Raw genomic sequence first — 229,172 nt, forward strand, 5'->3', positions numbered from 1 at the left:
CTCCATGACATGCCGCATCATCATCGCTGACGACCACCCAATGTTTCGCGAGGGGATGCTGCGCACGGTGCAACGCTTGCTGCCCGAGGCTCAGGTAGAGCAGGCCGGCGATCTGGACACAGTGCTGAACATGCTCGAACGCGACAGCGACGTGGACACGCTGATCCTCGACCTGCGCTTCCCCGGCCTGACCTGCATCAGCCAACTGGGTGAGCTGCGCAAGCAGCTGCGGCGTACCACATTGATCGTGGTATCGATGGTCGATGACACGCTGTTGATCGAACAGGTGATGGCGATGGGAGCCGATGGCTTCATCGGCAAGAACATCGCGCCCGAAGAGATCGGCCAGGCGCTGCTCGCCATCCGCGAAGGCGAGGTGCTGGTCAAGTTCGCACCCTCAGGGCTATTACCTCTGGACACCAACACCCTCACTACGCGCCAGCAGGAAGTGTTGCGGCTGATCGCTCAAGGCAAGACCAACAAGGAAATCGCCAAGGCCCTGGATATTTCGCCGTTTACCGTGCGCATCCATGTATCCGGATTGCTGCGAACCCTCAACGTGCCATCGCGGGCAGCGGCAGCCGTCAAATACAGCGCATCCTTGTAAGTCAGCGCTGCCGGGACACTGTTACACGCCGCCCGGAGAATCCAGCACCATCCTCACCTTGCGGCCAAGTTCCTGCGGTAAGTACGGTTTGGATATCACTTCAAATTCAGAACCGCCAATGTCAGTTCGCTCGATCGAGCTCTCTGCATAGCCAGTGGTCAGCAGAACCTTCATCGACGGATGCTGCAACTGCACCTTGCGCGCCAGCGTCACGCCATTGATGCCACCCGGCATGATCAGGTCAGTGAACAGCAGGTCGAAGTGCAGCCCCTTCTCCAGGATCATCAACGCATCCTTGGCATCATTGGCCACCTGGGTCTCATAGCCCTGTTCTTCGAGGATCACCTGGGCCAGCTCGGCAACATCGGCGCGGTCTTCCACGATCAGGATGCGCTCATCACCGGTTTTGGACTTGAGCAGGCTCGCACGCTCCAAGGGGTGCAGCTCGCTGGCATCGGCGGGGAAGTAAAAGCGCACGGTAGTCCCTACGCCCTCTTCCGAGTAGATCTTGACTGCGCCACCGGACTGCTTGGCAAAGCCATACACCATCGACAGCCCAAGTCCGGTGCCCTTGCCCTCGTCCTTGGTGGTGAAGAACGGGTCCATCGCTCGACCGCGCACGGCCTCGGGCATGCCCTCACCGTTGTCGGTGACCGAGACGCAGACGTAATGTCCCGCATGCAGCCCTTCATAAGACGCTCGCGCATCTTCGGTCACGATGACGTTCTTGGTTTCAATATTGAGTGCCTGGTGCTCATCTCCAGCCATGGCATCGCGCGCATTGATGATGACGTTGAGCAAGGCGATCTGCGCCTGAGCCGGATCGATACGGCAGTTGTGCAATTCGTCATCCAGGCTGAGCGATACAGAGACACCATCGCCCAACGTCTGGTTGATCAACACCTGTGCGTCAGTGACGATCTGATTGATATTGATCACCCGCCCCTGCAGCGATTGCTTGCGCGAGAAGGCCAGCAATTGCTTGGTCAACGTATTGGCCCTTTCCACCGCCTCGGTGGCATTGGTCAGGCCCCTGACGATCTTGGCCAGATCGGGCTGCTCCTTCTCGGCAGCCAACTTGGCCAGGGAGACATAACCACCGATGACCTGCAGCAGGTTGTTGAAATCGTGCGCTATGCCGCCGGTCAACTGCCCCAATGCCTCCATCTTCTGCGACTGGCGCAATGCATCTTCCACATCTCGACGCCGGCTGACGTCCAGCTGGGATGCGAAAAAGTACTTGAGTTCACCGCTGTCGTTATAGATCGGCGAGATGAATAGCGCGTTCCAGAACGAACTACCGTCTTTACGGTAGTTCAGTACCTCGGTGGAGAAGTCATAGCGCTGAGCGACGGCCTGGCGGATCGCAGAGATCACTTCCTGATCCGTATCCTTGCCCTGCAGGAACCGGCAGTTGTGGCCGATCAACTCATCTTCGCCATAACCGGTCATTTCCTGAAAGGCCTGGTTGGCAAAGATGATGGGATTGTCCGGCTGGTTGGGGTCCGTGATGATCATCGGCATGCGCGTGCTTTCGACGGCGGCGAAGAAAATGTCCTTCGGATGGCCCATGACTTCAGCAGTGAATCGATTGTCTACTCTAATCCCACTGGGCGGCACTGCGGAGTCCTCTGCGAAGGTACGCTGGGGTCTGCAGATAACTGCGACCCGGAGTGGCGGCAGGGCCGGCAAAGCGCGCCCAGATCCAAGCCATTGCGCTTGGATCATTGGGCAGCAGCAAAGGTTCGCAGATTTTTCGATTCGGCTCGCTGTCACCAATCGTAAGTCATTTCCACAGATGCAACCCGCTCCTGCCCGTAGTAGCAGCCAAACGCATAGTTGCAGTCCGAAATGAACTCGCGGTCAAACACGTTCTGCACGTTCAGGCTGGTACGCAAACCGCGCAGGCCGGCATCCAGCGCGCCCAGGTCGTAGCTGATGGTGGTGTCATAAACCACATAGGCGGGCACGTCGAACGAGTTGGCCGAGTCCCCTGGCTTGCGTCCGGTGTAGCGAGCGCCGGCACCGAAGGTCAGGCCAGCGAGCGTTGCCTGCGTGAAGTGATAGTCGACCCACAACGAGGCCGACACGGGCGCCGTTGCCTCACTGCGGTTGCCCTCATCGCCATAGGTGCTTTTGGTATAGAACGCGTCGATGTAGGTGGCGGCGGCCATCACATCGATATTGTCGAGACTGGACTTGGCTTCCAGTTCTATACCCCGTGCGCGCACTTCACCGCTTTGCGTCGAGTATTGCGGGTACTCGGTGTCGCCCGTCAGCACGTTCTTCTGTTTGACCTGAAACACCGACGCGGTAATCAGCGTCTTGTCGAAGGGCTGATACTTCACCCCAACTTCGTACTGCTCTCCCTCGGTTGGCGTAAAGGCTTTGCCACCGCGCTCGGGGGCGGCGGTGCCCAGGGTCGGCAGAAACGACTCGGAGTAGCTGACATAGGGCGCCAGGCCGAACTCGGTGACATACGTCAGACCGACTCGTCCGGTGAACTTGTTGTCCCGCTGCGACGCTACGGTGTGGGCGAGCAGGTCCTTGTTGTCGATTTCCGCCCAGTCCTGGCGACCACCAATGGTCAGGACCCATTGGTCGAAGCGGATCTGGTCCTGCAGGTACACGCCGGTCTGGCGTAGGGTGTTGTCCCATTGGGTGTCGAGCACCGGGGTTACGCTGGAGCTGTCGTAGTTGTTCTTGCCATACAGATCGACCGGCAACACGGTGTAGGCGTTATAGCCATCGTACTTGCGAGTGAAGTGACGATAATCGACGCCGGTCAGCAGGGTGTGCTCAAGCGCACCGGTGTTGAAGGTGTATTCCAGGTTGTTATCGATGGTGTAGGCAATGTTGTGCTGGCGCCAGTCGAGTTTGACTCGATTGGCCCGAGTCTGATCAACCACCCCGGCCGCATCGGTGACGAAGCTGCGCAGATAAAAGCCCTTGTACTGGTCACGCACGTCGGTGTAGCGTGCGGTGGAGCGGTAAGTCAGGTCGTCACTCAGGTTGTGGCTGAAGTCATAGCCAAAAATATACTGGTCACGCTTGTAGTCGTTGTATCGCGAATCACCGGAAAAGAACTCCCGCTTGATCTTCTGCCCGGTCGGGCCACGGTCCAGTGAGCCGATCCGCGGCAACGATTGATAGTCGGCCTGGCCATCGTCGCGCTGGATCTGCGCCAGCAGGGTCAACGAGGTGTCTTCGTTGGGCGTCCAGGTCAGGCTCGGTGCCAGCAACATTCGCTCGGAGTGGGTATGCGCAACCTGTTCGTTGCCTTTCTTGGCGACGCCTACCAGGCGATAGCTGAATGTCTTCTGCTCGTCGAGCGGGCCACTGGTATCGATTGCCCCGTTGACCCGGTTGTAGCTGCCCGCGCCGAGCTTGATCTGGCTGCGCTGTTCGCTGGTGGGGCGTTTGGACACCAGGTTGATCAGGCCGCCCGGCTGGTTCTGCCCGAACAACACCGATGACGGCCCTTTGAGCACTTCGATGCGCTCCAGGGTATAGGGGTCGATCTGCGGCGCACCGCCGAGGCTACCGGCATAAGGTATGTAGGCACCGTCGAAATACAGCGGCGTCGGGGCGAAGCCGCGGCTGGTGATCTCGTCGGCGATCACGTTGCGATCAGTGAAGCCGCCGGTGGTCAAGCCCGGCGTGTAGCGCAGTGCTTGGGTCAGGTTGCGCGCGCCCTGCACGGCGACCTGATCGGCCGTCACCACGTTGATCGCCTGGGGGATTTCCAGAATCGGCGTATCGGTCTTGGTCGCGGTAGCGCTGCGCGTGGCGACATAGCCGTCGACCGGTCCGTAGGCCGACTCGATGACCTCGCCGGAAATATTGGTAGCGTCCAGTTGCATGGCGGCGCCCTGCTCACGCAGCAACAGCGAGTAGCTGCCGCTGGCCAAACGAACCGCTTGCAAGCGGGTACCGGCCAGCAGCTTCTGCAGCCCGGCATCAGTGCTGTAGCGGCCGAGCAAGCCGCTGGTCTGCTGCCCGGCAGCGTGGGCCGGATCGAACGAGACCGTCACGCCGGCAGCGGCCGCGAACTGAGTGAGCGCCGACCCCAGTGCGCCGGCGGGGATATCAAAGCTACTTTCAATGTTGGTCTGAGCCGACGCCGGCTGGGCAATCAGCGCGGTGCCGACTGGCAGAGACAGCGCCATCCCCAGCAGCGCGGCGTGCACCGCACGGTTCAGGGGTTTGCCTGCAGGTTTGCTGAAGATTTCGCGCGGTTGAGGGTTGCGGGGGATCATGCGGTTTCCTTGCGCCCGGTGGCAGTAGGTGACGGCGTCTGTGTGCGCCTCTACCTACCAAGTCGAACGAGAATAAAAATCAACAACCCCTTGCGCTGGATTATTTTTCCTACGGTTTCAAGCCGGCTCGACGCGCGTCCAGTAACGGCTGAACCGACGCAGGCGCACGGGTAAGGTCGACGTCAGATTGTCGAGGATGACGTCGCTGTCACCGAGGTGGAAGGCACCTGAAATCCGCAGCTGAGCCACCGCCGACGCACACCCCAGATGGCCCGGGCGATAGCGTTGTAATTCGCTAATGAAGTCGCCCAGGGACCAGTCCTCGACAACCAGCATGCCGCGCGTCCAGGCATCCAGCTGCGACGGGGACTGCTGCAGCGTGCCGGCCTCGGTGCTGACGAAGTCCAGTTGTTGACCGGAATTGACGCGTACCGCCGAACCTATGGCGCTTGCGCAGCGCACTTCAACCGCATGCTCCTGCACACTGACCCGAGTACGCTGCGCGTCGTAGCGCACCACGAAGCGAGTACCCAGGGCGCGGATGCTGCCCGAAGGGGTATGCACGATGAAGGGTCGCGCCTGCGCGTCCGGCGCCGTCTCGATCTGGATTTCACCGCTGAGCAGTTGGATTTCACGCACGCTCGCGCTGTAGTGAATGTCCACCGCAGTGGCGGTATTGAGCACCAGCAAGCTGCCGTCATCCAGGCGCAGCCGACGCCGCTCGCCGGTAACGGTACGCTGGTCGGCCATCAAGGTTGGCAGTGGCGTCGTGCTCCAGGCCAGCGTGCCAGCCCCGCCTGCGGCCAGCAAAAGCGAAAGGACCTTGAGCACGTCGCGGCGTTTGGCCCGGGCACTGCTCAGCGTTGGCCGGCCTATGCCTGGTGTGACCTGGGCGAGCTTGTCCTGCAGTCGAGCCAGTCGCTCCCACGCCTGAACATGCCGCGGATCACGTTCCAGCCAACGCAGATGCGCTTCACGCAAGGCAGCATCGGGCGTTTCGGTGCGCAAGTCGACGTACCAGCGCGCGGCGGCCTCGAGTGTTGCGTGGTCAAGGGCTTGCTCACGCACGTTCGTCATCTGCCAGCAGCAGGCAATGAGTCAGGGCGCGCACTGCGTGTTTCTTGACCGTGTTCACCGAGATATTCAGGCGTCGGCCGATCTCGACATAGCTCAGCCCATCGAGCTGGGCCAGCAGGAAAATCTCGCGTGCGCGCCCACCCAGGCCGTCCAGCATGCGGTCGATTTCCATCAGGGTTTCGATGATCAGCGCGCGGGTTTCAGGCGAAATATCCAGCGGCTCGGGGCTGAGCGCGAGGGTTTCCAGGTAGGCCTGTTCCAGGTAGCGACGGCGGAACATGTCGATCATCAAACTGCGCGCGATGGTGCTCAGATAAGCGCGAGGCTCACGCAATTCGGTTGCCTTGCGCTGGGTGATTACCCGAATGAAGGTGTCCTGGGCGAGGTCCGCCGCGTTGTCGACACAGCCGAGGCGCTGGCGCAACCAGCCGCAAAGCCACTGGTGATGGGTCTGGTAGAGTGACTGCACGGCGTTTTGCTGGGAGTAGTCGACAGAAGACATGAGAAGCGGCCTGGCGCAGGATCTGATAATGACTCTCATTTTGGCCAAGGGGTGTTGGGATGGCAATAGCACGCAGTGGTGAGCGCATGTTTCGGCTAGGGTGATCCTCCTGCAACCGCCGGCAGCGCGACTGCAAAACCTGTTCTGTGAACATAAGCTCATCACGCGGTCAGTATGTATTCGGCAGAGCGACGGCTCTATTCATGCCCTCGCCTCCACCACGACTGAGGATCACCATCATGATCACCCTGCATCACTTGAACGAATCGCGCTCCATTCGAACGCTCTGGCTGCTGGAAGAGATGGGCGTGCCTTACAAAGCAGAGTTCTATACCCGAGATAGAGCGACCCATTTCGCCCCTGAGTCGCTGAAAGCCATTCATCCACTTGGCAAGTCCCCGGTGATCGAACTCAACGGCAAAGTGGTCGCGGAGTCAGGTGCGATTACCGAGATTCTGATCGAACGTTACGCCCCGCACCTGGCGCCGGCGAGAGACAGCGATGAGTACGTCGAGTACCTGCAATGGCTGCACTTCTCTGAAAGCTCCGCCATGCTGCCGCCGCTGCTTCAGGTGTTCATGCAGCGCGAGACGGCCGAGCTGGTTTTCCTGCCGAGCTATGCCCAGGCCGAGGGCAAGAAGATCTTCGCTTATGTGAATGACCAGCTGGAGAACAAAGACTACCTGGTGGGCGGCAAACTGAGCGGCGCCGACTTCATGATGTACTTTGTGGCTGAGCTTATTCAGCGCTTTGACCGCAAGGGTGAATACCCGAACATCGGGAAGTATCTGCTCAATCTGAAAACGCTTGAGAGCTGGAAGAAGGCGCAGGCGATCGAGGCTAGCCACTACGGATAAAAAGGTCCGTAGGATCAGCTGAGGTCGGTCCGAGGCTGTCGCCTTGAAGTGCATCCCTTTCAAGGCGTTCTGAAATTGCACATGGCTTGAGATTCTGTGGGAGCGGCCTTGTGTCGCGAAAGGGGCGCTCAGCGGCCCCAGCGATCACAAGCGAGAGAAAAGTCCAGAAAAATGCAGAGACCTTGAAAGGGATGGCCTTGAAGCGGGCATGTAAAAGCCTGACACTTCGAGACCAACAGCGCTCGTCAGCTTAGCGACTCCTTGGGTAGGCCACTTTGGCAACAAGAACGACAGAGACGTCGTACATGATGTCGCCCCCTCTTGTTGTCTTGTAAATATTACAGAGCATTCTGCCCTCGCCCGTAGGTGGGATCACTCTGATAGCATCTGGACCTGTGGTTCTTTCCAGGCTCAACGGCGCGGCTGTCAACTCTCCCGCGTAAATCTCGGCAACCACGATATTTTTGGGTGTCGTCTTCTGCGACCGTTGCCTGACTCCCTGCCCCAGCCCCCTGAGCCTTCCGGCAATCAAACGAACGCACATGTCATCCAACTGCGTCTTGAGGGGTCTGGTGTCCCTGCTGGAGGGCCATCGGACAAAATCACTCTTGACGCTCGTGACATCCTTTTTCAGCAAATTCTTACCCGCAGACGGCACGCCAGAAGCATCCGCAGCGAAAATATAGCTAACCGTCGAGGGATAAGCAGATGCCAGCCGGCGCGGATCATTCTGGGCAAGGTGCTGTTTGATGTAAGCCTGCGTATACCACCGCGCTTCAATCTTTACTCTCTTCTTGTCGGTAGCCGCGTGGGCGTTATTGACAAAGACCAATGAAAGCACTGCGATGGCAATCAAGCTGAAATTCACGAGAGATCCTTTCTGTTTGTTGTGATGTGACGCGGCCGATCCGTAGCCAACCGTGCGCCAGCAGAAGCTGAGTTACAGGGCCGCAGATTACATCAATAGGTGAAGTGTGTTCAGCTAGCGCCTGACGATTCATCGTTTGTCGCTACCGTCGGCCTGAAATCTAATCCATCGTAAACAACTAACAATAACTGCGTGGAGCAGGCCCACGCGAACCCGCAGTACAGCCCCGAGATCCTGGTGATCGCCATCGGCGCCGGCGCCATCGGCTGGACCCACGTGACGGACTCGACGTTCTGGGTTGTAAAAGAATACCTGGGGATCTGCCTCGCTGAAGCCCTCAAGCCGGTCAGTTGGTTCAATCCTGCTATAGCAAAAGCTTCAGTGGCCTTGCTCCCGCCAGCAGTACTAGAAATCCACCTTGCCCCGACCTGACTTGATGGTGCTGCGCTTGGCTTTGCCTTCGAGGCGGCGGGTCTTCGAGCCCAGGGTCGGTTTGGTCGGGCGGCGTTTCTTCTCGGTCTTGCCGGCAGCAATGATCAGCTCGGCAAGCCGCGCCAAGGCGTCGGTACGGTTCTGCTCCTGGGTGCGGTACTGCTGGCCCTTGATGATCAACACGCCGTCGCTGGTGATACGGCTGTCACGCAGCGCCAGCAGCCGCTCCTTGTAAAACTCGGGCAGCGACGAGGCACGGATGTCGAAGCGCAGGTGCACGGCGCTGGACACCTTGTTCACGTTCTGCCCACCAGCACCCTGGGCGCGGATGTAGGTCAGTTCGATGTCGCTGTCCGGCAGATGCACGTTGTTGGAGATGATCAGCATGACATGGCCCTTGTGATTGCGGCTATTATCACAGGCTCGGCGGCTCTCCCATAGCATCACATCCAGATCCGTTAATCAGTGCCGAAGCCGGCCGTCTCAGTCAGAGTCTTCGTATTCTTCCTGACTTCGATTCGGCATGTCGGCGCAGCCCCAATGAACCGCATACCCGATGATAACTCAAGCTATAGGCTACAAAAACATATGTTACTTGAAGCCCCATAACGTGTGTTTTACCCTTGACGGTATGACTAAATCCCCTGAAATGCTCAAAGATCGAATTCATCAACGCCGCACAGCCCTGGGCTTGAGCCAGCAGCAGCTCGCGGAAAGATCAGGGGTGAGCCAGGTCACCATTCAGCATCTGGAGAGTGGACGAAATGCGACCTCGAAGAAGTTGCTGGAAATCGCGAGGGCGCTCGGCGTAACCGCGGAGTGGCTGGGCTCGGGCAAAGAGGCTCCTCCAGCAAGGAGTAACGTGCAGGCGACGCACGTTCTGCCAGAGTCATACCGGTATCCGGTGATCAGCTGGGTTGCGGCAGGCGCCTGGGCCGAAGCGGTAGAACCCTTCCCGCCTGGCTACTCGGACAGGTATGAAATGTCCGATTACGACTCGAAGGGCACTGCCTTCTGGCTTGAAGTCAAAGGTGACTCCATGACCTCCCCAGTAGGCACCAGCATCACTGAAGGCATGCTTATCCTGGTAGACCCGGAGGCTGAAGCGATTTCCGGAAAGCTGGTCATCGCCAAACTTTCCGACAGCAACGAGGCCACCTTCAAGAAGCTGGTAGAGGATGGAGGCCGTCGCTTCTTGAAGCCGCTGAATCCTGCCTACCCAGTAGAGCCGTGCATGGAGGGCTGTCGCATTGTCGGCGTGGTCGTGCGCGCCATGATCAAGCTTTAAAGCGCTTACCCTGCCAAGGCCCAGCCATCGAGCTGGGCTTTTTTTTCTGATATTTCGCGGCGCCCAGTTCTCAAGCGTTGAAAACCTTCGGCACGCAAGGGTCCCCCACGCAGCGGGTTTCCATGCCAGAAATTATAACCTGTGTTATTGACATAAGGTAAACCTGGATTATCATCAATCAATAACACAAGTTATGTTCGCTTCGGTAGCCATAACGCTCTGCCCAGCCGGACGTGACCACCTTGATGCACCCAGGCCATTACATGTCTACAACGCGGCCTGGATTACTACCTTGAGCAAGGAGATCACCATGCACGCATTCGGCAACATCACCGCAAACGGCAAGGTCTATCTTTACCCAGCCGAGCTTCCCAGAGACCTGCTCTGGGTCGACCAGAACGGCCACACCAACTACTGGTGCTCGGTCCAGGCTGGCACCAGCGGCAGTTCAAAGAATCCACGCACCGAGGGACGGCAAACGCTGCCAGGCACCGCCGTGTCTTTCAACTGGCTACCGGGCAGCGCCAGGCACTCCATGTCCGGCCGGGTGCGGGTCGAGCAGGCGCCCTCCAGCGGCAAGGTCATCATCGGCCAGATCCACGCAGTCAATGCGCTCAACCCTTTTCTGATGGTGATCTGGTGGAATGGGTATGTGCGCATCGAGATCCGCGATGTGCCGCTCGGCGTAACCCGCACCCTGCTCAAGAAGCCGATGCCGCTGGGCCAAGTGTTCGATTACTGCATCCAGGTCGACGAGCGCAGCCAGCTAACTGCCACGCTCGACGAGCTCAGCGCCAGCGCGCCGGTGAACTCGAAGTGGAGCAAGTACCCGTTCTACTTCAAGGCAGGTGCTTATGTGATCGACAATAAAGGTGATGCGAGCGAGGGCGGCTGGGTAGTTTATGAGGCGCTCGACGTGATTGACGGCGTTCTGTCTGCTTGAATACAGGATTGGCGATGGGCTGTTCGAGATGCTGATCGAAAAGCTTTGTCTGCGAACCGGTCAGCCAAACGAATGTGGTCGGCAACTATCGGAAGCGCTTCCGAAATCCGCTGCTCACAAGGATATCCCCTGTACAACTTTTCCATGCTCCATAAACGCAAAAAGCCCTGACAAGTCAGGGCTTTGAATATGGCGGAAGCGTAGAGATTCGAACCCTTCTCTAAGCAGTCCCCCCGTATACCGGTGCTGGAAATCCGTCACCGCTCACCTTGAAACCGAGTCTAACCCAATGAAACCTGACGGACTGCGTTGCGCGAAAGGTTGACCTTGGTACCAAGCTCTCCATGGGCAATTTTGGCGTTGGCAGTGAGCTAAGCCAGGATCCGCTCATCCTGTGGATCGAACAGACGTTTCATACAGTATTCCTATATGCCCCGAATAAAGCTGGAAAGGCCATCGATATCTCCCTTGCTCAGCACAAGATGATCCACGGACAAGCTGGCTGCCGCAGTCACGTCACCTTTCCACATGTTCAGCTCAGCCAAAAGCTGGGAGGACTTGCTGGGAGCAAGCTGCGCCAAGGTTACCATTGGGCTCGCAATGCTCCGACGATGAAGCCGCGCTGCGAGGGCGCCCGTTGCAGTCTGCGGATCGACGGCGGTTCCCGCCTCCTTGTACAAAGTAAGCATCTCCGCCTTGACTTGCTCATCCGCAACGGCATAGGAGTCAAACAACATACGTGCCTGCAGCCACTGCTTGTTCCCAATGCTCAGTTTACCGGAGTCCTCGAAAGCAGCCATTAGGCGCTGCACGGTACTGCCGTCACGATCATAGAGCTCCCAGATAAAGCGTTCGAGGTTTGAAAAGAGTGAAAAGTCCATTGAGGGAGACAGCGAATGGCTGACCTCTTGGGTAGAGTAGCTATTCTGATTGATGAAGCGATGCAGAGAGTCATTGGTGTTGGTCGACACAATGACCTGGTTGATGGCCAGCCCCATTTTTTGGGCAATGAAGCAAGCATAGATCTCGGCAAAGCTCGCACCCGGTATGCTGAAACCAACCGGGCGCACCCCTCCCCCAAGCTGCAAAGCGCTGTGGAAAAAGAAGACGATCTGAGCCAAGACACCCACCCAGTTTGTAGAGTTGAAACTGATGGGAAGAACATCTCCCACCGGCCAAGCTCTCAGCACCTTGGAAACGAGTGTCTGGCAATCATCAAAGCTACCGCTAACCTCGATCAACTGAACATGATCCGAGCTTGAACCCATCAAACCTGCCAGGCGATCGGCAGGCACACCGTCCCGGGGATAGAGGGCCAACACCTTCACATTGTGCACATCCCTGAATGCTTCGATAGCTGCAAGCCCCGTATCACCATTGGTCGCCCCGATAACGACTGCCTGGCTGGGGGGAGTCAGGAAATGAGTAACAAGCCGAGACTGGAGTTGGGCTGCGAAATCCTTCGACGCCTGAGTCGGCCCGTGATGCAACTGCAAAACCCATTCATTTGGGCCAATCTGTTGAAGAGGAGCTACCGCTCGATGGTCAAAGCCTTGGTAGCAGTCTTTCAGCATTCTCTTCAAGGCAACACCTTCAATTTCCCCGCCAACAAACGGGGAAATCACACGAAACGCGAGCTCATCAAAGGGAAGCCATGACCAGCTGGCAATTTCTTCGCTATGAAAACGTGGGAGGTTCTCTGGCACGTAGAGCCCTCCATCAGATGCTATACCCGAGAGAATGACGCTACGAAAATTGGCAGGCTCAGCAGAACCACGAGTGCTTACGTAGTCCATATTTACTCCAAATAGTAATTAAGCGACCATCCTGTGCTGCTAGAAAATTCATCAAGCAGCCCTAAAAAGCACTTTATGCATGCAGCATCAGCAATTGAATAAGACAAATCGCATTATTTTATGGTCAAAATGCTCAGGGAAGAGCTTTTTGCTCGCACAACCTCTGGAATCCAAACGTGCTTACACATTATGAGATGAAAAAAGACCGCTCAATGGCGGCCTTTTGGGTCACTTCATGAAGCTCATACTGCAGACGAAAACTTCATAAGCACCAAGCCACCGATGATCATAATGGCAGCGATAATTCTGAGGGTGCCAGCGGGCTCGCCGAGAAATGCAATGCCTACTGCAAACGCTCCAATGGCACCAATCCCAGTCCAGATAGTGTAAGCGGTACCCAAGGGCAAACTTTTCATGGAATACGAAAGCAGAATAAAGCTGGCGACAACAGTAATGATAGTTACAACTGACGCTCCGACCTTAGTGAAGCCTTCTGACTGCTTCATCGAAAAGGCCCACACGACCTCAAGTATCCCTGCAATAATCAAACTGAACCAAGCCATCGACGGCTCCATTAAGAAGCCGGGTCGTCCCGGCAAGATTAACCCAATTATAAGGGGTCGTCCCCTGGGCACTAGAGTCCTGAACTCAAATCAAACTTCAACGAGCTCACTAGTAATGACAGCATCTGGCATCATTTTCGACAAGCCAGTGACGAGATCATCTGCTGCTGCGTTCAGCGCCTCGATCGGCATTTGAGGTAGACTTTCAAGGATGAACCACATCTGCTTTGCATTTGCATCCAAACGGGTTCGTACACCTTGGCGCCAGTTCCAACGACGGCAGGTCACACCCTGATCGTCGCGCCAAATAACCTCACCAGCATCCGGTGGTTCATTCGCAAGCTCGCCACTTTTCATAGTGTCAAACTCTTCACTGCCATCAGCAATGGTCAACCGTGGCATGCCAACGTAGGCAGCGAAATTCTCGCCACCCACTGGAATGGCATATTGAATACTGATTGCATTGTAAAGGTCGACAACCGGATCAATCGTTGGAAGTTTCCCGTCTTTCTTGACCCGCTTTAGAAGCGCCTCAGCAGAGCATGGGGTACGCTGCGGCTTTACACCAAACTTACGGAAAGCGTCCCCCCAAGCAGCGAGGTGAGCATCAGCCCAATGTGCGGTGCCTGCCTCAACGACCTGGTACGCACGCTCCATCGCTTCAGCGGCTACACCAGGATTGACGATAGGGGCCGCCTCTACAACAACGCTGACGGCTCGAAAACCAGGAGTGAGCTCGGCAATCCTTGGGTCAATTGACGGATGTACAGAAAGCATCAGAGAATCTCCTAAACTGACCAATTTAGAGCATTTTACTGACCGATGACCATAAAAGTCAATATATCGACCGACCCAGAAACCCATGTCCAACAGGTCAGCGAGGCAGTCGCCAAGCGGCTTAGGGAGGTACGCAAGCAGCAGAAAATCTCTCTTGATGAGCTTGCCCGTCGCTCAGGCGTCAGCAAGGGAATGGTAGTGGAGATTGAAAACTGCAAAGCCAACCCAAGTATCGGCATCCTCTGCAAGATATCAGCAGCGCTTGGATTGTCCGTCGCTGATGTCGTGAATGTGGCAAGCACCCCCACGGCCCGCCTTATTGAGGCGCAGGAGATCCCAACGCTCTGGAATGGGCCTGAAGGTGGCACAGCCCGCTTACTCGCAGGCACCAGCGGGCCCAACATGATTGAGCTGTGGAAGTGGGAAATTAAACCTGGTGAAATTTTCGAGTCCGGCGGCCATCCCACTGGCACCTTTGAGCTGTTTCATGTTGAACAAGGTACATTGACTCTGGAGATCAGCGAGACGACGCTTATCATTGAGCAGGGGTGCTCAGCAATTGCGAAAACAGATGCTCCCCATCGGTACATTAACAATGGAAATAAGACCGTCATTTTCGCCATGACCGTAGCCGAGCTACACCAGTAACTTTTTTCAAGTAAAAAAAGCCTCCCAGGTAGGGAGGCAAAGAGGGTTACCTACGAAGATCAGTGATTCGGGAGATTGCATGAGGTCTCCCGAATGCATTTCAGTTACTGAAAGTCTCGTCCAGGGCTGCCGAAATATCCTTGATCAGGTCGTCAGCATCTTCGAGACCAATAGAAAGACGCAGGTGACCATACTCAAGGAACTCTTTTGGATAGTGCTCGGAGCCACCACGGGCTTCAGGGCCCACGTGAACGATGAGTGATTCATCGTGGCCGATGGAAACGGCTGAAGTGATGACCCTAAGCTTCGCAACGAAGCGATTCTGCTTGTCAGAGCTGCCTTTGACAGCAAACGCCATCACACCACCGAACCCTTTACCTTCGAACTGACGACGGGCCAGTTCGTGCTGAGGGTGAGAAGGCAGGCCCGGGTAGTAGACGTAGGCAATCCGATCATCGGAATCCAGGAACGCAGCCACCTTCTCAGCCGTAGCGAGATGCTGACGGATACGCAGAGGCAGGGTCACTGAGCCACGCATGATCAGCCAGGCATTGAATGGGGAAATGACAGCGCCCAAGTCAACCAAGGCGTCATGCTTGATCTTGCCGATCAGTTCTTTGCTGCCGATCACAACACCACCCATGGCGTCACCATGACCGTTGATGTACTTGGTCAAAGAGTGAACAACCAGATCAGCCCCTTTGCTCAAGGCGTGGAAGAACGGTGGCGGGGTGAAGGTTGCGTCAACCGACAGCAGAGCGCCATGCGCTTTAGCAATTTCTGCCAAGCCTTCGATATCAGCGACCTTGGTGGTCGGGTTCCCGATGGACTCAGTGTGGATCAGCTTGGTGTTAGGCTTCATTGCCTTACGTACCGCGTCCAAATCCCCCATGTTGACGAAGGTTGCTTGAATGCCATAGCGCTCAGGAAGCAGCTCTGCGAACAAACGCCACACCGCTTCATAGGTCACGTCGCCGACAACAATGTGATCTCCACTTTTCAGAAAGGTGAAGAACACGGAGTGCAGTGCAGCAACGCCGGTCGCAAACGCAGCTGCAGCCTCACCACCCTCGATAGCTGCGAGCTTTTTCTCCAGGCACACCTGGTTGTGGCCTGCGTTACGGGTGTAGACCAACCCATCTGGGCTCGACCAGTCCATATCTTCCGGGTCATCAGGAAGACGATAAGAGTTTGCCATAACCAGCGGGGTGCGCACGGCGCCGGTGGTGACATCCATAACGTTGCCACCATGAACTGCCTGGCTGCTAACGCCCAACGTGGCCAGGTTTTCTTTATCAGGACGCATCTTAATACCCTCTTACTTATTGAACTTCTTTTAATGTGGGCTTAACAGCCAACTGTTCGTTTGCTTCAGCAGCAGCGTTTGAGACCAACTCCTGATTTTCATCGAATTTCAATTTACCGTTTGCGATCCCGTAAACTCGACCTCGAACAACATACCAGCCAATTACAAGAACCGCTGCATAGAAGGGAATAGACGCTGCGGAGTACGTACCCACTGGATAGTCGCAAGCAATCAAAATGAAGATCAGAACGAAAAATGCCAGGGTTGCATAACCGCTATAAGGCGCAAACATCATCCTGAATTTGGGCCGTTCGATAAGGCCTTGCTGGGAAAGCTTGAAGAGCTTGAGCTGGCACAGAATAATCACTCCCCATGCACCAAGCATCAAAATAGCCGTCAACGACATAGCAATTTCAAAAGCCTGACCAGGGAGAAATGCGTTCATTGCAACGCCAACCAAGGAGGCAATTGTCGTGAACATAATCCCTGCAAACGGAACCCCATTGCTGTTCATTTTCACAAGGAATGGCGGCGCAGAGCCTGTTACAGCAAGCGAGCGAAGAATACGTCCAGTGGTATAAATCCCAGCATTGAGAGATGAAATGGCAGCAGTGAACAACACCATATTCATGATTGCATCAGCACCGCGCACCCCAATGGCACCGAAGAAGGTCACCAGTGGACTCACTCCTGGGATGTAAGAGGAACTCGGCATAAGCAACGAAAGCAGCAATATAGTGCCAACATAGAAAACAACAATACGGAAGACAACTGCGCGAATGGCTTTAGGCATGACCTTTTCAACATCTTGGGCCTCCCCTGCTGCTGTGCCAACAAGTTCAATACTGCCGTAAGCGAACACTACGCCTTGTATCAAAATTACAGCCGGCATCACACCATAAGGGAACCACCCCCCATGATCTGAAATCAACTGAAATCCAGGAACATGGCCATCGATGGGTGTACCGAAGATAACCATGTACACACCCACGCAGAGGAATGTAACCAGGGCTGCTACTTTAAAAAAGGCAAACCAGAACTCCAGCTCGCCAAAAATCTTGACTGACACCAGGTTAATACCAGTAATAATCGCTAGCACACCCAGTGCGGAGGCCCATTGTGGGACATCTTCAAGGAATGGGACATACGCCTTGAAGAAATTGAGGTAAAGCGCCGTCGCAGTGAGCTCAGCAATCGCAACCGTTACCCAGTTTGTCCAGTACATCCAACCCGCGGCATAAGCCAGTTTTTCACCATAGAACTCTCGGGCATAGGACACGAATGACCCGGTGGACGGCCTGTGAAGAACCAACTCACCAAGAGCGCGAATGATGAACCACGCAAAAACACCGCACACAGCGAATGCAAAAACAAGTGAAGGGCCGGCCTCAGAAAGTCGAGCACCTGCACCTAGGAATAAACCGCTGCCAATCGCCCCACCAATGGCGATCATCTGTATTTGACGAGCTCGCAACGTCTTTTTGTAACCGACGTCTTCCGCACCAACATACTTAACCCGGCTTGCACGCTCATTAGCTGGGCCAGCAGACACACTCTCTTTAAAGCTCATACGCCAACACCTTGTTATTTTATTACGGCAAGGTGCAAGTCATACACACCTTACATACGCAGCATATTCACATCGAAAAGTCATCAACCCGCACACTCCAAGCCAGGTAGACCTGGATGTAGCCAGCAGACAATCTATAACCGCACGACAGTTAGTGAGAATCGCCAATAAAAGCTTGAACTTCTATCTCAACATCCACACCCAGTACCAGCTCAGAAACAACCGTCGAGCGCGCAGGCAGATTTGTGCCGAAGAATTCTTTATAGACTTCATTCAAGCCATCAAAATGACTCAAATCTGACAACCATACTGTTGCCTTGACGACCTGATCAAAACTGGACCCAGCCGCAGCCAAGGTTTCACCAATGCGCAGGCACACAGCTTTGGTCTGAGCCCTGATGTCACCCTTTATGAGATCACCAGATGCGCTAACCGGAATCTGCCCTGAAAGGAATAAAAAACCACCCGCCTTCGCTGCCCTGGAAAGAGGGAGTGGTGCCTGGCTAGGGTATCGTTGAATAAGGTTGCTCATTATCGCTCCCCTGATCTTGGATAAGGGGCACGGATGCCCCTCCTTTACTACCTGACGAAAAACCGGCCCCTGAAGTGTCTTCAGTCGTTACTCACTGGGCCCGTTCAGGCAAATGACCTTAGGCTGGGTCATATCTTCGTAGGCGAAGCGCACACCCTCACGCCCCATGCTGCCGTACTTGAAGCCACCAAATGGCATTGCATCGAAACGGTAGTCAGACGAATCGTTGATCATCACACCACCCGCCTCAAGCAGCTTTGCTGCCTTCATAGCGGTGTTCAGATTGCTGGTGAAAATGCCAGCGTGCAGGCTGTACTCTGGCTCGTTGGCGAGCGCCAGAGCATCTTCGAGCGTGCTGATCTCCTGCAGAATAACGATGGGGCTGAACACCTCTTCCTGCCAGACCTTACACTCAAAGCTCACGTCTTCCAGGACGGTTGGATAGAACAGTGTGCCCTCCCGCTTGTTACCAAGCAGAACCTTGGCCCCCTTGCTGACAGCTTCCTGTACAGAATCCTCTGCACGTTTGGCCGCTGCCTCAGAGATCATTGGGCCGACGTCCGTCGCCTCGTTTGACTGATTCCCTACTACCAAAGCGCGGGACTGCTCGACGAACTTCTCTTTGAAGATCTGATAGATCTTGCTGTCGATCAGAATCCGCTGGGTACCAATGCAATTCTGCCCTGCCGCCCAGTACGCGCCCGAAACGCACGACTCGACGGTGGATTCAAGTTCGCAGTCGGCCATGACGATCACTGGCGCATTACCACCAAGATCCATCGCAATCTTCTTGAGGCCGGCAGTCTTGGTAATCTGCTCGCCTGTAGCAAAACCACCTGTGAAGGAGATCATCCGTACAGCGCGGTGGGCAACCAACGCCTTACCCAGTTCAGCGTCACCGGTAGCCACCGAAACAACTTCAGTAGGCAACCCAGCCTTGTTCAGGTAACTCACCAGCTTGACGGCGGACAGCGGAGCGAGCTCGGAAGGCTTCAGCACCACTGAGTTGCCGCCGGCGATGGCCGGGCCCAGCTTATGAGCAACCAGGTTCAGCGGGTCGTTATAAGGGGTGATAGCCAAGATCACACCCAGAGGCTCGCGAGTGAACCACCCTTGGCGAGATTCAGAACCAACATAAGAGTCGAATGGAATCACCTCTCCGGCGTTACGCTTGGCCTCTTCAGCTGAAAGCTTGAGCGTGTTTACACAGCGGAGAACTTCCTTGCGCGCTTGGCGAATTGTTTTACCAGACTCCGCTGAAATGAGTTTCGCGAAATCATCCTTGTCCTTCTCCACCAGTGCAGCTGCGTGCTCCAGAATACGAGAGCGGTCAGCGCGAGAAAGGTTGCGAGCGGTCACAGCACCGTGCTTGGCAGCATCGATCACCAAGTGAGCAGAAGTGGCAGGAACCTTGGCTACCTCACCAATCACAGAACCATCAAACGGGTTGAATACTGTGATCTCTTCGTAATCTGTGGACAGAGCCAGACTCAAGCTATTCATATTCAGATCGCCTGTTTGGTTTTGTTCTTGTGGATGCTGATGATGTCGGACAGCAGTGCGTAGGCAGTTTCAATACGGCCAGCACCAGCACCTACAACAGTGACCGGGCCCAGCAGGTTGGTTTCGAAGCTGACAGCGTTTGTGGCGCCACTTACTCCAGCCAATGCATCAGAGTTGGGGAGGAGTTGCGGGCTGACCGAGGCAATTACAGTACCTGCCGAGGTACGCTGAGCGCTGCCGATGAGCTTCCAGCGGGAGTCATTGCGGGCCGCGTTTTGAATGTCTGCAGCAGTAATATTCGAGATGCCCTCACAGCACACATCGCTCGGGGTCAGCTGCGCGCCCAGCAGCTCATTGGCCAGAATGACGACCTTCAGACGGACATCGTGACCTTCAACGTCAGCAGTTGGGTCTGCTTCGGCATAGCCCAGCTCCTGAGCCTTCGATAAGGCATCGCTGAAGTCGAGACCGGCTTGCATGCTGCTGAGAATGAAGTTGGAGGTGCCGTTCAAAATGCCCTTGAAGCCAGTGATTTCCGAACCGGCCAATGTTTCCTGGGCCAGACGGATCACTGGAGTACCGCTCATCACGGCACCTTCAAACTCAAAGGCTGCACCATTCGTCGCAGCCAGCTTCTTGAGCGCAGTCGAGTGGAGAGCCACTGGGCCTTTGTTAGTAGTCACAACGCTAAGGCCCTTTTCCAGAGCCCAGCGACAGAATGTGGTTGCTGGCTCACCATCAACCGGATTGGTGAATGTGGCCTCAGCAACAATATCTGCACCGGAAAAACGAATGACCGTCTCGTTGGCCGGCTCAGCGCTACCATTTTCCAGAGCTGCAAAGGCGCCTTTGGCTACAGGCACCGCTACCAATTTTTTGGGATCCAGGCCGTCCTTACCAATCACCGAACCCAAGAAAATGTCGCTAACGCCAACGATTTTCAGCGTAAAGCCAAGCTCGGCAGCCCACAGTTCATTCTTCTCGGCTACCAGTTGGGCCAGAGCACGGTTCACACCACCGAAACCCAGCAAAGCAATTTTGTATTCAGTCACAGCAACGGCCTCATATTGTTGTTTACCACGGGAGGAAATCGTAAGCCGCAACCCTGCTTTACCAAATATGCCAAACAGACCGTTTTTGCTAGCAAAATGCTCGCGTCGCATGTCGGTTTGCCTGTTACCTATTTTGTATGGGACAACACAAAGGAAGTCACAGTGTTCACCACGCCAGGGAGACTGGAAATATCAGTCCACACCTTATTTATTCTATCTGGAGAACAAGCTTCGACAGTCAGAACAATATCAAGATCGCCACTCATAACATTGCACGCAACCACTTCAGGGATTGCAGCCACAGAGCGCACCACCTCCGCTCCTCTCATGCGATCCTGTCGGTAAACAAACACGAGCGCTCGTATCGGAGGGTGCTCTGAAGTGGCAGACCCCTTTACTATGGTATACCCTTTTATATATCCATCTCGTTCCAATCGCTCAATCCGAAGCCTGACAGCGTTTCTAGAAAGGTTAACTTTCATCGCAATATCATTGTGAGCTAAACGCGAATTCCTAGTAAGTTCCTCGATGATCCTTTCATCGATTTTGTCCAAAGTGCGTTTCATCGCCACCTCCGGATCGCGCAAAGCAATCACACACACGTAAATTATTGTTTGAGCCCCGCACCTAGACACCCTCAGACTCGATCGAAGCAAGCTTGCTTTCCGGTTAAGGATTGGCCCGCCCTGGGAGCTTAGAGGCAGCCGCAGAACCCACTGCGCAGTGTTTTTTCACCAAGCGCCACCACAGCTTCGTGCCATCGACCGAAAAAGTCAATATACTGACCGCCGCCTCACCTTCCAGCATTTGCCCGGACGGCAAAGCCACCCAGTCCCGTGAGAGCGGAGGAGAAAAAATGACTGCTGCAGGCGTTTTCCACTCGTTATTTCAATACAAAGCTTGGTCTGAATCCGAGCTGTTCAAAATTTTGGCAGAGTCGCCTAATACATTCACTGCACCCCACCAGTCGGAGGCGCTCTGGCATCTCGCTCACATCAACATCGTGGACAACCTTTTCATTGGGCGGTTGCTCGGCGATGCCATGCCGTGTGACTCGACTACAACAGAAGAGCCGCAGCGTTTATCTGACCTGTCATTGAAATTCACAGAAGCAAACAATTGGTTTGTCAACTACACCAAAGCGGCCACTGAAGCTGATCTGGAGGAAAGGTTAATTTTTGTGTTTGCAGATGGTAAGCCTGGAAATATGAACAAGTCAGAAATGTTGAGCCATGTTTTATCCCACGGCCTGCTGCATCGTGGAATGGTTAGCGGCCTACTACCCTTTGCCGCCGCAGAGGGCTGGCATGATCACTTTTCTACATTCTTGAAGAGCTGATTCAGGTTCCAGTGCTGCTCCATACCGGGGCACCCGTACTATACGAACCAAGACGTATAAGCTGAAACAAAGACGACTTGACCAGCACTCCTGACAATTAGCAAAGCGGAATACTGATTATGAAGATCGATAATTTGCAGCTTACCGCTTTTTCATCAGTGATTCGGGAGGGCAGCTTTGAGGGCGCGGCTAGAAAACTGCACATAACTGCCTCCGCGATCAGCCAGAGAATCAAGCAGTTAGAAGACAGGGTTGGACAGGTATTAATCATGCGAGGCTCGCCCTGCAAAGCTACTCCAGCAGGAATCACGCTATTGAAGTTTACCGAAAAAATCGACTTTCTTGAAAACGAATTAAACCAAGACCTGGGCCTTCTCGATAATGGATTTCACAACCAGACCAGGATTCCCATCGCAGTAAATGCCGACTCCCTTGATACTTGGTTCATAGATGTTGTGGAATGGGTTAAAAATCAGTCAAACCTAACTTTCGACATCCGAATTGAAGACCAAGATCACTCACAGGCTTTACTTCGAGACGGCAATGTAGTCGCTGCCGTGAGTGGAAGCCACACTGCCGCACCAGGTTGCCAGGTAGAACACCTCGGAAAAATGCGCTATATCGCGCTAGCGTCAAGATGCTTTCATAATAAGCATTTCTCTGCTGGTTTGAGTACAGAGACGCTCTCCAAAGCGCCCCTGCTAGCATTCAACCACAAAGACGAAATCCAACACTCTTTCATGAGATTAATTTTAAACATAGATCTCGCCCCACCCGTTAATTACCTCCCCACCTTTCACAGTTTTTTTGAAGCGCTTGAACGTGGACTGGGCTGGGGAATGGCACCAGCGGTAGTGGCCACGACACTTATTGACTCTAAATTGCTAGTCAATATTGCCCCGAACCACTATGTAGATATCCCCCTTTACTGGCATCGATGGCGCTGTAACTCAAAGAATCTTGAGCTCTTGACTGCAGCCGTGCGCAAGCACGCCATGAGAAGCTTGCTTCCCTCTTAGGGCGCTTGCTGAACGCTGTTAGCAGCCCCGTGGCTGCCTGGAGCCCCCCCTGCGCTCACGCTTGCAAGCCACCTCAGATCATGTCAACCAAGCCCTTCTTATTAGAGACTGTAGACATGTATGTACCACGTCACTTCATGGAAGATCGAAAGGAAATTCTGCACAAGCTAATCATTGAAAATCCGTTTGGAACATTAGTTTCAAACGGACAATCAGGACTTGACGCCAACCACCTACCATTCGAGCTCGAGCCAAACATAGGCGAACTGGGAACACTGATGGCTCACGTATCGAAAAACAACCCTCTCCTAAACGACATAACCGCTCTGGATCAAGTACTAGTTGTATTCCAGGCGGGCAACGCTTACATCTCCCCCACCTGGCTACCCAGTAAAAAAGACTCCGAGCGTCAGGTGCCGACATGGAACTATTTGGTTGCTCACGCAAAAGGCCGTATAACATTTCACAACGATGAAGTCCATGTGCGCAAAATGGTTGCCCGACTAACAAAGCGCCATGAAGCGTCTATGGATAGCCCCTGGAAGATGTCCGACGCACCCAAAGACTATATAAGCGAGCTGTTGACCCACATCGTTTCCATCGAAATAGAAATCACCAGCCTGTTAGGAAAATCCAAACTTAACCAAGACGATGGGGCAACAGACATGATTGGGGCGGGGTCTGCGTTGATAGCGCAGGGCGAGCAAAAAATCGGAGTAGCGATGCTGGCAGCAGCAAAAAATCTCAAAGATTGATAGTCATCAGCAATCTAATCAGTCTCACGAACCACCTTAAACAATTAAAGCCATCACCACAAAATAAGCTTGCCGACGCCCTACACCCTGCTACTCGGGTAAGTAAAATTAGAGCACCATTAGAAAATCTAACCTGACCCTTTACACATCCTCCTCTAATTAGTGATAAAACGAAGAAGTCACGAGCAGCGCTTAACTGCCTTTCTATTCCCCCTAATGAAACTGCACTAGCAAATGCAGAGGGAGGTAGCACTTGAGCGTAATCGGCACCCGGCAGCCCAACAACAAAGATTGACTAAGCAGTTCGCCCACGGAGAGATTCATATGCCATTCCGTCGTTCACTTCTCGCTATATCTTTAGGCCTCGCCTTTTGCCAAGCCCCTGTTTGGGCGGCGCCCCCGCTTAGCCTTCACAATGGCAGCGCTAACCTTACCATCCAAGCGAGCAACGCTTGGGTAGAAGTTAACAAATCCGCATTCGAGCACAACATAAGAACCCTCCAGTCTACCTTGGAAGGGAAATCCAAGATTTGCGCGGTTCTTAAGGCTGACGCCTACGGACACGGTATCGGACTCGTGATGCCTTCGATTATTGCAATGCACGTACCCTGCGTCGCCGTTGCAAGCAACGAGGAGGCTAGAGTGGTGCGAGAAAGTGGATTCACCGGTGATCTGGTACGTGTCCGAACTGCGTCAATCGGTGAAATTCAGGATGCACTGAAGTACAACATTGAGGAGCTCATTGGGAATGCCCAATTAGCAAAAGAGGCTGGGGCCATTGCTGCACAGACGGGGAAAAAACTTAAGATACACGTCGCACTTAATGCAGGCGGCATGAGCCGTAATGGGTTTGAGCTCAAAAGCGAGCAAGGCCGTCAAGATGCTTTGAGCCTCACACATGATAAGAACCTCGAAATCGTGGCGATTATGACTCATTACGCTGTTGAGGATCGAGCAGATGTGATGAAGGGCTTAGAGGATTTTAAGAAGCAGTCGACCTGGCTCATTGAGAATGGGAAACTCGAGAGAAGCAAGATCACACTACACACTGCGAATTCGTTCGCCACCCTTGAAGTACCTGAAGCTCGCCTGGATATGGTCAGACCCGGCGGGGCACTTTTTGGTGACACTGTCCCCTCGCATACCGAATATAAACGAGTTATGGAATTCAAGTCTCGTGTAGCGTCAGTTAACCCTTACCCCGCAGGAAACACGGTTGGCTACGATCGAACACTGACGTTGAAGCGCGACTCGAAGCTGGCCAATTTACCAGTCGGGTACTCCGACGGCTATCGCCGAGCCTTCACCAATAAAGGTTTCGTGCTTATAGATGGTCATCGCGTCCCTGTAGTCGGCAAGGTTTCAATGAATACCCTGATGATAGATGTCACAGTCTTCCCTGACATCAAAGAAGGGGACGAAGTAGTGCTGTTTGGAAAACAGGGTGAGGCAGAAATTTCACAAGCTGAAATGGAGGATATAAACGGCGCACTGCTGGCTGATTTGTACACCGTCTGGGGAAACTCAAATCCTAAGGTGTTGGTAGAAAAATAAAACACTCTCATAATACAAAAACAAAATCCCTGAGCTCCTGCAGCCTGCAGTAACTCGGGGATTTTCATTAATGACTCTGTTAGGACATGGTCAATCGTCTGATACTTGCCTTGACGACAGTCGGCATATAGACTTTACGCCTCCCCTCCACCTAATGTTGTACGAGATCCATTTGTCACTTATAACAACAGACCGGATTAAGCCTTTGGCAATACACATGATTCTCTTTGACCCACAACCAGTGACTTACTGGCCTGCCATTCGGTCAGTGCGATGGAAATTAGCGTCATCGTCCAGAATATGGGTATTCCCATCCTCCACCGGTGTTACTGAACAACCAGCCATTTCCTGAATGCGCCCAGGTTGCACCAAGCAATACTGGAACTGCCGAAACCGCAGCAATATGGGGCTCAATCTTAAAGATAAGCATAGCACCGGTGATGATCTCAACCAGGAGTATCACCCAAGCCAGAAATCCAGGAAGCCCAATGGATTCAAAGAAAGCCACGGTTCCGCTCATGGTAAACACGAACACTTTAAGATAAAGCGAGTGCACAGGAGACGCTACAGTAAGCATAAGCTTTCCGTTCGTATCATCCCGATAAGGCTCGGTTAACTCAGTCCTACTCTTTAATGCTGCTGACTTGTACCAGGGGCGCGTACGCGGGTCATACTTTCCAAAGTACGTAAATGCGAATACTGAGTTCAAGACCGACTGATCAAGAACAGCCAACTGCTTGCCCGCCTCCTCAGATGAAGCAAGTAACCCCTGCAAACTATCGAGCAACAGCAATCTGCCAGACATCCATTGTGAAATGCCACTGGCAGTTGATTGACTCAGGCCCGAAAGCTTTGCTTCAATGCCCCGATACAACGCATCATGTTGGAGGGTGTCGTTATACACCGCAAAACTCGTAAAAGAAGTAGCGACTACTAACGCAGCGGAAATTATAATCTTGTGCGAGAACATGAGTTTCATTGACGACCACCTTATCGCCGAAATACAAAGGCCAATCTAATTCGATTGGCCTGTAGGCATAACATTGACTTTCATTTAAGACCGTTGGATAAGAACTGCTGCAATCGCTCACTTCGAGGGTTGGTCAGGATGTCTGCACCACCCTGCTCTTCAACTAGCCCTTGGTGCAAAAAGAGAATCTGGCTGGATACTCGCTTAGCAAAAGCCATCTCGTGTGTCACCATCAACATGGTTCGACCTTCCTCTGCCAGCGCCTGGAGAACCTTCAGCACCTCCCCCACCAGCTCCGGATCCAAAGCTGACGTTGGCTCATCAAAGAGCAATATCTCAGGTTCCATGGCCAACGCCCGAGCGATTGCAACACGTTGTTGCTGACCGCCAGACAAGAAGCCCGGGTACTGCGATGCCACCCGAGAGGGCAGGCCCACCTTTTCTAGATACTCACGCGCTGCCTGTTCCGCATCGGCCTTCTTTACACCGAGAACTCGCTGGGGAGCCAAGGTGATGTTGTCCATGACACTTAAGTGACTCCACAAATTAAAGTGCTGGAAAACCATCGCCAAACGTGTGCGCAGCCTTTGGAGGTCTGCAGCTTGGGCTACACGAAGGCCATGCTTGTCCTTGACCATCGGGATTTGCTTTCCATCGAGCGTCATAGAACCGTCTGTAGGTGTTTCCAGAAAATTGATACAGCGCAGAAATGTACTTTTCCCAGACCCACTGGCTCCAATGAGGCTAATGACATCGCCTTTATTAGCCTTAAGCGATACGCCCTTGAGAACCTGGTGATCGCCGTAGCTCTTGTGCAGATTTTCAACCGTCAGCTTGTATCCTGACTCAAGATTTTTGCCCATGCGCTGGCTCTGCTCAATGCTATTTGGTGTTATTAAACTGGTCATCGGCGGCAATCCTAAAGTCAATGTACAGGGCCTAGAAACGACAACCAGCGTCGCTCAGCCAAACGGAACAACCCTACCAACGCAAATGAAAGAGCTAGGTAAATCAGCGCTCCGATCCCAAAGGACTGAAATGTCAGGAACGTTTCTGAGTTGGCATCACGGGCAATTTTCAAAATATCAGGAATCGTGGCGGTGAAGGCTACCGAAGTAGAGTGCAGCATCAGTATGACTTCATTGCTGTAATACGGAAGCGCTCGCCTCAATGCAGACGGCACTACCACGAACGCATTCAGCCTCCAACCATTCAGTCCATAAGCTTTAGCTGCTTCGAGCTCCCCGTAGGGAATATTTCTGATTGCACCTGCAAAAATTTCAGTCGTGTAGGCACACGTATTGAGTGCAAAGGCCAAGATTGTGCAGTTCATTGCGTCTCTAAAAAACGCATCCAAGACGGGCTGGGATCGCACTGCAGCAATGCTGTAAATGCCGGTGTAGCAAATCAATAGTTGGATATAAAGCGGCGTCCCTCTGAACAGATATGTATAGAACTGCACGGGCCAACGGATATAGGCTCGTTCTGAAACCCTTGCAATTGCCAGTGGAATGGCCCCTAAAAAGCCGAGGACAATAGATGCCGTCAGCAACCATAGTGTCATGGCCAGACCAGTGATCTCCGTTCCATCCGTGTACAGGAAACTCTTCCAATATTCCTGCAGTAATTCAATCATTGCAAAGCCTCACGCGAGCCAGCAGAATATTTACGTGCAAGCCGCCGCAATACGTAGTTTGAGAGCGTTGTAATAAGCAAATAGACAAGGGCCGCAAGCACGAGAAAATAGAACAACTGAAAGGTGCTTTTACCGGCATCCTGGGCTGCTTTTACCAGATCTGCAAGGCCAATAATGGAAACCAAAGCAGTCGCTTTCAGCAAAACCAACCAATTATTCCCAATACCAGGAAGTGCAAACCGCATCATTTGGGGAAAGGTGATCAAAAAGAAACGCTGAGAGCGATTCAGCCCATAAGCAACTGCGGCTTCTCGCTGCCCTTTTGCCACCGCCAGCATTGCGCCCCGAAAAGTCTCAGTGAAGTAGGCCCCATAAATAAAGCCCAACGTTATTACGCCCGCTGCAAATGGGTCGATCTCAACATAACTCCACCCAAGGTACTGTGTCAGGTCGGTTAGCCAGGTCTGAAGGCTGTAGAAGATCAACAGCATCAGCACAAGATCGGGCACCCCACGAATCAGAGTCGTGTACAACTGCGCCGGCAACCTGACTACATATGCCGATGAAAGCTTGGCACTCGCGCCAATTAGACCCAAGATGACGCTCAACACAAGGGACAGTACTGATAGCTTGACGGTCATCCAGGCCCCTACCAACAGCAGTGGCCCAAAGCCCTGCATGCTAAGCCCTGGAAGGCCTACAGCTTCAAAGAAATTATCAATCATGATCGAAAACTCTTGGTGAAATGAAGCGCCTATGCGATATAGGCGCCTACAATCATTTACCGCTGTAAAGATTCAAATCACCAAAGTATTTTGACTGGAGCTTGGCATAAGTCCCATTTTCATGGATTGCCTTGATAGCCTTGTTCAGCTGCGCTTTAAGATCATCGTTACCTTTGACAACCGCAATAGCTGTTTTGGATGGCAGCAGTTCACTTTCGACCTGCTCACTCATCTCGTAACCTGCGCCTTGAGGAGAACTCAAGAATCCTGCTTTGGCTTGAAGCGTGTCTTGAATGGAGGCATCAAGACGGCCCGAGACTAGATCATAGTAAACCTGGTTCTGATTCTGATACGACTGAACCTTAACCCCCGCCTTCTTCAGAACCGCCTTAGCGTAACCTTCCTGGATACTTCCCTGAAAATAGCCAACACGCTTGCCTTTTAAAGCATTCACATCCGCACTGAGGCCGGAACCCTTCTTATACACATAGGATGTTGGGCCGGAGAACAACTCATCAGTGAAATCTACCGCTTTTTCACGTGCAGGCGTGACTGTCATTGAGGACAGGACACCATCAAATTTGTTAGCACGTAACCCTGGAATCAATCCATCAAAATCGCTCTCTACCCATTTGCATTCAGCTTTGAGCTCAGCACAGATGGCGTTGCCCAATTCGATATCAAAGCCCACAAGATTGCCGTCTGGAGATTTGGATTCGAAAGGAGCGTAGTTGGCATCCACACCGAAGCGAATCTCTGTATATTCTTTAGCAGAGACAACGCCGGTAAATAATGGAAGAATTGCAAGAATTGACAGCTTACGAAGTGAAATCATGTTTGCTCCCTAGCTTTTGTAATTTATTCAGGGCTTTTGATGATTTTTGCCTGGGGCTCAGGCCAATGGCGCATTCGGGCTCCGTCCCCGCGAAGCAGATAAGCTGCCTCGCGCACCGTTTGGATCGAGAATTCCAAATCCTCACAAACGATGCTACGCCAACACTCAAAGCTGGGAACCTGTCAACTGGCTTTTAATTACGAGCAAAATGCCATCTTTTGCGAGCAAATTGCTCGAAACGCTAAATCCTCAAGCCCACACCGAGATACCGAGCACCGTCGATGGGGATACGCAATCACTCTCATACCGGACGGTTAGAACTCTCTAGATTGCGGGCCTCGGGTGCTTCAGCGACTAACATGCTTTAGCAATCATATAGGCTTCTTCACATCAGGCTCACTCAAGAGAGCAGACAATGGGTGGCGCCTAGCGGTGATCCAGGCACCACTCCTCTGGAAGCGGTTACTTCGCTGAAATTGCTTCTATCGAAGCCTTCACTTGAATGCCCCTTCTGGCCCATAAAGCATCGAATAAACGATGCCGATTGAAATTACCATCGCCAAAGTGATCCAGGCTGGGTCACGTGTTTGCAGCAGATGGAAAAACACAGGCGCAAAAAAATGAGGTCGATTGTCCCAAGGGCAAACATCCTTCTCTGGCCAACCTTGTCTCCAAGCCAGCCACAGTTAGGCTCGATTAACAGAGCATTCGCAATCTCAGCTGCTCGCTTCGCTGCCTCTTTGATATGCAAGCTGGTGGTATTGCCGATCGTTCCTCTCAGACCATCAGAAACTGCTGCAGCAGCATATCGGTCCCAGACGAGGCACGATGTCAGTTTTTTTCTCCGGAAAACTACAACCAAAGGATGATCGGTCCACCCATCCAGCATGGATAAAATGCCACTATTAGGCCGCCACCTGGCGTAGTAGCTTTAGCGACCACTCACTGACAGGGATATCGCTATGAGAACCCACATCCAGTCGGCCATCGAAATGGCCAAAACCCCCTCCCGCTTCGCTTTGCTTCAAGCGCAGAAACAAGGCGATGAAATGCTCTACATCGTCAAGGCCCTCCCGGATGCCATTGATGGGCTCACGGAGGCAATCCTGGTACTCGATAGCCATTTGGCCGACGTAGAGCGCAACCAGTAAGGCAGCCTGCCTCGGTCCGGAAAGCCCACGGACTGGGGTGGCTGCAACCTAGCGGTAGGTTCGAGCCAAGATAAAGAATTTAAACCGAGACACGCATTTGCTATCGACTGGGTTTCTCAATATGACTAATGCTAAGTCATCGCTGGGACGACGCCAGGAAGGAGGCGGTTGAAAATGCAGTCGCTGCAGGTGACCAGATAGTGGCCGACAGAATCAGCCAGTCCCAGTACCGCGACATTCGCCCCAAGGCAGCGTTTGAGATCGCATATGTCGACCACGCCAGCCTGCTGCTGGATCACACCAAGGGCGACATCGCCGAGCGGGTTTATCGCCGAGTAAGAGCACTCGCCAAGCCCAACCATCCCCAATGGTGTCCCACGGAGCGGTTTTGCCTACCCAAAAACGCAAAAAGCCCTGAATAATCAGGGCTTTGAATATGGCGGAAGCGTAGAGATTCGAACTCTAGGATAGTTGCCCATCGACGGTTTTCAAGACCGTTGCCTTAAACCACTCGGCCACGCTTCCGGATACAGCGGGCGCCATAATACCGTAATGAAACACGCTGTCAAACTCTCTGTGTCGCGGCCTGCGGTGGCTCTGGTATGCTCTCAGCATCCATAGGTTTCTACCCACAGGAGTGTCGCCATGCGCGAACAGGATTATGCCCTACAACACGGCCAGCAGGCCGATCAACTGGAGGTCAGCAAGGTCCTGCGTAACACCTACAGCTTGCTGGCGCTTACTCTCGCATTCAGTGGTCTGATGGCGTTCGTTGCGCAGCAGATGCGTGTCGGCTACCCGAACATCTTCGTGGTGCTGATCGGCTTCTACGGCCTGTTCTTCCTCACTGCCAAACTGCGTGACTCGGTCTGGGGCCTGGTGTCGACCTTCGCTTTGACCGGCTTCATGGGCTTCATTCTTGGCCCGATCCTCAACCGCTACCTCGGCATGGCCGGTGGTGCGGAAGTGGTCAGCTCGGCGTTTGCCATGACTGCACTGGTGTTTGGTGGTCTGTCGGCCTACGTGCTGATCAGCCGTAAAGACATGAGCTTCCTCAGCGGCTTCATCACTGCTGGCTTCTTCGTCCTGCTGGGCGCGGTGGTTGCGAGCTTCTTCTTCCAGATCAGCGGCCTGCAACTGGCAATCAGCGCTGGTTTCGTGCTGTTCTCGTCGGTCTGCATTCTGTTCCAGACCAGCGCGATCATTCACGGCGGCGAGCGCAACTACATCATGGCGACCATCAGCCTTTATGTATCGATCTACAACCTGTTCATCAGCCTGTTGCAGCTGTTCGGCATCATGGGTCGTGATGACTGATCGTTGATTGACCGGTAACGCAGAAAAGCCCGCTTCGGCGGGCTTTTTTGTGGGCGACGTTTGGCGGCGGCCGACATCACCAGCCCTATCCCACCAGGGATAGGGCTGAAGCGCTGCATTTAGGCTACCCGAATCGGTCAGCGGACCTTAGAATGCGCTCCTTTTTTCTTCCGGGGCAGCTACCCATGAGTTCGATCGAACAAGGGCCCGGCGCGGCAGCGCCTGACAATGAACTGGTCCTTGGCCTGGAGGACAAGCCGCGGCCGCTGATTGCCATGCTCGCTGCCCTGCAGCATCTGCTGGCGATCATCGTGCCGATCGTTACCCCGGGCCTGTTGATCTGTCAGGCGCTGGGCGTTTCAGCGCGGGATACCAACCTTATCGTATCCATGTCGCTGGTGATTTCGGGGATTGCCACCTTTGTTCAGTGTCGGCGCTTCGGGCCGTTTGGTGCGGGGCTGTTGATCGTACAGGGCACCAGCTTCAACTTTGTCGGGCCGTTGATTGCCGGTGGTGCGTTGATGGTCAAGCAAGGCACGCCGGTTGAGGGTGTGATGGCGGCGATCTTTGGTGTGGTGATTGCCGGCTCCTTCGTCGAGATGGGCGTGTCGCGCATTCTGCCGTTTATCAAACGCCTGATCAGCCCGTTGGTGACCGGCATCGTGGTGCTGATGATCGGTCTGACCTTGATCAAGGTCGGCTTGATCAGCATGGGCGGTGGCTTCACGGCGATGGCCAATGGCACTTTTGCCAACGGCGAAAACCTGCTGCTGTCGGGGGTGGTGCTGGCAATCATCGTGCTGCTCAACCGCATCCCGGTGGTGTGGATGCGCAGCTGCGCCATCGTCATCGCACTGGCGGCGGGCTATGCCCTGGCCGGTTACATGGGCCGGCTGGACTTTACCGGCATGCATGAGGCGGCACTGTTCCAGGTACCGACGCCGCTGCACTTTGGCCTGAGTTTCTCGTGGGCGTTGTTTATTCCGATGCTGGTGATCTATCTGGTGACGTCGCTGGAAGCCATAGGTGACGTAACGGCGACCAGCAAGGTTTCGCGTGAACCGGTCGAAGGCCCGGTGTGGATGCAGCGGATCAAGGGTGGCGTGCTGGTCAACGGCGCCAACTCGCTGCTGGCTGGGGTGTTCAATACCTTCCCGAGTTCGATCTTTGCGCAGAACAATGGCGTGATTCAACTGACCGGGATTGCCAGCCGCCACATTGGTATCTGGATCGCTGCCATGCTGGTATTGCTGGGGTTGTTCCCAACCGTTGCCGGGGTGATTCAGGCAGTGCCGGAGCCGGTGCTGGGTGGCGCGGCGATGGTGATGTTTGGCGCCGTTGCTGCTTCGGGGATCAATATCCTCGCCAGCACGCGGCTGGACCGGCGTGCCCTGCTGATCATCGCGGTATCGCTGGCCTTGGGCCTGGGCGTGGCGCAGGTGCCGGAGTTTCTTGCGCACATGCCGTCGGCGCTGCGTAACGTGCTGGAGTCGGGCGTGGCCACCGGTGGCATCTGCGCGCTGGTACTGAACTGGTTCTTGCCCGAGAGCAAGGCGCAACAGTGAGCATTGCCCCGCCGGTAGCGGTGGCGGGGTTGTTTTGCTTTATCATGGCCGGATCACGTTGCAAGAGCCTCCCATGAAATTCGCCATCGCGGTTTTTTCCCCGGCCCATGCGCCCTCCTCGCGTCGCGCCCTGCGCTTCGCCGAGGCGGCGCTGGCCGGCGGGCATCAGATTGCCCGACTGTTCTTCTATCAGGACGGGGTGCACAGCGCCTCGGCCAACGTCGTCACGCCGCAGGATGAACTGGACGTGGCTGCGCAGTGGCGTGCGTTCATCGAAGGCAATCAGCTCGACGCGGTGGTGTGCATCGCTGCCGCCCTGCGCCGCGGCGTGCTGGATGCCACCGAAGCCAACCGCTACCAGCGCCCTGCCGTGAACCTGCCGGCACCCTGGGAGCTGTCAGGGCTGGGCCAGTTGCACGAGGCGGCGCAGGTTGCCGACCGTCTGGTCTGTTTTGGAGGCGATTGAAGTGGCCAAATCCTTGTTGATCATCAGCCGCCAGGCACCGTGGAGCGGCCCATCCGCACGCGAAGCGCTGGACATCGCCCTGGCTGGCGGCGCCTTTGATCTGCCGCTGGGCATGCTGTTCATGGATGACGGCGTGTTCCAGCTCGCCGCTGCCCAGCAGCCAGCCTCGCTGCAGCTCAAAGACCTCGCCGCCAACCTCCAGGCGCTGCCGATGTTTGGCGTAGAAAAGCTGTTCGTCTGTGCCCACAGTGTGGCTGAACGCGGCCTGGACCCGGCCAGCCTGAGCTTGCCGGTCGAGGTGCTGGATGATGCAGCGCTGGCGGCATTGATTGGCCGTTATGACCAGGTGGTAACGCTCTGATGACGACCCTGCATGTAATCAGCCACTCGCCCTTTGGCGACAATCGCCTGGCCAGCTGCCTGCGTTTGCTCGGTACCGATGACGCCATCCTGCTCTGCGGCGATGCGGTTTACGCACTGCGCGCAGGCACCGCGCCGCAGCAACTGCTGCAAACGGCACGGTTGCAGCACCGCCTGTTCGCCCTCGCTGAGGATGCCCAGGCGCGTGCCATCGACAGCACCTTGGCCGAAGCGGTGGACTACCCCGCCTTCGTCGAGTTGTCGTTGCGCTTCGACAAAGTGAACAGCTGGCTATGAACGCATTGACTGTCGGCGAGCATCACATCGCTCTGGACAAGGACGGCTTTCTGCTCGACCTGCAAGACTGGTCCCCCGCCGTCGCCGAGGCTCTGGCCGAGCGCGAAGGTATCGCGCTCAGCCCCGAGCACTGGGAAGTGCTCGAGGTGCTGCGCGGGTTCTATCAGGAGTACCAGCTGTCACCGGCCACGCGCCCGCTGATCAAGTACACCGCGCTCAAGCTGGGCGTGGAAAAAGGCAACAGCCCGCACCTCAACCGCCTGTTCAATGGCACTCCCGCCAAACTTGCCGCCAAGCTGGCGGGCCTGCCCAAGCCGACCAATTGCATATGACCGAGCCACTCCCCGAACCGCGCCCGCTGACCCTGCACACCCCTGCCGAGCACCCGTTCGCCGAATTCGTGCGCATCCTCGGCAAAGGCAAGCGCGGCGCCCGCGGCCTGAGCCGTGAAGAAGCCCGTGCGGCGATGACCTTGCTGCTTGAAGGCAAGGTCGAGGACACCCAACTGGGTGCCTTTCTCATGCTGCTGCGGCACAAGGAAGAAAGCGCTGAAGAGCTCGCCGGCTTCACCGAAGCCCTGCGCGCGCACCTGCAAGCCCCGCAGATCGCGGTCGATCTGGACTGGCCGAGCTATGCCGGCAAGAAACGTCACCTGCCGTGGTACCTGCTGGCGGCCAAGTGTCTGGCAGGCAACGGCGTGCGCATCATGCTCCACGGCGGCGGCGCGCACACCGCCGGGCGTATGTATACCGAACAGTTGCTCGGCCTGCTGCAGATCCCGCTGTGCCGAGACTGGGCATCGCTGGCTCGCACCCTGGATGATCAGCAACTGGCGTTCTTCCCACTGCAGGACTGGGCGCCGCAGTTGCAGCGCATGATCGACCTGCGCAACACCCTTGGCCTGCGCTCGCCGATCCACTCTCTGGCGCGGGTGCTCAACCCGCTGGCGGCGCGCTGCGGCCTGCAAAGCATCTTCCACCCGGGCTATCAGGCCGTACACCGCGAGGCCAGCCGCCTGCTCGGCGATCACGTAATTGTGATAAAGGGCGATGGTGGCGAGATCGAGATCAACCCGGACGTGGCCAGCCATCTGTACGGCGCCAGCGGCGGCGAGAATTGGGACGAGGAATGGCCCGCCATGAGCGCCCAGCGCCATGTCAAACCGGCCACCCTGCAACCCGAGCACCTGCTGGCGGTCTGGCGCGGCGAGGCGCAGGACAGCTACGGCGAAATGGCCGTGGTCGCCACCATGGCGCTGGCCCTGCGAGGCCTGGGCAAGGATCGCGATCAGGCCTTTGCCGACGCGCAGCGGTTCTGGGCGGATCGCAACAAGATCGACTAATTCGATAGATACCACGCAGTCTTTGCGCTATTTATCCGAACGCTAGTCCCTAGACTGGGCTCCAAAGACAAATCACTTTTGTACAAGGAGCTCAGCATGGGCCTTTTGATTGACGGTCGCTGGCATGACCAGTGGTACCAGACCAACAAAGACGGCGCGTTCCAGCGCGAGAACGCCCAACGGCGCAATCAGCTGCCCAAGGCCGAAGCCGGTCGCTATCACCTGTACGTGTCACTGGCCTGCCCGTGGGCGCATCGCACGCTGATCGTCCGCGCGCTCAAAGGCCTTGAGCCGTTGATCGATGTTTCGGTGGTGAGCTGGCTCATGGGCGAGCACGGCTGGACCTTTGATCAGCAGCAAGGCTCCAGCGGGGATTACCTCGATGGCCTGCAGTACATGCACCAGCGCTACACCCGCGACGACCCCAGCTATACCGGTCGCGTCACTGTGCCGGTGCTGTGGGACAAGCAGGAACAACGCATCGTCAACAACGAGTCAGCCGAGATCATCCGTATCTTCAACAGCGCCTTCAATGCGCTGACCGGCAACCACCTCGACCTCTATCCCGAAGCCCTGCGCCCTACCATCGATGCGCTCAACGAGCGGATTTACCCGGCCATCAACAATGGTGTCTACCGGGCGGGCTTCGCAACTTCGCAGGAAGCCTACGAAACCGCGTTCGATGAGGTGTTCAACGAACTGGACCATCTCGAGCAGCTACTGAGTGGCCAACGCTACCTGGCGGGCGAGTACCTGACTGAAGCCGACGTGCGCCTGTTCACCACGCTGGTGCGCTTCGATGCGGTGTATCACGGCCACTTCAAGTGCAACCTGCGCCGCCTCAGCGATTACCCGAACCTGTCCAACTGGTTGCGTGAGCTGTATCAGTGGCCGGGCGTGGCCGAGACGGTGAACATGGAGCATATCCAGAAGCACTATTACCTCAGCCACAAGACCATCAACCCCAACGGCATCGTGCCCAAGGGCCCGCTGCAGGACTTCAACGCGGCGCATGATCGTCAGCGCTTGCCTGGCAAAGGTATCTGGCAAGGCGCTTGAGCCGAGACCGCCACCGCGGTCTACGCGGTGGCATCTCAAGCGCAGTCAGTCGCGCATGAAGCCGCCGTCGACGTCCATGATCTCGCCGGTAACAAAGCCCGCCTCCGCCGATGCCAGAAAGCACACCGCTGCGGCAATATCCCGCGGCGTACCCGCCCGGCCCAAGGGCATCTGCGCCAGCAGCTGGGCGCGGGCCTGCGGTGCCAGCACACTGGTCATTTCAGTGTCGGTCAGGGCTGGTGACACCGCATTGACAGTGATGTCGAACGGCCCCGCCTCGCGCGCCAAACCTTTGGTCAGGGCGATCACCGCACCCTTGGCGGCGGCATAACAACTGTTGCCGAGCAGCCCTCCTCCACGCTTGCCGGCCACCGAGGCGATATTGATGATGCGCCCGCAGCGGCGATCCATCATGCCCGGCAGCACCGCCTTGGCGCAGAAGAACACGCTGTTGAGGTCGATCGCCATGACCCGGTTCCATTCCGCCGTGGTCAGCTCCAGCAGCGGTACGGTGGATACGATGCCGGCATTGTTGACGAGGATATCGACCGGCCCGAGCAGCCGCTCGACCTCATCGACCATCGCCAGCACCTGCTCCTCCTGAGCCACGTCCACTGCCACGCCGATGGCCTGAATGCCCTGCGCACGCAGCGCTTCGGCAGCTCGTTCGGCTGCAATCGGATCAAGGTCGGCCAGGGCCACCTGGGCCCCGCAATGACCAAGCGCGACGGCAATCGCATGGCCGATACCGCGGGCGGCACCGGTCACCAAAGCGGTGCGGCCAGCGAGGCTGAAGTTCATCGGGGCGTAGGCGGCAGCTGTACTCATTATTGTTATTTCCTTGATGAGGGCGAACTCAGGCTCACCCCCTGCGCAGCAAGGGGTGTTCAAGCAAAGAGGATCAGGTGGGTTGCGGCTCAGGCGCGGCGGCAGGCATCCAGCGCCAGCTGTTCCTTGAGCGGCGGGATATCCAGCCGACGCAGCACCCGGTACAGCGAGGGCCGGCAGATGCCCAGCTCGCGCGCGGCCGCCGACATGTTCCAACGGCAGGTCTGCAGCACCTCAAGCACATCGGCGCGCTCGTCACCGGCGCGGCTCGGGCGGATCGGCGTAACGTTTGGCACCACCACGCGCACAGGAGCGTTGGCGACGGGAAGCTGGGCGATAAAGTCCACTGGCAGGTCGGCGCGGGTGATCCGGGTGCCTTCCATCACCGCACAGGCATAGCGGATCACCGCGCGCATCTGGCGCAGGTTGCCCGGCCAGGCGTGGGTCAACAGCAGCGACCAGACTTCGGCGCTGATCACCTGGCGCGGGTCACAGCCTGGCAATTCATGGGCGACCATGTTGCACAGCAGTTCGCCACGGTCGGCGCGCTCACGCAGCGGCGGCAGCTCGACCACGCCGGTGGCGATGCGATAGAACAGGTCTTCGCGGAAACTGCCGTCGGCTACCCGCGCCGACAGGTCCTGGTGGGTCGCGCAGACCAGGGCGAAGTTGACCGGTACGCTGCGTTCGGCGCCCAGCGGGGTCACCTCACGCTCAGCGATTACCCGCAGCAGGCGAGTCTGCTGCTCGTAAGGCATGTCGCCGATCTCGTCGAGGAACAAGGTGCCGCCATCCGCCTGCTGCACCTTGCCCTTCTTGCCGCCGGGCAATGCCCCGGAAAACGCCCCACGGCTGTAGCCGAACAGCTCGCTCTCGATCAGTGTCTCCGGGATCGAGGCACAGTTGAGCGCCACCATCTGCGCGGCGCGGCGTTGGCTGTGGGCATGCAGGGCGCGGGCGAGGATCTCTTTGCCGGTCCCGGTTTCACCGCGGATCAATACCGCGATGCCGCGCTCCATCAAGCGCAGCGCCCGGCGAAACGCCTGGCGCACCTGCGGGTCACTGTCGTGGGCGATATCGGTTTCGGCAACTTCGGCGTGGCAAACAGCAGGGTCGGTCAGGGAATGCATCAGCGTCACCTTTTATTGTTCTATAGCTTGTGACTATGTCGGCGGGCGACGCTTGTGGCGTGGCCGGGGCCGATGGGGTGTGGCCTGATCACATTAAGTAGGCGGACTTATATTTTCCAATACATAATCAAGCATCCACTGATACCTTTGCGAGCATCATGATCGAACTTCGCCATCTTCAGTACTTCCGCACCCTGGCCGAGACCCTGCACTTCGGCCGCGCCGCCGAGCGCCTGCATATCTCCCAGCCGCCGCTGTCGCGGCAAATTGCCCTGCTGGAAGAGGAACTGGGGGTGAAGCTGTTCGACCGCTCACGGCGGCGGGTCGAGCTGACCGAGGCCGGGCAGCGCTTTTACCTTGATACCGGCACGGTGTTCGCCGCCTTCGAGCAGGCCAAGCGTAACGCCCTGGCAGCGGCACGCGGCGCTGCGGGCGAGTTGTCGGTGGGGTTCATGATGTCGACCGCCTACAGCATCACCCCGGCCATCACCCGCCGGTATGCTGCGTTGTTCCCGCAGGTCAATCTGAAGCTGACCGAGACCCTGCCGCTGGACCTGGCACAGGACATCAGCAGCGGCCACAAAGACGTTGCCATCATGTACCGACCGCAGGACTGCAGCGGGCTGGAGACGGTCACGCTGTACCGCGAAGAGATGACCCTGGTGTTGCCACCCGGCCACCGCCTGATGCAGCAGGAGCTGATCGAGCCACAATCATTGGCGGGCGAGCCGTTCATTATCGTGCCGCGGCGAATCGCCCCGGCGCTGCATGACATGATCTGCAACTACTGCCTGCAACACGGCGTGACACCGAACATCGGCATGGAGATCAACCTGCAGCAGACCATCGTCAACCTGGTCGGCGAAGGCCTGGGCGTGGCCATCGTGCCGCGCTCGATGCGCAACATGCGCCTGGCCACCACCAGCTTCAAACCGCTGCGCAACGCGCCGGTGATCGAAGTAGTCGCAGTGTGGAAGGCAGACAATCACAACCCGTGCATTGCCACCTTCGTCGAGGCGGCGCTGCAAGCCGGCGAGCAGGCTACGCGTGAGGACCACGCGCAGCGGCTGCTGGAGGGATAACGCTCAGATTTCGAGAATGCCCGAAGCCATGAACCCGCCGTCCACCGGGATCACATGGCCACTGATGTAGGAGGCATCCTCGGACGCAAGAAACGCCACCGCACCAGCCATCTCCGCCGGCGTGCCATAGCGGCGCAGCGGCACCGCGCGGGCATACGACTCACGGGTGGCCGCCGAATGCAGCGCCTGGGTCAGCGGCGTATCCACCGGCCCTGGCGCGATGCCATTGACGGTGATGCCGTGCTCGGCCAGCTCCACAGCCATCTGCCGGGTCAGGCCGATCACCGCCGCCTTCGACGTGCCATAGGCGGTACGGCCCATGCTGGCGCGCATACCGCTGATCGAGGCAACGTTGACGATGCGCCCCCAGCCCCGTTCGCGCATTAGCTGCGCGGCGTGCTGGCTGCAGAGCAAGGTGCCGGTCAGGTTGATATTCATCAAGCGCTGCCAGCCTTCAAGCTCGGTATCGAGAAACGCCTGGGTGCGCGCCACGCCGGCATTGTTGACCAGCACATCGCAGCGGCCAAAGCGCTCGCGCAGCGCTGCGAACAACGCGCTGATCGACTGCGCATCACCGACATCGATGGCCATCGCCTGGGCCTCGATGCCCTGCACCCGCAGCCCGGCGACCATCTCCTCTGCCGCCGCAAGGTTGATATCGGCCACCACCACGGTGTGGCCATCGTGGCCGAGGCGCTCGGCAATGGCAGCACCGATGCCCATGGCAGCCCCGGTCACCACGGCCACCCGACCATAGCCCGGCGCGTTGCGTGTTGTTGTTTTCGCAGCTTGGCTCATGACAGCACTCTCTTAAAGGAAACCAATGGAAATCCACGGGAAGCAGGCTACTACCGCCAGCGCTACCAGCAGCGCCCCGAGGTAACCCCAGACGCGACGAATAACGTGGTCGGACGAGGTTTTGCTGATGGCGCAGGCGGCATAGAAACCGACCCCCAGCGGCGGCGCGAACAAGCCCACGCCCATCGCCAGGATCACCACCATGGCGTAGTGCACCGGGTGAATGCCAAGCATCTCGGCCAGCGGGAACATCAACGGGCCGAACAGTACGATGGCCGGAATGCCTTCAAGCACGCTGCCCAGAATCAGAAACACGAGAATCGTCACCACCATGAAGCCGAAGGTGCCGCCCGGGATTTCCTCGATCAGTTCCACCAGCGAGGCGGAGAAGCCAGATTGAGTCAGTGCCCAGGCCATCGCCGATGCCATGCCGATGATCAGCAGGATCGCCCCCGACAGCGACGCCGCTTCCAGCAGCATCGGATACAGCCGGGCAAAGTCGATATGACGCATGAACAAGTGCATGACCAGGCCGACCAGCACCACGTAGGCGACACCAATCGTCGACACCTCGGTCGCGGTCGCCGCGCCTTCGAGCACTGCCACGCGGATCAGCAACGGCAAGGCCAAGGCTGGCAAGGCGATGAGGAAGGTCTTGCCCACCCGCGACATCGGCGCGCGCTCGATCTTCGGCGCGTCTTCCTTGCGTGAACGCCACCAGCACACCGCAGCAATGGCAATGGTCGCGACCACGGCGGGCATCAGGCCGCCGATGAACAGCGCGGTAATCGAAACGCTGCACACCGCACCGATGGTGATCAGCACCAGGCTCGGCGGAATGGTCTCGGTCATGGCCCCGGTAGCAGCCAGCAGCGCCGCCAGTTCTTCGGGCTTGGAGCCGCGTTTTTTCATTTCAGGGAACAGCGCCGGTGCGACTGCAGCCATGTCGGCCACTTTCGAGCCGGAAATCCCCGACACCAGAAACATCGCCCCCAGCAGCACATACTGCAGGCCGCCACGGACATGACCGAGCAGCGAGGCCATGAAGTCGATCAGCGTGCGGGCCATGCCCGACAGCTGCAGCACCACGCCGAGCAGCACGAACAGCGGCACCGCCAGCAGGACCAGATGTGACATGCCCTCGTCCATCCGGCCGACCACGATCGACAGCGGCGCATGAGTCACCAGCGCCAGATAGGCCATAGTCGCAGTGCCGAAGGCGAAAGCAATCGGGATACCGCCAAACACGCAGGCACCGAGCAACACCAGGAAGAACACCACCAGATTGTAGTTACCCATGGCCGCCAGCAGCGGCTGCGCCAGCCACAGCACCGCGGCCACTGCCGCAACCACCACCAGCCCGGCCATGAACTGGCGCACCGTCGAATAACGCGCCATCCGCGCCACCGCAGCCAGCAGCATCAAAACCGCGCCAACCGGCAAGGCCGCCGCCCGCACACCGTCGGGAATGCCCAGCGCCGGCGTGGTGATCGACATCTGCTCGTGGGAGTGTTCCATGGCCGGTGAGATGATCATCGCCACGAACAAACATACGATCAGCGCCGACAACGTCTCGCTGAACCCGCGCCAAGCAATCGGCAGCTTGTTGACCAAGGCCGACATGCGCATGTGCTCGCCACGGTCGAGTGCCAGCACCGCGCCGAACATCGACAGCCAGATAAACAGCGACGAGGCCAGCTCGTCGGTCCAGATCAGTGGGCTGTGCAGCACATAACGGGAGATCACCCCCGCCAGCAGCACCAGCGTCTCGATTACCATCAAGGTAACGGCGAGTGCGCCAACGACGCGCATGATCCAGCTGTTCAGACAGATCAGCGCCCGGGCCGGCAGGCGCAGCGATTGGTTAGGGGCCATGACGGCTGGCGCGCTCATCAGGCCAGCTTCCCGGAGAACTGCTCAAGAATCGCCCACGCCTCGTCACCGAACTTGCCATGCCAGTCGGCATAGTAATTGGCGCTGCGCAGCTTCTCACGGAACGGCTCGGCCGGCGACTCGACCAGCTCCAGGCCTTTGCCCTTGAGGATGTCGCGGGTGCTGCCTTCAAGGGTGGCAAGGTCGGCGCGCTGGGCCATCACTGCCTTCTCGATGTGCTTGCGCAGCACCTCTTGCAGTTCAGGCGGCAGGCGCCCGATCGAAGCGCTGTTGCCCAGCATCCAGAAGCCGTCCCAGACGTGGTTGGTCAGCGAGCAGTATTTCTGCACCTCGTACAGCTTGGCCGACGACACCAGGGTCAGCGGGTTTTCCTGCCCTTCGACGATGCGCGTCTGCAACGCCGAATACACTTCGGCGAAGTTGATGCTGGTCGGCGCCGCATCCAGCGCACGGAAGATCGACATGATGATCGGGCTTGGCGGCACACGCAGCTTCATCCCGCGCAGGTCATCCGGGGTGGCCACCGGGCGCGTGCTGGTGGTGGTCACGCGGAAGCCGTTGTCCCACATCCGGTCGTAGGCGAACAGGGTGCCGGTCTTGGCGATCTCGCTGCGCACATGAGCGCCGAGCGCGCCGTCCATGGCACTCCAGACCTGCTGGTAGTCCTTGAAGGCAAAGCCGACGGCGCTGATCTGCACCGACGGCACCATGGTGCCGAGGATCACCGGCGACAGCGAGAACAGGTCGACCGCCCCCGAGCGCACCTGCGCCAGGGTATCGGTGTCGCTGCCCAACTGGCTGCTGGGGAACACCTGCACGCTCAAGGCGCCATTGGTTTCCTCCTTGATCGCCTTGGCCATTTCCCGGGCACGGATATTCATCGGGTGGCTGATGGGCAGGTTGTTGGCAAACTTCAGTTTGAAGTCGGCGGCGCGGCTGTTGCCGCTGTACAGGCCCATCCCGGCAGCGGCGACAGCAGCCCCTGCCAGCGAGGCGGTCTTGATAAAGGAACGGCGGGTGAAATCGCTCATGAAGCTCTCCTGACCTATTTGTTCTTATTGATCGAGTTGCGGCGATGATAGGCATGTTGTTAGCAATACGGGTGCCACGCTTGAGTAACAGCGCTCAGCAGGCCCCCTTTGCAGGCTCGCAAGCACCGGGCAAGCAACTGATTTCTCTTGAGAAATTATTTATCCGAGGGCTTGTTAGATTTTGTGACAGGCCTGTCAGAGGCGCCCAGCAGGTGTAACAGGTGTCTCCTTGAACTGTCGCCCTGGCAGCCAGGGCGACACCTGTAGACCGGCATTCGCTACCGATAACCACCCTCTTGCGCCAGCAAAGCCCCAGCCTAGAGGGCTCTTACCGAGCTTGGCACCGCCCTTGCTATTGACCTCGCAAACAACATCATGCGAGGACGCACCTCATGGATTCCCCGGTCATCAGCGGTTGGTACCACTCCCCATTCGGCAAGTTTCCCGATATCGACCCCGAGCAGATGATGGCCGATGCCGCCATCGGCGCCCTACAGCACGCCGGGCTCGACGCCGAGCAGATCGACTCGGTTCACGTCGGCCACTTCAATGCAGGCCTGATCTACCAGGACTTCCCTTCCGCGCTGCTGGCCAATCATCTGCCGGCGCTACGCTTCACCCCGTCGGTGCGGGTTGAAAACGCCTGTTCGACAGGCTCCGCAGCGATCCACTCGGCGCTGCAGGCCGTGCTCAGTGGCCAGGCCCGCCATGCCCTGGTGGTGGGCTTCGAGAAGATGAACGGGCTGCCCACCGCCGAAGTCGGCAAGATCCTGCTCAAGTGCTGTTATGCCCGTGAAGAAGCGCAGATCGAAAACGGCTTTGCCGGTGTGTTCGGCAACATCGCCCAGGCCTACTTCGAGCGCCACGGCGATCAGTCCGACGCGCTGGCGATGATCGCTGCAAAAAACCACGCCAACGGCGCCCTCAACCCGTTTGCTCATATGCGCCGGGATGTCGGCTATGACTTCTGCCGTAACCCGTCCGAGAAAAACCCGTTTGTGGCCGGCCCGCTCAAGCGCAGCGACTGCTCGCTGATTACTGATGGCGCTGCGGCGCTGGTGATCAGCCGTGCCGAACAACTGCCCGGGCAACAACCGGCTGTGCGCTTCCGCGCTGCGGTACAGGTCAACGATTACCTGCCGCTGTCACGCCGCGACCCGACCGTGTTCGAAGGCGCCGCACGCGCCTGGCAGCAGGCCTTGAGCGAGGCCGCCTTGAGCCTGGCCGACCTGTCACTGGTCGAGACCCATGACTGCTTCACCATCGCCGAACTGCTCGAATACGAAGCCATGGGCCTGGCGCCACGCGGCCAGGGCGCGCGGGTGATTGCCGAAGGCATCAGCCGCAAGGATGGCCGCCTGCCGGTCAACCCGTCGGGCGGGCTCAAGTCCAAAGGCCACCCGATCGGCGCTACCGGCGTGTCGATGCACGTAATGGCCGCCATGCAGCTAACCGGCCAGGCTGGCGACATGCAGCTGCCACGGGCTGACCGTGCCGGGGTGTTCAATATGGGCGGCGCGGCGGTAACCAACTACGTCAGCATCCTGGAGGCTGTGCAATGACCGGGATCGACAATGTCATGAACCTCGGCGAGCTGCTCGCCCAGATCGCCCGGCGCCTGCCCGATGCCCCCGGCTTCATCCGCGGTGCCGACAGCTACAGCTGGCAGCAACTGCTGACCCGCGTCGACAGCGTCGCCGCAGCCCTGCGCGAGCGCGGCCTGGGCAAGGGCGACAAGCTGCTGGTGCACTCGCGCAACAATTTGCAGCTGTTCGAGAGTGCCTGGGTGGCGTTCCGCCTGGGCATGGTCTGGGTGCCGACCAACGTGCGCATCACCCCGCCCGAAGCGGCTTACCTGGGCAGTTCCAGCGGCGCGGTGGCGATGCTTTACGACGATGGCATGGCGGCCTATGTCGACGCAGTTCGCGAAGCTTCGCCAGCACTGCGCATGGTCATCGCCATCGGCGCCCCGCGCGACGGCGAGCTGAGCTATGACGCCCTGCTCGACCAAGGCGCGCCACTGCAACCAGCGTTTCGCCCCGCCGAGGTGAGCTACCACGACCCGCTGTGGTTCTTCTACACCTCCGGCACCACCGGCCACCCCAAGGCGGGCATCCTCACCCACGGCCAAATGGCGTTCGTCATCAACAATCACCTGGCTGACCTGATGCCCGGCCTGAGCCCACACTCGCGCTCGCTGGTGCTGGCGCCATTGTCCCATGGCGCCGGTATCCATGCCCTGATCAACGCCGCCCGTGGCGCCGCCTGCGTGCTACCGGCAGGCGACCGGCTGGACTGCGACGAAGCCTGGCGGCTGGTCGAGGAGCACCGGGTCGACAACCTGTTCACCGTGCCAACCATCGTCAAGATGCTCACCGAAGACCCGGCCGTCGACCGTTACGACCACAGCAGCCTGCGCTATGTGATCTACGCGGGCGCGCCGATGTACCGCGCCGATCAGTGCCACGCTCTGCGCACCCTGGGCAAGGTGCTGGTGCAGTACTACGGCCTTGGCGAAGTGACCGGCAACATCACCGTGCTGCCGGCGGACTGCCACGATGCCGAGGACAGCCCCCAGGTCAAGGTCGGCTCCTGCGGCTACCCGCGCACCGGCATGCAGGTGGCCATCCTCGATGAGCACGGCACTGAACTGCCAACCGGCAGCGATGGCGAGATCTGCGTGCGCGGCCCGGCCGTGTTCGCCGGCTACTACAACAATCCCAAGGCCAACGCCGAGTGCTTCCGCCATGGCTGGTTCCACACCGGTGACCTCGGCCACGTTGACCAAGAGGGTTATCTATTCATCACTGGGCGCGCCTCGGACATGTACATCTCCGGCGGCTCCAACGTATATCCACGCGAGATCGAAGAGGCGCTGCTGACTCATCCGGCAGTCACCGAAGTCGCAGTGCTGGGGCTGCCCGACGAGAAGTGGGGCGAGTGCGGCTGCGCCGTGATCGTGGTCACTGCCGAGGTCAGCGACGAGCAACTGCTGGCCCACCTGGAGCCGCGCCTGGCCCGCTATAAATGGCCGAAGCGTTTTGTGCGCTGGACCGAGATGCCCAAGTCCGGCTACGGCAAAATCGTCAAAAAACAGATCCGCGCCCTGCTCGACGCCAGCGAGGCGGTGCTATGAACCCGCATTTTGAAGAGCGCAACGGCGTGCGCGTTTTCATCCACGGCGGCCAACCGCAACAGCCGCGCTTGCTCGACTGTGAAGTGCCGGACTGCGAAGAACTGCGCGTAGTGCTGCCACTGGCCTGCAACGTTGCCCAAGGCCTCCTGCAGGCGCTGGAGGGCCGCCGCTATCGCAGTGCAGTCGGGCGCATTCTGTGTGGCGGCGCAGCGCACCTGAGCTATCACCGCATGGTCACCACCACTGACCAGCAACGGCCCTACGACTATGGCCAGGCGGTGGTGCTGGACGGCTATATCACCTTTGTCAGCGGCGCCCTCACCGTCGGCCGCGATGCCCACGGCGCGCCGCTGCTGCACTGCCACGCCGGCTTCATCGACCGCGACGGTCAGCAGCATGGCGGCCATCTGGTGCTCGACCGGCTGGTGGTCGGCAGCGAACCGCTGGTGCTGCGCCTGTGCCTGTTCGACCAGGTCGCCTATCAGGTCAAGCCTGATGCCGAGACCCACTTCAACCTGCTTCATCCGGTGTTCCAGGAGGCGTCATGAACACTGCAGCAATCCAGAGCGAAGCGCAGGTACAGAGCGGCCGGCTTGGCCGCCTTGTAGTGGCCCGGCTCAAACCCAACGAAGACATCATCGACAGCGCCGAGGCCCTCTGCGCCAGCCACGGAATCAGCCTGGCGGTGGTCCGTGGCGGCCTCGGCAGCTTGATCGACGGCGAGTTGCAGTACCTGGGCCGCAGCGGCATGCAGGACATCCATGTGCCAGGCCCGGGTGTGGAAATCCTCAGCCTCAGTGGCGAAATCGCCCCCGGCGCGAGCAGCCTGCAAGCGGTGCTGGCCGACGCCGACGGCAAGATCTTCGCCGGCCGCCTGCAGCGTGGCCGCAACCTGTCGTTCATCACAGTCGAGCTGACCTTGCAGGAATGGCTGCCTGACTGACTGTCCTTATTGAAGAGCATCACCCGGGCGTTGCCGCGCCCGGCTTTCTTGCGCCCGCGCGTTGGGCGCCCCACCGCATCAGGAAAACAACAATGACAAGAAAGCCCTTAATGCACCTTTCACTGCTGACCGCTACCAGCGCCCTGCTCGTCCCCGCCGCCCAGGCGGCCTTCATCGAAGATGGCAAGGCCACGCTCAACCTGCGCAACTACTACTTCAACAACGACATGCGCGACCGCCCCGGTGCCGCCGGGCAAAGCAAGACGGCCGAATGGGCGCAGGGCTTCATGCTCGACTACAAGTCAGGCTTCACCGACGGCACGGTCGGCTTTGGCGTCGATGCCCTCGGCCTGCTTGGGGTGCGCCTGGACGGCGGCGCCGGCAATCATCGCGGCAGCTCGATGATCCCCGACGACAGCGACGGCAGCGCCGTCGACGAATGGAGCCGGCTGGGCCTGACCGGCAAGATGCGCTTGTCCAAAACCGAAGCGCGCTACGGCACCTTGCAGCCCAAGCTGCCGATTCTGGTGGCCAACGATGGTCGGGTGCTACCGCAGACATTTGAAGGCGGCATGATCACCTCGCAAGAAATCGACGGCCTGACCCTCATCGGCGGTCGCCTCGAGCATGCCACCGGGCGCGCCTCGACCAACCGCTCAGGGCTGGCCGTGGCGGGCGGCACCGAGCAAAGCAACGAGTTCATCTTCGCCGGTGCCGACTATCAACTGAGCAAGGCGCTCAAGCTGCAGTACTACGCCGCCCAGCTCGAAGATTATTACGTGCAGCACTTCGGCGGCCTGGTGCATGTATGGGCACTGAGCGACAACCAGTCGCTGACCACCGACCTGCGCTACTTCAAGACCGATGCAAGCGGGCGCAACGATTCGGCCAGCGGGCGCGGCGAGGGGTATCGCGTCAGTGGCTTGGCAGATACGCCCGGCAAGATCGACAACGATACCTGGAGCGCCATGTTCACCTATGCCATTGGCGGCCACAGCGTACTGCTCGGGCATCAGCGCGTGTCCGACAGTGGTAACTTCGTTCAGCTCAACCAGGGCAATACCGGCGAAGGCGCCGCAGGGTCGAGCATCTACCTGTTCACTGACCGCCTGGTGACCAGCTTTACCCGCGCTGGCGAGCGCACCACTTTTGGTCAGTACGGCTACAATTTCGCCGCACTCGGTGTGCCAGGGCTGGTGGCATCGGTCACTTACCTGAAGGGCACGAATATCCGCATGGCCTCAGGCGGCGACGAAAAGGAATGGGAGCGCGATATCGCCTTGGATTATGTGGTGCAGGGCGGCACCTTCAAGGGGCTGGGGTTCAGCTGGCGCAATGGCATGTTGCGCAGTGGCGTGCCCAGCGAGTGGGATCAGGATCAGAACCGCTTGACCGTCAGCTATTCGGTGCCGCTGTTCTAGGCCCACAACCCTAAGAAGACTCGGGGCCATTGCCGCAGGTTTTTACAACCTGACAGCCATGGCCCCGAGTTTTCAAACATAGCAGCGCAGCTTAGTCCTGAGTGCCTTCGAACCAAGCCAGCTTCTCGCGCAACTGCACTACCTCACCCACGATCACCAGGGTCGGCGCATGCACTTCATGCTCAGCCACCATCGCCGGCAGATCTGCCAACGTGCCGGTGAACACTCGTTGATTACGCGTGGTGCCCTGCTGCACCAAGGCCGCTGGCGTAGTCGCCGCACGGCCATGGCGAATCAGTTCGGCGCAAATCGTCGGCAAGCCGACCAGGCCCATGTAGAACACCAGAGTCTGCCCAGGTGAAACCAGATCGTGCCACGGCAGGTTGCTGCTACCGTCCTTCAGGTGACCGGTAACGAAGCGCACTGACTGCGCGTAATCACGGTGAGTCAGCGGAATCCCGGCGTACGCCGAGCAACCGCTGGCAGCGGTGATGCCTGGGACTACCTGAAACGGAATACCATGCTCGGCCAGCTCCTCGATCTCTTCGCCACCGCGGCCGAAGATGAACGGGTCGCCGCCCTTGAGCCGCAATACGCGCTTGCCCTGCAAGGCCAGCTCAACCAGCAGCTGATTGATCTGCTCCTGCGGCACCGAGTGATCGGCGCGGCGCTTGCCGACGTAGATCCGCTCAGCATCGCGCCGGCACATGTCGATGATCGCCGGTGCCACCAAGCGGTCGTACAGCACCACATCGGCCTGCTGCATCAGGCGCAAGGCACGAAAGGTCAGCAGGTCCGGATCACCCGGGCCAGCCCCCACCAGATACACCTCACCGCCCTGCTGCACCGGTGCGCCGTCGACCATCGCTTGCAACAAACGCTCGGCTTCAGCGCTCTGCCCGGCCAGCTGACGCTCGGCAATCGGGCCCTGGAACACCGTCTCCCAGAAGCCGCGGCGCTGATTGACGTCCGGGTACAGCGATTTCACCTGATGGCGAAACCGCGCGGCAAGCCCGGCCAGTTCCCCATAGGCCGCCGGAATCCAGGCTTCCAGCTTGGCCCGGATCAGCCGCGCCAACACCGGCGCATCGCCGCCACTGGACACTGCTACCACCAACGGCGAGCGATCGACGATGGCCGGGAAGATCACCGTACACAGGGCCGGCGCATCGACCACGTTGACCGGCAGGCTGCGTGCCTGAGCTTCGGCCGACACCTGAGCATTGAGCTGCGGATCGTCGGTGGCAGCGATCACCAGCCGGCACCCTTCCAGGTCCGTGACCTGGTAGCCACGCACCAGTACCTCGCCGCCGGTTGCCTCGGTCAAGCTGATCAGCTGGCTGTCGATTTGCGGCGCCACCACGCGCAGCGCGGCGCCGGCATCGGCCAGCAAGCGCGCCTTGCGCAGGGCGATTTCGCCACCGCCGACGACCAGTACCCGGCCGCCCCGCAACTTGTGAAACAGCGGCAGGTAATCCATTTAACCGATGACCTCGACGCCGCCCATGTACGGCTTGAGTACTTCCGGCACACGGATCGAACCGTCGGCCTGCTGGTAGTTCTCGAGTACCGCGACCAGGGTACGACCTACCGCCAGGCCGGAGCCGTTGAGAGTGTGCACCAGCTCGGGTTTGCCGGTTTCCGGGTTGCGCCAGCGCGCCTGCATGCGGCGCGCCTGGAAGTCGCCACAGTTGGAGCACGAGCTGATCTCGCGGAACTTGTCCTGGCTCGGCACCCACACTTCCAGGTCATAGGTCTTGACCGCACTGAAGCCCATGTCGCCGGTGCACAGGGCCAATACCCGGTACGGCAGCTCCAGCAGTTGCAGGACGCGCTCGGCGTTGGCGGTCAGGCCTTCCAACGCTTCCATCGACTTGCTCGGCTCGACGATCTGGACCATTTCGACCTTGTCGAATTGGTGCTGACGGATCATGCCGCGGGTATCGCGGCCCGACGCACCGGCTTCGCTGCGGAAGCACGGTGTGTGCGCAACGAACTTGATCGGCATTTGCTTGGCGTCGAGGATTTCGCCGGCAACGATGTTGGTCAGCGAAACTTCGGCGGTCGGGATCAAATAGAAGTCAGCTTCGCCTTCGCGACTGATCTTGAACAGGTCTTCCTCGAACTTCGGCAGCTGGCCGGTGCCCTGCAAGGCAGGCGCCTGCACCAGGTACGGGGTATAGGCCTCTTCGTAGCCGTGCTCGCTGGTGTGCAGGTTGATCATGAACTGCGCCAGGGCGCGGTGCAGGCGGGCGATCGGTCCACGCAGCAGGGCAAAGCGCGCGCCGGAGAGCTTGGCCGCGGTCTCGAAGTCCAGGCCACCGCTGATTTCACCCAGGGCAACGTGGTCTTTGACCTCGAAGTCGAAGGCACGCGGGGTGCCCCAGCGGCGCACTTCGACGTTGCCGTCTTCATCGGCACCGACCGGCACGCTGGCGTCCGGCAGGTTGGGGATGGTCAGCAGAATGCCGTCCAGCTCAGCCTGGATCTCGTCCAGCTCGGTCTTGCCAGCCGCCAGTTCGTTGGCCATGCGCTCGACATCAGCCATCAGCGGCGCGATGTCTTCGCCCTTGGCTTTGGCCTGGCCGATCGACTTGGAACGGGCGTTACGCTCAGCCTGCAGCTGTTCGGTACGGGTCTGCACCGCCTTGCGGCGCTCTTCCAGTGATTCGATGCGCGCGACATCCAGGCTAAAGCCACGGGAGGCCAGGCGATCCGCCACTTCCTGAAGTTGGCCGCGTAACAGTTTGGCATCGAGCATATCGTTCTCTCGTTATAGGTGTGTTGGTTCAGAATTTGGTTAGCGACAGGCCGGCCCAGGTGGCAAGCAACCCGCCGCATACGCTAATAGCGGTATAGCCCAGGGCCAGAGGTATCTGGCCGTTTTCCAGCAGGCGCACGGTATCGAGCGAAAATGACGAAAACGTGGTCAGCCCGCCGAGAAAACCGACGATCAAACCAGCGCGTAGCTCGACCGGGACCATCGGTTTGTACAGAAACAGCCCGTACAGCAGGCCGATCAGCAAGCAGCCGACCAGATTGACCGCCAGCGTACCGAGATAGAAGTGCCGTGGCCAGTGGGAGCTGACCCAGTTGCTGGTGGCAAACCGCAGCAGGGTGCCGGCGACGCCGCCGGCACTGACGGCCGCAATCAAGGCAATCATGGTTTTCTCCGCTGGCGAGGGCTGTTGCGATCGAGCTCGGCGAGGTGGCGCAGCTTCTCGCCGATCTTCAGTTCCAGGCCGCGTGGCACGGGTTGATAGTAAGGTCGTGGTTCGAGCTGGTCCGGGAAATAGTCTTCGCCTGCAGCGTAGGCATCCGGCTCATCGTGGGCGTAGCGGTATTCTTCGCCGTAGCCCAGTTGCTTCATCAATTTGGTCGGCGCATTGCGCAGGTGCAACGGCACTTCCAGCGAGCCGTGCTCGGCTGCTTCGCGCATGGCCGCCTTGAAGCCCATGTACACCGCGTTGCTCTTCGGCGCACAGGCGATGTAGGTGATGGCCTGGGCCACTGCCAGCTCGCCTTCCGGGCTGCCGAGGCGCTCCTGCACGTCCCACGCCGACAGGCACAGGCTCAGCGCCCGCGGGTCGGCGTTGCCGATGTCTTCGCTGGCCATGCGCACCACGCGCCGGGCGATGTACAGCGGGTCGCAGCCACCATCGAGCATGCGCGCGTACCAGTACAGCGCGCCATCCGGGTTGGAGCCGCGCACTGACTTGTGCAGCGCCGATATCTGGTCGTAGAACGCCTCGCCGCCCTTGTCGAAGCGCCGGCGGCTGTCGCCGAGCAGGCTCTGCAGCAGATCAACGCCGATATCAGCGCCGTCTTCGGCCAGGTCCGAGGCGTTCTCGAGGAAGTTGAGCATGCGCCGGCCGTCACCGTCGGCAGCGGCCATGAGCATCTTGAAGGCTTCATCGCCCACCGTCAGCTGACGCTTGCCCAGGCCGCGCTCTTCGCTGAGGGCGCGATTGACCAATTTTCGCAACGCATCCTCATCCAGGCTTTTGAGCACATAGACGCGCGCCCGCGAGAGCAAGGCGTTGTTCAATTCGAATGAGGGATTCTCGGTGGTCGCACCGATAAAAATCAGCGTGCCGTCTTCAACGAACGGCAGAAATGCATCCTGCTGCGACTTGTTGAAGCGGTGCACTTCATCGACGAACAGGATGGTCCGCCGGCCGTATTGAGCAGCCTGCTGCTTGGCCACCTCAACCGCCTGGCGGATCTCCTTGACACCAGCCAATACTGCCGAGACCGTTTCGAAGTGGGCATCACAGAACTGCGCCAGCAGCCGCGCCAGGGTGGTCTTGCCAACCCCCGGCGGGCCCCAGAAAATCATCGAGTGCAGCGCCCCCTGCTCCAGCGCCTCGCGCAGCGGCTTGCCGCGCGCCAGCAGGTGCTCCTGGCCTACATACTCGTCCAGGTTGGACGGACGCAGCCGGGCAGCCAGTGGCTGCGAGACGGGTTCACTACGAAACAGGTCCATGACGGCCTCTGATTATTCCTGGATGACGTCCGCGCCTTGCGGTACATCGAACTTGAACTTGTTAGCCGGCACCGGCTGGTTGGCCTTGACCGCAGTGAACAGGATGTTGGTGCGCTGGCCAACGCTGTCAATCAATTGCATGTCGTTGATCAGACCCTTGCGGAAGGAGATGCGCAGGGAATCGAACAGGGTGTCCTTGGTTTTTGGCTTGAGGGTGAAGTCCATCACCTCGCCTTGTTCCTTGGAGGTGATATCGAAGCTCTGGCTGATCTTGGAGACATCACCGGACAGCAGCAGCGCCGGGGTCTGGTTCAGGCGCACATCGAGCTTTTTTACCGTGGCCTGTTCCAGGTCCGGGTCCCACAGGGTGACCTTCTGACCATCGGACACCACTACCTGCTCCTGCGGCGCATCGGTGTGCCAGTAGAACAGGCCCGGGCGCTTGACGGTCATCTCGCCTGCAGTTTCCTGCAGGCTGGTGCCGCCGGCATCCAGGGTCAACTGGGAGAACCTGGCTTCGATGGTCTGCGACTTCTCGAGCAGATCGGTCAGGCGCCTCACATCGTTCTCGCCGGCATGCGCCGACAGGGTGCCCAGAGCCAGGGCGGAAACCAACAGCATGCGAATCGCGCGCATGGAAATCCTCGTTGAACAGTAGATGGGCCGGGCGCCGTGATTGGCGCCCGGCAGGGTGATGATCAATCGCGTGGGCCGCCCGGCGCAATCACTTCGCGCGAGCCGTTGGTGTTCATGGCGGTGACTACCCCGGCCATTTCCATCGACTCGATCATCCGCGCGGCGCGGTTGTAGCCGATTTTCAGCTTACGCTGCACGGCCGAGATCGAGGCGCGGCGGCTTTCAAGTACGAACTGCACGGCTTCGTCATACAGGGCGTCGGTTTCGGCATCGTCATCACCGCCACCGCTGCTGCCTTCAAAGCCGCTGCCGGCCTCTTCGACACCGTTGAGGATGTCGTCGTTGTAGTCCGGCGCGCCACGCAGCTTCCACGCTTCCACCACGCGGTGGACTTCTTCGTCGGAGACGAACGCACCGTGCACGCGGATCGGCAGGCTGGTACCCGGCGGCATGTAGAGCATGTCACCGTGACCCAGCAACTGCTCGGCGCCGCCCTGGTCGATGATGGTCCGCGAGTCGATCTTGCTCGACACCTGGAACGCCATACGGGTCGGGATATTGGCCTTGATCAGGCCGGTGATGACGTCAACCGATGGCCGTTGGGTAGCGAGGATCAGGTGAATACCCGCCGCCCGCGCCTTCTGCGCGATACGGGCGATCAGTTCTTCCACCTTCTTGCCGACGATCATCATCATGTCGGCGAACTCGTCGACCACCACGACGATGGTCGGCAGGGTTTTCAGGGTTGGCGGCTCGTCATCCATGCTCTCGCGACGGTACAACGGGTCATGAATGACCTCGCCAGCCTCCTGGGCATCCTTGATCTTGCGGTTGAAGCCGGCCAGGTTCCGTACGCCCATGGCCGCCATCAGCTTGTAGCGGCGCTCCATTTCGGCAACGCTCCAGCGCAGGGCGTTGGCTGCGTCCTTCATGTCGGTAACGACCGGGCAGAGCAGGTGCGGAATGCCTTCGTAGATCGACAGCTCGAGCATTTTCGGGTCGATCATGATCAAGCGGGCGTCTTCCGGGCCGGACTTGAACAGGATCGACAGGATCATGGCGTTGACCCCCACCGACTTACCCGAGCCGGTGGTACCGGCCACCAGCAAGTGCGGCATCTTGGCCAGGTCGGTGATCACCGGCTTGCCGCCGATGTCATGACCCAGGGCCAATGCTACTGGCGACTTGGCGTCATCGTACTGGGACGACGACAGCACTTCGGAGAAGCGCACCATCTGCCGGTTCTCGTTGGGGATCTCGATACCGACGGTGGTCTTGCCGGGGATAACCTCGACCACCCGCACGCTGGTCACAGCCAGGGAACGGGCCAGATCCTTGGCCAGGTTGGCGATACGGCTGACCTTGACCCCGGCTGCCGGCTGGATCTCGTAACGAGTGATCACCGGGCCAGGATGGATCGAGTCAACCGAGACCTCGACACCAAACTCCTTGAGCTTGATTTCCAGCAGATGGCCAACACCGGCCAGAGACTCTGGCGAGTATTCGATTTTCTTTTCTTCTGCCGGATCGAGGATCGAGATCGGCGGCAGAGTGCCTTCGACGGCGCTGTCGACGAACAGCGGCGTCTGTTTTTCCTTGAGGATGCGTTTGCTCGGCTCCGGCGCCTTGACCGGGGTTGGCATGATCACCGGCGCCGGCTGCTGGACGCGCTGGGCAACGTGCTTGGTCAGCGCGTCGTCACGCTCGATGATGCGTTCGCGCGCCTTGAGCTGCTCGCGCTTGTCGGCCACCACCGGCGCTACGACCGTGTCGACCTGCTCGTCGACCTCACGCAGCTGCGCCACCAGGCGTTTGCGCTCGTTGCGCGCTTCCCACCAGCGATTGGCCGCACCTTGCACCAGCTCGAACAGGTCGAGGGTGATCTTGCCGGTCATGTCCATGACCTTGAACCAGGACAGATCGGTGAACACCGTCAGGCCGAACAGGAACAGGGCAATGAACATCAGCGTGCTGCCCTGCACATTCAACAGGCTGCGGGCCAGGTCGCCGAGGCTCTCGCCCAGCGCGCCGCCGGCCGAGAACGGCAGACTTGCCGACGGGTGGAAATGGATATGGGCCAAGGCTGCGCCCGACAACACCAGAAACACCAGACCAATCAGCCGCCACGAGAACAACCAGCCACTCCACTGCCACGGCTGATGACGCTCACGGAAGATCTGCCAGGTCTTGATCCCCAGCAGCAACGGGAAGATATAGGCGAAGTAGCCCAGCACCATGAACAGAATGTCGGCGAAATACGCGCCAGCGCGGCCAGCCGCGTTCTGCACCTGATCGACATTGCTGGTGTGAGTGAAGCCTGGGTCGGCGGTGTCGTAGGTCAGCAGCGCCATCCACAGGTACAGGCACAGCGCGCCGACGGCGATCAGCGCACCTTCCTTGAGGCGATAATGCAACTGCTGGCGCCACATCGGTACCGGCAGAGGGGGCGGAGTTGCGGTGGATTTCTTCAAAACGCGTCTATTCCTGCGCTTGCTGCGCGTCCAGTAGTGATCGACCCGATGTCCGGTCAATGAACCCGTACTTTTAACATTACTGCCCGCCAGCCGCCATGGCGGCGCGCCGGATGGGCGCGAACGGTGAGCAAACTTTCATGGGTGCAATTTGAGCACGCATTGCCTTGCGTGACAAAGGCTTATGCTGTGTTTTTGCACAGGTGTGACAACAAAGCCTCGGGTTGGTGCCGATTGCCTGAAAAATCTGCTGGCAATTGCCTTGGCGAGCGTCAGCGCTGCGGGTTGGCGTTGGATTGACCTGCTGACGAGGGCGGGCCATGCTGTCAGCCCTCCCCTCCCCCACTGCACATGATGCCCATGCTGACCTGGCTGACCCGCGACTCGCTGACCTTTCCGCCCCTGACAAAGGCTCTGCAGGAGCCCAACGGATTACTTGCCGCTGGCGGCGACCTGAGCCCTGAGCGCCTGGTTCAGGCCTATCGGCATGGCTGCTTTCCGTGGTTTCAGGATGGTCAGCCCATTCTCTGGTGGTCACCCGACCCACGCACGGTGTTGTTCCCCGACGAGCTGCACGTGTCACGCTCGCTGGCCAAGCTGATCCGCCAGCAGCGTTACCAGGTCAGTTTCGATACTGACTTCGAAACGGTAATCGCCGCTTGTGCAGCGCCACGCGACTACGCCGACGGCACCTGGATCACCGACCCCATGCGCGCCGCCTACTGCGAGCTGCACCGGCGCGGCTTCGCCCACTCGGTTGAAGTGCGCGAGAACGGCGAGCTGGTTGGCGGCCTGTACGGCCTGGCCATGGGTCGGCTGTTTTTTGGCGAGTCGATGTTCAGCCGCGCCGACAATGCCTCCAAGGTCGGCTTCGTGACCCTGGTCGAGCATCTGCGCGCGGCTGGTTTCGTTCTGATCGACTGCCAGATGCCCACCAACCACCTGCACAGCCTAGGCGCTCGCGCAATCAGCCGCGAAAGCTTTGCCGAGCACCTCGCACGCCATCTCGACCAGCCCGTCGAGGTCAGCTGGGTTCGCTAGGCGAGTTTGCCCAGCTGGCTTACACTTAGGACTACGTCTTGCCGAGGGGTCGATCATGACAGAGTTGGCGCGGTTGAAGTTCTATGCCACTCAGCCCCACTCCTGCAGCTACCTGCCTGATGAGCAGGCCACCACGCTGTTCCTCGACCCTAGCCAGCCGATGGACGTCGATGTGTATGCCGACCTCTCCGAAATGGGCTTTCGCCGCAGTGGCGACCACCTGTATCGCCCGCATTGCCAAAACTGCAATGCCTGCGTGCCAGCGCGCATCCCCGTCGCCCGCTTCATCCCCAACCGCCAGCAGCGGCGTATCCTCAAGCGCAACAGCGATCTGCAGGTGACTGCCGCCCGGCCGTCGTTCAAAGAAGAATATTTCGACCTTTATCGGCGCTACATCGAGCAGCGCCACAGCGACGGCGACATGTATCCGCCCAGTCGGGATCAGTTTTCCACCTTTCTGGTGCGCGATCTGCCATTCTGCTGGTTCTATGAGTTTCGTCTGCATGGACGGCTGCTTGCGGTGGCGGTATGCGATATGCTGCCCAACGGGCTGTCGGCGGTGTACACCTTCTACGAGCCGGATGAAGAACGCCGCAGCCTGGGGCGCTTCGCCATTCTCTGGCAGATCAGCGATGCACTGCGCCAGAACCTTGAGGCGGTGTACCTTGGCTACTGGATCAAGAATTGCAAAAAGATGAGCTACAAGACCCAGTATCGCCCCATCGAACTGCTGATCAACCAACGTTGGGTCAGCCTCAATTGAAAGCATTGGCTTGAAATACTCTTTTCGGGCATAATCCACGCCACTTTTTTGCCCGGTGCAGTTGCGCGTCGGGCCTACACTGGATACCGAGGGCTTTACTGCATGTCGAAAGAAGACAGCTTCGAAATGGAAGGCACTGTCGTCGACACCCTGCCCAACACCATGTTCCGCGTGGAGTTGGAAAATGGGCACGTCGTAACCGCGCATATCTCCGGAAAAATGCGCAAGAACTACATCCGTATTCTCACTGGCGACAAGGTTCGCGTCGAACTGACGCCTTATGACCTGAGCAAGGGCCGCATCACTTACCGCGCTCGTTAAGCTCCAGCCATGAAAAAGCCCGGCCAATGTGCCGGGCTTTTTTGTGGCCAAAGAAAAAGGGCCGCCGAGGCGGCCCACTCTGCTCGATCACGCCACTTCGGCAGTGGTCTCGAAGTCGAACACCAACTCGCCATCACGTAGCTCGATGTGCACCACGCCGCCATGCTCGGCCAGCTCACCGAACAGAATCTCTTCAGCCAAGGGCCGCTTGATCTTGTCCTGGATAAGCCGTGCCATCGGCCGGGCACCCATCTGCACGTCATAGCCGCTGGCAGCCAGCCAGCCACGTGCCTCGTCACTGACCTCAAGCAGTACACGCTTGTCTTCCAGCTGAGCCTGCAGTTCGATAAGGAACTTGTCGACGATGCTTTTGATCGTCTCGTGGCTCAGGCGACCGAACTGGATGATGGTATCCAGGCGGTTGCGGAATTCCGGCGTGAAGCTCTTGCGAATGACTTCCATCGCATCCGACGCATGGTCCTGATGGGTAAAGCCAATGGAAGCCCGCGCGGCAGTTTCGGCGCCGGCGTTGGTGGTCATGATCAGAATCACGTTGCGGAAATCCGCCTTGCGCCCGTTGTTGTCGGTCAGGGTACCGTGGTCCATCACCTGCAGCAGCAGGTTGAAGACTTCCGGGTGGGCCTTCTCGATCTCGTCGAGCAGCAGTACGCAGTGCGGCTGCTTGGTGATTGCCTCGGTGAGCAAGCCACCTTGGTCGAAACCGACATAGCCTGGCGGCGCACCGATCAGGCGCGACACAGTGTGCCGTTCCATGTATTCGGACATGTCGAAGCGCACCAGCTCAACGCCCAGCGCCTTGGCCAGCTGACGCGCAGCCTCGGTTTTGCCGACGCCGGTAGGGCCAGCGAACAGGAACGAGCCTACGGGCTTGTCCGGGGCCTTGAGGCCGGCTCGCGACAGCTTGATCGCAGTCGACAGCGAGTCGATCGCTGGATCCTGACCAAATACAGTCAGTTTCAGGTCGCGCTCCAGGTTACGCAGCAGCTCCTTGTCGGAGCTGGACACGTGCTTTGGCGGAATCCGAGCGATTTTCGCGACGATATCTTCGACCTGCGCGACTTCGATGCGCTTGACCCGATTGGCCTCCGGCTGCAGACGCTGGTAGGCACCCGCCTCGTCGATCACGTCGATGGCCTTGTCCGGCATATGCCGGTCATTGATATAACGCGCAGCCAGCTCGGCAGCGGCGCGCAGGGCCTCGTCGCTGTACTCGATGTGGTGATGCGACTCGAAGCGGCCTTTCAGCCCACGCAGGATACCCACGGTGTCTTCCACCGACGGCTCCGACACATCGACCTTCTGGAAGCGCCGCGCCAAGGCCCGGTCCTTCTCGAAGATGCCACGAAATTCCTGGAAGGTAGTCGAGCCGATGCAGCGTATATCACCTGACGAGAGCAGTGGCTTGAGCAGGTTGGACGCATCCATTACCCCGCCCGAGGCCGCCCCAGCACCGATGATGGTGTGGATCTCATCGATGAACAGGATCGCCTGCGGACGTTTTTTCAGCTCACCAAGCAGCGCCTTGAAGCGCTTCTCGAAATCGCCACGGTACTTGGTCCCGGCCAGCAGTGCGCCGAGATCGAGCGAATAGACCACGCTCTGCGCCAGCAGATCAGGCACCTGACCGTCGACGATACGTTTGGCCAGGCCTTCGGCGATGGCCGTCTTGCCGACGCCCGCTTCACCGACCAGCAACGGGTTGTTCTTGCGCCGGCGAGCGAGAATCTGCGCTACGCGCTCGACTTCTTGCTCACGACCCACCAACGGATCGATACGACCCTGACGCGCCTGCTCGTTGAGGTTGCTGGCATAGGTATCCAGCGGATTGCTCGAGGACGACGTTTCGCCACCCTCTTCATCCTGCATATCCTGGTCGCTGTCGGCGCTCGGCCCATGGCCTGGCACCTTGGAAATGCCGTGGGCAATGAAGTTGACCACGTCGATACGGGCCACGCTCTGCTGCTTGAGCAGAAACACGGCCTGACTTTCCTGCTCGCTGAAGATAGCCACCAGCACATTGGCGCCGGTCACTTCACGCTTGCCCGAACTCTGCACATGGAACACCGCGCGTTGCAGCACGCGCTGGAAGCCCAGGGTTGGCTGGGTTTCGCGGTCTTCGTCGTGCACCGGAATCAGGGGGGTAGTGGAGTCGATGAACTCTTGCAGGTCGTGCTTGAGCTTGTCGAGATTGGCGCCACAGGCGCGTAGAACGGTTGCGGCCGCCTCATTGTCTAGGAGTGCCAACAGCAGATGTTCGACGGTCATGAACTCATGACGCTTCGAACGGGCCTCCTTGAAGGCCAGATTGAGGGTGACTTCGAGCTCGCGGTTTAACATAGCTTCACCTCATACCCAAGTGGTCGGCGATTAACCGTCCTTCTCGATTTCACAGAGTAGCGGATGCTGGCTCTCCCGGGCGTATTGGTTGACCTGCGTCGCCTTCGTTTCGGCGATATCGCGGGTAAACAATCCGCATACTGCCCGCCCTTCGGTATGGACGGTCAGCATGATCTTGGTCGCCAGCTCGCGGTTCAAACTAAAGAACGTCTCGAGCACTTCGACGACGAAATCCATTGGCGTGTAGTCATCGTTGAATAAAACCACCTTGTACATGGGTGGCGCCTGCAGGATCGGCTTGGCTTCTTGAACAGCCAGACCGGAGCCATCGTCCTCGTTGGTCTGAGGACCATCCTGATTGAATGTTAGTCGAATCTGACTGTGTGCATGCATGGAAAGAATTTCATCACATCGACAAGTTAAGGTTGTGGGTTGACCGCATAGGGCTGGCGCCGGCGCAGGCGCCGCATGACCTTGACTATCGGCAAAACGGTGTTACAACCAATAGAACCCACCGTGGGCGATAAAGATCCGCGCAGTCAACCAGATTTTTCGCAAGGTTCGTATGCGGATACGTGGATGATACTCCAGTGATGGAGTCCTTTGCAGAGGGACATAGGGATGACAAGCGGTAAAGTCAAGTGGTTCAACAATGCCAAGGGCTACGGGTTCGTCAACGAAGACGGCAAGACTGAAGACCTCTTTGCCCACTATTCGGCCATCGTAATGGACGGATACAAGACGCTGAAGGCAGGCCAGCTGGTCAAGTTCGACATCATCCAGGGCCCCAAGGGCCTGCACGCGGTGAACATCAGCGACGCCAAAGCCGAGGTCACAAGTTCAGCAGATCCGGCGACTGAACGCACGAAGGCCACTGCCTGACCATTTGCCTGCCGCTGAGATGTGAACGGGCCGATCGCCTCTTGAACGAGGCGATCGGTTTTTCGTGTCTACATGTGTTTGATCATCTCATCGCCAAAACCTGAGCTACCCACCAGCGTAGCGCCGTCCATCAGGCGCTCGAAATCATAGGTAACGGTTTTCGCCGCAATTGCGCCGTTGGTGCCTTTGATGATCAGGTCGGCAGCCTCGGTCCAGCCAATATGCCGCAGCATCATTTCGGCTGAGAGGATAACCGACCCCGGGTTGACCTTGTCCTGGCCAGCATACTTGGGCGCGGTACCGTGCGTCGCTTCGAACATTGCCACGGTATCCGACAGGTTCGCCCCAGGCGCGATGCCAATCCCGCCCACTTCTGCCGCCAGCGCATCGGACAGGTAGTCACCGTTCAGGTTGAGCGTGGCAATCACATCATACTCTGCCGGGCGCAGCAGGATCTGCTGCAGCATGGCATCGGCGATCGCATCCTTGACCACCACCTTCTTGCCACTCTTGGGGTTGGTGAACTGCATCCAGGGCCCGCCATCGAGCAACTCGGCGCCGAACTCTTCCTTGGCCACCTCGTAGCCCCAGTCCTTGAACGCGCCCTCGGTGAATTTCATGATGTTGCCCTTGTGGACCAGGGTCAGCGACTCGCGGTCATTGTCGACCACATACTGCAAGGCCTTGCGCACCAGGCGCTTGGTGCCTTCCTTGGAGACCGGTTTGACGCCGATGCCGCAGTCCTGGTCGAAGCGGATCTTGGTGACGCCCATTTCCTCCTTGAGAAACTTGATCACTTTGATGGCTTCGGGCGAACCGGCCTTCCACTCGATGCCGGCATAAATGTCTTCGGAGTTTTCCCGGAAGATCACCATGTCGACGTCTCCCGGCTTTTTCACCGGACTCGGCACGCCCTCGAACCACACCACCGGGCGCAGACACACATACAGGTCAAGCTGTTGGCGCAGGGCCACGTTCAGCGAGCGGATGCCGCCGCCGACCGGCGTGGTCAGCGGGCCTTTGATCGACACCACGTATTCTTTGACTGCGTCGAGGGTCTCTTGCGGCAGCCAGGTGTCCTGGTCATACACCTGCGTAGCTTTTTCACCGGCATAGACCTCCATCCAGGCGATCTTGCGCTTGCCGGCGTAGGCCTTGTGCACCGCGGCATCGACTACCTTGATCATCACCGGGGAAACATCGACCCCGATGCCATCGCCTTCGATATAAGGAATGATCGGATTGTCGGGCACATTGAGCGAATGGTCGGCATTAACGGTGATCCTGGCGCCGTCGGTCGGCACCGTGATTTTCTGGTATCCCATGCTTGCACTACTCCGGAGTCGGGTGTGGTTGGACATCATGCGATCCAATCAGCCTAAACCACATCTGCCGACCTGCAAGGCCGGGCTTGCACCTGCGGCAATCCACCACATTGCAGGTAAGTCTTTGGTCTTATAAATGCGCTGATACCACTTGGCCTTGCTGATTAGCCCAAAGGGTTTGGTATACTCCGGCCCTGACCGTAAGGTCATGGGGGCGAATCCCCGGAAATCGCGGCTTGCCCCCGGCCCTCGAAGGCCACAAAGTCTGGGCTGTTACCGCATCCCAGCCGCTTGACGCTCGACTGATGCATCCACCATCACCGCTCGTAGCCTCTCGACCTTTTGCCCATGGCGCGCCGTGGGCGATGCGCCTACCCAGCGCACCCCGAGACTCGAGTACGCTCAGCAAAACAGAGAGTTAACCCGCATGCCCACCCGCTCTAAGATCATCTATACCTTCACCGACGAAGCCCCTGCCCTCGCCACCTATTCGCTGCTGCCGATCGTCGAAGCGTTCACCGCCTCGGCTGACATCGCCGTCGAAACTCGCGACATCTCCCTGGCTGGCCGTATCCTTGCGGCATTCCCGGAGCAACTCGGCGCAGACAAGCAGGTAAGCGATCATCTGGCGGAGCTGGGCCAACTGGCCACCACCCCTGAAGCCAACATCATCAAGCTGCCGAACATCTCGGCCTCGGTGCCTCAGCTCAAGGCTGCGATCAAGGAACTGCAAGCCAAGGGTTACGCCATCCCTGACTACGCTGACGAGCCTGCCAGCGCTGCCGAAAAAGAATCCCGCGCGCGCTACGACCGCATCAAGGGCAGCGCCGTGAACCCGGTACTGCGCGAAGGCAACTCCGACCGCCGCGCGCCGCTTTCGGTCAAGAACTACGCTCGCAAGCACCCGCACAAAATGGGCGCCTGGGCTTCCGATTCGAAATCGCACGTGGCCCACATGAGCCAAGGCGACTTCTACGGCAGCGAAAAAGCCGCACTGATCGAAGCTGACGACAGCCTGCGCATCGAACTGCTGGACAAGAACGGCGCAACTACCGTTCTGAAGGAAAAAACCGCTGTCAAAGCCGCAGAAGTCGTTGACTGCGCGACCATGAGCCGCAAAGCCCTGAAAGCCTTCATCGCCGAGCAGATCGCAGATGCAAAGGCCAGCGGCGTACTGCTTTCGGTGCACTTGAAAGCAACCATGATGAAGGTTTCCGACCCGATCATGTTCGGCGTCATCGTCGAAGAGTTCTACGGTGAAGTGCTGGCCAAGCACGCTGCAGCGCTGGCCGACATCGGTTTCAATGCCAACAACGGCATCGGCGACCTGTACGCCCGCATCAAGGACCTGCCAGCTGACCAGCAAGCGCAGATCGAAGCCGACATCCAGGCCCTGTACGCCGTACGTCCAGCCCTGGCCATGGTCAACTCCGACAAAGGCATCACCAACCTGCACGTGCCGAGCGACGTAATCGTCGACGCCTCGATGCCGGCCATGATCCGTGACTCGGGCAAGATGTGGAACACTGCAGGCGAGCTGCAAGACGCCAAGGCCGTGATCCCGGACCGCTGCTACGCCGGTATCTACCAGGCTGCCATCGAAGACTGCAAGGTCAACGGCGCCTTCGATCCGACCACCATGGGCAGCGTACCGAACGTTGGCCTGATGGCGCAGAAAGCCGAAGAGTACGGCTCCCACGACAAGACCTTCGAAATCAAGGCCGATGGCGTCGTGCGCGTCGTTGATGGCAAAGGCAACGTGGTTCTGCAACAGAACGTCGAAGCCGGCGACATCTTCCGCATGTGCCAGACCAAAGACGCGCCGATCCAGGACTGGGTCAAGCTGGCCGTCAACCGTGCCCGCCTGAGCGGTACCCCAGCGGTGTTCTGGCTCGACCCGGAACGCGCCCACGACGGCGTGATGATCGAGAAAGTCCAGAAGTACCTGAAAGACCACGACACCACTGGCCTGGACATTCGCGTCCTGCCGCCGGTCGAGGCGATCAAGTTCTCCCTGGCCCGTATCCGCGAAGGCAAGGACACCATCTCGGTGACCGGCAACGTTCTGCGCGACTACCTGACCGACCTGTTCCCGATCATGGAGCTGGGCACCAGCGCCAAGATGCTGTCGATCGTGCCGCTGATGAACGGCGGTGGCCTGTTCGAAACCGGCGCTGGCGGTTCGGCACCCAAGCACGTGCAGCAGCTGGTCGAAGAGAACTTCCTGCGTTGGGATTCGCTGGGTGAATTCCTCGCTCTGGCGGCCTCGCTCGAGCACCTGGGCGACACTTACGCCAACCCACGTGCCAAGGTTCTGGCCAACACCCTGGACCAGGCTACCGGCAAGTTCCTCGACAACAACAAGTCGCCTTCGCGCAAGGTTGGCGGTATCGACAACCGCGGTAGCCACTTCTACCTGACCCTGTACTGGGCTCAGGCCCTGGCTGCGCAGAGCGACGACGCTGCGCTGCAAGCGCGCTTCGCCCCGCTGGCCAAGACCCTGACCGAGAACGAAGCGACCATCGTCGCCGAACTCAACGCCGTACAGGGCAAGCCAGTCGACATCGGTGGCTACTATGCCCCGGATGCCGAGCTGACCGCCAAGGTGATGCGTCCAAGCCAGACCCTCAACAACGCGATTGCTGCGCTGTAAGGTTCGCTTGAAGTAACCCCACAAACCCCGGCCACGCACCGGGGTTTGTGCTTTTCAGGATTCCACTATGACCTGGCACCCCCACATCACCGTAGCCACCGTGGTCGAAGACCAGGGCCGCTTCCTCTTCGTCGAGGAATTCAAAGCCGGCCAGCACGTCTTCAACCAACCGGCCGGCCACCTCGAGCCCAACGAAACCCTGCAGCAGGCCGCCCTGCGCGAAACCCTCGAAGAAACCGCCTGGGACGTCGAACTGACCGGCGTGGTGGGCATCTACCTGTACACCGCCCCCAGTAACGGCGTCACCTACCAACGCATCTGCTTCGCTGCTCGCCCCGTCCGGCACCATCCGCAACGCGCCCTCGACAGCGATATAACCCGCGCGCTGTGGATGACCCGCGCCGAGCTGCTGGCCGAGCCACAACGCTGGCGCAGCGAGCTGGTGCCGCGCTGCATCGACGACTACCTGGCAGGCCCGCTGCACAGCCTCGCCTTGCTGCGCGACTGACGCGCACGAGCGGGCCTGATAGAATCGACCTTTTTCCCTGATACACATCGGTAGCCATGACCAGCCCAGCACTTAAAGACCCCGCCAAGACCCGCGTCATCGTCGGCATGTCCGGCGGCGTCGACTCTTCCGTATCCGCCCTTCTGCTGATCGAGCAGGGCTACCAGGTGGAAGGTCTGTTCATGAAAAACTGGGAAGAGGACGACGGCACCGACTACTGCACCGCCCGCGAAGACCTGGCCGACGCCCAGGCCGTGTGCGATCGCATTGGCATCAAGCTGCACACGGCCAACTTTGCCGCCGAGTACTGGGACAACGTGTTCGAGCACTTCCTTGAAGAGTACAAGGCTGGGCGCACGCCAAACCCGGACATCCTCTGCAACCGCGAGATCAAGTTCAAAGCCTTCCTCGACTACGCGCTGTCGCTCGGTGCCGACCTGATCGCCACCGGTCACTATGTACGCCGGCGCGACACCGGCGAGCTGACCGAGCTGCTCAAGGGCCTGGACCCGAACAAGGACCAGAGCTACTTCCTGCATGCCGTCGGCGGCAAGGAAATCGCCCGCACCCTGTTCCCGGTCGGCGAGCTGGAAAAACCCGAAGTGCGCGCCATCGCCGAGAAACATGGCCTGGCGACTGCCAAGAAAAAGGATTCCACCGGCATCTGCTTCATTGGCGAACGACGCTTCAGCGACTTCCTCAAGCAGTACCTGCCGGCCCAGCCGGGCAACATCGAAACCACCGAAGGTGAAGTCATCGGTCGCCACCACGGCCTGATGTACCACACCATCGGCCAGCGCCAGGGCCTGGGCATCGGCGGCCTCAAGGACGCCGGTGACGACCCGTGGTACGTGCTGGTCAAGGACCTCGCCCGCAACGTGCTGGTGGTCGGCCAGGGCAACGAGCACCCATGGTTGTTCTCCCGCGCCCTGCTCGCCTCGGACATCTTCTGGGTCAACCCGATCGACCTCGCCACCCCGCGCCGCCTCACGGCCAAGGTGCGCTATCGCCAAGGCGACCAGAGCTGCACTCTGGAACGCACCGAAAGCGGCTACCGCGCCGTGTTCGACGAGCCGCAACGTGCGGTCACCCCCGGCCAGTCGGTGGTTTTCTACGATGGCGAGGTGTGCCTGGGCGGCGGCGTGATCGAGACTGCCGAGCCGTGGAGCCCGCGCCCATGAGCAACCTGCACGAGCAGTTGATTGCCCTGGGCGGCGTGTTTCAGGCTGCGGTGCTGGTCGACAAGCTGGCACGCACCGGCCAGTCCAATGACGCCGAGCTTGGCTGCATGCTTGGCAGCCTGCTGGTGATGGACCCCAAGGACACCCTAGAGGTGTTCGGTGGTGATGACCTGAACCTGCGCGACGGTTACCGCGCCCTGGTCGGCGCACTCGAGCGCGAGCCCAGCAGCCTGCAGCGCGAGCCGCTGCGCTATGCCCTGTCGATGCTCGGCCTCGAGCGCCAGCTGGCCAAACGTGGCGACCTGCTGGAAACCATCGGCAACCGCCTGCCGCAAATCCAGGGTCAGGCCGATCACTTCGGCCTGACCCACGAGAATGTCATCGCTTCCAGTGGCGCCTTGTATCAGGACACCCTGAGTACCTTGCGCCAGCGCATTCAGGTGCATGGCGACATGCGCTTCCTGCAGCAAGCCAGCAACGCCTCGAAGATCCGCGCACTGCTGCTGGCCGGGATCCGCGCCGCACGCCTGTGGCGCCAGCTTGGCGGGCACCGCTGGCAGCTGGTATTCAGCCGGCGCAAATTGCTCAACGAGCTGTACGGCATGATGCGCACCAATTCCTGAATGCCGCGCACTCCCGCCTTGCGCGCCCCCTGTAGGAGCGGCCTCGTGTCGCGAAAGGGCTGCGATAAGCATCAAACGGGCTCGACCTTTGGTCAGCCACCCGACCTCGGCGCATTTTTCATGTATGATATGCGCCCTCCAAAAGCCTGACTGTCCGAGAACACCCCATGCAGCTTTCCTCGCTCACTGCGGTTTCCCCTGTAGACGGCCGCTACGCCGGCAAAACCCAGGCCTTGCGCCCTATTTTCAGCGAATACGGCCTGATCCGTTTCCGCGCCTTGGTCGAAGTGCGCTGGCTGCAACGCCTGGCCGCTCACCCGCAAATCGGTGAAGTGCCGGCATTCTCGGCCGAGGCCAACGCCGTTCTCGATACCCTGGCCAGCGATTTCCAGCTGGCCCACGCCGAGCGCGTCAAGGAAATCGAACGCACCACCAACCACGACGTCAAGGCCATCGAGTACCTGCTCAAGGAGCAGGCTGCACAACTGCCTGAGCTGGCCAACGTCAGCGAGTTCATCCACTTCGCCTGCACCAGCGAGGACATCAACAACCTGTCCCACGCGCTTATGCTGCGCGCGGGCCGTGATGACGTACTGCTGCCGCTGATGCGCCAGATCGCCGAAGCGATCCGCGCGCTTGCCCACCAACATGCCGACGTGCCGATGCTGTCGCGCACCCACGGCCAGCCAGCCTCGCCGACCACCCTGGGCAAAGAGATGGCCAACGTCGTCTACCGCCTCGAGCGCCAAATTGCGCAAGTCGCTGCCGTGCCGCTGATGGGCAAGGTCAACGGCGCCGTCGGTAACTACAACGCGCACCTGTCGGCCTACCCGCAGATCGACTGGGAAGAAAACGCCCGCGCCTTCATCGAAGACGAGTTGGGCCTGCAGTTCAACCCGTACACTACCCAGATCGAGCCGCACGACTACATTGCCGAGCTGTTCGACGCGATCGCCCGCTTCAACACCATCCTGATCGACTTCGACCGGGACATCTGGGGCTACATCTCGCTGGGCTACTTCAAGCAGCGCACCGTTGCCGGTGAAATCGGCTCGTCGACCATGCCGCACAAGGTCAACCCGATCGACTTCGAAAACTCCGAAGGCAACCTCGGTATCGCCAACGCCCTGTTCCAGCACCTGGCCAGCAAACTGCCGGTTTCGCGCTGGCAGCGTGACCTGACCGACTCCACCGTGCTGCGCAACCTGGGCGTGGGCTTCGCTCACAGCGTTATCGCCTACGAAGCCAGCCTGAAGGGCATCAGCAAGCTGGAAGTCAACACCCAGCGCATCGCTGCTGACCTGGACGCCTGCTGGGAAGTGCTAGCCGAGCCGATCCAGACCGTCATGCGCCGCTTCAACATCGAAAACCCCTACGAGAAGCTCAAAGAGCTGACCCGTGGCAAAGGCATCACCCCTGAGGCGCTGCTGACCTTCATCGATGGCCTGGACATGCCAGCCGATGCCAAGGCCGAGCTCAAGCAGCTGACTCCTGCGACCTACATAGGTAACGCAGTAGCGCAGGCCAAACGTATCTAAGATTACGCCTGCGTCTGACGCCCGGCCTAGCCGGGCGTTTTTATTCCCGGACGAAAATTACGTTTTTTCAATAGGTTGAACATGAATTCTGATACTCCACTTCAGCTGCTTGGCGGTTTGACTGCTCGCGAGTTCCTGCGTGACTACTGGCAGAAGAAGCCATTGCTGGTACGCCAGGCATTCACCGACTTCGAAAGCCCGATCGACCCTGACGAGCTGGCTGGCCTGGCCCTGGAAGAGGAAGTCGAATCGCGCCTGGTCCTCGAACACGGTGAACGCCCGTGGGAGCTGCGTCGCGGCCCGTTCACCGAGGACGACTTCGCCACCCTGCCAGAGCGCGACTGGACCCTGCTGGTGCAAGCGGTCGACCAGTTCGTGCCAGAAGTGGCCGAACTGCTGGAAAGCTTCCGCTTCCTGCCAAGCTGGCGCATCGACGATGTGATGATCAGCTATGCCGCACCCGGCGGCAGCGTTGGCCCGCACTTCGACAACTACGACGTGTTCCTGCTGCAGGGCCACGGTACCCGCAACTGGAAAGTCGGCCAGATGTGCGACAGCGACAGCAAGCTGCTCGAGCACGCCGACCTGCGCATCCTGGCTGACTTCGAGCAGACCGACGAGTGGCGCCTGGAGCCGGGTGACATGCTCTACCTGCCACCACGCCTGGCCCACTTCGGCGTTGCCGAAGACAACTGCCTGACCTACTCGGTCGGTTTCCGCGCGCCAAGCGCTGCTGAAGTGCTGACCCACTTCACCGACTTCCTCACCCAGTTCCTGCCGGACGAAGAGCGCTACAGCGACGCCGACGCCCAGCCGGTCAGCGACCCGCACCAGATCCAGCACGACGCTCTGGACCGCCTCAAGGCGCTGCTGGCCGAGCACATGGGTGACGAGCGCCTGCTGCTGACCTGGTTCGGCCAGTTCATGACCGAGCCACGCTACCCTGAGCAGGTCGCCGGCGAGCCGCTCAAGGAAGAAGAGCTGATCGACAGCCTGGAACAAGGCGCTATTCTTATTCGTAACCCAAGCGCACGCCTGGCCTGGTCGGAAGTCGATGACAACCTGCTGCTGTTCGCCAGCGGCCAGAGCCGTCTGCTCTCGGGTCACCTGCGCGATCTGCTGAAGATGATCTGCGCCGCCGATGCGCTGCACATCGAAAACCTGGGCCAGTGGCTCAAGGATGAAGAAGGTCTGACCCTGGTCTGCCAGCTGGTCGAACAAGGAAGTCTGGGTTTTGCCAATGAATAGAATCAGCGTTCGGCTTGCCGATTGGATCAAGGACAACAGTGACATCCGCCACATCCGCGATGCGGTGTTCGTTGCCGAGCAGCACATTCCGCCTGAGCTGGAATTTGACGCCGAAGACCCCCAGGCTGTGCATTTCCTGGCCCTCGAGGGTGACTACCCGATCGGCACCGCGCGCTTGCTGGCAGACGGCACCATCGGCCGCATCTCGGTGCTCAAGGACTGGCGCGGGCTGAAAGTGGGCGACGCACTGATGCATGCGGTGATCGCCGAAGCCCAGGCTCGCGACCTCAAGCAACAGACCTTGAGCGCCCAGGTGCATGCCACACCGTTCTACGAGCGGCTGGGCTTCAAGGTGGTCAGCGAGGAGTTCCTCGAGGCCGGCATCCCCCATGTGGAGATGGTGCGCGAGTCCTGCGACCTGGCCTGAGCAATCTCAGGGCCGCTTAAACCGGCCCTGTTTCGCAGCGGGCTGCAATGGCCCGCTGCGTGCTCTGCAACATTGACTCACCAGCAAGCTGTATATGCATACAGATAAAACTTGCCTGGCGGCGCTTCTTTGTCCATCCTGACGCTCATCGTCTGCCCATGAAGCGTTCTCGGCCATGCGCCTGTTTCTCTGCGAAAAACCCTCCCAGGCCAAAGATATCGCTAAAGTGCTCGGCGCCACCCGCCGCGGTGACGGCTGCTGGCAAGGCACTGACGTGTGCGTTACCTGGTGCATCGGCCACCTGCTCGAAACCGCCCCGCCCGACAGTTACGACGCCCGCTACAAGCGCTGGAGCCTGGACGATCTGCCGATCATCCCGGGCCAGTGGAAAATGCTGGTCAAGCCAAAAACCGCCAGCCAGTTCAAGGCAGTCAAACGCCTGCTTGGCGAAGCGCGCGAACTGGTCATCGCCACCGACGCCGACCGCGAAGGCGAGATGATCGCCCGTGAGCTGGTCGAGCACTGCCGGTACCGCGGCCCGATCCAGCGCCTGTGGCTGTCGGCGCTGGACGATGCCTCGATCCGCAAGGCCCTGGCCAAGCTGCTGCCCGGCAGCGAGACCTTCAGCCTGTACCATTCAGCCCTGGGCCGTTCGCGTGCCGACTGGCTGATCGGCATGAACATGAGCCGGCTGTTCACTCTGCTCGGGCGTCAATCCGGTTATCAAGGCGTGTTGCCCGTCGGCCGCGTGCAAACCCCGACCCTGCGCCTGGTGGTAGACCGCGATCGCAGCATCGCCGACTTCGTGCCGGTGCCGTTCTGGGCGATCGACGTGCAGCTTGAGCATGCCGGCAGCCTGTTCAACGCACAGTGGCGCGCGCCTGAAGACGCCTGCGATGATCAGGCCCGCTGCCTTAACCAGAGCCTGGCCCAGCAAGCCGCCGCCGACATGGCTGCGGCTGGCAGTGCGCAGGTCAGCAAGCTGGTCACCGAGCGCGTGCGCGAAGCCGCACCGCTGCCGTTCGATCTGGGCACCCTGCAGGAAATCTGCTCGAAGAAGTTCGGCTACGGCGCCCAGGAAACCCTCGACATCGCCCAGGCCTTGTACGAAACCCACAAACTGATCACCTACCCGCGCAGCGACTGCGGCTTTCTGCCAATGAGCCAGCATGCCGAGGCGCCGGCAGTTCTCGCTGCATTGCAGCGCGCCGATGCCAGCCTGGCGCCGCTGCAAGCGCACCTGCAGCCGCAACGCCGCTCGCGCGCCTGGAACGACGCCAAGGTCAGCGCCCACCACGGCATCATCCCCACTGCCGCCGCCAGTGACCCGGCGCGCCTGCCGCCCAAATACAAGGCCGTTTACACCCTGATCCGCGCGCGTTACCTGGCGCAGTTTCTGCCCAACCATGAATACGACCGCACCCAGGCTGATTTCGATTGCGCCGGCCACGCCCTGCGCGCCGTCGGCAAGCAGATTGTCGAACCCGGCTGGCGCCGCGCCCTGCCAGAGGCGCTGACGCCAGCCAAAGGCCGTGAGGCGCCGCCGGCGCAGGTGCTGCCAGCCTTGCAGCAAGGCCAGGCCTGCGCAGTGCGCAACGTCCAACTCAAGGACCTGTGGACCCAGCCGCCGAAACCTTTCACCGAAGGCGACCTGATCAAGGCGATGAAAAACGTCGCCAAGCTGGTGGATGACCCCAAGCTCAAGCAAAAGCTCAAGGAAACCACCGGCATCGGCACCGAGGCCACCCGCGCCAGCATTATCCAGGGCCTGCTCGACCGCGGTTATCTGGTCAAGAACGGCAAGGCCCTGGCCGCCACCCCAGCCGCGTTCAGCCTGATTGACGCCGTCCCACGGGCCATTGCCGACCCGGGCACCACGGCGATCTGGGAGCAGGCTTTGGACATGGTCCAGAGCGGCGAAATGACTCTCGAGGAATTCGTTGCCCGCCAATCGGCCTGGATGGGCAAGCTGGTAGAGCGCTGTAGCGGCATGCGCATGACCATCAGCGGCCCGCTGGTACCCGCCGGTGGCAAGAAGGCGCCCTGGAGCAAGAAGCGCCGCTCAGGCACCAAGGCCAAAGCGGCCGACGGCAAGCCCAAGGCGGCCAAGCCGAGGGTTGCCAGGCGCAAGGCCACTACCTGAGCCTTCGACCTGGCCTCAGGTGCCGCTCTTGAGTCGGCTGAAGGCTCGGGTCAGTTCGCGGTTGAATTGCTTGCCATTGTCGTTCTTGCTGTACAACCGCGCGCGCACCTCGGCCGGCGGATAGGTGCCGGGGGCGTTGCGGATCTGTGCATCGACCAGGCTGTCGGCGGCGCTGATCGCATTGGCGTAGTGAATGGTGTCGGTGATCGGTGCGATCACCTCCGGGCGCATCAGGTAGTCCATCAAGGCCCAGGCCGCCTGCGGGTGCGGTGCGTCCTTAGGCACCACCAGCGCGTCAAGCCAGATCAACGTGCCCTCCTTGGGGATTCGGTAAGCGAGGCTGTAGGTTTTGCCCGCCTGCTGCGCCTGGCCCTGGGCGATAGCCACGTTGCCGTTCCACGACATCGCCACGCAGGTCTCGCCGTTGGCCAGGTCGTTGATGTTGCGATCATTGTCGAAGTAGCGGATGTACGGGCGGATCTTGCGCAGTTGTGCCTCAGCCAGCTTTAGGTCCTCGAGGCGCTGCTGATTGATGTCCAGGCCCATGTAGCGCATCACTGCGGCAAACACTTCGTTGGGGTCATTGAGCAGGCTGACTCCGCAATCGGCAAATTTCGCTACCACCGCCGGGTCGAACAGCATCGCCCAGCTGTCCAGCGGCGCATCGCTCAGGCGTGCGGTCACGGCCTGCTGCTGAAAGCCGACCCCGGTGGTGCCCCAGGCGTAAGTCCCGGCATAGCGGTTGCCGGGGTCGAACACGGCCATGTGCTGACGAAACTCCTCGCCCACACCCTGCAGATGGGGCAGCCGGCTTTTATCCAGCGGCTGCAACGCGCCGCTGGCAATGGCCCGACTCAGGTGCTGACCGGCGCTGAGCACCAGGTCATAGCCGCTGCGCCCGGTCAGCAGTTTGGTTTCGGCGGTTTCAAGCGAATCGAAGTGGTCGGCGACCACGCGGATGCCGGTTTCCTTCTCGAAATTGCTCAGCGTGTCTGGCGCCAAATACTCGCCCCAGATGTACAGGTTGACGGTGGGCTGCGCCGCATCGGCGGCGTGCCCCGCCGCCGCGCTGCCGGCCAGCGCCAACCCAAGTGCCAGCACAGAGGTTTTCATCAGCGAGGTCCTCCGGCGTATTGCGGCATGGTGATGCAGGCAACGTTGCCGCCGCCGAGCAGAATCTCCCGCGAGTTTTCGATGCCGATGATGCGCTTGCCCGGGAACAGCTCTGCCAGGGTTGCCTGGGCCACGCTGTCATTGCGGTCGCCGAACAACGGCACGACGATGGCCGAGTTGCCGGCGTAGTAGTTGATGTAAGACGCACAGATCCGCGTGCCGGCTTCGCGCACATGAGTGCCGTCGACCTGATCCAGCCCGGCGGCTTCGGCAGAGGTCCACTGCAGCACATCAGGTTGGGGCAGCTTGTGCACCTTGAGCTCACGGCCGCGGCTGTCGCGGGTGCTGCGCAGGATGTCATAGGCTTCCTGGTAGATCTCCCACTGCGGGTCATCGCGGTTGTCGGTCCATTGCAGCACCACCTCGCCGGGCCGTACAAAGCAGGCCAGGTCGTCGACATGGCCGTCGGTTTCATCGAACTTGCAGCCACGTGGCAGCCAGATCACCTGCTCGGCACCAAGGTAATCCTGCAGGCGCCGGGTCACCTCTGCTTTGCCCAGATGAGCGTTGCGATTGCGGTTGAGCAGGCATTGCTCGGTGGTCAGCAGGCTGCCTTGGCCGTCACTCTGGATGCCGCCGAGTTCTGCGATCAATGGCGCGCGGTAGCGGTCCAGGTTTTCGATCTCGAGGACCTTGCGAGCGATCTGGTCGTCCTTGTCCCATGGGTAGTAGAGGCCACCGTCGAGGCCGCCATAGGCGTTGAATTCGAAGTCGACGCCGCGTACCTCGCCGCTGTCATCGTTGACCACGAAGCACGGCCCGCTGTCGCGAAACCAGGTGTCATTGCAAGTCATCTCCACTACCCGCACCGCCTCCGGTAGCAGGCGTCGGGCATTGGCGTATTGCGCGGCGGAGGCACATACAGTGACCGGCTCGCTGCTGGCAATCGCCTTGACGATCTCGACCCACACCTGCTGCGCCGGCTTGGCGCCATTGCGCCACACGTCCGGCCGTTCCGGCCAACCGAGCCAGCAGCCGCCCTTGGCTTCGAACTCGCCGGGCAAGCGGAAACCATCGGCCTTGGGGGTAGTGCTGAGCGAACGCGCCATGGGTCAACCTCGTCGTGACTGAGTGGGATGAGCCGAAGCTACGCCGCTAGCGGGCGCACATCCAACGATGAAAACTCAGCGATTGGTGAATTGAATTCACGGTTCGCTGATCTGTTCGATGAACCAGTCAACGAAGTCGCCCACTGCACCGCGCTCTAGGCGCAAGCGCTCGCAGACCAGCGCGTACTGCCCCTGCGCGGTCACACTGGCGCTGAACGGGCGCACCAGTCGGCCACTTTGCAGGTCGGCCTGGCAGGTCAGGTTGTCGCCCATGGCTACGCCCTGGCCGAGCAGCGCCGCCTCCAGCGCCAACGCCGCATGGGGGAAGTACAGCTGGCGGTTGGGCTGGCCGTCTTCGGCGTGGGTGGCCAGCCACGAAGTCCAGGTCTTGCCGTCCTGGTCGTCGTGCAACAGACAGTGGCGCAACAGCTCGCGCGGGCGCTTCATGGCGCTCTGGTTGAACAGGCCGGGGCTGCACACTGGAAAGAACTGCAGCAGCGGCAACGGCCGCACGAAGTGCGTGCTGGCGTCCAGCGCGCTGGTGCCGTAGGTGATCGCCAGGTCAACGTCCAGTGCTGGCGCCCCGGCATTGATCGGCTGTTCGAGTAGATGCAGGGTGATATGCGGGTAGCGGCTGCTGAAATCAGCCAGCCGATTGATCAGCCATTTTTGCGCCAGCTCTGCCGTCACCGCAACCCGCAGCACTGCCTGCGAAGCCGGGTCACGCAGCTCGTCACAGGCCTTGCCGATCAACTCGAAGGCCTGTTGCAACTGCTGCAGCAGGCGCTCTGCTTCAGCACTCGGGCGCACCTGGCGGCCGACCCGCTCGAACAACGCCACGCCCAGCTGCGCTTCCAACTGGCGAATCTGGTGGCTGACTGCGCTGTCGGTGACGCACAGCTCGGCCGCGGCCCGGCCGAAATGGCCATGGCGGGCGGCGCACTCGAACGTGCGCAAGGCGGTCAGCGAGGGCAGACGGCGCATGGTTTAAGTCCTGAAAGGCGGCTGATGGGCATCGCCAGCATCAGCCAGGCGTTGCAATAAATACAAGCTTGCTGGCGAAACCAGCACCAGCTGCTAGATTTTTCAGGCTGAATCACAGCGCCGTCTAGAGCTCGCAATGACCCCCACTACCCTGCTGGATGAAGTCCGCGCGTTTCGCAGCCAACACCCCGAAGTGCGCTATGTCGACCTGATCAGCCTGGACATCCCCGGGCATTTCTACGGTAAACGCTACCCCATCGACATGCTCGAAAAGCTCGCCGCCGGCAGCCCGCTGAAGCTGCCGCAGAACTGCGTGCTGCTCGGTGCCCAGGGTGGCTTGTTTCCGATCGGCGATTACTGCTTCAACGATGGCGACCCGGATGCACTGCGCCGGCTGATCCCCGGTACGCTTAAGCCGGTCAGCTGGGAGACGCAGCCACTCGGGCAGATGCTGATCAGCTCCGACGGCACCGATGCGCCCATAGAGTTCGAGCCGCGCGAGGTCCTCGCCCGGGTGCTGCAGCGTCTGCAGGCGCGGGGCATTCGCCCGGTGATTGCATTCGAGCTGGAGTTTTACCTGTTCGACTGCGCGCTGCAGGACGGACTGCCGCAGTTTCCCCGCGACCCGATCAGTGGCGATCGCGACGACCAACCCAACCTGCATATCGAACGTCTGTCGCGCTTCTGCGAAGTACTGCACGACATGGTCGAAACCGCCAACGCCCAAGGCGTCGATGCCAATGTCATCACCGCAGAGCTTGGCCCGGGGCAGTTCGAGATCAACTTCGGCCACTGCGACGACGGCCTGCGCGCCGCCGACTGGGCCGCCCTGTTCTGCCGCAGCAGCCGCGGTGTGGCGCGCAAGCACGGCCTGCGCGCCAGCTTCATGAGCAAGCCCTACCTGCAGGCACCCGGCAGTGGCATGCACGTACATGTCAGCCTCTACGACAGCAGCGGCAACAACGTGCTCGCCGCCGACCAGCAGCGGCCGTTGCGCCATGCCGTGGCCGGCTGCCTGGCGCTGCTGCCGCAGTGCATGCCGATCTTTGCCGGCAACCACAATGCGTTTCGCCGCTATGGCGCCATGGTCAACGCCGCCAGCCGCGCCAGCTGGGGCTTTGAAGACCGTGACGCGTGCATTCGCATTCCCGAGTCCGACTCACGCAACCTGCGCATCGAGCACCGCCTGGCCGGCGCCGACGCCAATCCGTACCTGGTGCTGGCGGCAATCCTCTGCGGCATGGAGCAAGGCCTGGCGGCCCGGCAAGAGCCAATTGCCCCGCTCAATGATGATCGCGCCAGCGGCATCGACTTTCCCAAGGACATGCTTAGCGCGGTGGCCGCGATGCAAGCGCATCCTGCGGTCAGTGCCGGGCTCGGTGAGGAGTTTGTGAAGGTGTATTGCGAAAACAAACGCCAGGACCACCTGGCCTTCATGGATGAAGTCAGCGCTCGCGAGTATCACTGGTTCCTGTAGCGGGCGGCAAAACCGCCTCGATACTGGCCACACCCGACGCTGGCGTTTACCATGGCAGCCTTTGGCGCGGCCTTTTGCCGCGCACTGCCGCTAAGCCTGAATCCTCATGCCTTTCGAACTCTCCGTTGAACCGTTGACGCTGCTGATCCTGACTCTGGTTGCGTTTGTTGCCGGCTTTATCGACGCCATTGCCGGCGGCGGTGGTCTGTTGACTACCCCTGCGCTGCTGACCGCGGGCATGCCGCCGCATCTGGTGCTGGGCACCAACAAACTCAGCTCGACCTTCGGCTCGGCCACCGCCGGCTTCACCTACTACCGGCGCAAGCTATTCCACCCGGCGCAGTGGCGTCCGGCGCTGTTCGGCACGCTGCTAGGTGCCCTGCTCGGCGCGGTGATCGCCCATTACCTGCCGGCGGAGTGGCTGAACAAGATGCTGCCGGTGGTGGTGTTTGCCTGTGGCATCTACCTGTTGTTCGGTGGCACGCCCAAGGCGCCGCTGGACGCCGATGCGCCGATCAAGAAAACCTGGCAGTTGCCTCAGGGCTTTACCCTGGGCTTCTACGACGGAGTCGCCGGGCCAGGCACCGGCGCGTTCTGGACAGTCAGCACGCTGCTGCTGTATCCGATCGATCTGGTCCGCGCCAGTGGTGTGGCGCGGAGCATGAACTTCGTCAGCAACGCGGCGGCGCTGACGGTATTCATCGCCTCCGGTCAGGTCGACTATATCGTGGGCCTGGCCATGGGCCTGGCGGTGATGGTCGGGGCGTTCTTTGGTGCACGCACGGCGATCAGCGGCGGCAGCAAGTTCATCCGCCCGGTATTCATCACCGTGGTCCTGGCGCTGACCGTGCGCCTAGCCTGGCAGCACTGGTTCGGCCAGGCCTAAGCGGCGCGCCACATACAGATCGATCAAGCGCCGGGCAATCGAACGCCCGGCCGGCAGTGGCGGCAGAGCATGCACGTTGAACCACTGCGCATCCTCGATCTCGTCCGGCTGCATGACGATCTCGCCACCGGCGTACTCGGCGTGAAAACCGAGCATCATCGAGTGCGGGAACGGCCAGCACTGGCTGCCGACGTACTGGATGTTCTTCACCTCTACCGCCACCTCTTCACGCACTTCACGCACCAGGCAGTCCTCAGCCGACTCGCCGGGCTCGGCAAACCCGGCCAGCGTGCTGTACACCCCAGTGACAAAGCGCGGTGAACGCGCCAGCAGGATCTCGTCGCCGCGGGTGACCAGCACGATCATGCTGGGCGAAATGCGCGGATAGCTGCGCAGGTCGCAGCTGGCACAGTGCATGGCCCGCTCCCAGTGGATCTGGGTCATGGCCTGGCCGCAGCTGCCGCAAAAGCGATGCTCACGCGCCCAGGTGCCGATCTGCGCCGCGTAGCCAAGCAGCTTGTAGATATCGAAGTCGCCTTCGAGCATGAACTGGCGCAGACCACGCCAACCGCAGCCGCTGACCTCGGCGGCGCTGCGCAGCTCCAGCAGGAACACCGGCTCACCTTCGAAATGACCGATGCCGTGCTCGCAGAGGATGTCCAGGTCCTGGCGCTTGAGCCATTCACGCGGGAACAGCACGCCGTTATCGTCCAGCAGAAACCCATCCGGGCCGCGGGCCACGGCCAGCCCTCCGGCGACATCGGGGTCGAGTACTGCGCTAGTCCAGCGTGCTGACATGGTGGGCTTTCCTTCAAGCGCGTCCACCGCCTCGGTCAGTCGGCGAACGTCGGTTTCTGTTTGCTCATGTGAGCCGCAACGGCGACCCGCAAGTCTTCGGACTGCAGCATGGCGGAGTTCCAGGTCGCAATGTACTCAAGGCCATCGGCGATACTGTGCTCGCGCATGTAATTGAGCATCTGCTTGCTGCCGGCCACGGCAATGGGGGATTTTCCCGCAATTTCACGGGCAATGGCAAAGACTCCGTCGAGCAGCGCCGCGTGATCGGGGTAAACCCGGTTGACCAGGCCGATCTGGCGCGCCTCCTGCGCCTCGACATAGCGCCCGGTGTAGGCCATTTCGCGCATTACGCCATCAGCGATGATCCGCGGCAGGCGCTGCAGGGTGCCGACGTCGGCGGCCATACCCATGTCGATTTCCTTGATCGAAAACTGCGCGTCGCTGCTGCAATAACGCATGTCACACGCCGAGATCAGGTCGATGGCGCCGCCCAGGCAGTAGCCCTGGATCGCTGCCAGTACCGGTTTGCGGCAGTTGTCGACGGCGGTGAAAGACGCCTGCATGTTGAGGATGGTCTTGCGTAGCAAGCGCGCATTGCGGCCGACGTCCTTGCCCAGCTGGTTGGCCAGCGAGGCCAGCATCATCAAGTCGATGCCTGACGAAAAGTGCTTGCCGGCGCCGCTGATGACCACTGCGCGGACCGCATCGGTGTCATCGATCCACTGGAAGATCTCGATGATTTCCTGCCAAAACGCCGCGTTCATCGCGTTGATTTTTTCCGGGCGGTTGATCTGCACGTGAGCGATGTTGTCGGTCAGTTCGACTGTGAACGCGGTGTAGTCGGTCATCGGCGGCACTCCGGTGGCAAAGGGGGTCTGCGCCGGACTATAGCGCACCCTCATGGCGGTACTTGTGCCAAAAGCGGGACTGTTGCCCTTGCGCAGCGGGCGTGCTTTGCGGCACCGTGCTCGACTGCAGAATCATAAGGATACAAATTCATGCAACGCTCCCTGCCGGGCACCATCGCCCATTCGTTTCTTGGCCAGGCGCCGCGCTGGTACAAGGCGGTCATCTGCCTGTTCCTGTTGCTCAACCCGCTGGTGCTGGCCACTCTAGGTCCGATAGCGACGGGCTGGCTGCTGGTGATCCAGTTCATCTTCACCTTAGGGATGGCACTCAAGTGCTACCCGCTGATGCCAGGCGGGCTGCTGCTGATTGAGGCGTTGTTGCTCAAGCTGACCACCGCCCAGGCGCTGTACGACGAACTACTGCACAACTTCCCGGTGATTCTGCTGCTGATGTTCATGGTCGCCGGCATTCACTTCATGAAGGAATTGCTGCTGTTTCTGTTTTCGAAGATCCTGCTCGGGGTGCACAGCAAGACCGTGCTGGCGCTGCTGTTCTGCGTACTGTCGGCGATCCTCTCGGCGTTTCTCGATGCACTGACGGTGACGGCAGTGATCATCAGTGCCGCAGTCGGCTTTTATGCGGTGTATCACCGGGTCGCTTCCGGTGCCAATCCGCGTGAAGACTCGGAGTTGGGCAGCGACCAGCAGGTCGCCCACCTACACCGCGAAGACCTTGACCAGTTCCGCACCTTTCTGCGTAGCCTGCTCATGCACGGCGCTGTCGGCACCGCGCTGGGCGGCGTCTGCACGCTGGTCGGCGAGCCGCAGAACCTGCTGATCGGGCATGAGCTGGGGTGGCACTTCGCTGAATTCTTCTTCAAGGTCGCGCCGGTATCGCTGCCGGTGCTGGGTGCCGGCCTGCTGACCTGCGTCGTGCTGGAAAAGCTACGCCTGTTCGGCTACGGCACCCTGATGCCGACGCGCGTGCGCCAGGTGCTGGCCGCCCACGCGGCCGAGGACGATGCCGCACGCACGCCGGCCCAGCGCCTGGCACTGTGGGTGCAAGGGCTGGCGGCGCTGCTGTTGTGCGTCTGCCTGGGCCTGCACATTGCCGAAGTCGGCTTGATCGGCCTGATGGTGATCGTTTTGATCACGGCCTTCACCGGTATCACCGATGAGCACCGTCTGGGCCGTGCCTTCCAGGACGCCATGCCATTCACCGCGCTACTGGTGGTGTTTTTTGCGGTAGTGGCGGTGATCCACCAGCAACAGCTGTTCAGCCCGTTGATCGCAGCTGTATTGGCCCTGCCGCCCGAGCAACAACCGGGCATGCTCTATCTGGCCAACGGCTTGCTCTCGGCAATCAGCGATAACGTGTTCGTTGCCACCATCTACATCACCGAAGTGAAGCAGGCGTTCATCGACGGGCGCATGAGCCGCGAGCACTTCGAGGCCCTGGCGGTGGCGATCAATACCGGCACCAACCTGCCCAGCGTGGCCACGCCCAATGGCCAGGCAGCGTTTCTGTTTCTGCTGACCTCGGCGATCGCGCCGCTGGTGCGTCTGTCGTACGGGCGCATGGTGTGGATGGCGCTGCCCTACACCGTGGTCATGGGCGGCCTGGGCTGGTATGCGGTGACCTACTGGTTGTAACGGCAGTGCTCAGGCGCTCTGGCGCCGCATGGCCAGGATCGCAGCGCCAAAGCCGATGAAGGTAGTGCCCACCACCCGGCTGACCCAGCGGGCAAACTGCGGCCGGGTCAGTACGCCTTTGGCCCGTGCTGCGAGGCTGGCGTAGACCGCCAGCGACAGCAGCGACAACGCCATGAAGATCGCGGTCAGGATCAAGAACTGCGGCAGCAATGCCGCGCCCTGATCGATGAACTGAGGAAACAAGGCGGTGAAAAACATGGTCGCCTTCGGGTTGGTCGCTGCGGTCAGAAATGCCGACTTGTATAGTTTCAGCCGCGTCGGCCTGAGCACTTTCACCGGCGCTGCGCCCGCCTCCGCCAGCATCGGATTCTTTTTCAGCAGCTGCTTGCCGCCGAGATAGAACAGGTAGGCTGCACCGAGAATCTTCACCGCATTGAACAGCACTTCCGAGCTGGCCAGCAGCGCGCCCAAACCGAGCATCGCCGCAGCCGACAGGCAGAACAGCCCGCTGACATTGCCCAGCGATGACCAGATCGCCGAACGTGCGCCGTACAGAATACTGTTGTTGATTGCCATCAACGAGGCCGGCCCTGGGCTGGCAATGGCGATCGCGGCGACCAGGGTGTAGGCAAGTAGCGAGTGGCTGTCCATGGCGTGTAACCCGATAAGAAAGTGAGGTGCTGCAGCGCTTGGCTGGGCACAAGAGGCTCCGATGCTAAAGCACTCACTCACCCGGCATAAGTTACAGATGACCCTGAATCAGGCCATACAGAGCCTTTGTGAATTCATTCGGACCTAGCGTCTGGCGCGCGAATCTTGCCGGCGAACACCCTGAAGCCGAGCGTGTTGTAAGCCAGGGTGATCGGCGCAATGATGGCGAAGCCGACCAGCATGAACGTCTGGCTGGTGGGTGAAGAAGCCGCCTGGGCCAGGCTCAGGTCTGGCGGGATGATCAGCGGAAACAGCGCCAGCAGCATCAGCGCAAATGCCACCGCCACCACGCCCAGTGCCATCAACAGCGGCAGGCAATGCCACCGGCTGCGCCAGGCCAGTTGATAGCCGAGCAGCAACAGCGTCACGCTCGCTAGCGAAGGCCCCGCAATCCACGGTTCGGACAAGCGCTGCCAGTAGCGCTGATCCACGCCCAGGGTGCAGATCAGCACTGCTGCCAGCAGGCTCAACGCCAACAGCGACAGATAGCGAGCCTGGCGCCGGCTGCGCTGGTGCAGGTCGCCCTCGCTGCGCCAGTACAGCCAGCAGGCGCCCAGCCACAGATAACCTGCGACCAACGCCAGGCCACACAACAAGGGAAAGCTGCCCAGCCACTCCCAACCATTACCGTTGTACTGCCCGGCCTTGTGCGGCACACCCTGCAGCAAGGTGCCCAGTGCCACGCCCTGGCAAAGCGTGGCCAGCAGCGAGCCGCCCAGCAACAGCGCATCGCCCATGCCCTTGCGCGGTAAATGCTCGCGAAACTCAATCCCCACCGCACGCACCAGCAGCGCCATGAACATCAGCAAGAACGGCACATACAGCGCCGGCAGCAAAATCGCATAGGCCAGCGGAAACAGCGCCAGCAAACCGCCCCCGCCGAGTACCAGCCAGGTTTCGTTGGCATCCCAGATCGGCAGAATCGACAGCAGCATGACCTGGCGTTGCTCAGGCCGCCGATTGATGCCCATCAGCATGCCCACGCCCAGGTCGGTGCCATCGAGCATCACATAGGTGAGCAACGCAAAGGCCAGCGCGCCGGCACTGAGCAAGGTCAAGGCATCCACGCCGAACATGCTCAAGTCTCCTCGCTCAAGGCCGGCGCCGGGCTGCGCTCGTCTGGCCCGGGTGGTTTGCCCAGCAGGCGCAGCAACAGCCACAGGCCCAGGCCAAATACCAGCGTGTACACCAACAGGATCGCCAGCGTGGCCCAGATCACTTTCGGCGCGGCCACCGGCGACAGGCTGTCTGCCGTGCGCAGCAGGCCATAGACAGTAAACGGCTGGCGGCCGACCTCGGTGACGATCCAGCCGCTGAGCATGGCGACAAAGCCCGCCGGCGCCAGCGCAACACTCGCGCATTGCAGCCAGCGGGCGTGCCACAACCGTCCGCGCCAGCGCAGCAGCAGGCTGGCAAGGCCCAACGCGGCCATCAACACACCGAGGCCGACCATCACGCGAAAGGCGTAGAACACGATGGCCACTGGCGGTAAGTCGGCCCGCGGGAACTCGTCCAGCGCACTGATGGTGCCGCTCAGGTCATGGGTCAGGTACAGCGAACCGAGGCGCGGAATCGCCACTTCGAAATGATTGCGCTGCTCGGCCATGTCAGGCACGGCGAACAGTCTTAGCGGCTCACCGGCACCTGCTGGCGGGCGGGTCCAGCTGCCTTCGATGGCAGCGACCTTGATCGGCTGCACCTGCAGTGTGTGCTGACCGTGCAGGTCGCCGGCAATGATCTGCACCGGTGCCAGCAGCGCGATTGCCCACAGCGCCATCGAATACTGCAGCCGAGCACGCGGATTGCCCGGCTGGCGCAGCAGATGCCAGCCCGCAGCGCCGGCGAGCATGGTCGCCGTGCCCAGCATTGCCGCCAGCAGCATGTGCGTTAGCCGATAAGGGAACGAAGGGTTGAACACGATCGCCCACCAGTCCTCGGCCAGAAAGCGGCCGTCGCCGGCCAGCGAGTAACCCGCTGGCGTGTGCATCCACGAGTTGGCCGAAATGATCCAGAAGGCACTGACCAGTGACCCCAGCGCCACCGCACAGGTCGCCAGAAAATGCAGGCGCGGGCCGACCTTGTTCAGGCCGAACAACATCACCCCGAGAAAGCCCGCCTCAAGAAAGAACGCCACCATCACTTCATAGAACATCAGCGGGCCGATCACCTCGCCCGCCTTCACCGACAACACTGACCAGTTGAGGCCGAACTGATATTCCATCACCAGCCCCGACGCTGTGCCGACCGCGACGGTCAGGGCGAAGATCTTCAGCCAGTAGCGGTAAAGGTCGAGACAGTGCTGATTGCGCCGCCACAGCCACAGCGCCTCGAGCACCAGCAACCACTGCGCCAGGCCAATGCTGAAGGCGGCCAGAACGATGTGAAAGCTGATGGTGATCGCGAACTGCGCGCGCGCCGCCAGCAACGCGGCGCCGGCATCAGCGGCTTCAAACAATCTGCTCGCCCTGCGCCAGCGCGCGCTGCAGGTCCTGCGCCGAGGGCTGCCCAGGATGCAGCGTCACCGGCACCGACTTGGCCGCCGGCACTTTGCTCCGTTCGGCGTGATGCCACAGCGGGATCAATGCGTTGCACTCGGGGTAATACGCCGCCGCGCAACCTGCGGGGATGTCGTAGGCGATGATCTGCATCGGCCCGACTTCGCGGCGCACGTCAGGCTCGACGGCGGTACGCAGGTTGACCCAGTCGCCCGGAACGAAGCCCAGCCGGGTGACATCGCTGCGGTTCATGAACACCACGCTGCGGGTACCATGCACGCCGCGAAAGCGGTCATCGTAGCCATAGATGGTGGTGTTGAACTGATCGTTGCTGCGCAGCGTCATCAACTGCAGTACATCACGCCGCTCAGGACTGACAGACACGTCATCATCATGCCCGGCCGTGACGAACTGCGCCTTGCCCGATTCGGTCTGCCACTGGCGCTCGCAGGCCGGCAGCGGCCGATGGAAACCACCGCGCTGCCACATGCGGGTTTCCATGTCGTGGAATATCTGCGGATACACCGCTGTGATCGCCTCGCGTATCAGCGCGTAGTCACGGCGCCAGGCGTCCCAGGGGATGTTCGCCTGCCCCGCGGTCAGGGTCGCTTCGGCCAGCCCGGCAATGATCGCTACTTCGGCGCGCAGGTGCTCGCTGGCCGGCTCCGCGGTGCCGCGCCAGCCATGCAGGCAGCCGGTACTGTCTTCGGTGCTGTAGCTTTGCGCCACACCGTCCTGGCGGTCGATCTCGATACGCCCCAGACACGGCAGCAACCAGCCATCGCGCCCCGGCAGCAAGTGGGTGCGGTTGAGCTTGGTGGCGACCTGCACGTTCAACTCAAGGTTGGCCCAGGCCGGCTCCATTCGCGAGGTGTCCGGGATAGCCCGGAGGAAGTTACCGCCCAGACCGATGAAGGCTTTCACCGAGCCTGCGAGGATGCCCTCACAGGTATCCACGGTAGCCAGGCCCATCTGCTCGGGCACCTTGAAGGCGAACAGCGCTTCAATCTTGTCCACCGGCACTTTGGCCGGATCTTCGGTGATCCCTACCGTGCGCTGGCCCTGTACGTTGGAATGGCCACGCACCGGGCACACCCCGGCACCGGGCTTGCCGATGTTGCCGCGTAGCAGCAACAGGTTGACCAGCATCTGCACGTTGGCTACGCCATGACGATGCTGGGTCATGCCCATGCCGAACACCAGCATCACCCGCTCACTGCGGGCATATACCGTGGCGGCGGCTTCCATCGCTGCGCGGGGCAGCCCAGAGCGCTGCTCGAGCGTAGCCCAGCTGTAGCTGTTGATCTGTTCGACAAAGCTGGCAAATCCCTCGGTATGTTCGGCGATGAAGGCATGATCGAGCACCGCCGGCCGGCCCTCGACATGCGCCACGCGGTCCATCTCCAGCAGCGTCTTGCTGATGCCAAGCACCGCCGCCAGATCGCCACCGATGGCCACTTGATGATACTGGCTGCTGATCACCGTAGAGTCTGGGCCAAGCATCTCGCGCGGTGACTGCGGGTTGACGAAGCGCTCCAGGCCGCGCTCGCGCAGCGGGTTGAAGGTGATGATCGGTACCCCGCGCCTGCGCGCGTGCTGTAGGGGGTGAAGCATGCGTGGGCTGTTGCTGCCGACGTTCTGGCCGAAGAAGAAGATGCAGTCGGTCTGCTCGAAGTCTTCCAGGGTAACCGTGCCGACCGGCACGCCAATGCTCTCCTGCAAGCCAACCGAGGTGCTCTCGTGGCACATGTTGGAGCTGTCCGGCAGGTTGTTGCTGCCGTAGGCACGGGCAAACAGCTGGTACATGAACGAGGCTTCCAGCGAAGCCCGCCCCGAGGCATAGAACACCACTTGCTCGGGCGACAGCCTGCGCAAGGTCTGGCCGATTTCACGGTAGGCCTGCTCCCAGCTCACCGGCAGATAGCGATCACTGGCACGGTCATAGCGCAGCGGTTCGGTCAAGCGCCCATGCTGCTCAAGGTCGTGGTCACTCCAGCTGCGCAGTTCGCTGAGCGTATGCCGTGCGAAGAACTCAGGCTCGGTGCGTAACGAAGTCAGCTCCCAGGCGGTAGCCTTGGCGCCGTTTTCACAGAACTCCAGCGCGTGCGGATTACCCGGTTTGGCCCAGGCGCAACTGACGCAGGCAAAGCCGTCCGGTTTGTTCTGCTTGAACAGCGCCTTGGGTGACTTGGCCAAGGCCTGCTCACGCCAGAGGATGGTCATCACGGAGTGCGCCGAACCCCAACCTCCCGCCGCCGAGTGATAGGGCTTGAAGCGGGCGTGCGGATGAATAAGCGACGACATGGCGTGCCTCGGTTGACTGGATCAGAGGATGTGTCTAGATATTACGAGGCGAGACTGAGGGCTAAAGTTCAGGGCGGTTGCGGCGGGTCGACGCCAACGGTCGATCCGGCTACTGTAGGCGGCCGAGTTCCCTCACGCAAAGGATTGAAGCTGTGATCACCTGCCACCTGAAATACGTTATCGACCCCTATCAGATACCTGCATTCGAGACCTACGCGCGGCTATGGATCGGCCTGGTCAATCGCATGGGCGGCACCCATCACGGTTATCTGCTGCCCGCAGAGGGCGCGAGCAATATCGCTTACTGTCAGTTCAGCTTCCCCAGCCTTGCCGCCTACGAGCAGTACCGCAAGGACTCGGAGAGCGACCCTGAGTGTCAGGCCGCATTTGCCCTGGCAACCGAACAGCGCTTTATCCTCAGCTACGAGCGTAGCTTCATGCGTCCCGTGTTCGGGTAAGTGCATCAGGGCAGCGCCTGCTGCCCTTTGCACATGTGCCCCGCTAGGCCGCCAGGCGCCCGCTGGCAATCGCCTCCGAGGCCGCCAGCATGGCGCGCAACAATACCGCGCATCCAGCGCCAAGATCTTCCGGCGTAGCGTTCTCGATTTCGTTGTGGCTGATGCCGTTTTCGCATGGCACAAAGATCATCCCGGCCGGCCCCAGCTCGGCAAGAAAGATCGCGTCATGCCCTGCCCCGCTGACGATATCCATATGCGACAGCCCCAGCGCACCTGCAGCACTGCGTACGGCTTCGACACAGGTCTTGTCGAAATACAGCGCAGGGAAATCCGCAGTCGGCGTCAGCTCGAAACTCAGACCATGTTTGGCACAGGTCGCCTCGATCACCGCTTGCACTTCGGCGATCATCGCTTGCAACCGATCGGCTTCAAGGTGACGGAAATCCAGGGTCATGCGTACTTCGCCGGGGATCACGTTGCGTGAGCCGGGATACGCCTGCAGGCAGCCGACCGTACCGCAGGCATGCGGTTGATGGCTGTGCGCGGTGCGGTTGACCGCTTCGACCACCGCCGCCGCGCCGACCAGAGCGTCCTTGCGCAGGTGCATCGGCGTCGGCCCGGCATGCGCCTCGACCCCGCGCAGGGTCAGGTCGAACCACTTCTGGCCAAGCGCGCCGAGCACCACGCCGATGGTCTTGGCCTGATCCTCAAGGATCGGCCCCTGCTCGATATGTGCCTCGAAATAAGCGCCCACCGGATGGCCGAGCACCGCGCGCGGGCCGGCGTAGCCGATCGCGTTCAAGGCCTCGCCGACGCTGACGCCTTGCGCATCGGTCTTGGCCAGCGTCTCTTCCAGGGTGAACTTGCCGGCGAACACCCCGGAACCCATCATGCACGGCGCAAAGCGTGAACCTTCTTCATTGGTCCACACCACCACTTCCAGCGGTGCTTCGGTTTCTACGCCCAGGTCATTCAGGGTGCGGATCACCTCCAGCCCGGCCATGACGCCGAAGCAGCCGTCGAACTTGCCGCCAGTGGGTTGGGTGTCGATATGGCTGCCGGTCATCACCGGTGCCAGCGCAGGATTACGCCCGGGCCGGCGGGCAAAGATATTGCCGACTGCGTCGATGCTGACGCTGCAGCCAGCGGCCTCGCACCACTGCACGAACAGGTCGCGCGCTTGGCGGTCGAGGTCTGTCAAGGCCAGCCGACAGACGCCGCCCTTGGGCGTGGCACCGAGGCGCGCCAGTTCCATCAATGATTGCCACAAGCGCTGGCTGTCGACGTGGCTGTGGCTGGATTGCAGGACTTCCTTGGCAGGGGTCATGGGCATATCTCCTCAGGCAAATGAGTGGCTGCGTGGTTGTGCGTCCGGCGTCATGGCAACTGCTTGGCCAGGCGCACCGGGCTGCGGGCGGCCAGCGGGCCGAGCACGTAGTACAGCGCCGCACCCAGCAGGGAACCTGTAAACCAGCCGTAGTCGTAGAACCAGCTAAAGCTGCTGTTGCCGATCGACATCACCGTCAGCGCCACTGGCAGGGCAAAGGCGACGAAACCGGCCCAATTCCAGGCCGGATAGACGTCGTCGCGGTACAGCCCGGCCAGGTCCAGTTGCTGGCGGCGGATCAGGAAGTAGTCCACCACCATGATCCCGGCGATCGGCCCGAGCAGGCTCGAATAGCCCAGCAGCCAGTTGGAATACACGCTCTCAAGGCTCAGGTCGGAGACGATCCAGCCCAGTTTCTTCAGCAGCTCATGGCCCATCAGCAGCAGGCCGATTACACCGGTCAGGAGCACTGCGCGGGTGCGCCCGATCAGGCGCGGGGCGATGTTCTGAAAGTCGTTGGTCGGCGAGACGATGTTGGCCGCGGTGTTGGTCGACAAAGTGGCAATCACGATCAGAGCCATCGCCAGCGCGACCCAGCCTGGGCTCTGGATGCGGCCGATCAGGCTGACCGGGTCGGATAGGGTTTCACCCACCAGCGACGCCGAGGCAGCGGTCAGCACCACGCCCAGTGAAGCGAACAGGAACATGGTCAGCGGCAGGCCGAAAATCTGCCCGAGAATCTGGTCCTTCTGGCTCTTGGCGTAGCGGCTGAAGTCGGGGATGTTCAACGACAAGGTGGCCCAGAAGCCGACCATCGCCGTCAGCCCGGCGCAGAAGTAACTGACCACGCTGGCGCCTTCCGGGCGTTTTGGCGGCTGCGCCAGCAGTTCGGTCATCGACATATGCGGCAAGGCCCAGAACAGCAGGCCAAAACCGACCGCCACCAGCAGCGGTGCCGAGAGCGTCTCCAGCCACTTGATCGACTCAGCCCCGCGCAGCACCACCCATAGGTTGAGCACCCAGAAGATCATGAAGCCGATCACCTCACCGGTGCCGGCCAGGGCCTTCCAGCCATCGAAGATCGAGCTGAGGAACAGGTGGATGGCCAGGCCGCCGAACATGGTCTGAATGCCAAACCAGCCACAGGCCACCACCGCCCGGATCAGGCACGGCACGTTCGAGCCGATGATGCCGAATGACGAGCGCAGCAGCACCGGGAACGGGATGCCGTACTTGGTGCCGGGAAAGGCGTTAAGGGTCAGTGGGATCAACACGATCAGGTTGGCCAGCAGGATCGCCAGCAGCGCTTCGCCCACACTCAGGCCGAAATACGCCGTGAGCACACCGCCCAGGGTGTAGGTCGGCACGCAGATGGACATGCCCACCCACAGCGCGGTGATGTGCCACTTGTTCCAGGTGCGCTGGTGCACCTTGGTCGGTGCCATATCGTCGTTGTAGCGCGGGCTGTCGAGGACGTCGGAGCCTTCGGACAACTCGCACAAGCCGTCCTTTTCGATCACTTGCGATCTGCTCTGTTGCATGGGGCCTTCTCCAGGTTTTTCTAATTGTTTGCTCATCGGGCTAATGCGATGGCCGGAGTACCACCAGCAGTACTGCACCTGCGGCCCGGCCTGGCTGCGGGCGCACTCAATAAACGTGCCGAGTCGGCCAAGGCCTGTCTCGCTTGCCGCCGCCGGCCGCAGGTAACGTGCTGTTGTGCAAAGCATTCAAGTCATTGTTCGGTGTTGCCCTCGGTGGTGGTGGCCGGTGAACGTCAAACCCTATTCACCGCTGTGGGTTTCAAACTGGTGCAGGCAATTTATTTTCAGTTTGACGTGCCTGAGTGTGACTGGATTTAAACAACTGATTTCGCATGAGAAATCTTGACCAAATTGGCATCTTGTCAAGTGCGTCAAAATGGTGAGATGCCTCACCATTTTGGTGAATTTTGATTTTTATCCTTATAAATCAGTTGCTTAATAACGATATATGCTTATAAAAATATTTCTTGAACAATAGTAGATCAACAACTAGATTTCATTCTTGTCAGGTCTGACAGGATTGAAAATATCCTCCAGCTACTGGCAGCACGATAATTTCAAGAACCGGCCAAGACCGGTCAGCCTGCGAGGAAGACGGCATGTCCCTGATGATCCGTGGTGCCACCGTGGTCACCCACGAAGAGAGCTACTCCGCCGATGTCCTGTGTGTCGATGGCCGTATCCAGGCCATTGGGCAAAACCTCGATGTACCCGCCGGCTGCGAGATCCTCGATGGCAGTGGCCAGTACCTGATGCCTGGTGGCATCGACCCGCACACCCATATGCAATTGCCGTTCATGGGCACCGTGGCCAGCGATGACTTTTTCACCGGCACCGCTGCAGGCCTGGCCGGTGGCACCACCTCGATCATCGACTTCGTCATCCCCAACCCGCAGCAGTCGCTGCTCGAGGCTTTTCATAGCTGGCGCGGCTGGGCCGAGAAGTCGGCCAGTGACTATGGTTTTCATGTCGCCATCACCTGGTGGAGCGAACAGGTTGCCGAAGAGATGGGCGAGTTGGTGGCCAAGCATGGGGTCAACAGCTTCAAGCATTTCATGGCCTACAAGAACGCGATCATGGCGGCCGACGATACTCTGGTCGCCAGCTTCGAGCGCTGCCTGCAACTGGGCGCGGTGCCGACCGTGCATGCCGAAAACGGCGAGCTGGTCTATCACCTTCAGCAAAAGCTGCTGGCCCAGGGCATGACCGGCCCCGAGGCACACCCGCTGTCACGCCCGCCGCAGGTAGAAGGTGAAGCCGCCAGCCGTGCCATCCGCATCGCCGAGACGCTGGGTACGCCGGTGTATCTGGTGCACGTCTCGACCCGCGAAGCACTCGACGAAATCACCTACGCCCGGGCCAAGGGCCAGCCGGTCTACGGCGAAGTGCTGCCGGGCCACCTGCTGATCGACGACAGCGTCTATCGCCACCCGGACTGGTCCACAGCCGCCGGCTATGTGATGAGCCCGCCGTTCCGCCCGCGCGAGCACCAGGAAGCGCTGTGGCGCGGCTTGCAATCGGGCAACCTGCACACCACTGCAACCGATCACTGCTGCTTCTGCGCCGACCAGAAAGGCGCCGGGCGCAATGACTTCAGTCGCATCCCCAACGGCACCGCCGGCATCGAAGACCGCATGGCCGTGCTCTGGGACGCAGGCGTAAACAGTGGCCGGTTGTCGATGCACGAGTTTGTTGCGCTGACCTCGACCAACACCGCGAAGATCTTCAACCTGTTCCCGCGCAAGGGCGCGATTCGCGTCGGCGCCGATGCCGACCTGGTGCTGTGGGACCCGCAAGGCACACGGACGATTTCGGCCAAGACCCACCATCAACGGGTCGACTTCAATATCTTCGAAGGCCGCACCGTGCGCGGTATCCCCAGCCACACCATCAGCCAGGGCCGACTGGTCTGGGCTGACGGTGACCTGCGCGCCGAAGCCGGCGCCGGGCGCTACCTGGAACGGCCCGCCTACCCCTCGGTATTCGAAGTGCTCAGCCGCCGCGCCGAGCACCAGCGCCCGACGCCAGTCGAGCGTTGATTCAGCCTGCAAGGCGCACCGGCCCGGGAGAGGCCGGGCGCAGCCGTATTGCTGTTGTCTGCCATCAACCCAGACCGGCCAGGCGAGTAACCGCCGCCTGTACCGACAAAAAAAAGAGAGAGGCTCCAACCGTGATCGATGCCCTGAAGCACTTGCCGCGCCCGCGTGCCGGCGCCGAACAACTGGCCGATAACTTCGGCGATCTCGCCCCACCCCTCACCGCCCGCCAGGCCGCTGTGGAAAGCGCTCGCTGCCTGTATTGCTTCGATGCACCGTGCATCAACGCGTGCCCCAGTGATATCGACATTCCGTCGTTCATCCACCGAATCAGCGACGACAACCTGCAAGGTGCGGCCGAGAAGATTCTCTCGGCGAACATCCTCGGCGGCAGCTGCGCGCGGGTCTGTCCGACCGAGATCCTCTGCCAGCAAGCCTGCGTACGCAACAGCGCCCAGGAATGCGCACCGGTCCTGATCGGCTTGCTGCAACGCTACGCAGTAGACAATGCCAATTTCAGTGAACACCCGTTCAAGCGCTCACCCGCCAGCGGCAAGCGCATTGCCGTGGTCGGCGCAGGCCCTGCCGGGCTGTCGTGCGCGCACCGGCTGGCCATGCACGGGCATGACGTGGTGATCTACGAAGCGCAGGAGAAGGCCGGTGGCCTCAATGAATACGGCATCGCCCGCTACAAGCTGGTGGACGACTACGCCCAGCGCGAGGTCGATTTCTTGCTCGGCATCGGCGGCATCGAGATTTGCCATGGCCAGCGCCTGGGCGCCAACCTCAGCCTCACCGAGCTGCATCAGCAATACGATTCGGTGTTCCTCGGTGTGGGCCTGAATGCCGTGCGCCAGCTGGGTCTGGCGGACGAAGAGGCGCCAGGCCTGCTTGCAGCCACCGAGTACATCCGCGAGCTGCGCCAGGCTGATGACCTCAGCCAACTGCCGCTGGCAGAGCGCTGCCTGGTGATCGGCGCGGGCAACACGGCGATTGATATGGCCGTACAGATGAGCCGCCTCGGCGCTCGCGACGTCAACCTGGTGTATCGCCGCGGCCATGCCGACATGGGCGCCACCGAGCATGAACAGGATATCGCCAAGGCCAACCAAGTCCGCTTGCACACCTGGGCGCGCCCCGATGCGGTGTTGCTGGATGACATGGGTCGCGTGCGTGGCATGCGCTTCATACGTACCGAGATGGCCGACGGTCGCCTGCGCGACACCGGCGAAAGCTTCGAGCTGGCTGCCGATGCCATCTTCAAGGCCATCGGCCAACGCTTCGACGACGCCAGCCTGAGCGACCCACTGGCCGCGCAACTGGCCCGCGACGGCGAGCGCATTCGCGTCGACCAGTGCCTGCGCACCAGCCTACCCGGCGTGTATGCCGGCGGTGACTGCACGGCGCTCGGCCAGGACCTCACCGTAGAGGCAGTGCAACACGGCAAACTGGCCGCTGAAGCCATCCATGCCCAACTCATGCTCAATGTGGAGGCCGCATAAATGGCCGATCTGTCGATCGTATTCGCTGGCATCAAGGCGCCCAACCCGTTCTGGCTGGCCTCCGCACCACCCACCGACAAGGCCTACAACGTGGTTCGCGCATTCGAGGCGGGCTGGGGCGGTGTGGTCTGGAAAACCCTCGGCGAAGACCCGGCCGCAGTCAACGTGTCGTCGCGCTACTCGGCGCACTTCGGCGCCAACCGGCTGGTGCAGGGCATCAACAATATCGAACTGATCACCGACCGTTCCCTGGAGATCAACCTGCGCGAGATCACCCAGGTGAAGAAGGACTGGCCGGATCGCGCGCTGATCGTGTCGCTGATGGTGCCCTGTGAAGAGGAGTCGTGGAAGTTCATCCTGCCGCTGGTCGAAGCCACCGGCGCCGACGGCATCGAGCTCAACTTTGGCTGCCCCCACGGCATGCCCGAGCGCGGCATGGGCGCGGCGGTCGGCCAGGTGCCCGAATACGTCGAGATGGTTACCCGCTGGTGCAAGACCTACTGCTCGCTGCCGGTGATCGTCAAATTGACGCCGAACATCACCGACATCCGCCAGTCGGCCCGCGCTGCCCATCGCGGAGGCGCCGATGCGGTGTCGCTGATCAACACCATCAACTCGATCACCAGCGTCGATCTGGACCGCATGGTCGCCCACCCTATCGTTGGCGATCAGAGCACCCACGGCGGCTACTGCGGCTCGGCGGTCAAGCCGATCGCGCTGAACATGGTTGCAGAAATTGCCCGCGATCCGCAGACCCGCGGCTTGCCGATCTGCGGCATCGGTGGCATTGGCAACTGGCGTGATGCTGCCGAGTTCATCGCCCTGGGCAGTGGCGCGGTACAGGTGTGCACGGCGGCGATGCTGCATGGTTTTCGGATTGTCGAGGACATGCAGGACGGCTTGTCGCGCTGGATGGATCAGCATGGCCATCAAAGCCTGGAAGCGTTCCGCGGTCAGGCGGTGGCGCACACGACTGACTGGAAGTACCTGGACATCAACTATCAGGTCATCGCCAAGATCGATCAGGATGCCTGCATCGGTTGTGGCCGCTGCCATATTGCCTGCGAAGACACCTCGCACCAGGCCATCGACAGCACGGTCAAGGCTGATGGCACGCACATCTACAGCGTGATCGATCAGGAGTGTGTGGGCTGTAACCTGTGCCAGATCACCTGCCCGGTCGAGAATTGTATCGAGATGGTCCCGCAGGACACCGGCAAGCCTTATCTGAACTGGACCCAGGACCCGCGCAACCCCTACCGCGAAGCCAGCTGAGGGCTGAACAGCGGCTATACAGTGCGCCGGGCTCAAGCCCGGCGCAGCTGTTTCAGGGCTCCAGGCCGATCCCGCGCAGGATCACCCCGGTTACGGTCTGGATGGCGCGCTCAAAGGCCATGTCCGACAGCGGCTCACCACCGTTGAGCAACGTTACCTGATAGCCAAAGTCGGCGTAGTGCTGGGTGGCGGCCCAGATCATGTACAGCAAGGCAGACGGCTCGACCGGCAGAATCTGCCCTTCTTCGACCCAGCGACGGATCTTGTTCTCCTTCAACTGCGCCCACGGCACCAGGCTTTCGTCCAGACTGGTGCCGAGCAGCGGCGCGCCGTGAAGCATCTCTTCAGCCCAGATCTTTGAGCCCAGCGAGCGCGAGCGCGAGTGGCTCATCTTGGCCCGGATATAACTGGTCAGCACCACCCGCGGGTCGTCGAAACGCTCGAAGCACAGGGCGTCCTGCTTCCACACTTCGAGCAGGTCCTGCAGCACGGCGCGGTACAGGTCGTCTTTGGTGTTGAAGTAGTAATGCAGGTTGGACCGCGGCAGCTCGGCCTGCTCGGCGATATCGCCCATCGACGTCGCGCCGAAGCCCTTCTCGGCGAAGACCTTTTCGGCAGCGTGGAGAATCTTTTCGACGTTACGGCGGCGGATCTCGATCTTGTGGTTGGCCATGGCCTGTCCAAAACGACTGAAACCCGTCAAGGCTAACAGTTTTGCCGGCGTTACTCACTCGGCAAGCGGCGCTCTGCGCTGCAGGCGTTGCAACAGGCAACGGCCAGCTGCAAGCGCCCAGACCAACAGCGCGATCACGCTGACGGTGAACAACATGCCCGAGACGCCGCTCTGGCTGATCAGCTTACCGGCGAAGAACGGGAAGCCGAATACGCCGATGAAATACGCCAGGCTGAACAGCAGCAACGCCTGCGCGGTCAGTTGCGGCGGCGCTTCATTGGCTGCCAGGCCATTGATCACCGAGTAATTCAGGCCATAGCCGATGCCCAGCACGCCGGCAGCCAGCACATAGCTGAGGCTGTCATGCACCCAGCTGGCAAAACCCAGCACGGCGATCAGCATCAACGTGGTCAATGCCAGCGAGGTCGGCAGCGGGCTGCGCTTGACCACCCAGCCAGCGATCAACAACCGGCAGGTGATGGCGGCGCCCATGAAACCGATGAAAAACAGCGAATAGTCCAGACCAAGACTGGCCGCGTAACTGGTCTGGAAACTGCCCATGCCGCCAAAGATCGCCCCACCCAGGCCGACCATCACGATCGACAACGCCGAGCGCGAGCGCAGCACCTCGGCCGCCGAGCGCAGGCTGATCTGTACCGGCTCGCTGGGGCGCTGCTGGGCGATGGCGGTGGCCGCGCCCAAGCGCCAGAAGTAGCCACCGCCCAGCGCTGCGGTCAACGCGGCAGTGATGAACGTGGCCTGCACCGGCAGCCCCGCCAGCGCCGCCAACTTGCCCGCCAAAGGGCCGCTGCCGATGCCGGCCAGCATGCTCCCGGACAACAGCGCAAAGCAGTGCGTGCGTCGCGCCGGCGCGACCATCGCCGCGACCATGATCGGCCCCACGGTGTAGAACACGCCCCAGCCGATGCCAAGCAGTGCGCCGCAAGCCATCAGCATCAGGCCCAGCCCCGGCGCCATGGCGAAGCCCAGTGACGCGAGCACAAGGCACAATGCACCCAGCGCAATACAGCGGGCCGCGCCTAAACGCTGCAGCACGTGGCCGGAAACCAGCACCGCGACCAAGGTACTGGCCATGGCTACCGCAAATACCTGGCCGGCGTCATGCTCATTGCCGCCGAACGAGCGCACCAGCAACGACAGCAAAAAAGTTGCACCATAGGCAATCGAAAGCAGGAAGCAGGCAAAGCAGAACGCGCTGAAACGGGGCGTGGCGGACAGGTTCATTGGCGCGGTCCATGGGTGACTGGGCGCTTACTTCTAACATAGCCGGCAGCCGGGTTAGTCATTGGAATGGCGGAGTTGAGTTAACCAGGACTGCATCTTTCAGTGCGATTGGTTCGTAAATTGCGGGGGTCAATGCAGGCGGTAGGCATGTGCCAAGGCTGATGGGCTGGCTCACGGTTCAGCACCTCCCGCACCTGACATTTCTACCAGTTGTGCTGGCGCCAGCGCCAGCTGACACTCTGATCGTTGCACCTTGCTCCGGGCATGCCAGCCAAGGCTCCGCGCCGGAAAAATTAAAGGACTGATCCGGAGTGACTTGATGAACAAGAATGAACTGGTTAACGATATTGCCCAACGTGCGGCAATCAGCAAAAAGGACGCTGGAGATTTTCTCGACGCGTTCACCAAGGTCATCACCGAAACGCTGGAATCAGGGCAAGAGATCGCAATTGTCAATTTTGGCAGATTCTCCCTCACCCCGCGTGCCGAGCGGATGGGGAGAAACCCACAGACCGGTGAGCCGATGCTGATCCAGTCAGCCAATAAAGTGGTGTTCAAGCCGGGCAAGGGGATCAAGGACGCAGTCAACTGACTCGGCCCGGTTCAGCCACAACGCGCCCGCGCCGGACACTGCACCTTATGCAGGTTCAACGCGGTGTTGATGATGCCGATATGGCTGAATGCCTGCGGGAAGTTGCCGAGCATACGCTGCCCGGTTGGGTCGTATTGCTCGGCCAGCAAGCCAAGGTCGTTGCATAGCCCGAGCAAGCGCTGATACAGCGCGTCGGCCTGCTCGTGGCGACCCTGCAGCACATACACGTCAGCCAACCAGAACGAACATACCAGGAACGTCCCCTCCCCCGACGACAGCCCATCGCCGCAACTGTCACTGTCGTAACGCAGCAACAAGCCGTTCTTCTGCAGCCGGCTTTCGATCTGCTCCAGGGTGCGGACAAAACGTGGATCGTCGGCTGGCAAGAATCCGGTCAGGGCAATCTGCAGCAGGCTGGCGTCCATTTCGCTGGAGCCGTAGGCTTGGACGAAATGCTCACCGCTTGGGTCGAGCCCCTTGGTACAGACTTCGCGGTGAATCTCGTCCGCCACCCGACGGTAATGCTTGCTGCGATCAAGCTCCTCTTCGGTGGTTTCCGCCAGGCTCGCGGCACGGTCAAAAGCGACCCAGGCCATGACCTTGGAATGCACGAAGTGCTGGGGGCCGCCGCGCACTTCCCAGATACCTTCGTCCGGCTCGCGCCAGATGCTCTCCACATAGGGCAGGATCAACCGCGCAATGGCCGCGCTGCGGGGATGGCGCGGCAGGCCGCCCTTGATCGCCTGGGTCATGGCATCGGCAACTTCGCCGTAAATATCCAGCTGATGCTGCCCGGCCGCAGCGTTGCCGACCCGTACCGGCTGAGAGTGCTCATAGCCCGCCAGCCACGGCAGGTCGTACTCCTGCAGATCGCGCTCACCGGCCAGGCCGTACATGATCTGCATCTGCTCAGGGTTGCCCGCCACCGAACGCAGCAGCCATTCGCGCCAGGCTTGCGCCTCGTCGAAGTAGCCCAGGTTCATGAATGCCAGCAAGGTCATGGTCGCATCGCGCAGCCAGCAATATCGGTAGTCCCAGTTACGCTCACCGCCGACCCGTTCTGGCAGCGAGGTGGTCACCGCCGCGACGATGCCGCCAGTTGGAGCATAGGTCATCGCTTTGAGCGTGATCAGTGAACGCCTCACCTGAGCGCTATAGCGGCCAACGTCGGGGCAGCGGCCGGCAAAGGTCTGCCACTCGTTGAGGGTATGGACAAATGCCTCGTCCAGGTCGCAGTCGGGCTGCACCGGCAGATGCGAAGGCTGATGGCGCAGGCTGAACACCTGGCGCTCGCCGGCAGCTACGCGAAAGCGCACACCGGTATGGTGGTCCCAGGCATGGGTGGCGACGCTGCTGGAAAGAATCAGGCGGTCGGGCCCAGCCACCGCGCTGAGGGTCAGCAGGTCGATCTTTTCCACCCAGGGCACGCTGCGGCCGTAATCAAAACGCAGCACCAGGTCCATCTCGAAGCTGGTCTCGCCAGCAAGCCCCTCGACGATGCGAATCACTGAGTTGGTGTCACACAGCGGCATCAAATCAAGCACCCGCGCCCGACCGCTGGCGGTGCTGTACACCGTCTCCAGAATCAGGCTGTCTTCGAGGTACTGGCGCGTGCTGCTCTCAACCGGATCGGAGGGCGCCAGGCGCCAGCGGCCGTTCTCTTCGTTGCCGAGCAAGGCGGCAAACACCGCCGGGGCGTCGAAGCGCGGCAGGCATAGCCAGTCGATCGAACCGTCGCGGCTGACCAGGGCGGCGCTACGGCAGTTGCCGAGCAGAGCGTAGTCTTCGATCGGGGCTGGCATTGAAACTCCTTGGCATGGGTTGAACAGGTTGGGCGGGTTAAATCACCGAAAAGCTCTACCGACCCGGCAACATCAGCCCAGGCTATGCCACTCACGCTTGTCACGGCTGAGCAGCTCGTTGCCCGCTTCCGGGCCATCCTCGCCGGCGGGGTATTCATGCACCTTGCTCTCGCTGGCCCAGGCATCGAGAAACGGCTGTACGGCACGCCAGCCGTTTTCGATGTTGTCAGCGCGCTGGAACAGCGTCTGGTCACCGGTCAGGCAGTCGTAGATCAAGGTCTCGTAGCCGGTGGCCGGCGGCATCTTGAAAAAGTCCTTGTAGGCAAATCCGAGCTCGACATTCTCCATGATCATCTCCGGCCCCGGGCGCTTGGCCTGCAGGTCGAACCACATACCTTCATTGGGCTGGATCTGGATTTTCAGGTAGTTGGGCTTGGGTCGCTCCAGCTCCGATTCACGAAACTGGGCGTACGGCGCTGGCTTGAAGCAGATGGCGATCTCGGTGTCACGCACACTCATGCGCTTGCCGGTACGCAGGTAAAAAGGCACCCCAGCCCAACGCCAGTTGTCGATCATCACCTTCAAGGCAACGTAGGTTTCGGTCTGGCTGTCGGGGGCTACGTTGGCTTCTTCGCGGTATCCCGGCACGCGCTTGCGGCCCTGCTTGCCGACGCTGTACTGGCCACGCACCGAGTTTTTCAGGGCCATCTTGGTCGACCAAGGGCGGATGGCGCCGATCACCTTGGCCTTCTCGCCGCGCACCGCATCGGCGCCGAATGCAGCTGGTGGCTCCATGGCGACCATGGCCAACAGCTGGAACAGGTGATTGGGGACCATGTCGCGCAACGCGCCGGTGTTGTCATAGAACGCGCCACGGGTCTCGACGCCGACGGTCTCGGCAGCGGTGATCTGCACGTGGTCGATGTAGTGATTGTTCCAGAACGATTCGAACAGGCCATTGGAGAAGCGGCTGACCAGGATGTTCTGTACGGTCTCTTTGCCCAGATAATGGTCGATGCGGTAGATCTGTCGTTCATGCATGACCTTGAGCAGGCAGGCGTTGAGCGCCTCGGCGCTGGCCAGGTCAGTGCCAAACGGTTTTTCGATCACCACCCGGCGGAAACCCCCAGCCGACTCATCGAGCAAGCCCGCCTCGCCCAGCCGCTGCGCGACCTCAGGGAAGAATCGCGGCGACGTGGCCAGATAGAAGATGGCGTTGCCATGGCGGGTGCCCTCGACGCGCTTGGCCAGGGCCTGATAAGTGGCCGGGTCGAGGAAATCACCGGTCTGGTAATCCAGCCGCTTGGCCAGCCGCGCCCAGACCTTTTCATCGAGGTTCTTGGTCGCGCCCTGCTCGCGGTTGGCCATGAAACTGTGCAGGCGCTCGGCAAACTCCTCTGAGCTGGCGGCGTTGTGGTCAACGCCGACGATACGCAAATTGCGATCGAGCAGGCCGTCGCGGCTGAGGTTGTACAGCGCCGGCATCAGCAGGCGCTTGACCAGATCACCGCTGGCGCCGAACAGGAACAACGTGCACGGCGGTGCTGCGGGTATCTTCGCTTGGCTCATGGGCGCTTGTTCTCGACATGCCCGCCAAAGCCCAGGCGCATGGCCGACAGGACCTTGTCGCCGAAGGTGCCCTGCTGCTGGCGTGAACGGAAGCGGGCAAACAGCGCGCTGGACAAAACCGGGACCGGCACGGCCTGCTCGACGGCAGCGTCGATGGTCCAGCGGCCTTCACCACTGTCCGACACCGAACCACTGAACTGAGCCAAGGCCGGGTCGGCGACCAGCGCGTCGGCGGTCAGGTCGAGCAGCCACGAGGTGACCACGCTACCACGGCGCCAGACTTCGGCGATTTCTGCCACGTTCAAGTCAAAGCGCTGGGCCTCGGGCAATTCATCACTGCCCTTGCTGCGCAGCAGGTCGAAGCCTTCGGCATAGGCCTGCATCAAGCCGTACTCGATGCCGTTGTGGATCATCTTCACGTAGTGGCCGGAGCCTGCCGGGCCGGCATGGATGTAACCGTGCTCGGCACGTGCGTGCGCACCTTCGCGGCCCTGGGTGCGCGGGATCTCGCCAACACCCGGGGCCAGTGCGCTGAACAGCGGCTCCAGGCGCTCAAATACGTCTTTCTCGCCGCCAATCATCATGCAATAGCCGCGCTCCAGGCCCCAGACGCCGCCGGAGGTACCGACATCCAGATAATGCAGGCCACGCTGGGACAGCTCGGCCGCGCGGCGCATGTCGTCCTTGTAGAAGGTGTTGCCGCCGTCGATGATCGCATCGCCTGGTTCGAGCAGGTCGGCCAGCTGGCGGATGGTCTGCTCGGTCGGCTCGCCGGCTGGCAGCATCACCCACACGGCGCGCGGTGCTTTCATTTTTTGAATCATTGCTCCCAGGTCGTGGGCACCCTGGGCGCCTTCATTTTCCAGGGCGGTGACCGCGTCGCGGTTGCGGTCATGGACCACGGTACGATGCCCGGCACGCATCAGCCGTCTTGCAATATTGCCGCCCATGCGGCCCAGCCCGACGATTCCCAGTTGCATGTGGCGTCGCTCCCCTCAGAAATAAATGACAAGGCGGTTCAGGTTTTCAGATTAGTCCAGCTCATCGGCAAAGGGTTCAGCGACGAACGGCCTGACCACCATAAACAAAAAAGTTCCCAAGCTCGCAGAAAGAATTCAGAATGCGCGCCGTATGAGCGGCTACGCTTAGAATGTCACTAGCCAATTGCGAGGTGTGCAATGGGTACCTTGATGCAAAACACTCCTGTCCAGACCCTTTTTGTTTCCGTTCGCCGTGATGAACTGCGTCGTCTGAAGGAAGAGCGTGACCTGCTGTTGCAACAGGTCGCGCAGTTGAGCCTGCAGCTTGAGCAGGGCAAAAACAGCGAAAAGTCGCTCATTAGCTGAGACCCTTTACCTACATTTATCGCACGTAGTTGTTTCTACCTTGGATGCTTTGCAGGCCCACCCGGCGGCCTGCTTCCAAGGAGTTTCAACATGAACCGCCCCTGCCTTTACCTATCTGTAGCTTTCCTGTGCCTGCCTGCGTACGCGACTGCGGTAACCAAAGAGTGCCAGCCAGTTGCCGACGATGACGTGCTGTCACTGTTCAGCCAATGGAATGCAAGCTTGCAGAGCGGTGATCCCACGGCCGTGGCCAGGCTGTATACAGCAGACGCGCTGTTGCTACCCACGGTGTCCAGTCTGCCGCGGCTGAGCACTGCCGAGCGTGTTGACTACTTCAAGCATTTCCTTGCTGACCGCCCATCCGGCACGCTCGATAGTCACCATGTCAGCATCGGTTGCAACCAGGCGTCACTGGCCGGGCTGTACACATTCGATTTTGCGGCGACCGGCAAGCAAGTGGCCGCTCGATATACCTTTACCTACAACTGGACCGGCAGCGAGTGGCTGATCAGCCATCATCATTCCTCGCTGCTGCCTGCTGGCTGAAGCTTGCGCCAGGCTTAGCAGGGCACGGCAGGCGGCGCCAAAAGAGCTTCGCAGCAGACAATAAATAAGTTGAATTGGGAACCATTCGCTTTTATCTTGCGCCCGGTCCTCAATTCAACTGTGCCTGTCTGCCAGGGGCGTCGCATGTCGCTGCATGAAACAGATTCGATCATCCCTCTTGAGGTTCTCTACGGCACCCAGCGCAGCTGGCTACAGGCATGGCTGCGGCGTTCGCTGGGCTGCTCGCAGCAGGCTGCCGACCTGGCGCAGGACACGTTCGTGCGCTTGCTGGTGCGCAACCAGCCGATCAGCGACCGCGCCCCGCGGGCGTTGCTGGCGCGCATCGCCCGCGGCCTGGTGATCGATCACTGGCGCCGCGATGCACTGGAACGCGCCTACCTTGAGACCCTGGCCCTGCAGCCAGAGGCCAGTTTTCCATCCCCTGCAGTACGCCATGAGGCGCTGCAATGTCTGGAGCGCATCGCGCAAATGCTCGACGGTCTCAAGCCGGCCGTGCGTGAGGCATTCCTGCTTTACCAACTGAGCGGCCTGACCCACGTGCAAGTGGCCGAGCAGTTAGGTATTTCCAGCCGCACGGCCGAGCGACACGTAGCCAGCGCCCTGCTCCACTGCTATCGGGTGTGCTTCGAGGATGCCCTGTGAGCGCGAGCGCGGAGCGGTTGCCGGAGGCGATCGTGTGCAAGGCCATCGAGTGGCAAATGCGCCTGCGCGATCAGCCGCACCACCCCGAGTTGCAGGCGCAGCTAATGGCCTGGCGGCAGCGCGATGGCCGGCATGAGTTGGCCTGGCTGCGCTTGGGCCAGTTGGCTGGTCAGTTTGACCCCGGGCGGTTACCGGATGCAGCGCAGACCTCGGCCGTGTTACGCCGGGCCGAGGTTGATGTGGGTCGACGGCGGATGCTGTCCTTGCTTGGGGTGGGTTTGGCGGTTGGCAGTGGCGCGTTGCTGTTGAGCCATACCGCACCTGGCTGGCGGAGTGACTTTGCCACGGCTACCGGGGAGCGTCGGCGGGTGCCGTTGGCCGCTGGTGGTGAGGTGCTGTTGAACACCGACAGTGCAGTGGATATCGAGGCTGGGCGGATGGTGCTGCGTTCGGGTGAAGTGTTGCTGGATGGGCCGAGCTGGGTTGCCGGTTGCCGCTTCGCCAGTTGTGAAGGGCGCGGAGCGCGTGCGGTGGTGCGGGAGCGGGCTGGGTTCACTGAGGTGCATGTGGCGCGGGGACAAGTGTTGGTGCACGCGGCTGGCGGGATGCAGCAGTTGGCTGCAGGGGATGGGGTGGCGGTAGATGGCGGAGGGATCAAGCCGTTGGTAGGCGTGGGGATCGATCCGTTTGGTTGGAGTCGGGGGGTGTTGGTTGCCAGTGATGTGGGGCTTGGGGAGTTTTTGGCCGAGGCTGGGCGGTATCGGGCTGGGTGGCTTGGGTGTGATGCAGGGGTTGCCGGGCTGCGATTGAGTGGGGTGTTTCGTTTGGATGACCCTGAGGGGTTGTTGGGCAATATCGAGCGGTTGTTGCCGGTCAGGGTGGTGGAGCGGACGCGGTGGTGGGTTCGGGTTGTGGCGGTTTGATCTGTGGTCTGCTGCTTGTTTTGTGAGCTTATCCATTTTCTGTTGTGGCAGTGCGGGCCCCTTTCGCCCTTACGGCGAGTCACTTGCCCCAAAAAAGTAACCAAAAAAGGGCTCGCTCCCACATACGGCCCCTGCGCTGCGCTCCGGGGTCCCCTCACTCCGGCATAGCTCCCGGGAGGACCGCGCTGTACGGCCCATCCTGGGCCGCAGCGCTTGCCGGCCATCCATGGCCGGCACCTCCCTTCGCAATGCCTGCGTTCGGCCTTCTGAGGTCGCTGGTAGATCAAGATCAAGATCAAGAGCACGCCTCGCTGCGCTGGCGCAGATCAAGGGCGGGACCGCAAAGCGGCCCCAGCATTTGACCTTCGCTTTTGATCTGCGCCAGCGCAGCGAGGCGTGCTCTTGATCTTCATCTTGCTCTTGATCCACCGGCGACTCAGGAGGCCGAGCGCAGGTCTTGCGAAGGGAGGTGACGGGCATGGATGCCCGGCAAGCGCTGCGGGCCAGGATGGCCCGTACAGCGCGGTCCTCCCGGGAGCAAGACCGAAGCGAGGGAACCCCGCAGCGCAGCGGAGGGGCCGGATGTGGAGCCAAGCATTTTTTTGGTTACTTTTTTGGGGCGTTTGCCAAAAAAGTGACTCGCCGTAAGGGCGAAAGGGGCCCTAACAGCCACCGGGGGTGTCAGAAATTTTGTGTTCGGGCATAACATGAGTAAGAGGTGCATGTATGCCAACCAAAAAGAAACCCCTGCGTGACCTACCAAAAATCCCCAAGGAGCTGCTCGAGCAGTTCGGTGAAGGGCTGATGACCGCAGAGGCTATCGAAGACGCTTCTGCGGCCTTCAAGAAGGCTTTGATTGAGCGAGCATTGAGTGCTGAGCTCGGTCACCACCTGGGGTATCCGCCGGGCGCGCAGCGCCCAGAGGATGAAACCAACCAGCGCAACGGCAAAACGGGCAAGACGGTTTTGACAGGGGATGGCCCGCTGCGGCTGGAGATTCCCCGTGATCGGGATGGCAGTTTTGCCCCCATTCTGATCCCCAAGCATGAGCGGCGTTACACCGGTTTTGATGACAAGATCATCGCCATGTATGCCCGAGGCATGACCGTTCGAGAAATCCGCGCTTTCCTCTCTGAGCAATACGGGACGGACGTTTCCCATGACTTCATCAGCTCAGTCACTGACGAGGTGATGGAGGAAATTGGTGCGTGGCAACAGCGACCGCTTGAGCCGATGTACCCAGTCATTTTCTTCGATGCGCTGCGGGTCAAGATCCGCGAAGAAGGCCTTGTCCGCAACAAGGCGATTTACTTAGCGCTGGGTGTTTTACCCGATGGAACGCGCGATATTCTTGGCATCTGGATCGAAAACACTGAGGGTGCGAAGTTTTGGATGAAGGTATTCAACGACCTCAAGACCCGCGGCGTAGAAGACGTGCTGATAGCCGTTACCGACGGTCTCAAAGGCATGCCAGAGGCGCTAAGTGCAGTGTTTCCGGCGACAACGCTGCAAACCTGCATCGTCCACTTGATCCGCAACAGCCTCGATTATGCGGCGTGGGATAAGCGCCGTGAGCTGGCCAAGGCGCTTAAACCGGTCTATCAGGCCATCACCGCAGAAGCGGCTGAGGAAGCACTGGGTGCCTTTGAAAATGGCCCTTGGGGAAAGCAGTACCCAGCGGTCGTGGCGGCCTGGAGACGAGCTTGGGATCGAGTGATCCCATTTTTTGTCTTCCCACCTGCCATTCGAAAAGTGATCTATACGACCAACGCTATCGAAAGCATCAACGCCCAGCTACGCAAGATCATCAAAACGCGAGGCCACTTCCCGACTGATGACGCAGCGACCAAGCTGATCTGGCTTGGGCTTCGCAACATTACGGCAAACTGGGGCTCGGCGGCGCATGATTGGAAAAATGCGATGAATCAATTTGCGATTCTGTACGGCGACCGATTTATCAGGCCGACCTGGTAAAAGCCCGGCCTGCCCAGCGGCAGGCCATTACCGGCCCGCACACAAAAAATCTGACACTCTCCAGCCACCACAGAAAACGGATAAGCCCACAGAGCCAGAGGACAACCCACAAATAGCCGAAGCCGCCAGAAAAAAACTGTCGGACTTCCCCACCTCATCCGGTTAGCAGTGATATCCCCTCGAACGGACCCGCCCCAATGCCACCCCACAGCAGCAACCTCCCCACCGCCCTGGCCCTGGCCCTGGCCCTCTTGGCCAGCAGCGCCAGCGCCGCCGAAAAAACCGCGCCAACCATCCCCCCGGGCCCTCTGGCCCAAGCCCTGAGCACCTTCGCCGAACGCTCGGGCATCACCCTCTCCTTCTCCCCAGAAAACGTTCAAAACCTCACAACCCAAGGCACCCAGCCAGGCGGCACGCTCGACGAAGCCCTCGCCCGCCTGCTCCAGGGCACCAACCTTAGCCCGCACAAAACCCAGTCCGGCTACGTCATCCTGCCCACCGCGACCGACACCAGCCTGCAACTCGACCCCACCAACATCGACGCCAACGCCAGCCAAAGCGCCTTCGCCCCGGTCAGCGGCTACTACGCCAGCAACGCCAGCAGCGCAACCAAGACCGACCGCCCAATCCTTGAAACCGCGCAAAGCGTCAGTGTCGTCACCGCTGCGCAGATCGCCGACCGCAAGGTCGACCGCGTCGAAGACGCCGTCGCTTACACCGCCGGCGTGCGTGTGGGCAGCTCGGGGCTGGACCCGCGCTTTGACATGATCAGCGTGCGCGGTTTCGAAACCACCATGTCCGCCGACTTCCTCGACGGCCTGCGCCAACCCGGCAGCGGCTGGCTGTCGCTGTACCAGACCGAAGCCTACAACCTGGAACGCATCGAAGTGGTCAAAGGCCCTGCTTCGGTGCTGTACGGCCAGATCAGCCCCGGCGGCATGGTCAACAGGGTCAGCAAGCGCCCGAGCCTGGACGCACGCAACGAAGTGCAGATCCAGGCCGGCAACTACAACCACCAACAAGGCCAGTTCGACCTCGGCGGACGCTTGGACGAACAAGGCGACCTGCTCTACCGCGTGGTCGGTGTCTACCGCGATGCAGAAAACTACATCGAGCAACTGAACAACGACGTGCGCCTGATCGCGCCATCGCTGAGCTGGCAGATCGACCCCGACACCCGTCTCACCCTGCTCGCCCAATACCAGGAGCGTGAAACCGCCGGTTCACCGATGCTCTACCAGCAAGGCGAGCACCTGAGCAACTTCTGGCAGGGCGATGAATACTTCGACAAACTCGAACAGCGCCAGTGGACCCTGGGTTACGAGTTCGAGCACATCCTCAACGACACCTTCACCTTCCAGCAAAACCTGCGCTACGGCCAGGTCGACACCACCAACCAGTACATGCAGCCCTTCCAGGAGCGTGGCTCGGTGCTCGATCGACAAGCCGTCGGCGTCTACGAAAACATGACCTCGCTGTCGACCGACACCCGCCTGGTCAGCCGCTTCGATACCGGCAGCCTGCGCCACACCCTGGTCAGCGGCTGGGATTATGCCCTGCTTGAAACCGACCTGCTGTACGCCATGGGCCCCGGGCCTTCGATCGATCGCTACGCGCCCGACTACCACCAGCCGGTTGCGCGCCCGAACACGGCCTGGGCCGACGAGGACGGTCTGGAGCACCGCAGCGGCCTGTACCTGCAAGACCAGATCGAGATCGACCGCTGGCGCCTGTCGGCCGGGCTGCGCCGTGACAAGGTAGATGTTCGCCGCAGCAATCACCTCGCCGGCAGCAAGCGCAAGGACGACGACGCGGCCACCACCGGCTCGATCGGCGCGCTGTACCTGTTCGACAACGGTGTCGCGCCCTACGCCAGCTACGCCACCTCGTTTTTGCCACAGAGCAGCAGCCAGCCCGATGGCAGCCCCTACAAGGCCACTGAGGGCGAGCAATATGAGTTGGGCGTGAAGTACCAACCACCGGGCAGCTCGACCCTGCTCACCGCCTCGCTGTACCACCTGACCCAGCAAAACGTGTTGACCCGCGACCTGGCCGACCCGACCCGCAGCATCGCCACCGGTGAGCAGACCTCCAAGGGCCTGGAGCTGGAAGCGGTATCCGACCTGAGCGAGCGCCTCAAGCTGACTGCCAGCTACAGCTACAACGATGCCGAGGTGACCAAGAGCAACGACGGCAATCAGGGCAAGCAACCGCTCAACGTGCCACGCCATCTGGCCTCGATGTGGCTCGACTACCGCTTGCCGTTCGGCCTCGGCCTGGGCGCGGGTGCGCGCTACACCGGCAGCAACTTCGGCGATGCCGCCAACACCCAGAAGAACGAGGGCTACACCCTGGTCGACGCTGGCGTGCACTACGACTTTGCCGGCGACCTGGACGGCGTGCGCCTGGGCTTCAACGCGCGCAACCTGCTCGACAAGCGCTACATCAATTGCCAGCAGGGTTACTGCTATCGCGGCGAGGCACGCAGCCTGGTCACCAGCCTCAGCTATCGCTGGTAAGGAGAACACTGATGATGCGCACACTGTGGATTTACCTGAGCGCCCTGTTTTTTGCCGGGCTGGCACACGCCGCGCCGGTGACACTGGACGGCACTGAACAATGGACGATGAAAAGCGCCCAAGGCCGCGAGTACCGGATCATGGTCAGCCTGCCGGAAGGCGATGTGCCGTGGACCGGCGGCTACCCGGTGATCTACCTGCTCGACGGCAACGCGTACTTCCCGGCCTTCCATGCCGCCAAGCGCGCGCAGGAGCGCTTGCGCGGCTCGATTCTGGTGGCGATCGGTTATCCCAGTGATACCCCGCTGGACTTCGAGCGCCGCGCCTTCGACCTGTCTCCGCCGCAACCAGCCGAACGCAACGTGCCGCCGCAGGGCGGCCAGGACGTGTTTCTGGACTTCATCGAAAAGCGCCTGATGCCTGAGGTCAACAGCCGCTTCAAGGTCGATCAAGACCAACGCAGCCTGGTCGGGCACTCGTTCGGTGGCATGTTCGCGGTGTATACCCTGTTCACCCGCCCGGCGCTGTTTCAGCATGCCGTGGCGATCAGCCCCAGCCTGTGGTGGCGGGACCGCTACTTGCTGGAACACGAGCGCACGTTCACCCAACGCGCCCATGCCGGGCAGATCGACCTCACCCACAGCAGCCTGAACCTGCTGATTGGTGATCGCGAGATGCCCCAGGAGATCCAGGACGCGCGCTCGCTGCAGTTGCGCCTGGAGCAGCTGTCGCAGTACGGCCTGCGCAGTGATTTCCAGATCGAGCCAGGCGAAGACCATATGTCGGCGCCATTTCGTGTTGCCCCGCGCGTGCTCGACGAACTGATGAGCACACGTCGCTACTAACCGACCGACATCACCCAAAGTGGCGCACCAACACAGTGCGCCAGATCCAAGGCGCACCCCGCTGGCGCATTGCATCCATGACATAAAAATGTCGTAAATGGTCGACATCTTCGCGATTTACACCCATCTACAGACGCCAACGTTTGCGTCTGGCCCGCCTCATAACGAAAGTGACCGGCGGGTCACCTTTTTATCACCTACTCTCCTACACTCGAATCCGGCCCGCCATTTGCTCTGTCTTCAAGTGACGCAAATAAGTCGAACTTTTCAAAACGGCGGTGGGTCAGCAAGTAAGTAGGCCAGGCAAAGGTAAAAACCCAGCCCTGGTCAAGCCATCCCGGACTGATCGACCGCCTTTGGCAAGTACGCTGATTGCGCAGTGCCCGCGCGCACGTTCAGGAGCATGGATAGCACTACACCGTTTAGACCAGAGAGAACCCAACACGAAGCAATGCGACGGGTGCCAGCCACCCGACCAGATTAGGGACGGAGAGAAGAATGATCAGTGCCGCTGTCGAGCCACACGCAAGTAGTTTCAACCCGAACAACCGCGAGCCGCTGCAGATGGAGCGCGGGACGGCAGGCAAGGCACCTGGCGCAGAGCGCCAGAACAACCCGAACAAGCGCAAGGTTCTCTTTGTTACTTCGGAATTCGCCGATCTGGTCAAGACCGGCGGCCTGGGCGATGTGTCTGCCGCACTGCCGCGGGCCATGGCTCACTTGCACGATGTGCGGGTGCTGATCCCCGGCTACCCGCAGGTGGTCGACAGCGACTACCCGATCCATATCGTTGGTGAACTCGGCGGCCACGCTGCTCTGCCGCCGTGCAAGATCGGCCGCATGGACCTGCCCGATGGCCTGGTCATCTATGTGCTGATCTGCCCGGAACTGTATGAGCGTGAAGGCTCGCCCTACGGCGCCAACAACGGGCGCGATTGGCCGGACAACCATATTCGCTTCGCCCGCCTCGGCTTGGCCGCAGCAGAAATCGCTGCTGGCGAGGGCCTGGCACACTGGACCCCGGAACTGGTCCACGCCCACGACTGGCCGGCTGGCCTGGCACCGGCGTACATGCACTGGCGCGGTCTGAAGACACCGACTCTGTTCACCATCCACAACCTGGCCTATCAGGGCGTGTACAACCGTGGCTGCAGCCCGGAGCTGGCGATCCCTGATCACGCCATGCAGCAGGAGGGCATGGAGTTCTACGGCAAGCTGTCGTTCCTCAAGGCCGGCCTGGCTTATTCCAGCCACATCACCACGGTCAGCGCCACTTACGCCAAGGAAATCACCACCCCCGAGTTCGGTTGTGGCCTGGACGGCTTCCTTGCCAGCAAGGCGCAACAGGGCTTGCTTGGTGGCATTCCCAATGGCATCGACGAAAGCTGGGATTCGGCGACCGACAAGCACCTGGTGCACAACTTCAGCATCAACGACTGGGACGGCAAGGCGCGCAATGCCGCGCAGGTCCGCGAGCTGTTCGAACTCGAGCCATCCGACGGCCCGCTGTTCGCGGTGGTCTCGCGGCTGGTGTTCCAGAAAGGTCTCGACCTGACCTTGGCCGTTGCCGACTTCATCGTCGAGCAAGGCGGTCAGATTGCGATCATCGGCCGCGGCGAGCCAGAAGAAGAACAAGCCATGCGCGAGCTGGCTCTGCGTCACCCAGGCCGTATCGGCGTGCGCATTGGCTTCAACGAAACCGACGCCCGGCGCATGTTCGCCGGCAGCGATTTCCTGCTGATGCCATCGCGTTACGAACCCTGCGGCTTGAGCCAGATGTACGCCCAGCGCTTCGGTTCGCTGCCGGTGGCGCGCAATACCGGCGGCCTGGCCGACACCATCGATAATGGTGTCACCGGTTTCCTGTTCAACGAATCCACCGTCGACAGCTACCGCGAGGCGCTGAGCCGCGCCTTCTATATCTATGGCAAGAAAGACCTGTTGCATGCCATGCGCTGCCTGTCGATGACCCAGCCATTCAACTGGTGTCAGGCGGTCGAACCCTATGCGCACCTTTATGAAGATCTGGTCAAACAGGTCCAGCTGAGCAATTACTGATCGGAGTTACGAAGATGCACAGACATGGCGCACACATGTTGGACGCCACGTCGGCGCGCTTCGCCCTCTGGGCGCCGGATGCGCGCAGCGTGAGCCTGCAACTGCAAGACCAACCTGAAATCCTCATGCAGCGTGACAGCGATGGCTGGTTCAGCATCGATGTCGCCTGCCCGCCCGGCAGCCGTTATCGCTATCGGGTCAACGCTGAACTGGAAGTGGCCGACCCGGCCTCGCGCTATCAGCCCGAGGGCGTACACGGCCCCAGCCAACTGGTCGAACTTGCTGCATACCCCTGGCTGCACCCGTGGCAGGGCCGGCCCTGGCATGAAGCAGTTATCCAGGAGGTGCACGTCGGCCTGCTGGACGGCTACGCCGGCGTCGCCGGGCAACTGCCGCGGCTGGCTGAGCTGGGCGTAACTGCCATCGAATTGATGCCCTTGGGGCAGTTCCCAGGCGAGCGTAACTGGGGCTACGACGGCGTGCTGCCGTTCGCTCCACAGCACAATTACGGCAGCCCGCAGCAGTTGTGTGCACTGGTTGATAAAGCCCATGGCCATGGCCTGATGGTTATGGTCGATGTGGTCTACAACCACTTCGGCCCGGACGGCAACTACCTGCACGCCTACGCTGACCCGTTTTTCCGCGAAGACCGGCAGACGCCATGGGGCGCCGCGATTGATTTTCGCAAGCCCGAGGTGCGCGAGTACTTTATCCAGAACGCTCTGATGTGGCTGTGTGACTACCGCATTGACGGCCTGCGCCTGGATGCGGTGCATGCTATCGACCAACCGGATTTTCTACTCGAACTGGCCGCCCGGGTGCGTGCTGCAGTAGAGCCGGGACGACAGGTCTGGCTGGTACTGGAAAACGAGCACAATCAGGCCGACCTGCTCGAACAGGGCTTCGACGCGCAGTGGAACGACGATGGCCACAACGCCTTGCACGTGCTGCTGACCGACGAAGTGGAAGGGTATTACGAAGACTACAAGGACCGTCCAGTTGAAAAGCTCGCTCGCTGCCTGAGCGAGGGGTTCGTGTTCCAAGGGCAGAACACTCGCCACGGCACCCCGCGTGGTGAACCCAGCGGGCATCTGCCGCCGACCTCGTTCGTGCTGTTTTTGCAGAACCACGACCAGATCGGCAACCGCGCCATGGGCGAGCGCCTGACCCGCCTCTGCCCGCCGCAGGCGCTGCGTGCCGCAACCGGGCTGTTGCTGCTGTCGCCGATGATCCCGTTGCTGTTCATGGGCGATGAAGAAGGCAGCTGTCAGCCGTTCGTGTTCTTCACCGACTTCCATGACGAACTGGCCGATGCAGTACGTGAGGGGCGCCGCGGCGAGTTTGCCCACTTCGCCGCATTTGCCAACCCCGATACCCGCGCCAAGATCCCCGACCCGAACGCCGCCGCGACCTTCAGCGCCTCACGGCTCGATGGCCAGCAAGTACTGGCCGGCTGGCACGGCTTGTACCAGCAACTGCTGCAACTGCGCGCTCGGCATATCGTCCCGCACTTGCCCGGCACCCGCGCCCTGGGCTGCGAAGTGCTCGGCGACAAGGCCGTCAGCGCGCGCTGGCAGTTGGGCAACGGCAGCGAGCTGCGCATCGACCTCAACCTGGGCGGTACTGCCGTCAACGCCAACCTGCCCGCCGCCCGCTGGCGCCTGTTCGACACTGGCGCCGATGCCCACCCTGACACTTCCCTGACCGCGCACAGTTGCGTGGTCAGCCTGATCCCTTCTGGCCTGGAACCATCATGAGCGACTCGCCCCTGCACCAATTGGCCGCTCGGGCCGGCCTGGCCCGAGACTGGATAGACGCCAACAACCGCCCGCAACAGGTCAGTGACGAGGTCCTGCGCCAGGTCCTGGCCGGCCTCGGCCACCCTGCTGACGATAATGCCGCGATCATTGCCAGCCTGCGTGATCTGGAACACGCCGAAGACGGCGAGCACCTGCCGCCGCTGTTGACCTGCGAGGTCGACCAGGCGCTGTCGCTGGTGCATTACTTCCCGGCGGGCAGCGCTGTGCAGTGCGTGCTTGAAAACGGCGACCCGCTCGAGCTGCAACTGGACGAGCAGGCGCGCCTGCCGGGCACCCTGCCGCTTGGTTACCATCAACTGCAGATCGAGCAGCGCGAGTTCACCGTGGCGGTCTGCCCGCCGCGCTGTTACAGCCTTGAACAAGCCGTTGACGAGCCGCCTGCGCGGCTGTGGGGCCTGGCCGCTCAGTTGTACAGCCTGCGCCGGGAAGGTGGCGGCGGTTACGGCGATTGCATGGCCTTGGAGCAACTCGCCCGAAGCGCTGCCGAGCGCGGTGCCGACGCCATCGCGATCAGCCCCATCCATGCCTTGAGCCTCGCCGATCAGCAGCACTTCAGCCCCTACTCGCCTTCCAGCCGGCTCCAGCTCAACAGCCTCTATGCCAGCCCCGCCACCGTCCTCGGTGAGCGCGCGGTGCGCCTCGCTGTGGAAGCCTGCCTGTTGCAGCCAACCCTCGATGCACTTGAGCAGGAGCCGCTGGTCAACTGGCCGGTGGCCGCCGACGCGCAACAGCGCGTGCTGGAAGTCCTCTACAAAGACTTCAATCAGGGCAATCATCCGCTGCGTGATGACTTTGACAGTTTCTGCGCAGCGGCCGGCGAGCCACTGACGATGCATTGCCGCTTCGAGCTGCTGCAGGCCGAAGCTGTTGCCCAAGGCCTTGGCAGCGACTGGCGTAACTGGCCGCCGGCCTGGCAAGACCCCCACCACCCTGAAGTCGAAGCACTGGCCGCCACACATCCGTCGCGGGTGGAGTTTCATGCCTTTTGTCAGTGGCTGACTGAGCGCAGCCTGCAACGCGCACAACAGGCGGCAGTTGCCGGCGGCATGGCCATCGGCCTGATCGCTGACCTCGCCGTGGGTGCGGACGGTGCCGGCAGCCAGGCCTGGAGCCGACAGGATGAACTGCTGGCCAGTCTGACCGTCGGCGCACCGCCGGATATTCTCAATCGCTCGGGGCAAGACTGGGGCATCAGTGCATTCTCCCCGGAGGGCCTCAAGCGCAACGGCTACCGCGCCTTTATCGAAATGCTGCGGGCCAACCTGGCACATGCCGGCGGCCTGCGCATCGATCACGTCATGGGCCTGCGCCGGCTGTGGCTGATCCCCAACGGCGCCAAACCCAGCGAGGGCGCGTACCTGAATTTCCCGTTCGACGACCTGCTGCGCCTGCTGGCGCTGGAATCGGTCAAGCATGAGGCGGTGATCCTTGGCGAAGACCTTGGCACGGTGCCCGACGGCCTGCGCGAAACCATGGCGAGCAAGGCCCTGCTGGGCATGCGCGTACTGCCTTTCGAGCAGCACTCGACCGGCCACTTCAAGGCGGTCCTGGACTGGCCGGACGACGCCATGGCGACCACCGGCACCCATGACCTGGCGCCCCTCGCCGGCTGGCTGCAAAGCCGCGATATCGACTGGAGCCATCGTTTGCAGTTGCTCGATGCCGCCGCAGAGCTGCACTGGCGTCACGACCGGCAAAAAGAGTGCGACGGCCTGCGCCGCCTGCTGGAAAGCAACTACGGCTCGCTGCCCGGTAATGACGAGTTGATTGACGCGGCTATCCGCTTTGTCGGCCATACCCGCGCGCCGCTGGTACTGATCCCGCTGGAAGACCTGCTTGGCAGCGATGAGCAGCCCAACCTGCCCGGCACTACCGAAGGCCACCCCAACTGGCGGCGGCGTTTTACCAAGCCTGTGACTGAATTACTCGATGACGAAGACGCTGCACGGCGTTTGGAACTGCTGGCGCAAGCCCGCGAGCAAGCTTGGGAGCGTGACCAATGAAAGCCTTGACCGCCACTGTGCGCCTGCAATTGCACAGCGACTTCACCCTTGACGATGCAGTGCCGCTGGTGCCGTATTTTGCCCGCCTGGGCATCAGCCATGTGTACGCCTCGCCGATCCTCAAGGCCCGCGCCGGGTCACGTCATGGCTATGACGTGGTCGACCCGACCCAGATCAACCCGGAGCTGGGTGGCGAGGCGGCTTTGCTGCGCCTGGTCGCCGCCCTGCGCAAGCACGGCATGGGCTTCATTCTCGACACCGTGTCCAACCACATGGCCGTCGGTGGCGCCGACAACCCCTGGTGGCAGAGCCTGTTGGCCTGGGGTCGACGCAGCCCCTACGCCGAATTCTTCGATATCCAGTGGCACTCCGCCGACCCGCTGCTGGCCGGTCAACTGCTGCTGCCGTTTCTCGGCAGCGATTATGGCCAGGCCCTGCAGAACGGCGAACTGCCGCTGACCTTCGATGCCACGACCGGCATGCTCGAGGTTGCTCATTACGATCACCGCTTCCCGATCTGTCCGGCTGATTACGGCCAGATCCTCAGCCACATTCCACAGCTGCAAGACCTGGCTCAGCACTTCAGTGCCTTGCGCGGTTCGGCGCAGCCGCTGATAGACGCTCAGGCTCTGCACGCCGAACTGGCCCGCCGGGTCAATGCCGGCACCTCGCTGGAGCAAGCCTTGGCCGCCTTCGACAGCAGCAGCGAGCAAGGCTTCCATCGCCTGCACGAGCTGCTCGAACGGCAAAGCTACCGTCTGGCCAGCTGGCGCACCGCTGCCGACGACATCAACTGGCGGCGCTTCTTCGACATCAACGAGCTGGGAGGCCTGCGCGTTGAGCGTTCGGTGGTGTTCGAGGCGACTCATGCGAAGCTGTTCGAGCTGATCGAACGCGGCCTGGTCGATGGCCTGCGCATCGACCATATCGATGGCCTTGCCGACCCTCGTGGTTACTGCCGCAAACTGCGCCGACGGGTCGACGGCCTGCTCGCCGCCCGGCCAGTGGAAGCCGCCGTGGAGCACTTCCCGATCTACGTGGAGAAAATCCTCGGCGTCGACGAGCACTTGCATCAGGACTGGTTGACCGACGGCACCACCGGTTACGAGTTCATGAACCAGGTGTCGCTGGTGCAGCACGACCCGGCCGGTGAGGCGCCGTTGACCGAGCTTTGGCGCGAAGTCAGCGAACGCCCCGAGTTCGAGGAAGAAGTCCGTCAGGCGCGCAGACTGGTGCTCAACGCGAGCCTGGCCGGCGACTGCGAATCGGTGGCGCAGGCCTTGTTGCAAGTGGCCCGCGACGACCTGATGACCCGCGACCTGACCCTGGGCGCGATTCGCCGCGCCTTGCAGGCGTTGGTCGAGCACTACTCGGTGTACCGCACCTACATCAATGCCCTCGGCCGCCCTGCCGAAGACGAAGCGTTCTTCCAACAGGCCCTGCTTGCCGCCCGGCAGACCCTCAGCGAAGCCGACTGGCCGCTGCTGGCCCAGCTCGAGCAGTGGCTCGGCGGCCAGCGCTGGCGCAGCCTGCCACCGGGCCGGGCGCGCAAGCAGCTGCGCCATGCCTGTGTGCGCTTCCAGCAACTGACCGCGCCCAGCGCCGCCAAAGCGGTTGAAGACACCGCCTTCTATCGCTCGGCGCGGCTGTTGTCGCGCAATGACGTCGGCTTTGAAGCCGAGCGATTCAGCGCACCGCCCGAGGCGTTCCATGAAGAAGCGCAGCGGCGCCTGCGTGATTTCCCCGACAACCTGCTGGCCACCGCCACCCACGACCACAAACGCGGTGAAGATTGCCGTGCTCGGCTGGCCGTGCTCAGCGAACGCGGGCCGTGGCTGGCGGGCCGTGTCGAGCACTGGCGCGAACTGGCCGAGCCGCTGCGCGAGGCCCTGAACGATGGCCCGGCGCCGAGCCCGGGCGACGAGCTGATGCTGTATCAGACCCTGCTCGGCAGCTGGCCGCTGCACCTTGATCTGAACGATCTAGGCGCGTTGGAGCAATACGCCGAGCGCATCCGTCAGTGGCAACAAAAAGCCCTGCGTGAAGCCAAACTGCGCAGCGCCTGGAGTGCTCCGAACGAGGCCTACGAGGCCGCCTCGGCGGCGTTTGTCGATGGCCTGTTGCTGGAGCGTGATCACCAGCAACTGCGCAATTCCCTGGCTGAAGCTGCACAGGCGCTGGCCTGCCCTGGCGCACTCAACGGCCTGGCCCAGACCCTGCTGCGGATGACCTCTCCGGGCGTGCCAGACCTGTATCAAGGCAACGAGTACTGGGACTTCAGCCTGGTCGACCCGGACAACCGGCGCCCGGTCGACTACGCTCTGAGACGGGCCACGCTGGATGCCAGCACGCCACTGGCCGCGCTGCTTGGGCAATGGCGCGATGGGCGCATCAAGCAAGCGCTGATCGCCGAGGTGCTTGACCTGCGCATGGCGCACCCGCAGCTGTTCCGCCGTGGTGACTACCTGCCGCTGGAGGTACAGGGCGAACATGCCGACAAGGTCCTCGCGTTTGCCCGTGTTGCCGAGGGCGAGCGCGCCATCGTGGTGGTGCCGCGCCTGGCCAGCAGCTTGCTGGGCACTGCCAGCACACCGTTGATCCCAGCGCAGAACTGGGGCAACACACAGCTGATTCTGCCGTTTGCCGAGTCCACTGCACATTGGACTGGACTTTTTGCGAGCCGCGCGGTCAGCCCTACTAGAGCGCTGAATTTGCGCGACGTATTGGCGGAATGCCCGGTCAATCTGTTGATACAACAATCTTGAGTATCAGGAGCGTCATGATGAGTGCCAACGAAAAGCGTATTCGCCAGTTTGCCTACGAAATCTGGGAGTCCGAAGGCAAGCCAGAGGGTCATGAGGAACGCCATTGGGAAATGGCCCGCAAGCTCGTCGAAGCGGAAGCCAGTTCGCCCCAGGCCGAGCCCCGTAAAAAACCTGCAGCCAAGCCCAAGGCCGCTGCCGAGCCCAAAGCTGCCGCGCAGCCAAAGCCCAGCGCCGCCCAGAGCAAAGCAGCACAGGCCAAACCTGCCGCCAGCGCAGCAGAAAAGCCAGCCGCCGCGAAGAAGCCTCGCACTGCGAAGAAACCTGCCGGCAGCTGAAACGCAACACATGCGTAGCGGTTGAGCCCAACGCCTCCAGTACCCCGGCGCCGTCCTGCGAAGCAAGTTTGCAGCGGCGCCGGGGCTGGCTTCAGCTACCCGCCGTACGACCACCTTTGCCCACCCATTCCCCTTGCCATCGAGGTCTGCCATGAGCCCCCGTGCCCAAAAGAAAACCCGCTCCGTTGCTCCCTCGCGCATTCGCGAGGGCATGCCCTTCCCCCTCGGTGCTACCTGGGACGGCCTGGGCGTCAACTTCGCCTTGTTCTCGGCCAACGCCACCAAGGTTGAACTGTGCATCTTCGATTCCAGCGGTGAGCAGGAGCTCGAGCGTATCGAGCTGCCTGAGTACACCGACGAGATCTATCACGGCTACCTGCCAGACGCTCACCCGGGGCTGGTTTACGGCTACCGTGTGTATGGCCCGTACGAGCCGCAGAACGGTCATCGTTTCAACCCTAACAAGCTGTTGATCGACCCCTACGCCAAACAGTTGGTCGGCACCCTGAAGTGGTCCGAAGCGCTGTTCGGCTACACCATCGGCCATCCCGATGGCGACCTGTCGTTCGACGAGCGTGACAGCGCCCCGTTCGTGCCCAAGTGCAAGGTCATCGACCCCGCCTTTACCTGGGGCCGCGACCACCGGGTGCAGGTGCCGTGGGATCAGACCATCATCTACGAAGCCCATACCCGTGGCATCAGCATGCGCCACCCTTCGGTGCCGGAAGAGCTGCGCGGCACCTTCGCCGGTCTGGCCAACGATGATCTGCTCAAGCACATCAAGGATCTGGGCGTTTCGTCGATCGAGCTGCTGCCGATCCACGCCTTCGTCAACGACCAGCACCTGCTGGAAAAGGACCTGAGCAACTACTGGGGCTACAACAGCATCGCCTTCTTCGCGCCGCACCCGGCGTACCTGGCCAGCGGCAAGATCGCCGAGTTCAAGGAGATGGTCGCGCACCTGCACAACGCCGACCTCGAAGTGATCCTCGATGTGGTCTACAACCACACCGCCGAGGGCAACGAGCAAGGCCCGACGCTGTCGATGCGCGGTATCGACAACGCCTCGTACTACCGCCTGATGCCGGATGACAAGCGCTACTACATCAACGACTCCGGCACCGGCAACACCCTCGACCTGAGCCACCCGTGCGTACTGCAACTGGTCACCGACTCGCTGCGCTACTGGGCCGGCGAGATGCGCGTGGACGGCTTCCGCTTCGACCTGGCGACCATCCTCGGCCGGTACCATGATGGCTATAACGAGCGCCACAGCTTCCTCGTCGCCTGCCGCCAGGACCCGCTGCTGAGCCAGGTCAAGCTGATCGCCGAGCCGTGGGACTGCGGCCCGGGCGGTTACCAGGTTGGCAACTTTGCGCCGGGCTGGGCCGAATGGAACGACCGCTTCCGCGACACCGTGCGCAGCTTCTGGAAAGGCGACGAAGGCCAGCTGGCCGACTTTGCCGCGCGCATGACAGCCTCCGGCGACATGTTCAACAACCGCGGCCGGCGCCCGTATTCTTCGGTCAACTTCATCACCGCCCACGACGGCTTTACCCTGCGTGACCTGGTCTCGTACAACGACAAGCACAACGAAGACAACGACGAGAACAACCAGGACGGCACCAGCAACAACATGTCGTGGAACTGCGGCGTCGAAGGGCCGACCGAAGATCCCGAGATCGCCGCCCTGCGCATGCGCCAGATGCGCAACTTCTTCTCTACCCTGCTGCTTGCCCAAGGCACGCCGATGATCGTTGCCGGTGACGAGTTCAGCCGCACCCAGCACGGCAACAACAATGCCTATTGCCAGGACAGCGAGATCGGCTGGATCAACTGGGACCTGGACGAAGAAGGTAGCGAACTGCTGGCCTTCGTCAAACGCCTCACCCGCCTGCGCCTGAAGTACCCGGTGCTGCGTCGCTCGCGCTTCCTGGTCGGCGATTATAACGAAGCGATTGGCGTCAAGGATGTCACCTGGCTGGCGCCGGATGGCAACGAGATGAGCGTCGAGCAATGGGAAGATCCGCACGGGCGGTGCCTGGGCATGCTCATCGATGGCCGTGCGCAGGTCAGCGGCATCGCCCGCCCAGGCTCGGAGGCCACCGTGCTGCTGATCGTCAACTCGCACCACGACAAGGTGCCGTTCCTGCTGCCTTCGGTGCCACAGGGCGAGCACTGGAACTGCCTGATCGACACCGACCGACCTGAGCTGCGCAAGGCTGAGCGGCTGGAGTTCGGCACCACCTTCGAGGTGACCGGCCGTTCGTTCCTGCTGATGGTGCTGGAGCGGGACGAAGACTGAGTGCGGGTGATGGCTGATGCACCTCTGCTGCGCTGTATCGCTGCAGAGGTGCAGGTCACACACCGAAAAGTCACACGCCGCTAGCAATGTTTCGGCATAGCCAATTCAGGGCAAATAGCGATCCTCGCTATGCGCCTTGAATTGTTCAACGATTCCAATCCTTTACCTCCATTTACAGTTCATCCACACGCCCTTCACAGATTCTTGACGCAAGCGCTGCGGTCTCCTTAGCTGAACTTACCAACTGTAGTAAATACTTCGCGTCGGGCGCTCTGGCGCGCGCCTTCGTGCGCGTTGAACACGCCCTGCGTGCTGGTTTGGGTCGCCCTCTGATGTGTGCCGTACAGCCCGTGACAACAGGCCAGGTCCCTTGGCTGTATTCAATGACAACAGAGGAGAACCGCCATGAACAAGACAGCGCATCCATCACGGATGGAGCATGTTTTCTACGCGGTTTCCACGTCGCTGCTTCTGGCAACCCCGGTGGAAACTTTTGCTTTCGATCAGCAGGACGACGAGCCCTTCGCCAGCCTCTTGCAGCAACCGGCTCCGGCGCAGTTTTCGCTTGATCCGGTCAGCGCCAGCGGCTTGAACATCAATACCCTGAGCGCCCTCTCAGAACGGCTGAGCGGGCGTCAGCAGCGGCCCCTGCCTGACGTGGACGGCAACCAATGGGCACAGCTTTTTCCCGGCCTGCCGCGCAGCAGCGCCCCAATGCAAAATCAGCTCGAAGCCCGCAGCCAGCAGTTGATCGTCGGACCTGATCTGCTGGTGCGCGAATCATCCGCCGGCAACCTGCACCGCGCCGGCATCTTCGCCGGCCAGAACAACCTGCAGAGCTCGTTCAACGGCATGCGCCCGCTGCTTGGCGACAAGCAGCGCAATGCAGTCAGCCTCAGCGGCGAAAGCCTGGGCGTGTACTGGAGCATGAGCAATGACAAGGGCTGGCACCTGGATGCCGTGGCCATGGGCACGCGCATCGACGTCAGCGGCCGCAGCGACAGCGGCCAGCGCCTGGACGATAGCGGTCACGCCATGACCTTCTCGGTCGAGGGCGGTTTGCCTATTGGTCTGGGTGGTGGCTGGGTGATCGAGCCGCAGGCGCAATTGATCAATCAGCAGTTCTTCCCCGGTAGCCAGGCGCAGGAGGCGACGTTGCAGGCGTTCGACAGCCAGCCGAACTGGAGCGGCCGCGTCGGGGCCAAACTGTCGGCCCGTTATGATGTACGCGGAACGCCGGTCGAACCCTACCTGCGGACAGACGTCTGGTACGACTTCAGCAACGCCGATGGCGTACAGCTGGATCAGGTCGACAAGATTTCCAGCTCGCGCAAGTCGACCACGGTCGAACTTGGCCTGGGGCTGGTGGCGCGGATGACGCCGGATGTGGCGCTGTTCGTCAGCGCCGACTACAGCAGCGACGTCGACGACAATGATCTGAATGGGCTGATTGGCAGCCTGGGTGTGAAGATGCGCTGGTGAACCGATCCGGGCAAGCTGCAGCGAGGCTGCGGCTTGCCCGGACTGGATTCAGCTGGCTGGCTTAAGCACCAGTACGCCCAGTGGCGGCAGGTTCAGCGCCAACGACAGCGGCTGCCCATGAGCCGGCAGCGCTTCAGTCGCTACGGCGCCCAGATTGCCGACGTTGGAGCCGGCGTACTCCTGTGCGTCGGTGTTGAGCAGCTCTTGCCAGTGCTCAGCAAACGGCACGCCAACCCGGTAGCCCTCACGCGGCACTGGGGTGAAGTTGGCCACGACCAGCAATGGCTCGCCACTGCTGCTCCAGCGTAACCAGGCAAATACACTGTTCTGCGCGTCGTCGCCGATCAGCCACTGGAAGCCCTGAGGCTGGCAGTCCTGCTCGTGCAATGCCGGCAGTTCGCGGTACAGGCGGTTGAGGTCGCCAACCAGCTGTTTGACGCCCTGGTGCTCGGAGTACTGCAGCAGGTACCAATCCAGCTGCTGGTCATGGTTCCACTCACGCCACTGACCAAACTCACAGCCCATGAACAGCAGCTTCTTGCCTGGGTGCATCCACATGAATGCCAGGTAGGCGCGCAGGTTGGCAAACTTCTGCCAGCGGTCACCGGGCATCTTGTCGATCAGCGAATGCTTGCCATGCACCACTTCGTCGTGGGAAATCGGCAGGATGAAATGCTCGGAGTAGGCATAGATCAGGCCGAAGCTCATCTCGTTGTGGTGGTGATTGCGGTGTACCGGGTCGTTCTGGATGTAGTGCAGGGTGTCGTGCATCCAGCCCATGTTCCACTTGTAGTCAAAGCCCAGGCCGCCCTGCTGGGACGGTTGGCTGACGCCGGGCCAAGAGGTGGATTCCTCGGCGATAACCAAGGCCCCAGGCGCCTCATGGGCAACCACGCCGTTGAGGTGACGCAGGAAGTCGATGGCCTCCAGGTTCTCGCGCCCGCCATGGCGGTTGGGCACCCACTCGCCGGCCTTGCGCGAATAGTCGCGGTAGAGCATCGAGGCCACGGCATCGACGCGCAGGCCGTCGATATGGAAGTGCTTCAGCCAGTGCAGCGCCGAGGCCATCATGAACCCACGCACCTCGTTGCGGCCGAGGTTGTAGATCAGCGTGTTCCAGTCCTGATGGAAGCCCTCCAGTGGGTTTTCGTACTCATACAACGCAGTCCCGTCAAAGCGCGCCAGGCCGTGCTCATCGGTCGGGAAATGCGCCGGCACCCAGTCGAGAATCACGCCGATGCCGCCCTGGTGGCAGGCATCGATGAAGGCAGCAAAATCTTCGGCAGTGCCGTAGCGCGACGTCGGTGCGAACATCGACAGCGGCTGGTATCCCCACGAGCCCCCGAACGGGTGCTCCATGATCGGCAGCATCTCGATGTGGGTGAAACCCAGCTCCTGCACATAGGGCACCAGGCGCTCGGCCAGCTCACGCCAGTTATACAGTCGGGCTACTTCACCGCTGTCATTGAGCTCGCACTGCCACGAGCCCACGTGCAGCTCGTAGATCGACAGCGGCGCGTTGTAGGCATGGCGCTGGGCGCGTTGCTCCATCCAGTCCTGGTCGCGCCATTCGTGGCCCAACGGGCCGGCCACTTTCGAGGCAGTGCTGGGCGGCAGCTCGGTGGCGCGTGCCAACGGGTCGGCCTTGAGCGGCAGCACGCCATCCTGGCCGAGCACTTCGAACTTGTAGGTCTCGCCAACGCCCAGGCGCGGCAGAAACAATTCCCAGACCCCGGCGCCATGGCGCAGCCGCATCGGGTGGCGGCGGCCGTCCCAGTTGTTGAAATGGCCGACGACCGAGACCCGCTTGGCGTTCGGCGCCCACACCGAGAACAGCACGCCGTCGACGCCGTCGACCTGCATTGGCTGGGCGCCAAAACGCCCGGCCAGGTCACGGTGATTGCCCTCGGCAAACAGGTGCATGTCGATGTCGCCCAGCTGCGGGCCGAAACTGTACGGGTCTTCGGTGACCTGTTCACCACCGGCCCAGTTGATTACCAGTTGATAGTCCTGCGGCTGCGCCATGTGGGCGCTGAACAAACCGGGCAAGCTGCCCTGTTGCATTTCGGCAAGCACGCTGCCGTCGCTGCGCGAAATGACTTTGGCGCTCAGCGCGGCGGGTAGAAAAGCACGCACGAACTGTCCGCCCGCACCGTCCGGGTGCGGGCCGAGCACGGCAAATGGATCGGCGTGCTCGGCGCGGGCCAGGGCGTCGATGTCCCGTTGCCGAAGGCCGCCGTTGTCACGCTTGGTTGCGTTCATTTATGACTCTCCCCAGGTACTGATCAGTCCATGCAGACCATGCAAAGGCACGGCCAGCCAGCTTGGCCGGTTTTCGGCTTCATAAGTAATTTCGTAAGCAGCCTTTTCCAGGCAGAACAGCTCCAGTGCCGCGCGCTCGCCGTCGGCCTGCTCCCAGGCGTGGGGCATGGCGGCAGTGGCCAAACCATAGGCTTCGACGAAGGCGTGACGTGACTGGTGCAGGTACTGCCTAGCTACTCGCTGACGTGCCTGCCGCGCGGCGTCGGATAGGTCTACTGCCGAGTCGCTGCGCAGAATCATCGCAGCAGCATAGTCGAACGAACGCAGCACGCCGCTGACATCTTTATATGGGCTGTGCTTGGCCCGGCGCTCCTGCAGCGGCCGGGCCGGCTCGCCCTCGAAGTCGATCAGGTAAGCGTCGCCCTGCACCACCAGTACCTGGCCCAGATGCAGGTCACCATGCACACGCATGAGCAAGCCACCCTGGGCCTGTTGAGCCAGCTCCTCGACGCGCTTGGCGAGGCCGTCGCGCTGTTGCTGCAGGTCGTCGACCAAGGCCTGGCTTTCGCTGTCGAGGCTATCGCGGTGCTGCGCCAGAAGGTCCAGCGCGTGGCTCAGTTCGGCGCTGATCTGCTCGCCCCAGCGGGCGCTGTCGTCGGCGCTGCTGGCGCGTGGCGCGAACGCCTCGTCCTCGGTCGGCGTGGCCAGCAGCAGGTGCATTTCACCCAGACGCTGCCCGAACAGTGCGGCGAAGCCGTTGAGCTCGGTCAGGGCATCGGTGTGCGTTTCAGCGTCGGTACGGGTGGGCTCCATTTCATCGCGAATCGCGCGCTCCAGAGTGTTCTGGGTCCAGGCCCAGGCATCGCCCTGGTTGCTCAGGTAGCCCTGGGCGATCATCAATAGATTGGGCTCTTTCTGCGCATCCACTCGGCTGACCCACGCCAGCAGCGGCGAGATATTGGCAAAGCCGCCAGCGGTCAGGTAGGCGCTCATTTCCAGCTCGGGGTGAATACCCGGATTGACCCGGCGGATCAGCTTGAGTACTACGCAATCGCCGATCACTACCGAGCTGTTCGACTGCTCGGCACTCAGGTAGCGCACCGGGCTGTCTTCATCCAGCCCAAGCGGCGCCAACAGGTCAGTCGCCTGGAAGCGCAACTCGCCATGCTCATAAGGCAACACGGTGCCGTCCTGGCAGTTACGCAGCACCGCACGAATGAACGGTTCGAGCACGAAGGCGTCGGTGATGAGGCCAACCTGACTGCCCCGACGCACGCGCGACAAGGCCAGTTGCTGCGGCAGCGCGCTGTGGATCTGGTCTTCAGGCAGCAGGCCAAACGGCAATTGATAATGGGTGGTCACGCCGTTGCTGAGCACTTCCAGCTCGGCCAATAACACCGGCGTGGTGGCCGTAGCCAGGCGTACGCCGTAGCTCAGCCGAACCTGGTCAATCGGTGCTTCCTTGCCGGCAAACCAGCGCCGCTTGGGCAGGTATTGCGGCAGTACCGAAGTTTCCAGGGCGTCTCGTGCGGGGGCATCAAGTAGCTCTTCCATACGTTTACGCAGCACCAATGTGGTCAGTTCAGGAAGGCTTTCTGCAGGCTCGGCATGCCAGCTGGGCATGCGCTCACGCGAGGCGAGGACGAACCAGTAGAAGCCGTAAGGCGCCAAGGTCAACAGGAACGGCAACTGGCCTATCGGCGGGAAGGCACTGCCACCGAGCATCTCCACCGGCACCCTATCGACGTACTGTGACAGGTCGAGTTCGGCCGCCTGCGCGGCGCGCGACACGTTGGCCACGCAGAGGATGGTTTCGCTATTGCCGTTGGCATCGGTGTATTCGCGGATGTAGGCGAGGATGCGCCGGTTGCTCGGCGTCAGGGTCTTCATGCTGCCGCGGCCAAAAGCCTTTTGCTGATTGCGCACAGCGAGCATGCGCCGGTTCCAGTTGAGCAGCGAATGCGGGTCGTGGGCCTGGGCTTCGACGTTGACCGTCTGGTAGCCGTAGAGCGGGTCCATCACCGGTGGCAGCACCAGCCGCTGCGGATCGGCGCGAGAAAAACCACCGTTGCGGTCCGGCGACCACTGCATCGGCGTGCGAACGCCATCGCGGTCGCCCAGGTAGATGTTGTCGCCCATGCCCAGCTCATCGCCGTAGTACAGGGTCGGCGTACCGGGCATCGACAGCAGCAGGCTGGTCAGCAGTTCGATGCGCCGGCGGTCACGCTGCAGCAGCGGCGCCAGGCGCCGGCGGATGCCGAGGTTGATCCGGGCGCGGCGATCTTCAGCGTAGTAATTCCATAGGTAGTCGCGCTCACGGTCAGTGACCATCTCCAGGGTCAGCTCATCGTGGTTACGCAGGAAGATCGCCCACTGGCAGTCCGCCGGGATCTCGGGCGTCTGGCGCAGGATGTCGGTGATCGGGAAGCGGTCTTCCATGGCCAGGGCCATGTACATGCGCGGCATCAGCGGGAAGTGGAACGCCATGTGGCATTCGTCGCCAGTGCCCTCGCCAAAGTACGGCCGGGTGTCTTCCGGCCATTGGTTGGCCTCGGCCAAGAGCATGCGGTCCGGGTAGTTGGCGTCGATCTCGGCACGGATGGCTTTCAGCACTACATGCGTTTCAGCCAGGTTCTCGTTATTGGTGCCATCGCGCTCGATCAGATACGGGATCGCGTCCAGGCGCAGGCCGTCGACGCCGATGTCGAGCCAGTAGCGCATTACATCGATAACGGCCTTGAGCACCCGCGGGTTGTCGAAGTTGAGGTCCGGCTGGTGCGAGTAGAAGCGGTGCCAGAAGTACTGCCCGGCAACCGGGTCCCAGGTCCAGTTGGACTTCTCGGTATCGAGGAAGATGATCCGCGTGCCGTCGTACTTCTGGTCGTCGTCCGACCACACGTAGAAATCCCGCGCCTTGCTGCCACGCTTGGCATGGCGCGCGCGCTGGAACCACGGGTGCTGGTCGGAGGTGTGATTGATGACCAGCTCAGTGATCACTCGCAGGCCGCGCTTGTGCGCCTCGGCGATGAAGCGCTTGGCATCGGCCATGCTGCCGTAGTCCGGGTGCACGGCCTTGTACTCGGCAATGTCATAGCCGTCATCGCGCCGCGGCGACGGGTAGAACGGCAGCAGCCACAGCGTGTTGACGCCCAGCTCGGCGATGTAATCGAGCTTGCTGATCAGCCCGGCAAAATCACCGATGCCATCATTGTTGGCGTCGAAAAACGACTTGATGTGCAGCTGGTAGATCACCGCATCCTTGTACCAGAGCGGGTCGTCGATAAACGCTGCCGGGCGTGAACGCTTGGCCATGTGCGACTCCTGTACGAGATCAAGGCTACTGCGCGGCGCTGATACGCCAGATACCAAACGGCTGATAGCTCGGGTCGATGCGCATCCACTGGGTCTTGCCGTGCCAGGTCCAGCGGTGGCCGTTCATCAGGTCCTCGCCGTAGGTGTCAGCGTTGTCATCCAGGCCCAGTTCCCACAGTGGCAGTTCAAAGTTCGCCTCCTGGACGTTGTCCGGGTCCAGGTTGATCGCGATCAGAATGTAATTTTCGCGGTCGGCGGTGCGCTTGGCGAAATACAGGATGTTGTCGTTCCAGCAGTTGAAGAACGCCACGCCCAGGTGCGTCTGCAAGGCCGGGTTTTGCCGGCGGATGCGGTTGAGCTGGGCGATCTCGGCAATGATGTTGCCGGGCGCGGTGAAGTCGCGTGGGCGGATCTCGTACTTCTCCGAATCGAGGTATTCTTCCTTGCCCGGAATCGCCGCCGCTTCGCACAGTTCAAAGCCTGAGTACATGCCCCACAGCCCTGAGCCCATGGTCGCCAGCGCAGCGCGAATCAAAAAGCCGGCACGGCCGGAACGCTGCAGGAAGAACGGATTGATGTCCGGCGTGTTGACGAAGAAATTCGGCCGGTAGCAGTGGCTCCATGGCGGCTGGTTCAACGTTTCGAAGTACTCCTGCAGCTCCTGCTTGCTGTTGCGCCAGGTGAAGTAGGTGTAGCTTTGCGCATAGCCGACCTTGCCCAGGCGGGCCATCATCGCTGGTTTGGTGAAGGCCTCGGCAAGGAACAATACGTCAGGGTACTGGCTACGCACATTGGCGATCAGCCATTGCCAGAACGGCAGCGGTTTGGTGTGCGGGTTGTCGACGCGGAAGGTCTTGACCCCCTCCTCGACCCAGCCGATGACCACATCGCGCAGCGCCAGCCACAGCGAGGGCACGGCGTCGGCGGCATAAAAGTCAACGTTGACGATGTCCTGGTACTTCTTCGGCGGGTTTTCCGCATAGCGGATGGTGCCGTCCGGGCGCCAGCTGAACCAACCGGGGTGCTCGACCAGCCAGGGGTGGTCTTGCGAGCACTGAATGGCGAAGTCGAGGGCGATTTCCAGGCCGTGCTCGGCGGCTGCAGCCACCAGCCGGCGGAAGTCTTCGCGGCTGCCCAGTTGCGGATGAATGGCATCATGACCGCCGTCGGCACTACCGATCGCATACGGGCTGCCCGGGTCATCAGGGCCGGCCTGCAGTGAGTTGTTGGGGCCTTTGCGGTGGCTGCGGCCAATCGGGTGAATCGGCGGGAAGTACAGCACATCAAAGCCCATGTCACGGATCATCGGCAGGCGCGCATGGACGTCGTTGAAAGTGCCGTGGCGCGCCGGGTCGTCGGTGATCGAGCGCGGGAACAGCTCATACCAACTGGCGAACTGCGCCGCCGGGCGATCGACGTCCAGAGGGAATTCGATACTGCGGGTCAGGTAGCTGCGGTGCTCGGCCTCGGCCATCAGGCGCGCGGCATCTTCGCCCAGCAGCAGTGCAACCTGGGCTTGCTCATCGAGCCCGACCAGACGCGATTGCAGCGTTAGAATCTGCTCGCGCAAGGCGCCGTCCGTGCGCTCGGCGCCCTTGCCCAACAGCAGGCGGCCCTCCTCCAACTCCAGCTTGATCTCGACCGCAGCGTTGAATTTCTTTTCCAGGTCATAGCAGAAGGTGGCGTACGGATCGATCCAGGCTTCGATGCTGAACAGGTGCAGGCCCAATCCGGTCGGGGTGAATTCCCCAAGCCACAGATCATTGCCCGCGTCCTCCATCGGCACACTGTGCCACTCGCGGCTGCGCGCTTCACGCCAGTGCAGCAGCACCATCAGCCGATCATGGCCGTCGCTGTAGACTTTGCTGCTGACCGTCACCGGCTGGCCGCTGATGGCTTTGGCGGCAAAGGTGCCACCGTCGAGTACCGGTGCGGTGTCTTCAATGACCAGACGCGGCGCCAGCAACGCCTGGGCCAGGCTGATCGCCTGATCCGGGTGGTCATTGGCCATGGGCACGCTTTCGAAGGGCTCGTTGCGAGACATCGGACCTTGCTCCCTGTGGGCTTGAGGCGGTAAGGGTTCAGAGCCGTCGAAGGCGTGGGGGGTTCAAAAAAAAATGAGCAAATGGCGCAGGCGTGGTTCAAAGCCTTTGCATCCCTCATTTACCCAGCGAGGTCAGGCCATGAACATTCCAATCCCGGCGGAGACCCCCGATCCGAACATCGACGACCCGAGCTTGCCGCCGCCGGTGCCGCAGGATGATCCGGATGAGTTGCCGATCAAGCCGACCATGCCGCCTACGGTGGGCGACCCGCCGAGTGAGGAACCGCCGGTCAAGGTCTGAGCATAGTCAACAAGTGCGTTTATAGTCCGAGGGGCCGCTTTGCGGCCCTTTCTAATTGAGTGAGATCCCGACCAAACCTGCCTCTTAAAGCTTACGTTTACGTAAAGGTGATGATGCGATTGACAGTCTTCGACCACAGGTTTACGTTAACGTCAACCAGCCGCAACATCGCTCCCGTGTAGGGGCGTGGTGATATTTCAAGAACAATAAGGTACCCAAGCATGCATTACCCCAGCCTGAACTTCGCCCTCGGCGAGACCATCGACATGCTTCGCGACCAGGTCCGCGCCTTTGTCGCCGCCGAGCTGGCGCCGCGCGCAGCGCAGATCGACCAGGACAACCTGTTCCCCGCTGATATGTGGCGCAAGTTCGGCGACATGGGCCTGCTCGGTATCACCGTGCCGGAAGAGTACGGCGGCGCCGGCCTGGGCTATCTGGCCCACGTCGTAGCCATGGAAGAAATCAGCCGTGGCTCGGCTTCGGTGGCCCTCTCCTACGGAGCCCACTCCAACCTCTGCGTCAACCAGATCAACCGCAACGGCAGCCACGCGCAAAAGCTCAAGTACCTGCCCAAGCTGCTCAGCGGCGAGCATGTCGGTGCCTTGGCGATGAGCGAACCGAATGCCGGTTCCGACGTGGTGTCGATGAAGCTGCGCGCCGAACAGCGCGGCGATCACTACGTACTCAACGGCAGCAAGACCTGGATCACCAACGGCCCGGATGCCAACACTTACGTGATCTACGCCAAGACCGACCTGGACAAGGGCGCCCATGGCATCACTGCATTCATCGTCGAGCGTGACTGGAAGGGCTTCTCGCGTAGCAGCAAGTTCGACAAGCTGGGCATGCGCGGCTCCAACACCTGCGAGCTGTTCTTCGACAACGTCGAAGTGCCTGCGCAGAACATCCTCGGCCAGCTCAATGGCGGCGTGCGCGTATTGATGAGCGGCCTCGACTACGAGCGCGTAGTGCTCTCCGGCGGCCCGACCGGGATCATGCAGGCCTGCATGGACCTGGTAGTGCCGTACATCCATGACCGCAAGCAGTTCGGCCAGAGCATCGGCGAGTTTCAGCTGATCCAGGGCAAGATCGCCGACATGTACACCCAACTCAATGCCAGCCGGGCGTATCTATATGCTGTGGCGCAGGCCTGCGACCGCGGCGAGACCACGCGCAAGGACGCCGCCGGGGTGATCCTCTACAGTGCCGAGCGCGCCACGCAGATGGCGCTGGAGGCGATCCAGATTCTGGGCGGCAATGGCTATATCAACGAGTTCCCGGCGGGCCGCCTGCTGCGCGATGCCAAGCTCTACGAAATCGGCGCCGGCACCAGCGAGATCCGCCGGATGCTGATCGGCCGCGAACTGTTCAACGAAACCCGCTGAGCACAAGGACCTGCGCCCATGGCTATTCTGCACACCCAGATCAACCCGCGCTCTGCCGAGTTTGCCGACAACAGCGCGGCCATGCTCAAACAGGTTCAGGCGCTGCGCAGCCTGCTCGCCCAGATCTGCCAGGGCGGCGGCGCCAAGGCCCAGGAGCGGCACACAGCGCGGGGTAAGTTGTTGCCGCGGGAGCGTATCGACCGCTTGCTCGACGCTGGCTCGGCGTTTCTTGAAATCGGCCAATTGGCCGCTTACGAGGTGTACGGCGAAGACGTGCCCGCCGCTGGCGTGATCGCCGGCATCGGTCGGGTCGAGGGCGTCGAGTGCATGATCGTGGCCAACGATGCCACGGTCAAAGGCGGCTCTTATTACCCGCTGACGGTGAAAAAACACCTGCGCGCGCAGACCATCGCCCTGCAGAACCGCCTGCCGTGCATCTACCTGGTCGACTCCGGCGGCGCCAACCTACCGCGCCAGGATGAGGTGTTCCCGGACCGCGAACACTTCGGTCGGATCTTCTTCAACCAAGCCAACATGAGCGCCTTGGGCATCCCCCAGATCGCCGTAGTGATGGGCTCGTGCACCGCCGGCGGCGCCTACGTGCCGGCGATGGCCGACGAGGCGATCATGGTCCGCCAGCAGGCGACGATCTTCCTCGCCGGGCCGCCGCTGGTCAAAGCCGCAACCGGCGAAGTAGTGACCGCAGAGGAGCTGGGCGGCGCCGACGTGCACTGCCGCATCAGTGGGGTTGCCGACCACTACGCCGACAACGACGAACACGCGCTGGCCCTGGCCCGGCGCAGCGTGGCCAACCTCAACTGGCACAAGCTCGGCCGCCTGCAATGCCGCGCACCGGTTGCGCCGTTGTACAGTGCAGACGAGCTGTATGGCGTGGTGCCGGCAGACCCCAAGCAGCCGTTCGACGTGCGCGAGGTGATCGCGCGGCTGGTCGACGGCTCGGTCTTCGATGAATTCAAGGCGCTGTTCGGCACCACCCTGGTGTGCGGCTTCGCCCACCTGCACGGCTACCCGGTGGCGATCCTGGGCAACAACGGCATCTTGTTTGCCGAGGCCGCGCAAAAAGGCGCGCACTTCATCGAACTGGCCTGTCAGCGCGGCATCCCACTGCTGTTTCTGCAGAACATCACCGGCTTTATGGTCGGCAAGAAGTACGAAGAAGGCGGCATCGCCAAGCACGGCGCCAAGCTGGTGACGGCGGTGGCCTGCGCCCAGGTGCCGAAGTTCACCGTGATCATCGGCGGCAGCTTTGGTGCTGGCAACTATGGCATGTGCGGCCGCGCCTACGACCCACGCATGCTGTGGATGTGGCCCAACGCACGGATCGGCGTGATGGGCGCCGAACAGGCGGCCGGGGTGTTGGTCCAGGTCAAGCGCGAGCAAAGCGAACGCGCCGGCGCGCTGTTCAGCAATGCCGACGAAGCCGCGCTCAAGCAGCCGATTCTTGAACAGTACGAGCGCCAGAGCCACCCCTACTATTCCAGCGCGCGGCTGTGGGACGACGGCGTCATCGACCCAGCGCAAACCCGCAATGTACTGGGCCTGGCGTTGTCTGCCGCGCTCAATGCGCCGATCGAACAGAGCCGTTTCGGCATCTTCCGGATGTGACCCCATGAGCGACTACAGCACCCTTGAACTGATCAAGGACCCCCGCGGCTTTGCCACCCTGTGGCTGAACCGGGCCGACAAGAACAATGCCTTCAACGCACAGATGATGCGCGAATTGATCGTCGCCGTTGACCGCCTGGGCGCCGACCCAAGCCTGCGCTTCGTGCTGCTGCGCGGCCGTGGCCGGCACTTCAGCGCCGGCGCCGACCTGGCCTGGATGCAGCAATCGGCGCAGCTCGACTTCAATACCAATCTGGACGACGCCCACCAGTTGGGCGACCTGATGTACAACCTGTACAACCTCAAGCTGCCTACCCTGGCCGTGGTGCAAGGTGCCGCTTTTGGTGGCGCCCTGGGTCTGATCAGCTGCTGCGACATGGCTATCGGCAGTGAGGATGCGCAGTTCTGCCTGTCGGAAGTGCGCATCGGCCTGGCACCGGCGGTGATCAGCCCATTCGTGGTCAAGGCCATCGGCGAGCGAGCCACTCGCCGTTATGCGCTGACCGCCGAACGCTTCAGTGGCGTGCGTGCGCAGCAGCTGGGCTTGCTCGCTGAAGCCTACCCGGCGGAACAACTCGATCAGCAGGTCGAGGCCTGGGTCGACAATCTGCTGCTCAACAGCCCGCAGGCACTGCGCGCCAGCAAGGACCTGCTGCGTGAGGTCGGCCACGGCGAGCTGACTCCGGCAGTACGCCGTTATTGTGAAAACAGCATTGCCCGCATCCGCGTCAGCGCCGAGGGCCAGGAGGGCCTGCGTGCCTTTCTCGACAAACGCCGCCCGGCCTGGCAACCCAACGACAAGGACGCACGCCCATGAGCCACCCCACCCTGACTACCTTGCTGGTTGCCAACCGCGGCGAAATCGCATGTCGGGTGATGCGCACCGCTAAAGCCATGGGCCTGACCACTGTCGCCGTGCACAGCGCCATCGACCGCGATGCGCTGCACACTCGTGAGGCCGATATCCGCGTTGATCTGGGGGGCAGCAAGGCTGCCGAGAGCTATCTCGATATCACTAAGCTGCTGGCAGCAGCCAAAGCCAGCGGCGCCCAGGCGATCCACCCAGGCTACGGCTTTTTGTCGGAGAACGCCGGCTTTGCCCGAGCCATCGAGCAGGCCGGGCTGATCTTCCTCGGCCCACCGGCCAGCGCCATCGACGCCATGGGCAGCAAGTCGGCGGCCAAGGCGCTGATGGAGGCCGCGGGCGTGCCGTTGGTGCCCGGCTACCACGGCGCTGCGCAAGATCTGCAGACGTTCCGCGAAGCCGCCGAGCGAATCGGCTACCCGGTGTTGCTCAAGGCCAGTGCCGGCGGCGGCGGCAAGGGCATGAAGGTCGTGGAAGAGGTCAGCCAGCTGGCCGACGCGCTGGCCTCGGCTCAGCGTGAAGCGCAGGCCTCGTTCGGCAATGCGCAGATGCTGGTGGAGAAGTACCTGCTCAAGCCGCGCCACGTAGAGATCCAGGTGTTTGCCGACCAGCACGGCAACTGCCTGTACCTGAACGAGCGCGACTGCTCGATCCAGCGCCGTCATCAAAAGGTCGTCGAAGAGGCGCCAGCGCCCGGGTTGGCGCCGGCGCTACGCAAAGCCATGGGCGAAGCGGCCGTGCGCGCTGCACAGGCAATTGGCTATGTCGGCGCCGGCACGGTCGAGTTTCTGCTCGATGCCCGCGGCGAGTTCTTCTTCATGGAGATGAATACCCGGCTGCAGGTCGAGCACCCGGTCACCGAGGCGATTACCGGCCTTGATCTGGTCGCCTGGCAAATCCGCGTGGCCCGCGGCGAACCGCTGCCGATCACGCAGGCGCAGGTGCCGCTGCGCGGCCATGCTATTGAAGTACGGCTGTATGCCGAGGACCCGGTCAACGAGTTTCTGCCGGCCACCGGGCGCCTGGCGCTGTACCGCGAGTCGGCGCCGGGCGAAGGCCGCCGGGTCGACAGCGGCGTCAGTGAAGGGGACCAGGTATCACCGTTCTATGACCCGATGCTGGGCAAGCTGATTGCCTGGGGTGAAGACCGCGAGCAGGCGCGTCTACGTTTGTTGGCGATGCTCGACGAATTCGCTATTGGTGGAGTCAAGACCAATATCGCCTTCCTGCGGCGGATCCTCGCGCACCCGGCGTTCGCTGCCGCCGAGCTGGATACTGGCTTCATTCCCCGGCATCAGGAGGCATTGCTGCCGGCAGCTGGTGAGCTGCCCGTTCAGTTCTGGGAAGCCGCAGCGCAAGCCTGGCTGCAGAGCGAAGCCACGCGGGTTCGCGAAGATGATGCCGACTCACCGTGGGCCGCCCCCACTGGCTTGCGCCTGGGCCTGCCCAGCCAGAGCAGCGTCCACCTGCACAGCGGCGGGCAGGCTCAAGCGGTGACGCTGCAGGCCAGCGCGCCGTCGACCCTGCGCCTTGAGGGGGAACAGTTGTGCCAGGATGTGGACGGCGTGCGCCGGCGCCATCTGGCGATTCGTCGTGGCGCCACCCTGTACCTGCGCTGGGACGGTGACATGCATGCCGTCAGCGCCTACGACCCGATTGCCGAGGCCGAGGCCAGCAACAGCCAGCACGGCGGGCTCAGTGCGCCCATGAACGGCAGCATCGTGCGGGTGCTGGTCGCGCCTGGGCAGGCGGTCGAGGCCGGCACTGCGCTGGTGGTGCTGGAGGCCATGAAGATGGAACACAGCATCCGCGCCGCCCAGGCGGGTACGGTCAAAGCGCTACTGTGCGAAGAAGGTGACATGGTCGCTGAGGGCGCGGTACTGGTCGAACTGGAGTAACGTCTGTGCGTTCTCCGTGTCCCGCTTTGCGGCGCCACGGAGTACGCCGCTCAGAAGATCCCGTGCACGCGCACGACGACGCCAAGGAACTCACAGCCCTCTTCGCACACCAGCGTTGGGTAACTGCCATTTAGTGCTTTCAGGTAGCGTTGGCCACCCTCCTCTGTCAGCTGGCGGAAGATCGCCGACTTGCCGGGCTGGCGGGCCACTACCAAACGCCCTGGCTCCACGGCAACGCCACTGTCAACCAGCACCAGCATGCCCTCGGCAACGCTCTTGCCACTGACTGCGCTCATCGCATCGTTTTCAACCGGTAGCCACCAGGCGTTGCCCTTGGCCAGGTAATCGGTCTGCTCGAACACGCCTGGGTCGCTAGCCGCCTCGCTGCCCAGTGTCTCCCACGCACGCAGCGGGTAACGAAAGCACACTATGTATTTGGTCCAGTCTTCATCTTCGACGCTATCGTCGACGGCATAGCGCACGCGCTCTTCACCGATCTGCCCGGCCACCTGCAACTGCAGGCTGACGTGGTAGTGCGGCATGCCCAGTTCGACGAACACCTTGTTCATCGAATCGACCCGTGGTTGACGGCGTTTGCACAGCCAGTGGCCAATGCTGCCCTGGGAAACGCCAACGCGTTCGGCGAGCAGTTCCTGCGAGATGTCGAGCTCCTCCATCCGGTCACGGATGAGGGCAATCCATTTATCCATATTCATCGCTGGCACGATACGGACTGCCTCTAGGCGCTCAATACACATAAGGTAGTATTTCCTTGAAAGCATACAAATACATTAGGTATTAGAATCAGGCAGAGTCCTTCCCACAGCGCCGTTCCCGGTATCAGGATGAAACCCCATGAAAAAAGACGAAACAGATCTGGACAGTGAAGCTGCGCGCCGCGCGCTTGACTACTACCTCAACCCCACCCCGCCGCGGCCCAACCTGGACAACAAGGTGTGGACCTTGCAGCCCGGGGTTTCCATTGGCGAAGCCCATGACCATGCGCTGGCCCTGCTGCGCTGCGCGGCGGCAACGGCCCATGAAACCGCCACCCACCAGGACGGCATGACCCGCGAGGTGACACTGGCGCTGATGCATATGGTGAACATGGCAAGGTCACTGCTCGAGCACAAAAAGGCAGTGATGACGGACGACAGATAAGAGCAGAACGTGAACGCCAGGTAACGGCAATGGCCCCGATTGCCGGGACAGGATGAGGGGTGCAGGTAATTTTTTTACCGATTTCAACAAATATCGTTTGACTGGCAAATGATAACGATTATTATTGCACTCAGCAGGTCGCGAGACCCGCTGGATAACCTGGAGACCTTAGGTCGGACTCTCAGATTATCTCCTCATCAGGCTAATCACGGTTTTTGACCCGGCTTTTTGCCGGGTCTTTTTTTTGGTCTTCAGGCTAATGAAGATGGGTACCGCTTGATGGCCGCGATCATAGCAAAAGTGTTTCTACAGGTGAATGGATGTAACAGCCTTTTACGCAAACAGCACTTGGGAATCAATCTCGTTAAGATTAAGCTGTTCGCGCATCAGGGAAGATGCCCCCACCCCTACACCTGAGCAAGGAGCCACCCATGACCCGCCTGCTCCCCCTTGAACAGCGCCTGCACAGCCATACCGATGAAGACGCCTTGCTGCACCGTCTGCGCCGTCTACCGCGGCGGGTGCAACAAGTGTTTCTGCTCAGCCGCCTCGAACAATTGCCGTTCGCCGCCATCGCCGAGCGCCTCGATCTCAGCGTACACGCCGTCGAACGCCACATGCATCAAGCGTTGCAGGGCACTCAGGCTCGGTCTGACAGCTTTGCCAGCGCCGCCGGCCATTGGTATATGCGCCTGCAAAACCCACAGGTCACTGCCAGCGAGCGGATCGACTTCCGCCGTTGGCTGGACGCCGCCGACGAGCACTTGCAGGCCTTCCACCAGACCGAACTGCACTGGCGCCGCCTGCTCGCCCCGGCACGTCAACTGGGGCAGGACGGTTGGTACCGGCAGGGTCAGGCAGCGCTGTCACTGGGCGGTTGCTCGATCGCGGCCGGCCTGGGCCTGGCCGCCCTGCTGGCGATGGCGTACTGGGTGTGAGTAAACCCAGCCCTTGAGCCAGGCGCGGCCTGGCTGCGTTGCCGAGCAATGCCGCCACTCGATGAAACACCCCCTGGCAACCGGCAACACATTTGCAGTCCCAGCCGGCGCTGCGAGCGGTGTAGAGTAACCGTCACAAAAAGCCACAGGAGCCTGGCAATGACCGTGACGTCGCCCGCTGTAACCATCGACTGCGCTTTCGATTCCGGCAATATTCAGGTGCTCGACGCCAGCAATCCAGAGCAGGTGCATCTGGCCATTCGCCCGGACAGCCACAGTGGCCACTTCCAGTGGTTTCACTTCAAGGTAGATGGCCTGACGCCTGGCCACACTCACCGTTTCAGCCTCGACAACGCCAGCCAGTCTTCCTACCCCAATGCCTGGAGCGGTTATCAGGCAGTGGCCTCGTACGATCAGCAGGTGTGGTTCCGCGTCCCCAGCCGATTCGACGGCGAGGCCCTGCACTTTGAGTTACAGGCCACTCAGACGCAGGTCTGGTTCGCCTACTTCGAGCCCTACTCGCGTACCCGCCACAACCAATTGATCGACCGCGCCCTGCAGTTGCCGGGAGTCGAGTTGCTGGCCCATGGACGCAGCGTGCAGGGCCGTGATATCCCACTTTTGCGCGCTGGTGAAGGTGCGCCCGGCAAGCGCAAGCTCTGGCTGATCGCCCAGCAGCACCCGGGCGAGCACATGGCCGAGTGGTTCATGGAGGGCGTGATCGAACGCCTCAAAGCCAACGATGCGCAGATTCAGGCATTGCTCGCTCAAGCCGACCTGTATCTGATCCCGAACATGAACCCGGACGGCGCCTTCCTCGGCCATTTGCGTACCAACTTCAAGGGCCAGGATCTGAACCGTGCCTGGCAGTCAGCCAGTGTCGACACCAGCCCCGAGGTGCTGTTTGCCCAGGCACAGATGAAGCAATACGGCGTCGATGCATTTATCGACGTGCACGGTGACGAAGAGATCCCCCACGTGTTCACCGCCGCCTGCGAAGGCAACCCAGGCTACACCCCGCGCCTGGCGAAGCTCGAGGAGCAGTTCCGCAGCACTTTGTGCAGCATCACCGCAGACTTTCAGACCACCCACGGCTATACCCGCGACCAGCCTGGTCAGGCCAACATGACCCTGGCCTGCAATGCCGTTGGGCATCAGTACGACTGCCTGTCGCTGACCCTGGAGATGCCCTTCAAGGACCACGACGACGCGCCCAATGTGCAGACAGGCTGGTCTGGGCAGCGCTCGAAGGATTTGGCCGGTGCGGTGCTGGAGACGTTGGCGAAAATCGCGCGTGATCTACGCTAGCTAGAACTGCACATCCAGAATCACGCTGTCGCTGTAGCTTGCAGCCGGCGGCGTCGGTTGATCGCTGTAGACCCGCGCGTTGTAGTTGAAAATCTGGCTACCGGTGCCAGTGCCTGCGCCCGGGTTGACGTTGGCATCGGTACTGGCACGCCTAGCTGTATTCAGCGAGCCCCAGCGCTCGCTGCCGGCGCTCTTGAAAATGTCATAGGCCAGATAGTTATTGGCCGGTGATTTCATCCGTCGACGGCCGCCAGCCGGGTTTACCCCATCATCCAGGCCAACGGTGTAGTTGCTGCCCTTGGTACAGGAGATGTTGATGCTTTGGTTGACCGTGGTAAACGCACTTACCACCGGCGCACTGTTGAAGACAATGTTCGGGGTGGTGATCTGGCAGTCATTGCTTACCGTCAGGCTCACGTTGAGGGTGCGGCTGCCATTGCCCTTGTCGCGGCCCAGGCAAATCGTGCCGGCACTGATGCCAGAGCAGTAGTCCCAGGCCCAGGCGATGGTCAGGGTTTCCTGGTACAGGCCCGCAGCAACGTTGGCACCCAGGTTGGTCTTCACATACAGCGGCACGGTCTTGGGTGTGGTGCCATTGAGCAGGCCAAGCAGGTCGAGGATGCCGTTGCGGGCGAAGTCGAACGCCACGCCACGGGTGATCGGAAAGCTCGTGCTGTTGTTGGCATACAAAGTGTAAGGGATCACGTCACCGGTTGGCCCAACCAGCCCGCTGGTGCTGGAGGTGATGGTTGCGTAGAAGTGATCGCCCGAACTCAGCAGACTGAGCAAAGAACCGGTGCACTGCAAACCGGCATTGCTGGTCGAGGCGCTTTGCACTGTGCCGCGCACCAGGGTCGAGTTGACCGTGCCGAAGCTCGCCGGCAGGGTATTGACCATATTGCACAGACCCCAGGCCGGCGCCGCCATCACCGTCGCGAGCAGCGCCACTGCCCCTGCAAAGCGGTTCATTGACACACCAGCGGGCCAATCAACGGCACAGGCCCCTGCCCTTCCGGCAGATCAAAGGCCACTTGGCACTGGCCGCCCTCGGCCAGCTCGACCTGCAGGATGTTGTGCGCCGAGAGGTTCTCCAGGTACACCAGGCCGTCCCAGCCGACCACCGCCAGGCTGCCGCTCTGCTGATGGGTCACCTGGCTGCCCAGCTTGAGGTTGTTCTGCTGCGCGTCGACCAGCACGATGCTCGCCGCCAGCACCCGCTTAAGCGGGAACTCCAGCAAGTAGCCGCTACCCCGGCGCACGGCGACCCGCTGCTCGACCTGCGGTGCCAGCACATCGGCCGACAGCTCCATTGGATCGATCTCATACTTGCCGCGGTAGTAACCGCTGCTGTACGGCACCAACAAGTGGCCGTTGCGGTCAGTGCGGCCGACCAGCTGATTCTCATAGCGCACCGGAACATCGGCGTAACCGTCGGTGCTGACCACTACAAAGGCATCGTCAATCCGGTTGGCGGCAAACAGGCCGGCGTCCATCCATACCAGCGAACCGCTGGCGTCGGCCCAGCGGGTCATGGCGTCACTACTGCCATAGGTGCCAGCCTGCAACTGCACCGACTGCAGGCGCCAGGTCGCGTCAGCCTGGCGATAGGCTTCGCGGTCGCCATCGGCATAACCGAGATTGAAACCGATACCGCCACCCACCGGCACGGCGCGGCTGTAGTTGACCCGCTGCTGGCGGCTGCCATCCTGGCTGCGCTCCATGCTCAGGGCCAGGTTGCCATGCAGGTCGAACGGGATGACCAGCTGCGCCTGCATGGCCCACTGGCTTTCGCCGATCTCGCGGTTGGCCGACAGGTACAAGCTGCTATTGCCCCACAACGAGCGGCTCCAGCTCAGGTTGAGCAGACGGGTACGCGAGCCGTCTCCGGCCTGCACATCGAAATAGCCGGCACCGAGGCTGCCATAGCGCTCAAGGTTCAGACTCAGGGTGACCTGTTCACTACGCTTGGACAGCTGCGTGTACGGCGTGTCGACCCGCGACAGGTCGGCGTAGTCGCCATGGCGCTGCAGGCGCTGGTAACTGAAACCGAGGCGCTGGCTGTTGTATTGATACCCCAGTGCAACCTGCTGACCCTGCTCGCCGTCGAAACGGCTTTGCGCCAACGCCGCATTGAGCACGCCAAAATTGCCCAGCCGTAGATTGCCGCCCAGGCCACCGAGGGCAAGGGTCTCGGCGCTCTCCAGATGGCCCTCGAGGGTAAAGCTGTCGCTGACACCGTGGCGCAGGCTGACGCTGGCAACGCCTGTGCCGTAGCCAAAATCACGTACGCCGTAGTCGCGGCGCAGGCTGCCGGCCGCCAGGGAAAAGTCGCTCAGGCCCTTGCCCAGCAGGCTGCTGGTGACGTAGAACGGCAGCGTGGTCGACACCTGGCGGCCGAGGGCGTCGGTGGTCACCACCACCGCTTCGCCGGCACCGTTGATGAACGGTACGTTGGTCAGGGTGTATGGCCCGGGTTGCAGGTCGGTGGTGCTCGCCTTGTAGCCGTTGATGAACAGGTCCAGCGACGTCGGCACCGCCGCCTCGCCGGCAAAGGCCGGCAGCGGATAGGTGACCAGGTCCGGGCGCGCGGCAAAGTCACGCGACAGCTGCAGGCCGCCGAGCCGCACCGAACTGGTCCAAGGCAAGGCGCCGGTGACCAGGTCACCGGCCTCGATGGTCAGCAGGCGTTGCTCGTCGGTATAGCGCCAGGTCGTGTCGTAGCGCAGAAATCCCTGACGGGTATCGGCCTGCGGTGCGCTATTGAAGGCCTGGCGCCACTGGCCGGTGGTGCTGAACGTGCCCCAGCTGTCGAACAGACGCAGCTCGTTCCAGGCGGCCAGGTAGGTGCCGCTCCCATCGGTGTCATTCAGGTAGACGTCGTAGTTGAGCAGCGCGCCGAAGCTGCTGCGGGCGTCGCTGGCCGGGTACAGGCCGCGCTCGCCAACCCGCTGCAGCGGCAACCAGGCAGCGGGTACCTGCAACAGCAGGCGCTGGTTGGCGCTGTCGTAGTCGGCATGCAGGCCGGCATAAGCATCCAGCGCCACCTCACCCTGAGTAACCCCCGGCAGGCTGATGCCCGCTGCAGTGAGCACCTCACTGGCGATAAACAAGCGCCCGGCGCGTTGCTGCACGGGCACCAGCTCAGCCCTGGGCATTTGGTTCACCAGCAGGTCGAGGTACAGCGTGGCATCGGTGACCACGCTGCTCTCGCTCGGTGGCGGCGGCAGGCCGTTGGCCAGCGCCAGCTGTGGCCCCAGCAGCAAGCCCAGGCACACCTGATGGGCCATACACGACAGCCATTTCACACACGGCTTCCAGCCATTGTCGGGTCCTCCGTGGCCCCTGACGTCGATTCATCGAAGTTCACTTGCCCGGGCTGATGGCCTGGGCCACGTCCTGACCGTTGACCCGGCCCTTGAGCACACTCGCTGCGGTGGGGACTGCGGGCACTGGCCAACGCATGCTGGCGCCGGGCAGCACATAGCCAAGCAGGCCTTCAACCACCGGCTTGTCCTGGCCGGCCTGCTGCAGCACTACATCGGTCAGGCGCGCGTGGACCGGGCCGCTGTTGCGCAGCTCGACGAAGGGCTTGCCCTGCACATTGACCGCGCGCCAGCTCAGCTGCGGCTTGCCGACTCCATCGGCACTGCGCTTGCCTTCCGGGTCGGGTTTGCCCCACAGGCCTTCGCCATACACGAACAACGGCACCGAATAGCGCATCTGCAGGCGGATCGCCGCCGTCGGTGCCTGAGTACTGGCATCGACCGGCAAGGGTGAGGGGATTTCGTCGATGATGATGCGGTAGGCCTGCTCCTGACCGGCCGGCGAGCTGCCGGTACGGGTCAGCCGGATCAGCTGCTTTTGCCCCGGCGCGATATTCGCCACCGGCGGGCTGCCGATAATCTCGCGCTGGGCCTGGAACTGCTCCTCAAAGCCGCCCTGGCGCCAGGCAAATACGCGCACCTGCAGGTTGGCCGGCGTAGTGCCGCGGTTTTCCAGCCACAGCGCTCCCGCCTTCTGATCTGCCTCCAGCACCGGGTCAATTGGCCAGATCAGCACTGAGGTTGCCGCCGCGGCTGGCTGACTGGCCAGCAGCAACCCAACGACTATTGCTTGCGCCCACTTCGCGCCTGCCCCCATGCCATTCTCCTTGGTTTGTTGTGTTGATCCCTGCGTTCACCAGGTCACCGTGACCTGCACGACATCGGTATAGGTACCTGCCGGCAATGTCCCCGGCAGCTGCGTGCGACCGTAAACCGGCAGCTTGATCGCCGTCGGGTCGCTGTAGCTGACCGACGTCACCTGGCCGATTGCAAGGCTCTGACTGAAGCCGGCGTCGCGATACAGTTGGTAGGCAAGCAGTTGCGAGCCACCGCTGCGCTTCAGGTTGCGGGTCCCGCCGCTGTTGTTCTGGCCACCGTCCAAGGCCATGCTCAATGCCACCCCCGGCGTGCACTGGAAGCTCACCGTGCTGCCACCCAGCGCTGCGCTGACGCTGGCCTTGGACAGGGCTGATTGCGTGCCGAAGTCGAGGCTGCCGTAAGCGCTCACCCCGCCCACAACCAGGCACCCGGCCACGACCTGCGCGCTGACCTGAAAGGTACTGGTGGTCGCTGCATCCAACGGCAACGCCAGCACCAGGCCCAGCCCCGCCGTGGTTACGCGCACCCAGCGATTCATGGCTCAGAACGTCAGCTCGACGGCAACCGTGTCGGTGTAGGTGCCCGCCGGCAGGCCAGCCTTGCCCTTGGCCTGACCATACAGGTTGACGGTCTGGGCGGCGCCGGTACTGGTCGGCACGGCAATGCTGCCGTCGATGGCCAGCGGCACGGTGTGTCCGGCATCGGTATAGAAGTCATACGGCACAAAGTTGCCATTGCCGTCGGCCAACGCCCGCGTCCCTCCCGTCGACAAGCCATCATGAGCGCCGGCGCGCACGCGAATTGACGCCCCGGTGCCATTCGAGCAGAGGATGCTCATGGCGCCGCCACCCGGGCCCATGACCTGGGCATTGGCGGTACCGAACAAGGCGTCCTGAGTACCGAAGTTGAGGTTACCGAAGTTGACCCCGGAGGTACCGGCACTGCCGTTGACCTGGCAGGCGGCGATCAGGGTCAGGGTCGAGTTGATGGTCCCGGTCACAGTGGCTGCCTGAGCCTGGGACGCCAGCGCCAGGGCGAGCCCGGCGAGTACTGAGCAGGTGAGGTGTGTGCGCATCGGATTCTCCTTGGGTGTTACCAGTCCAGGGTCACGCTGAGGGTGTCGCGGTAAAGACCGGCGGGCAGCGCGCGCGGCTGCGCGATGACCACGCCGTAGATCGGAATCGGGATCTGCTGGCTGCTGTTGACGGTGAAGGTGCGCGCCTGGCCTACCGGGTAACGGCTGTTGCCGGTGGGATCGACCGCCAGTTGGTAAGGGATCATCTCGCGACCGTTGCTCAGCCGGCGCACACCATCGCCACCGTTCTGGCCAGCATTGATGCGCACGCTGAAGGCGCGCACCGACGGCGTGCAACTGATCTGCAGGCCACCATCGCCTGCGATTTCGTCGACCTTGCCCTGCAACGGCTCCTGCCAGCTCGGCCCGCGCGAACCAAAGTCCATGACCCCTGGCGTACCCAGCGTCGCCGGTGGCTGGTCGCTGCTGATCTGGCACGCAGCACGGATCACCAGGCGCGCTTCGATAACCCCGGTGGTGCTGCCATGCACGGCGCCTGGCAGCAGCAGTGGGCCCAGGCTCAGGAGCAGAATGCCTGTGCGACTCATGACGTTGCCTCCTTGCTCATGGCGATGCCCCTACCAGGTGACCGTGACTTTCAACAAGTCGGCGTACAGGCCAGGCCGTGGCACCCAGGCCAGGCTGTCGATGCGAGCATACAGCGGCAACTCGACCGAGCCACTGTCTGGCACCCGCGCCGATTGTGCGCCGCCAACACTCAGCGGCTGGCGCCAGCCTGCGTCGCTGTAAAGCCGATAGGGAATGGGCCTGGCTCGCGCATCCGCGCTGGCCAGGAAGCGCAGCTCGCCGACGCCGCCATGCTGGCCGCCGTCGACGCGGATTTGATAAGGCGTGTCTGGGTTGCATTCGAGCCGTGGTGGCCGCGGGCTGAGCAGCACGCCGGTCAACGGCGCAGCGGCGCCGTCAAGGCGTGCTGCGCTGCCAAGGTCGATCTGGCCCAATGCTTGCGCCGCCGCATCGCGGGGTTGGTTGACCAGCATGCAACCACGCTCGACCTGCACCCGCACCTCGACCAGAAAGTCCGCCGCCAGGCTGTTCACGCTCAACAACAGCCCCGACCACATGGCCACTCCGCGTACTTCCACCGCACTATCCCTGTTCCAGGCCCTGTTTCCAGGCTATGACCTTGAGGGTAGCAGCGCAGTCTGATCCCGCCGGGTTTGCCCTACCCTTCATTGGCATTAACAACAATGGCTTAGGTGGCTATTTGCCGCGTTAAAGGCCACCCGTTCCGCACCTTTCACGGCACTGCACGCTATTTTTGTACTCTAACCGGCGAACCCCTGAACTAATCAGACCTCAAATGGCCATATGCCGGCAAAGCAGCCGACAATCTGATACTTTTGCAGCAGCAACATCCTGTGCCATGCGCTTTCCGCCGGGCGAGGACAGAATTACCAGGAGTACCTCTTTGACAACTGCCCACACCGCATTCGACCAGGCTGTCGAGCGCTGCGCCCAGGAGCCTATTCAGGTCCCCGGCAGCATCCAGCCGCAGGGTTTCATGCTGGTACTCGACGAGCAGGACCTGTGCGTGCTGCAAGCCAGCGAGAACGCTGAGCGCTGGCTTGGGGCTGCGGCGCCCGAGCTGCTTGGGCGCACCTTCGCCGAGCTGATCAGCGACAGTTTCGACCTGCGTGCACAGATGCAGTATCTGCCGGTCGATGAGGTATTCCCGTTTCATATCGGCGACGTTGAACTACGCCAGCCCAGCCCAGACTGCAGCCACATGCGCGTACTGGTGCATCGTCACGACCAGGTCCTGATCACTGAATTCGAACCGATCCGCACGGCCAGCGGCCCGTCCGGGCATGGCGATTACTACCCGCTGGTACGCGCCTTCGTCGGCAGCGTGCTCAAGGTCAGCTGCATCGTCGAACTGTTGCAACAGTCGGTCCTGCAGATCAAACGCATTACCGGCTTTGGCAGGGTCAAGGCCTACCGCTTCGATGCCGAAGGCAACGGCGAGGTACTTGCCGAAGTCGCCGACCCCGGCTACCCGAGCTATCTGGGCCTGTGCTTCCCAGCCTCCGATATTCCACGCCAGGCCCGCGAGTTGTACCGAGTCAATCGGATTCGGGTCATCGAAGATGCCAACTACATTGCCTCGCCGCTGTATCCCCACAGCAACCCGCGCACCGGCAAGCCGCTGGACATGAGCTATGCGGCGCTGCGCGCGGTATCGCCGGTGCACCTACAGTACATGCGCAACATGGGCACCCTGGCATCGACCTCTTTGTCGATCGTGGTAGACGGCAAGTTGTGGGGGCTGATCTCCTGCCATCACGACCAGCCGCACGCCGTCGACCTGCCCACTCGCACGGCCTGCGAGTTGCTGGCCAGCGTGCTGTCGCTGCAGATCGAATCCCGGGAAGCGCACACCGGCACCCAGACCATGCTCGACATGCGCCAGCGCATCGTGCGCATGCTGGCTTCGATGGCCGACCACGACAGCGTCAGTGCTGGTTTGAATGCCTTGCCCCAGGTCCTGCTCGATTTTGCCAGTGCCACCGGCGCGGCGATCATCAGTGCCGAGCGCTGCGACCTGATCGGCGTGACGCCGCCCGCTGCGCAGGTCAATGCGCTGGTCCACTGGCTGTCGCAGCAAGACGCCGAGTCGGTGTTCAGCAGCGACAACGTGCGCCGCGACATCCAGGACTTACCAGAGCTGGCCAAGCACGTCGGCGGTGTGCTGGCGGTGGCGATTTCGCAGATTCACTCGCACTATCTGGTGTGGTTCCGCCCCGAGCAGGTACGCACGGTCAACTGGGCCGGGCGCCCGGAAAAAGCCATCAGCGCCGCGGGCAGCCTCAACCCGCGGCACAGCTTTGAGCGCTGGCAGGAAGACGTTGGCGGTTACTGCGAACCTTGGGACCCGCTGATCATCGAAGGCGTGGCCGAACTTCGCATAGCCGTACTGGGGATCGTGCTGCGCAAAGCCGAAGAGCTGGCGCAACTGGCCGGTGAGCTGCGCCAGTCGAACAAGGAACTCGAAGCGTTTTCCTACAGCGTGTCGCATGATCTGCGCGCACCGCTGCGGCACATCGCCGGCTACACCGAACTGCTCACCGAAGTCGAAAGCGAGAACTTCAGCGAACGCGGCCAGCGCTTCCTCAAGCACATCGAAGAAGCCGCGCACTTTGCTGGCACACTTGTCGACAACCTGCTCAATTTTTCCCAGATGGGCCGCTCCGCCCTGCGCATGTCGGATGTCGACCTGAACGCCCTGGTCGAAACCATTCGCAACGAGCTGGCACCGGATTTTGCCGGTCGTACAATCATCTGGGATGTGGAAAAACTGCCCAAGGTGATCGCCGACCCGGCGTTCATCAATCTGGCACTGCACAACCTGATCGCCAACGCGATCAAGTACACCCGTGGCCGCGAACCTGCGCGTATAGAGATCCGCGCCAAGCAACACCCGCACGAGACTGAAATCTATATTCGCGACAACGGCGTCGGCTTCGATATGGCCTATGCCAATAAGCTGTTCGGCGTGTTCCAGCGCTTGCACCGCATGGAAGACTTCGAAGGCACCGGCATCGGCCTGGCCAGCGTGCGCCGGATCATCGAACGTCACGACGGCCGTGTCTGGGCTGACGGCGAGATCAATCAGGGAGCGTCGTTCCATTTCGCCCTCCCGCGCCATTCATCGAACACCTGAGGTAACGTATACATCATGCTAAAACCGATCTTGTTGGTCGAAGACAACCCCAGGGATCTGGAGTTGACGCTTGTCGCGCTGGAGCGCAGCCAGCTGGCCAACGAAGTCATCGTACTGCGCGATGGCGCCGACGCCCTCGACTACCTGTTGCGCCGCAACGGTTACGCCGAGCGCGACGATGGCAACCCGGCCGTGCTTCTGCTCGACCTGAAACTGCCCAAGGTGGATGGCCTGGAGGTGCTCAAGGCGGTGCGCGAAACCCCTGAGCTGCGCAGCATCCCGACGGTAATGCTGACCTCCTCGCGGGAAGAACCCGATCTGCTGCGCGCCTATGAGCTCGGGGTCAATGCCTACGTGGTGAAGCCGGTCGAGTTCAAGGAATTTGTCACGGCCATCTCCGATCTGGGGATCTTCTGGGCCGTCCTTAATGAACCGCCGCCTGGCTCTTTGCGGCTGACTCGGCGTGGTAACAATTGAGTCCAACTAGCATGTTGTCAGGCCCGCTCAAGCTACTGATGGTCGAAGACAGTTCGATGGATGCCGAGCTGACCTTGTTGCGCCTGGAGCGCAGCGGGCTGCACATCGAGTCGCAACTGGTGTTCGACCATATTGGCGTCGAGCATGCGCTGCACCACGGCCGTTTTGACCTGATCCTGTGCGACTGCGTGTTGCCTGGCTCGTCCGGCATCGAGGTGCTGGCGATTGCTCAGCGGCTGGCGCCAGATGTGCCGTTCATCTTTCTCTCAGGCATTTATGGTGAAGAGCACGCGGTGGAGATGATCCGCCTTGGCGCCACCGACTATGTCCTGAAGAAGAACCTGCCGCTGCTGCCCAAGGCCGTGCGCCGGGCGCTGACCGAAGTGCAGGAGCGCCATCGCCGCCGCCGCGCCGAGGAAGCGCTGGCCGAGCTTGAGGCGCGCGCCCGGTTTGCCATCGATGCTGCGGGCATGGGTACCTGGGACTATCGCCCGCAGGAAGATCTGCTGCTCTGGGATGACCGCTGCAAGACCTTGTTTGGCCTGCCTGTCGACACTCAGATGTCGTTGGATGTGTTCTACGCAGGTATCTATCCCGAAGACGTCGCGCTGGTTCGTGACGCTGTCGAGCAGGTCATGCAGCCCCAGGCAGGCGGTCACTACCGGGTCGAGTTTCGTATCAATCAGCCTGACGGCCTCGAGCCGCGCTGGTTACTCTCGAGCGGCCAGACCCAATTCGTCGACGGCCGCTGCCTGCGCTTTTCCGGCGTATTGCAGGACATTCATGAACAACGCCAGGCGACCACGGCGCTCAAGCAGCTCAACGAGATGCTCGGCGAGCGGGTCGAGCGGCGTACCCGGGAGCGCGATCGCTCATGGGAATTGTCCCAGGACTTGCTGGCGGTACTGAACAGAGACCTGACCCCGGTCGCGCTCAACCCAGCCTGGGAAGTCAGCCTGGGCATCTCACGTGAACGCCTGAGCCAGACCACCCTGCTGCAGCTGCTACCCGAGCCGGATCAGGAAGCCTTTCTCGCTGAGCTGGCAGCGCTCGGCCAGGGCCGCACCAGTGCCCGCTTTGTAGGGCGCATTCAACATGCCAGCGGCCAACAGCGCTGGTTGTCGTGGGTGATCGTGCCCGAGGACACCCTGCTCTATGTCGTCGCCCGTGATATCACCAGCGAGCGCGAATCGTCGATGGGCCTGGCCGAGGCCAACATGCGCCTGCGCGAGCAGATCGATGAGCGCGAGCGTATCGAAGCGGCGCTGCAGCAGATGCAGCGGCTGGAGGCAGTCGGCCAACTGACCGCCGGCGTCGCGCACGACTTCAACAATTTGCTGACGGTGATTCTGACCGGCGCGAGTTTCCTTGAGCGTGACCTGCAGAAAGAGAACTACGACAAGGCCCGCAGCCGCCTCAAGCACATCCGCGAGGCTGGCGAGCGCGGTGCCAAGTTGACCTCACAGTTGCTGGCCTTCTCCCGGCGCCAGCGGCTCGAGCCTGTGCCGCTGAACCTCAACCAGACCCTCACCGGCCTGGAAGAGCTGCTGCGACGCACCTTGGGCGGCAATGTCTCGGTACGCCTGGATCTGGATGCCAGCCTGTGGCAGGCACTAACTGACCCGACCCAGACCGAGATGATCATTCTCAACCTGGCGATCAACGCCCGCGACGCCATGGCCGATGGCGGCCAGCTGATTCTGTCGACGCGCAATACGTTGATCACAGAACGCGCCCAGCGACCGGAAGACCCGGAGCCTGGCGAGTACGTGATGCTGTCGATTCGCGATACCGGTTGCGGCATGAGTGAAGAGGTAGTCGGCAAGGTATTCGAGCCATTCTTCACCACCAAGGACATCGGTAAAGGCTCGGGCCTTGGCCTGGCCCAGGTGTTCGGCTTCGCCAAGCAATCGGGTGGCGGCGTGTCTATCGATACTGCGCCTGACCAGGGTACCTTGGTGTCGGTCTACCTGCCTGCGGTCAAGCAGCCTGTAGCCGTCGAAGCACCCGCGGCGCCTGCGGCGCCAGCCCTCTCGGCAGAAGGCCGTGATCGCACCGTGCTGTTGGTGGATGATGATCACCTGGTTCGCGACATGATCGGCGAGCTGCTGCGCTCGCACGGTTATCAGGTACGCCAGGCGCACGGTGGCGAGCATGCCCTGTGCTTGCTCGATGAACACGTCGATGTGCTGCTGACTGACTTTGCCATGCCCGAATTCAACGGCGCGCAGCTCGCGTTGGCGGCGCGTGAGCGCTTCCCGCAATTGCCGGTGGTGATTCTCACGGGCTATGCCGAACTGCAAGGCTTCGAGCTAAGCGACAGTGTGGTCATTCAGAAACCGGTACAGGATCAGCTGCTGGCGAAGACCCTGGACGATTTGCTGGGCGCGGCCTGAGCACTGCGCTCAGCCGTTGCTCAGCAACTGCAATACGGATGGGGAGCGTTGGCTGGATTGCCCGGGAATAGAGAGAGGGTAAAGCGAGGAAAATAATGGCAGGGGCGGCTGGATTCGAACCAACGCATGGCAGGATCAAAACCTGCTGCCTTACCGCTTGGCGACGCCCCTGTATCTGATGCAACGAGTGCAATGCACTGTCGCTCTAACAATTCCCGTGGCTGACAACATGAGTTGTTGTCGGGGAATGCGCGGCACTTTAACAACAATCCTTGATCATGAAAACCCCTCTTTTAAAAAAAATCTCAAAAAAACAGCAAGTTAGTTAGAAGCCAGTCGCGGTGCGACCGCCTGTCGGCAAAGCTCGCCCAGCTAAAAACCAAATCCGCGCAGCCCTGCTCAATAGTCAGGTAATCCCAGCGCTTACAAGGAGGGCGTCATGCCAGTTTCCCATGATCTGTACCAAGACCTGCACTACCCACGCGAAATCGTTCAGCAGCGCCGCCAGCAGGATCAGACCCTTGATCGCCTGCTCGACGAGTACGTCGATATCGACAACCAGGTGCTGGCTGCCGAGGCCATCTCGGCGGGCTATACCAGCGATGATGACCTGCATCGCCTCAAGGAACGTCGCTTGTCGATCAAGTATATGATCGACCGTCAGCTCAAGCGCGAGGACTGAGGCTGTTCATTTGGCAGTGGCGCATGATTACTGCCAGCGGGCACTGACCGGTCGGTAGCCGCCCACAATCGCCTTGCGACCCTCCGGGATGATTGCCTGCCAGCGGTGCTTGCGGTGAAAATGGTCACTCACTGGAGGGCGCCAACCGCCCTGCCCCGCCTGCGAGGACCCCCCCGCTTGTCTGCCTGGATTTCCACGCCGCTTCGCCACTTGCGCCGCCGCTCGCGTACCGATGCGCAAGGCGATTGCCAGCTGTTGAGCTACTTTGAGGACAAGGCCAGGGAGCGCGGCTATAGCTTGAGCGAAGGCCAATGCCGGGTTATCGAGCGCATGACGCAACAGTTTGCCGCGCTGGCTGATGGCCAGGCGCGCAGCTTGTATCTGTATGGATCGGTTGGCCGCGGCAAGAGCTGGCTACTCGATGGCTTTTACCAGGCGCTGGAGGTGGAGGCCAAGCTGCGCCTGCACTTCCACGATTTCTTCGCTCGTCTGCATCAGGGCATGCACCGCCATCGCGGCGCCGACAATGCCATGGCGGCGACCCTGGATGAACTGATTGGCGACTGCCAGGTGCTGTGCTTCGACGAGTTCCATGTGCACGACATCGGCGATGCGATGCTGCTCACCCGGCTTTTCAGCGCGCTGTTCGAGCGCAATGTATTTGTCGTCCTGACCTCCAACTATGCCCCCGAAGGCCTGCTGCCCAACCCCCTTTACCATGAGCGGTTCTTGCCAGTGATCCGCCTGATCAACAGCCGCATGCTGGTGATGGAAGTGGGCGGCGACATCGACTTTCGCAGCCTGCCGGCCAACCGCGCGCACCAGCGTTTTACCCAGGGCCACTACGTATGGCCCGGCACAGCTGAGCAACGCCTGGCCCTGGCGCTGCCTGAAACCCAGCCGCTGACCCTGGACATCAACCATCGCCCGCTGCGCGCTCTGGCCAGCCAGGATCGACAGGTGCACTTCAGCTTTGTCGATCTGTGCGAGCAGGCCACGGCAGTGGCGGATTATCTGGAGCTGGCCAGCCGTTACGATCGCTGGATCATCGACGACCTGGAAGACCTGGCCGAATGTTCGCTCGCAGCGCAGCAACGCTTCGTCAACCTGGTCGATGTGCTGTACGACCAAGACTGCGAGCTGGTGCTGATTGGCCGCTATCCGCTCGAGCAGAGCCTGGGTGGCGCCATTGCCGACCTGATGCGCAGCCGCAGCCGTCTCGGCCAGCTGCATCAGATCGGCACGACTGTGCTTTAACCTGCTCGGGGCAGATCTGCCAGCACCGCTTCGATTTCGCCAAGCACAGCCGGGTCATCCAGCGTTGACGGTGGTACATAGGCCTGACCGTCAGCGATCTTGCGCAGCACCGCGCGCAGAATCTTGCCGGAGCGTGTCTTGGGCAAGCGCTTGACCAACCGCACCCGGTTGAAGCATGCCAGCGCACCGATCTGCTCACGCACACTGGCAACCAGTTCAGCCTGCAATTTTTGCTCGGCTAGCTCTTCGCCGTCCTTGAGTACCACCAACGCCAGCGGCACCTGGCCCTTGATGTCGTCGTGCACACCGATCACCGCGCACTCGGCAACCGCCGCATGGCGGGCGACCAGATCTTCCATTTCGCCGGTAGACAACCGATGCCCGGAGACGTTGATGACGTCATCGGTGCGACCCATGATGTAGACGAAGCCGTCATCGTCCAGGTAGCCGCCGTCACCGGTATGGTAGTAGCCCGGATAGGTGTGCAGATACGCCTGCAGATAGCGCTGATGATCACCCCACAGCGTCTGGCTGCAGCCCGGCGGCAACGGCAGGGCGATGACGATCGCGCCCTGTTGATTCGGCCCGAGCAAATGGCCGTCGTCGTCCAGCACCTGCACGTGGTAGCCCGGTACTGCGCGGTTGCTCGACCCCGGGCGCGCCGCACTGCCTTCGAGGCCGACACAGGGGGCGGTCACCGGCCAGCCGGTTTCGGTCTGCCACCAATGGTCATGCACCGGCTTGCCTGTGACCTGCTCCAGCCATTGATGGGTGCTTGAATCAAGCTTTTCCCCGGCCAGGAACAACTGGCGCAGGGAGCTCAGGTCATACTCGGCGAGCAGTTCGCCATGGGGGTCTTCCTTGCGGATCGCGCGCATCGCCGTCGGCGCGCAGAACAAGGCATTCACCTGATACTGCTCGACCACCCGCCAGTACGCGGCGGCGTCCGGGGTGCGGATCGGCTTGCCTTCATAGAATACCGTGGTGCAACCAGTCATCAGCGGCCCGTAGACGATCAGCGAGTGACCGACCACCCAGCCCACATCGGAAATCCCCCACCAGACATCGCCCGCCTGCATACCATAGATATGGCGCATGGTGTAGCTCAAGGCGACCGCGTTGCCGCCGTTTTCGCGGACGATGCCCTTGGGTTTGCCGGTGGTGCCGGAGGTGTACATGATATATAGCGGGTCGGTTGCACTGAGCTCGACCGGCGCCGCAGGCTGCGCGTTGACCAGCGCCTGTTGCCAGTCCAGGTCACGCCCAGGCTGCAGCGCGGCCTTTGCCTGTGGCCGCTGCTGCACCAGCACGTGGCGGGGCTGATGGCTGGCCAGTTGCAGGGCGCGGTCGATCAGCGGCTTGTATTCGATGACCCGATCAAACTCCAGCCCGCAGGAGGCCGTGAGCACCAGCGTCGGCTTGGCATCATCGATACGCAGGGCCAGCTCGTTGGCGGCAAAACCGCCGAACACCACCGAGTGCACTGCGCCAATCCGCGCGCAGGCGAGCATGGCCATGGCCGCCTGCGGCACCATCGGCATGTAGATGACGACACCGTCGCCCTTGCGCACGCCCAACTCGCGAAGCAGCCCGGCCAGCCGCGCCACCTCATCGCGTAACTCACGGTAGCTGAAGCGCTGCTGGGTGGCGGTTACCGGCGAATCGTAGATCAACGCGGTCTGCTCGCCACGGCCTTGTTCGATCTGGTAATCCAGGGCCAGGTAGCAGCTGTTCAGGCGCCCGTCGGCAAACCAGCAATGGCTGCCGTCGGTGTTGTTGATCAGGGTCTGGCGCGGCTTGTGGTACCAGGCCAGCTGGTCGGCCTGCTCGGCCCAGAAGGCCACAGGGTCGGAAATGGAACGGGCGTAGCTGTGCTGGTAGGTCATGTCAGTCGCAACCCGATACTTGTTGTTATTGAAGGGCGAGCCTGCAGTATGGACCTGCCTGACGCCCCTGCCATGGGACTAAAGTCCATAACCGACCTGCAAATTCGCAGCAGCAGGCTCTATCAAGGCGGCGCTTTTGATGCGCGCCAAGCAGCGAGCAAGGCTCTAGAATAGCCATCACCTTCATCAATGAGCACAGCATGGATATCGAACAGGCACGCACCTTCCTGGAGATTGTCCGCTGCGGCAGCCTGGTCGCCGCCGCCGAGGGCCTGTGCGTGTCGCAGACGGCAATCACCGCGCGGGTGCAGCGTCTTGAGCAGCAGCTAGGCTGCCAGCTGTTTGTCCGCAGCCGCAGCGGCGCCAGCCTGACCGCAGACGGCGAAGCCTTCGTCACCTACGCCCACCAACTAGTGGAAACCTGGGAGGCCGCCCGCCGTGACCTGCCGCTGCCGCAGGGTTGTCAGCAGCTGCTGCACCTGGGCGGCGAAACCAGCCTGGGCAACCCGCTGCTGCTCGACTGGGTCAGTGCGCTGTACCGCGAGATGCCCAGCCATGCCATCCGCAGCGAGGTCAGCGACGGCGAATCGTTGCTGCGCAAGGTCGAGCGCGGCTTGCTCGATGCTGCGCTGGTCTATCAGCCCATCTACGGGCCTGGCCTGCAGGTGGAGCAGTTGATGGAAGAAAAACTGGTGCGCATCCGCCACGTAGAACGGCCAGAGCCGTATGTGTATATCGACTGGGGCGAGACGTTTCGCCGCCAGCACGATGCCGCCCTGCCCGACTGCGCCCGCCCAGCGCTGAGCTTCAACCTCGGCCCGCTGGCCTTGCAGTTCATTCTCGAGCACGGTGGCAGCGGTTATTTCCGTACACGGGTGGTGCAGGCTTATCTGGACAGCGGCGTGTTCGAGCGGGTGCCGCAAGCGCCGGAATTTACCTACCCGACTTTTCTGGTGTACACCCGCAAGCACGACAGCGCCGCCTTGCAGCAGGCCTTCGGCGTGCTGCGCCGGCAAGTCGCAGCGGGCGTCAGTGACTGGTCACAACGCTGGGACCCGCTCATCTGAAGCACGCGTGCTGTGGTTGAGCAACTGGCGCTTGAGACCGGCAATCAGGTCGGTCTGGGTGATCACCCCGACCAGCTTGCCGTCATCGAGTACCGGCAGGCAGTGCAAGCCTTGCTCGCACAGCAATGGCAGCAGGCGCTCCAGCGGGTGCTGGCTGCTGACACTGATCACCCGTCGGCTCATCACCTGCTCCAGCACCACCGGCCTGCGCCGCCACAGCCCACGCCAGCTGAACCGCGCCCGCGCCATGGCCGCCGTCAGCACATCACTGAGGCTGACGATGCCGACCAGGCGTCCCTCCGCCAGTACTGGCAGCGTCTTCAGGTGGTGGCTGGCGAGCATCTGCCAGGCTTGCTCCAGCGTGGTCTGCGGGCTGGCAAACTGCACATCGCGGGACATCACCGAAGCCGCGGTGATACCGCCTAGACTGCGCTGCAAAGCATGCTGTTCAGTGGCCAGAAGAATACGCTCAAGCTCGTCACGGCTGACGTCAACGTACTCGCCGATGTCTTCCAGGGCCTGATCAAGATCGTCACTGCTAAAACCCACCCGGGCGCTGGGCACCGGGTCGTGGGTGTGGTGCAGATCCTTGCGCGGCAAGCCAGGCTTGGGATAGCGCACGCCGGTCAGGCGGTTGTAGACCACCGCCACTGCGACCAGCACCAGCGCATTGAGCATGATTGGCTCGAGCAGATGATCGCCCATGGCGACCAGCCCGGAATCGGCCAGTACGGCGCTGACCGCTACTCCGCCGCCCGGCGGGTGCAGGCAGCGCAGCAGACACATGACCAACAACGACAAGCCCAGTGCAACGCCAGCCACCCACAGCTCGCTGCCCAGGTGCTGGCGCATGATCAAGCCGATTACGCCCGCCAGCGCGTAGCTGCCCAGCACCGACCACGGCTGCGCCAGCGGCCCGGCGTGCACGGCGAAAACCAGCACGGCTGTTGCCGCCAGAGGGCCAAGCAAATGCAGCGCAATGGAGGGACCATAGGCCAGGCTGCACAGCCAACCTGCGAGGCACAGGCCGAGCAAGGCACCGACGCCTGCGCGCAGCCATTCTTTGGGAGGAATATTGAGGGGCGCCGGCATCAGGCGCTGCAAAAGGGGTTCGGGACGCAAGGCAGACATCGGCAGAACGTGCTCTTCAACTTGGCTGGAATGAGCCATTTCAGAGCAAGAGTGTGCCGCGCGCACTATTGTGGGGCAAATTCAAAATAATGCGGTTTGGGCTCAATAATTTTGCAGCATCGGCGTAGGCCGTTCAGCGGCCTTTGCCGGGCAGCTCGATGCTCACTCGCAGGCCGCCTTGAGGGCTTTCCTGCAGGGCGATAGTGCCGCCCCAGGCGTCAATGATATCGCGCACGATACCCAGGCCCAGGCCGTGGCCGTTGACCTGTTCGTCCAGCCGCGAACCTCGCTCGAGCACGTGCACGCGTTTTTCCTCAGGAATGCCCGGGCCGTCATCATCCACCCATAACTGATAACCGGTGGCGCTCGTGGCGATACCCAGGCGAACTTCACTGTCAGCCCATTTGCAGGCATTGTCGAGCAGGTTGCCGAGCAGCTCGAGCAGGTCTTCACGGTCCCACGGCAGCAGCAGCCCGGCGGGCGTGTCGCGCTCCAGCAGCAGACCTTCACCATGAATCATGCCCAAGGTTGCCAGCAGGCTTGGCAGCTCCGCATCGCAATCAAACTGCGCGCCGGGCAAAGCATCGCCCGCCAACCGCGCACGGTTGAGTTCACGTTCCAGGCGCTGCTGGATCTGTTCGAGCTGCTCGCGCATTTGCATGCGTACGTCAGGCAAATCGCGCAAGCGCTCGCTGGAGGCCAGGCTGAGCAGAACCGCCATCGGCGTTTTCAACGCATGGCCGAGATTGCCCAGCGCGTTGCGCGAGCGGCGCAGGCTATCTTCAGTGTGGGCCAGCAAATGGTTGACTTGATCGACCAGCGGCTGCAGCTCGCTGGGTACTTCGGCATCCAGCTGTGAGCGCTGGCCTTGCTGCAGCTGCGCGATCTGCTGGCGGGCTCGCTCCAATGGCCGGAGCGAGCGGGTAACAGTGATGCGCTGCAATACCAGCACCAGCACCAGGGCGACCAGGCCCATGCCCAGGCCGATCTGCTGCATGCGCTGAAAGCCCTGGCGTATTGGTGAATAATCCTGCGCGACGCTGATCGAGATGTCCTGACCCAGGCGTCGATAGTCAGCACGCAGGGCCAGCAATTGTTGGCCCTCAGGACCTAATACATGGGTATCTTCGAGCCCCGGCTTGGCCGGCTTGGGCATGTCCAGGTCCCACAACGAGCGAGAACGCCAGCTGCCCTGCTCGAAATCGATGCGAAAGTAATACCCGGAAAACGGCCTTTGGTACGCCGCCGAGATGCGCCGCTCATCCAGCTGCAAACCGTCCGGGCCGCGCCCCAGCGCCACCAGCAGGTTCTCGCTTTCCTTGCGCAAACCGACTTCGAGGTAACGCTGCAGGCCAGCCTCGAACAGCCACAGGGTCAACTGCGCAAAGCCCAGCCCGATCACTACCAATACGGCGATAAGGCCAACACTCAAGCGTGCCTGGATCGACTTCACGGCGTGCTGCCGGCGTAGACGTAACCTTGCCCGCGACGGGTTTCGATGACGCTGCGGCCGAGTTTACGCCGCAGGTGATTGACGTGCACCTCAAGCACGTTGGAGTCGCGCTCGGTTTCGCCGTCATACAGGTGCTCGGCCAGATGCCCCTTGGACAGCACCTGGCCGGGATGCAGCATGAAATAGCGCAGCAGGCGAAACTCCGCCGCGGTCAGTTGCACATCGACACCCTCGCGGCTGACACACTGGCGGCTTTCGTCCAAATGCAGGCCGGCTGCTTCAAGCTTGGGCTGATTGGCCAGGCCGCGCGCGCGGCGCAGCAGTGCCTGAATGCGCAGTTGCAGCTCTTCAGGGTGGAACGGCTTGCTCAGGTAGTCGTCGGCGCCGGCCTTCAAGCCTTCGATGCGCTCGGCCCACGAGCCGCGCGCCGTCAGGATCAGCACTGGCGTGGCCAACCCGCCTGCACGCCACTGGGCGAGGACTTCCAATCCCGGCAAGCCGGGCAAGCCAAGGTCGAGAATGATCAGATCGTAGGGCTCGCTCTGGCCTTGATAGACCGCATCACGGCCGTCGGCCAGCCAGTCGACGGCATAGCCCTGACGCTGCAGGCCGGCAGTCAGCTCATCGGCCAGCGGCACGTTATCCTCGACCAGCAACAGGCGCATTCAGTCGTCCTCCTCGTCTTTGAGCAGCACACCGCTGCGGGCATCCAGCTTGATTTCGCGCACCACCCCTTCAAGGGTCAGCAGCTCGACCTCGTATTCATAGCGGCCATGTTTTTCTTCAAGCTCTGCCTCAAGCAAACGTGCCCCGGGATAACGCCCCAGGGCAGAGTCGAGCAGATGCTCAAGCGGCAGGATGATGCCCTTTTGCCGCAGCGCGAGGGCTTCATCCTGGTCAAGATCACGCGCCAGCGCCAGTGAACACACGGCCATCAGGGCCAGCGCCAGGTAGCGCGGCTTGCGCGATAGCGGGCTCATTATTTGTCTTGGGCGTTTTTCAGTATTTCGCCGGTCTTGGCATCCAGATCAACGTCCCACTCAACGTTCTGCGCATCGCGCAGTTCGACCTTGAGGATGTAGCGGCCGTATTCGTTTTCAAGCTCGGAATCGGTGATGGTTGAACCAGGATGCTTGGCCTTTGCAGTCTCGGCCAGTTTCTGCAATGGCTGCACGGTGCCGGCTTTTTCCAGGGCGCTGATTTCATGCGCCGGCACGTCGGCCAGGGCAGCGGTGGCAGCTACAGACAGGGCAGCAGCAGTGAACAAGGCAGTCAAAGTCTTCATGAGTATCTCTCCATCGGAATGTACAAGTTGTCTACGGGGTTAAGATTAACCACGGCTCCTTAAGCCAACCTGAAATTGCTCGCGGGCATGATAGCGCATGCCTTGAGCACTGTTGCAGTAGGTGCGCAAGCGCCACCGGGCAGCTGACCACACAGGCACAACCACTCACTGCGGCCATGCTGGTAGAATCGCCGCCATTCTCGCTTGCAACAGAGTTACTACCCCGTGGAAATTTTCAAAGAGTTCACCTTCGAATCGGCCCATCGCCTGCCCAATGTCGCGCCTGGTCATAAATGCGGCCGCTTGCACGGCCACTCGTTCAAGGTTGCCCTGCACCTGACCGGCCCGCTTGACCCGCATACCGGCTGGATCCGCGACTTCTCCGAAATCAAGGCGATTTTCAAGCCGATCTACGAGCAGCTCGACCACAACTACCTGAACGACATTCCTGGCCTGGAAAACCCCACCAGCGAAGTAATCGCGGTGTGGATCTGGCAGCAGGTGAAACCGCTGCTGCCAGAACTGTCCAAGGTGCGTATTCACGAAACCTGCACCAGCGGCTGCGAGTACAGCGGCGCGTAGGCGGTTTCAGTCTATCGATGGGTTCGGGTGCGGCGGCACGCATGGGTTGTCGATACACATCAGCAACACACCCGGCCTGCCGCGGCCTGTATTCAGATACCCTTGCCCATTCTCTACCAGTCGGCGCACCTTGACAGCTTCAAGGCCGCCATAGAGAGACAGGTTCAGGTGCAGGCCGCCCTCCACCAAGTGTTCCGGATTCAGGCCTGCGATGTGCCAGAGCGGCGTCTTCAAGCCCTTTCTGAGTTTGTAGAGCGGCAAGTCGAGATCAATCTGTGTGTCTATCGGCAGTCTTACCGCCAACGCTACACCGACCGGATCGTGCAGGGTTATTACCCCTTCTTTATCGATCAGGCTGCCAGCTTTGGCGGCTGCAGGGTAAAAACCCAGATAGCCGCTTCTGCTCACGTCCAACCAGTAGTTGAGCCTGGGATACTGGTCGCTGTTGCGGCCAGTATAGGCCGGGCGGATCTCGTAGACGTAGCCCAGCGCATGGCGATAGGTGCCGAACCAGAAGGTATCGACACTGAGCGATTGTCGTGAATCTTCGCCGTGCCATTCGTCCGGCGGAAATGAATCTGGCCGTGTTTCGTCATAATTGCGGCTCGCTATCAACCAGCCACTGTCGCTATTCCAGCCATCGAATTCGGTCCAGAGCGGCCGAGACAGGTCGTCGCCGTCCTCCCATACCGCAGGGGTCGAAACATAATCTGCAAGTTGCCAGCGGCAGCGGGCGGTAAAACTCAGTTCAGGCATGAATACAAGGCTGCTCATCACGTCACTCCAGCTTGAAGGAGCGATGAACGCTAAGGACTGCTGGCGCCGCGCGGCAGCTGGAAGGCTACCCCAGCACGTCCTTGAGAAACGACGGTGCGATGTAGCGCTGGTAATGTGCTTCGGACAACAGGAAGAACTCCCGGTCGATGGCGTCGCGCAACTGTGGCAGATCCCAGCCACGAAACTCAGGCAACAGCGCCATGCCATAGGCCTCAAGGTCACGGATCATCCGCGCGCCCCTGGCAATCAATTGATAGGCCCAGCAGTACTCTGACTGCTGCACCACAAAACGGATCGAGCGCTGCTCCAGTTGTTGGCGCAGGCAGTCCTTGTCGAACACTTCCAGCTTGGCCATCATCACCTGCACCAGCAACTGCTCCAAGCGTAGCCATACCGCGAGCTTGGCCTCTTCACTGTAGCCGTTCCAGTGGATCACTTCATGATGAAAGCGCTTGCAGCCGCGGCATACAAGATCGCCGTAGACGGTCGAGCAGAGCCCGACGCACGGGGTTTTGATGGACTGATTGGACATGAACAGACAACAGCTTGGCGGTGGCACACGCTCCCATGTTAGCCCTTTGTCTAACCAGGGTCACTTGTTAAAGTCGCATCCCGCGCCTTACTTTTGTTCAGTTTTTGCCGTAGAATCAACCGGCCTTTTCAAGGCAACAATGTCCGTTGGAAGCTGTTTTCAAAGCGTCACGAAGCACAGTTAATCCGGTAGAACGGTGTTGGCCGGCCCATGCAGCCCTCGCATGCTCCGCGCCAACCCCTCATCAGCGCTCCGTTCTACAGGCGTAAAACTTTGAAAACAGCTTCTGCAAGGATTTTCCGCACGCCTGGCTAGGCGGCTCACAAAGCCGTATTGCGCATGGCTGCGCCAAATCCTGGATGAGCGTCCCGGACTCCCTTTAGGGACCACTGATGAGGGTAATAACTGTGCTTGAAGCCTACCGCAAACATATCGAAGAGCGTAAAGCCCTGGGCATCGTGCCCCAGCCGCTGAACGCCGAACAGACTGCAGGCCTGGTCGAACTGTTGAAAAACCCGCCAGCCGGCGAAGAAGCCTTCCTCGTTGACCTGATCACCAACCGCGTACCACCAGGCGTTGACGAAGCTGCATACGTCAAGGCCGGTTTCCTCTCGGCCATCGCCAAGGGCGAAGCCACTTCGCCACTGCTGGACCGCAAGCATGCCACCGAACTGCTCGGCACCATGCAGGGCGGCTACAACATCGAGACTCTGGTCGCGCTGCTGGACGACGCCGAACTGGCTGCCGTCGCGGCCGAACAGCTCAAGCACACCCTGCTGATGTTCGATGCCTTCCATGACGTCGCTGAAAAAGCCAAGGCGGGCAACGCCCACGCCAAGGCTGTGCTCGACTCCTGGGCGAATGGCGAATGGTTCACCAAGCGTCCTGCGATTGCCGAGAAGTACACCCTGACCGTGTTCAAGGTGCCTGGCGAAACCAACACCGACGACCTCTCCCCTGCCCCGGATGCCTGGTCGCGCCCTGATATCCCGCTGCACGCCCTGGCCATGCTGAAAATGGCCCGTGACGGCATCGAGCCTGAGCAACCAGGTTCGGTCGGTCCGCTCAAGCAGATCGAAGCCATGCGCGCCAAAGGCTTCCCGGTCGCCTACGTCGGTGACGTGGTCGGTACCGGTTCGTCGCGTAAATCGGCAACCAACTCGGTACTGTGGTTCTTCGGTGACGACATCCCCAACGTGCCGAACAAGCGCGCTGGCGGTTTCTGCTTCGGCACCAAGATCGCTCCGATCTTCTACAACACCATGGAAGACGCCGGCGCCCTGCCAATCGAATTCGACTGCAGCAACCTGGCCATGGGCGATGTCATCGACGTGTACCCGTACAAGGGTGAAGTGCGCCGTCACGAAAGCGACGAGCTGGTCACCACCTTCGAACTGAAGACGCCAGTCCTGCTCGACGAAGTCCGTGCTGGCGGCCGTATCCCGCTGATCGTTGGCCGTGGCTTGACCGACAAGGCGCGCACCGAGCTGGGCATGGGTCCAACCGACCTGTTCAAGCTGCCGGACGCACCGGTCGATACTGGCAAGGGCTTCACCCTGGCGCAGAAAATGGTTGGCCGTGCCTGCGGCATGCCAGAAGGCCAGGGCGTCCGTCCAGGCGCCTACTGCGAACCGAAGATGACCACCGTGGGCTCGCAAGACACCACCGGCCCGATGACCCGCGACGAGCTCAAAGACCTCGCTTGCCTGGGCTTCTCGGCTGACCTGGTCATGCAGTCGTTCTGCCACACTGCGGCTTACCCGAAGCCAATCGACGTCACCACCCACCACACCCTGCCGGATTTCATCCGCACCCGTGGCGGCGTGTCGCTGCGTCCTGGCGACGGCATCATCCACAGCTGGCTGAACCGCATGCTGCTGCCTGACACCGTCGGCACCGGCGGCGACTCGCACACCCGCTTCCCGATCGGCATCTCGTTCCCAGCCGGTTCCGGCCTGGTCGCCTTCGCCGCTGCCACCGGCGTGATGCCGCTGGACATGCCAGAGTCGATCCTGGTTCGCTTCAAGGGCAAGCTGCAGCCTGGCATTACCCTGCGTGACCTGGTCCATGCGATCCCGTACTACGCCATTCAGCAAGGCCTGCTGACCGTCGAGAAGAAGGGCAAGATCAACGCCTTCTCGGGTCGCATCCTGGAAATCGAAGGCCTCGACGAGCTGACTGTCGAGCAAGCGTTCGAGTTGTCCGACGCTTCCGCCGAGCGCTCTGCTGCTGGCTGCACCATCAAGCTGCCGGAAAAAGCGGTTGCCGAATACTTGCAGTCGAACATCACCCTGCTGCGCTGGATGATCAGCGAAGGCTACGGCGATGCGCGGACCATGGAGCGCCGTGCGCAAGCCATGGAAGCCTGGCTGGCCGACCCGCAGCTGCTGGCTGCCGACGCCGATGCCGAATACGCCGAGATCATCGAAATCGACCTGGCCGACGTCAAAGAGCCTGTGCTCTGCGCGCCGAACGACCCAGACGACGCCCGCCTGCTGTCTTCGGTACAGGGCGAGAAGATCGACGAAGTGTTCATCGGCTCGTGCATGACCAACATTGGTCACTTCCGCGCTGCTGGCAAGCTGCTGGAGAAGGTCAAGGGCGGTATTCCGACCCGTCTGTGGCTGGCTCCGCCAACCAAGATGGACGCTCACCAGCTGACCGAAGAAGGCTACTACGGCATCTACGGCAAAGCTGGCGCGCGCATGGAAATGCCAGGTTGCTCGCTGTGCATGGGTAACCAGGCACGCGTGCAGACCGGTTCGACCGTGGTTTCCACGTCGACCCGTAACTTCCCTAACCGTCTGGGCGATGCCACCAACGTCTACCTGGCTTCGGCCGAGCTGGCAGCTGTGGCTTCGATCATCGGCAAGCTGCCGACCATCGAAGAGTACATGCAGTACGCCAAAGACATCGACAGCATGGCTGCCGACGTCTACCGCTACCTGAGCTTCGACCAGATCGCCGAGTTCCGTGATGCTGCGGAAAGCGCCAAGATCCCGGCTGTTCAGGTCTGATACCTGCAACAAGCGCCTAGCGCGGTAAAAAAGAAGCCCCGGCAGTGATGCCGGGGCTTCTTTTTATGCGGTGCTTTTGTTGCCGTTCAGCTTGGACGAAGCCGCTGCACAGCGATGTGGCTAGAAGCTGTCCGCCGGCACCCGCACCCACCCTTCCATCAGCACCCGCGCACTGCGGCTCATGATGGCCTTGGTCACGGTCCACTGGCCGTCTACCTGGCGCGCCTCGGCACCGACGCGCAATGTCCCGGACGGATGCCCAAAGCACACCGCCGTGCGCTCACCACCGCCGGCGGCCATATTGACCAGCGTCCCAGGAATGGCGGCGGCGGTGCCGATGGCGACTGCTGCAGTACCCATCATGGCGTGGTGCAGTTTACCCATCGACAACGCGCGCACCAGCAGGTCGATATCTGCCGCCGCGACCGCTTTGCCACTGGACGCAGCATAAGCAGCAGGTGCCGCGACGAAGGCCACCTTGGGCGTGTGCTGACGTGCGCGGGCCTGCTCGAGGTTGCTGATCAAGCCCATGCGCAGTGCGCCATAGGCACGAATGGTCTCGAAGCGCGCCAGCGCTTGCGGGTCAGCATTGATCGCATCCTGCAATTCGGTACCGCTGTAACCGAGGTCTTGCGCATTGAGGAAAATGGTTGGGATGCCGGCGTTGATCAGAGTCGCTTTGAACGTGCCAACCCCTGGCACTTCCAGGTCATCAATCAGGTTACCGGTGGGAAACATCGCCCCACCGCCTTCATCATCGGCGGCCGGCTCGACGAACTCCAGTTGCACTTCGGCAGCAGGGAACGTCACCCCGTCCAGCTCGAAATCACCGGTCTCCTGCACTTCGCCGTTGCTGATCGGCACATGGGCAATGATGGTCTTGCTGATGTTGGCCTGCCAGATACGCACCGTGGCAGTGCCGTTGTGCGGGATGCGCGCTGGGTCGACCAAGCCGCTGCTGATAGCGAACGAGCCGACCGCTGCCGAGAGGTTACCGCAGTTGCCGCTCCAGTCGACAAACGCCTTGTCGATGGCGACCTGGCCGAACAGGTAGTCAACGTCGTGCTCAGGCTTGGTAGTGGTCGAGACGATCACCGCCTTGCTGGTGCTCGACGTGCCGCCACCCATGCCGTCGGTCTGCTTGCCGTATGGGTCGGGGCTGCCGATCACGCGCAGGATCAGCGCGTCCCGGCCAGGCCCGGGCTGGCGAGCGCGTTCAGGCAGGTCTTGCAGCGAGAAAAACACGCCCTTGCTGGTACCACCGCGCAAGTAGGTGGCCGGGATCTTGATTTGTGCTGGATGGGTCATGGCTCAGTCCTGGCTGTGTAGGGGGATGCAAAAGGGCCGCAGAGCGGCCCTTCGGTCAGACAGTGGCTTCGAGGAAGTCCTGGGCAAAGCGCTGCAGTACCCCGCCCGCTTCGTAGATGGAAACCTCTTCGGCGGTATCCAGGCGGCAGGTCACCGGTACCTCGAGGCGCTCGCCGTTGCGGCGGGTGACCACCAGGGTGAGGGTCGCCCGCGGGGTGCGCCGGCCGAGCACGTCGTAGCTTTCGCTGCCATCGAGGCCGAGGGTGTTACGGTCGGTGCCGGCCTGGAACTCCAGCGGCAACACCCCCATACCGACCAGATTGGTGCGGTGAATGCGCTCGAAGCCTTCGGCAACGATCGCCTCGACCCCGGCCAGCCGCACGCCCTTGGCGGCCCAGTCGCGTGACGAGCCTTGGCCGTAATCCGCACCGGCAACGATGATCAGCGGCTGCTTGCGCTGCATGTAGGTTTCGATCGCTTCCCACATGCGCACCACCTGCCCTTCCGGCTCAAGCCGCGCCAGCGAACCCTGCTGCACGCTGCCATCGGCCCTGCGCACCATTTCGTTGAACAGCTTGGGGTTGGCAAAGGTGGCGCGCTGGGCAGTCAGGTGATCACCGCGGTGGGTTGCGTAGGAATTGAAGTCTTCCTCGGGCAGGCCCATCTTTGCCAGGTATTCACCGGCGGCGCTGTCGAGCATGATCGCATTCGACGGCGACAGGTGATCGGTGGTGATGTTGTCCGGCAGCACCGCCAGCGGGCGCATGCCGCGCAGGCTGCGCTCACCGGCCAGGGCGCCCTCCCAGTACGGCGGGCGACGGATGTAGGTGCTCATCGGGCGCCAGTCGTACAGCGGCGGGACCTTGGGCCCAGTGTCTTCTTCGATGGCGAACATCGGGATGTACACACTGCGGAACTGCTCGGGCTTGACCGCTGCACCGACTACGGCGTCGATCTCGGCATCGCTGGGCCAGATGTCCTTGAGGCGGATTTCCTTGCCGTCGACCACGCCCAGCACATCCTTCTCGATATCGAAGCGGATGGTCCCGGCAATGGCGTAGGCCACCACCAGCGGCGGCGAAGCGAGGAACGCCTGCTTGGCGTACGGGTGGATGCGCCCGTCGAAGTTGCGGTTGCCCGACAACACCGCGGTGGCGTACAGGTCGCGGTCGATGATCTCCTGCTGGATAACCGGATCGAGCGCGCCAGACATGCCGTTGCAGGTGGTGCAGGCGAAGGCGACGATGCCAAAGCCCAGTTGCTCCAGCTCATGTTCGAGCCCGGCTTCCTGCAGGTACAGCTTGACCGCCTTGGAACCCGGCGCCAGCGACGACTTGACCCACGGCTTGCGGGTCAGCCCAAGGCGGTTGGCGTTGCGGGCGATCAAGCCAGCGGCGATCACGTTACGCGGGTTGCTGGTGTTGGTGCAGCTGGTGATGGCGGCGATGATCACGGCGCCGTCCGGCATCTGCCCAGGCACATCCTGCCAGGCCCCGGCGATGCCTTTGGCGGCCAGCTCGCTGGTGGCCACGCGGGCATGCGGGTTGGATGGCCCGGCCATGTTGCGCACCACGCTCGACAGGTCGAAGCTGAGGACACGCTCGTAAACCGCGTCGACCAGGCTGTCGGCCCAGAGGCCGGCGACCTTGGCGTAGTTCTCGACCAGTTGCACCTGCTGCTCTTCGCGGCCGGTCAGGCGCAGGTAGTCGATGGTCTGCTGGTCGATGGCGAACATCGCCGCAGTAGCACCGTATTCCGGAGCCATGTTGGAGATGGTGGCGCGGTCGCCCAGGGTCAGCGCGCGGGCGCCCTCACCGTAGAACTCCAGATAGGCGCCGACCACCTTCTGCTTGCGCAGAAACTCGGTCAGAGCCAGGACCAGGTCGGTGGCGGTGATGTTCGGCTGCAGGCGGCCGGTCAGCTCGACGCCGACGATTTCCGGCAGGCGCATCCACGAGGCGCGACCGAGCATGACGTTCTCGGCTTCAAGGCCACCCACACCAATCGCGATGACGCCCAGTGCATCGACATGCGGGGTGTGGCTGTCGGTGCCGACGCAGGTGTCCGGGTAGGCTACGCCGCGCTCGCTGTGGATCACCGGCGACATCTTCTCCAGGTTGATCTGGTGCATGATGCCGTTGCCGGGCTGAATCACATCAACGTTCTTGAAGGCTTTCTTGGTCCAGTTGATGAAATGAAAGCGGTCTTCGTTGCGCCGGTCTTCGATGGCGCGGTTGCGCTCGAAAGCCTGCGGATCGTAGCCACCACACTCGACGGCCAGGGAGTGGTCGACGATCAACTGCACGGGTACTACCGGGTTGACCTGGGCCGGGTCGCCGCCCTTGTCGGCGATCGCGTCGCGCAGGCCTGCCAGGTCGACCAGGGCGGTCTGGCCAAGAATGTCGTGGCACACCACCCGCGCCGGGAACCAGGGGAAGTCGAGATCGCGCTTGCGTTCGATCAACTGCTCCAGCGAGGCATTGAGGGTGGCTGGATCACAGCGGCGCACGAGGTTTTCGGCCAGTACGCGGGAGGTGTATGGCAGGCCTGCGTAGGCGCCGGGCTTGATCGCCTCGACCGCTGCGCGGGCATCGAAATAGTCCAGGCCGGAGCCTGGCAGTGCCTTGCGGAAGGTGCTGTTCATATAGTTATCAGGCTCACGGTATTGGTTGGTAAAGCTGGGGGCGCTGCACGCCCCTTTCGCGACGCAAGGCCGCTCCTACAAAAGCACCGCAGTCCACTGCAGGAGCGGCCTTGTGTCGCGATAGGGCTGCAGAGCAGCCCCCGACACCCGCAGCCTCAACGCTGCTCTATTGGCACATACTCACGCTGCTCGACCCCGACATACTCCGCACTCGGGCGAATGATCCGGTTGTTGGCACGCTGCTCGAACACATGCGCCGCCCAGCCGGTCAGCCGCGAGCAGACGAAGATGGGTGTAAACAGCTCGGTCGGAATGCCCATGAAGTGATACGCCGAGGCATGGTAGAAGTCGGCGTTGGGGAACAGCTTCTTCTGCTCCCACATGGTCTTGTCGATCGCTTCGGAAACCGGATACAGCACGGTGTCACCGGCTTCATCAGCGAGCTGTTTGGCCCAGCCCTTGATCACCTCGTTGCGCGGGTCGGACTCTTTGTAGATCGCGTGGCCAAAGCCCATGATCTTGTCTTTACGCTCGAGCATCTGCAGCAGCTCGGCGGTCGCTTCCTGCGGGCTCTGGAAGCGCTCGATCAAGGCCATCGCCGCTTCGTTGGCGCCGCCATGCAGTGGGCCGCGCAGCGAGCCGATCGCCGCGGTAACGCACGAATACAGGTCAGACAAGGTCGAGGCACAGACCCGGGCGGTAAAGGTCGAGGCGTTGAACTCATGCTCGGCGTACAGAATCAGCGAGACGTTCATCACCTTCACATGCAGTTCGCTCGGCTTCTTGCCGTGCAGCAGTTGCAGGAAGTGCCCGCCGAGGGTGTCTTCATCGCTGTTGCAGGCGATGCGCACGCCATGGTGGCTGAAGCGGTACCAGTAGCACATGATCGCCGGGAACAGCGCCAGCAGGCGATCGGTCTTGTCCTGTTGGGTGTCGAAGGTCAGCTCCGGCTCAAGCGTGCCGAGCATCGAGCAGCCGGTGCGCATGACGTCCATCGGGTGGGTATCACGGGGAATGCGCTCAAGCACTTCCTTGAGCGCCTGGGGTAGATCACGCAAGCCCTTGAGCTTGCGCTTGTAGTCGTTGACTTCGGCTTTGCTGGGCAGCTCGCCGTACAGCAGCAGGTAGGCGACCTCTTCGAATTCGGCATGCTTTGCCAGGTCACGCACGTCATAACCACGGTAGGTCAAGCCGGCACCGGCCTGGCCAACGGTCGACAGCGCGGTCTGGCCGGCCACCTGGCCACGCAGGCCTGCGCCACTGAGTACTTTTGCTTCGGCCATGGGGCTTCTCCTTTATTGAACTTGTTATGGAATTGCTGGCTAATCCGAGCGACTGCTAACTGAGTGTCAGCCTTTTTTCTGGGCAAACAGCGCATCGAGGCTCTGCTCGAAGGCGTGGTAGCCGATGGCATCGTAGAGCTCCATGCGAGTCTGCATGGTGTCGATGACGTTTTGCTGAGTGCCGTCGCGGCGCAGTGCGGTGTAGACATTTTCCGCCGCTTTGTTCATGGCGCGAAACGCCGACAGAGGGTACAGCACCAGCGACACGTCGACGGCTGCCAGTTGTTCGGTGGTGTACAGCGGAGTCGCGCCGAACTCGGTGATGTTGGCCAGGATTGGCGCCTGCACGCGCTCGGCAAAGGTCTTGTACATTGCCAGTTCAGTGATCGCCTCGGGGAAGATCATGTCGGCCCCCGCCTCGACACAGGCGGCAGCGCGGTCCAGCGCGGCGTTGAGGCCTTCCACTGCCAGCGCGTCAGTGCGCGCCATGATCACGAAGCTGTCGTCCAGACGCGCATCGACGGCGGCTTTGATCCGGTCGACCATCTCCTGCTGGGTGACGATCTCCTTGTTAGGTCGGTGGCCGCAACGCTTGGCGCCAACCTGGTCTTCGATATGAATGGCCGCCGCGCCGAACTTGTTCATCGAACGCACGGTGCGCGCCACGTTGAATGCCGAAGCGCCAAAGCCGGTGTCGACATCCACCAGCAACGGCAGGTCGCAGACGTCGGTGATGCGCCGCACGTCGGTGAGCACGTCATCCAGACCGGTGATACCCAGGTCTGGCAGGCCAAGCGAGCCGGCGGCGACGCCGCCACCGGACAGGTAGATGGCCTTGAACCCGGCGCGTTTGGCCAGCAACGCGTGGTTGGCGTTGATCGCGCCGACTACCTGCAAAGGATGTTCAGCGGCAACCGCGTCGCGGAAACGTTGGCCTGGCGTGCTCTTCACAGTCATGACTCACCTCGTGGGCTGTTGTTGTCTGCGCCTTCATAGTGGCGCGCGATATTGCGTTTGGACGCGCCGATATGGCGGCGCATCAGCAGTTCGGCCAGCTCGCCGTCGCGGTCGGCAATCGCATCGAGGATGCGGTGATGCTCGGCGAAGGCCTGATGCGGGCGGTTAGGCGTGGCGGAAAACTGGATGCGGTACATGCGCACCAGCTGGTACAGCTCGCCGCAGAGCATCTGCACCAGGGTCTGGTTGCCGCTGCCCTGAATGATGCGGTAGTGGAAGTCGTAGTCACCTTCCTGCTGGTAGTAGCCCACCCCGGCCTGGAACGCGGCATCGCGCTCGTGGGTGTCGAGCACCCGGCGCAGTTCGTCGATCTCGGCCGCACTCATGCGCTCGGCGGCCAGCCGACAGGCCATGCCCTCGAGCGATTCGCGGATCTCGTACAGTTCGATCAGTTCAGCGTGGCTCAGCGATACCACGCGAGCGCCAACATGCGGCACCCGCACCAGCAAGCGCTGGCCTTCGAGGCGATGGATAGCCTCACGCAATGGGCCCCGGCTGATGCCGTAGGTGCGCGCCAGCTCCGGCTCGGAGATCTTGCTGCCTGGAGCGATTTCGCCTTTGACGATGGCAGCCTGGATACGCCGGAAGACGTTTTCCGAAAGCGTCTCGCTTTCTTCCACTATGTTCGGCGGGGCTTGGCTGAGCTCCAGCATATTGTCGACACCTTGAACTTCAATAGCCACAAAACTAGCTAAACAGAGGTGAATAGTCAAAGCCAAAATGTACATTGTCGACAATCGTCTAACGGCGAACTTAAAGCGCGCCAGCACTGTCAGATTGCGACGCGCTGGCGTCAAGACGTCGCCGTGGTAGAATGCCGCGCTTCCCTGAGGGGGCATCAACAGTCCGCCTGTCGTCGTATGTCATTTGTGTAGTCATTTGTATAAGTGTCGACAGATCAAAAGGATGCTTGGCCAGTCGCCTTGCCCTGAACCCAGCACAGCACCGCGCCAGGATTTATGAGACTTACACCCGTTCTATTGTTGTTCTGCCTTGCCCTGCTGCCGACCTTCGGCCACGCAGCCGAGAAGACCGTGTACGGTCTGAACGAGTACGCCCACTTGAATGACCTCGACCTCGAGGTTGCGGCCAAGCTCGATACCGGCGCCAAGACAGCCTCGCTGAGTGCCCGTGATATCAAGCGTTTCAAGCGCAACGGCGAGAGCTGGGTGCGCTTCTACCTGGCCATCGATACCGCTCATTCGCACCCGATCGAGCGGCCGCTGGCCCGGGTCAGCAAGATCAAGCGGCGTGCCGGTGATTACAATGCCGACGAAGGCAAGGCCTACACCGCCCGCCCGGTCATCGAATTGAACATTTGCATGGGCCGTGCCCTGCGCACTATCGAAGTCAACCTAACCGATCGCAGCACGTTCCAGTTCCCGCTGCTGATCGGCTCCGAGGCCTTGAAAGACTTCGACGCGCTGGTCGACCCCAGCCTCAAATACGCGGCCGGCAAACCTGCCTGTGCCACCGACGCTCCCAAAGCAGAGTAATCCCGATGCGCTCTCTCACCCTTCACCTCAAAGTCCTCATCACCGTGCTGGTGTTGCTGGGCGTGGCGGTCACGGCCTATCAGATCTTCTTCCTCGGCATCCCGATGACCGAAGACGAAACCGACGACTTGTGGAACATCGACGCCAAGGTCGAGTTCGTCGCCAGTGCCAAGGATCCAGTCAAGGTGCAGATGTTCGTGCCGCCGCTGAGCCGCGATTACGTCAGCCTCAACGAGAGCTTCATCTCCAACAACTACGGCGTCAGCGTCAACCGCGCCGATGGCAACCGCAAGGTGACCTGGTCGGCGCGCCGCGCCAATGGCAATCAGACCCTTTACTACCGCCTGGTGCTGACCAAGCGCTACAGCAACGAGAAGATCGCCATCAAAGGCCCGACCTTCCGTGACAGCAAAGCTGTCGAGGGGCCTGAGAAGATTGCCGCCGAAGCGTTGATGGCGCCGATTCGTCAGCACTCGGCCGACGTCGAAACCTTTGTCGGTGAAACCATCAAGCGGGTCAACAACCTCAACGACGACAACGTCAAGCTGCTGTTGGCCGGCGACACCTCGGCCATGAACAAGGCCAAGGTCATCGACCTGCTGCTGTCCATCGCACACGTACCGATGGAAAAGGTCCACACCATTCGCCTGATTGCCGACACCCCGCAATCGCCTGAACTGTGGCTGCGCAGCTTCAACGGCAACGACTGGCTGTACTTCAACCCGGACACCGGCGAGCAAGGCCTGCCCAGCGATCGCCTGCTGTGGTGGACCGGCGATGACAACCTGATCACCGTCGATGGCGGCAAGAAGGCCAACGTCACCTTCAGCATGAACAACAGCGAGATGAATGCCATCCGCCTGGCCAAGCTGACCGACGAAAACACCGACGCCGACTTCCTCGAATACTCGCTGTACAGCCTGCCGCTGCAAACCCAGCAGACCTTCATGATCATGGTCATGATCCCGATTGGCGTGCTGGTGATCCTGGTGCTGCGCAACCTGATCGGCATCCAGACCCTGGGTACTTTTACCCCGGTGCTGATCGCCCTGGCCTTCCGCGAGACTCAGCTGGGCTTCGGCATCATCCTGTTTACCGTGATTACCGCGCTGGGCCTGTCGTTGCGCTCATACCTTGAGCACCTCAAGTTGCAGATGCTGCCGCGACTGTCGGTGGTGCTGACCTTTGTCGTGGTATTGATCGCTGCCATCAGCCTGTTCAGCCACAAACTGGGCCTTGAGCGCGGCCTGTCGGTGGCGCTGTTCCCGATGGTGATTTTGACCATGACCATCGAACGCCTGTCGATCACCTGGGAAGAACGTGGCGGTGGCCATGCCATGAAAGTTGCCATCGGCACCCTGTTCGCCGCCTCGCTGGCGCACCTGCTGATGATGGTGCCGGAGCTGGTGTACTTCGTCTTCACCTTCCCTGCAGTGCTGTTGATTCTGGTGGGCTTCATGCTGGCGATGGGTCGCTACCGCGGCTACCGCCTGACCGAGCTGGTGCGCTTCAAGGCATTCCTGAAGAAGGCTGACGCCTGATGTTCGGACTGATCAAGACGTGGAAAGCCCTGGAGGCCCGGGGCATCATGGGTATCAATCGGCGCAACGCGGACTACGTCCTCAAGTACAACAAGCGCAGCCTGTACCCGATCGTCGACGACAAGATCATTACCAAGGAGCGCGCCATCGCAGCCGGCATCCATGTGCCGGAAATGTATGGCGTGATCGAGACCGAAAAGCAGATCGACAAGCTGCACGAGATCATCGGCGGGCGTAGTGACTTCGTCATCAAGCCGGCCCAGGGCGCCGGCGGTGACGGCATTCTGGTCATCGCCGACCGCTTCGAGGACCGCTACCGCACGGTGTCGGGCAAGATCATCAGCCACGAGGAAATCGAACACCAGGTGTCGAGCATCCTCACCGGCCTGTACTCGCTTGGCGGCCACCGTGACCGGGCGCTGATCGAGTACCGGGTAACGCCGGACCAGATCTTCAAGAGCATCAGCTATGAAGGTGTGCCGGACATCCGCATCATCGTCCTGATGGGCTACCCGGTGATGGCCATGCTGCGCCTGCCTACCCGCCAGTCGGGCGGCAAGGCCAACCTCCACCAGGGCGCTATCGGCGTCGGTGTCGACCTCGCCACCGGCGTCACCTTGCGTGGTACCTGGCTGAACAACATCATCAGCAAGCACCCGGACACCACAAACTCGGTAGACGGCGTGCAACTGCCCAACTGGGACGGCTTCATGAAGCTCGCCGCCGGCTGCTACGAGCTGTGCGGGCTGGGTTACATCGGCGTGGACATGGTGCTGGATCAGGACAAGGGGCCGTTGATTCTCGAGCTCAACGCCCGCCCTGGCCTGAACATCCAGATCGCCAACGACTGCGGCCTGACCCAGCGCACCCATGCCATCGAAGCGCATATCGAAGCGCTGGCCAAAGACGGCATCAGCGAAGATGCCGAGCAACGCGTGCGGGTTGCGCAAAGCCTGTTTGGCCACGTCCCTTCGCACAACTGAAAAGTGCCTGCGCGTGGGGCTGCGAGCAGCTCCACTGCGCTATCCCGGCGGCGGATGTCGCAGCCGGGACTAGGCCGCTTGGCATCAGCAGCCTACAATCGCCTCCTCGTTTTTTCAGCGCTGTTCATTCGCATGCCGACCTGTACGCTTCACCCCCTGCCCTATCAGGCCGACCCGGCCGTGTGGTTCGCTCGCCTGCGCCAGGCGCCGGGCGCGATCCTGCTGGACAGCGCCCGCCCCGGCGCGGAACGTGGCCGCTTCGACCTGCTCAGCGCCTGGCCAGTCGAGCAGCTGCAAACCCAAGCCGATGAAGATGGCCGGGCGTATCTGCAACGGCTGCGCGCCAGCCTCAGCGGGCTAGGCCGCGCCGAGCTGCCGGACGGCGTCGAATTGCCCTTCGCTGGCGGCCTGATCGGCTACCTCAGCTATGATTTTGGCCGCCGCCTCGAGCAGCTACCGAACCAGGCTCGCGACGACCTCGGCCTGGCTGACGCGCAACTGGGTTCGTACGCCTGGGCCTTGGTCAGCGATCACCTGCTGGGCACCAGCCAACTGGTGTTTCATCCAAGCCTTGCGCCAGGCGAGCAGCAGCGGCTGATCGCGCTGTTCAGCACCGCGGCCGAGGCCGCGCCCGGCACCTTCAGCCTGCTCGCGCCGATGCGCGGCGATCTGCAGCCCGACGACTATCGCCAGGCGTTTGATCGCGTGCAGCAGTACATCAAAGCCGGCGACTGCTACCAGATCAACCTGACCCAACGTTTTCGTGCGCCCTGCCAGGGCGACCCGTGGGCAGCTTATCAGGCGCTGCGCAAGGCTTGCCCTACGCCGTTCTCTGGCTACCAGCAGTTGGCGGATGGCAGCGCCATGCTGAGCTTCTCGCCGGAACGGTTTGTGCGAGTGAGCCAGGGCGAAGTGGAAACCCGCCCGATCAAGGGCACCCGGCCGCGCTCCAGCGACCCGACAGAAGACGCACGCAACGCCGCCGAGCTGCTTGCCAGCAGCAAGGACCGCTCAGAGAATCTGATGATCGTCGACTTGCTGCGCAACGACCTGGGGCGCACCTGCGAGACCGGCACGGTCAAGGTACCCGAGCTGTTCAGCCTGGAGAGCTACCCCAACGTACACCACCTGGTCAGCAGCATCACGGGCCGCCTGGCCGCAGGCAAGGACTCGCTCGACCTGCTCGGCGATAGCTTCCCTGGCGGCTCGATCACTGGTGCACCGAAGATCCGCGCCATGCAGATCATCGACGAACTGGAACCCACCCGCCGCGCACTGTACTGCGGCTCGCTGCTGTACATCGATGTACGCGGCGAAATGGACAGCTCGATCGCCATTCGCAGCGTGCTGATCAAGGATGGTCAGGCCTGCTGCTGGGGCGGCGGCGCGGTGGTGGCAGACTCGCACTGGGAGGCGGAATACGAAGAATCGATCGCCAAGGTGCGGGTATTGCTGCAGACCCTGCAAAGGCTCTGAGCAGCGGCGCGGGGCATCACAAGCGGTTAGTCCTGCCAATTTTTGTTACCATTTGCAGACTACGAGCGCACAGCGCCATAAACCCGATGGAAACCGCCTGATGAGCCAAGCCTTCGACGTTGCCACCCTGGCTGCAAGTTACGCCAGCAAGTCCCCCCAGGACATTCTCAAACTCGCCTTCGAGCACTTTGGCGATGACCTGTGGATCTCTTTCAGCGGCGCCGAAGACGTGGTGCTGGTGGACATGGCCTGGAAGCTCAACAAGCAGGTCAAGGTGTTCAGCCTGGATACCGGTCGGCTGCACCCGGAGACCTACCGCTTTATCGATCAGGTCCGCGAGCAGTACAACCTGCCGATCGAAATCCTCAGCCCCGACCGGGCCAAGCTCGAGCCGCTGGTCAAAGAGAAAGGCCTGTTCAGTTTCTACAAGGACGGCCATGGCGAGTGCTGCGGGATTCGCAAGATCGAACCGCTGCGCCGCAAGCTGGCCACAGTCAGCGCCTGGGCCACTGGCCAGCGTCGCGACCAGAGCCCTGGCACCCGCAGCCAGGTTGCCGCACTGGAAATCGACACCGCGTTTTCAACGCCCGAGCACACCCTGTACAAGTTCAATCCGCTGGCGCAGATGAGCAGTGAAGAAGTGTGGGGTTATATCCGCATGCTCGAGCTGCCGTACAACAGCCTGCATGAGCGCGGCTTCATCAGCATTGGTTGCGAGCCGTGCACACGGCCGGTACTGCCCAACCAGCATGAGCGCGAAGGCCGCTGGTGGTGGGAAGAAGCAACGCAGAAGGAGTGTGGGTTGCACGCGGGGAATATCATTTCCAAGGCGTAGTGCACGGCGCCTGGATCGGGGCTGCTGTGCAGCCCCTGATACCGCAGATCAATGCACCGGCAGCTCAACCCCGTTGAACAGCTCTTCAAGCTCTTGCTTGTTATGGCACTGAATCGCCTTGGCCATCACTTCACGGGTCAGGTGCGGGGCGAACTTCTCGATGAAGTCGCACATGAAGCCACGCAGGAAGGTCCCGCGGCGGAAACCGATCTTGGTCACGCTGGCTTCGAACAGCTCGCTGGCATCCAGTGCCACCAGGTCGCTGTCGAGCTTGGCATCGACCGCCATGCCAGCCACGATGCCCACACCCAACCCCAGGCGCACGTAAGTCTTGATCACGTCGGCATCGGCTGCGGTGAACACCACCTTCGGGGTGAGGCCGCGATGGTTGAACGCCTCGTCCAGCTTGGAGCGGCCAGTGAATCCAAACACGTAGGTCACGATCGGGTATTCGGCAACCGCTTCCAGGGTCAGTTTCGGTAGCTTGGCCAGCGGGTGTCCCTGCGGCACCACCACACAGCGGTTCCACTTGTAGCAAGGCATCATGATCAGATCGCCGAACAGCTCCAGCGCCTCGGTGGCGATGGCGAAATCGACGGTACCGTCAGCGGCCATTTCAGCGATCTGCATCGGCGAGCCCTGGTGCATGTGCAGGGACACATCCGGGTATTGCTTGATGAAGCTGCTGATCACCGGCGGCAGCGCGTAACGCGCCTGGGTGTGGGTCGTGGCGATCGACAGCGTGCCCTTTTTCTCGTTGGAGAATTCCTGAGCGATCTGCTTGATGCTTTCAACCTTGCGCAGGATCTCGCCAGCGGTGTTGATGATGCGCTCGCCGGCTGGGGTAACGCGGGTCAGGTGCTTGCCGCTGCGTGCAAAAACTTCGACGCCCAACTCATCCTCGAGCAGACGGATCTGCTTGCTGATCCCAGGCTGCGAGGTATACAGGCTCTGCGCTGTTGCGGAGACGTTGAGGTCGTGGTGCGCCACTTCCCAGATGTAGCGCAGTTGTTGAAGCTTCATAGGTTTCCCTCGGTTCTGCGGTAAGTCACCAGCAGCAGGCAGCGACGATATATAACTATATTAGTGGCTAATGTAATAAATCTAGAACTATTTTGTTACATGAGCGGGAAATGTCCTACGCCGTATTTCACAATTTCCTACGCCCCAGATGCTGGGCCAGAGGCACCATATAGACCGGCACCGAGGACAACTGCAACAGCCGCACCGCTGTGCGCCCGATGGGCACATCGACCCCCGCCCCGTGGGTATGACTGCCGAAGATCAGCAGGTCAACGCTCAAGCGCTGGGCCTGCTCGAGAATGACCTGCGCAGGGTCGCCCTGGCGCACCCTGACCGCTTGAATCACCGCCAGGTCGGCGTCCTCGCCGAGCTCCTCACGAAAGCTGGCCAGCACCTTCTGCTCGATGTTGGCCATGACCGTGTTGACGCCCTGACTGTGCAACTGATCCAAGGTTTGCTCATCCAGATAACTCTGTAGCAACGACTCGGCAAACTGGCCCATCGGCTCGACTGCATGAATCACATAAAGCTGCGCATTGAAGGTTCGCGCCAGCGCCAGGGCATGCTGCATGACAAACGGCGCGTAAACCCCAAGGTCGGTGGCGTACAGCATGGAACGAATCATTCGGCCTCCTGCCCTGCCGCCAAGGCAGAGCAACTTCAGCTTAGCAGCGCCGCGCCCAGACGCCGTGCCGTCCAGCTACGCCGCTGCCGCAGTTGCCCGTGCATGCCACTATCTTGTGGCACCAGCTGCCATCTGATCGCACTCGCACCCTTTATTACCTGGGCTCAGCCCATTGTCGCGCCCCCTGTAACGCGCTAAGGTTCGGCCTCCCCGCTGCGAACAATCTGCTGCTGGGCCGCACGGGGATTGTTGGCGGCCGGCACCCGTGACCTGACGAGTAACACGATGGCTGATTTACCGATCGATGACCTAAACGTTGCCTCCAACGAGACCTTGATCACCCCTGATCAGCTCAAGAAGGAAATCCCTCTCAGCGCCAAGGCCCTGCAGACCGTTACTGCTGGCCGCGAAGTGGTGCGCAATATCCTCGACGGCAAGGACCACCGCCTGTTCGTGGTGATCGGCCCCTGCTCGATTCACGACATCAAAGCCGCCCACGAATACGCCGAGCGCCTCAAGGTGCTCGCTGCTGAAGTCTCCGACACCTTGTATTTGGTGATGCGCGTGTACTTCGAGAAGCCGCGTACCACTGTCGGCTGGAAAGGCCTGATCAACGACCCGTACCTGGATGACTCGTTCAAAATCCAGGATGGCCTGCACATTGGCCGCAAGCTGCTGCTGGACCTTGCGGAAATGGGCCTGCCAACGGCCACCGAAGCGCTCGACCCGATCTCGCCGCAGTACCTGCAGGATTTGATCAGCTGGTCAGCGATCGGCGCGCGCACCACCGAATCCCAGACCCACCGCGAAATGGCCTCGGGCCTGTCTTCGGCAGTCGGCTTCAAGAACGGCACCGATGGCGGCCTGACCGTGGCCATCAACGCCCTGCAGTCGGTCTCCAAGCCGCACCGCTTCCTTGGCATCAATCAGGAAGGAGGCGTGTCCATCGTCACCACCAAAGGCAATGCCTATGGTCACGTGGTGCTGCGTGGTGGCAATGGCAAGCCCAACTACGACTCGGTCAGCGTTGCGCTGTGCGAGCAGGATCTGGCCAAGGCCAAGATCAAGGCCAATATCATGGTCGACTGCAGCCACGCCAACTCCAACAAGGACCCGGCGCTGCAGCCACTGGTCATGGAAAACGTCGCCAACCAGATCCTTGAGGGCAACCAGTCGATCATCGGCCTGATGGTCGAGAGCCACCTGAACTGGGGCTGCCAGTCAATTCCCAAAGACCTCGCCGACCTGCAGTACGGTGTTTCGGTGACCGACTCGTGCATTGACTGGAGCGCGACCGAGAAGGCCGTGCGCAGCATGCACAGCAAGCTCAAGGATGTGCTGCCGCAGCGTAAACGCGGCTGACGCCAGACAGCAAAACGCCGGGCATTGCCCGGCGTTTTTGTGTCCGCAGTCAGCGACTCAAGCCTTGCTCGAGTGGCGCTGCTGACGTTCCATGTAGCGCTCGACATACGAGCAGGACGGGATGACCGTATAGCCCATCTGCTCGGCGTACTGCAGTGCCTGCTGGGTCAGCGCCGCTGCGATACCGCGACCGCGCAGGGCGTTGGGTACGAAGGTACGGTAGATATCCAGCGTTTGCTTACCCAGATCCATGTAGGTGAGGTAGGCACGATGACCGTCCACATTGGTCTCGAACTGATGACCGGCCTGGTCATGGTGGATGGTCAGCGCTTCGCTCATCACTACTCCTCGCAGGTCTCGTCGGCAGACCCATACCTTACCCGATTGATGTATCCGGCGGAGAAACTCTACGCCCCCTCATGCCCCCTTCGACCACAGGGTTACCTGCACGTTCGGCATTTCTGGCACCTACAAATAGTAGGCGCCCGTGGCAGGATTGCTCAAGTTTTCAGCGCGCTTAGTCAGCTATCAGCAAACAGCGGTACACACCGCTGGCTCACTCACAAGAGCATCCGGATGATGTTCTGGTATGACGCTGAAAGACCGCTGAAGTCACCTTTAGTTCAACAAAAAAGTTCTGGTGCTACAAGTGCTTGCATGCGCCGGCGGCCATATTGGGGAAAACCCCGAGGTGCGCCGCCAACCCCCTATAAAGCGGCATTTTTTTCACAGTTCTTGCGCTCCGTCAGTTTACTTACTACAAGTAATGGGTACTATGTACGCCGGCCAGTTTCTCTTTTTTGAGAGATGGCTCTTTTGACTAGAAGATCCTTGAAGGGGAACACGATGAACAACGTTCTGAAATTCTCTGCTCTCGCCCTGGCCGCTGTTCTGGCTACCGGTTGCAGCAGCGTATCCAAAGAAACCGAAGCTCGCCTGACTGCTACCGAAGACGCAGCCGCTCGCGCTCAAGCCCGTGCCGATGAAGCCTACCGTAAGGCTGACGACGCTCTGGCTGCTGCTCAGAAGGCTCAGCAAACTGCTGACGAAGCCAATGAGCGCGCTCTGCGTATGCTGGACAAAGCCAGCCGCAAGTAATAATCCTCACGGATTGTTGTGAAGCCGACCCACTCGTGGGTCGGCTTTTTTATTGCCCAGGTTTTTCCCTGGGAAAACAAAAAATCTCAGGCAACAAAAAGGCCTGCGCGCGGCAGGCCTTCGGGCAACGCATTGCGAGTTACTGCAGCTCTTCGGGAATGCTCGACACCATCGGTGCGCCAGCCTGCCCTGCCACCGGCACGGCAATTTCCACCGGCATGCCATCTTCGGCGGCGACAACATCGCGCACCATGTCCCAGTTCATGCGCAGGTTGTTGGCCAGGTCTTCGCGCTTGAGCAGAGCATTGATCACTGCGGTGTGCTTGTCGACCACCGACGGATCACCATGATCATCTAGCGGCGTGTGGGCTTCCAGATACACCTTGCCGGCACTAACACCGAACTTGTACGGCTCGTTGATGATGCGCACGGGCGTACCCACCGGAACCATCTTCGACAACTCAAGCACGTTGTTGTTGAACATGCGGAAGCAACCGTGGCTGGTGCGCATGCCAATGCCGAATTTCTTGTTGGAACCGTGGATCAGGTAACCCGGCACACCCAGGGTGAACTTGAACGGCCCAAGTGGGTTATCCGGCCCGGCCGGCACCACGGTTGGCAGAATGTCGCCATCGGCGGCATGCTCGGCGCGGATCGAGGCCGGCGGCGTCCAGGTCGGGTTCGGCGTCTTGGCGGTGATCTTGGTGTTGGCGATCGGCGAGCCCCAGCCTTCGCGACCGATACCCAGCGGGTAGGTATGCACCACGTTCTGCCCTTTCGGGTAGTAGTACAGGCGATATTCGGCCAGGTTGATCACCACCCCTTCACGGGGGCCAGGCGGCAGCACATAACGCGTAGGCAGGATGATCTCGGTGCCAGCGCCCGGCAGCCACGGATCGACACCAGGGTTGGCCGCGATCATCTCGAGGTAGCCGAGGTCGTTGGCGGTGCCGATGTCGGCGAAAGTGTCTTCGTACTTGGCTTTGATGGTCTGCACCTGGCCAACGACGTCCTCACCAGGCGGCGGCAGTGGCAGTTCCAGCGCGCAGGCGGGGCCCGCTACCAGCAGGGCAGCCAGGGTCAGGCGACGGGTGACGGCGGGAATGCGCGGCAACATCCGGGAAATCCTTCGAAGGTAGATCAAGACGGTCGATTGTACACCCGCCCCGGCGCAAGCGGGAGACGGGCAGTAGCTGCATACATTTCAGATGATGAAAGGCTGCTACGGTTCCACGCGGCCGTTCACAGCTGTGGCCAGACGGGACGAGTGCCGCGCCGCTGGGCATCGAGGATGGCCCGGCACAACGTACACAGGCGGTTATCGCGCTGGATCGAGCGCGGCACCACCGACCAGCGCGGCTGAGCCGGCAGTAAACCACCACACAGGGTGCGGTCTACCGGCGCGCCCAACTCAAGTTGGCGAGCTACCAGGTGCACGCGGACTTCCTGACACGCGAACAGGTCCAGCTGATCATCAGGCTCGATCAGTTGATAGGCATACAGGGACCAGGCAGGACGCGGCATCGGGGGGTCTCGAAACGGGGGGCGCAACATTATCCGAAAGCGGCCCCCGTTTAAAGCGTCACAGCAAGGGTTTTATCACCGGCCAGGCATTTTCCAGCAGACGCTCCTGCGCGGCCTGCGCCGGATGAATGCCATCTGCCTGCATCAGCTCGGGTACCCCGCCCACGCCTTCAAGAAAGAACGGCACCAACGGCACCTTTTTATCAGCGCCCAACTCTTCGAACACTTGGGCAAAGGCCGTGGTGTAGCGCAGGCCGTAATTGGGCGGCAAGCGCATGCCCAACAGCACCACCTTGGCCCCGCTGGCCTGGGAGCGCTCGATCATCGACGCAAGATTTTGTTTCAATTGCGCTGGGGGCTGCCCACGCAGGCCATCATTGCCGCCCAACTCGATGATCACCAGCTCTGGCTTATGCGCTGCAAGCAGCGCCGGCAGCCGCGCCTGACCACCTGCACTGGTATCGCCACTGATCGACGCATTGACCACTTTGGCATCGTTCCCCTGGGCCTCGAGCCGCTGCTGCAACAGGGAAACCCAACCCTGGCGGGTATCCAGGCCAAAACCGGCACTGATACTATCGCCGACAACCAGCAGTGTCCCCGCCGTCGCGCTCTGAGCCAGGCAACACAAGGCCAGACCCGCACTCAACCACCACGCTCGCATTGGATTCTCCATGGATCAAAGCATTCTCGTTGCGCAGAACCTTAGCAAAGTGGTCCCCAGCACGGAAGGCGACCTGACCATCCTGCACGCGCTGGACCTGGATCTGGCCAAAGGCGACAGCCTGGCCATCGTCGGTGCGTCCGGTTCGGGCAAATCCACCCTGCTCGGCTTGCTCGCCGGTCTCGACCGGCCCAGCGCAGGCAATGTAATCCTGGCCGGGCAGGATCTCGGTCCGCTGGATGAAGACCAGCGCGCGCGAGTACGGGCCGAGCACGTCGGCTTTGTGTTCCAGTCGTTTCAGTTGCTCGACAGCCTCAACGCCCTGGAGAACGTCATGCTGCCGCTGGAGCTCGATGGCCGTCGTGATGCCCGCGAGGTGGCACGCAGCCTGCTCGAGCGGGTCGGCCTGGGCCAGCGCCTGACCCACACCCCGCGCCAGCTCTCCGGCGGTGAACAGCAACGGGTGGCGATAGCGCGCGCGTTCGCCGCGCAGCCGGCGGTGCTGTTCGCCGACGAGCCAACCGGTAATCTCGACAGCCACACCGGCGAACGCATCAGCGACCTGCTGTTCGAACTGAACAAGGAGCGCGGCACCACCCTGGTGCTGGTCACCCATGACGAGCGTCTGGCCAAACGTTGCCGCCGCCTGATCCGCCTGGACGCTGGCCGTCTGGTCGCGCCCCTGGAGCCGTGATGAGACGATTGTCGTTGCTGCGCCTGTGCAGCCTGGCCCTGCGCCAGCTGCTGCGCGATGTTCGCGCCAGTGAAGTGCGCGTGCTGTTCTTCGCCCTGCTGGTGGCGGTGGCGGCAAGCACCGCCATCGGCTACTTCGGCGCTCGCCTCAACGGCGCCATGCAACTGCGCGCCAGCGAATTCCTCGGCGCCGACCTGGTCTTGCAAGGCAGCTCGGCGGCAACCGATCCGCAGCTCAGCGCCGGCACAGAGCTGGGCTTGCGCCATGCGCGGGTCGTGGAGTTCACCAGCGTGGTCGGCACCGATGCAGGTATCCAGCTGTCGAGCATCAAAGCCGCCGATGCCGCTTACCCTCTGCGCGGCGAACTGCGCAGCGCCGCCGCGCCGTTTGCCGAAGAACGCCCAGGCAGCAGCCCGGCGCCTGGCGAGGCCTGGGTCGAACCGCGCCTGCTGGTAGCCTTGGGCCTGGCCATGGGTGACAGCATCGACGTCGGCATGAAGAGCTTGCGCATCAGCCGGGTACTGACCTACGAGCCCGACCGCGCCAACAACTTCTACAGCCTGACGCCGCGGGTGCTGATCAACTTCGACGACTTGCAGGCCACTGGCGTGATCCAGCCTGGCAGCCGAGTGACCTACCGCGACCTGTGGCGTGGAGAGGCCGAGACGCTGAGCCGCTATCGCCAGACCGTGGAGCCAACCCTGGCGGCCAACCAGAGCCTGCGCGACACCCGCGATGGCAATCGTCAGATCGGCGGCGCACTGGGCAAGGCCGAGCGTTATCTGAACATGGCCAGCCTGGTCGCGGTGTTGCTCGCTGGGGTAGCGGTGGCGCTGTCGGCCAGCCGTTATGCCGCACGCCGCCTCGACGCCAGCGCACTGCTGCGCTGCCTGGGCCTGTCCAGGCGCCAGGCCTTGGGCCTGTACTGCGTACAACTGGCAGCCTTGGGCCTGGTCGCGGCATTGGCCGGGGCAGTTATTGGCTGGCTGGCACAGCTGGGCTTGTTCCGCCTGCTGGATGGACTGATGCCGAGCACCATCCCGCCGGGTGGCCTCACTCCAGCGTTGGCCGGTATCGCCACCGGGCTGGTGGCCCTGGCCGGCTTCGCCCTGCCGCCGCTGGCCGCGCTGGGCCGGGTGCCACCGCTGCGAGTATTGCGCCGTGACCTGCTGCCTGTGCCAGCCAGCAGTTGGCTGGTGTATGGCACAGCGCTGTTCGCCCTTGGCCTGATCATGTGGCGGCTGAGCCTGGACCTGTTGCTGACCTTTGCCCTGCTCGCTGGCGGCCTGATTGCCGCCCTGCTCCTCGGCGGCCTGCTCTTGCTCGGCCTGCGCAGTCTGCGCCGCTTGCTGGCCGGTGCGCCGCTGACCTGGCGACTGGGCCTTGGCCAGTTGCTGCGCCACCCGTTGGCCGCTGCTGGCCAGGCGCTGGCGTTCGGCCTGATCTTGCTGGCGATGGGCCTGGTCGCGCTGCTGCGGGCCGAGTTGCTGGACAACTGGCAAGCGCAGCTGCCAAAGGATGCGCCGAATCATTTCGCCCTGAATATCCTGCCGGATGACCGCGAGCCGTTCGCCCAGCGTCTGCGTGAAGCAAACGCCATTTCCGCGCCGTTGTACCCGGTCATCCCCGGCCGGCTGACCCATATCAACGATGAGCCGGTGCGCCAACTGGTGAGCAAGGAGTCCACCGGCGAACGCGCTGTGCAGCGCGACCTGAGCCTGACCTGGGCAGCCGATCTGCCGCAGGGTAATGCGCTGGTCAGCGGTGAGTGGTGGCAGGCTGCCCCAGCGAGTGACGGCATCCCGGGGGTATCGGTGGAAACCGAGCTGGCTGCCAGCCTGCACCTTAAACTCGGCGACCTGCTCAACTTCGACATCGCCGGCCAGCAACGCCAGGCCCGCGTCAGCAGCCTGCGCAGCGTGCACTGGGACAGCTTCCAGCCAAACTTCTACATGATCTTCCAGCCGGGCACCCTGCAAGGCCTGCCTACCACCTACCTGACCAGCTTCTATCTGGCCCCAGGACATGATCAGGAAGTGGTGGCGCTATCACGTGCGTTCCCGGCAGCCACCATTCTCCAGGTAGACGCCCTCCTCGAACAGCTGCGCAGCATCCTCGCCCAGGTCACCCTGGCGGTCGAATACGTGCTGCTGTTCGTGCTCGCAGCAGGCCTGGCAGTGCTGTTCGCCGGGCTGCAGGCCACCCTGGACGAGCGCATCCGCCAAGGCGCATTGCTGCGTGCACTGGGTGCCGGTCGGCCATTACTGGTGCGGGCGCGGCGGATCGAGTTCGGCCTGCTCGGCGCCGCCAGCGGTGTGCTCGCGGCAGTGGGCTGCGAGTTGATCAGCTGGGCGCTGTATCGCTACGCCTTCGATCTGCAGTGGAGCCCGCATCCGTGGCTGCTGTTGCTGCCATTGATTGGCGCCCTGCTAGTTGGCGGTGCTGGGGTGTTTGGTACTCGCCGGGCGCTGAATGCGAGCCCGCTGACAGTGCTGCGCGAGGGCTGACGCGAAGCGCTCGACACCCGGTGTGACCGAGGCCAGCCTTGCGTGCTAGCCTCGGCTCCGTGACTGTTGGGCGCCTGCCCAATTCTGTATTGAATTCGACGTTTGCACGCCTGGCAACGCTAGCCTGGTTTTGTGCAAGCAGTCAGCTCGACCGTGCATGGAGTCAGCATTGCCAACCAACATCATCACCCGCGCAGGCCACACTGCGCTGAAAGCAGAGCTGGATCATCTGTGGCAAACCTATCGCCCGGAAATCACGCAAAAGGTCGCGTGGGCGGCATCGCTTGGCGATCGCAGTGAAAACGCCGATTACCAGTACAACAAGAAGCTGCTGCGCGAAATCGACCGCAGAATCCGCTACCTGCGCAAGCGCCTGGAGGATATCCGCGTTGTCGACTACGCCCCCGAACAAGAGGGCAAGGTGTTCTTCGGTGCCTGGGTAGAAATTGACAACGAGGCCGGCGAGGTCAAACGCTTCAGAGTGGTCGGCTACGACGAAATTTACGGGCGCAATGACTACATCTCGATCGACTCGCCGATGGCGCGAGCACTGCTGAAGAAGTCGGAGGGGGATGAGGTGATCGTGCAGACACCGACCGGGGAAGCTGTGTGGTTTATTGCCAGTATCACGTATGAGGTGGGGTGACGATTTTGGGGCTGCTTTGCAGCCCTATCGCGACACAAGGCCGCTCCTACAGAGATCGCATCTGACCTGCCTAGCGCGGACTATGTAGCGGCCTTGTGTCGCGATAGGGCTGCGCAGCGGCCCCAAAATCTCGGCACACCGCTCACTCAACGCCGGGTAATCAACCCCTGCCGAGCAATCCGCGTCAAGTGACCAATCACCTCCCCCGCCTCTTCCGCCGTAGGCGATTGAATCACCGCCAGATCAAACCGGTCGCTGCCGTACTGCTTGAGCAAAGCACAGGTTTCAGCGAACTGAATGAGAAACGCGCGAGCCTGGCCCTTGCGCCGCGAAAAGCCGTCAAGGTGGCGCAACAAGGTAGGTTGGTGCTGGCCGCTGAGTAGAATGCGCGGGGTGCGCGATACCTGGCCGGCAGGCAGAGGGGTCAGGCAGACACTGGTACGTGGACAACTCATGGAGTAATTCTCCGCCTCGCGAATCCCGCTGGGCTGCGGTGGGAGGCGTCACCGAACCAGCGTTTTAGCGGTATTTCAGAGTGCCCTGACATGGGGCTGCCTCCTGCGCCCCGCAAGTAGCTGTTTAAATCGGCGCAAGGGTTATGCTAGAGCTACACGCGACAACTTACAAGCTGTACGTTTAGCCCTTGTGACAGCTAGATTGCTCAACGCCTGGCGACGCGCTCGAGGCTGGCGCGCTCGCGATTGAAGGCGAGGAAGTACTTGTTGACGCTGTTGACGAAATTGACCGGGCCCATGCCGACCTGCTCCATGGCAATGCGCTCGGTCTGGAAGAACCACTGATTGCCATTGAGCCCGCGCCTGCGCGCCTCTGCACGCATCGCCTGGACCCGCTCCGGGCCGAGGTTGTACGCCGCCAGCACAAACGCCATGCGCTCGCGCTCGTTGAGCTGAGGGCTGGCGAAAAACTTGCGACGGATCAACGCCAGATACCGCGCGCTGGCCTGGACATTGCCGTCCACGTTCGTCGTGTTGCTCACCCCTACCCGCTGCGCCGCCGACGGCGTGATCTGCATCAGCCCATGGGCGCCGCCAACGCCTCGCGCGGCGGGGTTAAGGGTGGATTCCTTGAACGCCAGCGCGGCCAGATTGAGCCAGTCGATCTGCTGCGCCTCGCCGTGCTTCTGCAACACCCCACGCACCGCCTGCAAGCGCTGACGCTCCTGGCGGGCCAGCGGATTGTGCACGCGGTACTGGCGCCGGTAGATACGCTCGAATGCGGCGTCCTGGTTTTCCGGGGCGCGGTAGCCGGCCAGAAAGCGGTCGACAGTTGCCAGCAACTGATCAGCGTCTTTACCGACGTACCAGCGCACAGCCTGCGGTTGGCCGATCTGTACCTTGCTGTCCGCACGCAGCCGCGGCATCACCCGGGCCCAGCGCAGCGCGATCGGCCGCTCTACAACAGTCAGGTGGTAAATGCCGGCCTGGACCATCTCCAGCACATCCTCGACCGCCAGCGTTGGGTCTACCCATTCGATCTTAATCGGTGCGCGCTTGCGCAATGCCAGTTGCTGATTGATAGCCTGGATCGCAGCGCCCGCACCGCTGGCGGTGGTCAAGGCGATGGTGCGCCCGGACAACTGCTCGACCCGACTGAAGCTGCGCTCGCCCTTGCGTCCAACCAGCAGCAAAGGCACGTTGTCGAGTACTGGCGCACTCACCCCGACGCCACTGACCTGGGCCGGGTCGAGCAGCTCGCCCGGCGCTGCCAGGTCACCTTCCCCGCGCTGCAAGGCGCCGAGCAGTTGCTCCTTGGCCCGCGGGATCAATTTGACTTGAATCAGATCACCCTGGCGTTCGCGGCCATTGAGAAAATGCTCCAGCGCGCGCAGCCGATGGTATTCGATGCCGACAGGCTCGCCCTTGATTTCCCCGGAGCTGTTGCGGCTCTGGTTGACCAGCACCCGCAGTACCTTGCTGCTGCGCACCTGCGCCAGATCGCGCGGCAGCTTGCTGGTTGAGCTGGCCTGCGCCGGCCCGGACACTGCCGCATGAGCGGCGGCCGCCATTAGCAGGCTGAACATCAGCGAAACAATCAGCAGGAATCGCTGCATCGGCAAACATGTCCATGGTGTGGGAAGAGGCCTCTGCGGCGGCGCCAGCAGAGACTGAAAGACCTTGGCAATCCATTGAAGTTCTTGGCTTTTTCGCGATGTTCGGGGGATTTGCTATGCTGGCCGCCCCGCAGCACGAGGTAGCACCATGCAACTGATCGATATCGGCGTCAACCTGACCAACAGCAGCTTCCACGGCAAAGAGGCTGACATCGTCGAGCGCGCGCAGCAGGCCGGCGTCGTGCAAATGGTCGTGACCGGTACCAGCCTGGAGGGCAGCGAACAGGCGCTGGAGCTGTGCCAGCAACTGGATGAACCGGGGCATCGACTGTTCACCACCGCTGGCGTACACCCTCACGATGCCAAGAGCTGGGGTGTCGACAGCGAGCGGCAACTGCGCCACCTGCTCGCTCAGCCTCGGGTAAAGGCAGTCGGCGAATGCGGCCTGGACTTCAATCGCGATTTCTCGCCACGGCTTGAGCAGGAGAAAGCCCTGCACGCACATCTGGCCCTGGCAGTAGAAACCCAGCTGCCGGTGTTTTTGCATGAGCGCGATGCCAGCGAGCGCCTGCTGGCGATCCTGAAGGACTACCGTGACCAGTTACCGGCCGCCGTGGTGCATTGCTTCACCGGCGAGCGCGCGGCGCTTTTCGCCTATCTCGATCTGGACCTGCACATCGGCATCACTGGCTGGATCTGTGACGAGCGCCGTGGCACCCACCTGCACCCCTTGGTCAGCAGCATCCCCGTGGGTCGACTGATGCTTGAAAGCGATGCACCGTACCTGCTGCCGCGCAGCTTGCGGCCGAAACCGAAAAGCGGTCGCAACGAGCCTGCGCTCTTGCCCGAGGTGCTGCGTGAGGTCGCCTTGCACCGCGGTGAAAGCCTGGAATACACGGCAAGGCACACCACCGAGTGCGCGCGCCAGTTCTTCGCCCTGCCGCCAGTAGAGGCATAAGCCGACCGGGATTCGTTGACACACATCAAGACCCACTCTGAAGCAATCGGAAACAATGATGGCACCTTGCCAATGCTGTTTCCGCTCAACTCAGAGAAGACCTATACGATGGGTGCCTGGCTTAGCAATATTTCCTTGAAGTACAAATTCTGGGCCGTCAACGCAGTGGCCTTTGTCACCACCCTGCTGCTGGTGCTGTACGCCGTGCAGCTCGAGCAGCAGGCCCGGGCCGAAGGTGCGCGAGCAACCGCCCAGGCGCAGGCTCGTCTGCTTGCGGCCTGGCCGGCCGGGCAAGCGCTGCCTGAACTGGCCAATCTGATCAACTGGCAAGCCGGGCAAACGCCAAGTTTCGCCGGCCAATCACTGCCCGCACTGAACAACGCCCAGGGCTGGGTCGAGCTGGCCAATCGCTCGCTATTGGGTGACAACCCGCTGCGCGGTGCTCAGGTCGTGAGCCATGGCCAACAGCAACTAGCGCTGCTGGCGCACTCGCCAAGCCTGCGCCAGGTGTTTATTGACCGCTTCGCCAATTACGCGGTGTGCGTGATGGTCCTGATGCTGGCCATGCTCGGTGCGTCGCAGCTGCTGATCCGCTTTCTGCTCAGCCAGCTCAACACGCTCAAGGACGTCATGCTCCACGTCGAGAAGACCGGCGACCTGTCGGCGCGTGTGCCGCTGGCCTGCGGCGATGAGGTCGGGCAAATGGCCGGCGCGTTCAACGCCATGCAGTCGACCTATCACCGGGTAGTCAGCACCGTAGCGCGCACTGCAGCACAGCTCGACTCCGGCGCAGCGCGCCTGGCAGCGAGCATGAGCGATGTGCGCCACGGCATGCTCGGCCAGCAAAGCGAGACCGACCAGGCAGCCACCGCCATCAACGAAATGACCGCGACTGTGCACCACATCGCCCAACATGCCGGTGCCACCCGTGATTTGTCGCAAACTGCGGACACTCTTGCCGGCAGCGGGCAGGCAGTCGTCGGTCGCGTGCAGGATTCGATTTCCGGGCTGTCCAGCGGCGTGCAGCAGACCGCTGAAATGATCCGCCAGCTGGCGGAAGACAGCCAGAAGATCAACGGCGTAGTTGGGGTGATTCATAGTATTGCCGAGCAAACCAATCTGCTTGCCCTGAACGCCGCCATCGAAGCGGCGCGGGCGGGCGATCTGGGCCGTGGTTTTGCCGTGGTCGCCGACGAGGTGCGCAACCTGGCCAAACGTGTGCAGAGCTCCACCGACGAAATCACCGACATGGTCTGCGCCCTGCAGTCCGGCACCCGCGACGCGGTGGAGTTCATGCAAGAGAGTTCATACAAGGCCGATGACTGCGTCAAGCAGGCCCGCGAGGCTGGTGAGTCGCTGGCGGAGATCACCAGCGCGGTTGCGCAGATGCGCGAGAGCAACACCCAGATTGCAGTGGCTGCCGAACAGCAAAGCCAGGTGGCCGAGGAAATGAACCGCGCGGTGGTGAGCATCCGCGATGTGACCGAGCAGACCGTGCAGCAGACCGTCGGCTCGGCGACCACCAGCAGCGAGCTGGCGACCCTCGCCGGTGAGCTGAACAAGGCGATCGGTCAGCTCAAGCTATAGGTACCATAGCCAGCCTCGATTGGCCGCAATGACCGTGCAGCACTAAGCTTTGGGCATGACTGTGAGGAAATGCCCATGAGCAAGCGCCTGTTCAACCTTCACCCCAGCCAATGGCGTGGCGAGCACCACGCCCACCGCCAACCGGCCGAGCTGGCACTGTTGCTGCTAGCCGTAGCGTTGGTCGTCCTTGGAGCATTGCTGGTCCTGTCCGGCGTGTTTGGAATGGACCTGAGCCAGATTGCGGTAGGCGTGATCGCCTTGATCGCCGGTCTGGGACTGCAACGCCACGGCTATCGTCGCTAGGCAAATACGGTGACGGTTTGGCGGCTGAGGGCAAGCAGCTCGCCGTCGGCCGTCCACAACGCCGCCGAGGCATGGCCGTAGCCATCCTTGGCGTATTCCGTGTCCACGCAATACCGGCACCAGTCATGGGTGCTCAGTTGCGACCGGGGCTGAATGAATTCGATGGTCCAGGTCAGGGTGCTGCCCGCCGCAGGCTGTTTCAGGTGCGGCAGCAGGCTCGGCGGCCAGGCGTCGACCAAGGCCAGCAGATGCGCTTCGGTCGCGGCCTCCTCAGGCACATCACGCAAACGCACCCAGCCGCCCATTTGCCGTGAAGTGTTGCCACTGAAGGGCAGCCCGCCGAGCGTCCAGCGCAAGGCCACATTGCGCATGAACTCTGGCGTCACACCTTTGATATAAGGCAATTCCGGTGCTGCTTCGGCGAGCGCCTTCATCTCGACCGGGGGCTGCGCAGGAACATCTATCAGCGAGGAGCGGCCCGCGCCAAAGCTGCCCTGCACGATCGTCACTACCTGGCCTTGCTGCACAGCACGTCCAAGCAGGGTGCTGACGGCTTTACCCTCGCGCAGCACCTCTACCTCGAAGCTGATCGGGACATCTGCCGCGGCGGGGGCAACGAAGGTGATGGCCAGCGAGCGGACCGGACGCTCGTCGACGAGTTGCAGGCGCATGCGCTCATAGACCATGGCAGCCATCAGCCCGCCGAAGACTGCGCGCCCCTGCGCCCAGGTGGCAGGCACCGTGACGGCTTCTGGTGATTGTTGTACCGCGGCCAGCAATTGGGTGAAGGTCATGGCGATCTCGCAGGCTTGGCTATCGAATCGGGGCAGCCAGGCGCCCCAGCTGCAACCGATCTTAACCAGCTGCGCTCGCCGATGCAGGCTTCATATCGGTCAATCCAGCGCCTAGCGGCGTGACACTGCATTGTGCAGGCGCTTCAAGGTCAGGTCAGCTTGCCGCTCAGCAGCCTCAAGCTCAGCCTGCCAGGCCGCCTGGCACGGCCGTAGCGCTACGTCGAGCGGTACCTGCGCCAACCATTGCAGACGGTCGTGCCAATCGCCCAGATCGCCTTGCGCGCGCTTGAGCAGGCGCTGCAGCTTGTCGTCGGCATGACCAAGCTGTGGGTAGGCCTCATCGCCATAGCGCACACGCTTGATCAGCAGGCGCAAACGGTGCCGATCGTGGGCTGGGTCGAGTAACCCCTGCTGCAGTTTGTGCCACTGTTTACCGAGGCGTTTGTCGACGCGTTTTTGCAGGCCTTTGACCAGGCCTTCGCGATCCGCTGCCCGCAGAAACGCCGGAAACGCGTCGATGATCGCCAGCATGCGCGTCAACTCGGGACTCGCGGCCACAGTGGCAAAAGTCTGCGCCCTGCCCCGCAGGCGCCGCTCGGCAGCGTCCTGTTGACCACGCTCGCGCAACTCGGCAGCGAGCACCTCACGGTCACGCAGCGGCGTGGTCAGGGCGCCCAGTGCCCGCGCGGCATCTTCCAGCTGATCGACTGCAGGCAAGCCCCGCAGCGGCCGCAGCAAACTGCGCAGGCGCCGCGTGGTGGTGCGTAGGTCGTGCAGGGCTTCACTGTCGACATCAGCCGCCAGCCGCTCGCGGCAGGCGAGCAAGCGCACCTGCAGGGTCAGCACCTGGGCAACCACGTGATCAAGCATGGCAGACATACAACGCTCCTTGTTCAACGCCCGGCGCGGGACTCACGAATGTAGAAGCGGGCCTTCTCGGATTTTTTTGCACAGCCTTCAAAACCTTCGAACTGCTGCTGGGTCTTGGCCCCGGTCAGCAACGACAACGCCTTGGAATAACTGACGGTGCCAGCGAAACCTTCGGCCTTGGCCAGGTCGAGTTCCTTCCAGGCGGCGTCCAGCTGGGTTGCGCAGCTGTCACGATAGGCCGTCTTGCCGGCGCAGCCAGCGAGCGCCACAACCATCAATGGCAGGCAGATCCATGCTTTCATCAGTAATACCTCAAAGTGCACAAGGGAGTGGCCGTTCGACGCTCGGCCAAGCGAAAAGTGCCCTCATCAGCGTAGTCCAGCAAGGCTTGCATTGAAGCCGAGGGCGCAATGGGTGCATTGTTGGGGGATGGTCGCACAGCCGCGAGGGAATGACATGAGTAAACGCGTTGCATTGGTGCTGGGTTCGGGCGGTGCACGAGGCTATGCGCACATCGGAGTGATCGAAGAAATCGAGCGCCGCGGCTACGAGATATCCTGCATTGCCGGCTGCTCGATGGGCGCGGTGGTCGGCGGTATCTATGCGGCCGGCAAGCTCGATGACTATCGCCACTGGATCGAGAGCCTGGATTACCTGGATGTACTGCGGCTGGTCGATGTGAGCTTTCGTCTCGGCGCCATTCGCGGTGACAAGGTATTTGGCCAGATCCGCAAGATTGTCGGTGAAATCAACATCGAACAGCTGCGCATTCCCTATACGGCGGTGGCCACCGACCTCACCAATCAGCAGGAAATCTGGTTTCAGGAAGGCTGCCTGCACCAGGCCATGCGCGCCTCGGCGGCAATACCAAGCCTGTTCACCCCCGTCGTGCAGGGCAACCGCATGCTGGTCGACGGCGGCATTCTCAACCCGCTGCCGATCGTGCCGGTGGTTTCCAGCCACTGTGACCTGATCATCGCGGTCAACCTCAACGCCACCAACCAGAACCAGTACCAGTTGCCGGTGATCGAGCGCCCCGCCGCGTTCAAGAAGCGCTTCGACGCGCTGATGAGTTCGGTGGGTTCGCGCCTGCCGTTCCGCCGCAAGCCGGCAGAGCAGCTCAGCCGCATCGACCAGGCAGTGCTCGCCGAGAACCTGATCGCAAGCAATCCGTGGCTGGGTGAAGCGGCCAACCCCGAAGGCCAGCAACCCGCTGCGGCGCCCGAGAGCGGCGGCGCACCGCGCTCAGCAGCGGGCTCGTTCATCATCGACAACGTCGGCCCGGCGTCCCTGCTCGACCTGATCAACCAGAGCTTCGAGGTCATGCAGACGTCGCTGGCGCAATACAAGATTGCCGGCTATCCGCCAGATGTACTGATCAACGTGCCCAAGCGGGTGTGCCAGTTCTTCGAGTTCTACAAGGCACCGGAGCTGATCGCCCTGGGCCGGGAAATCGCCCGCGACACGCTGGACGTCTACGAGGGCAAGCGGCGCTGATTACCGCGCATTTGCAGGCTGCTGAAACCAGACAGGCCGCATAAGCGGCCTGTCTGGTTTTGGGCAGATCAACTCAGTAGCGAGTGATCTCGGCAGTAGCTGCCAACTGCTTGCGGTAGGCCGCGAAGTCCTGCTGACCGGCACGCGAAGCGAGGTAGCGGCGGATCTGCTGCTTCTCTTCATCAGTGGCCGCAGCGCCTTCGTTGACGCCGCGCAGCTGGACCACCACCAGGCTGCCATCGGCGAGCACGGCACTGGCGTATTCAGGCTTGTCCTTGCCGGCAGGCTTGGCCAGACGGAACACTGCCTGCAGCTCGACTGGATCGATACCTTCCTGGCCGCGGCTGACCGCTTCCTGGACTTTCCAGGTCTGACCGTCATGGCCAGCACCGGCGGCGATCGAACCGTCACGCAGACCGGCAATCAGTTTGTCAGCCTTGGCTTTGAGTTCGGCAGTCGCCTTCTCTTTGGCCAGGTGCTCGCTGATCCGTTGCGCGACTGCTTCCAGCGGCAACTGCTCGGGCTTGCGGTGCTCTTTGACACGCAGCACCAGCACGGTCTCTGGATCCAGCTCGATCGCGCTGCTGTTGGCGCCTTCGTCGATCACTTCCTCGCTGAACGCGGCCTGGACAACCTGGCGGTTAGCTGTGATGCCGTCGCCACCTTCACGCCCGAACGGCGCCGAAGTCTGCACTTTCAAACCCAGGTCCTGAGCCGGCTGGGCCAGGTCGGAGGCTTCGAAGGCGGAGTCTTCCAGTTGTTTGGTCACTTCAACGAAGCGCTGCTCGACCTGCTGGGTTTTCAGCTCGCGGGTCAGCTTGTCTTTCAGGCTGGCGAAGGTCGGCACTTGGGGCGCCTCGACACCCAGCAGCTTGATCAGGTGATAACCGAACTCGCTGCGAACCGGCGGCGACACCTGGTCCTTGTTCAGCTTGTACAGGGCATCTTCAAACTCGGCGTCGTAAGCACCAGGGCCGGCGAAGCCAAGATCACCACCGCTGGCAGCGGAACCGGCGTCCTGCGAGAACTCCTTGGCCAGAGCGGCGAAGTCTTCACCTTTGGCCAGGCGCTGCTGGATTTCTTCGATCTTGGCCTTGGCCTGGGCCTCGCTGACCTTGTCGTTGACATCGATGAGGATGTGCGCGGCATGGCGTTGCTCGGCCAGGTTGGCGATCTCTTTCTCGTACAGCGCTTGCAGCTCGGCCGGATCGACCTTGACCTGGTCGAAGAACGCCGACTTTTTCAGCTCGATGTAGTCGATGACGACCTGATCCGGCGTCATGAACTCCTTGGCGTGCTGGTCGTAGTGCGCCTTGACCTCTTCGTCACTGACCTTGACCGCAGCCGGGTTGGCTTTGAAGGTCAGCGAGGCGAAGTCGCGGGTCTGTTTTTCCAGACGCGCAAACGCCTCGACCTGTTTGTCGGTGACGAAGCTGCTGCCTGCAAGCCCGGTGCGCAGCTGGCCGATGAGCATTTCTTCAGCGAGCATCTCGCGGAACTGCAGGCGCCCGTAGCCCATCTGGCGGATGACCTGGTCGAAGCGGTTTGCATCGAACTTGCCATCAACCTGGAACTCAGGCGTTTGCAGGATCACTTGATCCAGCGCGGCCTCGGAGAACGCAAATTTCGCGTCCTTGGCACCTTCCAACAGCAATTTGCGATCGATCAGGCCTTTGAGCGCTGCTTCACGCAGCATCTTTTCGTCCAGCAGAGCAGGATCGAAGTCCTTGCCCAGCTGTTGCATCAGCTGGCGGCGCTGCATATCGACAGCCTGGCTCAGCTCGTTCTGGCTGATGGTTTCACCGTTTACCTTGGCGGCGTCCTGGCTATGGCTGGCGGCCTGAAAAATCGCCTCGAAGCCCGTCAATGCCATCAGCACGACGATAAGGCCGATGATGGTCTTGGCAATCCAACCCTGTGAATTGTCCCTGATATTCTGCAGCATGCGTCCCCCAGAAACGGTTGTACCACTGCGTCGTCAACCGCGGAGCGTGGGTAGAGTCCTGATAGAAGAAAGGCGCATCCGAAGATGCGCCTTCTCGAAGCGAGCGTGACGGCGGGAACGTTTGCGTCCCGCCGTCACGCGATTGGCCACGGTAGCCCCGCAGCCGGCTGAACAGACGACTTAGTTGACAGCGTCTTTCAGGCCTTTGCCAGGCTTGAAGCCAGGAACCTTGGCTGCAGCGATCTTGATCGCAGCACCGGTTTGCGGGTTACGGCCAGTGCGCTCGGCACGGTCTTTGACCGTGAAAGTACCGAAACCTACCAGAACCACGTCGTCGCCTTTTTGCAGAGCGCCCTGTACGGAGTCGATCACTGCATCCAGAGCCTTACCGGCGGTGGCTTTCGAAATATCAGCAGATGTGGCGATAGCGTCAATCAGTTCCGACTTGTTCACTCTAAGTCCCCTTATATCTCTAATTTAAGTATGTTTCTAAGTATGTAATTAGTGCATGCAAAACGAGCGCTGGGTGGCCTGTTGACACGAGCGTGCCGCTTTATAGCAAGGGCCCGAAAAAACTGTCAAGGAAAGCCCCCCAGCGTGAGACGTATTAGTGCGTGCTGATTCTTTCCTTGGCATCGCTGTCGCGCTTGTCATCCTTCGCGACGATCTCCGGAGCCACATCTGGCAAGGGCTCGGGGGCGTATTGCAGCGCAATTTGGAGGACTTCGTCAATCCATTTGACCGGTTTGATCTGAAGATCCTGCTTGATGTTGTCCGGAATCTCTTTCAGGTCACGAACGTTCTCTTCGGGAATGATCACCGTCTTGATCCCACCCCGGTGCGCTGCGAGGAGTTTTTCCTTGAGCCCGCCGATGGCCAGAACCTGACCACGCAAGGTGATCTCGCCGGTCATGGCCACGTCGGCGCGTACCGGGATCTGGGTCAGTGCCGAGACCAATGCGGTGCACATGCCAACGCCTGCGCTGGGGCCATCCTTCGGCGTCGCGCCTTCAGGCATGTGGATGTGAACGTCGCGCTTCTCGTGGAAGTCAGCGGCGATCCCCAGACTACGGGCACGGCTGCGAACCACGGTTTGCGCCGCTGTGATCGACTCGACCATGACGTCACCGAGCGAACCGGTCTTGATCAACTGGCCCTTGCCAGGGATCACTACCGCCTCGATGGTGAGCAATTCACCGCCCACCTGAGTCCAGGCCAGGCCGGTCACTTGACCGATCTGATCCTGCTGCTCAGCCAGGCCGTAACGGAACTTGCGTACGCCCAGGTGATGCTCGAGCTGCTCGCTGGTGACCTTGACCTTCACCGATTTCTGCCCGCTGTGTTCCTTGACCACCTTGCGGCAGATCTTCGCAATCTGACGCTCGAGGCCACGCACACCGGCTTCGCGCGTATAGAAGCGGATGATGTCGCGGATCGCCGAGACATCGATGTCCAGCTCGTCCTTCTTCAGGCCGTTGGCCTTGACCTGCTTGGGCACCAGATACTTGACCGCGATGTTGATCTTCTCGTCTTCGGTGTAGCCCGGCAGACGGATGACTTCCATTCGGTCGAGCAGCGCCGGCGGGATGTTCATCGAGTTCGAGGTGCACAGGAACATTACGTCGGACAGGTCGTAATCGACCTCCAGGTAATGGTCGTTGAAATTGTGGTTCTGCTCGGGATCGAGTACTTCCAGCAGTGCCGAGGCCGGATCGCCGCGCATGTCGCTGCCCATCTTGTCGATCTCGTCAAGCAGGAACAGCGGGTTACGTACGCCAACCTTGGTCATTTTCTGGATCAGGCGGCCCGGCATGGAGCCGATGTAGGTACGCCGGTGACCACGAATCTCGGCCTCGTCACGCACGCCACCAAGGGCCATCCGGACGAACTTGCGATTGGTAGCAGTGGCGATCGACTCGGCCAGCGAGGTCTTGCCGACGCCAGGCGGGCCAACCAGGCACAGCACAGGACCACGGATCTTTTTCACCCGCTTCTGTACGGCGAGATACTCAAGGATGCGCTCCTTGACCTCGTCCAGGCCATAGTGGTCGGCGTCGAGAATTTCTTCAGCCTTGGCCAGGTCCAGGCGGACCTTGCTCTGGGCTTTCCATGGCACCTGCACCAGCCAGTCGAGGTAGGTCCGCACCACGGTAGCTTCAGCCGACATAGGCGACATCTGCTTGAGTTTGTTCAGCTCAGCCTGAGCCTTGGTCAGAGCATCTTTGGGCAGGCCAGCGGCATCGATGCGCTTTTTCAGCTCTTCGACTTCGTTGTGGCCTTCATCGCCATCACCAAGCTCCTTCTGAATGGCCTTCATCTGCTCATTCAGGTAGTACTCGCGCTGGCTGCGCTCCATCTGCTTCTTGACCCGGCCGCGGATGCGTTTTTCCACCTGCAGCAGGTCGATCTCGCCATCCAGCAAGGCCAGCACGTGCTCGACCCGCGCCTGCAGGTCGACGATCTCGAGGATCTCTTGCTTCTGCTCGATCTTCAGCGCCATGTGCGCGGCCATGGTATCGACCAGGCGTCCCGGCTCTTCGATGCTGTTGAGCGAGGACAGTACTTCAGCCGGGACTTTCTTGCCCAACTGCACGTACTGCTCGAACTGCGACAGCAAGCTGCGCACGAACACTTCCGACTCACGCTCTGGGGCGTCGGTTTCATCGATCAGGCTGACGTCGGCACGGACATGCCCATCAACCTCGTTGAAACGCTCGACAGCGCCGCGCTGCTCACCCTCGACCAGGACCTTGACGGTGCCATCGGGCAGTTTCAGCAGCTGCAGGACAGTGGCGATGGTGCCGACGCGGTACAGGGCGTCTTCACCTGGATCATCATCGGCAGGGTTTTTCTGGGCAAGCAGCAGGATCTGCTTTTCGCCCGTCATCGCCGCCTCGAGGGCTTCGATGGATTTTTCGCGCCCCACAAACAGCGGGATAACCATGTGCGGGTAAACGACGACATCGCGCAATGGCAAAAGAGGCAAGTCGAGGGTTGTCTTCATGATTTCGCCTCTACAGCGGCCTTATGGCCGAATCCGGTGGAAATAGTGCTTGGACCTAATGTGGGGGTAGGTCCTTCAAATTACAAGCACTTAAGCGGGAAAAGCAGAAAGGGGCCCGAAGGCCCCTTTCATTTTTCACAACGGCTGCCTGGATCAGGCGTCCGGTGCGGCTTTGGCCTGCGGCTCGTTGTTCTCGTAAATGAGCAACGGCTGCGAGGCACCTTCGATGACGCTCTCGTCGATCACCACCTTGCTGACTTCCTTCTGCGAAGGAATCTCGTACATGGTGTCGAGCAACACGCCTTCGAGAATCGAACGCAGGCCACGGGCGCCGGTTTTGCGCTCCAGAGCCTTGCGCGCGACGGCCTTGAGAGCGTCGCTGCGGAACTCGAGGTCCACGCTTTCCATCTCGAACAGCTTGGCGTACTGCTTGGTGAGAGCGTTCTTCGGCTCGGTGAGAATCTGCATCAGCGCAGCTTCGTCGAGTTCATCGAGGGTAGCCAACACCGGCAGACGGCCAACGAACTCAGGGATCAGACCGAACTTGACCAGATCATCAGGCTCGACTTCACGCAGGGATTCACCAACCTTCTTGCCTTCTTCCTTGCTGCGCACTTCTGCACCAAAACCGATGCCACCTTTGGTGGAACGGCCCTGGATGACCTTCTCGAGGCCAGAGAATGCGCCACCGCAAATGAACAGGATATTGCGGGTATCAACCTGCAGGAATTCCTGTTGCGGGTGCTTGCGACCACCTTGCGGCGGCACGGAAGCCACGGTGCCTTCAATCAACTTCAACAGCGCTTGCTGCACGCCTTCACCCGAAACGTCACGGGTGATCGACGGGTTGTCCGACTTGCGCGAAATCTTGTCGATTTCGTCGATGTAGACAATGCCCATCTGGGCCTTCTCCACGTCGTAGTCGCACTTTTGCAGCAGCTTCTGAATGATGTTCTCGACGTCCTCGCCAACATAACCGGCTTCGGTCAGGGTGGTGGCGTCGGCGATGGTAAACGGTACGTTCAGCAGGCGTGCCAGGGTTTCGGCGAGCAGCGTCTTGCCCGAGCCAGTAGGCCCGATCAGGAGAATGTTGCTCTTGCCGAGTTCGACTTCGTCGCCCTTCTTATCACGCTGATTCAGGCGCTTGTAGTGGTTGTATACCGCTACCGCGAGCACCTTCTTCGCGCGCTCCTGACCAATCACGTACTGGTCCAGGATGCCGCTGATTTCTTTCGGCGAAGGCAATTTGTGCGCATTGCTTTCGGCCTGGGCTTCCTGCACCTCCTCTCGGATGATGTCGTTGCACAGGTCGACGCACTCGTCGCAGATAAATACCGAGGGCCCAGCAATCAATTTGCGCACTTCGTGCTGGCTTTTGCCGCAGAAGGAGCAATAAAGCAATTTGCCGCTGTCCTCGCCGTTACGGGTGTCAGTCATTCGATCGATCCAATCCGGTAGGCTTGCAACACAAGATGAAGGCAATTGCGGGCTTTTTCAAGTCCGCAGGCAGGCGCTTTTGACGCCTGCCTGCTCTGGCCCTGAGGATCAGGACGCCAGCTGCCGCTTGTCGTATACCGAGTCGACCAGGCCGTACTCGGCCGCGCGCTGCGCGCTCATGAAGTTGTCACGCTCAGTATCACGCTGGATCGTCTCGAGATCCTGGCCAGTGTGGTAGGCCAGCAGCTCGTTGAGACGGGCCTTGATGCTGAGGATTTCCTGGGCGTGGATCTGGATGTCGGTGGCCTGACCCTGGAAGCCGCCAAGCGGCTGGTGGATCATGACGCGCGAGTTCGGCAGGCAGTGACGCTTGCCCTTGGCACCCGCGGTCAACAGGAAGGCACCCATGCTGCAGGCTTGGCCGATGCAGATGGTGGAGACATCCGGCTTAATGAACTGCATGGTGTCGTAGATCGACATACCCGCAGTCACTGAACCGCCCGGTGAGTTGATGTAGAGATGGATATCCTTGTCCGGGTTTTCCGCTTCGAGGAACAACATCTGCGCCACTACCAGGTTGGCCATGTAGTCTTCTACAGGACCTACCAGGAAGATCACCCGCTCCTTCAAGAGGCGCGAGTAGATGTCATAGGCGCGTTCGCCGCGAGCGGACTGCTCGACAACCATCGGGACCAGACCGCCTGCGGCCTGGATGTCAGAGCTCTGCTGAATATAAGAATTGCGGGACATGTCCTGCACTCACTCCCAAATAGTCATGGCTTGAATACGCACAAGCCAGCGCGAAGGCTGGCTTGTGGTGGTTTCCTACGAGAGCTGCAGATTACTCAGCTTCGGCAGGAGCCTGTGCTGGTTTTACTGCTTCTTCGTACGAGACCGATTTGTCGGTCACAGTCGCTTTCTGCAGGACAGTATCTACAACTTGCTCTTCCAGCACAACCGAACGCACTTCGTTCAGCTGCTGGTCGTTTTTGTAGTACCAGCTGATGACCTGCTCAGGCTCCTGGTAAGCGGAAGCCATTTCTTCGATCATCTCGCGGACCTTGCCTTCGTCAGGCTTGAGGTCGAACTGCTTGACCACTTCAGCCACGATCAGACCCAGCACGACGCGGCGCTTGGCTTGTTCTTCGAACAGCTCGGCCGGCAGTTGCTCAGGCTTGATGTTGCCACCGAACTGCTGAACAGCCTGTACGCGCAGACGGTTGACTTCGTTTTCCAGCAGCGCTTTTGGCACTTCGATCGGGTTGGCGGCCAGCAGACCGTCCATGACCTGGTTTTTCACCTTGGTCTTGATCGCTTGGCGCAGTTCACGCTCCATGTTCTTGCGAACTTCGGTGCGGAAGCCTTCCAGTGTGGTTTCCTTGATGCCGAACTGGGCGAAGAACTCTTCGTTCAGCTCAGGCAGCTGGGGAGCCGAAACGCTGTTCACGGTGATGGTGAACTCAGCAGCTTTGCCAGCCAGATCGAGGTTTTGGTAGTCCTCTGGGAAGGTCACATTGACAACGCGCTCTTCGCCAGCTTTGGCGCCTACCAGGCCATCTTCGAAGCCTGGGATCATGCGGCCGGAGCCCAATACCAGCTGGGTTCCCTTGGCCGAGCCACCGGCGAACTCTTCACCGTCAACCTTGCCGACGAAGTCGATGTTGACCTGATCGTCGATCTGCGCAGCGCGCTCGACAGTTTCAAAGCGGGTGTTCTGCTTGCGCAGGACTTCCAGCATGTTGTCCAGGTCAGCATCAGCCACTTCGGCGCTCAGACGCTCGACGTTGATCGAGTCGAAGCCGGCAACGGTGAACTCTGGGAACACTTCGAAGATGGCAACGAATTCCAGGTCCTTGCCTTTTTCGAAGGACTTTGGCTCAACGGCCGGGGCGCCAGCCGGGTTCAACTTCTGCTCAACCACAGCTTCGTAGAAGGACGACTGAACCAGGTCACCGAAGGCTTCCTGACGGGCAGCTTCTTCGTAACGCTGGCGGATCACGCTCATTGGCACCTTGCCAGGGCGGAAGCCCGCAACCTTGGCGCGACGGGCAGTCTGCTGCAGACGCTTGTTGACTTCGGTCTCGACGCGCTCGGCCGGGACGGCGATGGTCATGCGGCGCTCGAGAGCGGAAGTGTTTTCAACCGAAACTTGCATGGATATTCCTCGTTGCACAGACGTTAGCCGGCGAAAGCCCGACTCCAGAATCAAGGGCAAGCATTCTAGTGACTCACGCACCAGAAGTCACCCCACTCAAGACGACGGGAAACCTCGCCGATCGATTTCATGGAAAACCCTGCGCAAAATGCGCCAGGCCTCATCTATAAAGGGCTGCACGCAGGCAGCCGCAGCCCCTGACTGAAAAACCTTGTCAAACAAACACGGCGGCAATCAGCCGCGCTCGGGGTCGATCTCGTTGAACGCGCAGTACTCATCCCACTCCATGCCCAACGCCTCGGCCACCTCACGGTGCACCTCAAGACGCATGGCGTGCAGTTCTTCAGGGCTCTGAGCGACCAGTTGCAGGGTCAGCTCCCAGGGCTCGATGCCCTGCTCCTGCGCTGCATCATCAAAGGCCCACTGGATCTGCTGAGCCTGCTCGCGCGGGCTCAATTCGCGGATCTCTTCGAGCATCTGCGGATTGGCCTCGGCAAAGCGTTGCAGTGCCAGCGCCTGGCGAGCTTCTTTGGCTATCATCGGGCATTTCCTCTGGCGGCAGTTGGCCGCAATTCAACCAGCTGAAATCTATCAGCTTTTACTGAATTGTCACCAGCGCAGCGTGCGCTTGTCACTATCGTGTCAAAGCGCGTCCAGAGGCTGCAGACGCCGAGCACGAGCGGCCCGAGGTGCACCTGCGGGCTAGCCCCCCAATCAGCAGGGGCCGCCCAAGACCTTTGCGGCAATAATGGGCGCGATCAGACGAAACTGATGTTATGACGCTGCGCGCCGTAGACTACACGTGCCGCTGTAATCAGCTGATGTGGGATCTCTACATAGGGCACGTCGGAGTTGGTCAGCGCCACATCGAACAATTGCACCAGCCTGGAATTGCGGCGCACAAGAATCACGTCCGACCAATCCGTATTGGTGACTGCGACGGGGATGAAGTCGGTGCGCTTCATGAAACTGCCCAACGCCTCGAGAACACCCAGATTCTGCTTGGTGCCCATGACGCTGTGACAGCAATCATTGAGCATCATGATGCCATCTTCACCGAGAAACTCCTGATAGCGCATCATATCGCGCAGGACGTATTCGTACTGATGATTGGCATCGACATACACCAGGTCAAACTGATGAATGCCGGTTTGTTGACGGACCTTGTCGATGGCACTGATGGTATCGGCCCGGATCATGCTCACTTCCGGCTTGTCGACGAACTTCGCTGCGCACTCGTCATAGAGCGCATCCCAGGTCGCCGGGTCGTGCATAGAGCCGCCATAGTAGTACTCGTAGGCATCAACCGGTGCGACCCACTCCGGCAGCTCGTCGAATGGGCTGTAGGCATCGTTGGCCGCAGCGCTCCAGCTGTCAATCAGAACCATACGTTCCGGCTCCATGGCCGCATACATCTTCAATGCGTTTTCCCCGCGGAGCACACCCAGCTCCGCCACCAATGGGCGCTTTTCAAGCGACTGGAATACTGCACCCAGCAAACGATAAAAGTTGTCTCGATTGGTATGGCAGACTTTCATGGTTGATCCTTGTATGCACGAGAGTGGCGCGCCAGTAGACCAGCGGCAGACCTCCCACCTAGCAAGAAACCGACCAACAAGAATAAAAAACTAATAGATTCAACAGATTATTCGCGCAAGCCACCCCCCGACAGCCTGCCTCATGCGAAGGCGGCGCCAGCCAAATGACGCCCCCCCCTCGAAATGAAGGCAAAAAAAGGCGCCTGATCATTCGATCGAGGCGCCTTTAATATAAATATGGGGTGGACGATGGGAATCGAACCCACGACAACCGGAATCACAATCCGGCGCTCTACCAACTGAGCTACGCCCACCATAGTGCGGTACTGCGTTGAAACCTTGAAGCATGGTGCGGATGAAGAGACTCGAACTCTTACAGCTTGCGCCGCTGGAACCTAAATCCAGTGTGTCTACCAATTCCACCACATCCGCATGCAACACTTAAATCAAAGGCGCCAGATTGTTCAATCAAGGCGCCTTCGAAAAATATGGGGTGGACGATGGGAATCGAACCCACGACAACCGGAATCACAATCCGGCGCTCTACCAACTGAGCTACGCCCACCATATAGCGGCATTACGTTACTGCATCACTTGCGTGCCTAAGCTGCCTAATGGCGCACCCGGCAGGACTCGAACCTGCGACCATCCGCTTAGAAGGCGGATGCTCTATCCAGCTGAGCTACGGGCACATAAGCAATCTGCCTAACCTCACAGGGGCTGGCAGCAACGCTGCGAACCACCCATTCTGCCCGACTTCGCCAACCAGTGATAGGCTGTGCCCGACAAGTGCGCCGAATGTTATAGGCGAGCTGTAAAAGCGTCAACACCTTTCTCTAAAAAATCGAAATTATTGAAGGAGTTAGAGGATTTGCCCGACCACCCGCCTTTGCCCTCGGGCCGTGTCGTGCGAGAATGCGCCATTCTATCTGTTTCTTTCTCGATGGTTAATCACGCGTCTATGACTGCACACCTTATCGATGGCAAGGCGATCGCCGCCAACCTGCGCCAGCAGATCGCTCAACAGGTCGTGGAGCGCCGCCAGCAAGGCCTGCGCACGCCAGGCCTGGCAGTGATCCTGGTCGGCACCGATCCCGCCTCCCAAGTCTATGTATCGCACAAGCGCAAGGACTGCGAAGAGGTCGGCTTTATCTCCCAGGCGTTCGACCTGCCCAGCGAAACCTCCCAGCAAGCGCTGACCGACCTGATCGACCAGCTCAATGAGGACGCCGCAGTCGACGGCATCCTCCTGCAGCTGCCGTTGCCGGCGCACCTCGACGCTTCGCTGCTGCTCGAGCGGATTCGCCCTGACAAGGACGTCGACGGTTTCCATCCGTATAACGTCGGCCGCCTCGCCCAGCGCATCCCGCTGCTGCGCCCATGCACCCCGAAAGGCATCATGGCGCTGCTGGAAAGCACCGGCCAGGACCTGTACGGGATGGACGCTGTGGTCGTCGGCGCCTCGAATATCGTTGGCCGGCCGATGGCGATGGAGCTGCTGCTGGCCGGCTGCACCGTGACCGTCACTCACCGCTTCACCAAGGATCTGGCCGAACACGTCGGCCGCGCCGATCTGGTCGTGGTTGCGGCGGGCAAGCCGGGCCTGGTCAAGGGTGAGTGGATCAAGCCGGGCGCGATCGTCATCGACGTCGGCATCAACCGCCAGGAAGACGGCAAACTGGTCGGCGATGTGGTCTACGAGACTGCCCTGCCCCGTGCCGGCTGGATTACGCCGGTACCAGGCGGCGTTGGGCCGATGACTCGCGCCTGCCTGCTGGAAAACACCTTGTATGCGGCGCAAGAGCTGCATAAATAAGGTCAACGCCAACGGTGGCCACGGCTGCTACAGCGTGAAAAACGGCACTCATGTGCCGTTTTTTTGAGCCCAGTTCATCAGATGCGCTTGAGCACTCCACCAGGCCACTGCTCTGGCTGAACGTAGCCGTGCGCCCACACCAGCACATCCTCCGCCGGCATGGGCCGTGCAATCGCATACCCCTGAGCCAGATCACAGCCCAGCGCCATCAATACCAGGCCATGCTCGTGAGTCTCAAGACCCTCGGCGATGACATCGCGGCCAAAGGCCCGAGCCAAGCCGATCACCGCCCGGGTCAGAGCCAGGTCATCCTGATCATGCAAAATGTCCCGCACGAACGACTTGTCAATCTTGATCGTCTGCGCCTGCAATCGCTTCAGGTAGCTGAGCGAGGAATAGCCGGTACCGAAGTCGTCCAGCGAGAAACGCACCCCAAGGCCCTGACAAGCCGCCAGGCATTGGCTTACGTGCTGTATATTCTCGATGGCGACCGACTCGACGATCTCCAGGTCCAGCAGCGCCGGATCGACCGAGGCATGGCGCGCCAGCAATTGCTCCAGACGCTCGGCAAAATCAGCGCGCTGCAAATGACGCGCGGCGATGTTGACGCTGACCGACCATTGATGACTTTGCGTGTGCCAGCTCTGCAATTGCTTCAAGGCCTGCTCGATCACCCATTCGCCCAGTTCGACGATCAGGTCGGTCTGCTCGACCAATGGCAGAAAATCTCCAGGCATCACCATTCCGTTGAGCGGGTGCTGCCAGCGCAGCAGCCCTTCAAAACCCAGCACTTCACCGCTGCGCATATTCACCTTGGGCTGGTAATGCAGGCACAGCTCACCGTCATGCAGGGCCTGGCGAACCCGCGCCACGGTCTGGTGAGTGGCCTTGAGTTCAAGCTCCTGCGTCACGTCGAACAGGTGGTAACGGTTGCGCCCGCGCTGCTTGGCGACATACATGGCCTGATCGGCGTGGCGCACCAGGGTGTCGGCATCCTCGTCATCCTGCGGAAACAGGGTAACGCCGATGCTCGCACTGACGATCACGGTCTGCTCGCGTAACGGGTACGGCGCCGCCAGGGCATCGAGGATGCGCTGCAGGCCTGCATGCAGCTGGTCACTGTCCTTTACATGGCGCAGGATCAGCACAAACTCATCCCCTGACAGCCGCGCCACCGAGTCCCCTGCGCGCAAGATGTTTTGCAGACGGCTCGCCACTTCTACCAGCAACCGGTCACCCGCGGCATGCCCGTAGCCGTCATTGACCGCCTTGAACCGGTCCAGATCAAGCATGCACACGGCCAACGGAATGTTCTCTCTGCGAGAAAAGGCCAGGGCCTGATTGAGCAGATCGGACAGGTAGGCGCGATTGGGCAGCCCGGTCAACACATCGTGTCCGACCCGCCACTGCAGGGTGTGCAGCAGTTGGCGCTTTTCGGTCACGTCGAAGCGAATCGAAACGTACTTGCGAACCTTGCCCGACGCCGGATCAACCAACGGCACCATGGTGCTGTCGACCCAGTACAACGAACCGTCCTTGGCACGGTTGCAGATCTCGCCTTTCCAGACCTGCCCGGCCACCAGCGCGCGCCACATATCGAGAAAGAACTCAGGCTCGTGCAGGCCCGAATTGAGGATCCGGTGGTTGGCGCCGAGCAGTTCCTCCCGGCTGTAGCCGGATATGCTGCAAAACTGCTGGTTGACGTAGGTGATACGCCCGCTCAGGTCGGCTTCGGAAAAAATCGCGGCCGCGTCCACGGCCGCGCGGTAGTTATCGTCCATATGCCATCCTGGCCCAGCGCTTGAACCGCTCTATCCATACAGATTAGACGGCCGCTCAAGCAAAAGCGGCGGATTCTACGTGCCCATGCCGAGAATGGAAATGAGGCCAAAGCATCAGCGTACTGGCTAGCGCCGTTTGGGTCCAAGCGGCATCTGCCGCGCCTTACACAGCAAATTGCTCTGGCGCGAGCTTTTGCACAGGTAATTTCCCGCGCCAGAGAGGCTAAATGCAATAGCTCGCAACTGGTCAGACCGGTCAGGCCAAATTCACTTGCAATGTAGGAAATTTCGCGGTTTTATGATCGGGCACTGAACAAACCGGTAAGACCACAATAATTAAGTCCTGCGCTCTTTGGCCCGCTGCTCCATCGAAGCAAGGACACCGATCTGAGACTCCTCCCATGCTTAAGTGGTGCTCGCGTTCGATTTTCCTTCAGGTGGTGCTAGGGCTGGCCCTTGGTATCGTTTGCGGCCTCAGCTTCCCTGAGGTCTCCCTCCAGTTGAAACCCCTCGGCGACGGCTTTATCAAGCTGATCAAGATGCTCATCGGCCTGATCGTGTTCTGCGTGGTGGTCAGTGGCATTTCCGGTGCCGGCGACCTGAAAAAGGTCGGGCGCATCGGCCTCAAGTCGGTCATCTACTTCGAGGTACTGACAACTATTGCCCTGGTCATCGGCCTGGTGTTCGCCTTCAGTACCGGCATCGGTAGCGGCGCCAACATCCATCTGGATCAACTGTCTGTTGCCGACGCCAATGGCCTCGCCGATCGTGGCCAGCAGGTCCACAGTACCGCCACCTTCCTCATGGGCCTGATCCCGACCTCGGTCATCGGCGCCTTCGCCGACAACAACATCCTGCAGGTGCTGCTGTTCTCGGTGCTGTTCGGCAGTGCCCTGAACCTGGTTGGTGAAGCCGCGTCCGGCATCTCGCGACTGATCAACGAACTCAGCCACGTGATCTTCCGCATCATGGGCATGATCGTGCGCCTGGCGCCGATTGGCGTGTTCGGCGCAATCGCCTTTACTACCAGCAAATATGGCCTGGAGTCACTGCACCACCTGGGCGGCCTGGTCGCGCTGTTCTACCTGACCTGCGCCGGCTTCGTGCTGGTCGTGCTCGGCACCGTGATGCGCCTGTCGGGCCTGCGCCTGCTGCCACTGATCAAGTACCTGCGTGAAGAGCTGACCATCGTCATGGGCACCGCTTCGTCCGACGCTGTACTGCCGCAGATCATGCGCAAGCTCGAGCACCTCGGTATCGGCAGCTCGACGGTAGGCCTGGTGATCCCTACCGGCTACTCGTTCAACCTCGACGGTTTCTCGATCTACCTGACCCTGGCCATCGTGTTCATCGCCAATGCCACCGGCACGCCGCTGGCCATGACTGACCTGATGACCATCTTGCTGGTATCGCTGGTCACCTCCAAAGGCGCCCACGGCATCCCCGGCTCGGCACTTGTGATCCTCGCAGCCACGCTGACCGCTGTGCCGGCGATCCCGGTGGTTGGCCTGGTGCTGGTGCTGGCAGTGGACTGGTTCATGGGCATCGGTCGCGCCCTGACCAACCTGATCGGCAACTGCGTCGCCACCGTGGCCATCGCCCGCTGGGAAAAAGACATCGACCTGGAGCGCGCCAATAACGTGCTCAGCGGCAAACCGGGCTTTGCCCACCAGCCGCGCAAACAACCCATCGCCCATCAACAGGAGTTCTGATTGATACAGGCCGGCAGCGATGCCGGCCTGCTTCAGGAGCGTTATGCAACTTTTATCAGGAAACGACCAATGATCAGTTCATCGACCGTGGTCACATCAGTAGTGGAAAAATTGCGTCAGGCGCTGGCCCGCGGCCAGTGGCGCAGCGGCGAGATGCTGCCCGGCCAGCGCGAGCTGGCCGAACAGATGGGCATCAGCCGGCCGAGCCTGCGCGAAGCGGTAACCGTCCTCGAAACCCTCGGCCTGGTGCGCTCGCTACCGGGCAAAGGGGTGCTGGTCCTGGACGCTGACGCCGCCGCAGCGCAAGAGCCGGTCGGCGACGCCGTCGGCGCTGCCAGTCTGGCCGACGTGCTCGAACTGCGTTACACCCTTGAGCCGTTTATCGTCGGCCTGGTCGCGCAGTCGGCCAACAGCCAGGACATAGGCCAACTACGCCTGACCCTGATGGACATGCGCGAGGCGCTTGACGCCAGCGACAGCGAAGCCGGCGTCAACGCCTACATCGCCTTCCACCAGGAGCTGTTTGCCCTGACCACCAACCCGATTTTCCAGAGCGTGGTGCAACAGACCGGCAATGCCCTCAAGCAAAGCGCCGACATGCTGCGCAATTCGCCCGAGCACCTGACTGCGCGCCTGCGTGAGAACGAAGCGGTAGTGCGTGCCATCCGTGACAAGAACAGCGCCCAGGCCAGTGCCCAGATGCGTCGGCACATCCTTCAGGAAGGCCAGCGCATGGGTATCGAACTGAATATCCCGGACGAACACCCCGGCCCATGACTCCAGGAGAGCGACCATGACCGCTTGCGCCCACGCCGCCCAGCCCCTGCCTGCCCTGCTCGGTGCCGGCGAGACCCGCCTCTCTGCCGAGCAGATCTACCCACGCTTGTTCGACGCCATCCTCGAACAGCGCCTGCCACCTGGCAGTGCACTGCCGGAACAGGCCCTGGGCGACGCCTTTGGCGTCAGCCGCACGGTGATCCGGCGGGTGCTTGGGCGCTTGTCCGATCAGCAAGTGGTGGTGCAGCGTCCAAGCCACACCGCGCACCTGGCCGCACCCGACCCGCAACAGGCGCGGCAAGTGCTCAGCGCCCGCCGCCTGGCCGAAACTACCCTGATCACCCTGGCGACCCAACGGGCCCGCCCCAATCAGATCCGGCAACTACGGCAACTGGTCGAGCGCGAGCGCCAGCACCATGAACAAGGTGAGCGCTGCACGGCGATCCGCCTCGGCGGCGAGTTCCACCTGAAGCTTGCGCAGATGGCCGCCAACGCACCCTTGGCGCGCTTTCTCAATGGCCTGGTGCCGATGACTTCGTTGATCATCGCCCGCTATGAGTCACCCTGCTGCGACCACTGCGCCTGGGAAGAACACGCCGCGATCATCGATGCCGTCGAAAGTGGCGACAGCAGCGCGGCGCTGACCTTGATGCACGAGCATCTGGACCGGCTCGAAGCCAAGCTCGATCTCGGCCAGGACCACAGCCTTTAGCAAAAACCGCCGCGGGGCCGCTGCCTACCTATAATCAGCTGATCCCCTCAGCCTCTTCACAAGGAGGCGCCGGCATGAATGCGCGTGGTGGCTTGCTCTTGCTCTGCCTGGTGCTGGCGGTAGGCGGCTGCGCCGGCAAGCGGCCCACTGCGCCGCCCCCGGTCGCTCTGAGTGTCGGTGCCTGGCAGCAGGTCGATCGCGAACTGATCAACGCCTCGCTGGCTGCCACCGGCTCGGCCAACGACTATGCGCGGCGCTCGATGCGGGTGTGGAAGGACGAGGTGCAGAAACGCACCGAAAGCGACTTCATCCCGTGGTTCACCGGCTACTGGACGCAGCAGTGGCTGACCCTAAAAGTCGCCTGGTACAAGATGAACAGCGGCAACGGTGCCGAGCCACCCGAAAAGCGCCTGGCGCTGTATCTGCAGGAGCGGTATCACCAGCGCGTACTCGAGCCGGTGGCACGGGAGATCAACCCCGAAGCCATCCGTGATCGCGCCAGCGAGCTGTACCTGCAACTGTTTGCCCAGCAACTGACGGCCATCATCCAGCGCTACAACGCCCCGCCCGACCAGCTCAGCCAACGCCTCACGCGGGTCAAGGCAATCGCACTGGGCCCACCCGCTGCTCGGGATGCCAGCCTCTATCAACTGCTCAGAGCCAAACCCCTGGCACAGCAACCAGCCTGGCTTGCGCTGCGCCTGCACCTCAATCAACAGGCAGCCAAACTCGCCAGCCAGACTCAGCTCGGCCTGTCGTCTGTGGCCACTCGCGCCAGTGAAAAGCTCACCGCCACCCTCGCCCCACGCGGTATTGCCAGTGCGGTCGCGGCGGCAGTGGGCAAGGCCGCCGGGGCGTTGATCTCGGTAGCCGCCACCGGCATCGCGATGATCAGCCATGACCAAGAGCAACCGCAGATGGTCGAGCAACTGCGGGTGATCCTCAACGTTGCCCTCAACCAGGAGTGGCGAGAGCTGATGGACAACCGCCAGAGTGGGGCGATGTCCGGGGTGTATTACCTGTCGGGGCAGATCGAGGATGGCCTGCTCCTCAAGCAGTAGCCATGGCCGAGGTGGGCAGGCCGAACAGGCGATCAAAGGCCCAGTTGTAGGCAAAGGTGTAGCACGGCACCAAGATAATGAACGCGAGATCTACCACCAGTGCTTCGAGCAGGGTCATGTCCAGCCACCAGGCAATCAGCGGGATCAGGTACACCACCAGGGTCAGCTGAAAACCAATGGCATGCGCCAGCCGCCGCGCCACGCTGCGCCCGCGCTTGCTCTGGCGCGCCTCCCAGTACTCGAACAGGCTGTTGTAGATCAGGTTCCAGAGCATCGCGATCGTGGTGATCATCACCGCCAGCGGCCCGGTATGTGACGCCTGGGTGTCGGACAGATACGCCAGCCCGAGTGTCGACATGCACAGGCCGATCAGCTCATAGAAAGTCACGTAGACCAGTTTGCGTTTGACACCTTGCACAGCGTTTACCTCAAGTGTTGCGTTCACCGAAGGCGCACAGGATGCTTCAGCAGACTTGACAGGAAAAGTCAGCTGCTATCAGCTTTGCTGACAGGAGCCTACCCAATCATGAATTTTTCCAGCGATACGATTCAGTTGTTTCTTGCCGTCCTCGACCACGGCTCGTTCTCGGCCGCCGCCCGCGCCTTGCGCCGGGTGCCATCGGCGGTGAGCATGGCAATCGGCAATCTCGAAGCTGAGCTTGGCTACCCGCTGTTTCAGCGAGGCCCGCGTGAGGCCCGCCCTACCCCGCAAGCACTCGCACTCGAGCCTCATGCACGGCTGATCGGCGACCAGCTGGGCCGCTTGCAGGTGCATGCGCTGGAGCTGTCCAGAGGGCTGGAAAGCAGCCTGGCCATTGCGGTAGTGCCGGACATCGACCACCAACCCCTGCTGCAAGCCATTGCGACCTTGAGCGCACGCTACCCGCTGCTCGACGTTGAGCTGATCAGCGCGCCGCAGGATGAGGCCCTGCACTTGCTCGACAGTGCACGGGTGAGCCTGTGCCTGGCGTTTGCCGAGCTCAAGGTCGACTCGCGTCGCAGCTTTCACAACATCGGCAAGGAGTCGCTACTGGCAACCCTGGCACCGCATCATCCGGCCCTGAACGGCAAGCGCATCCGCTACCTCGAAGACCTGGTCAATGTGCGCCAGATTCTGGTCTGCAGCAGCGAGCTGCCACTGGCTGATCCACGCACGCTGATCGGCGCCGCACACTGGCGCAGCAACAGCCTCGATCTGGCCCTGCAGATGGTCGAAGCAGGCTTGGGCTGGGGTGACTTCCCGGCCTCCCGAGTCAGCCCCCTGGTCGCCGCCGGGCGCTTGCTGCAGCTGGATTTCGGCAATACCCAGAACGCCCTGGAGCTGCCCGTGCATGCTTATTGGAGCAAACAGCAGCCGCTGGCGCAGGGCGCGCGAATGCTGGTCGAGCTGTTGACTGAGCATTAGCCGCAAGGCAAACCAGCCCACGCTCACCGTCCGTCGCCATGCACTAAATAAAGCCGCACTGCCCTATCAGCTTTATCCAGCTTGAGCCGATAGAAATCAAGTAAGCCGTCATCGCGTCACAAGCGCCCGGCGTCCTCTCAACATGGCTCAAGGTCTCGAAACATGAACCTGAAGTTCCGCCACAAGATTCTCCTCAGTGCCTGCGGTGTCGTGGTGCTGGCATTTGCCCTGTTCACCCTCTACAACGACTACCTGCAGCGCAGTACGATCCGCCAGAACCTGGAATCGTCGGTGCAGCAGGCCGGCGCCTTGACTGCCAGCAGCGTGCAAAACTGGATGAGTGGACGCATCCTGGTGCTGGAAAACCTCGCTGAAGACATTGCCGAACAAGGTGCTGGCAGTAACCTGGCCGGACTGATCGGCCAGCCTTCGTACACCCGCAACTTCCTCTTCACCTACCTGGGCCAGACCAATGGCGTATTCACCCAGCGCCCTGACGAGAAGATGCCTGACACCTACGACCCGCGTCAGCGCCCCTGGTATAGCGCGGCTGTCAGCGCCGGCCAGACCCTGCTGACGCCGCCCTACCAGAGCGCGGTCGGCGGCCTGGTGGTGACCATTGCCACCCCGGTCAAAGCCAAGGCCGACGACCAACTGCTCGGTGTGATCGGCGGCGACCTGTCGCTTGACACCTTGGTCGAGATCATCAACTCGGTCGACTTCGGCGGCATCGGCCATGCGTTTCTGGCCGACCGCGACGGCCAGGTGATCGTCAGCCCGGACAAGACCCAGGTGATGAAAAACCTCAAGGACATCTATCCAGCCGCCAACCTGCGCGTCGAGCCAGGCATGCAGGACGTGGTGCTCGATGGCCAGGAGCGGCTGATCTCGTTCGCCCCGATCAACGGCCTGCCTTCGGCCAAGTGGTATATCGGCCTGTCCATCGACAAGGACAAGGCCTATGCGGCGCTGAGCCAGTTCCGCACCTCGGCGATCATTGCCATGCTGGTTGCCGTAGCGGCCATCGCCGGTCTGCTCGGTTTGCTGATCCCGGTATTGATGCGCCCGCTGACCACCATGGGCCGCGCCATGCGCGACATCGCTGAAGGCGAAGGCGACCTGACCCGCCGCCTCACCGTGCAGAACCAGGACGAGTTCGGCGAACTGGCGACCTCGTTCAACCGCTTCGTCGAGCGTATCCATGCCTCGATCAGCGAGGTGTCCTCGGCCACCCGCCTGGTCCATGACCTCTCGGAAAAAGTCGTCAGCGCCTCCAATGCCTCGATCAGCGGCTCGGAAGAGCAAAGCATGCGCACCAACAGCGTCGCGGCGGCGATCAATCAGCTCGGTGCCGCGACCCAGGAAATCGCCCGCAACGCCGCCGACGCCTCGCAACATGCCAGCGGCGCCAGCGACCAGGCCCATGACGGCCGCCAGGTGGTCGACGATGCCATCACGGCGATGACCGCACTGTCGCTGAAGATCAGCGAGTCGTGCGAGCAGATCGAAATCCTCAACACCAGCACTGACGACATCGGCAAGATCCTTGATGTGATCAAAGGGATTTCCCAGCAGACCAACCTGCTTGCACTCAACGCTGCCATCGAAGCTGCCCGCGCCGGTGAAGCCGGCCGTGGCTTTGCCGTGGTTGCCGACGAGGTGCGCAATCTTGCCCACCGTACGCAGGAGTCGGCAGAAGAGATTCACCGCATGATCACCAGCCTGCAGGTCGGTTCGCGTGAGGCGGTGCACACCATGAACGCCAGCCAGGTCTCGAGTGAGCAGACCGTGCAGGTCGCCAACAAAGCCGGTGAGCGGCTGGCCAGCGTCACGCAGCGGATCGGTGAAATCGACGGCATGAACCAGTCGGTGGCCACCGCCACCGAAGAGCAGACCGCCGTGGTCGAGAGCCTCAATCTGGACATCACCCAGATCAACACCCTCAACCAGCAAGGCGTGCAGAACCTCAACGAGACCCTGCAGCACTGCGATGCGCTGAGCCAGCAGGCTGGGCGTCTGAAGCAGCTGGTCGGCAGTTTCCGTATCTGATCCAGCCCCGCGTAAAAAAGCCCCGCGCCAGCTACGGCGCGGGACTCGCCCGCAACACCCTCCCGCACCCGGTTATAACCTAATAACCAACAAATCTATTTGGCTATATCAACTACCTATATGCTTGCGCTCATCCGATCACGGGCAAGTTGGGCAGTCGAGTAACGTATGGATGTAGGTTCTTTCGGTTTCACCATTGCAGGGCTAATCGTAGGTTTCATCGTTGGCATGACTGGCGTTGGCGGCGGGTCGTTGATGACGCCGATCCTGCTCTGGTTTGGCGTCAACCCTGCAACTGCCGTGGGCACCGACCTGCTCTATGCTGCTATCACCAAGGCCAGTGGCGTCTGGGTGCACGGGCGCAACAAGAACATCGACTGGAAGATCACCGGCTGGCTCAGCCTGGGCAGTGTGCCTGCGGCAGCAGTTACCCTGTGGTTCCTCAGCACGCTGCATGCCGACACCTCGGCGCTGAATGCGGTGATCAAGCAAGGCCTGGCTGTGGTGCTGATCCTGACCGCGCTGGCGCTGCTGTTCAAATCGCGCCTGCAGGCCTTTGCCAGCCGCCATGCCGGCGACCACTATCACCTCAGCGATCGCACCCTCAACGGCCTGACCGTGTTCACCGGGGTGATCCTCGGCGTGATGGTGACCCTGACCTCGATCGGCGCCGGTGCCCTGGGTACGGTAGCGTTGTTCCTGCTGTACCCGTTCCTGGTTACCCGCCGCCTGGTCGGCACCGAGATCGCTCACGCCGTGCCGCTGACGCTGGTCGCGGGCCTTGGCCATGCCGGCATGGGCAACATGGACTGGTCGCTGCTCGGTTATCTGTTGCTGGGCTCGCTGCCGGGCATCTACCTGGGCAGCCACCTCAGCGGGCGCATCTCCGACAACGTCCTGCGCCCATGCCTGGCGGCGATGCTGCTGCTGATCGGTTACAAGCTGGCGTTCTGACCTTCTCCCGGGGCTGCCGCGCAGCCCCTGCCGTTACTTGCTGGCGCGCCACAGCACCGGCCAGTATTCCGAAGAAACCTGCGCACAGCGGTCCATCTTGGCCAGGCTGAGCAAGCGCATGCGCTCACCGTCGTAGCGCCAGATCTCGTTGACACCGCAGTCGCCAATTCCGCGGCCTTTGTCGAAGCCATACAGCTCGCCGCTGTTCGAATCGAACGCGACATAACCGGTCAAGCGGCTGTCGACCACCTCACTTGCCGGCGCCTCGAACGGTAGCTCGCTGATCATGTAAGGCGCTGCGCGGCCAACCCGGTACAGCGTGTACGAGCAATTGTAGGCGCCGCATTCCGAACTGATCAGAGCCAGCGCGTAATGGCTGTCAAGTGGCTGTAGTTCGAGGCTGCGCACACCCTCTTGATCAAATACATCGCCGTCGGCCTTGGCTTTGGCCATGACCGCGCTACGCATCTGCGTAGCCTGCTCAGGGTCCAGCGCGGGCGCTGCGGTGAACAGCGGCAGCTTGGCCATAGTGAGTGCTGGTGGCACGCTGGCATCTGCGGCAGCGCCGGGGCGCACCAATGCGCTGGCATGGCCGATACGGCCTTGCACCGAATCGATCAGCAGCAGCGCCGCACTGATGCCCAGCAGCGATGCCTGCAACTCGCCGTCGCTGCTGGCCGCTGTCAGGCGCTCGCCGTTGCGCAACTGGCGCACGAGCGCGGCGCCGGCCTCACCGTCCAACTGCAGGACGGTCTGATATTCGTCGCGCTCCTTGTGCCAGCTGGCCGTCAACGGCTGGCCGTCGAGCAGCGGTAGCGAGTCCCAGGCCGCGCCGCCGACCACGCGCAGGCTCAGCGCACCGTTCAGACCAGCCTCGCGGTGCACCACCAGCCACAGCGAGTTGGCATCTTCCTGCGCTGCGGCGACGGCGGTACAGGCGCGGGTGTTGTCGCAGCCAACGATCCAGTCCTTGATCTGCCGATATACCGGTACCGGCTCCGGGCCAGCCGCTACGGCCAGGCTCGGCAGCAACGCGAGGCCGAGCAGGGCTGCCCGGCATGGGAGGGTTACGTGCATCATGCTGATTCCTGTGCAGTCCTTGAGGTGCCCTGAACGGGCCTGACGATCATTGCAGATGCGCCGCCAAGTGCAACCGGGCGTTGCCAGGATTTGCGTCAGGTCACAGCAAACGCACTCGCCACTGCCCGTTGAAGCTCAGCTGAAGTTTTGCCAGGGGCAGTACATCGATGCGCTGCAGAGCAGCCAGCGGGCAGTCGAGCAGTTGCCCAAGCACAGCCCTGATCACCTGAGGATGAGTCACTGCCAAGGTCGAGCCAGGGCTATTGAATGCCGCAAGCCAAGCGGCCACTCGTTCGCTCAGCTGAGCCAGGGATTCGCCGCCGTGGGGGGCACTGTAGGGATCGCTCAGCCACTGCGCCAGCGTATCCGGCTGCTCGCGCTGCAACTGTTTCAGCGTCAATCCCTGCCAGCGACCCGGATCAGCGTCGGCCAAGGCTGGCTCAATCATCACCTGATCGCCCAGCACACCGGCGGTGTCGAGGGTGCGGCGCTCGGGCGCTGACAATACCTGCGTGTAATCAGCCATCAGCTCAGCGGCAGAGGGCAGCGCCAGCAGCGCATCATCAGGGCAGGCCATACGGCCGAGCCGCTGGGCATCGGTCAGTCCATGGCAGATCAAGGTCAAGCGAACAGCTTTCACCGGTGTCCTCCAACGCAGGCTTCAGGCGCGCTGATACTACGCTGCCACCGCCACCTTGCGGTAGGATGCTGTCTAGATGCCATACCCTTCTACCCGAGCCGCCCATGCCCCACACCCCCAGCCCGCTTCTGCTCGCACTGCGCGCAGGTACCCAAGCCTGTCACCAGCGTCTGGAAGCCCGCTTGCCGTTTTTCCGTGATGACTTCGACCTGCCTGCCTATCGACGGCTGATGCAGGCTTACTATGGCTTCCATGCCCCGCTACAAGCGCTACTGGCAGATCATCAAGGCAGCGAGCGGGCCAAGACCGCAGTGCTCGAACATGACCTTCTGGCGTTGGGCCTGAGCCGCGCAGAGGTTGCCGCCCTGCCCCGCTGTCAGGCGCTGCCGGCAACTGCCGATGAAGCCAGCGTGCTCGGCGTAATGTATGTGATCGAAGGCTCGACCCTGGGCGGTCAGGTGCTCAAGCGGGCGATGGCCGAGCGCCTGGGGATCGACAGCGACCACGGCGCGCGCTTTCTCGACGTGTACGGGCCACTGACCGGTGCGCACTGGCGCAGTTTCCTGCAGCGCCTCGACCAGCCTGCCGCCAGTCACCCGCAGACGGTGGCCGCCGCCATCGCTACGTTTGAGTGCTTCGAGCACTGGCTGCAGGACTGCGGCGTGCTGGCCTGATCAACCGAACAGGTGCAGCACACTCCACACCGGTATTGCCGCCACCAGCGCTACGGCGAACCTGGGCCAGTACGGCAGCAGCATCACCAGCACTACCGCCGCCAGCGAGATCACCCCAAACCAGGCCACCGCGCCCATCGCCCAGCCCCAGGCCTGAGCGCACAGCAGCAAGCTCAACAGCAGCCCCAGCCAGCCCAGCGCGCGCAGGCTCAGGCGCAGCGCTGGCGACGGTGACCGTTGCCACACCTGTTTGTAATGGCGCTCCAGCCCCTGACACAAACCGAGCATGCCGGCATAGGCAAACAGCAGGCTACCCGTCACCAGACTGATCATGCCTTGGCCTCCATTGTGCGCGCTGCGCGCGGCTTGACCACCGCCGGTTTGGGGCACGCCACACGCCATGCCGCCAAGGCCAGGCCAATACCCAACACCAGGCCCGTGACCTCGACACCCAGGCGCAGGTGGTCGACGCCGCCGGCAAAGATACCCAGCACACCCAGACCACCGCACAGCACGGCGCAAAGTGCCAACTGCTCGACCCATGCCTGTTTGGCAGGGCGCACGCCGGCATGCAGCAACGCCAGCAGCCACAGGCCAAAGAACGCCCGCACTTCCCAAGCCTCACGTTGCGCCAGCTCCGCTGGCAACAGTCGGCTGGCCCACAGTAAGCCGACACAGGCGACCATCAGGCCGCTGATAAAGCCGACGTTGCACACTTCAGCCACGCGATACCAACGTCGCGCCGCCGCATCGGCACGGCTGTCGGCAGGTGCATATTTGCGCCCACGCTTGACGCAGAACAGCACCAGCCCGCTGGCGATCATTGCGCAGCTGATCAAGCCGCAGATGAAGTACAGCCAGCGCATCGGGTAACCACCAAACTGCGCAAAATGCAGCCCGGCCATGACCCGCTGAGTCAGCGGCGCCGGGCGCAGTTCAGGGACGTCGCTGAGCAGCCTGCCGCTGACACCGTCGAACACCATTGCATTGCCTTTGGTCAGCGCGATGCGGTTACCCAGCACCGGCCGCACTTCGATCAGCGCCGCGGCGGTGTTCGGGTTACGAATGCCAATGCTGCCAATTGGCCCGAGACGGGCTTCGGCCTGGGCCAGCAGCGGCGCCAGTTCGACCAGATCGGCGGGCGTCTTGGCCAGCCGTCGCGGTTGTTCCACACGGGCATTGCCCTGGGCCTGGAAGTACGCCCGGCTGTCGCCCTCGAACACCGCGTCCACGCCTGCGGGGATGTAGATCATCATGAAAATCACCAGGCCGGTGTAGGTGATCATCAAGTGAAACGGCAGCAGCAACACCGCGCTGGCGTTGTGAAAGTCCAACCACGAGCGCTGGCCTTTGTCGGGGCGGAAGGTAAAGAACTCCTTGAAGATCTTCTTGTGAATGACGATGCCGCTGATCAACCCCGCAAGCATCACCAGCGCCAGCGCGCCGACCACGAAGATGCCCCAGTTGCGCGGCAGGTCGAGGGTGAAGTGGAAGCGGAAGAAGAAGTTGCCGCCGACGCTGTCACGTACGGCAAGCGGCTCGCCGCTGTTCGGGTCGAGCGGCACCACCACGCCGTGGCGGCGATCGCCGGTGGAGACGCTCAAGCCCGGCGAGCGTTCGGTCGGCAAGCTGATACCCCAGTTGCCGGCGTTGGCTTGGTGCTGTTGCAGGTAACTGATCGCGCGCTTGGCGACATCGGCCTGGGACACTGTACTTGCCGGGATTTCTGGCTGCATCCAGTGGCTGAGCTCTTTGTCGAACACCGCCAGGGTGCCGGTGACAAAGATCGCGAACAGCAGCCAGCCAAAGATCAGCCCGGCCCAGGTGTGCAGCCAGGCCATCGATTGAGTGAAGGTGTTTTTCATGCCAGCCACCGCAGCGCCTGCGGCCAGAAGCCAATCAACGCCAACGGCACCGCCAGCGCCAGTGGCGCCCAGGCGCGCAGCGCGTCACGGCTGGCGAAGGCCCAGAGAATCGCCAGGGTATAGAAGACGAACGCCGGCAGCGTGGCGACGATCACTGCGTCCGCCGGCGACAGCGGCAGGATCCGCGCCAGGCAGGCGGTGCTGGCATAACTGAAGGCGTAGCCACCCAACAGGGCTGCGCCGCTGCGCGACAGAATGCGCAGCCAGGTTGGGGTTTCGCTCATCAGAAGGTCCTTGTGCCGATCGATCAGAACGAAATATTCAACGAGGCAAACACGGCGCGCCCAGGCTGGTTATAGGTGTTGGCGCCGGAACTGCTGGCGTTGCCGCCGCGCAGGATCTGCTTGTCGAAGACGTTGTTCACGCCCACGCGAACATCGTAGTTCTGGTTGAATTTGTAGCCGGTGCTGATATCCACCAGGCCGTAGGCTTCCACATCCTGCTGTGCTTCCAGGTCGTAGTCCTGCTGGGTGCGGTAGTTGTAGCTTGGCGATTTCTGCTTGCCGAAGTAGGTGCCGGCGAGCTGGAACGACAGCTTGTCGGTGGCGCGCCAGTCGAGGGTGGTATTGACCGTGTACTCGGGGATCACCGACAGCGGCTCGCCGGTTTCACGGTTGTCGTTGTCGAGCATCCAGGTCAGGTTGGTGTTCCAATCGAGCGTCGGGCTCAGCTCGATGAAGAAGTTGCCCTCGATGCCTTCGACCCGCGCTTCGCCGGCGTTTTCCCACTGGGTAACGCGACGGCCACTGTTGATCGCATAGATCACGTCGGTGCCACCGATGATCTTGTTCTGGTAGTCGTTACGGAAGTACGTCGCACTGGTGCGCCAGGTGCCGCGGTCGTACTGCAGGCCGATTTCCTTGTTGACGCTGATTTCCGGCTTGAGGTCGCTGTTGCCCTGCAGGTAGCAGCCACCGGAGTTGGTCTGGCCGACGCTGCAACCGTTGCCGCGGCTGTACAGCAGGTAGTTGGAGTTGTACTGGTACAGGTTCGGCGTTTTGTAGGCACGGGCAATGCCGCCCTTGACGGTCAGCGCCTCGGTCAGCTTGTGCGACAGGTTCAGGCTTGGGCTGAGGTTGTCACCGAAGGCTTCGTGGTGATCCAGGCGCAGCCCGGGGGTGACGGTGGTGTCGCCGATGATGACGTTGTCTTCGACGAACAGCGCGTAGCTCTTGGCAGTCATCTTCGAGTTGCTGCGATCAAAGCCACTGATCGCATCGCCGCCGCTGCCGCTCGGGTCGAAGCTCTGCGGGCGGAACGAGCCCTGGTCGTTGAGACTCTCGTACAGGTATTCGCCGCCCAGGGTCAGCACGTGTTCGGTGCTGCCCATGGCGAACGGCAGGTTGACCTCACTGGTCAGGCGCGTGTTGCGCAGCCGCGACATAGCCGCACCACTGTCGTTGATCGCGCCTTCCGGGCCACCGGCGAGGCCTTCGTTGAGGCGCCAATTGCGCACGTACTCGTAGGCCAGCACGGTCTTGCTGGTGCCCCAGCTGAAGTCGCCCAGGTGGGTCAGGTCGTAGGTGCTGCGCTGCATGATGTTGGTCTCCTTGCCGTACAGGCTGGAGATCAGATCAACGTTGCCGCCGCCGTTGCTGTTCATGGTGTCGCCGGCGTAGATGTTGCCTTGGCGGCTGTAACCGCTACTCATCTCGAGGCGATGCTCGTCGTTGAGCTTCCAGCTCAGCAGGCCGTTGATGTCTTTGTTGCGCACCCCTTCGCGGCCGCCTACGAGGGCACTGTTGGCCGCGTCGGCATTGATGTCGAGGTCATCGGCATCGGTCTTGGCCAGGCCGCCGAACAGACGGAAGCCAAGGTTTTCGGTCAGGCCACCGCTGAGGTTGAAGTTGGTCCGCCGGCTCATGCCCTCGGCGCTGTCTTCCGGCAGCTGGGTGTAGACGTTGACGTTGCCCTTGAACTCATCGGTCGGACGCTTGGTAATGATGTTGACCACCCCACCCATGGCCCCGGAGCCGTAACGCGCCGCCGCCGGGCCCCGCAGGATCTCGATGCGCTCGACCGCTTCGGCCGGCACCCAGTTGGTCTCGCCGCGGGTATCGCGATCGCCGTTCCAGCCGTAGCGCACGGCGTTGCGCGCATTGGACGGCTTGCCGTCGATCAGGATCAGGGTGTTTTCCGGGCCCATGCCACGCAGGTCGATCTGGCGGTTGTTGCCACGCGCGCCGCTGGCGCTGTTGCCGGTCAGATTGACCCCAGGCTCGCGGCGGATGATGTCGGACAGGTCATTGGCGGGCGGGCGGCGCTTGATGTCTTCTTCGGTAATGATCGACGAACCGAGCGCCTGACGCGCCTCACGTTCGGCGGTAACCAGAGTGTCCTGGATGATCAGTGCATTGCTGTCGAGCGGGACGTCCAGCACCTCGGCGTTTTGCTGCTCGTCGGCGTGAGCCGGCGCGACCAGCAGTGCTGGTGTGGCCAGGGCAACAAAAGCCAGGGCCAGGCCATTGGGTGAGGTTCTGGATTGCATCGACACATCTCCTGATCATGGGCAAATGCCAACCCCGACCAGGAAACCGAAGAGCCCACACCCTCCGGCCTCTCAAGCAGTACTTGGGGGGCCAATAGGGATGTGGAATATAATGATTCTCAAATGACTTTAAATCTTATTTACGAAATTTACAGATTGGGTGGGGAACTTGAACATTTTGGGGCCGCGTAGTGCCCCCAAAATCTGTCAGACCACCAAAATGTCAGGACTTGAACCGCCCAACCAACCCATTCAACTCCTGTGACAGCTGCGACAACCGCCCGGAGTCAGCCTGCGCCGAACTGGCCAGGCCCTCGACCAGCTGCGCTTCGTCATAGATCTGCTGAATATGCCGGTTGATCTCTTCGGCAACGCTGTGCTGCTCCTCCGCCGCCGCGGAAATCTGCAGGTTCTGGTCGCGGATTTCGTTGACCGACAACTGAATCCCTTCAAAGCTGTCGCGCGCACTCTCGATCGACGACACGCTGGCCCGCGACAGATCCAGGCAGCTGTCCATCTTCTCCGAGACCTCTGCAGTCTTGCTGCCGAGGGTATTGAGCAGCAGGTCGATTTCGCCCGTGGAGTCAGCGGTACGCTTGGCCAGCGCGCGCACTTCATCAGCCACCACGGCAAAGCCGCGGCCCTGATCACCGGCGCGGGCAGCTTCGATCGCAGCGTTCAACGCCAGCAGGTTGGTCTGCTCGGCAATGGCGCGAATGGTGCCGAGGATCTGGTTGATGCTGCGACTGCCCTGCTCCAGCTCGACCATCGCCTGGGACGACTCGCTCAAGCGCATGCCGAGGCGGTTGACGTTGGCGGTGGTCTGCTCGATCTGTTGCTTGCCCTCAGCGACACGGCGGTGGCCGTTTTCGGCAGCATCGGCAGCGCTGCTGCACGAGCGCGCAACTTCGTTGGCGGTGGCGACCATCTCGTTGAATGCAGTGGACACCAGTTCGACTGCTTCGCGCTGACGCCCGGCGGCTTCGTTCATGTTGCTCGCCACCTCGCTGTTGACCCGCGAAGCGTCCTCAAGATTGCTCGACGCAGCGCCGATGCGCTGGATCAGCTGGCGAATCGCCGCCAGGAACTTGTTGAACCAGCCGGCCAGCTCGGCGGTTTCATCCTTGCCCTGCACCTGCAGATCTCGGCGCAGGTCACCCTCGCCTTCGGCGATCGACTGCAAGCCGGTGCTGACCTGGCCGATGGGCTTGACGATCAGCTTGGAGAACGCCGCCGCGATCACCGCAAACACCAGCGCCAGCAAGATGACGATGACTGCCGTGAGATAGCTCATGCGCGTGGCAGCAGCCATCACTTCCTGCTTCTCGATCAGGCCGACAAAGCGCCAGCCCAGGCCTGGCGAAGTCCATACGTTGGCCATGTAGTTGACGCCATCGATCTCGACTTCAGTCGAGCCCTGCGCGGTTGCTGCCAAATGCGCGTAAGGCTCGCCAAGGTCCTTGAGCTGCTTGAAACTGTGGCTGGCGTCGCGTGGGTCGACCAGCACCGTGCCGTCTTCGACCAGCATCACGTAACCGCTGTCGCCGAGCTTGATGCTCTTGATCAGCTCGGTGAGGTTTTTCAGCGAGACGCTGACGACGAACACACCCTTGGGCTTGCCGGCGTCATCGAGCAATGCCCGCGCAGTGCCGACCAGCGCCACATCATCCTTGTCGTAGTAATAGGCAGCGGTGCGCACGGTCTTGTTCGGGCTGGCCATGGCCGCCTTGTACCAAGGCCGCGTGCGCGGATCGTAGTTGGCAAGCTTGGGATCATCCGGCCATTTCGCGTAACTGCCGTCTTCCAGGCCGATGGACAGAATCGCCGCGGCCGGGTGAGTCGAACCATAGCGGGCGAATTGATCAATGACCTGCTGCGCTGCTGCCGGCATTGGCTGGCTGGCGGCGTCGGTACTGGTGTACTGTTTTAAAGTACTTACTGAAGTGTATACAGGATCAGCGGACAGTTGATCGACGTTTTGTGTAGTAGCATCAAAGAACTGACGCATGTTGCCGTCTATCTGGCGGATTTCCCGTGTGCTGCCATCGACAAACTGTTCAAGTGCATCGGCGCGGATATTCAGCACCGATATAACCCCGACCACGCTGACTGGGATAAAGGCTACCGAGACGAAGGCAAGGATCAATTTGGTTTTTATTTTCACTGTCACGACCATCCATGTAGGGCGGGGGCAAATGGCCGCTGCTGGGCAGTAGTGGCGACCTGCTACTCACACTGTTTCGGCCGCACGGATCTATATCTTTAGCCAATCTCCTGTACACAATTTAACTGTCGATTGTTGTTGATCCACTAGTCAACTTTACCGACGACCCCGGGCCGCTGGTCGCCGCCAGCTTGACCGGATTAAACCGCAACTGTTTACTGTATGCATATACAGCTAAAGCAAGCCGGCATGCCACCCTCCACCTCACCCGTATTCGCCCTGATTGACTGCAACAGCTTCTACGCCAGCTGCGAACGGGTGTTCCGCCCCGACCTGGTACGCACGCCGATCGTGGTACTGAGCAACAACGACGGTTGCGTCATTGCCCGCAGCGCCGAGGCCAAGCAATGGGTAAAGATGGGCCAGCCGTACTTCCAGGTGCGGGATGTGCTACGCCGTCATGGCGTGGTCGCGTTCTCGTCCAACTACGCCTTGTACGGCGACATGAGCCAGCGGGTGATGACGGTGATCGAAGGTATGGTCCCAGCTTGCGAGGTGTACTCCATCGACGAAGCCTTCGCCGACCTCAGCGGCGTGCCAGGCGACCTTGAGCAACTGGGCCGGGACATCCGCGAGCGGGTGCTCAAGTACACCGGCATCCCGGTCGGGGTTGGCATCGCCGGCACC

200 protein-coding genes, 6 tRNA genes and 3 pseudogenes (1 of these 209 only partly in view) are annotated in these 229,172 nt (G+C 61.3%); 100 read left to right on the forward strand and 109 right to left on the reverse strand.

Features of this window, described 5'->3' with window-relative positions; all coding sequences use genetic code 11:
• The first annotated feature begins 4 nt into the window (after positions 1–4).
• Positions 5–607, forward strand: a complete 603-nt coding sequence (locus HU736_RS07640; RefSeq protein ID WP_186698963.1) for a LuxR C-terminal-related transcriptional regulator — start codon at positions 5–7, stop codon at positions 605–607.
• A gap of 21 nt (positions 608–628) precedes the next feature.
• Here the strand turns inward: HU736_RS07640 and HU736_RS07645 are convergent, their stop codons facing one another.
• From HU736_RS07645 to HU736_RS07660, 4 genes are all read right to left on the reverse strand, one after another.
• On the reverse strand, positions 629–2,179 hold the full coding sequence (locus tag HU736_RS07645) for a histidine kinase famiy protein (protein ID WP_225912991.1): 1,551 nt from the start codon (positions 2,177–2,179) through the stop codon (positions 629–631).
• 200 nt (positions 2,180–2,379) lie between these two features.
• Positions 2,380–4,866, reverse strand: a complete 2,487-nt coding sequence (locus tag HU736_RS07650; RefSeq protein WP_186698959.1) for a TonB-dependent siderophore receptor — start codon at positions 4,864–4,866, stop codon at positions 2,380–2,382.
• 117 nt (positions 4,867–4,983) lie between these two features.
• Positions 4,984–5,943, reverse strand: coding sequence for a FecR domain-containing protein (locus HU736_RS07655; protein WP_186698957.1), 960 nt, complete (start codon positions 5,941–5,943; stop codon positions 4,984–4,986).
• Positions 5,927–6,445 carry a sigma-70 family RNA polymerase sigma factor gene (locus tag HU736_RS07660; RefSeq protein WP_186698955.1) on the reverse strand — a complete coding sequence of 173 codons (519 nt, stop codon included), beginning with the start codon at positions 6,443–6,445 and terminating at the stop codon, positions 5,927–5,929. The genes HU736_RS07655 and HU736_RS07660 overlap by 17 nt, the downstream gene beginning before the upstream one ends.
• 239 nt (positions 6,446–6,684) lie before the next feature.
• Here HU736_RS07660 and HU736_RS07665 point away from each other — a divergent pair, with 239 nt between their 5' ends.
• Complete coding sequence (locus HU736_RS07665; protein ID WP_186698953.1) at positions 6,685–7,302, forward strand: glutathione S-transferase family protein; 618 nt, start codon at positions 6,685–6,687, stop codon at positions 7,300–7,302.
• A gap of 250 nt (positions 7,303–7,552) precedes the next feature.
• Here the strand turns inward: HU736_RS07665 and HU736_RS07670 are convergent, their stop codons facing one another.
• Positions 7,553–8,170: a hypothetical protein gene (locus HU736_RS07670; protein ID WP_186698951.1), complete on the reverse strand. Its 618-nt coding sequence runs from the start codon at positions 8,168–8,170 to the stop codon at positions 7,553–7,555.
• Positions 8,171–8,380: 210 nt separating this feature from the next.
• Between HU736_RS07670 and HU736_RS22160 the strand changes: the two are divergent.
• Positions 8,381–8,602: pseudogene (locus tag HU736_RS22160) on the forward strand (GntT/GntP/DsdX family permease); the annotation flags it as partial.
• Here HU736_RS22160 and arfB read toward each other — a convergent pair.
• Positions 8,576–8,989, reverse strand: a complete 414-nt coding sequence (arfB, locus tag HU736_RS07680; RefSeq protein ID WP_186698949.1) for an alternative ribosome rescue aminoacyl-tRNA hydrolase ArfB — start codon at positions 8,987–8,989, stop codon at positions 8,576–8,578. The pseudogene HU736_RS22160 and the gene arfB sit on opposite strands and share 27 nt — an antisense overlap.
• Positions 8,990–9,233: 244 nt before the next feature.
• On the opposite strand from arfB, the gene HU736_RS07685 reads away from it, so the two are divergent.
• A complete protein-coding gene (locus HU736_RS07685; RefSeq protein ID WP_371411614.1) occupies positions 9,234–9,890 on the forward strand; it encodes a LexA family protein in 657 nt (218 codons plus the stop codon).
• A gap of 310 nt (positions 9,891–10,200) precedes the next feature.
• Positions 10,201–10,833, forward strand: coding sequence for a polysaccharide lyase family 7 protein (locus tag HU736_RS07690; RefSeq protein WP_181003807.1), 633 nt, complete (start codon positions 10,201–10,203; stop codon positions 10,831–10,833).
• A 296-nt stretch (positions 10,834–11,129) separates the two neighbouring features.
• Here the strand turns inward: HU736_RS07690 and HU736_RS07695 are convergent.
• From HU736_RS07695 to HU736_RS07710, 4 genes and pseudogenes are all read right to left on the reverse strand, one after another.
• Positions 11,130–11,249 (reverse strand): annotated as a pseudogene (locus HU736_RS07695) (Lrp/AsnC family transcriptional regulator); the annotation flags it as partial.
• 9 nt (positions 11,250–11,258) lie between these two features.
• A complete protein-coding gene (locus HU736_RS07700) occupies positions 11,259–12,629 on the reverse strand; it encodes a pyridoxal-phosphate dependent enzyme (RefSeq protein ID WP_047583096.1) in 1,371 nt (456 codons plus the stop codon).
• A 242-nt stretch (positions 12,630–12,871) separates the two neighbouring features.
• Positions 12,872–13,192, reverse strand: a complete 321-nt coding sequence (locus HU736_RS07705) for a DMT family transporter (RefSeq protein ID WP_186698947.1) — start codon at positions 13,190–13,192, stop codon at positions 12,872–12,874.
• A gap of 90 nt (positions 13,193–13,282) precedes the next feature.
• The gene (locus tag HU736_RS07710) at positions 13,283–13,969 is read right to left on the reverse strand and encodes a B3/B4 domain-containing protein (protein ID WP_186698944.1); all 687 of its coding nucleotides are present in this window, start codon (positions 13,967–13,969) and stop codon (positions 13,283–13,285) included.
• 45 nt (positions 13,970–14,014) lie between these two features.
• Between HU736_RS07710 and HU736_RS07715 the strand changes: the two genes are divergently transcribed.
• The gene (locus tag HU736_RS07715) at positions 14,015–14,617 is read left to right on the forward strand and encodes a helix-turn-helix domain-containing protein (RefSeq protein ID WP_186698942.1); all 603 of its coding nucleotides are present in this window, start codon (positions 14,015–14,017) and stop codon (positions 14,615–14,617) included.
• Positions 14,618–14,717: 100 nt separating this feature from the next.
• Here HU736_RS07715 and HU736_RS07720 read toward each other — a convergent pair whose 3' ends face one another.
• The 6 genes from HU736_RS07720 to HU736_RS07745 all read right to left on the reverse strand — a co-directional run bounded on the left by HU736_RS07720 (position 14,718) and on the right by HU736_RS07745 (position 21,146).
• The gene (locus HU736_RS07720; RefSeq protein ID WP_047583100.1) at positions 14,718–15,923 is read right to left on the reverse strand and encodes a trans-sulfuration enzyme family protein; all 1,206 of its coding nucleotides are present in this window, start codon (positions 15,921–15,923) and stop codon (positions 14,718–14,720) included.
• 16 nt (positions 15,924–15,939) lie between these two features.
• Positions 15,940–17,493 (reverse strand): amino acid permease, encoded by a 1,554-nt coding sequence (locus HU736_RS07725; RefSeq protein WP_186698940.1) that lies wholly within the window; start codon positions 17,491–17,493, stop codon positions 15,940–15,942.
• 151 nt (positions 17,494–17,644) lie between these two features.
• Entirely contained in the window at positions 17,645–18,025 is a 381-nt protein-coding gene (locus HU736_RS07730; RefSeq protein WP_186698938.1) for a RidA family protein, read from the reverse strand.
• A gap of 87 nt (positions 18,026–18,112) precedes the next feature.
• Positions 18,113–19,528 carry an aldehyde dehydrogenase family protein gene (locus tag HU736_RS07735; protein WP_186698936.1) on the reverse strand — a complete coding sequence of 472 codons (1,416 nt, stop codon included), beginning with the start codon at positions 19,526–19,528 and terminating at the stop codon, positions 18,113–18,115.
• Between the two features lie 2 nt (positions 19,529–19,530).
• Positions 19,531–20,580: a homoserine dehydrogenase gene (locus HU736_RS07740; protein ID WP_186699305.1), complete on the reverse strand. Its 1,050-nt coding sequence runs from the start codon at positions 20,578–20,580 to the stop codon at positions 19,531–19,533.
• Between the two features lie 128 nt (positions 20,581–20,708).
• A complete protein-coding gene (locus tag HU736_RS07745) occupies positions 20,709–21,146 on the reverse strand; it encodes an Lrp/AsnC family transcriptional regulator (protein WP_186698933.1) in 438 nt (145 codons plus the stop codon).
• A 188-nt stretch (positions 21,147–21,334) separates the two neighbouring features.
• Between HU736_RS07745 and HU736_RS07750 the strand changes: the two genes are divergently transcribed.
• The 4 genes from HU736_RS07750 to alr all read left to right on the forward strand — a co-directional run bounded on the left by HU736_RS07750 (position 21,335) and on the right by alr (position 25,247).
• Positions 21,335–21,919 (forward strand): DinB family protein, encoded by a 585-nt coding sequence (locus HU736_RS07750; RefSeq protein ID WP_186698931.1) that lies wholly within the window; start codon positions 21,335–21,337, stop codon positions 21,917–21,919.
• Between the two features lie 119 nt (positions 21,920–22,038).
• Positions 22,039–22,938 (forward strand): LysR family transcriptional regulator ArgP, encoded by a 900-nt coding sequence (locus tag HU736_RS07755; RefSeq protein WP_186698929.1) that lies wholly within the window; start codon positions 22,039–22,041, stop codon positions 22,936–22,938.
• A gap of 116 nt (positions 22,939–23,054) precedes the next feature.
• Positions 23,055–23,693 carry an FMN-binding negative transcriptional regulator gene (locus HU736_RS07760; protein WP_186698927.1) on the forward strand — a complete coding sequence of 213 codons (639 nt, stop codon included), beginning with the start codon at positions 23,055–23,057 and terminating at the stop codon, positions 23,691–23,693.
• 324 nt (positions 23,694–24,017) lie between these two features.
• Positions 24,018–25,247, forward strand: a complete 1,230-nt coding sequence (gene alr / locus HU736_RS07765; RefSeq protein WP_186698925.1) for an alanine racemase — start codon at positions 24,018–24,020, stop codon at positions 25,245–25,247.
• Between the two features lie 286 nt (positions 25,248–25,533).
• Here alr and HU736_RS07770 read toward each other — a convergent pair whose 3' ends face one another.
• The 5 genes from HU736_RS07770 to HU736_RS07790 all read right to left on the reverse strand — a co-directional run bounded on the left by HU736_RS07770 (position 25,534) and on the right by HU736_RS07790 (position 29,413).
• A complete protein-coding gene (locus HU736_RS07770) occupies positions 25,534–26,226 on the reverse strand; it encodes a DoxX family membrane protein (protein ID WP_202883888.1) in 693 nt (230 codons plus the stop codon).
• A gap of 71 nt (positions 26,227–26,297) precedes the next feature.
• Complete coding sequence (locus HU736_RS07775) at positions 26,298–27,080, reverse strand: ABC transporter ATP-binding protein (protein ID WP_186699303.1); 783 nt, start codon at positions 27,078–27,080, stop codon at positions 26,298–26,300.
• Between the two features lie 62 nt (positions 27,081–27,142).
• Positions 27,143–27,853, reverse strand: coding sequence for an ABC transporter permease (locus HU736_RS07780; protein ID WP_186698923.1), 711 nt, complete (start codon positions 27,851–27,853; stop codon positions 27,143–27,145).
• Positions 27,850–28,578 carry an ABC transporter permease gene (locus HU736_RS07785; protein ID WP_186698921.1) on the reverse strand — a complete coding sequence of 243 codons (729 nt, stop codon included), beginning with the start codon at positions 28,576–28,578 and terminating at the stop codon, positions 27,850–27,852. The genes HU736_RS07780 and HU736_RS07785 overlap by 4 nt, the downstream gene beginning before the upstream one ends.
• Before the next feature lie 52 nt (positions 28,579–28,630).
• Positions 28,631–29,413, reverse strand: coding sequence for a transporter substrate-binding domain-containing protein (locus HU736_RS07790; protein ID WP_186698919.1), 783 nt, complete (start codon positions 29,411–29,413; stop codon positions 28,631–28,633).
• Between the two features lie 962 nt (positions 29,414–30,375).
• Between HU736_RS07790 and HU736_RS07795 the strand changes: the two genes are divergently transcribed.
• Both HU736_RS07795 and HU736_RS07800 read left to right on the forward strand, forming a co-directional pair.
• Positions 30,376–30,564: a hypothetical protein gene (locus tag HU736_RS07795; protein ID WP_186698917.1), complete on the forward strand. Its 189-nt coding sequence runs from the start codon at positions 30,376–30,378 to the stop codon at positions 30,562–30,564.
• A 200-nt stretch (positions 30,565–30,764) separates the two neighbouring features.
• A complete protein-coding gene (locus HU736_RS07800; RefSeq protein ID WP_186698914.1) occupies positions 30,765–30,986 on the forward strand; it encodes a hypothetical protein in 222 nt (73 codons plus the stop codon).
• A 15-nt stretch (positions 30,987–31,001) separates the two neighbouring features.
• Here the strand turns inward: HU736_RS07800 and HU736_RS07805 are convergent.
• Positions 31,002–31,089, reverse strand: a tRNA-Ser gene (locus tag HU736_RS07805).
• A 120-nt stretch (positions 31,090–31,209) separates the two neighbouring features.
• On the opposite strand from HU736_RS07805, the gene HU736_RS07810 reads away from it, so the two are divergent.
• The 8 genes from HU736_RS07810 (at position 31,210) to HU736_RS07845 (ending at position 36,970) form a co-directional block, all read left to right on the forward strand.
• Positions 31,210–31,881, forward strand: a complete 672-nt coding sequence (locus tag HU736_RS07810) for a Bax inhibitor-1/YccA family protein (protein ID WP_186698912.1) — start codon at positions 31,210–31,212, stop codon at positions 31,879–31,881.
• Positions 31,882–32,066: 185 nt separating this feature from the next.
• Positions 32,067–33,446, forward strand: a complete 1,380-nt coding sequence (locus HU736_RS07815) for a nucleobase:cation symporter-2 family protein (RefSeq protein WP_103437861.1) — start codon at positions 32,067–32,069, stop codon at positions 33,444–33,446.
• Between the two features lie 73 nt (positions 33,447–33,519).
• Entirely contained in the window at positions 33,520–33,912 is a 393-nt protein-coding gene (tusD, locus tag HU736_RS07820; RefSeq protein ID WP_101320790.1) for a sulfurtransferase complex subunit TusD, read from the forward strand.
• A 1-nt stretch (position 33,913) separates the two neighbouring features.
• Positions 33,914–34,273: a sulfurtransferase complex subunit TusC gene (tusC, locus tag HU736_RS07825; protein ID WP_103437862.1), complete on the forward strand. Its 360-nt coding sequence runs from the start codon at positions 33,914–33,916 to the stop codon at positions 34,271–34,273.
• Positions 34,273–34,569 (forward strand): sulfurtransferase complex subunit TusB, encoded by a 297-nt coding sequence (gene tusB / locus HU736_RS07830; protein WP_186698910.1) that lies wholly within the window; start codon positions 34,273–34,275, stop codon positions 34,567–34,569. The genes tusC and tusB overlap by 1 nt, the downstream gene beginning before the upstream one ends.
• Entirely contained in the window at positions 34,566–34,901 is a 336-nt protein-coding gene (locus HU736_RS07835; RefSeq protein WP_101320796.1) for a TusE/DsrC/DsvC family sulfur relay protein, read from the forward strand. The genes tusB and HU736_RS07835 overlap by 4 nt, the downstream gene beginning before the upstream one ends.
• Positions 34,898–35,911, forward strand: a complete 1,014-nt coding sequence (locus HU736_RS07840) for a glycosyl transferase family protein (protein ID WP_186698908.1) — start codon at positions 34,898–34,900, stop codon at positions 35,909–35,911. The genes HU736_RS07835 and HU736_RS07840 overlap by 4 nt, the downstream gene beginning before the upstream one ends.
• A 96-nt stretch (positions 35,912–36,007) precedes the next feature.
• A complete protein-coding gene (locus HU736_RS07845; protein ID WP_186698905.1) occupies positions 36,008–36,970 on the forward strand; it encodes a glutathione S-transferase family protein in 963 nt (320 codons plus the stop codon).
• 45 nt (positions 36,971–37,015) lie between these two features.
• Here HU736_RS07845 and HU736_RS07850 read toward each other — a convergent pair whose 3' ends face one another.
• Both HU736_RS07850 and HU736_RS07855 read right to left on the reverse strand, forming a co-directional pair.
• Positions 37,016–37,798 (reverse strand): SDR family NAD(P)-dependent oxidoreductase, encoded by a 783-nt coding sequence (locus HU736_RS07850; protein ID WP_202883887.1) that lies wholly within the window; start codon positions 37,796–37,798, stop codon positions 37,016–37,018.
• An 89-nt stretch (positions 37,799–37,887) separates the two neighbouring features.
• The gene (locus HU736_RS07855; RefSeq protein ID WP_186698904.1) at positions 37,888–38,928 is read right to left on the reverse strand and encodes a sigma-54-dependent Fis family transcriptional regulator; all 1,041 of its coding nucleotides are present in this window, start codon (positions 38,926–38,928) and stop codon (positions 37,888–37,890) included.
• 158 nt (positions 38,929–39,086) lie between these two features.
• Between HU736_RS07855 and HU736_RS07860 the strand changes: the two genes are divergently transcribed.
• On the forward strand, positions 39,087–40,010 hold the full coding sequence (locus HU736_RS07860) for a LysR family transcriptional regulator (protein WP_103437867.1): 924 nt from the start codon (positions 39,087–39,089) through the stop codon (positions 40,008–40,010).
• A 3-nt stretch (positions 40,011–40,013) separates the two neighbouring features.
• Here HU736_RS07860 and HU736_RS07865 read toward each other — a convergent pair whose 3' ends face one another.
• The 3 genes from HU736_RS07865 to HU736_RS07875 are packed head-to-tail and all read right to left on the reverse strand — an operon-like array spanning position 40,014 to position 43,732.
• Positions 40,014–40,808, reverse strand: coding sequence for an SDR family NAD(P)-dependent oxidoreductase (locus tag HU736_RS07865; protein ID WP_103437868.1), 795 nt, complete (start codon positions 40,806–40,808; stop codon positions 40,014–40,016).
• Between the two features lie 12 nt (positions 40,809–40,820).
• The gene (locus HU736_RS07870; RefSeq protein ID WP_202883886.1) at positions 40,821–42,701 is read right to left on the reverse strand and encodes a TRAP transporter large permease; all 1,881 of its coding nucleotides are present in this window, start codon (positions 42,699–42,701) and stop codon (positions 40,821–40,823) included.
• The gene (locus tag HU736_RS07875; RefSeq protein ID WP_103437869.1) at positions 42,701–43,732 is read right to left on the reverse strand and encodes a TRAP transporter substrate-binding protein; all 1,032 of its coding nucleotides are present in this window, start codon (positions 43,730–43,732) and stop codon (positions 42,701–42,703) included. Before HU736_RS07875 ends, HU736_RS07870 begins: the two co-directional genes overlap by 1 nt.
• Before the next feature lie 392 nt (positions 43,733–44,124).
• Between HU736_RS07875 and HU736_RS07880 the strand changes: the two genes are divergently transcribed.
• From HU736_RS07880 to HU736_RS07900, 5 genes are all read left to right on the forward strand, one after another.
• Positions 44,125–45,294: an acetyl-CoA acetyltransferase gene (locus tag HU736_RS07880; RefSeq protein WP_186698902.1), complete on the forward strand. Its 1,170-nt coding sequence runs from the start codon at positions 44,125–44,127 to the stop codon at positions 45,292–45,294.
• Positions 45,291–46,868: an acyl-CoA synthetase gene (locus tag HU736_RS07885; RefSeq protein ID WP_103437871.1), complete on the forward strand. Its 1,578-nt coding sequence runs from the start codon at positions 45,291–45,293 to the stop codon at positions 46,866–46,868. Before HU736_RS07880 ends, HU736_RS07885 begins: the two co-directional genes overlap by 4 nt.
• Positions 46,865–47,416, forward strand: coding sequence for a PPC domain-containing DNA-binding protein (locus tag HU736_RS07890; RefSeq protein ID WP_186698900.1), 552 nt, complete (start codon positions 46,865–46,867; stop codon positions 47,414–47,416). The genes HU736_RS07885 and HU736_RS07890 overlap by 4 nt, the downstream gene beginning before the upstream one ends.
• Positions 47,413–47,811, forward strand: coding sequence for a PPC domain-containing DNA-binding protein (locus HU736_RS07895; RefSeq protein WP_101320816.1), 399 nt, complete (start codon positions 47,413–47,415; stop codon positions 47,809–47,811). Before HU736_RS07890 ends, HU736_RS07895 begins: the two co-directional genes overlap by 4 nt.
• 110 nt (positions 47,812–47,921) lie before the next feature.
• Positions 47,922–49,232 carry an OprD family porin gene (locus tag HU736_RS07900; protein WP_186698898.1) on the forward strand — a complete coding sequence of 437 codons (1,311 nt, stop codon included), beginning with the start codon at positions 47,922–47,924 and terminating at the stop codon, positions 49,230–49,232.
• A gap of 91 nt (positions 49,233–49,323) precedes the next feature.
• Here the strand turns inward: HU736_RS07900 and cysG are convergent, their stop codons facing one another.
• The 6 genes from cysG to ftsK all read right to left on the reverse strand — a co-directional run bounded on the left by cysG (position 49,324) and on the right by ftsK (position 56,783).
• Positions 49,324–50,712, reverse strand: a complete 1,389-nt coding sequence (gene cysG / locus HU736_RS07905) for a siroheme synthase CysG (protein WP_186698896.1) — start codon at positions 50,710–50,712, stop codon at positions 49,324–49,326.
• Entirely contained in the window at positions 50,713–51,993 is a 1,281-nt protein-coding gene (serS, locus tag HU736_RS07910; RefSeq protein ID WP_101320823.1) for a serine--tRNA ligase, read from the reverse strand. It lies immediately after the preceding gene.
• 28 nt (positions 51,994–52,021) lie between these two features.
• A complete protein-coding gene (crcB, locus tag HU736_RS07915; protein WP_186698894.1) occupies positions 52,022–52,396 on the reverse strand; it encodes a fluoride efflux transporter CrcB in 375 nt (124 codons plus the stop codon).
• Positions 52,393–53,718, reverse strand: coding sequence for a replication-associated recombination protein A (locus tag HU736_RS07920; RefSeq protein ID WP_101320827.1), 1,326 nt, complete (start codon positions 53,716–53,718; stop codon positions 52,393–52,395). Before HU736_RS07920 ends, crcB begins: the two co-directional genes overlap by 4 nt.
• Positions 53,719–53,730: 12 nt before the next feature.
• Positions 53,731–54,354, reverse strand: coding sequence for an outer membrane lipoprotein periplasmic chaperone LolA (lolA, locus tag HU736_RS07925; RefSeq protein WP_103437877.1), 624 nt, complete (start codon positions 54,352–54,354; stop codon positions 53,731–53,733).
• Between the two features lie 62 nt (positions 54,355–54,416).
• Positions 54,417–56,783, reverse strand: coding sequence for a DNA translocase FtsK (gene ftsK, locus HU736_RS07930; RefSeq protein ID WP_186699299.1), 2,367 nt, complete (start codon positions 56,781–56,783; stop codon positions 54,417–54,419).
• A gap of 402 nt (positions 56,784–57,185) precedes the next feature.
• Between ftsK and aat the strand changes: the two genes are divergently transcribed.
• The 3 genes from aat to infA all read left to right on the forward strand — a co-directional run bounded on the left by aat (position 57,186) and on the right by infA (position 58,950).
• Complete coding sequence (aat, locus tag HU736_RS07935; RefSeq protein WP_186698892.1) at positions 57,186–57,866, forward strand: leucyl/phenylalanyl-tRNA--protein transferase; 681 nt, start codon at positions 57,186–57,188, stop codon at positions 57,864–57,866.
• 55 nt (positions 57,867–57,921) lie between these two features.
• Entirely contained in the window at positions 57,922–58,629 is a 708-nt protein-coding gene (locus HU736_RS07940) for an arginyltransferase (RefSeq protein ID WP_103437879.1), read from the forward strand.
• A gap of 102 nt (positions 58,630–58,731) precedes the next feature.
• Entirely contained in the window at positions 58,732–58,950 is a 219-nt protein-coding gene (gene infA / locus HU736_RS07945; protein WP_002553999.1) for a translation initiation factor IF-1, read from the forward strand.
• Positions 58,951–59,037: 87 nt separating this feature from the next.
• Here infA and clpA read toward each other — a convergent pair whose 3' ends face one another.
• Both clpA and clpS read right to left on the reverse strand, forming a co-directional pair.
• Entirely contained in the window at positions 59,038–61,308 is a 2,271-nt protein-coding gene (gene clpA, locus HU736_RS07950; protein WP_101320837.1) for an ATP-dependent Clp protease ATP-binding subunit ClpA, read from the reverse strand.
• 30 nt (positions 61,309–61,338) lie between these two features.
• The gene (gene clpS / locus HU736_RS07955; RefSeq protein WP_101320839.1) at positions 61,339–61,701 is read right to left on the reverse strand and encodes an ATP-dependent Clp protease adapter ClpS; all 363 of its coding nucleotides are present in this window, start codon (positions 61,699–61,701) and stop codon (positions 61,339–61,341) included.
• A 228-nt stretch (positions 61,702–61,929) separates the two neighbouring features.
• Here clpS and cspD point away from each other — a divergent pair, with 228 nt between their 5' ends.
• Complete coding sequence (gene cspD, locus HU736_RS07960) at positions 61,930–62,190, forward strand: cold shock domain-containing protein CspD (RefSeq protein WP_186698890.1); 261 nt, start codon at positions 61,930–61,932, stop codon at positions 62,188–62,190.
• A 68-nt stretch (positions 62,191–62,258) separates the two neighbouring features.
• On the opposite strand, the gene icd is transcribed toward cspD, so the two are convergent.
• Entirely contained in the window at positions 62,259–63,515 is a 1,257-nt protein-coding gene (icd, locus tag HU736_RS07965) for an NADP-dependent isocitrate dehydrogenase (protein ID WP_186698888.1), read from the reverse strand.
• A gap of 427 nt (positions 63,516–63,942) precedes the next feature.
• On the opposite strand from icd, the gene HU736_RS07970 reads away from it, so the two are divergent.
• The 8 genes from HU736_RS07970 (at position 63,943) to HU736_RS08005 (ending at position 73,836) form a co-directional block, all read left to right on the forward strand.
• Positions 63,943–66,168: an NADP-dependent isocitrate dehydrogenase gene (locus HU736_RS07970; protein ID WP_186698886.1), complete on the forward strand. Its 2,226-nt coding sequence runs from the start codon at positions 63,943–63,945 to the stop codon at positions 66,166–66,168.
• A 67-nt stretch (positions 66,169–66,235) separates the two neighbouring features.
• Complete coding sequence (locus HU736_RS07975; RefSeq protein WP_101320845.1) at positions 66,236–66,676, forward strand: NUDIX hydrolase; 441 nt, start codon at positions 66,236–66,238, stop codon at positions 66,674–66,676.
• Positions 66,677–66,732: 56 nt separating this feature from the next.
• Entirely contained in the window at positions 66,733–67,857 is a 1,125-nt protein-coding gene (mnmA, locus tag HU736_RS07980; RefSeq protein WP_186698884.1) for a tRNA 2-thiouridine(34) synthase MnmA, read from the forward strand.
• Positions 67,854–68,480, forward strand: coding sequence for a high frequency lysogenization protein HflD (hflD, locus tag HU736_RS07985; protein ID WP_101320849.1), 627 nt, complete (start codon positions 67,854–67,856; stop codon positions 68,478–68,480). The genes mnmA and hflD overlap by 4 nt, the downstream gene beginning before the upstream one ends.
• A gap of 167 nt (positions 68,481–68,647) precedes the next feature.
• Positions 68,648–70,018: an adenylosuccinate lyase gene (gene purB / locus HU736_RS07990; RefSeq protein WP_101320851.1), complete on the forward strand. Its 1,371-nt coding sequence runs from the start codon at positions 68,648–68,650 to the stop codon at positions 70,016–70,018.
• Between the two features lie 81 nt (positions 70,019–70,099).
• Positions 70,100–71,266, forward strand: coding sequence for a ribosomal protein uL16 3-hydroxylase (locus HU736_RS07995; protein ID WP_186698882.1), 1,167 nt, complete (start codon positions 70,100–70,102; stop codon positions 71,264–71,266).
• Positions 71,259–71,693 carry a GNAT family N-acetyltransferase gene (locus HU736_RS08000; RefSeq protein WP_103437885.1) on the forward strand — a complete coding sequence of 145 codons (435 nt, stop codon included), beginning with the start codon at positions 71,259–71,261 and terminating at the stop codon, positions 71,691–71,693. The genes HU736_RS07995 and HU736_RS08000 overlap by 8 nt, the downstream gene beginning before the upstream one ends.
• Positions 71,694–71,868: 175 nt before the next feature.
• Positions 71,869–73,836, forward strand: coding sequence for a DNA topoisomerase III (locus tag HU736_RS08005; protein ID WP_186698880.1), 1,968 nt, complete (start codon positions 71,869–71,871; stop codon positions 73,834–73,836).
• A 15-nt stretch (positions 73,837–73,851) separates the two neighbouring features.
• On the opposite strand, the gene HU736_RS08010 is transcribed toward HU736_RS08005, so the two are convergent.
• The 3 genes from HU736_RS08010 to HU736_RS08020 all read right to left on the reverse strand — a co-directional run bounded on the left by HU736_RS08010 (position 73,852) and on the right by HU736_RS08020 (position 77,042).
• Positions 73,852–74,949: an extracellular solute-binding protein gene (locus HU736_RS08010; RefSeq protein ID WP_103437887.1), complete on the reverse strand. Its 1,098-nt coding sequence runs from the start codon at positions 74,947–74,949 to the stop codon at positions 73,852–73,854.
• Positions 74,949–76,058, reverse strand: a complete 1,110-nt coding sequence (gene aguA, locus HU736_RS08015) for an agmatine deiminase (protein ID WP_186698877.1) — start codon at positions 76,056–76,058, stop codon at positions 74,949–74,951. Before aguA ends, HU736_RS08010 begins: the two co-directional genes overlap by 1 nt.
• 96 nt (positions 76,059–76,154) lie before the next feature.
• The gene (locus HU736_RS08020) at positions 76,155–77,042 is read right to left on the reverse strand and encodes a LysR substrate-binding domain-containing protein (protein WP_186698875.1); all 888 of its coding nucleotides are present in this window, start codon (positions 77,040–77,042) and stop codon (positions 76,155–76,157) included.
• Positions 77,043–77,178: 136 nt separating this feature from the next.
• Here HU736_RS08020 and HU736_RS08025 point away from each other — a divergent pair, with 136 nt between their 5' ends.
• Both HU736_RS08025 and HU736_RS08030 read left to right on the forward strand, forming a co-directional pair.
• Positions 77,179–78,519 carry a glutamine synthetase family protein gene (locus HU736_RS08025; protein WP_186698873.1) on the forward strand — a complete coding sequence of 447 codons (1,341 nt, stop codon included), beginning with the start codon at positions 77,179–77,181 and terminating at the stop codon, positions 78,517–78,519.
• A gap of 106 nt (positions 78,520–78,625) precedes the next feature.
• Positions 78,626–79,405 (forward strand): TSUP family transporter, encoded by a 780-nt coding sequence (locus HU736_RS08030; RefSeq protein WP_186698871.1) that lies wholly within the window; start codon positions 78,626–78,628, stop codon positions 79,403–79,405.
• On the opposite strand, the gene nudC is transcribed toward HU736_RS08030, so the two are convergent.
• Both nudC and HU736_RS08040 read right to left on the reverse strand, forming a co-directional pair.
• Positions 79,373–80,203, reverse strand: a complete 831-nt coding sequence (gene nudC, locus HU736_RS08035) for an NAD(+) diphosphatase (RefSeq protein ID WP_186698869.1) — start codon at positions 80,201–80,203, stop codon at positions 79,373–79,375. The two genes, HU736_RS08030 and nudC, sit on opposite strands and share 33 nt — an antisense overlap.
• A 35-nt stretch (positions 80,204–80,238) precedes the next feature.
• Complete coding sequence (locus HU736_RS08040) at positions 80,239–81,051, reverse strand: crotonase/enoyl-CoA hydratase family protein (protein WP_186698867.1); 813 nt, start codon at positions 81,049–81,051, stop codon at positions 80,239–80,241.
• Positions 81,052–81,201: 150 nt separating this feature from the next.
• Here HU736_RS08040 and nhaB point away from each other — a divergent pair, with 150 nt between their 5' ends.
• Positions 81,202–82,704, forward strand: coding sequence for a sodium/proton antiporter NhaB (gene nhaB, locus HU736_RS08045; protein WP_103437893.1), 1,503 nt, complete (start codon positions 81,202–81,204; stop codon positions 82,702–82,704).
• A 9-nt stretch (positions 82,705–82,713) separates the two neighbouring features.
• Here nhaB and HU736_RS08050 read toward each other — a convergent pair whose 3' ends face one another.
• From HU736_RS08050 to HU736_RS08065, 4 genes are all read right to left on the reverse strand, one after another.
• Positions 82,714–83,355, reverse strand: a complete 642-nt coding sequence (locus HU736_RS08050) for a LysE family translocator (RefSeq protein WP_101320875.1) — start codon at positions 83,353–83,355, stop codon at positions 82,714–82,716.
• A gap of 134 nt (positions 83,356–83,489) precedes the next feature.
• Positions 83,490–84,491: a cytochrome d ubiquinol oxidase subunit II gene (cydB, locus tag HU736_RS08055; RefSeq protein ID WP_103437894.1), complete on the reverse strand. Its 1,002-nt coding sequence runs from the start codon at positions 84,489–84,491 to the stop codon at positions 83,490–83,492.
• A 2-nt stretch (positions 84,492–84,493) separates the two neighbouring features.
• On the reverse strand, positions 84,494–85,870 hold the full coding sequence (locus HU736_RS08060; RefSeq protein WP_103437895.1) for a cytochrome ubiquinol oxidase subunit I: 1,377 nt from the start codon (positions 85,868–85,870) through the stop codon (positions 84,494–84,496).
• Positions 85,863–88,214, reverse strand: coding sequence for an FdhF/YdeP family oxidoreductase (locus HU736_RS08065; RefSeq protein ID WP_186698865.1), 2,352 nt, complete (start codon positions 88,212–88,214; stop codon positions 85,863–85,865). Before HU736_RS08065 ends, HU736_RS08060 begins: the two co-directional genes overlap by 8 nt.
• A 152-nt stretch (positions 88,215–88,366) precedes the next feature.
• Here HU736_RS08065 and HU736_RS08070 point away from each other — a divergent pair, with 152 nt between their 5' ends.
• The gene (locus HU736_RS08070) at positions 88,367–88,672 is read left to right on the forward strand and encodes an NIPSNAP family protein (RefSeq protein ID WP_103437897.1); all 306 of its coding nucleotides are present in this window, start codon (positions 88,367–88,369) and stop codon (positions 88,670–88,672) included.
• A gap of 43 nt (positions 88,673–88,715) precedes the next feature.
• On the opposite strand, the gene HU736_RS08075 is transcribed toward HU736_RS08070, so the two are convergent.
• A complete protein-coding gene (locus tag HU736_RS08075) occupies positions 88,716–89,999 on the reverse strand; it encodes a Zn-dependent hydrolase (RefSeq protein WP_103437898.1) in 1,284 nt (427 codons plus the stop codon).
• A gap of 50 nt (positions 90,000–90,049) precedes the next feature.
• Positions 90,050–91,540, reverse strand: a complete 1,491-nt coding sequence (locus HU736_RS08080; RefSeq protein WP_186698863.1) for an NCS1 family nucleobase:cation symporter-1 — start codon at positions 91,538–91,540, stop codon at positions 90,050–90,052.
• Positions 91,541–92,139: 599 nt separating this feature from the next.
• Here HU736_RS08080 and hydA point away from each other — a divergent pair.
• From hydA to preA, 3 genes are all read left to right on the forward strand, one after another.
• On the forward strand, positions 92,140–93,579 hold the full coding sequence (gene hydA / locus HU736_RS08085; protein WP_186698861.1) for a dihydropyrimidinase: 1,440 nt from the start codon (positions 92,140–92,142) through the stop codon (positions 93,577–93,579).
• 131 nt (positions 93,580–93,710) lie between these two features.
• Positions 93,711–95,078: an FAD-dependent oxidoreductase gene (locus tag HU736_RS08090; protein WP_186698860.1), complete on the forward strand. Its 1,368-nt coding sequence runs from the start codon at positions 93,711–93,713 to the stop codon at positions 95,076–95,078.
• On the forward strand, positions 95,079–96,353 hold the full coding sequence (preA, locus tag HU736_RS08095; RefSeq protein WP_101320890.1) for an NAD-dependent dihydropyrimidine dehydrogenase subunit PreA: 1,275 nt from the start codon (positions 95,079–95,081) through the stop codon (positions 96,351–96,353).
• 52 nt (positions 96,354–96,405) lie between these two features.
• Here the strand turns inward: preA and HU736_RS08100 are convergent, their stop codons facing one another.
• The gene (locus HU736_RS08100; RefSeq protein ID WP_101320893.1) at positions 96,406–97,026 is read right to left on the reverse strand and encodes a TetR/AcrR family transcriptional regulator; all 621 of its coding nucleotides are present in this window, start codon (positions 97,024–97,026) and stop codon (positions 96,406–96,408) included.
• A gap of 54 nt (positions 97,027–97,080) precedes the next feature.
• On the reverse strand, positions 97,081–98,271 hold the full coding sequence (locus HU736_RS08105; protein WP_186698859.1) for an MFS transporter: 1,191 nt from the start codon (positions 98,269–98,271) through the stop codon (positions 97,081–97,083).
• 319 nt (positions 98,272–98,590) lie between these two features.
• On the opposite strand from HU736_RS08105, the gene HU736_RS08110 reads away from it, so the two are divergent.
• Complete coding sequence (locus HU736_RS08110) at positions 98,591–98,863, forward strand: HU family DNA-binding protein (protein ID WP_103437903.1); 273 nt, start codon at positions 98,591–98,593, stop codon at positions 98,861–98,863.
• Between the two features lie 11 nt (positions 98,864–98,874).
• Here HU736_RS08110 and HU736_RS08115 read toward each other — a convergent pair whose 3' ends face one another.
• The 3 genes from HU736_RS08115 to gnd form a co-directional block, all read right to left on the reverse strand.
• Positions 98,875–100,665 (reverse strand): glycoside hydrolase family 15 protein, encoded by a 1,791-nt coding sequence (locus HU736_RS08115; RefSeq protein WP_186698858.1) that lies wholly within the window; start codon positions 100,663–100,665, stop codon positions 98,875–98,877.
• A gap of 72 nt (positions 100,666–100,737) precedes the next feature.
• Positions 100,738–102,234, reverse strand: coding sequence for a glucose-6-phosphate dehydrogenase (zwf, locus tag HU736_RS08120; protein ID WP_186698857.1), 1,497 nt, complete (start codon positions 102,232–102,234; stop codon positions 100,738–100,740).
• Positions 102,231–103,214 (reverse strand): phosphogluconate dehydrogenase (NAD(+)-dependent, decarboxylating), encoded by a 984-nt coding sequence (gnd, locus tag HU736_RS08125; protein ID WP_186698856.1) that lies wholly within the window; start codon positions 103,212–103,214, stop codon positions 102,231–102,233. The genes zwf and gnd overlap by 4 nt, the downstream gene beginning before the upstream one ends.
• 198 nt (positions 103,215–103,412) lie before the next feature.
• Between gnd and HU736_RS08130 the strand changes: the two genes are divergently transcribed.
• The 14 genes from HU736_RS08130 (at position 103,413) to HU736_RS08195 (ending at position 123,818) form a co-directional block, all read left to right on the forward strand.
• The gene (locus HU736_RS08130; RefSeq protein WP_178080778.1) at positions 103,413–103,580 is read left to right on the forward strand and encodes a DUF6026 family protein; all 168 of its coding nucleotides are present in this window, start codon (positions 103,413–103,415) and stop codon (positions 103,578–103,580) included.
• Positions 103,581–103,670: 90 nt separating this feature from the next.
• Positions 103,671–104,126 (forward strand): SgcJ/EcaC family oxidoreductase, encoded by a 456-nt coding sequence (locus HU736_RS08135; RefSeq protein WP_186698855.1) that lies wholly within the window; start codon positions 103,671–103,673, stop codon positions 104,124–104,126.
• A gap of 144 nt (positions 104,127–104,270) precedes the next feature.
• Positions 104,271–104,789 carry a sigma-70 family RNA polymerase sigma factor gene (locus tag HU736_RS08140; protein WP_103437908.1) on the forward strand — a complete coding sequence of 173 codons (519 nt, stop codon included), beginning with the start codon at positions 104,271–104,273 and terminating at the stop codon, positions 104,787–104,789.
• Entirely contained in the window at positions 104,786–105,712 is a 927-nt protein-coding gene (locus tag HU736_RS08145) for a DUF4880 domain-containing protein (protein ID WP_186698854.1), read from the forward strand. Before HU736_RS08140 ends, HU736_RS08145 begins: the two co-directional genes overlap by 4 nt.
• Before the next feature lie 726 nt (positions 105,713–106,438).
• Positions 106,439–107,686 carry an IS256 family transposase gene (locus tag HU736_RS08150; RefSeq protein WP_105642849.1) on the forward strand — a complete coding sequence of 416 codons (1,248 nt, stop codon included), beginning with the start codon at positions 106,439–106,441 and terminating at the stop codon, positions 107,684–107,686.
• Between the two features lie 197 nt (positions 107,687–107,883).
• Positions 107,884–110,205 (forward strand): TonB-dependent siderophore receptor, encoded by a 2,322-nt coding sequence (locus tag HU736_RS08155; protein ID WP_186699332.1) that lies wholly within the window; start codon positions 107,884–107,886, stop codon positions 110,203–110,205.
• 11 nt (positions 110,206–110,216) lie between these two features.
• Entirely contained in the window at positions 110,217–111,050 is an 834-nt protein-coding gene (locus tag HU736_RS08160; RefSeq protein ID WP_225912992.1) for an alpha/beta hydrolase, read from the forward strand.
• 498 nt (positions 111,051–111,548) lie between these two features.
• Positions 111,549–113,108 carry a glycogen synthase GlgA gene (gene glgA / locus HU736_RS08165; RefSeq protein WP_103437910.1) on the forward strand — a complete coding sequence of 520 codons (1,560 nt, stop codon included), beginning with the start codon at positions 111,549–111,551 and terminating at the stop codon, positions 113,106–113,108.
• Between the two features lie 14 nt (positions 113,109–113,122).
• A complete protein-coding gene (gene treZ, locus HU736_RS08170; protein ID WP_186699334.1) occupies positions 113,123–114,865 on the forward strand; it encodes a malto-oligosyltrehalose trehalohydrolase in 1,743 nt (580 codons plus the stop codon).
• Entirely contained in the window at positions 114,862–116,931 is a 2,070-nt protein-coding gene (gene malQ, locus HU736_RS08175) for a 4-alpha-glucanotransferase (protein ID WP_186699336.1), read from the forward strand. Before treZ ends, malQ begins: the two co-directional genes overlap by 4 nt.
• Positions 116,928–119,696, forward strand: a complete 2,769-nt coding sequence (locus HU736_RS08180) for a malto-oligosyltrehalose synthase (protein ID WP_186699338.1) — start codon at positions 116,928–116,930, stop codon at positions 119,694–119,696. The genes malQ and HU736_RS08180 overlap by 4 nt, the downstream gene beginning before the upstream one ends.
• 14 nt (positions 119,697–119,710) lie before the next feature.
• The gene (locus HU736_RS08185) at positions 119,711–120,031 is read left to right on the forward strand and encodes a DUF2934 domain-containing protein (RefSeq protein ID WP_101320924.1); all 321 of its coding nucleotides are present in this window, start codon (positions 119,711–119,713) and stop codon (positions 120,029–120,031) included.
• A gap of 151 nt (positions 120,032–120,182) precedes the next feature.
• Positions 120,183–122,336, forward strand: coding sequence for a glycogen debranching protein GlgX (glgX, locus tag HU736_RS08190; protein WP_103437915.1), 2,154 nt, complete (start codon positions 120,183–120,185; stop codon positions 122,334–122,336).
• A 405-nt stretch (positions 122,337–122,741) separates the two neighbouring features.
• The gene (locus tag HU736_RS08195; RefSeq protein WP_186699339.1) at positions 122,742–123,818 is read left to right on the forward strand and encodes an autotransporter domain-containing protein; all 1,077 of its coding nucleotides are present in this window, start codon (positions 122,742–122,744) and stop codon (positions 123,816–123,818) included.
• Between the two features lie 48 nt (positions 123,819–123,866).
• On the opposite strand, the gene glgB is transcribed toward HU736_RS08195, so the two are convergent.
• From glgB to HU736_RS08210, 3 genes are read right to left on the reverse strand one after another with little or no spacing between them, the layout of a single operon-like run.
• Positions 123,867–126,080 carry a 1,4-alpha-glucan branching protein GlgB gene (glgB, locus tag HU736_RS08200; RefSeq protein WP_103437917.1) on the reverse strand — a complete coding sequence of 738 codons (2,214 nt, stop codon included), beginning with the start codon at positions 126,078–126,080 and terminating at the stop codon, positions 123,867–123,869.
• A complete protein-coding gene (gene treS / locus HU736_RS08205; RefSeq protein ID WP_186699341.1) occupies positions 126,081–129,392 on the reverse strand; it encodes a maltose alpha-D-glucosyltransferase in 3,312 nt (1,103 codons plus the stop codon).
• Positions 129,393–129,417: 25 nt separating this feature from the next.
• Positions 129,418–131,436 (reverse strand): alpha-1,4-glucan--maltose-1-phosphate maltosyltransferase, encoded by a 2,019-nt coding sequence (locus HU736_RS08210; protein WP_186699343.1) that lies wholly within the window; start codon positions 131,434–131,436, stop codon positions 129,418–129,420.
• A gap of 139 nt (positions 131,437–131,575) precedes the next feature.
• On the opposite strand from HU736_RS08210, the gene HU736_RS08215 reads away from it, so the two are divergent.
• The 5 genes from HU736_RS08215 to HU736_RS08235 all read left to right on the forward strand — a co-directional run bounded on the left by HU736_RS08215 (position 131,576) and on the right by HU736_RS08235 (position 137,511).
• Positions 131,576–131,737, forward strand: coding sequence for a hypothetical protein (locus HU736_RS08215; protein ID WP_181003808.1), 162 nt, complete (start codon positions 131,576–131,578; stop codon positions 131,735–131,737).
• Between the two features lie 221 nt (positions 131,738–131,958).
• The gene (locus HU736_RS08220; protein ID WP_186699346.1) at positions 131,959–133,122 is read left to right on the forward strand and encodes an isovaleryl-CoA dehydrogenase; all 1,164 of its coding nucleotides are present in this window, start codon (positions 131,959–131,961) and stop codon (positions 133,120–133,122) included.
• A gap of 18 nt (positions 133,123–133,140) precedes the next feature.
• Positions 133,141–134,748, forward strand: a complete 1,608-nt coding sequence (locus tag HU736_RS08225) for a carboxyl transferase domain-containing protein (RefSeq protein WP_186699348.1) — start codon at positions 133,141–133,143, stop codon at positions 134,746–134,748.
• 4 nt (positions 134,749–134,752) lie between these two features.
• Positions 134,753–135,565, forward strand: a complete 813-nt coding sequence (locus HU736_RS08230) for a gamma-carboxygeranoyl-CoA hydratase (RefSeq protein ID WP_186699350.1) — start codon at positions 134,753–134,755, stop codon at positions 135,563–135,565.
• The gene (locus HU736_RS08235; protein ID WP_186699352.1) at positions 135,562–137,511 is read left to right on the forward strand and encodes an acetyl/propionyl/methylcrotonyl-CoA carboxylase subunit alpha; all 1,950 of its coding nucleotides are present in this window, start codon (positions 135,562–135,564) and stop codon (positions 137,509–137,511) included. The genes HU736_RS08230 and HU736_RS08235 overlap by 4 nt, the downstream gene beginning before the upstream one ends.
• A gap of 50 nt (positions 137,512–137,561) precedes the next feature.
• Here the strand turns inward: HU736_RS08235 and HU736_RS08240 are convergent, their stop codons facing one another.
• Positions 137,562–138,269: a LexA family transcriptional regulator gene (locus HU736_RS08240; RefSeq protein ID WP_103437924.1), complete on the reverse strand. Its 708-nt coding sequence runs from the start codon at positions 138,267–138,269 to the stop codon at positions 137,562–137,564.
• Between the two features lie 97 nt (positions 138,270–138,366).
• On the opposite strand from HU736_RS08240, the gene HU736_RS08245 reads away from it, so the two are divergent.
• The 3 genes from HU736_RS08245 (at position 138,367) to HU736_RS08255 (ending at position 140,918) form a co-directional block, all read left to right on the forward strand.
• A complete protein-coding gene (locus HU736_RS08245; protein WP_101320948.1) occupies positions 138,367–138,672 on the forward strand; it encodes a DUF6124 family protein in 306 nt (101 codons plus the stop codon).
• Between the two features lie 431 nt (positions 138,673–139,103).
• Positions 139,104–139,610 (forward strand): sigma factor-like helix-turn-helix DNA-binding protein, encoded by a 507-nt coding sequence (locus tag HU736_RS08250; RefSeq protein ID WP_186699354.1) that lies wholly within the window; start codon positions 139,104–139,106, stop codon positions 139,608–139,610.
• Positions 139,611–139,769: 159 nt separating this feature from the next.
• Positions 139,770–140,918, forward strand: a complete 1,149-nt coding sequence (locus HU736_RS08255; protein ID WP_186699356.1) for a M14 family metallopeptidase — start codon at positions 139,770–139,772, stop codon at positions 140,916–140,918.
• Here HU736_RS08255 and HU736_RS08260 read toward each other — a convergent pair whose 3' ends face one another.
• The 7 genes from HU736_RS08260 to HU736_RS08290 all read right to left on the reverse strand — a co-directional run bounded on the left by HU736_RS08260 (position 140,919) and on the right by HU736_RS08290 (position 147,220).
• The gene (locus HU736_RS08260; protein ID WP_186699358.1) at positions 140,919–141,887 is read right to left on the reverse strand and encodes a Csu type fimbrial protein; all 969 of its coding nucleotides are present in this window, start codon (positions 141,885–141,887) and stop codon (positions 140,919–140,921) included. It lies immediately after the preceding gene.
• The gene (locus HU736_RS08265) at positions 141,884–144,205 is read right to left on the reverse strand and encodes a fimbria/pilus outer membrane usher protein (RefSeq protein ID WP_437180456.1); all 2,322 of its coding nucleotides are present in this window, start codon (positions 144,203–144,205) and stop codon (positions 141,884–141,886) included. Before HU736_RS08265 ends, HU736_RS08260 begins: the two co-directional genes overlap by 4 nt.
• A 76-nt stretch (positions 144,206–144,281) precedes the next feature.
• Positions 144,282–145,058: a fimbrial biogenesis chaperone gene (locus HU736_RS08270; protein WP_101320958.1), complete on the reverse strand. Its 777-nt coding sequence runs from the start codon at positions 145,056–145,058 to the stop codon at positions 144,282–144,284.
• Positions 145,059–145,094: 36 nt separating this feature from the next.
• Complete coding sequence (locus tag HU736_RS08275) at positions 145,095–145,598, reverse strand: Csu type fimbrial protein (RefSeq protein WP_186699360.1); 504 nt, start codon at positions 145,596–145,598, stop codon at positions 145,095–145,097.
• A gap of 3 nt (positions 145,599–145,601) precedes the next feature.
• Complete coding sequence (locus HU736_RS08280; RefSeq protein WP_103437931.1) at positions 145,602–146,135, reverse strand: Csu type fimbrial protein; 534 nt, start codon at positions 146,133–146,135, stop codon at positions 145,602–145,604.
• 17 nt (positions 146,136–146,152) lie between these two features.
• Positions 146,153–146,683: a Csu type fimbrial protein gene (locus HU736_RS08285; RefSeq protein ID WP_103437932.1), complete on the reverse strand. Its 531-nt coding sequence runs from the start codon at positions 146,681–146,683 to the stop codon at positions 146,153–146,155.
• A gap of 30 nt (positions 146,684–146,713) precedes the next feature.
• Entirely contained in the window at positions 146,714–147,220 is a 507-nt protein-coding gene (locus tag HU736_RS08290; protein WP_103437933.1) for a Csu type fimbrial protein, read from the reverse strand.
• 347 nt (positions 147,221–147,567) lie between these two features.
• On the opposite strand from HU736_RS08290, the gene HU736_RS08295 reads away from it, so the two are divergent.
• Genes HU736_RS08295 through HU736_RS08305 form a run of 3 tightly spaced genes read left to right on the forward strand, consistent with a single transcriptional unit; the run spans position 147,568 to position 152,693 of the window.
• On the forward strand, positions 147,568–149,820 hold the full coding sequence (locus HU736_RS08295) for an ATP-binding protein (protein ID WP_437180450.1): 2,253 nt from the start codon (positions 147,568–147,570) through the stop codon (positions 149,818–149,820).
• Between the two features lie 15 nt (positions 149,821–149,835).
• The gene (locus tag HU736_RS08300) at positions 149,836–150,297 is read left to right on the forward strand and encodes a response regulator (RefSeq protein ID WP_103437935.1); all 462 of its coding nucleotides are present in this window, start codon (positions 149,836–149,838) and stop codon (positions 150,295–150,297) included.
• A gap of 11 nt (positions 150,298–150,308) precedes the next feature.
• A complete protein-coding gene (locus HU736_RS08305; protein ID WP_103437936.1) occupies positions 150,309–152,693 on the forward strand; it encodes a hybrid sensor histidine kinase/response regulator in 2,385 nt (794 codons plus the stop codon).
• A 96-nt stretch (positions 152,694–152,789) separates the two neighbouring features.
• Here the strand turns inward: HU736_RS08305 and HU736_RS08310 are convergent.
• A tRNA-Gln gene (locus HU736_RS08310) sits at positions 152,790–152,864 on the reverse strand.
• A gap of 268 nt (positions 152,865–153,132) precedes the next feature.
• On the opposite strand from HU736_RS08310, the gene HU736_RS08315 reads away from it, so the two are divergent.
• Both HU736_RS08315 and zapE read left to right on the forward strand, forming a co-directional pair.
• Positions 153,133–153,375: a DUF465 domain-containing protein gene (locus HU736_RS08315; protein ID WP_101320974.1), complete on the forward strand. Its 243-nt coding sequence runs from the start codon at positions 153,133–153,135 to the stop codon at positions 153,373–153,375.
• 177 nt (positions 153,376–153,552) lie between these two features.
• Positions 153,553–154,632: a cell division protein ZapE gene (gene zapE, locus HU736_RS08320; protein ID WP_186699364.1), complete on the forward strand. Its 1,080-nt coding sequence runs from the start codon at positions 153,553–153,555 to the stop codon at positions 154,630–154,632.
• Here the strand turns inward: zapE and HU736_RS08325 are convergent.
• Positions 154,629–156,518 carry a propionyl-CoA synthetase gene (locus HU736_RS08325; protein WP_186699366.1) on the reverse strand — a complete coding sequence of 630 codons (1,890 nt, stop codon included), beginning with the start codon at positions 156,516–156,518 and terminating at the stop codon, positions 154,629–154,631. The genes zapE and HU736_RS08325 overlap by 4 nt on opposite strands.
• A 200-nt stretch (positions 156,519–156,718) precedes the next feature.
• On the opposite strand from HU736_RS08325, the gene HU736_RS08330 reads away from it, so the two are divergent.
• On the forward strand, positions 156,719–157,585 hold the full coding sequence (locus HU736_RS08330; protein WP_101320981.1) for a LysR family transcriptional regulator: 867 nt from the start codon (positions 156,719–156,721) through the stop codon (positions 157,583–157,585).
• Here the strand turns inward: HU736_RS08330 and HU736_RS08335 are convergent.
• The 5 genes from HU736_RS08335 to HU736_RS08355 form a co-directional block, all read right to left on the reverse strand.
• Positions 157,559–158,716 carry an HPP family protein gene (locus HU736_RS08335; RefSeq protein WP_186699368.1) on the reverse strand — a complete coding sequence of 386 codons (1,158 nt, stop codon included), beginning with the start codon at positions 158,714–158,716 and terminating at the stop codon, positions 157,559–157,561. The two genes, HU736_RS08330 and HU736_RS08335, sit on opposite strands and share 27 nt — an antisense overlap.
• 133 nt (positions 158,717–158,849) lie before the next feature.
• Positions 158,850–160,169, reverse strand: coding sequence for a sensor histidine kinase (locus HU736_RS08340; RefSeq protein WP_186699370.1), 1,320 nt, complete (start codon positions 160,167–160,169; stop codon positions 158,850–158,852).
• Positions 160,166–160,834, reverse strand: a complete 669-nt coding sequence (locus HU736_RS08345; RefSeq protein ID WP_101320987.1) for a response regulator transcription factor — start codon at positions 160,832–160,834, stop codon at positions 160,166–160,168. The genes HU736_RS08340 and HU736_RS08345 overlap by 4 nt, the downstream gene beginning before the upstream one ends.
• Entirely contained in the window at positions 160,835–161,149 is a 315-nt protein-coding gene (locus HU736_RS08350; RefSeq protein WP_103437941.1) for a PepSY domain-containing protein, read from the reverse strand.
• Positions 161,149–161,454, reverse strand: a complete 306-nt coding sequence (locus tag HU736_RS08355; protein ID WP_103437942.1) for a PepSY domain-containing protein — start codon at positions 161,452–161,454, stop codon at positions 161,149–161,151. Before HU736_RS08355 ends, HU736_RS08350 begins: the two co-directional genes overlap by 1 nt.
• A 225-nt stretch (positions 161,455–161,679) precedes the next feature.
• Here HU736_RS08355 and queD point away from each other — a divergent pair, with 225 nt between their 5' ends.
• Positions 161,680–162,036, forward strand: coding sequence for a 6-carboxytetrahydropterin synthase QueD (gene queD / locus HU736_RS08360; protein ID WP_101320994.1), 357 nt, complete (start codon positions 161,680–161,682; stop codon positions 162,034–162,036).
• Positions 162,037–162,042: 6 nt separating this feature from the next.
• Here queD and HU736_RS08365 read toward each other — a convergent pair whose 3' ends face one another.
• Entirely contained in the window at positions 162,043–162,810 is a 768-nt protein-coding gene (locus HU736_RS08365; protein WP_189691680.1) for a hypothetical protein, read from the reverse strand.
• A 67-nt stretch (positions 162,811–162,877) separates the two neighbouring features.
• Positions 162,878–163,345: a DUF1289 domain-containing protein gene (locus HU736_RS08370; protein WP_103437944.1), complete on the reverse strand. Its 468-nt coding sequence runs from the start codon at positions 163,343–163,345 to the stop codon at positions 162,878–162,880.
• A 407-nt stretch (positions 163,346–163,752) separates the two neighbouring features.
• Here HU736_RS08370 and acnB point away from each other — a divergent pair, with 407 nt between their 5' ends.
• Complete coding sequence (gene acnB, locus HU736_RS08375) at positions 163,753–166,362, forward strand: bifunctional aconitate hydratase 2/2-methylisocitrate dehydratase (protein ID WP_103437945.1); 2,610 nt, start codon at positions 163,753–163,755, stop codon at positions 166,360–166,362.
• Between the two features lie 120 nt (positions 166,363–166,482).
• Here acnB and prpF read toward each other — a convergent pair whose 3' ends face one another.
• The 5 genes from prpF to HU736_RS08400 all read right to left on the reverse strand — a co-directional run bounded on the left by prpF (position 166,483) and on the right by HU736_RS08400 (position 173,267).
• Positions 166,483–167,670, reverse strand: coding sequence for a 2-methylaconitate cis-trans isomerase PrpF (gene prpF / locus HU736_RS08380; protein ID WP_186699374.1), 1,188 nt, complete (start codon positions 167,668–167,670; stop codon positions 166,483–166,485).
• 55 nt (positions 167,671–167,725) lie between these two features.
• The gene (gene acnD / locus HU736_RS08385) at positions 167,726–170,314 is read right to left on the reverse strand and encodes a Fe/S-dependent 2-methylisocitrate dehydratase AcnD (RefSeq protein WP_186699376.1); all 2,589 of its coding nucleotides are present in this window, start codon (positions 170,312–170,314) and stop codon (positions 167,726–167,728) included.
• A gap of 155 nt (positions 170,315–170,469) precedes the next feature.
• Complete coding sequence (gene prpC / locus HU736_RS08390) at positions 170,470–171,597, reverse strand: bifunctional 2-methylcitrate synthase/citrate synthase (protein ID WP_186699379.1); 1,128 nt, start codon at positions 171,595–171,597, stop codon at positions 170,470–170,472.
• Positions 171,598–171,663: 66 nt separating this feature from the next.
• Entirely contained in the window at positions 171,664–172,554 is an 891-nt protein-coding gene (gene prpB / locus HU736_RS08395; RefSeq protein ID WP_103437949.1) for a methylisocitrate lyase, read from the reverse strand.
• Complete coding sequence (locus HU736_RS08400) at positions 172,551–173,267, reverse strand: GntR family transcriptional regulator (RefSeq protein WP_103437950.1); 717 nt, start codon at positions 173,265–173,267, stop codon at positions 172,551–172,553. The genes prpB and HU736_RS08400 overlap by 4 nt, the downstream gene beginning before the upstream one ends.
• Positions 173,268–173,573: 306 nt before the next feature.
• Between HU736_RS08400 and rloA the strand changes: the two genes are divergently transcribed.
• The 5 genes from rloA to HU736_RS08425 all read left to right on the forward strand — a co-directional run bounded on the left by rloA (position 173,574) and on the right by HU736_RS08425 (position 178,945).
• Positions 173,574–174,110, forward strand: coding sequence for a retropepsin-like aspartic peptidase RloA (rloA, locus tag HU736_RS08405; RefSeq protein ID WP_103437951.1), 537 nt, complete (start codon positions 173,574–173,576; stop codon positions 174,108–174,110).
• A gap of 5 nt (positions 174,111–174,115) precedes the next feature.
• Complete coding sequence (rloB, locus tag HU736_RS08410; RefSeq protein ID WP_103437952.1) at positions 174,116–175,651, forward strand: osmotic stress tolerance membrane protein RloB; 1,536 nt, start codon at positions 174,116–174,118, stop codon at positions 175,649–175,651.
• Positions 175,651–176,634, forward strand: coding sequence for an alpha-L-glutamate ligase-like protein (locus HU736_RS08415; protein WP_103437953.1), 984 nt, complete (start codon positions 175,651–175,653; stop codon positions 176,632–176,634). Before rloB ends, HU736_RS08415 begins: the two co-directional genes overlap by 1 nt.
• 132 nt (positions 176,635–176,766) lie before the next feature.
• The gene (gene pabB, locus HU736_RS08420; RefSeq protein WP_186699381.1) at positions 176,767–178,110 is read left to right on the forward strand and encodes an aminodeoxychorismate synthase component I; all 1,344 of its coding nucleotides are present in this window, start codon (positions 176,767–176,769) and stop codon (positions 178,108–178,110) included.
• 100 nt (positions 178,111–178,210) lie between these two features.
• Positions 178,211–178,945 carry a phosphoadenylyl-sulfate reductase gene (locus HU736_RS08425; protein WP_101321028.1) on the forward strand — a complete coding sequence of 245 codons (735 nt, stop codon included), beginning with the start codon at positions 178,211–178,213 and terminating at the stop codon, positions 178,943–178,945.
• Between the two features lie 48 nt (positions 178,946–178,993).
• Here HU736_RS08425 and cysB read toward each other — a convergent pair whose 3' ends face one another.
• Positions 178,994–179,968 carry an HTH-type transcriptional regulator CysB gene (gene cysB / locus HU736_RS08430; RefSeq protein WP_101321031.1) on the reverse strand — a complete coding sequence of 325 codons (975 nt, stop codon included), beginning with the start codon at positions 179,966–179,968 and terminating at the stop codon, positions 178,994–178,996.
• Positions 179,969–180,095: 127 nt separating this feature from the next.
• A complete protein-coding gene (locus HU736_RS08435; RefSeq protein WP_103437954.1) occupies positions 180,096–180,593 on the reverse strand; it encodes a universal stress protein in 498 nt (165 codons plus the stop codon).
• A 285-nt stretch (positions 180,594–180,878) separates the two neighbouring features.
• Between HU736_RS08435 and HU736_RS08440 the strand changes: the two genes are divergently transcribed.
• Positions 180,879–181,955, forward strand: coding sequence for a 3-deoxy-7-phosphoheptulonate synthase (locus HU736_RS08440; RefSeq protein WP_150569846.1), 1,077 nt, complete (start codon positions 180,879–180,881; stop codon positions 181,953–181,955).
• A 57-nt stretch (positions 181,956–182,012) separates the two neighbouring features.
• Here HU736_RS08440 and HU736_RS08445 read toward each other — a convergent pair whose 3' ends face one another.
• The gene (locus HU736_RS08445; RefSeq protein ID WP_101321037.1) at positions 182,013–182,294 is read right to left on the reverse strand and encodes a GNAT family N-acetyltransferase; all 282 of its coding nucleotides are present in this window, start codon (positions 182,292–182,294) and stop codon (positions 182,013–182,015) included.
• A 507-nt stretch (positions 182,295–182,801) separates the two neighbouring features.
• Here HU736_RS08445 and oprI point away from each other — a divergent pair.
• The gene (gene oprI, locus HU736_RS08450) at positions 182,802–183,053 is read left to right on the forward strand and encodes an outer membrane lipoprotei OprI (protein WP_003259780.1); all 252 of its coding nucleotides are present in this window, start codon (positions 182,802–182,804) and stop codon (positions 183,051–183,053) included.
• A 139-nt stretch (positions 183,054–183,192) separates the two neighbouring features.
• On the opposite strand, the gene HU736_RS08455 is transcribed toward oprI, so the two are convergent.
• The 3 genes from HU736_RS08455 to HU736_RS08465 form a co-directional block, all read right to left on the reverse strand.
• A complete protein-coding gene (locus HU736_RS08455) occupies positions 183,193–184,170 on the reverse strand; it encodes a L,D-transpeptidase family protein (RefSeq protein ID WP_103437956.1) in 978 nt (325 codons plus the stop codon).
• 125 nt (positions 184,171–184,295) lie between these two features.
• Entirely contained in the window at positions 184,296–184,577 is a 282-nt protein-coding gene (locus HU736_RS08460) for a hypothetical protein (protein WP_101321041.1), read from the reverse strand.
• A 58-nt stretch (positions 184,578–184,635) separates the two neighbouring features.
• A complete protein-coding gene (locus HU736_RS08465) occupies positions 184,636–185,241 on the reverse strand; it encodes an arylesterase (RefSeq protein ID WP_178080780.1) in 606 nt (201 codons plus the stop codon).
• Between the two features lie 10 nt (positions 185,242–185,251).
• Between HU736_RS08465 and HU736_RS08470 the strand changes: the two genes are divergently transcribed.
• From HU736_RS08470 to greB, 3 genes are all read left to right on the forward strand, one after another.
• Complete coding sequence (locus HU736_RS08470; protein WP_103437957.1) at positions 185,252–185,935, forward strand: ABC transporter ATP-binding protein; 684 nt, start codon at positions 185,252–185,254, stop codon at positions 185,933–185,935.
• Positions 185,935–188,442, forward strand: coding sequence for an ABC transporter permease (locus HU736_RS08475; RefSeq protein WP_186699383.1), 2,508 nt, complete (start codon positions 185,935–185,937; stop codon positions 188,440–188,442). Before HU736_RS08470 ends, HU736_RS08475 begins: the two co-directional genes overlap by 1 nt.
• A gap of 169 nt (positions 188,443–188,611) precedes the next feature.
• A complete protein-coding gene (greB, locus tag HU736_RS08480; protein WP_103437959.1) occupies positions 188,612–189,088 on the forward strand; it encodes a transcription elongation factor GreB in 477 nt (158 codons plus the stop codon).
• Between the two features lie 146 nt (positions 189,089–189,234).
• Here the strand turns inward: greB and HU736_RS08485 are convergent, their stop codons facing one another.
• Positions 189,235–189,543: a hypothetical protein gene (locus HU736_RS08485; protein WP_101321052.1), complete on the reverse strand. Its 309-nt coding sequence runs from the start codon at positions 189,541–189,543 to the stop codon at positions 189,235–189,237.
• 206 nt (positions 189,544–189,749) lie between these two features.
• On the reverse strand, positions 189,750–191,159 hold the full coding sequence (locus HU736_RS08490; protein WP_103437960.1) for an MltF family protein: 1,410 nt from the start codon (positions 191,157–191,159) through the stop codon (positions 189,750–189,752).
• 148 nt (positions 191,160–191,307) lie between these two features.
• Between HU736_RS08490 and HU736_RS08495 the strand changes: the two genes are divergently transcribed.
• From HU736_RS08495 to HU736_RS08505, 3 genes and pseudogenes are all read left to right on the forward strand, one after another.
• Positions 191,308–192,117: a TatD family hydrolase gene (locus HU736_RS08495; protein WP_186699385.1), complete on the forward strand. Its 810-nt coding sequence runs from the start codon at positions 191,308–191,310 to the stop codon at positions 192,115–192,117.
• Between the two features lie 108 nt (positions 192,118–192,225).
• Positions 192,226–193,704, forward strand: coding sequence for a methyl-accepting chemotaxis protein (locus HU736_RS08500; RefSeq protein ID WP_186699387.1), 1,479 nt, complete (start codon positions 192,226–192,228; stop codon positions 193,702–193,704).
• 75 nt (positions 193,705–193,779) lie between these two features.
• Positions 193,780–194,001, forward strand: a pseudogene (locus tag HU736_RS08505) (terminase); the annotation flags it as partial.
• A 2-nt stretch (positions 194,002–194,003) separates the two neighbouring features.
• Here the strand turns inward: HU736_RS08505 and HU736_RS08510 are convergent.
• From HU736_RS08510 to HU736_RS08520, 3 genes are all read right to left on the reverse strand, one after another.
• Entirely contained in the window at positions 194,004–194,801 is a 798-nt protein-coding gene (locus HU736_RS08510; RefSeq protein WP_186699389.1) for an acyl-CoA thioesterase, read from the reverse strand.
• A 111-nt stretch (positions 194,802–194,912) separates the two neighbouring features.
• Complete coding sequence (locus tag HU736_RS08515) at positions 194,913–195,680, reverse strand: CHAD domain-containing protein (RefSeq protein ID WP_186699391.1); 768 nt, start codon at positions 195,678–195,680, stop codon at positions 194,913–194,915.
• Between the two features lie 14 nt (positions 195,681–195,694).
• On the reverse strand, positions 195,695–195,973 hold the full coding sequence (locus HU736_RS08520; protein ID WP_101321064.1) for a hypothetical protein: 279 nt from the start codon (positions 195,971–195,973) through the stop codon (positions 195,695–195,697).
• Positions 195,974–196,127: 154 nt separating this feature from the next.
• On the opposite strand from HU736_RS08520, the gene HU736_RS08525 reads away from it, so the two are divergent.
• Positions 196,128–197,168, forward strand: coding sequence for a patatin-like phospholipase family protein (locus HU736_RS08525; RefSeq protein ID WP_150572405.1), 1,041 nt, complete (start codon positions 196,128–196,130; stop codon positions 197,166–197,168).
• A gap of 73 nt (positions 197,169–197,241) precedes the next feature.
• Here HU736_RS08525 and HU736_RS08530 read toward each other — a convergent pair whose 3' ends face one another.
• The 12 genes from HU736_RS08530 to HU736_RS08585 all read right to left on the reverse strand — a co-directional run bounded on the left by HU736_RS08530 (position 197,242) and on the right by HU736_RS08585 (position 207,939).
• A complete protein-coding gene (locus HU736_RS08530; protein ID WP_103437965.1) occupies positions 197,242–199,113 on the reverse strand; it encodes a SurA N-terminal domain-containing protein in 1,872 nt (623 codons plus the stop codon).
• Positions 199,114–199,293: 180 nt separating this feature from the next.
• Positions 199,294–199,566, reverse strand: a complete 273-nt coding sequence (locus tag HU736_RS08535) for an HU family DNA-binding protein (protein ID WP_101321070.1) — start codon at positions 199,564–199,566, stop codon at positions 199,294–199,296.
• A 154-nt stretch (positions 199,567–199,720) separates the two neighbouring features.
• The gene (gene lon, locus HU736_RS08540; protein WP_101321072.1) at positions 199,721–202,117 is read right to left on the reverse strand and encodes an endopeptidase La; all 2,397 of its coding nucleotides are present in this window, start codon (positions 202,115–202,117) and stop codon (positions 199,721–199,723) included.
• A gap of 153 nt (positions 202,118–202,270) precedes the next feature.
• Complete coding sequence (clpX, locus tag HU736_RS08545; protein WP_103437966.1) at positions 202,271–203,554, reverse strand: ATP-dependent Clp protease ATP-binding subunit ClpX; 1,284 nt, start codon at positions 203,552–203,554, stop codon at positions 202,271–202,273.
• 108 nt (positions 203,555–203,662) lie between these two features.
• Entirely contained in the window at positions 203,663–204,304 is a 642-nt protein-coding gene (gene clpP, locus HU736_RS08550) for an ATP-dependent Clp endopeptidase proteolytic subunit ClpP (protein WP_101321077.1), read from the reverse strand.
• Between the two features lie 91 nt (positions 204,305–204,395).
• On the reverse strand, positions 204,396–205,709 hold the full coding sequence (tig, locus tag HU736_RS08555; protein WP_103437967.1) for a trigger factor: 1,314 nt from the start codon (positions 205,707–205,709) through the stop codon (positions 204,396–204,398).
• Between the two features lie 234 nt (positions 205,710–205,943).
• The gene (locus HU736_RS08560) at positions 205,944–206,249 is read right to left on the reverse strand and encodes a DUF6388 family protein (protein WP_186699393.1); all 306 of its coding nucleotides are present in this window, start codon (positions 206,247–206,249) and stop codon (positions 205,944–205,946) included.
• A gap of 218 nt (positions 206,250–206,467) precedes the next feature.
• Positions 206,468–207,247 carry a class I SAM-dependent methyltransferase gene (locus HU736_RS08565; RefSeq protein WP_186699395.1) on the reverse strand — a complete coding sequence of 260 codons (780 nt, stop codon included), beginning with the start codon at positions 207,245–207,247 and terminating at the stop codon, positions 206,468–206,470.
• 238 nt (positions 207,248–207,485) lie between these two features.
• Positions 207,486–207,561, reverse strand: a tRNA-His gene (locus HU736_RS08570).
• 33 nt (positions 207,562–207,594) lie between these two features.
• A tRNA-Leu gene (locus tag HU736_RS08575) sits at positions 207,595–207,679 on the reverse strand.
• A 57-nt stretch (positions 207,680–207,736) separates the two neighbouring features.
• A tRNA-His gene (locus HU736_RS08580) sits at positions 207,737–207,812 on the reverse strand.
• A gap of 50 nt (positions 207,813–207,862) precedes the next feature.
• Positions 207,863–207,939 (reverse strand) — tRNA-Arg (locus tag HU736_RS08585).
• Positions 207,940–208,208: 269 nt separating this feature from the next.
• On the opposite strand from HU736_RS08585, the gene folD reads away from it, so the two are divergent.
• Positions 208,209–209,063 (forward strand): bifunctional methylenetetrahydrofolate dehydrogenase/methenyltetrahydrofolate cyclohydrolase FolD, encoded by an 855-nt coding sequence (folD, locus tag HU736_RS08590; protein ID WP_101321083.1) that lies wholly within the window; start codon positions 208,209–208,211, stop codon positions 209,061–209,063.
• Positions 209,064–209,140: 77 nt separating this feature from the next.
• Here folD and HU736_RS08595 read toward each other — a convergent pair whose 3' ends face one another.
• Positions 209,141–210,844: a putative bifunctional diguanylate cyclase/phosphodiesterase gene (locus HU736_RS08595; RefSeq protein WP_186699397.1), complete on the reverse strand. Its 1,704-nt coding sequence runs from the start codon at positions 210,842–210,844 to the stop codon at positions 209,141–209,143.
• A gap of 401 nt (positions 210,845–211,245) precedes the next feature.
• Between HU736_RS08595 and HU736_RS08600 the strand changes: the two genes are divergently transcribed.
• From HU736_RS08600 to HU736_RS08615, 4 genes are all read left to right on the forward strand, one after another.
• A complete protein-coding gene (locus HU736_RS08600; protein ID WP_103437970.1) occupies positions 211,246–212,556 on the forward strand; it encodes a C4-dicarboxylate transporter DctA in 1,311 nt (436 codons plus the stop codon).
• A gap of 69 nt (positions 212,557–212,625) precedes the next feature.
• On the forward strand, positions 212,626–213,333 hold the full coding sequence (locus tag HU736_RS08605; protein WP_103437971.1) for a FadR/GntR family transcriptional regulator: 708 nt from the start codon (positions 212,626–212,628) through the stop codon (positions 213,331–213,333).
• A 16-nt stretch (positions 213,334–213,349) separates the two neighbouring features.
• Complete coding sequence (locus HU736_RS08610; RefSeq protein ID WP_101321089.1) at positions 213,350–214,045, forward strand: GntR family transcriptional regulator; 696 nt, start codon at positions 213,350–213,352, stop codon at positions 214,043–214,045.
• A gap of 74 nt (positions 214,046–214,119) precedes the next feature.
• A complete protein-coding gene (locus HU736_RS08615; protein WP_225912993.1) occupies positions 214,120–215,106 on the forward strand; it encodes a hypothetical protein in 987 nt (328 codons plus the stop codon).
• Here HU736_RS08615 and HU736_RS08620 read toward each other — a convergent pair.
• Positions 215,096–215,524 carry a PACE efflux transporter gene (locus HU736_RS08620; protein ID WP_150570772.1) on the reverse strand — a complete coding sequence of 143 codons (429 nt, stop codon included), beginning with the start codon at positions 215,522–215,524 and terminating at the stop codon, positions 215,096–215,098. The genes HU736_RS08615 and HU736_RS08620 overlap by 11 nt on opposite strands.
• 108 nt (positions 215,525–215,632) lie before the next feature.
• Here HU736_RS08620 and HU736_RS08625 point away from each other — a divergent pair, with 108 nt between their 5' ends.
• From HU736_RS08625 to HU736_RS08635, 3 genes are all read left to right on the forward strand, one after another.
• The gene (locus tag HU736_RS08625) at positions 215,633–216,511 is read left to right on the forward strand and encodes a LysR family transcriptional regulator (RefSeq protein WP_186699400.1); all 879 of its coding nucleotides are present in this window, start codon (positions 215,633–215,635) and stop codon (positions 216,509–216,511) included.
• Between the two features lie 162 nt (positions 216,512–216,673).
• Positions 216,674–218,560, forward strand: a complete 1,887-nt coding sequence (gene mcpA, locus HU736_RS08630; protein WP_186699402.1) for a methyl-accepting chemotaxis protein McpA — start codon at positions 216,674–216,676, stop codon at positions 218,558–218,560.
• Positions 218,561–218,728: 168 nt separating this feature from the next.
• Positions 218,729–219,514 (forward strand): sulfite exporter TauE/SafE family protein, encoded by a 786-nt coding sequence (locus HU736_RS08635; protein WP_103437975.1) that lies wholly within the window; start codon positions 218,729–218,731, stop codon positions 219,512–219,514.
• Positions 219,515–219,547: 33 nt separating this feature from the next.
• On the opposite strand, the gene HU736_RS08640 is transcribed toward HU736_RS08635, so the two are convergent.
• Together HU736_RS08640 and HU736_RS08645 are read right to left on the reverse strand one after the other, a co-directional pair.
• Positions 219,548–220,594, reverse strand: a complete 1,047-nt coding sequence (locus tag HU736_RS08640; RefSeq protein WP_186699404.1) for a DUF1176 domain-containing protein — start codon at positions 220,592–220,594, stop codon at positions 219,548–219,550.
• A 100-nt stretch (positions 220,595–220,694) separates the two neighbouring features.
• Positions 220,695–221,234, reverse strand: coding sequence for a histidine phosphatase family protein (locus HU736_RS08645; RefSeq protein WP_186699406.1), 540 nt, complete (start codon positions 221,232–221,234; stop codon positions 220,695–220,697).
• Positions 221,235–221,338: 104 nt separating this feature from the next.
• On the opposite strand from HU736_RS08645, the gene HU736_RS08650 reads away from it, so the two are divergent.
• On the forward strand, positions 221,339–221,908 hold the full coding sequence (locus HU736_RS08650) for a biliverdin-producing heme oxygenase (protein ID WP_186699408.1): 570 nt from the start codon (positions 221,339–221,341) through the stop codon (positions 221,906–221,908).
• Here HU736_RS08650 and HU736_RS08655 read toward each other — a convergent pair whose 3' ends face one another.
• The 5 genes from HU736_RS08655 to HU736_RS08675 form a co-directional block, all read right to left on the reverse strand.
• Entirely contained in the window at positions 221,909–222,241 is a 333-nt protein-coding gene (locus tag HU736_RS08655; RefSeq protein ID WP_186699410.1) for a DUF3325 domain-containing protein, read from the reverse strand.
• Positions 222,238–223,773: a PepSY-associated TM helix domain-containing protein gene (locus HU736_RS08660; protein ID WP_186699412.1), complete on the reverse strand. Its 1,536-nt coding sequence runs from the start codon at positions 223,771–223,773 to the stop codon at positions 222,238–222,240. The genes HU736_RS08655 and HU736_RS08660 overlap by 4 nt, the downstream gene beginning before the upstream one ends.
• On the reverse strand, positions 223,770–224,057 hold the full coding sequence (locus HU736_RS08665; protein ID WP_186699414.1) for an iron transporter: 288 nt from the start codon (positions 224,055–224,057) through the stop codon (positions 223,770–223,772). The genes HU736_RS08660 and HU736_RS08665 overlap by 4 nt, the downstream gene beginning before the upstream one ends.
• 23 nt (positions 224,058–224,080) lie before the next feature.
• On the reverse strand, positions 224,081–226,321 hold the full coding sequence (locus HU736_RS08670; RefSeq protein WP_186699416.1) for a TonB-dependent siderophore receptor: 2,241 nt from the start codon (positions 226,319–226,321) through the stop codon (positions 224,081–224,083).
• Positions 226,322–226,544: 223 nt separating this feature from the next.
• Entirely contained in the window at positions 226,545–228,485 is a 1,941-nt protein-coding gene (locus HU736_RS08675) for a methyl-accepting chemotaxis protein (protein WP_186699418.1), read from the reverse strand.
• Between the two features lie 249 nt (positions 228,486–228,734).
• On the opposite strand from HU736_RS08675, the gene HU736_RS08680 reads away from it, so the two are divergent.
• Positions 228,735–229,172, forward strand: partial view of a Y-family DNA polymerase gene (locus HU736_RS08680; RefSeq protein WP_186699420.1) — the 5' portion only. It continues 843 nt past the right edge of the window; only the first 438 of its 1,281 coding nucleotides appear in the window; its start codon is at positions 228,735–228,737; the stop codon falls past the right edge of the window.

This window comes from Pseudomonas shirazensis (genome assembly GCF_014268785.2).
Lineage (GTDB): Bacteria > Pseudomonadota > Gammaproteobacteria > Pseudomonadales > Pseudomonadaceae > Aquipseudomonas > Aquipseudomonas shirazensis.

What these genes read in the sequence shown, in the direction of transcription:
- HU736_RS07640 (WP_186698963.1), top strand. Translation starts at nt 5, where the DNA reads ATGACATGCCGCATCATCATCGCTGACGACCACCCAATGTTTCGCGAG.
- HU736_RS07645 (WP_225912991.1), bottom strand. Translation starts at nt 2,179, where the DNA reads ATGGGCCATCCGAAGGACATTTTCTTCGCCGCCGTCGAAAGCACGCGC.
- HU736_RS07650 (WP_186698959.1), bottom strand. Translation starts at nt 4,866, where the DNA reads ATGATCCCCCGCAACCCTCAACCGCGCGAAATCTTCAGCAAACCTGCA.
- HU736_RS07655 (WP_186698957.1), bottom strand. Translation starts at nt 5,943, where the DNA reads ATGACGAACGTGCGTGAGCAAGCCCTTGACCACGCAACACTCGAGGCC.
- HU736_RS07660 (WP_186698955.1), bottom strand. Translation starts at nt 6,445, where the DNA reads ATGTCTTCTGTCGACTACTCCCAGCAAAACGCCGTGCAGTCACTCTAC.
- HU736_RS07665 (WP_186698953.1), top strand. Translation starts at nt 6,685, where the DNA reads ATGATCACCCTGCATCACTTGAACGAATCGCGCTCCATTCGAACGCTC.
- arfB (WP_186698949.1), bottom strand. Translation starts at nt 8,989, where the DNA reads ATGCTGATCATCTCCAACAACGTGCATCTGCCGGACAGCGACATCGAA.
- HU736_RS07685 (WP_371411614.1), top strand. Translation starts at nt 9,234, where the DNA reads ATGACTAAATCCCCTGAAATGCTCAAAGATCGAATTCATCAACGCCGC.
- HU736_RS07690 (WP_181003807.1), top strand. Translation starts at nt 10,201, where the DNA reads ATGCACGCATTCGGCAACATCACCGCAAACGGCAAGGTCTATCTTTAC.
- HU736_RS07700 (WP_047583096.1), bottom strand. Translation starts at nt 12,629, where the DNA reads ATGGACTACGTAAGCACTCGTGGTTCTGCTGAGCCTGCCAATTTTCGT.
- HU736_RS07705 (WP_186698947.1), bottom strand. Translation starts at nt 13,192, where the DNA reads ATGGCTTGGTTCAGTTTGATTATTGCAGGGATACTTGAGGTCGTGTGG.
- HU736_RS07710 (WP_186698944.1), bottom strand. Translation starts at nt 13,969, where the DNA reads ATGCTTTCTGTACATCCGTCAATTGACCCAAGGATTGCCGAGCTCACT.
- HU736_RS07715 (WP_186698942.1), top strand. Translation starts at nt 14,015, where the DNA reads ATGACCATAAAAGTCAATATATCGACCGACCCAGAAACCCATGTCCAA.
- HU736_RS07720 (WP_047583100.1), bottom strand. Translation starts at nt 15,923, where the DNA reads ATGCGTCCTGATAAAGAAAACCTGGCCACGTTGGGCGTTAGCAGCCAG.
- HU736_RS07725 (WP_186698940.1), bottom strand. Translation starts at nt 17,493, where the DNA reads ATGAGCTTTAAAGAGAGTGTGTCTGCTGGCCCAGCTAATGAGCGTGCA.
- HU736_RS07730 (WP_186698938.1), bottom strand. Translation starts at nt 18,025, where the DNA reads ATGAGCAACCTTATTCAACGATACCCTAGCCAGGCACCACTCCCTCTT.
- HU736_RS07735 (WP_186698936.1), bottom strand. Translation starts at nt 19,528, where the DNA reads ATGAATAGCTTGAGTCTGGCTCTGTCCACAGATTACGAAGAGATCACA.
- HU736_RS07745 (WP_186698933.1), bottom strand. Translation starts at nt 21,146, where the DNA reads ATGAAACGCACTTTGGACAAAATCGATGAAAGGATCATCGAGGAACTT.
- HU736_RS07755 (WP_186698929.1), top strand. Translation starts at nt 22,039, where the DNA reads ATGAAGATCGATAATTTGCAGCTTACCGCTTTTTCATCAGTGATTCGG.
- HU736_RS07760 (WP_186698927.1), top strand. Translation starts at nt 23,055, where the DNA reads ATGTATGTACCACGTCACTTCATGGAAGATCGAAAGGAAATTCTGCAC.
- alr (WP_186698925.1), top strand. Translation starts at nt 24,018, where the DNA reads ATGCCATTCCGTCGTTCACTTCTCGCTATATCTTTAGGCCTCGCCTTT.
- HU736_RS07770 (WP_202883888.1), bottom strand. Translation starts at nt 26,226, where the DNA reads ATGAAACTCATGTTCTCGCACAAGATTATAATTTCCGCTGCGTTAGTA.
- HU736_RS07775 (WP_186699303.1), bottom strand. Translation starts at nt 27,080, where the DNA reads ATGGGCAAAAATCTTGAGTCAGGATACAAGCTGACGGTTGAAAATCTG.
- HU736_RS07780 (WP_186698923.1), bottom strand. Translation starts at nt 27,853, where the DNA reads ATGATTGAATTACTGCAGGAATATTGGAAGAGTTTCCTGTACACGGAT.
- HU736_RS07785 (WP_186698921.1), bottom strand. Translation starts at nt 28,578, where the DNA reads ATGATTGATAATTTCTTTGAAGCTGTAGGCCTTCCAGGGCTTAGCATG.
- HU736_RS07790 (WP_186698919.1), bottom strand. Translation starts at nt 29,413, where the DNA reads ATGATTTCACTTCGTAAGCTGTCAATTCTTGCAATTCTTCCATTATTT.
- HU736_RS07795 (WP_186698917.1), top strand. Translation starts at nt 30,376, where the DNA reads ATGAGAACCCACATCCAGTCGGCCATCGAAATGGCCAAAACCCCCTCC.
- HU736_RS07810 (WP_186698912.1), top strand. Translation starts at nt 31,210, where the DNA reads ATGCGCGAACAGGATTATGCCCTACAACACGGCCAGCAGGCCGATCAA.
- HU736_RS07815 (WP_103437861.1), top strand. Translation starts at nt 32,067, where the DNA reads ATGAGTTCGATCGAACAAGGGCCCGGCGCGGCAGCGCCTGACAATGAA.
- tusD (WP_101320790.1), top strand. Translation starts at nt 33,520, where the DNA reads ATGAAATTCGCCATCGCGGTTTTTTCCCCGGCCCATGCGCCCTCCTCG.
- tusB (WP_186698910.1), top strand. Translation starts at nt 34,273, where the DNA reads ATGACGACCCTGCATGTAATCAGCCACTCGCCCTTTGGCGACAATCGC.
- HU736_RS07835 (WP_101320796.1), top strand. Translation starts at nt 34,566, where the DNA reads ATGAACGCATTGACTGTCGGCGAGCATCACATCGCTCTGGACAAGGAC.
- HU736_RS07840 (WP_186698908.1), top strand. Translation starts at nt 34,898, where the DNA reads ATGACCGAGCCACTCCCCGAACCGCGCCCGCTGACCCTGCACACCCCT.
- HU736_RS07845 (WP_186698905.1), top strand. Translation starts at nt 36,008, where the DNA reads ATGGGCCTTTTGATTGACGGTCGCTGGCATGACCAGTGGTACCAGACC.
- HU736_RS07850 (WP_202883887.1), bottom strand. Translation starts at nt 37,798, where the DNA reads ATGAGTACAGCTGCCGCCTACGCCCCGATGAACTTCAGCCTCGCTGGC.
- HU736_RS07855 (WP_186698904.1), bottom strand. Translation starts at nt 38,928, where the DNA reads ATGCATTCCCTGACCGACCCTGCTGTTTGCCACGCCGAAGTTGCCGAA.
- HU736_RS07860 (WP_103437867.1), top strand. Translation starts at nt 39,087, where the DNA reads ATGATCGAACTTCGCCATCTTCAGTACTTCCGCACCCTGGCCGAGACC.
- HU736_RS07865 (WP_103437868.1), bottom strand. Translation starts at nt 40,808, where the DNA reads ATGAGCCAAGCTGCGAAAACAACAACACGCAACGCGCCGGGCTATGGT.
- HU736_RS07870 (WP_202883886.1), bottom strand. Translation starts at nt 42,701, where the DNA reads ATGAGCGCGCCAGCCGTCATGGCCCCTAACCAATCGCTGCGCCTGCCG.
- HU736_RS07875 (WP_103437869.1), bottom strand. Translation starts at nt 43,732, where the DNA reads ATGAGCGATTTCACCCGCCGTTCCTTTATCAAGACCGCCTCGCTGGCA.
- HU736_RS07880 (WP_186698902.1), top strand. Translation starts at nt 44,125, where the DNA reads ATGGATTCCCCGGTCATCAGCGGTTGGTACCACTCCCCATTCGGCAAG.
- HU736_RS07885 (WP_103437871.1), top strand. Translation starts at nt 45,291, where the DNA reads ATGACCGGGATCGACAATGTCATGAACCTCGGCGAGCTGCTCGCCCAG.
- HU736_RS07890 (WP_186698900.1), top strand. Translation starts at nt 46,865, where the DNA reads ATGAACCCGCATTTTGAAGAGCGCAACGGCGTGCGCGTTTTCATCCAC.
- HU736_RS07895 (WP_101320816.1), top strand. Translation starts at nt 47,413, where the DNA reads ATGAACACTGCAGCAATCCAGAGCGAAGCGCAGGTACAGAGCGGCCGG.
- HU736_RS07900 (WP_186698898.1), top strand. Translation starts at nt 47,922, where the DNA reads ATGCACCTTTCACTGCTGACCGCTACCAGCGCCCTGCTCGTCCCCGCC.
- cysG (WP_186698896.1), bottom strand. Translation starts at nt 50,712, where the DNA reads ATGGATTACCTGCCGCTGTTTCACAAGTTGCGGGGCGGCCGGGTACTG.
- serS (WP_101320823.1), bottom strand. Translation starts at nt 51,993, where the DNA reads ATGCTCGATGCCAAACTGTTACGCGGCCAACTTCAGGAAGTGGCGGAT.
- crcB (WP_186698894.1), bottom strand. Translation starts at nt 52,396, where the DNA reads ATGATTGCCTTGATTGCGGCCGTCAGTGCCGGCGGCGTCGCCGGCACC.
- HU736_RS07920 (WP_101320827.1), bottom strand. Translation starts at nt 53,718, where the DNA reads ATGGACCTGTTTCGTAGTGAACCCGTCTCGCAGCCACTGGCTGCCCGG.
- lolA (WP_103437877.1), bottom strand. Translation starts at nt 54,354, where the DNA reads ATGCGCGCGATTCGCATGCTGTTGGTTTCCGCCCTGGCTCTGGGCACC.
- ftsK (WP_186699299.1), bottom strand. Translation starts at nt 56,783, where the DNA reads ATGTGGCGCCAGCAGTTGCATTATCGCCTCAAGGAAGGTGCGCTGATC.
- aat (WP_186698892.1), top strand. Translation starts at nt 57,186, where the DNA reads ATGCTGACCTGGCTGACCCGCGACTCGCTGACCTTTCCGCCCCTGACA.
- HU736_RS07940 (WP_103437879.1), top strand. Translation starts at nt 57,922, where the DNA reads ATGACAGAGTTGGCGCGGTTGAAGTTCTATGCCACTCAGCCCCACTCC.
- infA (WP_002553999.1), top strand. Translation starts at nt 58,732, where the DNA reads ATGTCGAAAGAAGACAGCTTCGAAATGGAAGGCACTGTCGTCGACACC.
- clpA (WP_101320837.1), bottom strand. Translation starts at nt 61,308, where the DNA reads ATGTTAAACCGCGAGCTCGAAGTCACCCTCAATCTGGCCTTCAAGGAG.
- clpS (WP_101320839.1), bottom strand. Translation starts at nt 61,701, where the DNA reads ATGCATGCACACAGTCAGATTCGACTAACATTCAATCAGGATGGTCCT.
- cspD (WP_186698890.1), top strand. Translation starts at nt 61,930, where the DNA reads ATGACAAGCGGTAAAGTCAAGTGGTTCAACAATGCCAAGGGCTACGGG.
- icd (WP_186698888.1), bottom strand. Translation starts at nt 63,515, where the DNA reads ATGGGATACCAGAAAATCACGGTGCCGACCGACGGCGCCAGGATCACC.
- HU736_RS07970 (WP_186698886.1), top strand. Translation starts at nt 63,943, where the DNA reads ATGCCCACCCGCTCTAAGATCATCTATACCTTCACCGACGAAGCCCCT.
- HU736_RS07975 (WP_101320845.1), top strand. Translation starts at nt 66,236, where the DNA reads ATGACCTGGCACCCCCACATCACCGTAGCCACCGTGGTCGAAGACCAG.
- mnmA (WP_186698884.1), top strand. Translation starts at nt 66,733, where the DNA reads ATGACCAGCCCAGCACTTAAAGACCCCGCCAAGACCCGCGTCATCGTC.
- hflD (WP_101320849.1), top strand. Translation starts at nt 67,854, where the DNA reads ATGAGCAACCTGCACGAGCAGTTGATTGCCCTGGGCGGCGTGTTTCAG.
- purB (WP_101320851.1), top strand. Translation starts at nt 68,648, where the DNA reads ATGCAGCTTTCCTCGCTCACTGCGGTTTCCCCTGTAGACGGCCGCTAC.
- HU736_RS07995 (WP_186698882.1), top strand. Translation starts at nt 70,100, where the DNA reads ATGAATTCTGATACTCCACTTCAGCTGCTTGGCGGTTTGACTGCTCGC.
- HU736_RS08000 (WP_103437885.1), top strand. Translation starts at nt 71,259, where the DNA reads ATGAATAGAATCAGCGTTCGGCTTGCCGATTGGATCAAGGACAACAGT.
- HU736_RS08005 (WP_186698880.1), top strand. Translation starts at nt 71,869, where the DNA reads ATGCGCCTGTTTCTCTGCGAAAAACCCTCCCAGGCCAAAGATATCGCT.
- HU736_RS08010 (WP_103437887.1), bottom strand. Translation starts at nt 74,949, where the DNA reads ATGAAAACCTCTGTGCTGGCACTTGGGTTGGCGCTGGCCGGCAGCGCG.
- aguA (WP_186698877.1), bottom strand. Translation starts at nt 76,058, where the DNA reads ATGGCGCGTTCGCTCAGCACTACCCCCAAGGCCGATGGTTTCCGCTTG.
- HU736_RS08020 (WP_186698875.1), bottom strand. Translation starts at nt 77,042, where the DNA reads ATGCGCCGTCTGCCCTCGCTGACCGCCTTGCGCACGTTCGAGTGCGCC.
- HU736_RS08025 (WP_186698873.1), top strand. Translation starts at nt 77,179, where the DNA reads ATGACCCCCACTACCCTGCTGGATGAAGTCCGCGCGTTTCGCAGCCAA.
- HU736_RS08030 (WP_186698871.1), top strand. Translation starts at nt 78,626, where the DNA reads ATGCCTTTCGAACTCTCCGTTGAACCGTTGACGCTGCTGATCCTGACT.
- nudC (WP_186698869.1), bottom strand. Translation starts at nt 80,203, where the DNA reads ATGTCAGCACGCTGGACTAGCGCAGTACTCGACCCCGATGTCGCCGGA.
- HU736_RS08040 (WP_186698867.1), bottom strand. Translation starts at nt 81,051, where the DNA reads ATGACCGACTACACCGCGTTCACAGTCGAACTGACCGACAACATCGCT.
- nhaB (WP_103437893.1), top strand. Translation starts at nt 81,202, where the DNA reads ATGCAACGCTCCCTGCCGGGCACCATCGCCCATTCGTTTCTTGGCCAG.
- HU736_RS08050 (WP_101320875.1), bottom strand. Translation starts at nt 83,355, where the DNA reads ATGGACAGCCACTCGCTACTTGCCTACACCCTGGTCGCCGCGATCGCC.
- cydB (WP_103437894.1), bottom strand. Translation starts at nt 84,491, where the DNA reads ATGTTCGGCGTGGATGCCTTGACCTTGCTCAGTGCCGGCGCGCTGGCC.
- HU736_RS08065 (WP_186698865.1), bottom strand. Translation starts at nt 88,214, where the DNA reads ATGTCGTCGCTTATTCATCCGCACGCCCGCTTCAAGCCCTATCACTCG.
- HU736_RS08075 (WP_103437898.1), bottom strand. Translation starts at nt 89,999, where the DNA reads ATGACCCCTGCCAAGGAAGTCCTGCAATCCAGCCACAGCCACGTCGAC.
- HU736_RS08080 (WP_186698863.1), bottom strand. Translation starts at nt 91,540, where the DNA reads ATGCAACAGAGCAGATCGCAAGTGATCGAAAAGGACGGCTTGTGCGAG.
- hydA (WP_186698861.1), top strand. Translation starts at nt 92,140, where the DNA reads ATGTCCCTGATGATCCGTGGTGCCACCGTGGTCACCCACGAAGAGAGC.
- preA (WP_101320890.1), top strand. Translation starts at nt 95,079, where the DNA reads ATGGCCGATCTGTCGATCGTATTCGCTGGCATCAAGGCGCCCAACCCG.
- HU736_RS08100 (WP_101320893.1), bottom strand. Translation starts at nt 97,026, where the DNA reads ATGGCCAACCACAAGATCGAGATCCGCCGCCGTAACGTCGAAAAGATT.
- HU736_RS08105 (WP_186698859.1), bottom strand. Translation starts at nt 98,271, where the DNA reads ATGAACCTGTCCGCCACGCCCCGTTTCAGCGCGTTCTGCTTTGCCTGC.
- HU736_RS08110 (WP_103437903.1), top strand. Translation starts at nt 98,591, where the DNA reads ATGAACAAGAATGAACTGGTTAACGATATTGCCCAACGTGCGGCAATC.
- HU736_RS08115 (WP_186698858.1), bottom strand. Translation starts at nt 100,665, where the DNA reads ATGCCAGCCCCGATCGAAGACTACGCTCTGCTCGGCAACTGCCGTAGC.
- zwf (WP_186698857.1), bottom strand. Translation starts at nt 102,234, where the DNA reads ATGAGCCAAGCGAAGATACCCGCAGCACCGCCGTGCACGTTGTTCCTG.
- gnd (WP_186698856.1), bottom strand. Translation starts at nt 103,214, where the DNA reads ATGCAACTGGGAATCGTCGGGCTGGGCCGCATGGGCGGCAATATTGCA.
- HU736_RS08130 (WP_178080778.1), top strand. Translation starts at nt 103,413, where the DNA reads ATGGGTACCTTGATGCAAAACACTCCTGTCCAGACCCTTTTTGTTTCC.
- HU736_RS08135 (WP_186698855.1), top strand. Translation starts at nt 103,671, where the DNA reads ATGAACCGCCCCTGCCTTTACCTATCTGTAGCTTTCCTGTGCCTGCCT.
- HU736_RS08140 (WP_103437908.1), top strand. Translation starts at nt 104,271, where the DNA reads ATGTCGCTGCATGAAACAGATTCGATCATCCCTCTTGAGGTTCTCTAC.
- HU736_RS08150 (WP_105642849.1), top strand. Translation starts at nt 106,439, where the DNA reads ATGCCAACCAAAAAGAAACCCCTGCGTGACCTACCAAAAATCCCCAAG.
- HU736_RS08155 (WP_186699332.1), top strand. Translation starts at nt 107,884, where the DNA reads ATGCCACCCCACAGCAGCAACCTCCCCACCGCCCTGGCCCTGGCCCTG.
- HU736_RS08160 (WP_225912992.1), top strand. Translation starts at nt 110,217, where the DNA reads ATGATGCGCACACTGTGGATTTACCTGAGCGCCCTGTTTTTTGCCGGG.
- glgA (WP_103437910.1), top strand. Translation starts at nt 111,549, where the DNA reads ATGATCAGTGCCGCTGTCGAGCCACACGCAAGTAGTTTCAACCCGAAC.
- treZ (WP_186699334.1), top strand. Translation starts at nt 113,123, where the DNA reads ATGCACAGACATGGCGCACACATGTTGGACGCCACGTCGGCGCGCTTC.
- malQ (WP_186699336.1), top strand. Translation starts at nt 114,862, where the DNA reads ATGAGCGACTCGCCCCTGCACCAATTGGCCGCTCGGGCCGGCCTGGCC.
- HU736_RS08180 (WP_186699338.1), top strand. Translation starts at nt 116,928, where the DNA reads ATGAAAGCCTTGACCGCCACTGTGCGCCTGCAATTGCACAGCGACTTC.
- HU736_RS08185 (WP_101320924.1), top strand. Translation starts at nt 119,711, where the DNA reads ATGATGAGTGCCAACGAAAAGCGTATTCGCCAGTTTGCCTACGAAATC.
- glgX (WP_103437915.1), top strand. Translation starts at nt 120,183, where the DNA reads ATGAGCCCCCGTGCCCAAAAGAAAACCCGCTCCGTTGCTCCCTCGCGC.
- HU736_RS08195 (WP_186699339.1), top strand. Translation starts at nt 122,742, where the DNA reads ATGAACAAGACAGCGCATCCATCACGGATGGAGCATGTTTTCTACGCG.
- glgB (WP_103437917.1), bottom strand. Translation starts at nt 126,080, where the DNA reads ATGAACGCAACCAAGCGTGACAACGGCGGCCTTCGGCAACGGGACATC.
- treS (WP_186699341.1), bottom strand. Translation starts at nt 129,392, where the DNA reads ATGGCCAAGCGTTCACGCCCGGCAGCGTTTATCGACGACCCGCTCTGG.
- HU736_RS08210 (WP_186699343.1), bottom strand. Translation starts at nt 131,436, where the DNA reads ATGTCTCGCAACGAGCCCTTCGAAAGCGTGCCCATGGCCAATGACCAC.
- HU736_RS08215 (WP_181003808.1), top strand. Translation starts at nt 131,576, where the DNA reads ATGAACATTCCAATCCCGGCGGAGACCCCCGATCCGAACATCGACGAC.
- HU736_RS08220 (WP_186699346.1), top strand. Translation starts at nt 131,959, where the DNA reads ATGCATTACCCCAGCCTGAACTTCGCCCTCGGCGAGACCATCGACATG.
- HU736_RS08225 (WP_186699348.1), top strand. Translation starts at nt 133,141, where the DNA reads ATGGCTATTCTGCACACCCAGATCAACCCGCGCTCTGCCGAGTTTGCC.
- HU736_RS08230 (WP_186699350.1), top strand. Translation starts at nt 134,753, where the DNA reads ATGAGCGACTACAGCACCCTTGAACTGATCAAGGACCCCCGCGGCTTT.
- HU736_RS08235 (WP_186699352.1), top strand. Translation starts at nt 135,562, where the DNA reads ATGAGCCACCCCACCCTGACTACCTTGCTGGTTGCCAACCGCGGCGAA.
- HU736_RS08240 (WP_103437924.1), bottom strand. Translation starts at nt 138,269, where the DNA reads ATGTGTATTGAGCGCCTAGAGGCAGTCCGTATCGTGCCAGCGATGAAT.
- HU736_RS08245 (WP_101320948.1), top strand. Translation starts at nt 138,367, where the DNA reads ATGAAAAAAGACGAAACAGATCTGGACAGTGAAGCTGCGCGCCGCGCG.
- HU736_RS08250 (WP_186699354.1), top strand. Translation starts at nt 139,104, where the DNA reads ATGACCCGCCTGCTCCCCCTTGAACAGCGCCTGCACAGCCATACCGAT.
- HU736_RS08255 (WP_186699356.1), top strand. Translation starts at nt 139,770, where the DNA reads ATGACCGTGACGTCGCCCGCTGTAACCATCGACTGCGCTTTCGATTCC.
- HU736_RS08260 (WP_186699358.1), bottom strand. Translation starts at nt 141,887, where the DNA reads ATGAACCGCTTTGCAGGGGCAGTGGCGCTGCTCGCGACGGTGATGGCG.
- HU736_RS08265 (WP_437180456.1), bottom strand. Translation starts at nt 144,205, where the DNA reads ATGGCCCATCAGGTGTGCCTGGGCTTGCTGCTGGGGCCACAGCTGGCG.
- HU736_RS08270 (WP_101320958.1), bottom strand. Translation starts at nt 145,058, where the DNA reads ATGGGGGCAGGCGCGAAGTGGGCGCAAGCAATAGTCGTTGGGTTGCTG.
- HU736_RS08275 (WP_186699360.1), bottom strand. Translation starts at nt 145,598, where the DNA reads ATGAATCGCTGGGTGCGCGTAACCACGGCGGGGCTGGGCCTGGTGCTG.
- HU736_RS08280 (WP_103437931.1), bottom strand. Translation starts at nt 146,135, where the DNA reads ATGCGCACACACCTCACCTGCTCAGTACTCGCCGGGCTCGCCCTGGCG.
- HU736_RS08285 (WP_103437932.1), bottom strand. Translation starts at nt 146,683, where the DNA reads ATGAGTCGCACAGGCATTCTGCTCCTGAGCCTGGGCCCACTGCTGCTG.
- HU736_RS08290 (WP_103437933.1), bottom strand. Translation starts at nt 147,220, where the DNA reads ATGTGGTCGGGGCTGTTGTTGAGCGTGAACAGCCTGGCGGCGGACTTT.
- HU736_RS08300 (WP_103437935.1), top strand. Translation starts at nt 149,836, where the DNA reads ATGCTAAAACCGATCTTGTTGGTCGAAGACAACCCCAGGGATCTGGAG.
- HU736_RS08305 (WP_103437936.1), top strand. Translation starts at nt 150,309, where the DNA reads ATGTTGTCAGGCCCGCTCAAGCTACTGATGGTCGAAGACAGTTCGATG.
- HU736_RS08315 (WP_101320974.1), top strand. Translation starts at nt 153,133, where the DNA reads ATGCCAGTTTCCCATGATCTGTACCAAGACCTGCACTACCCACGCGAA.
- HU736_RS08325 (WP_186699366.1), bottom strand. Translation starts at nt 156,518, where the DNA reads ATGACCTACCAGCACAGCTACGCCCGTTCCATTTCCGACCCTGTGGCC.
- HU736_RS08330 (WP_101320981.1), top strand. Translation starts at nt 156,719, where the DNA reads ATGGATATCGAACAGGCACGCACCTTCCTGGAGATTGTCCGCTGCGGC.
- HU736_RS08335 (WP_186699368.1), bottom strand. Translation starts at nt 158,716, where the DNA reads ATGTCTGCCTTGCGTCCCGAACCCCTTTTGCAGCGCCTGATGCCGGCG.
- HU736_RS08345 (WP_101320987.1), bottom strand. Translation starts at nt 160,834, where the DNA reads ATGCGCCTGTTGCTGGTCGAGGATAACGTGCCGCTGGCCGATGAGCTG.
- HU736_RS08350 (WP_103437941.1), bottom strand. Translation starts at nt 161,149, where the DNA reads ATGAGCCCGCTATCGCGCAAGCCGCGCTACCTGGCGCTGGCCCTGATG.
- HU736_RS08355 (WP_103437942.1), bottom strand. Translation starts at nt 161,454, where the DNA reads ATGAAGACTTTGACTGCCTTGTTCACTGCTGCTGCCCTGTCTGTAGCT.
- HU736_RS08365 (WP_189691680.1), bottom strand. Translation starts at nt 162,810, where the DNA reads ATGAGCAGCCTTGTATTCATGCCTGAACTGAGTTTTACCGCCCGCTGC.
- HU736_RS08370 (WP_103437944.1), bottom strand. Translation starts at nt 163,345, where the DNA reads ATGTCCAATCAGTCCATCAAAACCCCGTGCGTCGGGCTCTGCTCGACC.
- prpF (WP_186699374.1), bottom strand. Translation starts at nt 167,670, where the DNA reads ATGACCCATCCAGCACAAATCAAGATCCCGGCCACCTACTTGCGCGGT.
- acnD (WP_186699376.1), bottom strand. Translation starts at nt 170,314, where the DNA reads ATGAACAGCACCTTCCGCAAGGCACTGCCAGGCTCCGGCCTGGACTAT.
- prpC (WP_186699379.1), bottom strand. Translation starts at nt 171,597, where the DNA reads ATGGCCGAAGCAAAAGTACTCAGTGGCGCAGGCCTGCGTGGCCAGGTG.
- prpB (WP_103437949.1), bottom strand. Translation starts at nt 172,554, where the DNA reads ATGACTGTGAAGAGCACGCCAGGCCAACGTTTCCGCGACGCGGTTGCC.
- HU736_RS08400 (WP_103437950.1), bottom strand. Translation starts at nt 173,267, where the DNA reads ATGCTGGAGCTCAGCCAAGCCCCGCCGAACATAGTGGAAGAAAGCGAG.
- rloA (WP_103437951.1), top strand. Translation starts at nt 173,574, where the DNA reads ATGAGACTTACACCCGTTCTATTGTTGTTCTGCCTTGCCCTGCTGCCG.
- rloB (WP_103437952.1), top strand. Translation starts at nt 174,116, where the DNA reads ATGCGCTCTCTCACCCTTCACCTCAAAGTCCTCATCACCGTGCTGGTG.
- HU736_RS08415 (WP_103437953.1), top strand. Translation starts at nt 175,651, where the DNA reads ATGTTCGGACTGATCAAGACGTGGAAAGCCCTGGAGGCCCGGGGCATC.
- pabB (WP_186699381.1), top strand. Translation starts at nt 176,767, where the DNA reads ATGCCGACCTGTACGCTTCACCCCCTGCCCTATCAGGCCGACCCGGCC.
- HU736_RS08425 (WP_101321028.1), top strand. Translation starts at nt 178,211, where the DNA reads ATGAGCCAAGCCTTCGACGTTGCCACCCTGGCTGCAAGTTACGCCAGC.
- cysB (WP_101321031.1), bottom strand. Translation starts at nt 179,968, where the DNA reads ATGAAGCTTCAACAACTGCGCTACATCTGGGAAGTGGCGCACCACGAC.
- HU736_RS08435 (WP_103437954.1), bottom strand. Translation starts at nt 180,593, where the DNA reads ATGATTCGTTCCATGCTGTACGCCACCGACCTTGGGGTTTACGCGCCG.
- HU736_RS08440 (WP_150569846.1), top strand. Translation starts at nt 180,879, where the DNA reads ATGGCTGATTTACCGATCGATGACCTAAACGTTGCCTCCAACGAGACC.
- HU736_RS08445 (WP_101321037.1), bottom strand. Translation starts at nt 182,294, where the DNA reads ATGAGCGAAGCGCTGACCATCCACCATGACCAGGCCGGTCATCAGTTC.
- oprI (WP_003259780.1), top strand. Translation starts at nt 182,802, where the DNA reads ATGAACAACGTTCTGAAATTCTCTGCTCTCGCCCTGGCCGCTGTTCTG.
- HU736_RS08455 (WP_103437956.1), bottom strand. Translation starts at nt 184,170, where the DNA reads ATGTTGCCGCGCATTCCCGCCGTCACCCGTCGCCTGACCCTGGCTGCC.
- HU736_RS08460 (WP_101321041.1), bottom strand. Translation starts at nt 184,577, where the DNA reads ATGCCGCGTCCTGCCTGGTCCCTGTATGCCTATCAACTGATCGAGCCT.
- HU736_RS08465 (WP_178080780.1), bottom strand. Translation starts at nt 185,241, where the DNA reads ATGCGAGCGTGGTGGTTGAGTGCGGGTCTGGCCTTGTGTTGCCTGGCT.
- HU736_RS08470 (WP_103437957.1), top strand. Translation starts at nt 185,252, where the DNA reads ATGGATCAAAGCATTCTCGTTGCGCAGAACCTTAGCAAAGTGGTCCCC.
- HU736_RS08475 (WP_186699383.1), top strand. Translation starts at nt 185,935, where the DNA reads ATGAGACGATTGTCGTTGCTGCGCCTGTGCAGCCTGGCCCTGCGCCAG.
- HU736_RS08485 (WP_101321052.1), bottom strand. Translation starts at nt 189,543, where the DNA reads ATGAGTTGTCCACGTACCAGTGTCTGCCTGACCCCTCTGCCTGCCGGC.
- HU736_RS08490 (WP_103437960.1), bottom strand. Translation starts at nt 191,159, where the DNA reads ATGCAGCGATTCCTGCTGATTGTTTCGCTGATGTTCAGCCTGCTAATG.
- HU736_RS08495 (WP_186699385.1), top strand. Translation starts at nt 191,308, where the DNA reads ATGCAACTGATCGATATCGGCGTCAACCTGACCAACAGCAGCTTCCAC.
- HU736_RS08500 (WP_186699387.1), top strand. Translation starts at nt 192,226, where the DNA reads ATGGGTGCCTGGCTTAGCAATATTTCCTTGAAGTACAAATTCTGGGCC.
- HU736_RS08510 (WP_186699389.1), bottom strand. Translation starts at nt 194,801, where the DNA reads ATGACCTTCACCCAATTGCTGGCCGCGGTACAACAATCACCAGAAGCC.
- HU736_RS08515 (WP_186699391.1), bottom strand. Translation starts at nt 195,680, where the DNA reads ATGTCTGCCATGCTTGATCACGTGGTTGCCCAGGTGCTGACCCTGCAG.
- HU736_RS08520 (WP_101321064.1), bottom strand. Translation starts at nt 195,973, where the DNA reads ATGAAAGCATGGATCTGCCTGCCATTGATGGTTGTGGCGCTCGCTGGC.
- HU736_RS08525 (WP_150572405.1), top strand. Translation starts at nt 196,128, where the DNA reads ATGAGTAAACGCGTTGCATTGGTGCTGGGTTCGGGCGGTGCACGAGGC.
- HU736_RS08530 (WP_103437965.1), bottom strand. Translation starts at nt 199,113, where the DNA reads ATGCTGCAGAATATCAGGGACAATTCACAGGGTTGGATTGCCAAGACC.
- lon (WP_101321072.1), bottom strand. Translation starts at nt 202,117, where the DNA reads ATGAAGACAACCCTCGACTTGCCTCTTTTGCCATTGCGCGATGTCGTC.
- clpX (WP_103437966.1), bottom strand. Translation starts at nt 203,554, where the DNA reads ATGACTGACACCCGTAACGGCGAGGACAGCGGCAAATTGCTTTATTGC.
- clpP (WP_101321077.1), bottom strand. Translation starts at nt 204,304, where the DNA reads ATGTCCCGCAATTCTTATATTCAGCAGAGCTCTGACATCCAGGCCGCA.
- tig (WP_103437967.1), bottom strand. Translation starts at nt 205,709, where the DNA reads ATGCAAGTTTCGGTTGAAAACACTTCCGCTCTCGAGCGCCGCATGACC.
- HU736_RS08560 (WP_186699393.1), bottom strand. Translation starts at nt 206,249, where the DNA reads ATGATAGCCAAAGAAGCTCGCCAGGCGCTGGCACTGCAACGCTTTGCC.
- HU736_RS08565 (WP_186699395.1), bottom strand. Translation starts at nt 207,247, where the DNA reads ATGAAAGTCTGCCATACCAATCGAGACAACTTTTATCGTTTGCTGGGT.
- folD (WP_101321083.1), top strand. Translation starts at nt 208,209, where the DNA reads ATGACTGCACACCTTATCGATGGCAAGGCGATCGCCGCCAACCTGCGC.
- HU736_RS08595 (WP_186699397.1), bottom strand. Translation starts at nt 210,844, where the DNA reads ATGGACGATAACTACCGCGCGGCCGTGGACGCGGCCGCGATTTTTTCC.
- HU736_RS08600 (WP_103437970.1), top strand. Translation starts at nt 211,246, where the DNA reads ATGCTTAAGTGGTGCTCGCGTTCGATTTTCCTTCAGGTGGTGCTAGGG.
- HU736_RS08605 (WP_103437971.1), top strand. Translation starts at nt 212,626, where the DNA reads ATGATCAGTTCATCGACCGTGGTCACATCAGTAGTGGAAAAATTGCGT.
- HU736_RS08610 (WP_101321089.1), top strand. Translation starts at nt 213,350, where the DNA reads ATGACCGCTTGCGCCCACGCCGCCCAGCCCCTGCCTGCCCTGCTCGGT.
- HU736_RS08615 (WP_225912993.1), top strand. Translation starts at nt 214,120, where the DNA reads ATGAATGCGCGTGGTGGCTTGCTCTTGCTCTGCCTGGTGCTGGCGGTA.
- HU736_RS08625 (WP_186699400.1), top strand. Translation starts at nt 215,633, where the DNA reads ATGAATTTTTCCAGCGATACGATTCAGTTGTTTCTTGCCGTCCTCGAC.
- mcpA (WP_186699402.1), top strand. Translation starts at nt 216,674, where the DNA reads ATGAACCTGAAGTTCCGCCACAAGATTCTCCTCAGTGCCTGCGGTGTC.
- HU736_RS08635 (WP_103437975.1), top strand. Translation starts at nt 218,729, where the DNA reads ATGGATGTAGGTTCTTTCGGTTTCACCATTGCAGGGCTAATCGTAGGT.
- HU736_RS08640 (WP_186699404.1), bottom strand. Translation starts at nt 220,594, where the DNA reads ATGATGCACGTAACCCTCCCATGCCGGGCAGCCCTGCTCGGCCTCGCG.
- HU736_RS08650 (WP_186699408.1), top strand. Translation starts at nt 221,339, where the DNA reads ATGCCCCACACCCCCAGCCCGCTTCTGCTCGCACTGCGCGCAGGTACC.
- HU736_RS08655 (WP_186699410.1), bottom strand. Translation starts at nt 222,241, where the DNA reads ATGATCAGTCTGGTGACGGGTAGCCTGCTGTTTGCCTATGCCGGCATG.
- HU736_RS08660 (WP_186699412.1), bottom strand. Translation starts at nt 223,773, where the DNA reads ATGAAAAACACCTTCACTCAATCGATGGCCTGGCTGCACACCTGGGCC.
- HU736_RS08665 (WP_186699414.1), bottom strand. Translation starts at nt 224,057, where the DNA reads ATGAGCGAAACCCCAACCTGGCTGCGCATTCTGTCGCGCAGCGGCGCA.
- HU736_RS08670 (WP_186699416.1), bottom strand. Translation starts at nt 226,321, where the DNA reads ATGCAATCCAGAACCTCACCCAATGGCCTGGCCCTGGCTTTTGTTGCC.